Source organism: uncultured Parasphingorhabdus sp., from assembly GCF_963975555.1.
Classification (GTDB): domain Bacteria; phylum Pseudomonadota; class Alphaproteobacteria; order Sphingomonadales; family Sphingomonadaceae; genus Parasphingorhabdus.
On record NZ_CAXBHH010000005.1, the window covers coordinates 1 to 189,931 of the forward strand.

167 protein-coding genes are annotated in these 189,931 nt (G+C 57.0%); 82 read left to right on the top strand and 85 right to left on the bottom strand.

What is annotated here, in order from left to right; genetic code table 11:
- Positions 1 to 379: 379 nt before the first annotated feature.
- A complete protein-coding gene (locus AAC060_RS11570) occupies positions 380 to 2,521 on the top strand; it encodes a TonB-dependent receptor (RefSeq protein WP_339826359.1) in 2,142 nt (713 codons plus the stop codon).
- A 47-nt stretch (positions 2,522 to 2,568) separates the two neighbouring features.
- Complete coding sequence (locus AAC060_RS11575) at positions 2,569 to 2,658, top strand: entericidin A/B family lipoprotein (protein ID WP_339826667.1); 90 nt, start codon at positions 2,569 to 2,571, stop codon at positions 2,656 to 2,658.
- 72 nt (positions 2,659 to 2,730) lie between these two features.
- Here the strand turns inward: AAC060_RS11575 and tatC are convergent, their stop codons facing one another.
- The 9 genes from tatC to AAC060_RS11620 all read right to left on the bottom strand — a co-directional run bounded on the left by tatC (position 2,731) and on the right by AAC060_RS11620 (position 9,885).
- Positions 2,731 to 3,507: a twin-arginine translocase subunit TatC gene (gene tatC, locus AAC060_RS11580; RefSeq protein ID WP_339826361.1), complete on the bottom strand. Its 777-nt coding sequence runs from the start codon at positions 3,505 to 3,507 to the stop codon at positions 2,731 to 2,733.
- Positions 3,504 to 3,872 carry a Sec-independent protein translocase protein TatB gene (tatB, locus tag AAC060_RS11585; RefSeq protein ID WP_339826363.1) on the bottom strand — a complete coding sequence of 123 codons (369 nt, stop codon included), beginning with the start codon at positions 3,870 to 3,872 and terminating at the stop codon, positions 3,504 to 3,506. The genes tatC and tatB overlap by 4 nt, the downstream gene beginning before the upstream one ends.
- A 35-nt stretch (positions 3,873 to 3,907) precedes the next feature.
- A complete protein-coding gene (tatA, locus tag AAC060_RS11590) occupies positions 3,908 to 4,138 on the bottom strand; it encodes a twin-arginine translocase TatA/TatE family subunit (RefSeq protein WP_339826365.1) in 231 nt (76 codons plus the stop codon).
- A gap of 25 nt (positions 4,139 to 4,163) precedes the next feature.
- Entirely contained in the window at positions 4,164 to 4,805 is a 642-nt protein-coding gene (gene scpB / locus AAC060_RS11595) for an SMC-Scp complex subunit ScpB (protein WP_339826669.1), read from the bottom strand.
- A 46-nt stretch (positions 4,806 to 4,851) separates the two neighbouring features.
- A complete protein-coding gene (locus AAC060_RS11600; protein WP_339826367.1) occupies positions 4,852 to 5,637 on the bottom strand; it encodes a ScpA family protein in 786 nt (261 codons plus the stop codon).
- On the bottom strand, positions 5,634 to 6,659 hold the full coding sequence (gene nagZ / locus AAC060_RS11605) for a beta-N-acetylhexosaminidase (protein WP_339826369.1): 1,026 nt from the start codon (positions 6,657 to 6,659) through the stop codon (positions 5,634 to 5,636). Before nagZ ends, AAC060_RS11600 begins: the two co-directional genes overlap by 4 nt.
- A gap of 106 nt (positions 6,660 to 6,765) precedes the next feature.
- Positions 6,766 to 7,404, bottom strand: coding sequence for an SPOR domain-containing protein (locus tag AAC060_RS11610; protein ID WP_339826371.1), 639 nt, complete (start codon positions 7,402 to 7,404; stop codon positions 6,766 to 6,768).
- 27 nt (positions 7,405 to 7,431) lie between these two features.
- On the bottom strand, positions 7,432 to 9,153 hold the full coding sequence (argS, locus tag AAC060_RS11615) for an arginine--tRNA ligase (RefSeq protein WP_339826373.1): 1,722 nt from the start codon (positions 9,151 to 9,153) through the stop codon (positions 7,432 to 7,434).
- A 72-nt stretch (positions 9,154 to 9,225) separates the two neighbouring features.
- Positions 9,226 to 9,885, bottom strand: a complete 660-nt coding sequence (locus AAC060_RS11620) for a hypothetical protein (RefSeq protein ID WP_339826375.1) — start codon at positions 9,883 to 9,885, stop codon at positions 9,226 to 9,228.
- A gap of 158 nt (positions 9,886 to 10,043) precedes the next feature.
- Here AAC060_RS11620 and ispH point away from each other — a divergent pair, with 158 nt between their 5' ends.
- The 3 genes from ispH to rnhA are packed head-to-tail and all read left to right on the top strand — an operon-like array spanning position 10,044 to position 12,414.
- On the top strand, positions 10,044 to 11,003 hold the full coding sequence (gene ispH / locus AAC060_RS11625; RefSeq protein WP_339826377.1) for a 4-hydroxy-3-methylbut-2-enyl diphosphate reductase: 960 nt from the start codon (positions 10,044 to 10,046) through the stop codon (positions 11,001 to 11,003).
- A complete protein-coding gene (thrB, locus tag AAC060_RS11630; protein ID WP_339826379.1) occupies positions 11,003 to 11,962 on the top strand; it encodes a homoserine kinase in 960 nt (319 codons plus the stop codon). Before ispH ends, thrB begins: the two co-directional genes overlap by 1 nt.
- Positions 11,959 to 12,414: a ribonuclease HI gene (rnhA, locus tag AAC060_RS11635; RefSeq protein ID WP_339826382.1), complete on the top strand. Its 456-nt coding sequence runs from the start codon at positions 11,959 to 11,961 to the stop codon at positions 12,412 to 12,414. Before thrB ends, rnhA begins: the two co-directional genes overlap by 4 nt.
- Here rnhA and AAC060_RS11640 read toward each other — a convergent pair.
- From AAC060_RS11640 to AAC060_RS11650, 3 genes are all read right to left on the bottom strand, one after another.
- Entirely contained in the window at positions 12,411 to 12,587 is a 177-nt protein-coding gene (locus AAC060_RS11640) for a YegP family protein (RefSeq protein WP_339826384.1), read from the bottom strand. The two genes, rnhA and AAC060_RS11640, sit on opposite strands and share 4 nt — an antisense overlap.
- 84 nt (positions 12,588 to 12,671) lie before the next feature.
- Positions 12,672 to 13,787 (bottom strand): FAD-dependent oxidoreductase, encoded by a 1,116-nt coding sequence (locus AAC060_RS11645; protein ID WP_339826386.1) that lies wholly within the window; start codon positions 13,785 to 13,787, stop codon positions 12,672 to 12,674.
- On the bottom strand, positions 13,784 to 14,740 hold the full coding sequence (locus AAC060_RS11650; protein WP_339826388.1) for an alpha/beta hydrolase: 957 nt from the start codon (positions 14,738 to 14,740) through the stop codon (positions 13,784 to 13,786). Before AAC060_RS11650 ends, AAC060_RS11645 begins: the two co-directional genes overlap by 4 nt.
- A gap of 96 nt (positions 14,741 to 14,836) precedes the next feature.
- Here AAC060_RS11650 and AAC060_RS11655 point away from each other — a divergent pair, with 96 nt between their 5' ends.
- From AAC060_RS11655 to AAC060_RS11685, 7 genes are all read left to right on the top strand, one after another.
- A complete protein-coding gene (locus tag AAC060_RS11655) occupies positions 14,837 to 15,319 on the top strand; it encodes a prepilin peptidase (protein WP_339826390.1) in 483 nt (160 codons plus the stop codon).
- A gap of 74 nt (positions 15,320 to 15,393) precedes the next feature.
- On the top strand, positions 15,394 to 16,353 hold the full coding sequence (gene cpaB, locus AAC060_RS11660) for a Flp pilus assembly protein CpaB (RefSeq protein WP_339826392.1): 960 nt from the start codon (positions 15,394 to 15,396) through the stop codon (positions 16,351 to 16,353).
- Positions 16,353 to 17,966, top strand: a complete 1,614-nt coding sequence (locus AAC060_RS11665) for a type II and III secretion system protein family protein (RefSeq protein WP_339826394.1) — start codon at positions 16,353 to 16,355, stop codon at positions 17,964 to 17,966. Before cpaB ends, AAC060_RS11665 begins: the two co-directional genes overlap by 1 nt.
- Before the next feature lie 21 nt (positions 17,967 to 17,987).
- Complete coding sequence (locus AAC060_RS11670; RefSeq protein ID WP_339826396.1) at positions 17,988 to 18,587, top strand: CpaD family pilus assembly protein; 600 nt, start codon at positions 17,988 to 17,990, stop codon at positions 18,585 to 18,587.
- Positions 18,587 to 19,873, top strand: coding sequence for a pilus assembly protein CpaE (locus tag AAC060_RS11675; protein WP_339826398.1), 1,287 nt, complete (start codon positions 18,587 to 18,589; stop codon positions 19,871 to 19,873). The genes AAC060_RS11670 and AAC060_RS11675 overlap by 1 nt, the downstream gene beginning before the upstream one ends.
- 40 nt (positions 19,874 to 19,913) lie before the next feature.
- On the top strand, positions 19,914 to 20,885 hold the full coding sequence (locus AAC060_RS11680; protein ID WP_339826400.1) for a type II secretion system F family protein: 972 nt from the start codon (positions 19,914 to 19,916) through the stop codon (positions 20,883 to 20,885).
- A gap of 18 nt (positions 20,886 to 20,903) precedes the next feature.
- Positions 20,904 to 21,893 carry a type II secretion system F family protein gene (locus AAC060_RS11685; RefSeq protein WP_339826402.1) on the top strand — a complete coding sequence of 330 codons (990 nt, stop codon included), beginning with the start codon at positions 20,904 to 20,906 and terminating at the stop codon, positions 21,891 to 21,893.
- A gap of 53 nt (positions 21,894 to 21,946) precedes the next feature.
- On the opposite strand, the gene AAC060_RS11690 is transcribed toward AAC060_RS11685, so the two are convergent.
- The 7 genes from AAC060_RS11690 to infA all read right to left on the bottom strand — a co-directional run bounded on the left by AAC060_RS11690 (position 21,947) and on the right by infA (position 27,497).
- Positions 21,947 to 22,390, bottom strand: coding sequence for a MarR family winged helix-turn-helix transcriptional regulator (locus AAC060_RS11690; RefSeq protein ID WP_339826404.1), 444 nt, complete (start codon positions 22,388 to 22,390; stop codon positions 21,947 to 21,949).
- Between the two features lie 9 nt (positions 22,391 to 22,399).
- On the bottom strand, positions 22,400 to 24,514 hold the full coding sequence (locus AAC060_RS11695; RefSeq protein WP_339826406.1) for a TonB-dependent receptor: 2,115 nt from the start codon (positions 24,512 to 24,514) through the stop codon (positions 22,400 to 22,402).
- Positions 24,515 to 24,517: 3 nt separating this feature from the next.
- Positions 24,518 to 24,928, bottom strand: coding sequence for a GFA family protein (locus AAC060_RS11700; protein WP_339826408.1), 411 nt, complete (start codon positions 24,926 to 24,928; stop codon positions 24,518 to 24,520).
- 4 nt (positions 24,929 to 24,932) lie between these two features.
- On the bottom strand, positions 24,933 to 25,562 hold the full coding sequence (gene maiA, locus AAC060_RS11705) for a maleylacetoacetate isomerase (RefSeq protein ID WP_339826410.1): 630 nt from the start codon (positions 25,560 to 25,562) through the stop codon (positions 24,933 to 24,935).
- Between the two features lie 47 nt (positions 25,563 to 25,609).
- The gene (locus tag AAC060_RS11710) at positions 25,610 to 26,608 is read right to left on the bottom strand and encodes a ribonuclease E/G (RefSeq protein WP_339826412.1); all 999 of its coding nucleotides are present in this window, start codon (positions 26,606 to 26,608) and stop codon (positions 25,610 to 25,612) included.
- A complete protein-coding gene (locus tag AAC060_RS11715; protein WP_339826414.1) occupies positions 26,601 to 27,170 on the bottom strand; it encodes a nucleoside triphosphate pyrophosphatase in 570 nt (189 codons plus the stop codon). The genes AAC060_RS11710 and AAC060_RS11715 overlap by 8 nt, the downstream gene beginning before the upstream one ends.
- Before the next feature lie 108 nt (positions 27,171 to 27,278).
- Entirely contained in the window at positions 27,279 to 27,497 is a 219-nt protein-coding gene (gene infA, locus AAC060_RS11720; RefSeq protein WP_066742521.1) for a translation initiation factor IF-1, read from the bottom strand.
- Between the two features lie 285 nt (positions 27,498 to 27,782).
- On the opposite strand from infA, the gene AAC060_RS11725 reads away from it, so the two are divergent.
- Positions 27,783 to 30,245, top strand: a complete 2,463-nt coding sequence (locus tag AAC060_RS11725) for a hypothetical protein (RefSeq protein ID WP_339826416.1) — start codon at positions 27,783 to 27,785, stop codon at positions 30,243 to 30,245.
- 98 nt (positions 30,246 to 30,343) lie between these two features.
- Here the strand turns inward: AAC060_RS11725 and AAC060_RS11730 are convergent, their stop codons facing one another.
- From AAC060_RS11730 to hisG, 11 genes are all read right to left on the bottom strand, one after another.
- On the bottom strand, positions 30,344 to 30,652 hold the full coding sequence (locus tag AAC060_RS11730; protein WP_339826418.1) for a putative quinol monooxygenase: 309 nt from the start codon (positions 30,650 to 30,652) through the stop codon (positions 30,344 to 30,346).
- Positions 30,649 to 31,149, bottom strand: a complete 501-nt coding sequence (locus tag AAC060_RS11735) for a hypothetical protein (RefSeq protein ID WP_339826420.1) — start codon at positions 31,147 to 31,149, stop codon at positions 30,649 to 30,651. The genes AAC060_RS11730 and AAC060_RS11735 overlap by 4 nt, the downstream gene beginning before the upstream one ends.
- Positions 31,150 to 31,594: 445 nt before the next feature.
- On the bottom strand, positions 31,595 to 32,464 hold the full coding sequence (locus tag AAC060_RS11740) for a transcriptional regulator (protein ID WP_339826422.1): 870 nt from the start codon (positions 32,462 to 32,464) through the stop codon (positions 31,595 to 31,597).
- Entirely contained in the window at positions 32,461 to 33,696 is a 1,236-nt protein-coding gene (locus AAC060_RS11745; RefSeq protein WP_339826424.1) for a GNAT family N-acetyltransferase, read from the bottom strand. The genes AAC060_RS11740 and AAC060_RS11745 overlap by 4 nt, the downstream gene beginning before the upstream one ends.
- A 152-nt stretch (positions 33,697 to 33,848) precedes the next feature.
- The gene (locus AAC060_RS11750; RefSeq protein WP_339826426.1) at positions 33,849 to 35,975 is read right to left on the bottom strand and encodes a sodium-translocating pyrophosphatase; all 2,127 of its coding nucleotides are present in this window, start codon (positions 35,973 to 35,975) and stop codon (positions 33,849 to 33,851) included.
- Positions 35,976 to 36,131: 156 nt separating this feature from the next.
- The gene (thiL, locus tag AAC060_RS11755) at positions 36,132 to 37,067 is read right to left on the bottom strand and encodes a thiamine-phosphate kinase (RefSeq protein ID WP_339826428.1); all 936 of its coding nucleotides are present in this window, start codon (positions 37,065 to 37,067) and stop codon (positions 36,132 to 36,134) included.
- Entirely contained in the window at positions 37,064 to 37,987 is a 924-nt protein-coding gene (locus AAC060_RS11760) for an alpha/beta hydrolase (RefSeq protein WP_339826430.1), read from the bottom strand. Before AAC060_RS11760 ends, thiL begins: the two co-directional genes overlap by 4 nt.
- Positions 37,988 to 38,018: 31 nt before the next feature.
- Positions 38,019 to 38,465 carry a transcription antitermination factor NusB gene (gene nusB, locus AAC060_RS11765; protein WP_339826432.1) on the bottom strand — a complete coding sequence of 149 codons (447 nt, stop codon included), beginning with the start codon at positions 38,463 to 38,465 and terminating at the stop codon, positions 38,019 to 38,021.
- Positions 38,462 to 38,986 carry a DUF1993 domain-containing protein gene (locus AAC060_RS11770; protein WP_339826434.1) on the bottom strand — a complete coding sequence of 175 codons (525 nt, stop codon included), beginning with the start codon at positions 38,984 to 38,986 and terminating at the stop codon, positions 38,462 to 38,464. Before AAC060_RS11770 ends, nusB begins: the two co-directional genes overlap by 4 nt.
- A 23-nt stretch (positions 38,987 to 39,009) precedes the next feature.
- Complete coding sequence (gene hisD, locus AAC060_RS11775; RefSeq protein WP_339826436.1) at positions 39,010 to 40,305, bottom strand: histidinol dehydrogenase; 1,296 nt, start codon at positions 40,303 to 40,305, stop codon at positions 39,010 to 39,012.
- A complete protein-coding gene (gene hisG / locus AAC060_RS11780; protein WP_339826438.1) occupies positions 40,305 to 40,955 on the bottom strand; it encodes an ATP phosphoribosyltransferase in 651 nt (216 codons plus the stop codon). The genes hisD and hisG overlap by 1 nt, the downstream gene beginning before the upstream one ends.
- 45 nt (positions 40,956 to 41,000) lie before the next feature.
- Between hisG and AAC060_RS11785 the strand changes: the two genes are divergently transcribed.
- The gene (locus AAC060_RS11785) at positions 41,001 to 42,056 is read left to right on the top strand and encodes a DUF2332 domain-containing protein (RefSeq protein ID WP_339826439.1); all 1,056 of its coding nucleotides are present in this window, start codon (positions 41,001 to 41,003) and stop codon (positions 42,054 to 42,056) included.
- Positions 42,057 to 42,229: 173 nt separating this feature from the next.
- On the opposite strand, the gene AAC060_RS11790 is transcribed toward AAC060_RS11785, so the two are convergent.
- Positions 42,230 to 43,123 (bottom strand): pirin family protein, encoded by an 894-nt coding sequence (locus AAC060_RS11790; RefSeq protein WP_339826440.1) that lies wholly within the window; start codon positions 43,121 to 43,123, stop codon positions 42,230 to 42,232.
- Entirely contained in the window at positions 43,124 to 43,399 is a 276-nt protein-coding gene (locus AAC060_RS11795; protein WP_339826441.1) for a BolA family protein, read from the bottom strand.
- A gap of 115 nt (positions 43,400 to 43,514) precedes the next feature.
- On the opposite strand from AAC060_RS11795, the gene AAC060_RS11800 reads away from it, so the two are divergent.
- From AAC060_RS11800 to AAC060_RS11885, 18 genes are all read left to right on the top strand, one after another.
- Positions 43,515 to 44,123 (top strand): DnaJ domain-containing protein, encoded by a 609-nt coding sequence (locus tag AAC060_RS11800; protein WP_339693245.1) that lies wholly within the window; start codon positions 43,515 to 43,517, stop codon positions 44,121 to 44,123.
- A 137-nt stretch (positions 44,124 to 44,260) separates the two neighbouring features.
- Positions 44,261 to 45,250, top strand: coding sequence for a cobaltochelatase subunit CobS (gene cobS, locus AAC060_RS11805; protein ID WP_339826442.1), 990 nt, complete (start codon positions 44,261 to 44,263; stop codon positions 45,248 to 45,250).
- A 111-nt stretch (positions 45,251 to 45,361) separates the two neighbouring features.
- The gene (locus AAC060_RS11810; protein ID WP_339826443.1) at positions 45,362 to 47,485 is read left to right on the top strand and encodes a transglycosylase domain-containing protein; all 2,124 of its coding nucleotides are present in this window, start codon (positions 45,362 to 45,364) and stop codon (positions 47,483 to 47,485) included.
- Positions 47,486 to 47,566: 81 nt separating this feature from the next.
- Positions 47,567 to 49,390, top strand: coding sequence for a cobaltochelatase subunit CobT (gene cobT / locus AAC060_RS11815; protein WP_339826444.1), 1,824 nt, complete (start codon positions 47,567 to 47,569; stop codon positions 49,388 to 49,390).
- Positions 49,391 to 49,394: 4 nt separating this feature from the next.
- Positions 49,395 to 50,066 carry a nitroreductase gene (locus tag AAC060_RS11820; protein ID WP_339826445.1) on the top strand — a complete coding sequence of 224 codons (672 nt, stop codon included), beginning with the start codon at positions 49,395 to 49,397 and terminating at the stop codon, positions 50,064 to 50,066.
- A gap of 187 nt (positions 50,067 to 50,253) precedes the next feature.
- The gene (locus AAC060_RS11825) at positions 50,254 to 53,400 is read left to right on the top strand and encodes a CHAT domain-containing protein (protein WP_339826447.1); all 3,147 of its coding nucleotides are present in this window, start codon (positions 50,254 to 50,256) and stop codon (positions 53,398 to 53,400) included.
- Entirely contained in the window at positions 53,400 to 55,454 is a 2,055-nt protein-coding gene (locus tag AAC060_RS11830) for an adenylate/guanylate cyclase domain-containing protein (RefSeq protein ID WP_339826449.1), read from the top strand. The genes AAC060_RS11825 and AAC060_RS11830 overlap by 1 nt, the downstream gene beginning before the upstream one ends.
- Positions 55,441 to 56,241 carry a hypothetical protein gene (locus AAC060_RS11835; RefSeq protein ID WP_339826451.1) on the top strand — a complete coding sequence of 267 codons (801 nt, stop codon included), beginning with the start codon at positions 55,441 to 55,443 and terminating at the stop codon, positions 56,239 to 56,241. Before AAC060_RS11830 ends, AAC060_RS11835 begins: the two co-directional genes overlap by 14 nt.
- 102 nt (positions 56,242 to 56,343) lie before the next feature.
- Positions 56,344 to 58,137, top strand: coding sequence for a ShlB/FhaC/HecB family hemolysin secretion/activation protein (locus AAC060_RS11840; RefSeq protein ID WP_339826453.1), 1,794 nt, complete (start codon positions 56,344 to 56,346; stop codon positions 58,135 to 58,137).
- Positions 58,138 to 58,273: 136 nt separating this feature from the next.
- Entirely contained in the window at positions 58,274 to 67,078 is an 8,805-nt protein-coding gene (locus AAC060_RS11845; protein WP_339826455.1) for a hypothetical protein, read from the top strand.
- A gap of 58 nt (positions 67,079 to 67,136) precedes the next feature.
- Positions 67,137 to 68,588, top strand: a complete 1,452-nt coding sequence (cysS, locus tag AAC060_RS11850; RefSeq protein ID WP_339826671.1) for a cysteine--tRNA ligase — start codon at positions 67,137 to 67,139, stop codon at positions 68,586 to 68,588.
- Positions 68,589 to 68,698: 110 nt separating this feature from the next.
- Positions 68,699 to 69,649, top strand: coding sequence for a D-2-hydroxyacid dehydrogenase (locus AAC060_RS11855; protein WP_339826457.1), 951 nt, complete (start codon positions 68,699 to 68,701; stop codon positions 69,647 to 69,649).
- Positions 69,650 to 69,795: 146 nt separating this feature from the next.
- Positions 69,796 to 71,442 carry an acetolactate synthase large subunit gene (locus AAC060_RS11860; protein ID WP_339826459.1) on the top strand — a complete coding sequence of 549 codons (1,647 nt, stop codon included), beginning with the start codon at positions 69,796 to 69,798 and terminating at the stop codon, positions 71,440 to 71,442.
- A gap of 11 nt (positions 71,443 to 71,453) precedes the next feature.
- Positions 71,454 to 72,893, top strand: a complete 1,440-nt coding sequence (locus AAC060_RS11865) for an aldehyde dehydrogenase family protein (protein ID WP_339826461.1) — start codon at positions 71,454 to 71,456, stop codon at positions 72,891 to 72,893.
- Between the two features lie 314 nt (positions 72,894 to 73,207).
- Positions 73,208 to 74,512 carry a multiheme c-type cytochrome gene (locus tag AAC060_RS11870; RefSeq protein ID WP_339826673.1) on the top strand — a complete coding sequence of 435 codons (1,305 nt, stop codon included), beginning with the start codon at positions 73,208 to 73,210 and terminating at the stop codon, positions 74,510 to 74,512.
- An 11-nt stretch (positions 74,513 to 74,523) separates the two neighbouring features.
- Complete coding sequence (locus AAC060_RS11875) at positions 74,524 to 76,518, top strand: heme-binding protein (protein ID WP_339826463.1); 1,995 nt, start codon at positions 74,524 to 74,526, stop codon at positions 76,516 to 76,518.
- A 5-nt stretch (positions 76,519 to 76,523) separates the two neighbouring features.
- Positions 76,524 to 78,629, top strand: coding sequence for a hypothetical protein (locus AAC060_RS11880; protein WP_339826465.1), 2,106 nt, complete (start codon positions 76,524 to 76,526; stop codon positions 78,627 to 78,629).
- Between the two features lie 17 nt (positions 78,630 to 78,646).
- A complete protein-coding gene (locus AAC060_RS11885; protein WP_339826467.1) occupies positions 78,647 to 82,825 on the top strand; it encodes a hypothetical protein in 4,179 nt (1,392 codons plus the stop codon).
- Positions 82,826 to 82,952: 127 nt separating this feature from the next.
- On the opposite strand, the gene AAC060_RS11890 is transcribed toward AAC060_RS11885, so the two are convergent.
- Positions 82,953 to 83,357: a glycine zipper 2TM domain-containing protein gene (locus AAC060_RS11890; RefSeq protein ID WP_339826469.1), complete on the bottom strand. Its 405-nt coding sequence runs from the start codon at positions 83,355 to 83,357 to the stop codon at positions 82,953 to 82,955.
- 232 nt (positions 83,358 to 83,589) lie between these two features.
- Between AAC060_RS11890 and AAC060_RS11895 the strand changes: the two genes are divergently transcribed.
- Positions 83,590 to 84,366, top strand: coding sequence for an SDR family NAD(P)-dependent oxidoreductase (locus tag AAC060_RS11895; protein WP_339826471.1), 777 nt, complete (start codon positions 83,590 to 83,592; stop codon positions 84,364 to 84,366).
- A gap of 39 nt (positions 84,367 to 84,405) precedes the next feature.
- Here the strand turns inward: AAC060_RS11895 and AAC060_RS11900 are convergent, their stop codons facing one another.
- On the bottom strand, positions 84,406 to 84,624 hold the full coding sequence (locus tag AAC060_RS11900; protein WP_339826473.1) for a hypothetical protein: 219 nt from the start codon (positions 84,622 to 84,624) through the stop codon (positions 84,406 to 84,408).
- Between the two features lie 240 nt (positions 84,625 to 84,864).
- Here AAC060_RS11900 and AAC060_RS11905 point away from each other — a divergent pair, with 240 nt between their 5' ends.
- Both AAC060_RS11905 and AAC060_RS11910 read left to right on the top strand, forming a co-directional pair.
- Positions 84,865 to 84,987 carry a hypothetical protein gene (locus AAC060_RS11905; protein ID WP_339826475.1) on the top strand — a complete coding sequence of 41 codons (123 nt, stop codon included), beginning with the start codon at positions 84,865 to 84,867 and terminating at the stop codon, positions 84,985 to 84,987.
- A gap of 24 nt (positions 84,988 to 85,011) precedes the next feature.
- On the top strand, positions 85,012 to 85,134 hold the full coding sequence (locus tag AAC060_RS11910; protein WP_339826477.1) for a hypothetical protein: 123 nt from the start codon (positions 85,012 to 85,014) through the stop codon (positions 85,132 to 85,134).
- A gap of 15 nt (positions 85,135 to 85,149) precedes the next feature.
- Here the strand turns inward: AAC060_RS11910 and AAC060_RS11915 are convergent, their stop codons facing one another.
- The gene (locus tag AAC060_RS11915; RefSeq protein ID WP_339826479.1) at positions 85,150 to 85,719 is read right to left on the bottom strand and encodes a hypothetical protein; all 570 of its coding nucleotides are present in this window, start codon (positions 85,717 to 85,719) and stop codon (positions 85,150 to 85,152) included.
- A 166-nt stretch (positions 85,720 to 85,885) separates the two neighbouring features.
- On the opposite strand from AAC060_RS11915, the gene AAC060_RS11920 reads away from it, so the two are divergent.
- Positions 85,886 to 86,356, top strand: a complete 471-nt coding sequence (locus tag AAC060_RS11920; protein WP_339826481.1) for a thermonuclease family protein — start codon at positions 85,886 to 85,888, stop codon at positions 86,354 to 86,356.
- Here the strand turns inward: AAC060_RS11920 and AAC060_RS11925 are convergent.
- A complete protein-coding gene (locus AAC060_RS11925; protein ID WP_339826483.1) occupies positions 86,353 to 86,709 on the bottom strand; it encodes a hypothetical protein in 357 nt (118 codons plus the stop codon). The two genes, AAC060_RS11920 and AAC060_RS11925, sit on opposite strands and share 4 nt — an antisense overlap.
- A 225-nt stretch (positions 86,710 to 86,934) precedes the next feature.
- On the opposite strand from AAC060_RS11925, the gene AAC060_RS11930 reads away from it, so the two are divergent.
- On the top strand, positions 86,935 to 87,303 hold the full coding sequence (locus AAC060_RS11930) for a hypothetical protein (RefSeq protein WP_339826485.1): 369 nt from the start codon (positions 86,935 to 86,937) through the stop codon (positions 87,301 to 87,303).
- A gap of 193 nt (positions 87,304 to 87,496) precedes the next feature.
- Here AAC060_RS11930 and AAC060_RS11935 read toward each other — a convergent pair whose 3' ends face one another.
- The 4 genes from AAC060_RS11935 to AAC060_RS11950 all read right to left on the bottom strand — a co-directional run bounded on the left by AAC060_RS11935 (position 87,497) and on the right by AAC060_RS11950 (position 89,628).
- Positions 87,497 to 87,976, bottom strand: a complete 480-nt coding sequence (locus AAC060_RS11935; RefSeq protein WP_339826487.1) for a DUF1294 domain-containing protein — start codon at positions 87,974 to 87,976, stop codon at positions 87,497 to 87,499.
- A gap of 170 nt (positions 87,977 to 88,146) precedes the next feature.
- Positions 88,147 to 88,659 carry a hypothetical protein gene (locus AAC060_RS11940; protein ID WP_339826489.1) on the bottom strand — a complete coding sequence of 171 codons (513 nt, stop codon included), beginning with the start codon at positions 88,657 to 88,659 and terminating at the stop codon, positions 88,147 to 88,149.
- 115 nt (positions 88,660 to 88,774) lie between these two features.
- Positions 88,775 to 89,134, bottom strand: coding sequence for a glycine zipper 2TM domain-containing protein (locus tag AAC060_RS11945; protein ID WP_339826491.1), 360 nt, complete (start codon positions 89,132 to 89,134; stop codon positions 88,775 to 88,777).
- A 116-nt stretch (positions 89,135 to 89,250) separates the two neighbouring features.
- Complete coding sequence (locus AAC060_RS11950) at positions 89,251 to 89,628, bottom strand: DoxX family protein (RefSeq protein WP_339826493.1); 378 nt, start codon at positions 89,626 to 89,628, stop codon at positions 89,251 to 89,253.
- A 120-nt stretch (positions 89,629 to 89,748) separates the two neighbouring features.
- Here AAC060_RS11950 and AAC060_RS11955 point away from each other — a divergent pair, with 120 nt between their 5' ends.
- Positions 89,749 to 90,087 (top strand): hypothetical protein, encoded by a 339-nt coding sequence (locus tag AAC060_RS11955; protein WP_339826495.1) that lies wholly within the window; start codon positions 89,749 to 89,751, stop codon positions 90,085 to 90,087.
- Positions 90,088 to 90,395: 308 nt separating this feature from the next.
- Here the strand turns inward: AAC060_RS11955 and AAC060_RS11960 are convergent, their stop codons facing one another.
- From AAC060_RS11960 to AAC060_RS11975, 4 genes are all read right to left on the bottom strand, one after another.
- Positions 90,396 to 91,280, bottom strand: a complete 885-nt coding sequence (locus tag AAC060_RS11960; RefSeq protein WP_339826497.1) for an HNH endonuclease — start codon at positions 91,278 to 91,280, stop codon at positions 90,396 to 90,398.
- A 117-nt stretch (positions 91,281 to 91,397) separates the two neighbouring features.
- The gene (locus AAC060_RS11965) at positions 91,398 to 91,889 is read right to left on the bottom strand and encodes a hypothetical protein (RefSeq protein WP_339826499.1); all 492 of its coding nucleotides are present in this window, start codon (positions 91,887 to 91,889) and stop codon (positions 91,398 to 91,400) included.
- A gap of 25 nt (positions 91,890 to 91,914) precedes the next feature.
- Positions 91,915 to 92,964, bottom strand: coding sequence for a ribonucleotide-diphosphate reductase subunit beta (locus AAC060_RS11970; RefSeq protein WP_339826501.1), 1,050 nt, complete (start codon positions 92,962 to 92,964; stop codon positions 91,915 to 91,917).
- Positions 92,965 to 93,171: 207 nt separating this feature from the next.
- On the bottom strand, positions 93,172 to 95,235 hold the full coding sequence (locus AAC060_RS11975) for a ribonucleoside-diphosphate reductase subunit alpha (protein WP_339826503.1): 2,064 nt from the start codon (positions 95,233 to 95,235) through the stop codon (positions 93,172 to 93,174).
- Between the two features lie 576 nt (positions 95,236 to 95,811).
- Between AAC060_RS11975 and AAC060_RS11980 the strand changes: the two genes are divergently transcribed.
- Positions 95,812 to 96,588: an SDR family oxidoreductase gene (locus tag AAC060_RS11980; protein ID WP_339826505.1), complete on the top strand. Its 777-nt coding sequence runs from the start codon at positions 95,812 to 95,814 to the stop codon at positions 96,586 to 96,588.
- Between the two features lie 66 nt (positions 96,589 to 96,654).
- Here AAC060_RS11980 and AAC060_RS11985 read toward each other — a convergent pair whose 3' ends face one another.
- Positions 96,655 to 97,542 carry a DMT family transporter gene (locus AAC060_RS11985; RefSeq protein WP_339826507.1) on the bottom strand — a complete coding sequence of 296 codons (888 nt, stop codon included), beginning with the start codon at positions 97,540 to 97,542 and terminating at the stop codon, positions 96,655 to 96,657.
- A 289-nt stretch (positions 97,543 to 97,831) separates the two neighbouring features.
- Here AAC060_RS11985 and AAC060_RS11990 point away from each other — a divergent pair, with 289 nt between their 5' ends.
- Complete coding sequence (locus AAC060_RS11990; protein WP_339826509.1) at positions 97,832 to 99,355, top strand: fumarate hydratase; 1,524 nt, start codon at positions 97,832 to 97,834, stop codon at positions 99,353 to 99,355.
- Positions 99,356 to 99,384: 29 nt separating this feature from the next.
- Here AAC060_RS11990 and AAC060_RS11995 read toward each other — a convergent pair whose 3' ends face one another.
- The gene (locus tag AAC060_RS11995; RefSeq protein ID WP_339826512.1) at positions 99,385 to 101,529 is read right to left on the bottom strand and encodes an EAL domain-containing protein; all 2,145 of its coding nucleotides are present in this window, start codon (positions 101,527 to 101,529) and stop codon (positions 99,385 to 99,387) included.
- Between the two features lie 295 nt (positions 101,530 to 101,824).
- On the opposite strand from AAC060_RS11995, the gene AAC060_RS12000 reads away from it, so the two are divergent.
- The 7 genes from AAC060_RS12000 (at position 101,825) to AAC060_RS12030 (ending at position 111,170) form a co-directional block, all read left to right on the top strand.
- The gene (locus AAC060_RS12000; protein ID WP_339826514.1) at positions 101,825 to 102,094 is read left to right on the top strand and encodes a hypothetical protein; all 270 of its coding nucleotides are present in this window, start codon (positions 101,825 to 101,827) and stop codon (positions 102,092 to 102,094) included.
- A 138-nt stretch (positions 102,095 to 102,232) separates the two neighbouring features.
- Positions 102,233 to 104,374: a TonB-dependent receptor plug domain-containing protein gene (locus AAC060_RS12005; RefSeq protein ID WP_339826516.1), complete on the top strand. Its 2,142-nt coding sequence runs from the start codon at positions 102,233 to 102,235 to the stop codon at positions 104,372 to 104,374.
- Positions 104,375 to 104,437: 63 nt separating this feature from the next.
- Positions 104,438 to 106,246 carry an ABC transporter ATP-binding protein/permease gene (locus AAC060_RS12010; RefSeq protein ID WP_339826518.1) on the top strand — a complete coding sequence of 603 codons (1,809 nt, stop codon included), beginning with the start codon at positions 104,438 to 104,440 and terminating at the stop codon, positions 106,244 to 106,246.
- Between the two features lie 79 nt (positions 106,247 to 106,325).
- Positions 106,326 to 108,104, top strand: coding sequence for a DNA helicase RecQ (recQ, locus tag AAC060_RS12015; protein ID WP_339826520.1), 1,779 nt, complete (start codon positions 106,326 to 106,328; stop codon positions 108,102 to 108,104).
- Between the two features lie 8 nt (positions 108,105 to 108,112).
- Positions 108,113 to 108,637 carry a TIGR01244 family sulfur transferase gene (locus AAC060_RS12020; protein WP_339826522.1) on the top strand — a complete coding sequence of 175 codons (525 nt, stop codon included), beginning with the start codon at positions 108,113 to 108,115 and terminating at the stop codon, positions 108,635 to 108,637.
- A 47-nt stretch (positions 108,638 to 108,684) separates the two neighbouring features.
- A complete protein-coding gene (locus AAC060_RS12025) occupies positions 108,685 to 109,650 on the top strand; it encodes a sterol desaturase family protein (RefSeq protein ID WP_339826524.1) in 966 nt (321 codons plus the stop codon).
- A complete protein-coding gene (locus AAC060_RS12030) occupies positions 109,584 to 111,170 on the top strand; it encodes a GMC family oxidoreductase N-terminal domain-containing protein (protein WP_339826526.1) in 1,587 nt (528 codons plus the stop codon). Before AAC060_RS12025 ends, AAC060_RS12030 begins: the two co-directional genes overlap by 67 nt.
- Positions 111,171 to 111,373: 203 nt before the next feature.
- On the opposite strand, the gene AAC060_RS12035 is transcribed toward AAC060_RS12030, so the two are convergent.
- From AAC060_RS12035 to AAC060_RS12090, 12 genes are all read right to left on the bottom strand, one after another.
- Positions 111,374 to 112,696 (bottom strand): ammonium transporter, encoded by a 1,323-nt coding sequence (locus tag AAC060_RS12035; protein ID WP_339826528.1) that lies wholly within the window; start codon positions 112,694 to 112,696, stop codon positions 111,374 to 111,376.
- 18 nt (positions 112,697 to 112,714) lie between these two features.
- On the bottom strand, positions 112,715 to 113,053 hold the full coding sequence (locus tag AAC060_RS12040; protein ID WP_339826530.1) for a P-II family nitrogen regulator: 339 nt from the start codon (positions 113,051 to 113,053) through the stop codon (positions 112,715 to 112,717).
- A 142-nt stretch (positions 113,054 to 113,195) separates the two neighbouring features.
- The gene (locus AAC060_RS12045; protein ID WP_339826532.1) at positions 113,196 to 114,026 is read right to left on the bottom strand and encodes a patatin-like phospholipase family protein; all 831 of its coding nucleotides are present in this window, start codon (positions 114,024 to 114,026) and stop codon (positions 113,196 to 113,198) included.
- Positions 114,023 to 114,235 (bottom strand): DUF2007 domain-containing protein, encoded by a 213-nt coding sequence (locus AAC060_RS12050; RefSeq protein ID WP_335652069.1) that lies wholly within the window; start codon positions 114,233 to 114,235, stop codon positions 114,023 to 114,025. The genes AAC060_RS12045 and AAC060_RS12050 overlap by 4 nt, the downstream gene beginning before the upstream one ends.
- 3 nt (positions 114,236 to 114,238) lie before the next feature.
- Entirely contained in the window at positions 114,239 to 114,796 is a 558-nt protein-coding gene (locus tag AAC060_RS12055) for a pyridoxamine 5'-phosphate oxidase family protein (RefSeq protein WP_339826533.1), read from the bottom strand.
- Between the two features lie 13 nt (positions 114,797 to 114,809).
- Entirely contained in the window at positions 114,810 to 115,340 is a 531-nt protein-coding gene (locus AAC060_RS12060) for a CPBP family glutamic-type intramembrane protease (protein ID WP_339826535.1), read from the bottom strand.
- Complete coding sequence (locus tag AAC060_RS12065) at positions 115,321 to 115,878, bottom strand: DUF924 family protein (RefSeq protein WP_339826537.1); 558 nt, start codon at positions 115,876 to 115,878, stop codon at positions 115,321 to 115,323. The genes AAC060_RS12060 and AAC060_RS12065 overlap by 20 nt, the downstream gene beginning before the upstream one ends.
- 13 nt (positions 115,879 to 115,891) lie before the next feature.
- Positions 115,892 to 117,319 carry a metalloprotease TldD gene (gene tldD, locus AAC060_RS12070; protein ID WP_339826539.1) on the bottom strand — a complete coding sequence of 476 codons (1,428 nt, stop codon included), beginning with the start codon at positions 117,317 to 117,319 and terminating at the stop codon, positions 115,892 to 115,894.
- Positions 117,320 to 117,367: 48 nt separating this feature from the next.
- A complete protein-coding gene (locus tag AAC060_RS12075; protein WP_339826541.1) occupies positions 117,368 to 117,577 on the bottom strand; it encodes a zinc-finger domain-containing protein in 210 nt (69 codons plus the stop codon).
- 47 nt (positions 117,578 to 117,624) lie between these two features.
- Positions 117,625 to 118,173, bottom strand: coding sequence for a DUF4402 domain-containing protein (locus tag AAC060_RS12080; protein WP_339826543.1), 549 nt, complete (start codon positions 118,171 to 118,173; stop codon positions 117,625 to 117,627).
- 87 nt (positions 118,174 to 118,260) lie between these two features.
- Positions 118,261 to 118,818 carry a DUF4402 domain-containing protein gene (locus AAC060_RS12085; RefSeq protein ID WP_339826545.1) on the bottom strand — a complete coding sequence of 186 codons (558 nt, stop codon included), beginning with the start codon at positions 118,816 to 118,818 and terminating at the stop codon, positions 118,261 to 118,263.
- Between the two features lie 103 nt (positions 118,819 to 118,921).
- The gene (locus AAC060_RS12090) at positions 118,922 to 119,440 is read right to left on the bottom strand and encodes a DUF4402 domain-containing protein (RefSeq protein ID WP_339826547.1); all 519 of its coding nucleotides are present in this window, start codon (positions 119,438 to 119,440) and stop codon (positions 118,922 to 118,924) included.
- 169 nt (positions 119,441 to 119,609) lie between these two features.
- On the opposite strand from AAC060_RS12090, the gene AAC060_RS12095 reads away from it, so the two are divergent.
- On the top strand, positions 119,610 to 120,548 hold the full coding sequence (locus tag AAC060_RS12095) for an ABC transporter ATP-binding protein (protein ID WP_339826549.1): 939 nt from the start codon (positions 119,610 to 119,612) through the stop codon (positions 120,546 to 120,548).
- Entirely contained in the window at positions 120,545 to 122,137 is a 1,593-nt protein-coding gene (nadB, locus tag AAC060_RS12100) for an L-aspartate oxidase (protein ID WP_339826551.1), read from the top strand. The genes AAC060_RS12095 and nadB overlap by 4 nt, the downstream gene beginning before the upstream one ends.
- Positions 122,138 to 122,247: 110 nt before the next feature.
- On the opposite strand, the gene AAC060_RS12105 is transcribed toward nadB, so the two are convergent.
- Positions 122,248 to 122,673, bottom strand: a complete 426-nt coding sequence (locus AAC060_RS12105) for a MarR family transcriptional regulator (RefSeq protein ID WP_339826553.1) — start codon at positions 122,671 to 122,673, stop codon at positions 122,248 to 122,250.
- A 240-nt stretch (positions 122,674 to 122,913) separates the two neighbouring features.
- Between AAC060_RS12105 and AAC060_RS12110 the strand changes: the two genes are divergently transcribed.
- Positions 122,914 to 124,176 carry an acyl-CoA dehydrogenase family protein gene (locus tag AAC060_RS12110; protein WP_339826555.1) on the top strand — a complete coding sequence of 421 codons (1,263 nt, stop codon included), beginning with the start codon at positions 122,914 to 122,916 and terminating at the stop codon, positions 124,174 to 124,176.
- Between the two features lie 78 nt (positions 124,177 to 124,254).
- Here the strand turns inward: AAC060_RS12110 and AAC060_RS12115 are convergent, their stop codons facing one another.
- Positions 124,255 to 126,465, bottom strand: coding sequence for an acylase (locus AAC060_RS12115; RefSeq protein ID WP_339826557.1), 2,211 nt, complete (start codon positions 126,463 to 126,465; stop codon positions 124,255 to 124,257).
- A gap of 159 nt (positions 126,466 to 126,624) precedes the next feature.
- On the opposite strand from AAC060_RS12115, the gene clpB reads away from it, so the two are divergent.
- Together clpB and AAC060_RS12125 are read left to right on the top strand one after the other, a co-directional pair.
- Positions 126,625 to 129,216: an ATP-dependent chaperone ClpB gene (gene clpB / locus AAC060_RS12120; RefSeq protein WP_339826559.1), complete on the top strand. Its 2,592-nt coding sequence runs from the start codon at positions 126,625 to 126,627 to the stop codon at positions 129,214 to 129,216.
- 70 nt (positions 129,217 to 129,286) lie between these two features.
- Positions 129,287 to 129,568 (top strand): hypothetical protein, encoded by a 282-nt coding sequence (locus AAC060_RS12125; protein WP_339826561.1) that lies wholly within the window; start codon positions 129,287 to 129,289, stop codon positions 129,566 to 129,568.
- A 13-nt stretch (positions 129,569 to 129,581) separates the two neighbouring features.
- Here the strand turns inward: AAC060_RS12125 and AAC060_RS12130 are convergent, their stop codons facing one another.
- From AAC060_RS12130 to AAC060_RS12140, 3 genes are all read right to left on the bottom strand, one after another.
- Positions 129,582 to 131,468, bottom strand: a complete 1,887-nt coding sequence (locus tag AAC060_RS12130) for a sulfotransferase (RefSeq protein WP_339826563.1) — start codon at positions 131,466 to 131,468, stop codon at positions 129,582 to 129,584.
- 16 nt (positions 131,469 to 131,484) lie between these two features.
- Positions 131,485 to 133,014: a putative 2OG-Fe(II) oxygenase gene (locus tag AAC060_RS12135; protein ID WP_339826565.1), complete on the bottom strand. Its 1,530-nt coding sequence runs from the start codon at positions 133,012 to 133,014 to the stop codon at positions 131,485 to 131,487.
- 89 nt (positions 133,015 to 133,103) lie between these two features.
- Complete coding sequence (locus AAC060_RS12140) at positions 133,104 to 136,223, bottom strand: TonB-dependent receptor (protein ID WP_339826567.1); 3,120 nt, start codon at positions 136,221 to 136,223, stop codon at positions 133,104 to 133,106.
- A gap of 409 nt (positions 136,224 to 136,632) precedes the next feature.
- Here AAC060_RS12140 and AAC060_RS12145 point away from each other — a divergent pair, with 409 nt between their 5' ends.
- Positions 136,633 to 137,184: a hypothetical protein gene (locus AAC060_RS12145; RefSeq protein WP_339826569.1), complete on the top strand. Its 552-nt coding sequence runs from the start codon at positions 136,633 to 136,635 to the stop codon at positions 137,182 to 137,184.
- A 90-nt stretch (positions 137,185 to 137,274) separates the two neighbouring features.
- Here AAC060_RS12145 and AAC060_RS12150 read toward each other — a convergent pair whose 3' ends face one another.
- The 3 genes from AAC060_RS12150 to xseA form a co-directional block, all read right to left on the bottom strand.
- Positions 137,275 to 138,147, bottom strand: coding sequence for a M23 family metallopeptidase (locus tag AAC060_RS12150; RefSeq protein WP_339826571.1), 873 nt, complete (start codon positions 138,145 to 138,147; stop codon positions 137,275 to 137,277).
- Positions 138,144 to 138,353, bottom strand: a complete 210-nt coding sequence (locus AAC060_RS12155) for a DUF2093 domain-containing protein (RefSeq protein WP_339826572.1) — start codon at positions 138,351 to 138,353, stop codon at positions 138,144 to 138,146. The genes AAC060_RS12150 and AAC060_RS12155 overlap by 4 nt, the downstream gene beginning before the upstream one ends.
- 83 nt (positions 138,354 to 138,436) lie before the next feature.
- Positions 138,437 to 139,903: an exodeoxyribonuclease VII large subunit gene (gene xseA, locus AAC060_RS12160; RefSeq protein ID WP_339826574.1), complete on the bottom strand. Its 1,467-nt coding sequence runs from the start codon at positions 139,901 to 139,903 to the stop codon at positions 138,437 to 138,439.
- Between xseA and purD the strand changes: the two genes are divergently transcribed.
- Positions 139,902 to 141,182 (top strand): phosphoribosylamine--glycine ligase, encoded by a 1,281-nt coding sequence (gene purD / locus AAC060_RS12165; RefSeq protein ID WP_339826576.1) that lies wholly within the window; start codon positions 139,902 to 139,904, stop codon positions 141,180 to 141,182. The genes xseA and purD overlap by 2 nt on opposite strands.
- Positions 141,183 to 141,854: 672 nt before the next feature.
- On the opposite strand, the gene AAC060_RS12170 is transcribed toward purD, so the two are convergent.
- The 4 genes from AAC060_RS12170 to AAC060_RS12185 form a co-directional block, all read right to left on the bottom strand.
- On the bottom strand, positions 141,855 to 142,340 hold the full coding sequence (locus AAC060_RS12170) for a hypothetical protein (RefSeq protein WP_339826579.1): 486 nt from the start codon (positions 142,338 to 142,340) through the stop codon (positions 141,855 to 141,857).
- Positions 142,341 to 142,406: 66 nt separating this feature from the next.
- The gene (locus AAC060_RS12175) at positions 142,407 to 142,709 is read right to left on the bottom strand and encodes a HigA family addiction module antitoxin (protein ID WP_339826581.1); all 303 of its coding nucleotides are present in this window, start codon (positions 142,707 to 142,709) and stop codon (positions 142,407 to 142,409) included.
- Between the two features lie 28 nt (positions 142,710 to 142,737).
- Complete coding sequence (locus tag AAC060_RS12180; protein WP_339826583.1) at positions 142,738 to 143,046, bottom strand: CcdB family protein; 309 nt, start codon at positions 143,044 to 143,046, stop codon at positions 142,738 to 142,740.
- Positions 143,033 to 143,296, bottom strand: coding sequence for a type II toxin-antitoxin system CcdA family antitoxin (locus tag AAC060_RS12185; protein ID WP_339826585.1), 264 nt, complete (start codon positions 143,294 to 143,296; stop codon positions 143,033 to 143,035). The genes AAC060_RS12180 and AAC060_RS12185 overlap by 14 nt, the downstream gene beginning before the upstream one ends.
- A gap of 265 nt (positions 143,297 to 143,561) precedes the next feature.
- On the opposite strand from AAC060_RS12185, the gene AAC060_RS12190 reads away from it, so the two are divergent.
- Positions 143,562 to 144,848, top strand: coding sequence for a porin (locus AAC060_RS12190; RefSeq protein ID WP_339826587.1), 1,287 nt, complete (start codon positions 143,562 to 143,564; stop codon positions 144,846 to 144,848).
- A gap of 79 nt (positions 144,849 to 144,927) precedes the next feature.
- Here AAC060_RS12190 and AAC060_RS12195 read toward each other — a convergent pair whose 3' ends face one another.
- Positions 144,928 to 146,118 carry a potassium/proton antiporter gene (locus AAC060_RS12195; RefSeq protein WP_339826589.1) on the bottom strand — a complete coding sequence of 397 codons (1,191 nt, stop codon included), beginning with the start codon at positions 146,116 to 146,118 and terminating at the stop codon, positions 144,928 to 144,930.
- 182 nt (positions 146,119 to 146,300) lie between these two features.
- On the opposite strand from AAC060_RS12195, the gene AAC060_RS12200 reads away from it, so the two are divergent.
- Positions 146,301 to 147,539 (top strand): mechanosensitive ion channel family protein, encoded by a 1,239-nt coding sequence (locus tag AAC060_RS12200; protein WP_339826591.1) that lies wholly within the window; start codon positions 146,301 to 146,303, stop codon positions 147,537 to 147,539.
- A gap of 30 nt (positions 147,540 to 147,569) precedes the next feature.
- Here AAC060_RS12200 and AAC060_RS12205 read toward each other — a convergent pair whose 3' ends face one another.
- A complete protein-coding gene (locus AAC060_RS12205) occupies positions 147,570 to 149,024 on the bottom strand; it encodes a UdgX family uracil-DNA binding protein (protein ID WP_339826593.1) in 1,455 nt (484 codons plus the stop codon).
- Between the two features lie 15 nt (positions 149,025 to 149,039).
- A complete protein-coding gene (locus tag AAC060_RS12210; protein WP_339826595.1) occupies positions 149,040 to 150,281 on the bottom strand; it encodes a putative DNA modification/repair radical SAM protein in 1,242 nt (413 codons plus the stop codon).
- A 176-nt stretch (positions 150,282 to 150,457) separates the two neighbouring features.
- Here AAC060_RS12210 and AAC060_RS12215 point away from each other — a divergent pair, with 176 nt between their 5' ends.
- Both AAC060_RS12215 and AAC060_RS12220 read left to right on the top strand, forming a co-directional pair.
- Entirely contained in the window at positions 150,458 to 151,684 is a 1,227-nt protein-coding gene (locus AAC060_RS12215; protein WP_339826597.1) for a DUF3419 family protein, read from the top strand.
- Positions 151,685 to 151,689: 5 nt separating this feature from the next.
- Positions 151,690 to 152,391, top strand: coding sequence for a class I SAM-dependent methyltransferase (locus tag AAC060_RS12220; protein ID WP_339826599.1), 702 nt, complete (start codon positions 151,690 to 151,692; stop codon positions 152,389 to 152,391).
- A 6-nt stretch (positions 152,392 to 152,397) separates the two neighbouring features.
- Here AAC060_RS12220 and AAC060_RS12225 read toward each other — a convergent pair whose 3' ends face one another.
- Complete coding sequence (locus AAC060_RS12225; protein WP_339826601.1) at positions 152,398 to 153,846, bottom strand: M20/M25/M40 family metallo-hydrolase; 1,449 nt, start codon at positions 153,844 to 153,846, stop codon at positions 152,398 to 152,400.
- Positions 153,847 to 154,073: 227 nt separating this feature from the next.
- Between AAC060_RS12225 and AAC060_RS12230 the strand changes: the two genes are divergently transcribed.
- The 3 genes from AAC060_RS12230 (at position 154,074) to AAC060_RS12240 (ending at position 157,536) form a co-directional block, all read left to right on the top strand.
- Positions 154,074 to 155,831 (top strand): von Willebrand factor type A domain-containing protein, encoded by a 1,758-nt coding sequence (locus tag AAC060_RS12230; RefSeq protein WP_339826603.1) that lies wholly within the window; start codon positions 154,074 to 154,076, stop codon positions 155,829 to 155,831.
- A 206-nt stretch (positions 155,832 to 156,037) separates the two neighbouring features.
- Complete coding sequence (locus tag AAC060_RS12235) at positions 156,038 to 156,799, top strand: OmpA family protein (protein ID WP_339826605.1); 762 nt, start codon at positions 156,038 to 156,040, stop codon at positions 156,797 to 156,799.
- 149 nt (positions 156,800 to 156,948) lie between these two features.
- Entirely contained in the window at positions 156,949 to 157,536 is a 588-nt protein-coding gene (locus AAC060_RS12240) for a hypothetical protein (RefSeq protein ID WP_339826607.1), read from the top strand.
- Between the two features lie 13 nt (positions 157,537 to 157,549).
- Here AAC060_RS12240 and AAC060_RS12245 read toward each other — a convergent pair whose 3' ends face one another.
- Positions 157,550 to 158,866, bottom strand: a complete 1,317-nt coding sequence (locus tag AAC060_RS12245) for a hemolysin family protein (protein ID WP_339826609.1) — start codon at positions 158,864 to 158,866, stop codon at positions 157,550 to 157,552.
- A gap of 154 nt (positions 158,867 to 159,020) precedes the next feature.
- Here AAC060_RS12245 and AAC060_RS12250 point away from each other — a divergent pair, with 154 nt between their 5' ends.
- Together AAC060_RS12250 and AAC060_RS12255 are read left to right on the top strand one after the other, a co-directional pair.
- Complete coding sequence (locus AAC060_RS12250) at positions 159,021 to 159,695, top strand: OmpA family protein (protein ID WP_339826611.1); 675 nt, start codon at positions 159,021 to 159,023, stop codon at positions 159,693 to 159,695.
- A 73-nt stretch (positions 159,696 to 159,768) separates the two neighbouring features.
- A complete protein-coding gene (locus tag AAC060_RS12255; protein WP_339826613.1) occupies positions 159,769 to 160,536 on the top strand; it encodes an SDR family NAD(P)-dependent oxidoreductase in 768 nt (255 codons plus the stop codon).
- Here AAC060_RS12255 and AAC060_RS12260 read toward each other — a convergent pair.
- Positions 160,533 to 161,765 carry a UbiH/UbiF/VisC/COQ6 family ubiquinone biosynthesis hydroxylase gene (locus AAC060_RS12260; protein WP_339826615.1) on the bottom strand — a complete coding sequence of 411 codons (1,233 nt, stop codon included), beginning with the start codon at positions 161,763 to 161,765 and terminating at the stop codon, positions 160,533 to 160,535. The genes AAC060_RS12255 and AAC060_RS12260 overlap by 4 nt on opposite strands.
- A gap of 169 nt (positions 161,766 to 161,934) precedes the next feature.
- On the opposite strand from AAC060_RS12260, the gene AAC060_RS12265 reads away from it, so the two are divergent.
- The 6 genes from AAC060_RS12265 to AAC060_RS12290 all read left to right on the top strand — a co-directional run bounded on the left by AAC060_RS12265 (position 161,935) and on the right by AAC060_RS12290 (position 168,277).
- Positions 161,935 to 164,253: a DNA translocase FtsK 4TM domain-containing protein gene (locus AAC060_RS12265; protein WP_339826675.1), complete on the top strand. Its 2,319-nt coding sequence runs from the start codon at positions 161,935 to 161,937 to the stop codon at positions 164,251 to 164,253.
- A gap of 91 nt (positions 164,254 to 164,344) precedes the next feature.
- A complete protein-coding gene (locus AAC060_RS12270) occupies positions 164,345 to 164,974 on the top strand; it encodes an outer membrane lipoprotein carrier protein LolA (protein ID WP_339826617.1) in 630 nt (209 codons plus the stop codon).
- A gap of 292 nt (positions 164,975 to 165,266) precedes the next feature.
- Positions 165,267 to 166,061: an exodeoxyribonuclease III gene (gene xth, locus AAC060_RS12275; protein ID WP_339826619.1), complete on the top strand. Its 795-nt coding sequence runs from the start codon at positions 165,267 to 165,269 to the stop codon at positions 166,059 to 166,061.
- Positions 166,058 to 167,155, top strand: coding sequence for a GTP cyclohydrolase II (gene ribA, locus AAC060_RS12280; protein WP_339826621.1), 1,098 nt, complete (start codon positions 166,058 to 166,060; stop codon positions 167,153 to 167,155). The genes xth and ribA overlap by 4 nt, the downstream gene beginning before the upstream one ends.
- A gap of 43 nt (positions 167,156 to 167,198) precedes the next feature.
- Entirely contained in the window at positions 167,199 to 167,660 is a 462-nt protein-coding gene (locus tag AAC060_RS12285) for a DUF3237 domain-containing protein (protein WP_339826623.1), read from the top strand.
- A 131-nt stretch (positions 167,661 to 167,791) separates the two neighbouring features.
- Positions 167,792 to 168,277 carry a DUF2165 family protein gene (locus tag AAC060_RS12290; RefSeq protein ID WP_339826625.1) on the top strand — a complete coding sequence of 162 codons (486 nt, stop codon included), beginning with the start codon at positions 167,792 to 167,794 and terminating at the stop codon, positions 168,275 to 168,277.
- Positions 168,278 to 168,370: 93 nt separating this feature from the next.
- Here AAC060_RS12290 and ssb read toward each other — a convergent pair whose 3' ends face one another.
- The 4 genes from ssb to AAC060_RS12310 all read right to left on the bottom strand — a co-directional run bounded on the left by ssb (position 168,371) and on the right by AAC060_RS12310 (position 171,871).
- Entirely contained in the window at positions 168,371 to 168,901 is a 531-nt protein-coding gene (gene ssb, locus AAC060_RS12295) for a single-stranded DNA-binding protein (protein ID WP_339826627.1), read from the bottom strand.
- Between the two features lie 46 nt (positions 168,902 to 168,947).
- Positions 168,948 to 170,807: a ferrous iron transporter B gene (locus tag AAC060_RS12300; RefSeq protein WP_339826629.1), complete on the bottom strand. Its 1,860-nt coding sequence runs from the start codon at positions 170,805 to 170,807 to the stop codon at positions 168,948 to 168,950.
- Between the two features lie 3 nt (positions 170,808 to 170,810).
- Entirely contained in the window at positions 170,811 to 171,080 is a 270-nt protein-coding gene (locus AAC060_RS12305; protein WP_339826631.1) for a FeoA family protein, read from the bottom strand.
- A 125-nt stretch (positions 171,081 to 171,205) separates the two neighbouring features.
- Positions 171,206 to 171,871, bottom strand: coding sequence for a COQ9 family protein (locus tag AAC060_RS12310; protein ID WP_339826633.1), 666 nt, complete (start codon positions 171,869 to 171,871; stop codon positions 171,206 to 171,208).
- Positions 171,872 to 172,001: 130 nt separating this feature from the next.
- On the opposite strand from AAC060_RS12310, the gene AAC060_RS12315 reads away from it, so the two are divergent.
- Complete coding sequence (locus tag AAC060_RS12315) at positions 172,002 to 173,102, top strand: alkene reductase (RefSeq protein ID WP_339826635.1); 1,101 nt, start codon at positions 172,002 to 172,004, stop codon at positions 173,100 to 173,102.
- A gap of 23 nt (positions 173,103 to 173,125) precedes the next feature.
- On the opposite strand, the gene AAC060_RS12320 is transcribed toward AAC060_RS12315, so the two are convergent.
- Both AAC060_RS12320 and AAC060_RS12325 read right to left on the bottom strand, forming a co-directional pair.
- A complete protein-coding gene (locus AAC060_RS12320; RefSeq protein WP_339826637.1) occupies positions 173,126 to 173,581 on the bottom strand; it encodes a DUF1465 family protein in 456 nt (151 codons plus the stop codon).
- Between the two features lie 160 nt (positions 173,582 to 173,741).
- A complete protein-coding gene (locus AAC060_RS12325) occupies positions 173,742 to 173,939 on the bottom strand; it encodes a DUF465 domain-containing protein (RefSeq protein ID WP_339826639.1) in 198 nt (65 codons plus the stop codon).
- 96 nt (positions 173,940 to 174,035) lie between these two features.
- On the opposite strand from AAC060_RS12325, the gene AAC060_RS12330 reads away from it, so the two are divergent.
- From AAC060_RS12330 to ftsH, 6 genes are all read left to right on the top strand, one after another.
- The gene (locus AAC060_RS12330; RefSeq protein WP_339826641.1) at positions 174,036 to 174,284 is read left to right on the top strand and encodes a YdcH family protein; all 249 of its coding nucleotides are present in this window, start codon (positions 174,036 to 174,038) and stop codon (positions 174,282 to 174,284) included.
- A gap of 108 nt (positions 174,285 to 174,392) precedes the next feature.
- Positions 174,393 to 176,675 (top strand): phosphoenolpyruvate--protein phosphotransferase, encoded by a 2,283-nt coding sequence (gene ptsP / locus AAC060_RS12335; protein WP_339826643.1) that lies wholly within the window; start codon positions 174,393 to 174,395, stop codon positions 176,673 to 176,675.
- Between the two features lie 175 nt (positions 176,676 to 176,850).
- Complete coding sequence (locus AAC060_RS12340) at positions 176,851 to 177,687, top strand: RodZ domain-containing protein (RefSeq protein ID WP_339826645.1); 837 nt, start codon at positions 176,851 to 176,853, stop codon at positions 177,685 to 177,687.
- A 121-nt stretch (positions 177,688 to 177,808) separates the two neighbouring features.
- Positions 177,809 to 178,684 (top strand): hypothetical protein, encoded by an 876-nt coding sequence (locus AAC060_RS12345; RefSeq protein WP_339826647.1) that lies wholly within the window; start codon positions 177,809 to 177,811, stop codon positions 178,682 to 178,684.
- A gap of 3 nt (positions 178,685 to 178,687) precedes the next feature.
- Positions 178,688 to 179,641: a tRNA lysidine(34) synthetase TilS gene (gene tilS / locus AAC060_RS12350; RefSeq protein WP_339826649.1), complete on the top strand. Its 954-nt coding sequence runs from the start codon at positions 178,688 to 178,690 to the stop codon at positions 179,639 to 179,641.
- A 161-nt stretch (positions 179,642 to 179,802) separates the two neighbouring features.
- The gene (gene ftsH, locus AAC060_RS12355) at positions 179,803 to 181,755 is read left to right on the top strand and encodes an ATP-dependent zinc metalloprotease FtsH (protein WP_339826651.1); all 1,953 of its coding nucleotides are present in this window, start codon (positions 179,803 to 179,805) and stop codon (positions 181,753 to 181,755) included.
- 113 nt (positions 181,756 to 181,868) lie between these two features.
- Here ftsH and rpoZ read toward each other — a convergent pair whose 3' ends face one another.
- Positions 181,869 to 182,216 (bottom strand): DNA-directed RNA polymerase subunit omega, encoded by a 348-nt coding sequence (gene rpoZ / locus AAC060_RS12360; RefSeq protein ID WP_335653402.1) that lies wholly within the window; start codon positions 182,214 to 182,216, stop codon positions 181,869 to 181,871.
- A gap of 149 nt (positions 182,217 to 182,365) precedes the next feature.
- Between rpoZ and AAC060_RS12365 the strand changes: the two genes are divergently transcribed.
- Together AAC060_RS12365 and AAC060_RS12370 are read left to right on the top strand one after the other, a co-directional pair.
- The gene (locus AAC060_RS12365) at positions 182,366 to 183,577 is read left to right on the top strand and encodes a phosphatidylserine/phosphatidylglycerophosphate/cardiolipin synthase family protein (protein ID WP_339826653.1); all 1,212 of its coding nucleotides are present in this window, start codon (positions 182,366 to 182,368) and stop codon (positions 183,575 to 183,577) included.
- A gap of 162 nt (positions 183,578 to 183,739) precedes the next feature.
- Positions 183,740 to 184,831, top strand: a complete 1,092-nt coding sequence (locus AAC060_RS12370; RefSeq protein ID WP_339826655.1) for a serine hydrolase — start codon at positions 183,740 to 183,742, stop codon at positions 184,829 to 184,831.
- Between the two features lie 3 nt (positions 184,832 to 184,834).
- Here the strand turns inward: AAC060_RS12370 and AAC060_RS12375 are convergent, their stop codons facing one another.
- Both AAC060_RS12375 and AAC060_RS12380 read right to left on the bottom strand, forming a co-directional pair.
- Entirely contained in the window at positions 184,835 to 185,041 is a 207-nt protein-coding gene (locus tag AAC060_RS12375) for a hypothetical protein (RefSeq protein WP_339826657.1), read from the bottom strand.
- 88 nt (positions 185,042 to 185,129) lie between these two features.
- A complete protein-coding gene (locus tag AAC060_RS12380; RefSeq protein ID WP_339826659.1) occupies positions 185,130 to 185,474 on the bottom strand; it encodes a hypothetical protein in 345 nt (114 codons plus the stop codon).
- 237 nt (positions 185,475 to 185,711) lie between these two features.
- Here AAC060_RS12380 and AAC060_RS12385 point away from each other — a divergent pair, with 237 nt between their 5' ends.
- From AAC060_RS12385 to AAC060_RS12400, 4 genes are all read left to right on the top strand, one after another.
- Positions 185,712 to 186,731 carry a metalloregulator ArsR/SmtB family transcription factor gene (locus AAC060_RS12385; RefSeq protein ID WP_339826661.1) on the top strand — a complete coding sequence of 340 codons (1,020 nt, stop codon included), beginning with the start codon at positions 185,712 to 185,714 and terminating at the stop codon, positions 186,729 to 186,731.
- Positions 186,728 to 187,684 carry a methylenetetrahydrofolate reductase gene (metF, locus tag AAC060_RS12390; protein WP_339826663.1) on the top strand — a complete coding sequence of 319 codons (957 nt, stop codon included), beginning with the start codon at positions 186,728 to 186,730 and terminating at the stop codon, positions 187,682 to 187,684. Before AAC060_RS12385 ends, metF begins: the two co-directional genes overlap by 4 nt.
- Positions 187,681 to 188,730, top strand: a complete 1,050-nt coding sequence (locus AAC060_RS12395; protein WP_339826665.1) for a homocysteine S-methyltransferase family protein — start codon at positions 187,681 to 187,683, stop codon at positions 188,728 to 188,730. The genes metF and AAC060_RS12395 overlap by 4 nt, the downstream gene beginning before the upstream one ends.
- A gap of 95 nt (positions 188,731 to 188,825) precedes the next feature.
- On the top strand, positions 188,826 to 189,931 hold a 1,106-nt coding region (locus AAC060_RS12400), incomplete at its 3' end, for a dihydropteroate synthase (RefSeq protein WP_339826677.1).

A 189,931-nucleotide genomic window follows, 5' to 3' on the forward strand; every position in this document is an offset into this window, starting at 1 on the left:
GCCCCTTCGTCAGCCGCTTTGCGGCTGCCACCTCCCCATCGCTTCGCGACAGGGAGGATTGGCTTGGTTCTTGATCCTCCCTGTGCCGTAGGCATGGGGAGGGGGACCGCTTGCGAAGCAAGGGGTGGAGGGGCGGCGACGTTGCGCTAAAAGCCCCTCCGTCAGTCCTGCGGACTGCCACCTCCCCATTGCTGTGCAACGGGGAGGAAATATTTCGCTTATCCCCCCTCACCCGCCATCATCGCTCTCTGCTCTGGCTGGTCGCCGTTTATAGCAAATTTCACTCGTTTTACCGAATCCGTAAAATTACTAATTGATATATTATATCATTACACCTATCTGACCGTCAGTTCCGTCCTCCAGCGTAAAAGAGAAGCTCTTGTCCCATAGAAAATTCCTGATTTCCGCCGCAATCCTCACATTGCCTGCCGCACCGGCCTTCGCCCAGAAAGACAGCACCCCCGAACAGCGCAGCGGCGGACTGTCCGACGACTTCCACGATGATGACATGATCGTCGTCACTGCCCCCTATGTCGACCAGCTCGACATATTGGCCGGCACGTCTGTCCTGACGGGCGATGAACTGGCAGAGAATCTCCGCGGCCAGATTGGCGACAGCCTGACCGGCCTGCCCGGCGTTTCGTCGACTTCCTTCTCTCCGGGGTCATCACGTCCCGTTCTGCGCGGTTTTCAGGGCCCTCGGGTTCGCGTGCTGACAGACGGCATCGGATCGCTTGACGCATCCAATACATCGGTCGATCACGCGGTCACCATTGACCCACTAACCGCTCAGCGGGTCGAAGTGTTGCGCGGCCCTGCTGTCCTGCTATTCGGCGGCGATGCGATTGGCGGCGCTGTCAACGTGATCGACAAGCGTATCCCCCGCGACATTCCCGACGACGCCGTGCATGTCGACGCGATTGGCGGCTATGGCAGCGCTGCGGACGACTGGAGCATCGCCGGATCGGTCGACGTGCCATTGACATCCAAGCTGGTGATACACGCCGACGGCAGCTTCCGCGACACCAGCGATGTGAATATACCCGGCTACGTTCTGGCCCCGGCCTTGCGCGCCGAAGTGCTGGCGCAAGCTGCTGAAGAGGCCGAAGAGGGCCATCTGGACGAGGCAGAGGAACTGACCGAGACCGCTAACCAGTCCGGCCGGATCGCCAATACTGCTAGTCGCACCCAGACCGCAGGTGCCGGGATCGCCTATATTGATGATGGCGGAAATCTTGGTTTCTCGGTGAGCTATTATGACACGAATTATGGCGTTCCTGCCCGCCCCGGTACCGAACATGCGCACGGTGAAGAGGGTGAGGAAGAAGAGGAAGGTCATGAGGAAGAGGGCCCGGTCACGATCGGCCTGAAGCAATATCGCGCCGATCTTCGCGGCGGCGTAAATATGGGCGGATTTTTCGAAGCCCTGAACTTCCGTGCGGGCTATTCCGACTATGAACATACCGAATTCGAGGGTGATGATATCGGCACCGTCTTCTCCGTTTCCGGCATAGAGGCGCGGGCCGAACTGGTGCAGGCGGATCATGACGGCTGGCGCGGGGTAATCGGGACGCAAGTTCTCGCTCGTGATTTCAACGCTGTCGGCGAAGAAGCCTTTGTCCCCAAGAACAGTCTCGAGAGCTGGGCCCTGTTCACCATCCAGGAAGTGGATCTAGGCAACTGGGAAGTGGAAGGCGCGATGCGGTTTGAACAGACCGGCATTTCTGCCAACAGCATCAGCTTCGACCGCAGTTTCAACACATTGTCCGGTGCCATTGGCCTCGCTTATGCTCCCGATGACAGCGCCCTGAAGATCGGCACCAATATTTCCCGGTCGGAGCGTGCACCCTCCGCAGAGGAACTACTGTCCAACGGCCCCCATATTGCCACTCAAGCCTATGAAATCGGCGATGCGGGCTTCACCACCGAGAAAAGCTGGGGCGGCGAGCTTTATGCCCGATGGGACAGCGACAATGTCCAGCTGAGTGCGACCGCTTATGCCAATTTCTTCGACGATTATATTTTCGAGACGGAAACCGGTGCGGAGCAAGACGGCTTGCCGGTGTTCCAATATTTCCAGCAGGATGCGACCTATTATGGCTTCGAAGCCTCGGCATCGGTCGTATTTGCACGCGCTGGCGGCTTTGACCTGATTGCCGATGGCGTAGCCGACTATGTCCGGGCCAAGATCAACAATAGCGGCGGCGCGGTTCCGCGTATCCCGCCGCTGCGACTGCTGGGCGGGCTCAAGGCGCACAGCGACAATCTTGACCTTCGAGCCGAAGTCGAATGGTCCGACAGTCAGAAAAAAGTGACTGCCTTTGAAACCCCGACCGACGGCTTTACCATGGTCAACGCGACGGCAGCCTGGCGCCCCTTCGGCAAGAATGGCGGCGTTACCCTGCTGGCCTCGGCGAATAATATTTTCGACGTCAGCGCCCGCCGTCATGCCTCGTTCACTAAAGACTATGTACCGCTGTCCGGTCGTGATATTCGCGTCAGTGCTAAGTTCAGTTTTTAGGATATTTTGAAATGCAGAAATTTACCGCAGCGATCTTGATTTCTACTATGGTTCTTCTCAGCGCCTGTGCCACCGTCAAGGGTGCCGGTCGCGACATCGAATCGGTCGGCCAGGCCGGCCAGGACGCGATTGACTGAGAATAGTTGCTTATGATCTTGCCGAACCCGTCGCATAGCAGCGTGGTTCGGCAAGCTCATCATCGATAGAAATCAGGCAGCAATCTCTTTGCTCTTCTTGCGCTCGGTGAACCACATGATGGCCAGCGAAACCTCGTAGAGCAGGATCAGCGGAATCCCCAGCATCAGCTGTGACACCACATCCGGCGGGGTCAGGATCGCGGCCACCGCGAAGGCTCCGACGACCATATAACGACGCGCGCCCTTCAACTGCTGCCTGCTGACAATTCCCGCGCGGTTGAGCAGCAACAGCAATACCGGCAACTGAAAACAAACTCCGAACGCCAATATGAACTGCATCACCAGCGACAGATAATCGCCCATTGCCGGCAAGGCTTCCTGTTGCAGGCCGCCGACCGGCCCTTCAAATCCCAGAAAAAATTTGAACGCTGTCGGCATGACGATGAAATAGGCCAGCGATGCGCCCGCCATGAACAGCACCGGCGTAGCGATCAGGAAGGGCAGAAATGCCTTTTTTTCCTTGGCATAGAGGCCCGGCGCCACAAAGGCCCACAGCTGGTTGGAAATGATCGGAAAAGCCAGAAAGAAGGCCGCAAACATCGCGACCTTGATCTCGACAAAAAACGCCTCGTAAAGCTTCGTATAGATCAGCTTGCCTTCACCGGCTGGAAAAGCGTCGGTCAGCGGCTGCACGAGAATACCGAAAATCTCGTCGGCAAAAAACATACTGATCAGAAAGGCCACCGTCAGCGCCGCGACCGACCAGAGCAACCGCTGCCGCAATTCGATCAAATGCTCGATCAGCGGTGCCTTGCTTTCATCGAGATCCGGCTTGCTTTGGTCGTTCATGGCTTGGAATCGTCTGCGGGTGGCAAGTCGGGACGGTCATCGGCGGTGATAGAAGGTTCGGCTATATCCGCAGGAGGTCCGTCCAGCGGTTCCATCTTCGGTTCTTCCGCCGCGCTATCATCGGGAAGCGCCGGATGCTCTTGCATGATCCGCTCATTTTCGGACGCCCATTTCTTCTCCATTTCCTGAAGCTCGGCTTCGCGGACCATGGCATCAAGGCCGGTGCGGAAATTGGCCATCACACCGCGTCCCTTGGCCATCCATTTGCCTGCCGTGGCCAGTGCGCGCGGCAATTCCTTGGGTCCGATGAAGACAACGGCAACGATCGCGATAATCGCGATCTCGGATATGGAAAGATCAAACATATATTATGCGGCCCTAAGCCTGGAGGGCGATCTGATCAAACGGCCGTTTTATCAGCGGTTTTACTGCTATCAACTGTCCCGTCACCAGCCTTGCTCTCAATCTTGGCGGCAGGCTTGGCAGCATTTGCCTCTTCCTCGGTGATGCCTTTCTTGAAGGAGCGGATGCCTTTGCCGACATCACCCATCATTTCGGAAATCCGGCCACGGCCGAACAGAATCAGCACAAGCGCTGCTACAATTAAAATCTGCCAAACACTCGGTTGCATGCGATATTCTCCTTGAATATCCTATTTAAGCGCTTTCGATCCCGTTTTCCAGCAAAACACCGTCCTTATCTGCAATCTCTCGCTCTACGGACTCTTCCGTCACCTGCTCTGCTTCGTCGTCCAGTCCCATTTGCTCCAGCACGAGATCGACGGGGTCCAGCAATCCTGCGGCTTTCAGGTCATCAATGCCGGGCAAATCCTTGCGGCTTTGCAAGCCGAAATGGGTCAGAAATTCTGCGGTGGTTGCGTAAATCAAGGGCCTGCCCGGGACTTCGCGGCGACCGGCCGGTCGCACCCAGCCCGCTTCCATCAACACATCAAGCGTGCCCTTGGCTACCTGAACGCCCCTGATGGCTTCGATCTCGGCGCGGCTGACCGGTTCGTGATAGGCAATGATCGCCAGCGTTTCCATACCGGCGCGGCTGAGCTTGCGCATTTCCGCCCTTTCGCGGCGCAAAAGATGGGAAAGGTCCTGCGCGGTCTGGAAATGCCAGCGATCGCCGGTTTTGATCAGCACAATCCCCCGATGCTGAAAATCCTCCTGCAGGTCCGCGAGTATCTGGCGGATATCGAGCTCATCGCCGACATAGGCCTTGATATCCGCAATCGTCATCGGCGTTTCGGAGGCAAAAAGTGTCGCTTCGACCGCACGCTTGCCGATATCCATCGCATCGGGCATCGGATCAATCAGGCTGGTGTCTTCCATGTCATGTTCACCCATGTGTCGTCGCCTTTATCCTGAGCGGTGCAAAGCTGCCTTCCTGCTGCAATACCAGCTTCCCCTGCCGGGCCAATTCCAATGTCGCCAGAAAGCTCGAAGCGAGCGCTGATTTCCGCAATTCAGGCGGCGCCCCCGGGGGCAGAAAATGGCGAATATCCATCCAGTCAATCGCTTCCCCCAGCATCATCGACACCCGCGACAGCGCGTCCTCGAGGGTCATCACCATCCGCTGCCGAACGATGTGAATTGCCGGGGCACTGCGCACTTTTACACGGGCATAAGCGGCAATGAGATCATAATATTCCGCCTGCCACTGCCGGTCCTTGACCACCCGGAGCCCTTCCGGTGCGCCCCGCATGAATACGTCGCGACCGACCCGGTCCCTAGCGAGCAGACGGGCAGCCGATTCCCGCATAGCATTCAACCGTTCCAGCCGCATTTGCAGGCGCAAGGCCAGCTCTTCGGGCGACGGCTCGATTTCCGGATCACGGGGCAATAGCAGCCCTGATTTCAAATAGGTCAGCCAGGCCGCCATCACCAGATAATCGGCAGCCAGTTCCAGACGCAGCGTCTGGGCGCTGGCGATATATTTCAGATATTCCTGGACCAGTTCCAGAATCGAGATTTCACGCAAATCGACCTTCTGGTTGCGCGCTAGGGCGAGCAACAGATCCAGCGGCCCTTCCCATCCATCGATGTTCAGCGTCAGCGATCCTTCATCCGGACCGGCCGATTCAGACGGGAAAAAGAAGCTTTCGTTTTCCCGTTCTTCGCTCATGCCGTTGCTGCTATCAGTTCGTCCCGCTTGGCCAGCAGCATGGCCAGTTCATCCGCAGAATCGCCGTCTTTTGTGTCGGTGATCGTCGCCATCGCCTGATCCAGCCGTTGCTGTGTTTTATCCGACATCGGCGCCAGCCGTTCGGCAATCCCGGTCATGTCGTCCATCTTGCCCCAGCAATTGAGCGCAATATCGCATCCCGCTATCTGGGCCCGCTCGGCCCGCTCCGGAACGGTTCCGGACAGAGCCTCCATATCGAGATCGTCGGTGAACAACAGGCCATCAAAGCCGATCCGGTCGCGAATGATATCCTGAATGACGGTCTTCGACAGGGTCGAAGGCGTCTCTGCGTCCCAGGCTGTGAACAAAAGATGCCCGGTCATGCCCATTGGCGCCTTGTTGAGCGTCTGGAACGGAGCCAGATCCAGCTGTAGTTCCTCGTCGCTGGCCGTCACCGTCGGCAAAGCCTTATGCGTGTCGACGCTGGTCCGGCCATGGCCCGGCAGATGCTTGACCACGCCGACCACACCGCCGCGCTGCAGGCCGTCGAGAATAGCCCGGCCGAGAGCCGCTACCCGCATCGGTTCGCTGCCCAGAGCGCGGTCGCCAATGACATTATTAGCGTCCGGCTGGCGCACATCGAGCAGCGGATGGCAATCGACGGTGATCCCGACCTCATGGAGCGTAACCGCAATCGCCTGCGCATTGATCCGCGCGGCTTCGATCGCGGTGGCGGGAGCAATGTCGTAAAGCTTGTCGAAAACCTCCCCTGCGGGGAATTTGGGCCAGAGCGGCTCCTGCATCCGCGCGACGCGGCCACCTTCCTGATCGATAAGGATCGCCAGATCATCACGGCCTTGGACAGCGCGCAGTTCGTCGGTCAGTGCCCGCAACTGCGCCTTGCTTTCGATATTACGACCAAAAATGATATAGCCCGCAGGATCGCTATCGCGGAAAAATGCCTTTTCGTCGGCAGTCAGGCTCAGACCCGTCATGCCAAATACAGCAGGTGTTACAGCCATGATGATATCTTCCCACGCAACATATCTTATACTTGCGCCGTTTCAGAGCAGGGTAAAGGTGAAAGCGCCGTTATCCACAGCGCTTCAACCATCAATTGCAAGAAAACTAGCGAACGACGAGGCAGCTTTCGCCGGCAGCCTTCAGACTATTGCACAGCTGCTGGGCCGCATCATAGCTTGGCGCAACCGCATTCAGCCGGTAAATCGTACCGCCCTCGACCGTGCCGGGAATAATTTTCTTCGGCAATGCTCCGACCGATTCAAACCGCCGTGCATAGCCAGCCCAACTGCTGTCCGCGAGACTGGCGGAGCTGAATGCACCAAGCTGGACCAAAGCCGAGCCTGCGCCTTCTGCGGCTGGTGCGGCATCCGGTTTGCGGATCGGTGCTTCGGTTGCCACGGGATTGCCAATTTGCGCAGGCGTCTCCTTGCCTTCACTAGCCGCGAAGCTGGCATCGCCTTCGCCTTCAAATTGCCGCGCCTGCGGATCATCAGGACGGACCTTGTAATCGCCTTCCTGAGCGGCGATCAATTCGCCATTGCCGTCCAGCCCGCCGCCATCGCGGTTCTGCAACCAGTAGATGCCGCCCACAATCGCCGCCAGCAGCAGCAAGCCGGCACCGATGAACAGCATAACCCGGACCGGAGAATATTCACCGTCATCGTCATAATCTTCGGCTGATTCCAGCCACGGCAGACGATCTTCGTCGTCCAGATCAAGATTATCGCGGGTGGTGTCTGACATTATACGCTCCAAAAGCCAAAGGGCTGATCACATCGATTCAGCGGCCTGGACACCCATCAGGGCAAGACCGTTCTTGATAGTCTGCCCGATATTCTTGGCTAAGAAAAGCCTTGCTGATGTCATTACCGGGTCGTTAACCATGATGATCCGCTTCTCAGGCCGGTCATTGCCCAGATTATAAAAGGCATGAAATGCGGCCGCGAGGTCATTCAGATAGAATGCGACTCGGTGCGGTTCCCGTGAAGCCGCCGCCGATTCGACAATGCGCGGGAATTGCGCCGCCATTTTGATCAGGTCCAGTTCCTCTTCACCCAGACCGTCCAGTGCGTCCGATGACGGCAGGATTCCCTCATCAGCCGCCTTGCGCAAAGTCGACTGGATACGCGCATGCGCATATTGCACGTAGAAGACAGGATTGTCGCGAGACGCCTCCATCACCTTGGCAAAGTCAAAGTCCATCTGCGCGTCCGCCTTGCGCATCAACATGGTGAAACGCACGGCATTCTTGCCGACTTCCTCGACCATATCGGCAATGGTGACGAAATTGCCCGAGCGTTTGGACATTTTCTCCGGCTCGCCGTTGCGCAACAGGCGCACCATCTGGACCAGCTTCACATCAAATTTGGCCTTGCCTTCGGTCAGCGCCGCGACGGCAGCCTTGATCCGCTTGACGGTGCCGCTGTGATCCGCGCCCCAGATATCGATCAGCTCGTCTGCAGCTTGTGCTTTCTGGAAATGATAGGCCAGATCGCCGCCGAAATAGGTCCAGCTACCGTCGGATTTCTTTATCGGACGATCCTGATCGTCGCCAAATTGGGTCGACCGGAACAATGGCAGCTCGACCGCTTCCCAATCCTCGATCACCTTGCCCTTGGGCTGCTCCAGCACGCCGTCATAGACAAGATCGCGCGACCGCAGCTCCGCCTCGGCGATATCCGCCTTGCCTGCGGCATGCAGTTCGGCTTCGGAGGAGAAAACATCATGCTTGATGCCGAGCAGGGCCAGATCGGAGCGGATCATGTCCATCATCTTCCCGACCGCCGCCTTGCGAAAGATCAGCAACCATTCGGATTCCGGGGCATCTTTATATTTGTCGCCGAATTCGGCGGCCAGAGATTCTCCAACCGGCTTCAGATAATCGCCGGGATAGAGCCCCTCGGGTATCGTGCCGATATCGTCGCCAAGCGCTTCACGGTAGCGCAAATGCGCTGAACGGGCGAGCGTGGCGACCTGCGAGCCCGCATCATTGACATAATATTCGCGAATCACCTTGTTACCGACCGCCTCGAGCAGATCAGCCAGCGCGTCGCCCACCACCGCACCACGGCAATGGCCCATGTGCATCGGTCCGGTCGGGTTGGCCGAGACATATTCGATATTGACGGTAACGCCCTTGCCCTTGTCGGACCGGCCATATTCCGGACCCAGCTGCTCGATTTCGAGCAGTTCGCCCAGAAGCACAGGTGCGGCAACCCGAAGGTTGATAAATCCGGGACCCGCAATCTCGACTGATTGCACATCCTCGAGCGTGCCCAGCTTTTCCGTAATTTTCTCGGCCAGATCGCGCGGCTTCATACCAGCCGCTTTTGACAAGACCATCGCCGCATTGGTCGACAGGTCACCATGCGAAGGGTCGCGCGGCGGTTCCAGAGTGACGTTGGATCGATCAATCCCGTCTGGCAAGGTCCCGGCAGCGCTAAGCTCGTCCAAAATAGCATCAATATGTTTCTGGAAAATCTGGAACAGCATGATTGGCTCAATTCGTCATAGGAAGAAGGGCCCGGGTTAATCAGGCGCGAACATTCATCAATTCAGGCGACCCTATCGGGTAGCGTTATATTGCAACTGCGCCTGGGTAAGCTGAAAACCGATGAGCAGCTCGAAAGACGACCGCGCAACGGCCGCTTTTACGGCTGGATCGGCGAGCGGGTCGAGCGCTGCATCGGGATCTCCAGGCTTGCGCCGCTTGGTCAGCCGTTCGATAACATCTTCCGGCAAACGTGCGGCAGAAGCATCAATATAGGAACCCGCCTTGCCCGAAGCGGATGCGCGATAGGCGCCATCGGCAAATTGCAGCGTTACGTTATTGACGCGCTTCGCCACGACTGCGGTGCCGCCTTGGACGACAGTGGAAAAATAGGGCACTGTGACGGTACGGGCACCGGCAGCATTGCTCCGCACGGCACGGACATCAAACGTCGCTTCGGTATAGATACGCGCGCCTTCGCTATTGCATGTCGACCGGACGTTGGTGATGTTCGCAACGACGTCAATGGCGCTGGCATTGGTGCTGTTTACCGGATCGAAAATGGTTATGTCCCCGGTATAGTCGGGAACCGCAACCGGAGGGCAACCGGACCGGGTAACCGAGACACCTACGCCCGAACTGACATCAATTGCGCCGTCTTTTGCACATCCGCTAACAGCCAAAACCGTGACCGCCGCCAAAACTATATTTTTCAACCGGCCATTCGCCATCATTTTCAATCCTTGCCTTTAATCACGGGCAACACACATAGGCTTCATGTGCGTCAGTAAAAGTCTCGCAACCCTTATCGGTGCCTTTAATCCGGTGCAACCGTCCATAAGATGAACAGACGGGCTTTTCGCCGGTGCAGTTATTCCCTAAGGACTTCAATATGATTCATTCGGATAAGAAAAAACGGCAGATTGACTTGCTTGTGGCCGCGCCTCGCGGCTTTTGTGCGGGCGTCGACCGGGCGATAAAAATCGTCGAACTGGCGATTAAAAAATATGGTGCGCCGGTCTACGTGCGGCACGAAATCGTCCACAATCGATATGTCGTGGATGAATTGAAGAAACTGGGCGCGATATTTGTCGAGGAACTGGACGAAGTACCCGACGGTGTCCCGGTGGTCTTTTCCGCTCATGGCGTGCCCAAGGCGGTACCGAATAAAGCCGAAGAACGGGGACTGGAATATCTCGACGCAACCTGCCCGCTGGTATCCAAAGTTCACCGTCAGGCGGAACGGCAGACCGATGCCGGTCGCCATATCATATTCGTCGGCCATGCCAATCACCCCGAGGTCATCGGCACCTTCGGCCAGGTCGAAGACGGCCAGATGACCTTGGTAGAAACCTTGGCAGATGTGGCCGCCCTGAAACCCGCAGATCCGGACGCACTTGCCTTTCTGACCCAAACGACCTTGTCGGTCGATGACACGCACGCCATCGTCGAGGCGCTGCAGGCCCGCTTTCCCAATATCATCGGGCCGAAAGGCGAGGATATTTGCTACGCAACCTCCAACCGTCAGGACGCCGTGAAGAAAATCGCGGAAACATGTGAACTCGTCCTTGTGATCGGCGCCCCGAACAGCTCGAACAGCCTGCGTCTGGTGGAAGTTGCCGAACGCTGCGGGGCGAGAGCCCAATTGATCCAGCGCGCTGACGAGATCGACCTTGTATGGCTGGATGGCGTCAATAAACTGGGGCTGACCGCCGGAGCCTCGGCACCGGAAATATTGGTGAACGAAGTAAAGGCCTTCCTCGAGGACCATTTCGAAATCCAAGAGGAAAAAGTCCAGACCGCCGACGAAAACATGGTTTTCAAACTCCCGCGCGGTCTCGAAGCGGTCTGATGGCAGTTTATACTAAGGTCAGCGCAGAGGAAATCGACCAGTTCCTCACCCGTTTCGATGTCGGTACGCTCGTGTCTGCCAAAGGCATTGCCGAAGGCGTGGAGAACAGCAATTATCTGCTGGAAACGACGCAAGGCAAATATATTCTGACGCTATATGAAAAGCGGGTTGATCCGGCGGACCTGCCGTTTTTCATCGCCCTGCTCGATCATCTGGCTGCCGGTGGCTGTCTGGTACCGCCAATGATCGCCGATCGCGAAGGCGAGAAAATCCAGCAACTCTGCGGACGCAGTGCCTGCCTGATCACCTTTCTCACCGGTGTATCCGTAAGCCACCCCACTAGCGCTCAGGCCCAGGCGACGGGGCAGGCTCTGGGAGACATGCATCGCGCGTTGACAGATTTTGTGCCGGAGCGGCGCAACAGCATGGACCATGACGGCTGGCGGACGCTGGCAGAACAATGCGGTCCGGCAGAACTCGACAAAATTGCTCCGGGCCTGGCCAAGGCGATTGCCCTGGAACTCGATCATCTCGACGAAACTTGGCCGCATGACCTGCCCCGGTCGGCTATTCATGCCGACCTCTTCCCCGACAATGTGCTGATGCTCGGGGACCAGGTCACCGGCCTGATCGACTTTTATTTCTCCTGCACCGATATCCGCGCTTATGATCTCGCGGTCACCCACGCGGCCTGGTGTTTTTCCGAAGACGGCACCGACTTCCACGATTCCGTTTCGCAAGCATTGATCACCGGATATATATCAGCCTTCACGCTCAGCGATGCCGAACGCCAGGCGCTTCCTCTACTGGCCCGCGGAGCGGCTTTACGCTTCCTGCTGACACGGGCCTATGACTGGATCAACACGCCGGCCGATGCCCTGGTGACCCGCAAGGATCCCCAGGCTTTCCTCAACCGCCTGCAATATTATCAAAATCACCCGGATATTTTCAATATATGACCGAGACGAAAATCGTAGAAATCGCCACCGATGGCGCGTGCAAGGGCAATCCCGGTCCGGGTGGCTGGGGCGCGTTGATCCGTCATGGCGACAAGGAAAAGGAAATTTCCGGCGGCGAGCCGGAAACGACCAACAACCGTATGGAGCTGCGCGCGGCTATCGAAGCGCTCAATGCGCTGAAGCGACCTTGCAAGGTCAAGCTGTCGATCGACAGCAAATATGTCAAAGACGGCATCACCCAGTGGATATTTGGCTGGCAGAAAAACGGCTGGCGGACAGCCGCAAGAAAGCCGGTCAAAAATGCCGATCTCTGGCAGGACCTGCTAAAAGCTGTCGAACCCCACCAAATCGAATGGCTTTGGGTCAAAGGTCATGCCGGCGACGCCGACAACGAGCGCGCCGATCAGTTGGCGAGCGACGCCGCGCTCAACGCCGCCCGCAACAAATATTAGCTATTGTCTTCAATCTCGGCATTCGGTCCGTTTTTCTGGATCGAACTGATCGCGTTCTTGGCGCTAGCCTTGCTGGTATAGCCTTCGGTCGAGAAGATGATTTCGCTATTATATTTGAAGCGAACCCGAAACTCGCCTTTCTTGTCTTTCCAGATTTCAAATTTGTGCGCCATGTCGATGCTCTCCTTTGATTGAGTCGCAAGAAACATAGGCCAACCGACCGGTGGCGCAACAATGCCGTTGTAAAACCTTGTTTCCTAGGAAAAGCGCGACGCGGCATAGAGACTGGCATCAACCGCTTGCAGGCTTTCATCGGGCGCCTGATCCAGCAGAACCGACCGGGCCAGTTTCGCGGCAGCCGGAGCGGTCTGGATACCGAAACCACCCTGCCCTGCGAACCAGAAGAAATTTTCGACTGCGCCATCAAAACCGATAACCGGCAAGCGATCCGGGGCAAAGCTGCGCAGACCGGCCCATTTCCGGCTAACCCGCTTGACCTGCACATCCACTACTTTTTCAAACCGGTCTATGGCCGTCGCAACGCTCATTTCGTCCGGCGCAACATCAGCAGGCTCGGACGGTATTTCGTCATGCGGGCTAAGCCAATAGCCCCCGCCTGCTTCAGGTTTGAAGTAAAAGCTGCCATCCAGACCAACCACCAGCGGCATATCCATCGATGACGGCGGATCGGTTTCGATCTGGACCATATTACGGATCAAAGGCTGGATACCAATCGCTTTTGCACCGGCAAGCCGGGCGACGCTATCCGCCCATGCACCGGCTGCGTTGACCAGAACGGTCGCGCGATAGGTTTCTCCTTTCGCGCTCAGTTCCCAGCCCCCGTCATCTTTGCGGATTTGCGAAACCGGTGCCCGGCAGACCAGTTCAACGCCTTTCCGTTTGGCGTCTCTCAGATAGGCGGCATGAAGCGCGGCAACATCGATATCACGGCAATCCGGTTCGTAAACCGCATGTTCCCATATCGGTTTCAGGTCGGGAACCAGGGAAATAGTCTGTTCCCGGGACCAGCGATCCATGGACAGCCCGCTATCGGCGAAATCGGCCAGAAACTGGTCGGCCAGATGTTGCTGATCATCCCGGCCGATATTGACCGCACCACGCGGGCCGAGAAAGGCCGATTCTGAAAAGGCTGCCGGAGGATTGTCGAGAAATGATTGCGAAGCAGAGGTCAACGGCTGCACCAGCGGCCCACCGTAGCTTTCCGTCCAGAAAGCAGCAGAACGACCGGTAGAATGATATCCGGGATGGTCTTCAGCCTCGAGCAGCAGAACCGAACGGTCCTCGCCAATTTCCGATGCGATACTGGCGCCAGCAATACCGGCTCCGATTATGACGACGTCAAACTGCTTCATTTTTTGGGTGCCACCCGGTCGAGAAAGGAAAAACAGCTGGTGAGCGCGTCGTTGCGCACCGCATCAACTTCGCGGAAAATCTCATGCGCGCATTCCTCACCGAAAAGCTTCATCTCCGCATTCGGGATCAAATGCACGGCGCGTTCGATTGTCGGATGATCTACCAGTTCGTCAACAGACGTCGCCAGTATCAATATTGGTATCTTCATCTGCTTCAGCTTTTTGCGGTTCCGCAACAATCTGGTTGAGGAATAAGCGCGTTCGACCCAGCGCCAGCTCGCCGGGCCCAATCGGACGAAGGGCCGCTCGCGGAACCAGAAGAACTCGTCCGAATAGCGGTCGACATCATGGGTCAGCAAGGCCTGCCGGGGCACATAGGGCTCCAGCGGATTTTCAATCGGTTTCCAGGCACGCCGTTTGCCGCGACCGATGATGCACATCATCTTGGCGGCCAGTTGCGCCGTCCATTCAGGCATGCCGCCGCCAGCCGGAGCGAGCATCGGCGCGCTCAAGATCGCTGCATCGGGCTGGATGCGCTGCTCGGTCAGCGCGCGTAGCACCAGATGTCCGCCCATGCTGTGACCCAGCACGATATGCGGTCCGGCGTGGCTGGCGCGCCAATCCTCAAATATCGCCGCCAGATCGGTTACCCAGATCGCGAAATCATCAATATGGCCAACGTGCGGGTGCGGTCCACAGCGCCCCGATCCGCCCTGCCCCCGCCAGTCGACAGAAGTAACATTCCATCCGCGTGCGTGAAAATCGTGGAAAGTTTCGAGATATTTTTCGTAGAAATCGGCGCGTCCGGTCATGAACAGGAGCGACCCTCTCGGCTTGTCATGCCGCCATTCCAGTTGCCGGAATTTCCACCCATCGGGTCCGGTCCAGGTCTCTTCTACTACGTCTTCGGGAACTGACCGCCGATCAAAGCTCGCCTTTTTCAAGTCTGTCATATCAGGCTTTGTCATTGTCACAGTGTCGGCAGATGAAAACCGCTCCGGAAATCGTGGTTACTATTTGGTAAGGCAAATTAGCTAGACGGTCTGTCTATGGATAGCGAAACCTTCATCTACTTGCTCTGGGGCGGATTGGCAATTGCACTGATTGCAGCAGCGATTACCGACATCAAGAGCCGTCACATCTCGAACTGGCTCAATCTCGGCATTGCCGTCGGCGCACCGGTCTTCTGGATCGCCAGTGGCCTGGTATTTTGGCCGGACATGATCGGACAATTTGGTTTGGCTGCCGTTATTTTAACCATATTTGCCGGATTATTCGCGATCGGCGCGATGGGTGGTGGTGACGTCAAGCTACTGGCGGCCCTGGCTTTGTGGCTGCATTGGCTTACGTTTCTCGAGCTGATCGTGATCATGTCAATCGCTGGCGGTGTGCTCACGCTGTTAATGATGATCAGCAAGAGAATCAAAAAGACCGAGGGTCCAATAAAGGTTCCATATGGTGTGGCCATAGCTTTTTCAGGGCTTTGGACCATCTGGGGCATCGTGGGGCAAAATTCACAAACGATATTTTAACCATTTTACTCGAAAGAGAAAATGACCGCCAATGGAACCATTCGGGCGGGGGCATTCAGGAGGCGTGAAACGTCATGGACAAGAAGAAGATCATTTTGCTGGTTGGCGCACTGATCGTGGCAGCAGTCACGGCATTGCTTGCCAAGAACATGTTTGATGGTGCCTCCGCACCACAAGCGGAAGCGAGAAAAACCGAAGTGATTGGTGACGAGATCCTCGTCGCAACGCGCGCACTTCCAGTGGGTACGATTATTACCCCCGACAGTTTCCGGTTCCAGCCCTGGCCGAAAAACCTGATCGAAGACGTCTACTTCATGAAGGAAGGCACCGACATTGAAACGCTCGCTGGCACCGTGGTACGAATTCCGATCACTGCCGGCCAGCCGATGACCAAAGGTTCGCTGGTTGCACCGGGTGATCGCGGCTTCCTTGCCGCAGCGCTCGGCCCTGGCATGCGCGCTGTCACTATTCCGGTATCCGGTCTGACTGGCGTCGCGGGCTTCATATTTCCAGGTGACCGCGTCGATTTGATGCTGACACAGTCCGTCCAAGGCGAAGGTCCCGAACTCAAGGTTTCAGAAACCGTGATCCGCAACTTGCGGGTATTGGCCACTGATAACCGGGTTACCGCATCCAAGAATGAAGAAGGGCAACAAGTCGCCAAAACCGCCAAACTGGTTACGCTGGAAGCCACTCCCAAAATTGCCGAGCAGATTTCGGTTGCCCAGACCCTGGGTACGTTAAGCCTGTCTCTGCGTTCGCTGGCAGACAGCGCCGCCGAGCTGGAAGAAGCGATTGCATCCGGCGCGATCAAATTGCCGAAAACAGATGATCCTGTGGTTGAAGCCGACATGATCCGTTCGCTGGCTGCGCGACCAAGCAGCACCAAATCGACCTTCTCGACTGGTGGTGACGTATCGCGCTTTGAAACGCGTTCGCCACCTCCGCTGGCCGAAAAGGAAAAACCTAAAGGTCCGGTAGTCCGTGTCGCACGTGGCAACACGGTCAATGAAATCGAGTTTGGAGACAAGTAATGGCCGTAAAATATGCCCAGCATAGCCGTTCGGCGAAAAAGGTAATGGCCGTTGGCGTCGTTGCCGCTCTCGCCCTGGCTCTGGCTGCCAACAACGCGACGCCGTTGAACGCCCAGTCGGTCAACATATCGCAACCGGATAGCCGCATTTCTGTTGCGGTCGGTCGTGGCAAGTTGATCACCCTGCCGACATCGATCGAAGATATTTTCATTGCCGATAATAACATCGCCGATGTCCAGGTACGGTCACCGCGCCAGATCTATATTTTCGGCAAAAAAGGCGGGCAGACCAGCTTTTATGCAACCAGTGCCTCTGGCAAAGTAGTCTACTCGGCCGAAGTCGCAGTTGGCGCAGAAATTTCCTCTATTGACCAGATGCTTAGCCTGGCAATGCCGGAAGCAAATATCGCTGTCAGCACGACCAATAATTTCGTGCTGCTAACCGGTACGATCGCTAATCCGGATGATGCCGAAGAAGCGGAAAATCTCGTACAGGCTTTTGTCGGCGATACCACCCGTGTGGTAAGCCGCCTGAAAACGGCAACACCGATGCAGGTCAACCTGAAGGTCCGCTTTGCCGAAGTCAGCCGCTCACTCGCGAAAGAGATTAACGGTAATGTTTTGACCCGCGATACAACCGGTGGCTTCCAATTTGGTGTGTCGCGCGGTCGCAACTTTGGTACGATCACCGATTTCACATCCAACTTGCCTCAGCTCGACGCATCGCAGCTATTCGGCTTACCAGCAGGATCGGTCTCGCTTCCGTTCGATCCGGTAACGCAACAGTTCGTGACTGCGAGTGGCACCGCATTCAACTACACAAATGGTTCTGATTTGAACACCATTCAGGCAGCAGGCCGTTTGTTCGGCCTTGATATTGCAACCGCATTCGACGTTTCGGAGCGGGTTGGTCTGGTGAGCACCTTGGCATCACCGAACCTGACTGCAATTTCGGGTGAAACCGCAACTTTTCTGGCTGGCGGCGAGTTTCCCATTCCGGTTTCGACCGGACTGGGCGAAGTCTCGGTCGAGTATAAAAATTACGGTGTAAGCCTCTCCTATACCCCGACCGTGCTCTCGAACGGCCGTATTTCGATCCGCGTCGCACCGGAAGTATCGGAAATAACGTCAAACGGGGCGGTTGTCCTTAACGGTTTCAGTATTCCCGCCGTATCAACGCGGCGTGCAGAGACCACTGTCGAACTGGGGTCGGGCGAAAGCTTCATGATCGCCGGTCTGATGCAGAATAGCTACAACTCCGCCATCGACAAGACGCCAGGTCTTGCCGACGTTCCAATTCTCGGTTCGTTGTTCAAGTCCGACGGCTATCGTCGCAATGAAACCGAGCTGATGATCGTGGTAACACCATATCTCGTGAAGCCGGTGAGCGACAACGAGATCGTGCTGCCTACCGACGGTTTCAAGGCCGCGAATGACGCAGAACGATTCCTGCTGAACCGCAACCATTCCGGCTCCGGTGGCGATCGACCCAAACCGAGCGTGGCTCCCACTGCCCCCGAAGGCCAGACTTTTGGCAGCCTGGAACCGCAGGCCCCCGCCAAATCGACCAAGAAATCCGGCAGCTCCGCTCCCGGTTTCAGCTTCGACAAATAAGCTCGATCAGGAGAACAGATCATGCGCATCATTTCAATGGCACTTATCACCGCCCTCGGGCTCTCGGTCACAGCTTGTGGCAGCACCACCGCAAACCGCAGCGTTTATAGCGAACGCCAACCTGTCGTTTCGAAAGCAAACTATGTGCTGGACCTGAGCGCCGGCAATGGTGGATTATCATCAGCAGAGCAAAGCCGCCTCACCGGCTGGTTCGATGCCCTGGAACTCGGCTATGGTGATCGCGTAGCAATTGATGATCCAAACTATTCTACAAACCCCGTGGCAAAGGCCGCCGTGGAAGCCATTGTGGCTCGCTATGGCCTGCTGATCAGCGACACGGCGCCCATTACCGACGGCTATGTACCTGCCGGCTTGATGCGGGTTGTCGTATCGCGGACCTCTGCTTCGGTGCCCGGATGCCCTGATTTCAGCCACCGCAGCCACACCGATTTTCAGGTGCGCACCAGCGAAAATTACGGTTGCGGAACAAACAGCACCCTGTCGGCCATGATTGCCGATCCCGAAGACCTGGTCCGCGGCCAAAATAAGGCCGGGGAAGACCAGTCCCGTGCTTCCAAGGCTATTCGCGCCTATCGTGACAAGAATGTTGGAGAACAATAATGAACGCTCCCTGGAAACCCGGCTCGAACAACGGACGTGATCCGTTTGCCGCATTTGTTTGCGATGAAGACACGCTGGATCTGCTCCGTCCGGTAGCCGAAGAAATGGGTTGGTCGACGGATAAATGCAACATGGGCGGACTGCGCAATGCCGTTCAAACCCTGTCCGTTTCCGCCAGCCCCAATATCTTGCTGGTCGATCTGTCAGAATCCGGCGATCCGTTAAACGACATCAATTCGCTGGCCGAAGTCTGCGAACCGGGCACCACTGTGATCGCCATGGGTCAGGTCAACGACGTGCGCCTCTACCGCGATTTAATTGTCAGCGGCTTGCAGGATTATCTCCTGAAACCGTTTACTCCGGACCAGTTACGTGACGTCTTGTCTCACGCACAAGCGGTCATTAACGCTCCGAAGGCCGAGGATTCACATGCTGAAAAGCCGCACATTTCGACGGCCGTAATCGGCACGCGCGGCGGTGTCGGTGCGTCCACCATTGCAACGTCGCTGGCCTGGTTGCTCAGCCATGAAAAAGAGCGCTTGACCGCGTTGCTCGATCTGGATGTCCATTTCGGTACCGGTGCGCTTTCGCTTGATCTCGAGCCTGGCCGCGGTCTAACCGATGCGATCGACAATCCAAGCCGGATCGATGGTCTGTTTATCGAACGCGCCATGATCAAAGCCAATGATAAACTGTCACTGCTTTCTGCTGAAGCGCCTATCAACTCGCCGATGATGACCGATGGCACCGCCTTCTTCCAGTTGCAGGAAGAATTCCGCGCGGCCTTCGATTGCACGGTGATCGATCTGCCGCGTGACATGCTTATCAACTATCCACATCTTCTCGGCGATGTGAATGCGACCGTTATCACGACGGAACTGACGCTGGCTTCGGCCCGGGACTGCATTCGTTTGCTGTCCTGGCTGAAATCCCATGCTGCGCAGAGCAAGGTCTATGTCGTCGCCAATAAAGTGCAAACCGCCAATCTGGAAATTAGTCGTCAGGATTTCGAAAGTTCCATCGAACGCAAGATCGATATTCTGGTCCCCTATGATATCCGAACGGCAGCACAATCTGCCAAATTGGGTCAAGCACTGGTAGAAGCTGGAAAATCAAGCAAAGCTGCCGCGAAGATTGTCGAACTGACGAACCTTGTTCTGGGTTCAATCGAAGGTGACGAGGGCGACAGCGCCAGCGGCGACAAACGATCATTCATGGGCAAACTTGGCGAATTCAAGTCATTCCTCCCGTCGAAAAAAGTCAAGGAAGAGGCTCCTAAAGTCTGAAGCAAGTGAAAATATTCTTCAGCTTAAAAGGAATTAGACTATGGGTATAATGCAAATTGCAATGTTGAGTGCGGGTGTTTTGGCAGTTTTGCTGCTGATCATATTTGCATTTGCAGGCCCATCCGAGGCCAAGGCAAAGGCCAGACGACTAGATAAGGTCAAATATCGCCATTCTGGAAATGCCGATGTGCAGGTGGAAGCGCAAATGAAAAAGGCGCTCTCGGCACGGCGCAAGACTACACGCCCCAAGGGCGATACTATGACCAAGATGGAAATCCTGGCGATCCGGCTGGAGAAAACCGGCAAAGGCTGGCCCTTGTCCTATTTTTTCTACGCGGTCGGCGGATTGTCTCTGGTGATGTTCGGATTGCTATTTTTCAAGGGTGCGCCGATCCTATTATGCATATCGATTGGACTACTCGTAGGCGCCGGCTTGCCGCATTTCGTCGTCGGTTTCCTGATCAAACGGCGGGTTGGCAAATTTACGGCTTCTTTCCCCGATGCCATCGAATTGCTCGTTCGCGGTCTACGTTCGGGCCTGCCGGTTACCGAAACAATCGGCGTGGTTGCCAAGGAAATTGGCGGACCTGTCGGCGAGGAATTCCAGAAGGTGGTCGACCGGATCAAGATTGGCCAGACCATGGAAGATGCGCTCGATGAAAGCGCCAAGCGCATGGAAACGCCAGAATTCAAGTTTTTCTGTATCACCCTGGCGATTCAGCGTGAAACTGGCGGCAACCTCGCCGAGACATTGTCCAATCTTGCCGACGTGCTTCGCAAGCGCGGGCAGATGAAGCTCAAGATCAAGGCGATGTCGTCGGAATCCAAGGCTTCTGCCTATATCGTTGGGTCATTGCCGTTCATTGTGTTCGCACTGGTTTACAGCGTGAACCCGACTTATCTGGCCGGCTTTTTCTATGAAGAGCGGTTGATTATCGCTGGCTTGGGTGGACTGACATGGATGAGCATCGGCGTGTTCATCATGGCCAAGATGGTCAGCTTCGAGATTTAAGATGAAGGTGCAAGGCAAATGACAACCGCAGGCGGACCAACATTAATGGGCGTAGACGTCCTGTGGGTGGCGACAATATTGTCTGCCGTTGCAGCAGCGGCAGTCTTCTTCGCAATCTATGCCGCTATCACCGTGCGCGATCCGATGGCGAAACGGGTCAAGGCGCTCAACCAGCGTCGTGAACAGCTCAAGGCCGGTATCACCGCCTCGACCACCAAGAAGCGTGCAAAGCTGGTACAACAGAGCGATACAACGGACCGCGTGCGCAATGCATTGTCATCGATGCAGGTGTTGCAGGATACGCAGGTCAAGGACGCACAACAGAAACTGGCGCAAGCCGGTATCCGTTCAAAGGATCTCGCCTTTGTCGTTATTTTCAGCCGACTTGTTTTACCGATCGTTCTGGGCGGCGGAGCGGCTCTGGCCATATATGGTTTCGATTATCTGGCAGACTGGTCGGACCTCAAGCGTTTCGGTGTGTTCGCCGGTGCTGCGATCTTGGGCTATAAAGGCGCTGATATTTATATCAACAACCTGATTGCCAAGCGGACCGACCTGGTCCGCAAAGGCCTGCCCGACGCTATCGATCTGCTCGTCATTTGTGCGGAAGCCGGACTGACGGTCGACACGGCCTTTGCGCGAGTTTCCAAAGAACTCGGAAGCGCCTATCCGGAGCTGGCCGACGAATTTTCGCTGACTTCCATCGAACTGGGCTTCCTTACCGAGCGACGTCAGGCGTTTGAAAATCTCGCCTATCGCGTAGCGCTTGACCATGTCAAAGGCGTGGTGACGACGATGATCCAGACCGAGAAATACGGTACGCCGCTAGCGTCCTCGCTGCGTGTGCTCTCGGCAGAATTCCGCAACGACCGGATGATGCGCGCCGAAGAAAAGGCGGCGCGCTTGCCGGCCATTATGACGATTCCGCTGATCCTGTTCATTCTGCCGGTACTTTTCATCGTGATCCTTGGCCCCGCGGCCTGCTCGATCTCCGACGCGTTAATATAGCGCGGAAACAGATCCACAAAATCAAGAGAGCGGCAGGCAACTGCCGCTCTTTTTCATTCCGCTGCCAGAGTATCAGCCGATTGTTTTATCTTCGCAAGCATGGCGGATAGTTCGGCTTTTTCCTGAGCGGTGAGCACGGCCATGATTTTCTTTTCCATGGCCTGAGCGGCGGGCATGATCTTTTCGTAAAGATCGCGTCCCGTGGCGCTGAGCATCAGATGGTGGGAACGGCCATCGGCCGTATTGGGACTGCGATCGAGCAATGCGCGGTCAACCAGATTTTTCACCGCACGATTGACGGTCACCTTATCCATCAACGTGGCTTCGACCAAATGCCTTTGGGTCGAGGCACCGCGCGCGCCAAGCACCGACATCACACGCCATTCGGGGATCTTGAGACCAAAGAGGCTCTTATACTCCCCCGCGATCACGTCGCTTACGACGTTGGAGGTCGTCGACAACTGGTAGGGCAGATAATCATCAAGTTTAAAGGTCATAAGTAATATTTATTCAATTTTGGCACGAAGTCCAACCCAAAATGTCCGGGGGAAGGCCCGTTCTATTATTCCATTGCTGTTGACCGCTGCCTCTACCCGCGCATCGAGAAGATTTTCAACCCGGGTTTCGACCAGCAGCCGATCGGTAACGGCCAGCGCCATCCGGCCATCTATCGTGAAGGCATCGGCGAGACTGAGGATATTCACGTCATCCTCATATTGTTGCCCGACATAGCGGGCCGACAGGCTGGCGCCGCTACCATTTGCCGTTTCCCATCTGATAGAGCCGGACGCGTTATGCCGCGGGACCTGAGCCGGTCGAAAGCCATCGACCGCAGCGGCATCACCCGATCCGTCGACCTCTGCATCGATAAAGGCATAAGCAGCACGGACGCTCAGGCCGTCGGCCAGTTCACCGAGATCAAACTCGGCGTCGATTTCAATACCCCTGGATTCTATTGCATCGAGGTTCTGACGCTGGCTGTAGCTGCCATCTGCCGCAACAAACCCGACGCCGGGGAAGACGCCCGGACCATTGCCAAGCGTGACATTGGCGATTGCATTGTCCAACTGGTTGTAGAAAGCAGTGATACCGAACTTTACCACGCCGCTTTCCCAGTCCAGCCCCAGCTCGGCCCCCTTGACCCGTTCCGGTTCCAGCAATTCATTGGCCGCCGTCGCATCCGAACCGACCCGAAAGGGCCGGAACAATTCGTTCAATGTCGGCAAGCGCCAGCCAAGATAGGCTGCTCCGCGCAGGCTGAGCTTTTTGGTTGCAGCAAAAGCAAAGCCACCGCGACCGGTAAATTCCGTGTCACTGCGATTGGCAAACATCTCGTCCGTCCGAACCGATCCCGGAAACGGATTGATCAGCTCGATCTCTTTGCGAAAGCCATTGTCGATCGACCAAAAATCAATACGTCCGCCACCGGTAAGAACCAGCGTGTCACTGGCCTGCAGGCTGGCTTCGACAAAGCCGCCATAGGTGGCGGTGCTGCCCCCCGCGCTGCGGCTGCGCTGCGGGGTGTCATCGTCGAGATAGAAGAAATTCTCGTTGGTTGTGCCTTCGGTGCGGCGCCAGTCGCCGCCGATCCGCAGTTCGACATTGTCACCAACCGGTGGCCGCACTTCAAAGCGCGCACCCAAGCCGGTCGACGGCACATTAAACTGCTCGAATACGCGACTTACCGAATTGCGATCATCCGCGACGCCGCCAAAGCTGACATCGAAATTGCGGATTTGCAAATAGGCCAGAGCCGACCATTGCCAGTCGGAGGTGCGGTCGACCAGCCGGATGCTGGCGTCAGCGCCGTCATTGTGATTTTCGCTAAAGGCAAAGCCGCGCTCGCGGTCGTCGGTAAAGGCGCGGACATTGCTCTGTAATTCAACATTGTCGGACAAGGGCGCGACAAAACGGACGGCAAGACCGGCCTGTTCATATTCCGCCGGGCGATCCACCGAACCACGCTGCCCTTCGATGATCGGAATGAAGCCGTCGCCGCGCGCATAATTGGCGGAAATGGTGAGCTGCCCCTGCCCCAGTTCGCGGCCAAAAAGCAGATCGGCATCAACGCCGTTGCGGCTGCCATAAGCAGCGCCCAGTTCGATCCGGTCGCCGACATTGTCGCTGAACAGTTCGATGGTCCCGGCAATTGCGCCCTGACCGTCCGCTACGCTGCCGCCGCCACGGGTAATCCGGGCATTGGAAAGAGCCAGCGCATCATAGCCAGGCCATGCCACCCAGCCACCAAAAGGGTCCGCTTGCGGCACTCCGTCCAGCATCAGCAAGGCACGGGAAGAGGCATTGCCACCCAGTCCGCGCAGCGTAACGCCCTGACTGGTCGGATTGGCCGAGCGCGCGTCCGACCGGCGAAATTGTTGCAGTCCGGGCACGTCCCGCAATGCATTTTCGACAGTTTGTGACGAATCCATCTCGATTTCGGTCGCGTTATATACACTATCGCCACGTGTAACGGGCAATCCGGTTACGACGATCTCCGGTAAACGCCGATCGGCGATGACGATCTGGCCTTCATCATTGCCGACTTGCTCCTGCCCCCGGGCAGGGACAGCCACCGACGCCATTGATACCAATAGCGGATAGGCCAAAACTGATTTTTTCATGATTTAATCGTGCATCCACTTCTGATGGACCGGCATGTCGTCGGGAAGCCGGTGATAGTCCTGCGCGTCGCACGCGAAATTGGCGCTGCCTGCTTTACCGAAGACGCCCGGATCATCGAGCGTTCCGACCTTGACGATCACGGCAACTTCAAAGCCCGGCGCGCGAGTGGCCAGATGGGTGCCGCAATCGGCACAAAATTCGCGCGTCACACCCTTTTCAAGGTCATCGCGCTTGAAGCCTTTCACAGCCCCTTTGGTGATCTCGTACCCGTCCGCCGGCATCGCCATCAGCAACAGACTGTTGCCACCGGTAGTATATTGGCATTCGCGGCAGAAACATTCTGCTTTCAACATCGGTTCGCCTTCGGCCTTGTAGCGCACCGCGCCGCAATAACATCCGCCTTCGATCGTCATTTCTCTATTCCTTCACAGCTTCGGGTGTGGCTTTCTGAAAAGCCTCGAGTAAATTACAAGATGCGTCGATCCGCACGAGTTTGGGGAATGCCGACAGATCGAGAGCGAACCGCCGCGCGTTGTACATTTGCGGCACGAGACAGACATCGGCGAGATTGGGTTGTTCGCCGCCGAACAGGCCGGATTCCGGTGCCATCGCCTCGAGAGCGACAAAGCCTTCTTCGATCCAGTGGCGATACCAAGTGTCGATGGCTCCCTGATCCTGTCCCAGTTCGTTCTTGAGATATTTCAATATCCGCAAGTTGTTCACAGGATGGATATCGGCCGCGATGACCAGTGCTTGGGCGAGCGTGTTGGCCCGTTCCGCCGGATCACTGGAGACCATCGGCGGATCGGCATATTTTGCGTCGAGATAATCGATAATCGCCAGCGACTGGGTCAGGTCATGCCCGTCAATCGACAGCATCGGCACAAAGCCTTGCGGGTTGCGCACAACATAGTCCGCGGCCTTGTGATCACCATCCAGCAGGCTGGTGTTGATCGAAGTGTAGGAGACGCCCTTGAGGTTGAGCGCGATGCGCACCCGGTAGCTCGCCGAACTGCGCCAATAATCGTAGAGAATGATATCGGTCATGCGCAGGCTTTGAAGATTCAACGGTTCAAATGCAAGCTTGGCTGCAATTATCCTGTCGAACCGCCATCAATCGAAATTTCGCCTCGAGCCTCGATTTCCACCGGTCTGCCCGTCCGCCTGGCCAATTCTTCCAGCGGTACCGATTCCATCTTGTTCGCCACAGCCGGATGCACTTGCAGCCGCATCGCGCCAGTGCCACGATCGCGCTCCGCCTGGCGCAACAGTTGCAGCGCGGCGTTGACAGAACGGTTCCCCTGCATGATCTCGGGCACCGATGGCCGGAGCTTGCGGCTGACAACCTGCATGAAACCAAAGCCATTGATCGCCGTGCGTTCGCAATTGGCGGTCATATATTCGTCAAAAATAGCGGTGACAGCGGCGCGCTCCGCCTTGGCTTGCAAGGTCGGAAAATCCACCCCGATATTACCGGAGATATCGAACCGGACCAGCGCCAGAGCAATTTCTTTCGCCGCTCTTTTCGCCAGTTCGAATGGTGCCAGCGTTCCGTCGACGTCGAATAATGTCATCGCCGGAGTCAGCGAGACCAGCAGGCTCCCGCCCTCGAAATCGATCCGTCCGGTTTCGGCCTGCTCGACCGCTTCATGCCAGCCGTGCCGGGCAAAGACATCTTCATCATGGGCGTGAACCTGTTTGACGGGCAGTCCGCTCGCGTTGATCTCCGCCAGCAGGTCGGGACCATCGTTCAGGGAACCATCCGCGTCCGCCAGCCGCGCCTTGGCCCGTTTGTCCTGCCCGCCGCGTTCGGTCATCGCCGCCCGGACAATCTCCACCCGGACCGTCGATCCTTCGGTCAGGCCTTTGGGCAGTGGCTGCAACAGAGCTTCCTGCCCGTCGGGCAAGGTGACAATTCCCGATTTTCCGCTGACCCATTGCCGGGTAAATTTTGCTTCGACCACTGCGCCCGCTCTGGCTCTGTCATCGGTCCGCTCGATCCGTATCTGGATCAGCTCGCCATTTTCCAGCCGCATCGCGCGGGTCTCGCCGATCCCCGCTTCGTAAAGCCAGCCGTTGGCAAAATCAGCCAAGGGGATAGCCCGCGCTGATCAGCAGGTTACGGGTTTCGTAGAGGGGCAGCCCCATGATGCCGCTATAGCTGCCCGACATCCAGGTGACGAAAGCCTCAGCCGTGCCCTGTATCGCATAGCCGCCCGCCTTGCCCTGTCCTTCGCCGGTGGCGATATAGGCTTCGATCTCGTGGGATTCGAAGCGCTTGAATTTCACGATGCTGTCGGACAATTTCGTCCGCGCCGTGCCGTCGGCCGCGATCACGCAGACCGCCGACATCACATGATGGCGCCGCCCGCTGATCAATTGCATGAATTTGCGCTGTTCCGCCGCATCACCGGCCTGCCCCAATATCCGGCGACCGACTGCAACGGTGGTATCGCCAGCGACCAGGATCTCCTGGTCTTGCCGTTCGACAGCAACAGCCTTTTCCTGCGCCATGCGCAAGACATAGTCGCGCGGCAACTCGCCCTTGTGCGGGGCTTCGTCGATATCGGGAGAGATGATCCGGTCGGGTGCGACGCCAAGGCGACCGAGCAATTCCAGCCGACGCGGGCTGGATGAGGCGAGAACCAGTTTCATGTTGAACACCCTCTAAACCGTTCGGGCTGAACTTGTAGACGCCATATAACCAAAGGCAAAGCTAGCCGATCGCCGTCTTTCGACAGGCTCAGGACAAGCGGCATACCATCACTTGAAACGATAGGTGATGCGACCCTTGGTCAGGTCATAAGGGGTAAGCTCGACGAGCACCTCATCACCAACCAGCACGCGGATGCGGTTCTTGCGCATCTTGCCAGCGGTGTGACCCAAAATTTCGTGGCCGTTTTCCAGCTCGACCCGGAACATGGCGTTGGGGAGCAGTTCGCGAACCATCCCCTTCATTTCCAGTAGTTCTTCTTTTGCCATATGGCGGTGCATTTTCCCTGATATTGCGGCAATTCCGCATGTTGCAGAGCGCCATAACGACAAATGTGCAAAAAGGGAAGGATTAGCTGCATCAGCCAAAATGATAATATCTTTTGTCGTCACCGTGTTTTTCCTGCGACAATTTAATACAAAGAAAATATACCATTAGCGAGAATTGCATGGCATTTCGGACATCTCATCTCCCCCTTATTAGAGCTATTGAACCACATCATGATATCTTCCCCACGTTCTCTTTTCGCTTCGTCTCCCCTCATTTTGGCAAGCATGCTGCTCGCGAATCCAGCCGGCGCGCAAATTACCGATACAGATTCGGATTATGCAGACGATGAAATCGTCGTCACGGCATCACTTCCGCGCGGCGCCGTCGTCACCGAAATACCGCCCGTTGTCGAACTGAGCGAAGCGGATATCGCTAGCTATGGCGCCTCTTCGGTTCAGGAACTGCTTGAAGCGATTTCGTCCCAAACCACATCCAGCCGGGGACGCGGCAGCGGGAGGCCGATTGTTCTGATCAACGGCCAGCGCACTTCCGGTTTCCGCGAAATCCGCGATCTTCCTCCCGAAGCCATCCGCACGGTCCAGGTGTTTCCGGAAGAACTGGCGCTGCGCTATGGCTATAGCGCCGATGAGCGCGTGGTGAATTTCATCCTGAAAGATCAATATACCGGAGTCAGCGTATCGGGAGAATATGGTATCCCGACGGCCGGAGGACAGGGTCGTTCGGAAATTGAAACCACGGTCACCCACATCGGCAAAAACGATCGTATGAATATCAATCTGGAATGGCAGAACAATACCGCGATTACAGAAAGCGAACGGGACATCATTCAGGACGCGGCGGGTGATCTGGTCAACCTGGGCGATTATCGGACCCTGGTTGCCCCGTCCGACAATGTGGAACTCAATGCCAATTACAGCCGGTCTTTCGACAATGGCATGTCGCTCTCGCTCAACGGCGGATATATTTACGACAAATCCATCGGATTGCAGGGTCTGCCCAATGGCACGCTGGATGTCGCGGGCAATCCAATGTTCCGCTATTTCACCGAATATGGTCCGCTACGCCGGGTACAGGAAACAAATACCGCACAAGCCGGTTTAACGCTGAACGGCTCGCTCAGCGACTGGCGCTGGTCACTGACCAGCGATTACACCCGCGAACAGGTCAATACCGACACCGACCGTTCCGGCGATACCAGCGCGCTGCAGGCAGCGATTGATGCAGGCACCGTCGATCCCCTCGCCACCAGCTTCGGCAGTCTGCTCGGCTTGCCGACCACCGATACCGCCAAGGTCGTCGACCAGACCATCAACAATCTTGCCACGATGTCCGGCACGTTATTCGTCCTGCCGTCCGGTGCTGTCACCACCACCGTCCGCGCCGGCTATAACCGGGAAGATCTCAACAGCCGGGAAACCAGCAGCGGCACATTCGTCACCACCGACCTCGCCCGCGACGAACTAAGCACCGGGATCAGTATCGATATCCCGCTGGCCAACGAGAATATCGATGTCGTCGAAGCCATCGGCAAGGTCTCGATCAACGGCAACTTTGGCTATTCAGACCTATCCGACTTTGGCGGACTGGTGGAATTCGGTTTTGGCCTGAACTGGGAGCCGTTCGACGGGCTGGTCTTCTCCGCCACCGCCATCGGCGAAGAAGCGGCACCGAGTATCGCCCAGCTTGGCAATCCGATCATCATCACCCCGGATGTCACGACCTATGACTTCACCAATGGCGAAACCGTTCTGGCCGCCGTCACCACCGGCGGCAATTTCGCCCTGCCGGCGGAAACGCGGCGCGATATCAAGCTGGCGGTCAATTACCGGCCTGAATGGCTCGACGGCTTTACCTTTCTCGGCGAATATTTCCGCAACAACAGCACCGATGTTGCATCAAGCTTTCCGTTGCTCACCCCGGAAATCGAAGCAGCCTTCCCTGACCGGGTCACCCGCGATGCCTCTGGCCGGCTGGTTGCGATCGACAAGCGACCGGTCAACTATGCCGAGGTCAGAAGCGAGCGCATTCGCTACGGGATTGATTTTTCAAAACGCTTCGGCCAGCAACGCGGCGGCTCCAGCAGGCCATCGAGGCAGCCGGCAGCAGCGCCTGCCGCTCCGCCGGAAGGTGACCAGCCGCCGCCTCCAGAGGGAGAGCAAGGAGGCAGACCGCCTGAAGGCAAAACCGCCTCGCGTTCCGGCCCTCGCGGTGGTGGTGGGGGCGGCCCGGGAGCCGGCAGGCCGAGCGGCGGACGCTGGCAAGTATCTGCCTTCCACACCATTCGCCTCGAAGAGACCATCAAAATCCGTGACGGCGTCGAAGAGCTGGATTTGCTGGACGGATCCGCCATCGGTTCTACCGGTGGTAGCCCGCGGCACGAGTTTGAAATCAACGGCGGCTGGTTCAACAACGGCATCGGTTTCCGGCTCGATGGCAAACACCAGACAGCCACCCGCGTCAATGGCGGCCTGACCGGCTCCAACCTGCGCTTTTCCGACCTGACCACGGTCAACCTGCGCATGTTCATCAATTTGGATGATCGCGGCAATCTGACCGAGAAAGTCCCGTTTCTGAAGAACAGCCGGATCGCCCTCAAGATGGACAATATCTTTAACGATATCCAGACCGTTCGCGACGACAGCGGCCTGATTCCGCTCAGCTATCAGTCCGGTTACATGGATCCGGTCGGGCGTTATGTCGAAATTGATTTCCGCAAGCGGTTCTGACGCCGTCATCCCGGCGCAGGCCGGGATCCAAACCGCAGTCACTTCTCTCGCTGTAGGCGGGTTAGGCCCCAGCCTGCGCTGGGGTGACAAGCTAAAAACTAGCCCAGGCCTTCCATTGGGATAGCTTCCGCCCGATATATCTGCATCTCTGGACGCTCCCCGAGCAGCGCGGTCAGCCGCTTGACGAAATCCCCCGATGCCGGAACCGCGAAATGGGTGGCGACGGCGGCTTCGTCCTCCCACTCTTCGTAGAAGAACAGTCGCGCCGGGTCTTCGCAATCCACGTGGATATGATGGGAGATGCAGCCAGGCTCGGCGCGGGAACGAGCGCTATGCTCGCTACACAAGGCGACGATCTCCTCACGCTCGACGGGCGGGGCGGCGAAGGAGGCTGAAAGAATAATCATAATCTCAGCGTCGCCCGCGTCGTGCTCTTCGACATGAAATAAGCCAGTAGCGCAGCAATGATGGTGACCATCGCGGTAAAGACGATCGGCGGGAAGCGCATATCCGGCGCGGTACTTTGCAGGATCATCCCGATCAGAACGACGGGGATCAGGGTCATTGCCAGATGTTTCAGAGCCAGCAGAAACGGCGCCAATCCAGCGCGCGTGTCAGACGCTAGACCCGGCTCGATCTTGCCCGATTTGCGCTGCCACACGGTGATCGCATAGACGAACAAAGTCAGCATCAGGCTCATCAACACCGCAATGACAATCAGGGCACCCCGCAGACTGGGGGTGGCATCGCCAAAGGGCAAAGTCGCGGCGACGGACGGCAGATCGCGGGTCAGCCAGTAATTTCCGACGCCCGCCAGCACGATATTCAACAACATATCAGCTCGCGCCTGTTTCTCGACGAAGGCGTCCATGCTGATCGGTGCGGCAGCAACAATGGTAGCCATATTCTCTCTCCCTGTCTTTTGCAGGAGAGTGACGGCGGCAGGAGGAATGTCAAGCGGGAAGCCCCCGCGAGAACAGGCAGTTATGGTCGAATGGAGTGCAACAATACACTCATGCCATGATTTCGGCGATCCGCTGCACCCCGTTTAAACGCCAATTTGGTTCAACCTCACATCGAGAAAGGACATTTATTGTAGGACGCAGTGTAAAATTGCACTCATGGAATCGTTTCAGAGACTCACGCCCCTAAACGCCAATCGCTTTCAGCGTAGCATTTTCCAGAAAGGCGCTCCTCGTCACCCTTGAGCTTCTTAAGCCCCTCCTTTTCAAAGGAGGGGTTGGGGTGGTTCCGTGCCGCTTGTCGCTACGCGAGCGATGCAGGCGCATCGCCACCACCCCAACCCCTCCTCTAAAGATGAGGCGCTTTAACCGATGTGCATATTCTCGCTAGCCGGATATCTTCCGCAAAACCCGCCAAGCCAGCGCCTTGGCCTTGCTCCGCGCCGGAAAGCGCCCGGGTGCTTTGGGCGTGATACCACGCTTGCGCAGCCAGCCGTTGAATGCCCGAGCATCCGCCTCTTCAAAGCTCCAGTCCGAACGCCACGTAATCGACAGCGATATGCTCGGTTCCGGCCCGTTCTGCACATAATGCGGAGCCATGACGGGGACGAAGATCGCCTTGCCGGGGGTCAGATGGTGACGCGTGCCCTCGGCTTCGAAATCATCCTGCCAGACCAGATTGCGATGGCCGCCGACATGATAGCCCTCGTGGATTTCATCGGCGGCGAAACGGGCGTTGCCGGCGGGGAAAGTGGTCATCCATTTTTCGCCGCGCAGCTGCAGCAGGATATTATGCTCGGGGTCGAAATGATAAGGGGTGACCGCATCGGGCGAGGAGACGAAGATGAAACCCTGCGGCTTCAGCATCTGGCCGGTCTTGGCCTCCAGTATCGGCCGGATTTCGGCGAGCAGCGACAGCAGCAAGGCTTCATATTCCGGCATCTGCTCGATATTCTTGAGCACCGCCCAGCTTGCCGACTGGTCGATCGTCCGAATCGTATCGCCGATAGTCATGCCATTGTCCGGCACGTCTTCCGGCTTGATACCGACCGGCAAATCACCGGGATTATATTCAACGCTGGCTTTCGGGAGCGCGGTGCCCAGCCGGGCTAGCGCTTCGAGGGTCAGCAGGTCATGCGACGCCATCGCATGATCGAGCACTTGCGCCTGTTCGGGATAGCAGGCGTCAAACTGCCGCCGGGTTTCGTCACCGAAAACCGGTTGCCGAAAGCTGTCCTTGCCGGAAATCTGGTTCATTGCTGCACCTCTGTCGGATCGAAAATTGTGCGCCCCTTGATCTTCCCCATCAGCTTTTCGCCGAGCCGCAAGCCACGAAAGATGGCGCGGCGGGAAATCCCCTTCAATTCGATCGAGAAGCGCCCGATATGACGGCGATCGGACCACAGGCTGTCGATCATCGGATGATTTTCCGAAGCACAGCTGTCCATCCAGTCGATCGCCGGATTTTCGAGTATCTTGAGATTTTCGAGCTGCAGAAGCACCCCCGGAGAAAAGCGGGAGAAGGATTCATCAAAGGCGGTCTTGAAGGAAAAGCTGCCACGACCGCTATGAAAGTTCACCAGCATCACCAGCGGGCTTCCCTCGAGGCGGATATCGTGGCGCTCCAGCTGCCCTGCCCGCGCTGCGCCCAGCAAAGCATCGCGGAAAAACGCGCGCGTTTGCCCGGATGAATCCAGCGCCGATCCGTTATGGCCTTTCCAGCCACTGCGTTCGAGCTGCAGAAATTCATCGATCCAGGGCTCCAGATCCGTGGCGTCTTCATGATGGCAAAATGTTACATCGCCCAGTTCGCCCAGCCGCTTGGCCTGTCGCCGCAGCTCCTTGCGCTTTTTCCCGCGAACGGTCGCGTTCAGATAGGCCTCGGAACCCAGATCGCTCTGCAACAGCGCCCGTGCCTGGCTATGCACGAGGTCGCAGCTGCGTTTCTGGCCGCTGCACACGGTCCGCAGGCTCTGGTCCAGTGGGCCGCCAATGGTCATGCCATTGATGTGCAAAAAACCGGGCCAGTCCCCCGCGTCGAGCGCGTCGAGCAGCTGCTCCCAGAATTCCATTTCAAAACCCTTGCGCACCAGCGGGGTCCCGAGAAAGCAGTTATAATGGAGCCAGTTCTGGACATAGGGCACCGGCCAGCGCCCGAATCGGTTGTCGGGGCCCAGCGGCAACAGACCGAGCAGTTGCGATTGCCCCGGTTCTCCTGCCCAGAGAAGGAACAGCTTCATGTCCGGGTGATGGTCAAACTGGGCCAAAGCCGGAATCAGGAACCAGTGCTCGTAGAAAATATTGGGCTCGCTCGCCTGGCTGGCCAGTTCGCTCCACGCCGCCACCAGATTGGCGTCAATCGCGGCTACCGGGTGGAATATCGCCCGGGCTTCGGGTTCAGACAGGCCATCGTGGAACCGGCTGCCCCGGATATCCTTGCCTTCCAACTTCTGTAACCCGCTCAAATCCATCAAAATCTGCCTGTTCACACTGGTTTCTGGTCTGGTGATCAGACTAGCGGAAAAGGGGTAATATGTGATTAACGCTAAGCCGGAGGCATGAAGAGCGGCGCGCAGCCATCAAAAAACCCCGCCGAAATCGCTTCCGGCGGGGTCTTGTTTCAAACCAAGAAGCGAGCGTTCTAGAGACCGCCACCCTGCGCCGCATAAAGCGCTGCAAGCAGCAGCAATGCGACGATATTGGTGATCTTGATCATCGGGTTGACGGCCGGACCTGCGGTATCCTTGTAAGGATCGCCAACAGTATCTCCGGTCACCGCAGCATGGTGGGCGTCCGAGCCCTTGCCGCCGTGATTGCCGTCCTCGATATATTTCTTGGCATTGTCCCAGGCACCGCCACCCGCTGTCATCGACAGAGCAACGAACAGACCGGAGACGATCACGCCGAGCAACAATGCGCCGAGAGCGGCAAAGCCGTTCGCCTGACCGGCAACCGCAGTGATCACGAAATAGACCACGATCGGTGCAAGAACCGGCAACAGGGAAGGCAGGATCATTTCCTTGATCGCCGCCTTGGTCACCAGATCGACGGTCCGCGCATAGTTGGGACGCGAAGTACCCGCCATGATGCCAGGATCAGCAGCAAACTGCTCGCGAACGTCTTTGACAACATCGCCAGCAGCACGGCCAACAGCGGTCATGCCCATCGAGCCGAACAGATAAGGCAATAATGCACCGAGCAGCAGGCCAACGATCACATAGGGATTTTCAAGGCTGAAGCTGACTTCAAGGTTCGGAAAGAACTCCTTGAGGTCGGCTGTATAAGCCGAGAAAAGCACCAGTGCCGCAAGACCGGCAGATCCAATGGCATAGCCTTTGGTCACAGCCTTTGTCGTGTTGCCCACGGCGTCGAGCGCGTCGGTCTTGTTCCGGACACTTTCGTCCAGACCAGCCATTTCGGCAATGCCGCCTGCATTATCCGTAACCGGACCATAAGCATCAAGCGCCACAACCATTCCGGCGAGTGCCAGCATGGCGGTTGCCGCAAAGGCGATACCGATCAGACCAGCGAGCTGGAACGCGACAACGATGCCGACCACGATGACCAGCGTCGGCAAGGCCGTTGCTTCCATCGAAATCGCCAGTCCCTGGATCACGTTCGTGCCGTGGCCGGTTTCCGATGATTTGGCGATCGACCGCACCGGACGATATTGCGTGCCGGTGTAATATTCGGTGATCCAGATGATCAGGCCGGTAACAGCCAGACCCACCATCATCGACCAGAACAGGGCCATTCCGGTAAATCCACCAGAACCATCAAGCTCGGTTCCGATTGCCGTATCCATGTCACCCAGCGTACGCATGGTGACATAATAGATGGCCGGGATCGAAAGCACCGCAGTGGTCAGGAAGCCCTTGTACAGCGCGCCCATGATGTTCGTACCCTTGCCCAGCCGCACCATATAGGTGCCGATGATCGAAGTCAGGATACAGACGCCGCCAACGATCAGAGGCAGAGACATCAGGTCATAGAGCATTGCGCTACCGACCAGATCGCCGAACAACAGCGCCAGAAGCACCATCGTCGCACCAACGGTCACGACATAGGTCTCGAACAGATCGGCGGCCATACCGGCGCAGTCACCGACATTGTCGCCGACATTATCCGCGATAGTTGCAGGGTTGCGTGGATCATCCTCGGGGATGCCCGCTTCGACCTTGCCGACCAGATCGGCGCCGACGTCGGCAGCCTTGGTAAAGATACCACCGCCGAGACGCGCGAAGATCGAGATCAGCGAAGCGCCAAAGGCCAGAGCAACCAGCGCGTCGATGACCGTACGGTCGTTGGCCGCCATGCCCATCTGGGTGGTCAGCACGTAGAAGAAGATCGAAATCGCCAGCAGTGCAAGTCCAGCCACCAGCATACCCGTCACTGCACCGGCGCGAAACGCGACGGTCAGACCGGTTTGCAGGCTTTCGCTAGCACCTTGAGCCGTGCGGACATTGGCGCGAACCGAAATGTTCATGCCGATATAGCCTGCCACGCCCGAAAGGACCGCACCGAGCAGAAAGCCCACCGTTGAAATTGCGCCGAGGAAGATGAAGACCAGAACCGCGACCACGATTCCGACGAGCCCGATTGCCCGATATTGACGGTTCAGATAGGCTTGTGCGCCTTCCTGAATTGCCCCTGCGATAGATTGCATTTTTTCGTTGCCGGCGGGCGCATTGAGCACCTGTCGGCTGGTTATAAAGCCATATAATATGGCGATAAATCCGCATAAAATTGAAATGGTGACAACGGTCATCGATTCAAATCCCCTCCATTGTTATAGTTAAACGCCCCGTCAGATGCGGGGCTGTCGGCTCAAACTATAGGGCGGGAGTAAAAACCTGCAAGCGTTGATTTTGAGGGGGTCACGCGGCCCATTTCAGGCATGTTACATGAAACCGGCTTGCCCGGATCAGGCGTGCACGAAGCCGAGATGCGCTGGCAATTCCAGTCTTTCGCCGTGGCTATGCAAGCTGACTCCGGATCCCGGGCGGCATACGCCGACGCAGGTCAGCGGAATACCAAGCACGGTTTCCGGGCTGGCCGTAAGTAGCAACTGATAGTCGTCGCCGCCGGTCGCTGCCTTGAGCCGTGCGTCCTGATCGTCCCCGACCAGAGCCTGGAACTGTTTGGATAACGGAATTTCCGCCAGATCGATTTCAACCTGTATGCCACTCGCCGCTGCGATCCGCGATGCGTCAAGCAGCAGCCCGTCGGAAACATCCATCATGCTGCTGACCAGATTGGACAGCACCCTGCCCTCTTCCAGTCTCGGCACCGGACGCGTATGCGCTTTCAACAGCGATGCCGTGACGTCGATATCGGTCGACCGGAGCAGTCCTGACGCGATTTGCAGGCCCGCCCAGGCGTCACCAATGGTTCCGGTGACATAGACGGCGTTGCCAGGCTTTGCGTTGCTGCGCGAGGGTACGATATGGCCTTTCGCTTCGCCAATGGCGGTCAGGCCAAAGGTTCTCGGAGCATTTTCACCCATTGCCACCGTGTCGCCGCCAAGCAGCGGCACCGCAAAGCGGTCAATCGCCTGTTTCAGGCCCTCGACGAAAGCGGCATCCCATTGATCACCGGACGTGCGGCCATAGCCGAGCAGGACGCCGAGCGGCTTCGCGCCCTTTGCCGCCAGATCGGAAAGGTTCACCGCAACCAGTTTCCACGCGACATCGGCGGGATCGGCGTCGCGGAGAAAATGTATGCCTTCGACCATCATATCATGGGTCATCACCAGCTTGTGCCGGCCGAACGGCATCATAGCGACATCGTCGACCAGTCCGCGTGCAGCCGGGTGGGTGGTGATGGCCTTTAAGCGGTCGATAAATTGCAGTTCATTCAAGAGAGAGCGTGCTCCAGTGCCATTCTGATGGAAGCGTTGGCGCGCTTGCTGACCGCTGCCTGTGGGGCAAATCCGTTAAATCCGTGCGGGGCTCCGGGGTAGATAACAAGCTCAACCGGAACACCGGATGAACGAAGACGGTTTGCATAGATAATATCTTCATCGAGAAACAGGTCGAGATCGCCGCACATGATATAGGCGGGCGGCAGTCCGGTGAGATCCGTCGCCCGCGCCGGTGCGGCATAAGCGCTGGCGCCTTCTTCCTCGGCATAAAGCGACCAGGCATATAGCGAGGTTTCGCGGTTCCACGTCGAAGCCGGAAGGTCCGCATGCCCCGACGGCGTATCATGCTGATCATCCAGCATCGGATAGACAAGCAGCTGGAAAGCGATCTCCGGTCCGCCCCGGTCGCGGTTCATCAGAGCGGCGCTTGCAGCCAGTCCGCCACCCGCACTCGGACCGGCAAGAATGATTTTACGGGGATTGCGGTTTTCCGCCAGTCGCTCGATCACCGCACAAACGTCCCGGGCAGCAGCCGGTGCGCGATATTCCGGCGCCATCCGGTAGTCGACCGAGACAACCGGCGCGAGCGAGGAATAGCCCTGTGCCGAGAAATCATCGGCGCTGCCCATCAAAAATCCGCCGCCGTGTAACCAGATAATCGCGCAATCGGGATAAAGCACATCCCGTCCGCGATACTCGATCACCGCGACATCGGGATCATCGTCCAGCCCGGGCATGTGATATTCGTCTTTCTGCCCATCAAATTCCGGCAGATCGACCGCCATCTGGGCAAAGAGCGTGGTCAGTGCAGCACGGGCACCCGGCACGTCAGCCCTCAATATGTCATATATATAGGGGCCATCCGCCGTGATGATATCGTGGAACTCAGGATCAAGCCGATCGAGATATTTGGACAAACATTCCCCCAGTGCCAGTCGGGGGTGTTGTTCAGCCCCGCACTTGTTTTGCGATACTATCCAGTAGCCCGTTTACGAAACCGGCATCCTTTTTGTTGAAGAAAGCATGGGCCACGTCCAGATATTCGTCAATTACCGTTGCGATCGGTACGTCTTCCTGTGCGACCAGTTCAAATGTCCCGCAGCGCAGGATCTGGACCATCGTCTTGTCGAGACGTCCCAGCGTCCAGCCCGAAGCCAGTTTTGAAGCCACCAGTTCGTCGATTTCCGGCTGGCGCGATGTCACGCCGATGACCAGATCATCGAAAAAATCGCGCTCGGCCGGATGATATTGGTCATCCTCGATTTCCTTGCCGAGCCGGTGATCATGAAATTCCTTGATCAGTTTCGTCACCGGGGTTTTTTCCATCTGGTGCTGGAACAGCGCCTGGACGGCGGCCAGCCGGGCAGCGGAGCGGGATGTGGATTTTGCGGTCATGCTTTTTTCATCCGTGGCATGCCGAGAAAGTCACGCTTTCCGATACGCAGCCCGTTCTCGCGGAGCAGGTCATAGGCCGTCGTGGCATGGAAAAAGAAATTGGGCTGGGCAAAGCTCAGCAGAAAATTCTCGGCAGTAAAAGGCATCACGGCATCCTTGAACCGGAATTCCATATGCTGGCCGACAAATCCCGACATCTCGGCTTCGGTGACAGCTTCCAGCCCGGCTTTTGCTTCGTCGAGCTTTTCATACAGACCGGCCCAGTCAGTGGGTGGCGCGGCCAGACTTGGCGTAAACACGCCCTCTCTGACAGCTTCAATCGCGCCCAGCGAATGTTCGCGGCAGCATTTCACCTGATAGGAAAATGGCTGCATATCCTCGATCAGCCGTGCGCCAATAATCTCTTCCGGCGCCATGCCCTTTTCTTGGCAATGGGCTTTCGCTTCGTCAACCAGCTCTCGGACGGCTGCGATGATCTGCAACTGGGTTGGAATTACGGCATCATATAGGGAAATGGTCATGGGTATTTTCTTTCTGCTGATTGTCAGCGCCGGTCGAGCCGCTTCTGTACGCTGGCGGCATGTGCTGGCAAGCCCTCTGCCTCTGCCAGCGCAACCGCCGCCGGACCGATGTTGCGAAGAGCCTGTTCATCGCAATGAATGAAGCTGGTGCGTTTCATGAAGTCGGTGACCGAAAGGCCGGACGAGAAACGCGCCCGCCGTCCGGTCGGTAATACATGATTGGGGCCGGCTACATAATCACCCACGGCCTCGGGCGTGTGACGACCGAGAAAGACCGAACCGGCGTGGCGGACTTTCTTGAACAAGGCATCAGGATCGTCGACCGCCAGCTCGAGATGTTCGGCAGCCAAACGGTCGACAAGAGGGATAGCCTGTTCGAGCCGGTCGACGATGATGATCGCGCCATTGTCATTCCAGCTGGTTGTCGCGGTCTCGGACGTTGTCAGGACCTTTAGCTGTTCATCAATTTTCGTAGATACTTGATCGGCAAAGTTAATATCATCTGTGAATAATATCGACTGGCTGGTCGGATCATGTTCTGCCTGGCTGAGCAGGTCGGCGGCGATCCAGTCGGGATCATTCTTGCCATCGGCAACAACGACAATTTCCGATGGACCAGCGACCATATCGATGCCGACGACACCGAAAACCTGCCGTTTCGCTTCGGCTACCCAGGCGTTGCCGGGGCCGGTGATAACGTCAACCGGTGCAATTTTTTCTGTGCCATAAGCCAGCGCTGCCACCGCCTGCGCGCCGCCAATCCGCCAGATTTCGTCAACTCCGGCCAGTTCGGCTGCGGCCAGCACCAGTGGATTGATATAACCCCCGGGTGCCGGGGTCACCATGATGATCCGCTCGACACCGGCAACCTTGGCCGGAATGGCGTTCATCAGCACCGAAGAGGGATAGGCCGCGCGGCCTCCGGGAATGTAGATGCCTGCGCGCTCTACGCCGTTCCAGCGAGCGCCGATCCGCACGCCAGCGTCATCCATATAATCCCTGTTATCAGGCAGTTGCCCCTCATGATAATCACGAATTCTTAAGGCTGCCAGTTCCAGCGCGATCCGCAAAGATGCTTCCAAATCTTCCAATGCAGCGGCCGATTCGGCTTTGTCCACGCGCCAGCCGGTCTGCTCCAGATCATGCTGGTCAAACTTGCTGGTCAGCTGCGCAACGGCTTCATCGCCGCGATCGCGGACATCCTGAATGATCGCCCGCACATCGGCCGACACATCATCATCCGCCTCGCGCCGGGCGTTGACCAGCGCGTCAAAGGCTTCGGCAAAACCGGTATCGGTGATGGCCATCCGCATTGGCATCAGACCTGCCCCGCCAGCTCTCGAAATTTCTGCACCAGCGGCGTCAGCTCGGCGCTGCGCATCTTGAAGGCCGCGCGATTGACGACCAGACGGCCGGAGATATCCAGTATCCGGTCAGTCTCTACCAGATTATTGGCTTTCAGCGTGCTGCCCGATTCGACCAGATCAACGATATGCCGCGACAAGCCGAGCGACGGCGCCAGCTCCATCGCGCCGTTCAGCTTCACGCATTCTGCCTGAATGCCCTTGCTCTCGAAATAGCGGCTGGTGAGATTGGGATATTTGGTGGCGACCCGAAGATGGGAAATATTGCCGACCTGCTCCGCGTCGTCCTTCGGCTGGGCCAGCGACAGGCGGCAGCGGCCGATGCCGAGATCGACCGGCGCGTACAGCTCGCTATAGCCGAATTCCTCGATCACGTCGGACCCGACGATGCCGATCTGGGCTGCGCCGTGGGCAACAAAGGTCGCCACATCGAACGCCCGCACCCGGATGATCGCCATATGCGGCAGATTGGTCGCGAATTTCAGACTGCGGTTGGACTTGTCAAAAAAGGCATCTTCTGGCACGATCCCCGCCTGCTCCAGGAGCGGCAAAGCATCGTCGAGAATCCTCCCTTTCGGAATTGCAAAGATCAGTGGTTGGGCCATATTGGCCGCGGCTTTACGGGTTCGCAGATGAAAGGGCAACGAGTTATGAATATTTTGGACGTTGAAGATATCGCGCAGGGAATGCGCAGTCAGGCGGAACATTGTCTGCGCAACGACGCGCCGGTAACGGCATCCATCATTATCGCCCAATTGGCACTGATCAACGGCCCGACGGCCTGCGGAAAGAAAATCGCCAACTGGCCGGGAAAACCGCTGGAAGACGCGATGCCGCTGCGCCTAACCGGCGGCCTCCACCATCTCTATCTCAGCGGCAAGGAACCGCGTCTCGCCGAAATTTACGAAGGCCGGATCAGCGATCAGGATGCGATCGACCTTCTCGTCGGACAGGTCGTGGCCGACCATGATGCAGAATTACTGCCCTGGTTCGACAGCCCGCCCCAGACCAACGAGTCGGGACGCTCGGCCAGTTTCATGGCCGGCCTGCTATGGTTATCGGAACGTATCGGCCCCCGATTCGAACTGCTCGAACTCGGCGCCAGCGCCGGGGTCAATACGATGATGGAGCGCTATCATTATGACCTGAATGGCGTGCTTGCCGGGCCGGAGGATTCGCCGATGCGGATCAAGCCGGAATGGCGCGGCCCCCCGCCCCCGCAAGCACCGGTCGAGATCGTCAGCATCCGCGGCTGCGACCAGAATCCTATTGATCTCACCGACGACGAAACCGCAGCCCATCTGAAGGGTTATATCTGGCCCGAAATGCCCGCCCGCTTCGAACGCATGGGAGCATCCATCACTCTGGCTAAACAGGAAGCACCCGATCTGGTGAAGGCCGATGCCGCCGACTGGACCGAAGAGCAGCTGACCCGGCCGCAGGAAAGCGGCGTGACCCGGGTGTTGATACATTCGATCGTCTGGCAATATCTGCCCCAGCCGACCAAGGACCGGATTACGGCGGCGATGGAGACGGCCGGCAAAGCGGCGACCGCGGACAGGCCGCTCGCGTGGATGTCGCTGGAGACTAACCGCAAGACCTTCCGACACGAACTGACCATCCGCTACTGGCCGGGGGGCGAGCAACCGACGCTACTGGGCAGCGCCCATGCCCACGGCGCTTGGCTCGAGTGGCTTGGGGAGTAGAAATTTTGGATTTTCCTCTCCCATAGGGAGAGGCAACAAGCCTTGGCAGTTCATTGCCTTAGGCGCAGTCGATGAGGGGTTTTGCTCGCCCGATAAAGCGAAACCCCTCACCGAGTTCCGCTAGTCCGCAAGCGGACAAGCTACACTTGCCTCTCCCTGTGGGTGAGGATTTGCTAATCCGTAATCGTTTTGGGCCGCCCCTCGGGTAATGGAATAAACTCGTCCGGATCACCCGGCACCTTGGGAAAGCGTCCCTCGAACCAGTCGGCCTTCGCCTGATTGATCCGCTCCTTGCTCGAGGAAACAAAATTCCACCAGACATGCCGTTCGGTAGCAAAGGCCTCTCCGCCGAGCAGCATCGCACGACCGCCTGAAAGAGACGAGAGAGAGACTTTCGCCCCCGGCGCGATGACATAAAGCGTATATTTATCCAGCGGCACGCCATCCAGCGCACCGTCGCCGTCGACCAGCATCACCGCCCGTTCGTCGGCCTCGGCATCGATCGGGATCGCGCCATTGGCGGATAGCAGGATGTCGGCATAGATGGTCTGCGAGTGGCAGGTGGTCGGGGCAACCTGCCCCCAGAGTCTCCCCATGATAATCCGCGCCTTTGCGCCATTGTCCTCGATCAGGGGCAAATCATCCTCCCCGACATTCTCGAACGCCGGATCAATCTCTTCTTTCCCATCGGGCAATGCCAGCCATGTCTGCATCCCGAACATCGGCTTCTTTTGATCGCGGTTTTCCAGCGGAGAGCGTTCCGAATGGACAATCCCCCTGCCCGCCGTCATCAGGTTCACCGCGCCTGGGCGGATCGTCTGGAATGTGCCAAGGCTGTCGCGATGATCAATCGCGCCTTCGAACAAATAGGTCACCGTCGCCAGATTGATATGCGGATGCGGGCGGACGCCCATGCCCGGCCCTTCCGGCAGGATCGCCGGACCAAATTCGTCAACAAAGATAAACGGCCCGACCATCCGGCGGTGCCGCGAAGGCAGCACGCGGCGAACTTCAAACTCGCCAAGATCGTGGGTGGTGGGCGTGATAGTTTGCACGATGTTGGTCATTTATTCCTCCGGAGACTTGGCCTTGATCACCATCGCGTGCACCTTGTCGCGCATCATGTCGCCGAGCGCCTTGTTGACCATCCGCTGGCGATTGAGACGGGACAGTCCCGCAAAAGCCTCGCAAACAATCTCGACGGTAAAATGCGATTCCCCGCTGCCGTCGTCTCCGGCATGGCCATGATGGCTGGCGCTATCGTTGATGACGTTGAGCGAGTTTGGCGAGAGTTCGGCGGTGAGCCGCTTTTCGATCTCGCTGTGGACTGGACCTTTTGACATCGAATCTCCATATTGCATTTTCACTCATCATATTAGCCGTTTTTGCTGCGCTTGTCGAAGCGCCTTTACGGCTTTCAAACCGTCCTTCGAACAGCGCGGGACCAACGGAGCAAGATTGACCGTTTCTCCCAAAAGAAAACCCAACCGCTTTCATGGCCGCGTCGAAACCGATGGCCAGCCCTGCACCATTGAGGGATGCCCCGAAGCCGGAGAATTTCGCGCGCCGCCCATCTATGGCAGTAGCCGCAGCTCCGACGGCCCCGGCGAATATCGCTGGTTGTGCCTCGATCATGTTCGCGAGTTTAATCAGGGCTATGACTATTTCGCCGGAATGGATGCCGAGCAGATTTTCGACGCGCAACATCCGGTGCGCGGGTGGGACTCGACGCGACGAGTCTATGACGGCGGAGCCGGCGCGCAACCGGCATGGGCAGATTTTGCCGACCCGCTCGATGCAATCGGCGCACGATTTGCGGGCGGTCTCAACCGCCGCCAGACCTCGGGACCCGCTGTGTCCCGAGCCGACCAGAAAGCGCTGAAGACGCTAGGGCTTGGCGACAGTGACGCCGGGTCCATAGGCCGCAGTGACATCCGCCGCGCCTATTCGGCGCTGGTCCGCAAATATCATCCCGATCGCAACGGCGGCGACCGCAGCCACGAGAAACAGTTGGCAAATGTGATTGAGGCCTATACGCAGCTTAAGGAATCACCGGATTTTCGATGAGAATCCAATTCCCGTTGGTCCTGAACTTGTCGAGGGACGCTTCACGTCCTCGGCGCCTGTCGATTTTGATGAACGTGTTTCGACAGGCCCGATGATAGGGGCTAGGGCTAACGGCTGAGCAATTTCGAAGGGCGAACATGACTGAGATACCAAATACCAATTCCGACACCAGCGGCGAAACCATAATGGATGCACCCGACAAGATGGTCGATGCACGCGAAATGTTCGGGATTGATCTTGATATGCAGGTCCCCGCGTTCAGTGAAAAGGACGAACGCGTTCCCGATCTCGATCCTTCCTATGTTTTCGACCCGGAAACCACAACGGCGATTCTCGCCGGCTTCGCTTTCAACCGGCGGGTGATGGTCCAGGGCTATCACGGCACCGGAAAATCGACCCATATCGAACAGGTTGCCGCACGGCTCAACTGGCCCTGTATCCGGATCAACCTCGACGCACATATCAGCCGGATCGATCTGGTCGGACGCGATGCGATTGTCCTGAAGGATGGCCAGCAGGTCACCGAATTCCGCGAGGGTCTGCTGCCTTGGGCACTGCAGACGCCGACCGCTCTGGTGTTCGACGAATATGACGCCGGTCGCCCCGACGTGATGTTCGTGATCCAGCGGATCTTGGAAGCGGAAGGCAAGCTGACTCTGCTCGACCAGAACCGCGTGATCCGCCCCAACCCCTATTTCCGCCTGTTCGCAACCGCCAACACGGTCGGCCTAGGCGACACCAGCGGGCTGTATCACGGCACGCAACAGATCAACCAGGGCCAGATGGATCGCTGGAATATCGTCGTAACCCTGAACTATCTGCCTGCGGCTACCGAAGCGAAAGTGATCCTGTCGAAAGTACCGGATGCTGGCGACCAGACGGTCGAAAATATGATCAAGGTCGCAGATCTGACGCGGCACGGCTTCGTCAACGGAGACATTTCCACGGTGATGAGTCCGCGGACCGTGATCAGCTGGGCACAAAATGCCGCGATTTTCAAAAATATCGGCTTCGCCTTCCGCCTCTCCTTCCTCAACAAATGCGACGAAGCGGAACGGATGCTGGTGGCAGAATATTATCAGCGGGTATTTGGTGAAGATCTGCCGGAAAGCGTAATGGGCGGCTAGGCTGAGGCGTAGCTCCTCTCGTGACACGATGTGCAACGCTTCTGGCGACAGCGGGAAACAGATGCCAAATTTACAGACTCGCCATAGCTGTATTGTTAGTATAGCACAGCAATGGTGAACGAGCAGCCTGATATCTCCCAACAGCGAAAGCGTCGCTGGTACTGGCCCTTCGGCCGGGGAAAAGCCGCCGAAACCACATTCTACGAACCCTATGGCGATGCCATCCCGCCGCGCATCGAAGAACCGGTTGCGCCGCTCAAAAAGCCGCGTGGCAAATGGTGGTGGGTCAGTCGCGGTTTGGCAGCAGCACTGTTCATATTCATCCTGCTGGTCGCCTATCTTGCGATCACCGCGCCTTTGTCCAAATCCCTGCAACCGATTGTTCCGCCGCAAATCACGTTGCTGACCTCCGACGGACAGCCGTTCGCGCGCAATGGCGCGGTTGTTGACGATCCTGTCCAGGTCGCAAAATTGCCCGATCATGTGATGCAGGCCTTCATGTCGATCGAGGACCGGCGCTTCTATACGCACTGGGGCGTTGACCCGCGCGGGTTCGCTCGCGCGCTGTTGAGCAATATCTCCGGCAGCGGCATGACCCAGGGCGGCAGCACGATCACCCAGCAACTGGCCAAGACCACATTTCTGACGCCGGAACGCAGCCTGACGCGCAAGGCGCGGGAGATGCTGATCGCCTTCTGGCTGGAGGCTTGGCTGACCAAGGACGAGATATTGGAGCGCTATCTGTCCAACGTCTATTTCGGCGACAATGTCTACGGTCTGCGCGCCGCATCGCTGCATTATTATTATCGTCAGCCAGAAAAACTGACGCTCAAACAGTCGATCATGCTGGCCGGGCTGGTCCAGGCACCATCCCGCCTCGCTCCGACACGTAATCCCGAACTGGCCGCGAAACGCGCCAGTCTCGTCAAGGCAGCGATGGTCAGCGCCGGCTATCTGAGCCAGACAGAAGCCGATCGCCTCGGCATCGCCCGACTGGATGTCCGCGCCAAAAACGCCCTGCCCACCGGCACCTATTTTGCCGATTGGGCCATGCCGCAAGCGCGGGAACTGACCGACCTCAGCTATGAAAGCCTCAACCTGGCCACGACCCTAGACGCCCGGCTACAGGAAATTGCCCGCCGCGCGGTGGCGCGCGCGCCGCTCGGTCAGGCGCAGGTCGCTCTGGTCGCCATGCGGCCGGACGGGGAAGTTGTGGCGATGATCGGCGGCAAGGATTATGCAAAATCCGCTTTCAACCGGGTCACCCAGGCCCAGCGCCAGCCGGGCTCTACCTTCAAGTTGTTCGTCTGGCTGGCCGCGCTCCGCGCGGGCATGAGCCCCGATGACATGGTCGACGACAGCCCGATCACCAAGGGCGGCTATCTCCCAAAAAATGCAGGAGAAAAATATCGCGGCACGCTCAGTTTGAAAGACGCATTCGCCAAGTCGAGCAATGTCGCAGCAGTCCGCCTGTTTGGTCAGGTCGGCGACAAGGCCGTGATCCGCGAAGCGCGCAATCTCGGCGTCAAATCGCGGCTGGCCGAAGATGACCCTAGCCTTGCGCTGGGCACATCGACGATGAACCTGATGGAACTTACCGCTGCTTATGCAGGGGTTGCGGGTAACAGCTGGCCGGTGGAGCCTTATGCGTTCAAGAGAGAGAAACAGACCTGGTTTGAATGGCTGTTCGACTGGCCGGGGCGGTTCGAATCCAGAATCCATGCCAATATGGAAGCGCTGCTGCGGTCCGCGGTCAACGACGGCACCGGACGCCGCGCGATGCTGACGATCCCCAATTACGGCAAGACCGGTACCAGCCAGAATAATCGCGACGCCCTGTTTGTCGGCTATGCGGGCGACGGCGATGACCGGCTGGTGGTCGGCGTCTGGATCGGCAATGATGACAATACGCCGCTGAAAGGCGTGAGCGGCGGCGGCCTGCCCGCACAAATCTGGAAGGACTTCATGCAGCAGGCTGTCCAGTCCAAGAAAGCCGTTCGCAGCGCCAAGCCTGACAACAAGCCCGATCCCGAAGGACCGGTCACCCCGCTTGATCTTCCGGAAATTCCAGATATTCCGGTAGATATCGGGAATACGGAGGTCAGGATAAACGGCGATAGCGGTGTGCGGCTCGGCACCGAAATTGGCGGCGTGCCGGTTGATTTGAAAATCAATGGCGACGGTGTGGCGATCGAACGGCGGCAAGAGGAAGCGCCCTCCGGACAGGATCGCTAGGCTTATTGTTAAGCCTAACAAAAAAGCAGGAAATTAGGCCTTTGATTCCCCTCGTCTTTCCGCTTAAAGCTGTTCGCTTCTATGGCTGACCGTTCCAAACTTGATGACCTTAAAGACGTGCTGGGTGGCGCGGCGCGCTCTATTGCCGGAGATCCGGACCTGGAGCTGGCCTATACCGCCGAAGCGCCTTCACAGGCCGGTCAGCACCTCAAGGTGCCGATGCCGGCACGCGACCTGCCACCGGCACAAGTCGCCGAAGCGCGCGGGTTTGCCGACAGTTTCTCGCTGAAATTGCGTCATCACAACGAAGCCATGCACCGCAAGAACGCGCCTCAGGAAGCAGTGGCGCGCGCTTGTTTCGATGCGCTCGAACAGGTTCGCACCGACGCACTGGGTTCACGCGTCATGGCTGGCGCCAAGGAGAATCTGAACGCCGCGCTGGAAATGCGGATGCGTTCCGATCCGATTGCGCGGGCACAGAATCGCGATGAAGTTCCTATTTCCACCGCTCTGGCTTTGCTGGCTCGGGAAAAGCTCACCGGACAGGCACCGCCAGCGGGGACGATCAAGGGTCTCGACATGCTCCGCGAGTGGATCGAGGAAAGTGCCGGCGCGGATCTCGATGGCCTCAATCTGACGCTCGACGACCAGAATAGTTTTGCCAAATTGTCGACCCAGTTGCTGCAGCATCTCGATCTGATCAAAAGCGATGATCAATCCGAGGCCGACGACAGCGACGACGACGATAGCGATGAAGACAGCGACGATAGCCAGGATGACGGCGCCGACGAGGAAGCGACCGGCGATCAGGGCGAGTCCGAAATGCGGTCGGAGCCATCGGACGATGATAGCCAGGACGGCGAAAGCGACCAGAATGCCGAGGAACTGGAAGAAGGCGCGGAAGAGGAAATGGGAGATGCCGGCGACGACGGCATGATGCCGGTACGTCCCAATCGGGCCATGTCCGACCTGCCACCCGGTTTCAACTATACGGCCTGGATCGAGAAATATGACGAGGTGGTCAGCGCCACGGAACTTTGCGATGAAGAGGAGCTGACCCGGCTCCGCGCCTTTCTCGATCAGCAGCTGACCAGTTTGCAGGGTGCGGTGACCAAGCTTGCCAACCGGCTGCAACGCCGTCTGATGGCGCAGCAGAACCGCAGCTGGGATTTCGATCAGGAAGAAGGCATGCTCGATGCCGCCCGCCTCGCCCGCGTCGTCAGCAACCCCTCCCACAGTCTGTCCTACAAGATCGAACGCGAAACCGATTTCCGCGACACCGTCGTAACCCTGCTGATCGACAATAGCGGATCGATGCGCGGTCGGCCGATATCCATTGCAGCGATTTCCGCCGACATCATGGCGCGCACGCTGGAACGCTGCGGCGTCAAAACCGAAATCCTCGGCTTCACCACCCGCGCCTGGAAAGGCGGCCAGACCCGCGAAGACTGGCTTGCGGCGGATCGCCCGGCCAATCCCGGACGGCTCAACGACCTGCGCCATATCGTCTACAAAAAGGCGGACGAACCCTGGCGCCACGCCAAGAAAAATCTCGGCCTGATGATGCGCGAAGGCCTGCTCAAGGAAAATATCGACGGCGAGGCCCTGCTCTGGGCGCATAGCCGGCTGATCGCCCGCCCCGAAGAACGCCGCATTTTGATGGTAATCTCGGATGGTGCGCCGGTCGATGACAGCACCCTGTCGGTCAACCATGGCGCCTATCTGGAAAACCATCTGCGCAAGGTGATCGAATGGATCGAAAGCCGCTCGCCGGTGCAACTGGTCGCCATCGGCATCGGCCATGACGTGACCCGCTATTACAAGAAAGCCGTCACGATCATGGATGCCGAGCAACTCGGCGGAACCATGGTTGAACAACTGGCTGGGCTATTTGATGAGGATTGAGTGAATGAACGTAACCGAAGCTGTCACGTCCCGTCGCTCAATACGCCAATTTCTCGACAAGCCGGTCGACAAAGCCGTCCTCGAAAGCGTTCTGAAAACGGCCCAGCGCTCTCCTTCCGGTGGCAACACGCAGCCATGGAACGCAGTGATCGTCGGTGGCGACGAGCTGACCCGGATTACCGCTGCCATCAAGGCCAAGGCCGCGACGGCGCCGATGGGCGAAAATATGGAATATGCGATTTACCCCAAAAATCTTGATGGCCGATACGAAGAACAGCGCCGCTCGGTCGGTCGGGAGATGTTCAACAGCATCGGTCTGGAGCGAGGGGATAGCGCAGGGCGGATCGCACAAATGGCGCGGAACTGGGACAGTTTTGACGCACCGGTGCAATTGTTCACCTACACCAGAAAATATATGGGGCCGCCGCAATGGTCGGATATGGGCATGTGGCTCCAGACCGTGATGCTGTTGCTGCGCGAAGCAGGCCTCGACAGCTGCTCGCAAGAAATCTGGGCAATGTACGGCACCCATATGCGGGAATTGCTTGGCATCAGCGACGACCATATATTCTTTTGCGGTATGGCGATTGGGTATCGGGACCCGGATGCTCCTATCAACAATTTCGACGTCTCGCGCGTCCCGATCAGCGATGTTGTAGAGTTTCGCGGCTTTTAACCATCGCAACCTCCGGGTTTCGGGGGAAACTGGCGTCAGAAACGTCCCGTGATGTGACAACCATCACTCCATCCGACATCAAAGTCGATATTCTCCTATCCGAGACTCGGATTCTCTAACTAATTGGTGTAGTTAAGGGAATATCAGGGTCGCTATCGCGGTTGCCGGAGTCTGAGGGGACAAGGCAATGCACAAATATTGTGGGGAGAATATCGTGCACCGGACGAGTATCGGTTCAATAATATTGGCGTTGGGGTTGGCATCAACCCCGGTCACTGCTTTTGCCCAGGGCAAGCCGGTTTCGTTGCGTGACAGCTTTCCTATAGGCAACAGTCAGGGCGTTTTGTGCCAGGTGCAGGATCGCAGCATCGGGAACAAGGCGAAAGCCGATATGTTTGACCGCAGCTGGGCAATCGTCTGCCGCGATTCCGCAAGGCCGGTCGGTTTTGTCTATTCGTCCAGATCATCGGAGCAGAACCTGCTTGACCGCATTGCACCCCATCGCAACGAGCCGGTGACATGCACCACCAGCGGGACGCCGACAGCGATCGGTGAATTTCGCCATAACCAATGCCATCTGGCAACAGAACCGGTAGCCTATTCACAGTTTCTTGGCCGGGAAAATGGCGTTTCCTATGTCGCAGAGGGCTTGGCCGTTTACGACAGTGCGACGTTGCTGGCGCTCAAATCCATCTTGAATGACTCGATTGTCGAAGGCAAAATCGATGTCGCCTCAACCTCCGTCGAAGATCCATTTGCCTTTGCGCGGGTTCAGGCGGCGACCCTGAAACCCGATCAGGCACTGGCCGAAGGGTACAGGCGGAATCTCAGCGGCGACTATGCCGAAGCCGCCGCCTTTTTCGAAACCCTGCAACAGCGCACTTCCGGCCTGGAGGGGGAGGATATCAACCCCGACGAATATCTGATCAACCGGGCTTTGCAAAAATCCAATCTGGGCGAATTTGCCGAAGCCAATGAACTATTCGAGCAAGCCAGGCAGCGGAACGACGCTGATCCGGTCACCGAACGGCTGCAACGGAATTTTGAAGCCATGCACCTGCTCAATCAGGGCCTGTTTGATGCGGCAGTCCAGCGGCTGAACGTCCCGCTAAAGACGTCGCAGGCGGAGCAAATCGCGCTGACAGAGCGGCTCGAGATTACCACTCCGATCTCCACCCGGATAAACGGCAGCGTGCGTACCCGCAGCCTGCTCGGCTTCGTCAATGAAACGAAATTGAGCGAGCAGGAGCGCTCCGAGATAATCGATGCACAGGCCCTACAACTTTTGGGCACGGCCCAGCGGATAAATGGCGATCGCACGACAGCACGTCAGGCGCTTATAACCGCTTATAACCGCGCCATCGCCGTTCGCGATGGCCGGGTCACGTCCATCACACGACTGAGAGTCCAGATACTCTCCGAACTGGCCCTGATTGCAGAAGCCGATGGCAACTTGGGCGAAGCGGAACAATTGCTCCGCGACGGCCTCGATTTACTGAACATCCAATATCCGGAAACGCGGGCCGTCAACGGCACCAAGGCGCGGCTCGCAGCCTTTCTGTTGCGGCATGGAGAAGAATCCGAAGCACGCCGGTTATATGGTGAAGTCGTCGAAAACTCGCTGGGCAAGCGGAGTGCCATTTCGGGCATGGCGAACCAGCTCACGCCTTATTTCCGACTTCTTGCTGCAGATCCGGCTGCGGCCGAACAATTTTTCAAAGCTTCCCAGATCCTGGTTCGTCCGGGCGTTGCAGAAACACAGGCGGTCCTTTCGCGTGAGCTAAGCGCGGGCACAGATGATGCCGCGCGTCTGTTCAGGCAATCGACCAATCTGGCGCGCAGCATCGAACGACTGCGGATCGGTTTCGCGGCCTTGAACAAAACCGATCCGTCGCCGTCGACTGTCAAGAAAAGCAATGATCTCGCGGCCGAAATTGAAACACTGGAGCGGAGCCAGCAGCTCACTCAGGTCCGGCTTTCCGAATTCCCGCAATATCGGGCGGTTGCCGCACGTTTTCTCGGCCTGGACGAGTTGCGCGCTACCCTGCAACCGGACGAAGCCTATATGCGTCTGACGGTCATCGGCGACAATATTTTCATGTTCTATTCGGATCAGACAGAGGCGAAGACGTACCGTGTACCGTTGGATGAGAGCACACTCGACGGAAAGGTCGACACGCTCCGCGCATCAATATCGGCCTATGAAAATGGTCAATATGTCACCTATCCTTTCGATATCGAAGCATCCCGCGCGCTGTATACCGATCTTTTCGAACCGGTTTCGGATCGGCTTGCAGGCAAGAAACATCTGATATTCGAACCGGATGGCGCCATGCTCCGGTTGCCGATCAATCTGCTCGTTGCCGATGATGCCTCGGTCTCGCGATATCTTGCAGAAAGCGAAGCGGCCGATAGCGATCCGTTCGATTTCTCCGGTGTCAAATGGCTTGGCAGGAATCTCGATATCAGCACCGCGGTTTCCGCACGGGCCTTCGCCGATGCCCGTCAGGCTCCCCAGTCGAGTGCCTCTCGACAATATCTCGGTCTGGGCAAGAACCTGCCAATATTACCGGGTGCCAAAGCGACCGGTATCCGGGGCGGCTCCCAGAATATGAACGCCAAGTGCCAATGGCCACTCAGCCAGTGGGACAGTCCGATCTCCGATCGCGAACTGCGCGAAGCCCAGTCTCTGGTCGGCGCGGGAACTTCCGATATCCTGACCGGAGCGGCCTTCACCGATACCGCGATCCTGTCGAACGACAAAATCAGCGACTATCGCATCCTGCATTTTGCAACCCACGGTCTGGTCACAGCTCCTAATCCGTCCTGCCCGGCAAAGCCGGCGCTACTGACGTCTTTCGGGGAACAGGGTTCAGACGGGCTTCTCGCCTTTGATGAAATTTTTGATCTCAAACTCGACGCAGATATCGTCATTCTCTCCGCCTGCGATACAGCGGGCAAGGCGAGCATCGCGGCAACCCGTAACGCGGGTGTCAGCAGCGGCGGCGGAACCGCTCTGGACGGTCTGGTCCGATCCTTCATCGGAGCGGGCGGGCGTTCGGTACTGGCCAGCCACTGGCCTGCGCCGGATGATTATCGCGCCACAGAACGACTGATCAACGGATTTTTCAGCGACGGTCGCGGTCGCTCGATAACCGAAGCGCTCAGACTATCGCAGCTGGAACTGATGGATGATCCGGTCACTTCGCATCCTTATTACTGGTCGGGCTTCGCCTTGATCGGTGACGGTGCCCGGCCACTCTTGCCCGGCATGACGGACGCGGCGGCCAACAACGAAACGGCTGCTGCTGCGACGAAAGCAGCGCTGAAATAATGACGGCAACCGCCACGCCATCAAACCCGGTTGATAATAATCGCGATGTGAAGGAAGGTGCCAGAGGTGTCTTGCAATCCATGCGCCGTCTGTTCGATCAGCTCGGGCCAATCCGTATCGGGTCCACGATAATATTCATGATCCTCGCGCTTCTCGTTGCGCGTTACAGCTGGACGACGCCTCTGATCCAGGAAGCCGAGCGTGCGCTCTATGATTTGCGCGCCTCCGTCTTTGCGCCGGAAGTGGAAAAAGACGAAAATATCGTGATGATCGTCTATAATGAAGACACGCTGAAGCTGACGGGCCAGCGGTCACCGGTTGACCGGACGATTTTGGCGCAGGCGCTGGAATCGATCGACGCAGCCAAGCCCAAATCCATCGGCATAGATATTCTGTTCACCATGCCGCAGGATGACGATGACCTGCTTATTTCGGCTTTCAAGAACATGAAAACGCCGACTTTCCTTGCTTATGCCGATCCCAAGGAAAATCCCGAAATCGCATTTGCCGAGCATGAGTTCCTGCAACAATTTTTCAAAGAGGCCCGCAGCGAGAATGTTCAGCCGACTGATATAAAGCTGGAAACCGATAGCGACGGTGTCCAGCGCCGATGGACCCCGCACAGACCGGGTGCGCCGCCTTTCATGGCCATTGCGCTGACCGGCCCCAATCCGAAATTTGCCAATAATAGCGGCGCGATCCGCTATCATGTGCCGGCGGCGACCGATGTCCCCGTATTTGACAAATTCCCGATCGAGAATTTCGCTGATCCGGAAATTGCGGACATGCTCGGCTCGTTTATCGCGGGCAAACATGTGCTGATCGGCGGCGATTTCATCGATCGCGACCGGTTTGAAACGCCGGTTGGCGGATTGACCAACATCAGCGGGGACGATGGCAAGATGATCGGACTGGAAGTGCATGCGCATATGCTCGCCCAGTTGCTCAATGATGATCTGCCGACCCCGGTTGCCAACTGGGCCTTGTGGGTGGGGGCGCTAATCGTTGCAATTTGCGGTGGCCTCTCCGCTCTGATCGTCGGCAATGCTCTGAAGGTCGCCTTCATACTGCTCGGCCAATTTGTATTCTTTCTCACTTTTCCTTTCCTGCTGCAAAATATCGGGACCGATACGCTGACCCTGCCTGCCTTTGGCTGGGGTGTCGGATGGTTGCTTGGCTATGCCTCGGTCGGTTCGGCCGCGCGGACCATCAATTCCAAACAGCGGGCCTTTGCGCAGAATGCTCTGGGTAAATATCTGCCGAAATCGATTGCAAGCGAGATATTGAAAGATCCCGAGAAACTGGCGTTGCACGGGGAGAAGCGGAAAATATTCGCGGTGTTTACCGATCTCGAAGGCTTTACCAAGCTGACCCACGCGATCGAGCCGGAAATGGTAGCAACCCTGCTGAACGATTATCTCGACCGGTTGAGCGATGTGGCGCTGGAATATGGCGGCACTATCGACAAATTTGTCGGTGACGCGCTGGTCACCTTCTGGGGCGCTCCCATCGCCTATCCTGATGATGGGGAACGAGCGGCCAAAGCGGCCTATGCACTTTATCAGGCCGGTGAAGAGTTTCGCAAAAATGTACCCGAAGGGGTGCCGCCGATTGGCAGAACCCGGGTCGGCATGCATTATGGCGATGCCATCGTCGGCAATTTCGGCGGCGAAGGCCGTATCCAATATACCGCTCTCGGGGATGCCATGAATACCGCGGCACGCCTGGAAGCTGCCAACAAGACCCTGGGGACCAAAGTCCTGCTGAGCCGGGAAGCGATGGAACGAACCGGCCTCGACTGGTTTCGGCCAATGGGCCGGATCACGCTACGCGGTCGATCCACGCCGGTCGATGTGTTTGAACCTGTCCCCGACTGGGAAGAGAAAGATCGCGCAGCAGTGACCGCAGTCATAGCCGCGCACGAAATCGGTGATACTGGTTCTATTCAGGCACTGGGTGTCATGATCAAGGAAAATGGCGAAGACCAGGGTCTCGCCAATTTGCTCAAACGACTGCAAACGACAAAAAATGGAGAAAGCTATGCACTTGGATAAGATTGATCCGGTAAAATCCGGCGGAGCCCTTCCCCTTCTTGCGAAAGCCGCGCTCGGTTCGCTTCTGCTGTTCGGCGCTGGCGGGGTTGCCATGGCGCAGAATATGGTCGTCCGTTCGACCGGCCCTTCGGCCAGCAGCTATCCTGCGGGCAAAAAAATGGCGAATGATGCAAAAGTCTCGCTGAAGGCTCAAGATCAGGTAACCATTTTGACCAAGTCAGGCACGCGCGTTCTCAAAGGTCCGGGAACCTTTTCGCTTGCACAGGGCGCAGGGTCGGCAACCAGCGCATCACGCCGGCTGTCGAGCTTTATCAGCAATCGGGGCAGCAGCCGGGCGAGAACCGGAGCCGTTCGCGCTGCCGGTAGTGTCACGGTCGAAACGCCGAACAATCCCAACCTCTGGTATCTTGACGTGACCAAGGGCGGAAAATTCTGTGTTGCCGATCCGGATGCGCTGGTTGTCTGGCGGCCCGACTACACAGGGTCGGCGACGGCTTCGATTGTCGAACCGAAGGAAGGCAATGTCACCGAAATCGCATGGCGGAAAGGCAATCCGCTGAAAGCCTGGCCGAAGGATGTTCTGCCAGTCACCGACGGTGCGAGCTATCGCCTGCTCGGATCGAACGTTCCACAATCGGTCGAGGTGAATTTCGTGGTGCTGCAAAACCAGCCTACCGACCTCGATGATACCGCCTCCATGTTGATAGAAAACGGATGTAGCGGGCAACTGGATTTGCTGGTTGAAACACTTGATCTGAACAGCGGGGAACCGGCAGATCAGGGTTAGCTTATGAAGAATATCTGCCGTCCGGAATGAGGGCTGGACGGCAGAATGGGGATAAGATGGTTCAGTGGGTCGTACATGGATCATCGAAAAACGGGGACTAATATGTCGCGCACGCGCACAACAGTACAAACAACAGCTATGGCGGCGGGTATCGCCATATTGACAACAAGCCTGCCTGCCTGGGGCCAATCGTCCGTCGCGGCACCGACCAGGGAAGAAATCCAGCGCGGAGTCGTGGACAAAGGACTCCAAGGCCAGTCCCGGACGCTATCCGTTGACAGCGAAGTCGAGCGGTCCGCCTGCCCGCTCGCCGGACCGGAATTCTCCGATGTCCGCTTCACGCTGAAGTCCGTTGATTTCACCGGACTGATTTCAGTGGATCCCGGTTCGCTGACATCGTCCTACGCAGACTATGTCGGTCAGGACGTTCCGGTTTCAGTCGTCTGCGATATCCGCGACCGGGCAGCGACGATATTGCGCAGCAATGGCTATCTGGCCGCCGTACAAGTCCCGCCCCAGACAATTGATCAGGGCAATGTCCGCTTCGACGTGCTGATGGCACGAATGACCTCGGTGCAAGTCCGGGGCGATGCCGGACGATCCAAAGGCCTGTTGCAGAAATATATCGAAAAACTGGCCGCACAGCCGGTTTTCAACATCAATATAGCAGACCGTTATCTGCTGCTCGCCCGCGACATTCCGGGTCTGGATGTACGGCTTTCGCTTCGGCCGGTATCGGCGGAATCCGGCGGACAGCCGGGAGAAGTGGTCGGCGAATTCAACGTCATCCGCACGCCCGTCTACGCCGACGTCAACTTCCAGAATTTCGGCTCCGAAGCTGTCGGCCGCTTTGGCGGACTTGGCCGGCTCCGGTTCAACGGGCTCACCGGAATGGGTGATGAAACCGTGATCAGCGGCTACACGACCTCTGATTTGAAGGAACAGCAGGTTCTGCAAGCCAGCCACGAATTCCGCGTTGGTGGCGAAGGCCTGAAGCTGGGTGCCAATTTCACTTACGCATGGACCAAGCCGGAACTGGCCGGCGGATTTTCGATCAAATCCGAAACGCTGGTTGCCAGCGCTTATGCAAGCTATCCCTTTGTCCGCAAACAGTCGCGCAATATCTTCGGGACAATCGGCCTCGACTATATCGACCAGCGGACCGATATTCTGGGCACTCGCACCAACGAAGACCGTCTGAGTGTGGCTTATGCCCGCGTTGACTTCAGCCAGATCGAACCGGGGAGCATTTCGGGACGGGGCGGCTATTCCGCCTTCGAACCGAAATGGGGCATCGGCGGCTCGCTGGAACTCCGTCAGGGCCTTGACATATTGGGTGCCAGCGAGGGCTGCGGCCCGGCATTTGTCAACTGCATCGGCCAGACCGTCTTGCCAACCCGCGCCGATGGCGACCCGACAGCATTTGTCGTCAGGGGACAGGCAAAAATAGATTACCGCCCCACCCCGCTGCTGGCATTGACCTTAAAACCACGACTGCAATATTCGCCGGATGCCTTGTTCTCCTATGAAGAAATATCCGGAGGCAATTATACAACAGGCCGTGGCTATGATCCCGGAACGATCATCGGCGACAGCGGCTACGGGCTGCAGACAGAGATCAGCTACGGCTCCCTGCTGCCCGATTCACCCGAGGGGATCGCGGTACAACCTTATCTGTTTTTTGATCTGATGGGCGTCTGGAACAAGAACAGTCCGGGTGATCCGCAGAAGCTCTATTCCGCAGGTGGCGGGTTCCGTACGACCATTGGCCAGCGGGCCAGTCTGGACCTGACCGCGGTCGTGCCGCTAAAACGCGCAGCCTTCCAGACCCGCCGCGATAGCGCGCGCGCCCTCCTGACTTTGACGATCCAGCTCGCGCCGTGGAAGCGCAGATGATGAAATCATTGTTCGACCAGAGAATAGCCGCAGTTCAACCGAGGACAGCAAGATGACGACAAGACCGCAAAGCAGAAGCCCAAAAGCGACCACAGGCCCTGGCCGGAAAAAAATGCGGTGGCTGTCCGGAAGTTCTATGGCGGCGGCAGCCGTCCTGCTGGCGGCCGCGCCGCAAGTGGCAAAGGCGCAAACACCGTTGGGCGCGCCAATACCGGGATTGAACGAGGCACATGCTTTCACCCCTGCTGACGGGCAGGCGTTTCAGGCCGGTGTCACGAGCCCGACGGGAGGCGCGGTTTTTACGGGTCCGCGTACGACCAATATGGATCAGCTACAAATATCGCTGAGCGAAGTGGTGTTAAACTGGACACCGCTTGACACGGATGCACCGACTTTTGGTGCCGATGGTCTGGTCAACAACCCGATTAATATATTACCCAGCGGTAGAACTCTGCAGTTTGTGTCTAACGGCACAAACTATACGGTTCTGAACCGTATTTTGCCGGCGGTAGCCGCCGATGGCAGACCGGTACAGTTCAACGGCACTGTCGAAAGTTTTTTAGACCTTGGCGCAACGACGCCGGGCGGCAACATCTGGTTCTATAGTCCGGGCGGAATCATCGCCGGCGCCACCAGTACATTTGACGTCGGCAGCCTAGTGCTGACCACAAATGATATAAATACAACTGGTGGACTGTTGGGTGTAGGCGGTGAAATGCGCTTCAGCGGCATCGCTGGCAGCAAATCAGCGATCATTATCGAAAATGGTGCGCAGATCAATGCGCTCAACAATGGCAGCAGTTACGTCGCCATGGTTGCCCCCCGCGTCGTTCAGGGCGGTGGCGTGAATGTCGATGGGTCGGTTGCCTATGTCGCAGCCGAACAGGCTGACCTGACCATCAACAACGGACTTTTCGATATTACAATCGGCGTGGGAACTTCCGATGCGAATGGCATTGTCCATAGCGGGACGACAACCGGGCCGTCATCAACCCCGAGTTTTAACGGCGCGGGCGCTGTAACCAACGCGGACGCTCAGGCCATATATATGGTTGCTGTGCCAAAAAATGATGCTGTAACAATGCTGATCGGAGGAGCTGTCGGTTATCAGCAAGCTGCCAGTGCAGGCATCGTCAACGGCAATATAGTGCTCAGTGCTGGTGGCAATGTTTCTGTTGGTGGCTCCGACGTTGCGCCGACAAACCTGATTGAAGAAAATCTAACTTCGACCGCAGCGACCAATATCCAGATCGGTGGCGGCGGCGTGACCACTTTTGATTCGACGCTCGAATTATTCGCTGCAGACAGCATTACATTCTCGGCCGAGTCAGATGCGGATTCGATCATCATTTCCAACGACGTCGGTTCGCAGGATTTGAACCTGACCGCGGGCAATGAGATCAATCTCAATACGTCCGGCGGTGGCCAGATATTCGTCAATGGCGACATAAATCTGACCGCAGGGACCGGCGCGACGGGGGGCAATATAAACCTAAACATTGATCGCACCGGCTTTGGGTTTCAGGCCAATACCGGACTGCGTCTGACCGGCGATTTGAATTTCGACAGCCGTGGCATCGGTGCCGACGATTTCTTTACGGTCATCGACAACGGCGGTACCGGGATAGGCCAAGATGCCACGGGCGGAGACGTCACCATCAACATCACCAATGGCGGCCTGTTGGATGTCGGCGGAAATACAACGTTCCTGGCCAGCGCCCAGGGCGGCAAAGGCGAGATTCAAAACGGCTTTGCGCAAGCAGGCGATATCACGTTCAACATGGACGGCGGCACCGCGCAATTTGGCGGCAACGTCAATTTCAACGCCTCGGCCATAGATGCGGGTTCCGGAAAAATTGGCGGAAACGGACCCGGTTTACTGGGCAGTGACAGCATCGCCGGTAATGTCGGACTGAACCTGTCGGGCGGCGAGATGACGGTCAGCGGCACTCTCCAGATAACAACCGACGCGGAACGTACCAGCGGTTCGGATAGTACAGTAGTCCAGAACAATGTCGCCGTCGCAGGCGCAGTTGATCTTGCCATCTCAGGCGGGCTCCACAATTTTGGAAGCGTGGGAATTTCCAGCGTTGCAAGCGGAGGGGAATCATTTGACGCCGGCGGCAACAACATTGCCGGTAACCTCAGCCGCGGCGCGGTTAATTTTGCCGTCAGCAACTCCGGCACCGATGTATCAATAACCAACAACATGTTTATTGACGCCAGAACATCCGGCAATATTGTGAGCGATCCTGCGATAGACGCGGTAACGATCAGCATTCTCAACACAAGCGGCGAGGGTGCAGGACTCAATGTTACGAACGAAATCTCGATACAAACCGAGGCGTCCAATGGTCTTGCCGGCAGTAATCTCACCTCCGGATCAGTCTCCATAAGTGCCGATAACGGCGATATCAGTTTCGGTAGTCTTGCCGTAGACACCAGCTCGACAGTTGGATTTTCAGCGACCGAATTGAGTGACGGGCTAATTGCCGGAGACATCGATATCGTAGCGCAAAATGGTGGCATTATATCAAGCGGTAATGTCGATTTATATGCCAACGTAACTACCCAGGCGACCGAAGGGGTCAACGCGGCCGGCGGGAATGTGCTGATTCACGCAAATGATGGCTTCATCGATTTCACCGGATTTTTCAATGCCGATGTAAGCGCACAGGCAGGCGCAACAGACCCGTCGACAGTAACCAATGCACAGGGCGGAACCGCCAGAATATTGCTGGAAGGCACATCGCCGATAAGCAGCAGAATCGATTTTGTGGACATTAATTTCAATTCGGACGGTCTGATCGATACCAATCTGGAAACGACTGTACCTTTTGAAGGTGATGGTGGCACCGGTTCAGGCGGTAGCGTTATATTTGACCTTTTCGGCGGTACATTCGTCGCAGGTGATATTGTAACCAGCGCCAGTGGCTCAGGCGGTCGAGGCGGAGCCATAGTGACATTGCCCGCCCCGAATGTGGCGGCGCCTTTCGCTTCTGCTTTCGCGGCACCAGAGGATCTTAGCGTGGTAAACGCTGCCTTTGCGGGCGGCGTATCGGCAGGTGACGGCGGCGATGGCCAGGGCGGTGATGTAACATTCAACCTGAACGGGGGCAATGCGACCGTTACCAACCTCACTATTTCAGCAAATGGCTTCGGCGGTAACGGAGCCAATGGCGATATAAACAACGGCACCTCCGGCGGATCCGGCGGTCGCGGGATCGGCGGCAATGCAGTTTTCAACGCACAAACCGGGAATCTGACCGTCACCAATACGCTAACCGTGTCTGCCGAGGGTAATAATCAGAACATCGCCCCTTATGGATCTTACGGAGCGGGTGGTTATGGTTATGCCTCTGACGGCGGCAATGGTGGCGACGGGATCGGCGGCACCGCAACCTTCAACCTCGACGGTACCGCAACAATCAATGCCACTAACATCGTCATCTCCACCAGCGCCGATGGCGGATATGGCGGAGATAGCACCGACGAGTTCAGCGGAGCGGCTCCCGCCGGGCTTGGCGGCCGTGGCGGCAACGGGACCGGCGGCGATGCCACGTTCAACAATAATGCGGGTACTCTGGGTTTCGACCAGCTTTCGGTAACTTCAGTCGGAACCGGCGGGGATGGCGGCGATATTTTTGGTGCAAACACCGGCGAAGCGGATAATTTCGGGGGCGATGGCGGCATCGGAACCGGCGGGAATGCTACCATCAACATCAATCAGGATGATCTCAACAACCCTGTTTACGTCGTCGACGCCAGCGGCGTCGGTGGCGATGGCGGCTATGGCGTGGACGGAGGCGATGGCGGCGCTGCCTTTGGCGGCACAGCGGCAATCAATATCAACAATGCTACGGCGAATCCTGATGACCCAACCATCATGGCCAATGCTACCGGCGGCAACGGCGGTGAAGGCAGGATAGATACTAACCCCTCGGCCGACCCTTCAATAACGGGTGTGGGCTACAGCGGCGACGGCGGCAATGCCACGGCGGGGACGGCGCGTTTGCAAGTCACCGGCGCTGGCGGCAATATCGATCTCGGTTCCATCACATTGGAAGCCAATGCTACCGGCGGCAACGGGACGGACGGTTACTACAGATACGGCGCTGGCATAATCGGCGGCCGTGGTGGATCGGGCGGCGACGCTTCTGGCGGCACGGTAGAGCTGATCGCGCGGACCGGCGGAACGCTGTCATTAACATCCGGTGATTTTACCATGACCAGTACCGGCATCGGCGGAAATGGCGGCGATGGTGCGGACTCCGCTGACAACGCAGCTGGCGACGCCGGCAACGGCGGCAACGCGACTGGCGGCACCGGTCGCCTGCTTGCGCAGGGCGGCACAATTTCCGGTAACAATCTGGACATAACCACAGCCGGTCTTGCCGGTGATGGCGGAATTGGCGGTATAGTTTTGAATCCCGGTTTCGGAACAGCCGGTGTCGACGGCACAGGCGGAGACGGCACCGGGGGAACCGGCATTATCGAGGTTCAGGAAGGCAGTCCCGGAATACTGAGTTTTGCCGACGTTACCATAAATGCCAACGGCACGGGCGGTGGCGGACCTATTGCCGGTGTCGGCGCGGGTGGGCGTATCGAAATTTCCGACAGTTCGACCGATCCGGCAGGACTGATAAGCTTGGGCAGCCTGGCAGCCAGTGCCTTTGATGCCGCAATCGGGACCGGGACCGGCTCGGGTTCGGCCCCTCTTGGCGGCTTCTTCACAACAGCCAACAGCGGAGCTGTATCGATTCTCGGTGATCTGACCGTGGATGTCGCCGGCAATATCGAATATGATCTCGACGGCGACGCGCAAATGACGGTGGGCGGCAATGCTACGCTGAACAGCGGTCAGAATATCCTGATCAACCATACGAACAATACTACGTCGGTAAATTCCATCGATGTGTCGAGCGTCTTCGCGGCGACAAGTCAGGGCGATTTCATCAGCACAGACGGCTCCCGGATCAACGCGGGTGGCTCGGCTTCGGTTCGCGCAGAGCAGAATGCCACCGTCGCCGATCTAGCCGGTGTCGGCCTGGTCGATATTTCTGCGCTGCAGAATGTCGCCGTCAACAATGCTGCCGTCACTGGCGTTCCCGCCGTGGTCTCCGTCGGATCGCTGTCTTACGTCGTGGCACCACAATTGACGATCAACGCAGGATATGACCCTGCAGTATCACCTCCTCCAATCTTCGATCCAAGTTTCAATGCCACAATAACCGGCGACGTCACATCGACCGGGTTCATCGCCATCGGCGCGGGCGGCAACGCCTATTTCCGCGCCGGCAGCAATGTCGTGTCTGACAATGGTCTGGCGGTCCGTACCGGCGATGATATCATCATTGAATCCGGAGCAAGCCTGACCGCTGCCAATAATCCATCGACATCGCCCGACGCTTCTTCCACGTTTACCAATCCGGGCAATCTGATCTTGCAGGCCGGGGACTTTACCGGTCTGTTCGGCAGTCCCATCGGAACACTCGGCACCACGCCGCTGACGCCGATTGCCTCGATTGTTGCAGCAGGCGATCTCGACGCAAACGGCTTCGCGGTCGTCATGACCGCCAATGCAGTCGACGGTCTCGGCGGCACGATCACCGCCAGTTCGATCAGCGTGGACATCAACGATGCTCCTCCGACTGGAACGGGCCAGATTGATGACAACGGGCTGCTGAGCGCACAGTGCCTGCAGGGCAATGTCTGCCTGGGCACGCTCAACGCGGACAATCTGGTCTACATCGGCCGGGCGAGCAACAATGACGTGATCCAGGCCATCATCGAAAGCGGGACGGTTTCGGCCAACGATATACTGGTCACCACCCGCCGCGACATTGTCATGGGAACGACGGGCATCGCGACGGTTCTTGATGCGTCGAACCAGTTCATTGTCGAAAGTACCGAAGGCAACGTCGACCTGCGCAATGCGTCGGTCAGCAGCACCAGCATATTGATTAGCGCTGTCAATGGCAGCCTACTTGGCTCCGGATCGCTGACCAGCGACAGTGATATCGGTATCACCGTGGCGGCAGATATCAACGCAGCATTGATCGACACCGGCGGCCAGCTAACCACCGTCGGGTCAGTCGACGGTGATCTGGAAAACAGCTACACCGTGCCGGGTAGCATTGACGTCGGCACACTGACGCAAGGCGGGGATATCGATATCAACATCCTCGCGGGCGGCGACATCAGCTTTGGCCAGATCAATCTGCCTGCCGACCGCAGCATTGCGCTGACCGCCGCTACCGGCGATGCCTTCCTCGGCAGCAACAGCAGCGCGACTTCGGTCTCGGTTCTTGGCAATAATGTCGGCTTCCACAATCTTCAGTCTAGCGGAGCCATCACGCTCAACGCCACGAGCGGCGACCTGACCGGTTCCGGTCCCGGTGACCTGACGGCAGGCGGCGCGATCAATCTCGACGCTTCGAATGCGATCAATATCGGCAACGCCACGACGACAGGTATTGGACAGAGCATCAATCTGGTCGCCAATGATGTTACCGCTGGCGCTCTCGAAACAGATAGCGGCGATATTTTGGTTTCAGCGGCACAGAATATCACGCTCGTTTCCGCTGTCACCGGAACCGGCACCCCAACCGCCGCCTCGATAGGTTTGCTCGCCGGCGGCAATATTTCCTCTACCGGAGCCCTCAATGCCGGTGAAGATGTGGCGATCCGGGCGCTGGGCGATGTCGCTCTGGGGACGGTATCCGCAGGCGACGATTTCACGGTTCAGGCCGATGGCGCGATTACGCTGGATAGTGCAACCACCAGCGGCACCGGAATCGACCTGTTCGCCTTGGCGTTCAACACGGCCAATGCCGGTCAGGCCGGATCGATCGCCTTTGCCAGTGAAACGATCACGGGCTCGAACATCCAGCTGGATAGCGGCAGCGATGTGACGGCTACCGGTGCGCTCAATGCTGATAATGATATCAATATCACCGCAACCGGAACGCCAACTGTTGCCAATGCAATCAGCGGCAGCAACACAAGCATTTCGGGCACTTCCGTTGTGCTCAACAACGGAACTATCGGCGGCAACCTGACACTCGCCGCTCTCGCGGGCGATATCGATGGCAATGGTACCGTGGTTGTAGGCGGCGACATCGATCTCGATGCCACCGGCAATGTCGGCTTTGGCGATCTTGATGCGCAGGGAGGCACTTTCACTGTCGATGCGGGCGGTAATATAGACTTCATCAATGCTTCGAGCGGCAGCGCCATGAGCCTGAATGCTGGCGGCGACATCAACGGCGGCGATCTGACTTCCGGTGGCGATATCGCGATCGACGGCGGCAATGATGCCAATCTGGGGTTCGTTGACAGCATCACAAATGTGAGTGCCCAATTGCTGGGAGGCTTTGTTGCAGACACAGTGAGTGCGTCCCAGACGGGTCAGGGTGAAGTCGACATCAGCGCTGACAACGGAATCGATATAGCCAATGTCTCGGGCAATGACATATATCTGACCGCCGCAACCGGCCTGGTCAATGTCACCAACAACGTCGATGTGACCAATAGCATCATCGCATCGGGCGAAGCCGTCTCTATTGTCACGCAACAAGATACGACGGTCAGCGCCGAAGCTACCAATGGTGATGTCGGGCTATTCTCGGCAGCCGGTTTGATAATTCAAGGCGCGGAAGCCACAGGCGACATCAGCATGAGCGCCGGCAATGTTCTGATCGACGGTTTGGTGAGTGCGGACAATCAACTGCTGATAACCGCGGATGGGTTGATAGACATTCAGGCTGAAACAATCGGCAACACTATTGAGACGGTCAGCGCCGATATGAATATCGGTTCTACCGGCAGCCTTGGTCTGAACGCTTTGACCAGCGATATCCGCATATCCAGCAACGGCAGCACGCAGATGATGCTCGGCGACGGGACGGATCTGACCGGCACCTTCTCGCTCAACAATGACGAATTCAGCCGGATCCGTTCGGGCGGCGATTTGACAATCTCCGCCGCCGAGACAGGGCTCAGCGGATTTGACCTGACGATTCAGGAGCTTTCGGCAAGCGCGTTTTCGGAAGGCAATTTCGCTGAAACTGGAAACCTGAATCTCTCAGCAGTGCAATCGATAAGGGTGAGCGGCAATCTGTCTGTACAGGGTGGTTTGGACTCTAACCTCAATCTCGCTGCTGGCGATAATCTGTTAGTTAACGCCGCAACCGGCTCCATTGCCATGGGAAATGACAGCAGTCTGTCAGGGAACCTCTCCCTCACCGCACGCAATATCTACGCGATGACGGATCAGGCTTTTGACGATATTCAGGGCATGACCACCGCCGGAATTGACGAGCGACTTGCCCAGAATGACGGCAATGTCCGGGAGAACGGATTCATTGTGGCAGACGCGATCAGCGTCACTCTGCTTGCCAGCCAGTTCTACGTTCAAAATACCGGCAATGGCACTGACTTCGATGCCCGGCGAGGCTTTGTGGCCGGCGCTGGCGGTCTGAGCATCAATGCTGGTCCAAGTGGTATCACACCGATTGTCATCAATGGCACAGTCAACGGCGCAACCGGTATTGCGGCCATTCCAGCGACAACGATCACGGGAGCCGGCTACAATCCACAATCTACAATCAACGGCTGTGTTATCGCCAACCCTGCGAGTTGCGCGCCTACTCCAACACCTACTTCTGAACCGGCAATACCCGGGATAGATGATCCGGTGCAGGATGTGATTGAAGAAGAGGTCACACCGGAGCAATATGCGGCGGATCCGCTCGCGAGCAATCTGATCGAGATCAAGGAAATTGAAGATCTGGCTGATGATCCGTTGATCGACGAACCGGTAACCGGCGCGGGTAATGATGATCTCTGGGTGAACGGATTTGATTGCGAGCTCGATAATAGCGGAAAATGCCAGACCGAAGACGATGAGGACGAAGAAGAACTCGAACCGGCAGAATGATCGCGGCGAACAATTGATCGGTTGACCTTTTGCGCGGAAAGCCATTAGGCGATGGATGATGAATGACACTGCTTCGCGCCCGCTAAAGCTGTTCAACAGCCTGACTCGCCAGATGGAAGAGTTCGTGCCCGTCCACCCCGGTGAAGCACGCGTCTATACCTGCGGCCCGACGGTTTATAATTACCCCCATATCGGCAATATGCGCGCCTATATTTTTGCCGACATTCTCGGGCGCACTCTGAGCTGGAAGGGCTATACGCTCACCCATGTCATCAACATCACCGATGTCGGACATCTGACCGACGATGCGGACGATGGCGAAGACAAGCTAGAGAAGATGGCCGCGGAAAAAGCCCAGTCGATCTGGGATATCGCGAAACATTATACCGAAGCCTATTGGCAGGATATCAAGGCGCTCAATATCCGGCAACCGGCGCACTGGTCGATTGCCACAGACTATGTTCCGGCAATGATCGAATATGCCAAAGGCATAGCCGACAAACATTGCTACGAGCTCGAGAGCGGTCTCTATTTCGATGTATCTACCGTTGCAGATTACGGCAGCCTCGCCCGCGCATCGACCGACGATGGCGAAGGCCGGATTGAAACAGTCGAAGGCAAGCGCAATGCTGCAGACTTCGCGATCTGGCGCAAGACACCAGAGGGCGAGAAACGGCAAATGGAATGGGACAGTCCCTGGGGCAAAGGCGCACCGGGCTGGCATCTGGAATGTTCGGTCATGTCGGAGGCCTTGCTGGGGCTTCCGTTTGACATTCACACTGGCGGCATCGACCACCGCGAAATTCACCATCCAAACGAGATCGCCCAGAACCAGGCGCATAGCTGCTCTGATCATAGCGGCGCAAAAATCTGGATGCACAATAATTTCCTGATCGACCGGACCGGAAAAATGTCCAAATCTTCAGGCGATTTTTTGCGGGTCCAGTTGCTGATCGACAAGGGCATCCACCCCCTCGCCTATCGCCTGATGTGCTTGCAGGCCCATTATCGCAGCGAGTTGGAGTTTACCTGGGACAATCTGGTCGCAGCGCTGACGCGGTTGAAGCGGATTGTGATGGGCGTGGAGCGGCTGCGGGAGAAAGCCGATGGACAGACAGCAACGATAGATCATCCCGCGCTCGTGCAATTGCGGGACAAGTTCGACGCTGCGTTGAGCGAGGATTTGAACAGTTCGAAAGGCCTGCCGCTGCTCGAAGAATTGCTTGGCCTCAAAAAATTGCCAGCTGATCAAAGGCTCCCGCTGCTGTCTGAAATGGACTCGGTTTTGGGTCTGGAACTTGATAGTCTGAAACGCGATCAATTGCGCGTTCGACCTGCAGACGTAAAAATCGATGAAAGCAGTATCGAAGCAAAACTCGACCAGCGCCAAGCAGCCAAAGCGGAAAAGGATTTCGCGACCGCCGACGCCATCCGCGATGAACTCACCACCCAAGGCGTGGAGTTGATGGACGGCGACCCCCTGCGCTGGGACTGGAAGATAGAGATATAATTTTTGGCTTTCTGTGATCCACGCCAAGACGGGGAGCAGGATGCGCAACGCTTGAATAGAAATACAGATTCCCGTCAAAACGGGAACGGCAATTTTAGGAGTATGACGCTATGACCACCAAACCGAAAGCCGCAATGGCTTCCCTCGTCCGTCCACTGGTTGAACCGCATTGCGATGACCTCGATGTCACATGGTTCACCAGCACCGAGGAAGCGATGGAAATCGCGCCGCATGCCGAGATCGGCTGGTTCGACATGTATGACAAGGAGAAGATGGCGGAGATCATCTCCGCCGCCACCAACCTCAAATGGCTCAACAGCATTTACGCCGGCGTCGAACATTTCCCGCTCGCACAGCTCAAGGCGCAGGGCACCAAGCTGACCAATGGCGCCGGCCTCAACAGCGCGCCAATCGCTGAATTTGCCGTCATGATGATGCTCGCCGCCGCCAAGCGCAGCGATATCCTTCTCGACAACCAGCGTCAGCACAACTGGCTCGAAACGCCGCCGGGCACTGCCGAGATTGACGACAGCAAGGCGCTGATCATCGGCTATGGCGGCATCGGCCAGCAAATCGCCAAAAAACTTTCCGGCTTTGACGTAGACGTGACCGCTGTCCGGCGCACCGCGACCGGCGAAGCCAATGTCATCGGGCTCGATGACTGGCGCGACCGGCTCGGCGAATTTGACTGGGTCTTCGTATCGGCCCCCGCCACCAGCGACACGAAACATATGTTCGGCGCGGAAGAATTTGCCGCGATGAAAAACTCCGCTTGGCTCATCAATGTCGCGCGCGGATCGCTGGTCGATCAGGATGCCTTGCTTGCCGCGCTCAATGACAAGACCATCGGCGGCGCTGCGCTCGACGTCACCGACCCCGAACCGCTACCAGCCGACCACCCGCTGTGGGACGCTCCCAATTGCCTGATCACCATGCATATGTCGGGGCAAGCGCAAACCCGCATGTTCCAGCGTGCCGCCGCCCGCTTCGTCGAAAATCTGAAACGCTACCGGAATGGCGAGCAGATGATCGCCGTCGCCGACTTCGATCGCGGATATTGAGGGGGGTGACTTAGAGCCTATTTTGACTTATCAACCAAGAACATAGGGGTAAGGTGAGTCTCCTTCTCGAGGGGATAGAGAGTCATCCGGGGTCGCTGCCAATTACTCGCACAAGTACTGGTCATCACGATCAGGGAAGGACCCACATGACCAAAGCATCCGATCTTTTTGTAGAATGTCTGGAAAACGAAGGCGTTGAATATCTGTTCGGCGTTCCCGGCGAAGAAAATCTCGACATGCTCGACAGCCTGTCGCGCTCGAAGAAAATCAAACTCATTCTCACCCGTCACGAACAGGGCGCCGGCTTCATGGCCGCGACCTACGGACGGCATACCGGCAAGACCGGCGTCTGCATGGCGACACTCGGCCCCGGCGCGACCAATCTGGTGACGGCAGCAGCCTATGCGCAATTGGGCGGCATGCCGATCCTGATGGTCACCGGCCAGAAACCGATCAAGAAATCCAAACAGGGCCGCTTCCAGATTCTCGACGTCGTCGACATGATGGGACCGATTACCAAATTCACGCATCAGCTGGCTTCTGCGGACAATATCCCGAGCCGCGTGCGCGAAGCGATTCGTCTGGCCGAAGAAGAAAAGCCCGGCGCCACCCATATCGAATTTCCGGAAGATATTGCCGACGAGGAAACGGACTCGACCCCGATCGCGCCGAGCCTGGCCCGGCGTCCCGTTGCCGAAGCGAAAGCCGTGCGCGCAGCGACCAAGAAAATCGAAAATGCCAAATCTCCGATCCTTGTCGTCGGCGGCGGTGCCAACCGGACAACCACCGGACGCATGCTGACGCAATTTATCGAGAAGACCGGCATCCCCTTTGTCACCACCCAGCTCGGCAAGGGCGTGGTCGACGAGACCCACAAGGAATTCATGGGTTGCGCAGCGCTATCGGCCAATGACTTCGTACATCGCGCCATTGGAGCTGCCGATCTTATCATCAACGTCGGTCATGATGTGATCGAAAAGCCGCCCTTCTTCATGGCGACCGGCAGCACCGAAGTCATCCACGTGTCGATGAACAGCGCTGAAGTCGATCCGGTCTATTTCCCGCAGATCGAAGTGATCGGCGATATCGGCAACGCGATCTGGCAGATGAAGGAAGATATCGTTCCTTCCGGCAGCTGGAATTTCGACGCGATGTACAGGGCGCGCCGGGCCGAGGAAGAGCATACGGATTCGATGGACGACGATGTTCGTTGCCCGATCTACCCGCCCCATCTCGTCAAGGTCGTCCGCGAAGCAATGCCGGCTGACGGGATCATTTGTCTCGACAATGGCGTCTATAAAATCTGGTTCGCCCGCAACTACAAGGCGCGCCAGGCGAATACGGTATTGCTCGACAATGCGCTGGCGACCATGGGCGCCGGCCTGCCCTCTGCCATGGCTTCGGCGATGGTCTATCCTGATCGCAAGGTCATGGCGATCTGTGGCGACGGCGGGTTCATGATGAACAGCCAGGAAATGGAAACCGCGGTCCGGCTGAAACTCAACATCACCGTGCTGGTGCTGAATGACAACAGCTACGGCATGATCCGCTGGAAACAGGCCAACATGGGCTTCAAGGACTGGGGCCTGACTTATGGCAACCCCGACTTTGTCAAATATGCAGAAGCTTATGGTGCCAATGGCTACCGGATCACCAGCGCCCAGGATCTGCAGGAAACGATCGACAAATGCCTCAACAGCGAAGGCGTGCATCTGATCGAGGTTCCGGTCGACTATTCCGACAATGATCGTATCTTGAATCACGAGATCAAGGAACTCAGCGCGAAGGTTTGAACGAGACACGTATGACACAGTTAAAAGACGTCTATCCGCTTTATCTGAACAATGAAGCGGTGCAGCCCAATACCGACCTGGAAGTCACCGATAAATATACCAATGAAGTCGCCTTCCGGACTGCCCTCGCCACCCCCGATGTCATTGAAAAGGCAATCGCGGGAGCCGTGGAGGCAACGGCGCCGATGGCGGCCATGGCCAGCTACGAGCGGCAAAATGTGCTGCAACATTGTGTCGACCGGTTCAAGGAGCGCTTTGACGAACTGTCATACGCCCTCTGTGTCGAGGCGGGAAAGCCGATCAAGGATGCGGAAGGCGAAGTCGGACGTTTGATCGACACGTTCCGGATTGCCGCCGAAGAAGCGGTGCGCAATTATGGCGAGGTCCAGCCGCTGGACATTTCCGCGCGCGCAAAAGGCTATATGGGCATGTGGAAACGCGTTCCCATCGGCCCGTGCAGCTTCATTTCCCCGTTCAATTTCCCGCTCAATCTGGCAGCACATAAAATCGCGCCGGCCATTGCTGTGGGCTGTCCGTTCGTGATGAAACCGGCAAGCAAGACACCGCTAGGCGCGATCATCATGGGCGAGATACTGGCAGAGACCGATCTGCCAAAAGGCGCCTTCTCGATTCTGCCCGCAAGTCGGGACGGCGCCGATTTGTTCACGGTCGACGAGCGTCTGAAGCTGCTATCCTTTACAGGTTCGCCGGGCGTTGGCTGGGATTTGAAAGCCAAGGCAGGCAAGAAGAAAATCGTACTCGAACTGGGCGGCAACGCGGCGGTGATCGTCGATCATGACGCCGATCTCGACGATGCGCTGGAGCGTGTCGTTTTCGGAGCATTTTATCAGTCCGGCCAAAGCTGCATCGGTGTGCAGCGGATCATCATCCACGAGAGCATCTACGACAGGTTCAAGGACATGCTGGTCGCCAAGACCAAAAGCCTGATCGCTGGCGATCCAAAGGAACGCGAGACTTTCATCGGTCCGATGATCTCCGAAGGCGAAGCCAGTCGCCTGCACGGCTGGATCGAAAGCGCTGTAGCGGGAGGCGCGACGCTTCTGTGCGGCGGCAGTCGCAAGGGCAATATGCTCGAAGCAACGCTGCTGGAAAATGTCGACACCAACGCGGATGCCTATCGCGAAGAAGCCTTTGGCCCGCTCGCCCTGCTCTCGAAATTCAGCGATTTCGGTGCCGCGCTGAACGAAGTCAACGACAGCAAATTCGGTCTGCAGGCGGGCATCTTCACCCGCGATCTGTTCAAGTCGCTCGACGCTTGGGATCATCTGGATGTCGGCGGCGTGGTGATCAATGATGTGCCATCCTACCGCGTCGACAATATGCCTTATGGCGGCGTCAAGGACAGCGGTCTTGGCCGTGAAGGTATCCGCTTCGCCATGGAAGATATGACCGAAATCCGTAATCTGGTGATCCGGCGCAAACCGGGCTAGGCGATCAGTCGATGACCGTTGCCTATAGGCAACATTGTGTTTCCGCTACTCCACAGTTCGAGCAACAAAGCCCTAAAAAATAAAAGAAATCGGGCGATTTTCGTTTGCATTGAGCATGGGTTGGAGGATAGGTAACGTGATCGTTATAGTGAACGGCAAGGGTCGCGTCGTGCTGGATCAGGGGATCGGTTGCAAAACCGAAATGGGCAACGATGCAAATGGGGAATATAAAATCTTGGATTCCTAGCTGGTCGTTACTGGCCGCTAGCCTGTTCTGTGCAGCAATGGTCGGCACGGCATTATTGATCTCGACCATGGCAAGCCCCACTCCCGTCGAAGCCGCCACCGATGTCGCCAGCGGTACCTATCTGGGCGTGGCTTCCTGCGGCGCAACGACCTGTCACGGACGACAGGAAGCGGACGGCAAGATTGTCAGGCAGGACGAAATCATGCGCTGGCAGGAAGAGTCGACACCCGGCGGAGCCCATAGCCGCGCTTTTCGTGTCCTCCGCGAACCGCGCAGCATCGCAATAGCCAAACGTCTCGGCATCAAGGACGCCGCTTCCGCATCAGAATGCCTCGGCTGTCACACCACGACCGCTGCAAGCAAGGGACCAAGGTTCCAGCAGAACGACGGCGTCGGTTGCGAATCCTGCCACGGAGCATCCTCCGGCTGGCTCTCCAGCCATTATGCGGTCGGCGCGAGCCATGCCGGCAATGTTGCCAAGGGTTTGGTACCACTGGACAATCCCAAAGCCCGCGCCAGCGTCTGCCTCGACTGTCATTTCGGCAGCGCCAAAAAAGGCCAGTTTGTCGATCATAAGATCATGGCCGCCGGCCATCCTCGCATTTCCTTTGAAATGGATCTGTTCTCCACCCTGCAACAGCATCATGACGAGGATGTCGATTATGTCCGCCGCAAGGGCCGGACCAACAGCGTCCAGTTTTGGGCCGTGGGTCAGGCAATGGCGCTCGAACGCTCGCTGAACCTGTTCACCAAGCCATCTCTGGGCACAGAGGGTATTTTCCCCGAATTTTATTTCTACGACTGCCACAGCTGCCACCGCCGGATTTATGACGATGCATCAGCTCGTCCGACATCGATCGACAATCCCGGACGCCCCATTCCCGAAGGCATGCCGCCTTATAATGACGAGAATATGATCATGCTTAGCGCAGCGATCAAAATAGCGGCGCCAGACATTGCGGCTGATTTCGACAGCCGGTCCAAAGCCTTTCATGCGGCGATGGCGCAAGGCCGGGAACCCGCCGTGCAGGAAGCGGCGAAATTGCGGCAATATGCAAACCAGCTAGCGGATCGTTTCTCCCGCGCCAGCTTTGGCCGGGACCAGACCTTCCAGATCATGGAAACTATTGCCGGTCAGGCAATATCGCCACGCTTCACCGATTATGAAGGCAGCGTTCAGGCCGTCATGGCCGTCGACACTTTGCTCAACGGACTGGTCAATAGTGGTCAGGTCAGCGAATCTGCCGCATCCAGTCTGCGCGGACAGATCAATGTCGCTTATGCTGCCGTTGCCGAGCCCAATGATTATGAACCATTGAAATATCGCAGAGCACTCGGCAGCGCCGTCCGCACGATCCGGTCGCTCAGATAGGGGATTTGATAATGCGCAAACCTTATCTGACCTCCGCCATTTCTGCTTTCGCGCTGGTGCTGACCGCCTGCGGCGGCGGCGGTGACAGCAACGATTTTGGAGGAACACCTGCACCCTCGCCAACTCCGACACCAACACCAGTCGCGGTTGACGGCAATGGCGGCGCTTATACGCCACCGGCGCAAGAATCGCTTAGCGTCACCGACGTACAGACCATTATCGCGCAGGCCGTCGGTGAAGCGACTGCCCGCAACCTGCCTTCGGTTATCGCGGTGACGGACAGGGTCGGCAATGTGCTGGCGGTGTTTGAAATGAACGGCGCAAGGCCGACCGCAACCACCAGCGCGCGCACCGCACTGGGAGCGATCAACAATCCGCTGGTCGATGTTCAGGGCGTTGTTGTGCCCGCCGCAGCAGGCGCTATCGCAAAAGCCGTGACCGGCGCCTATCTGTCGAGTGCCGGCAATGCCTTTTCCAGCCGTACCGCCAGTCAGATCGTTCAGGAACATTTTCCGGCCGCTCCGACCACGGCAGGATTGGAAAGCGGCCCGCTATTCGGCGTGCAATTCAGCCAGTTGCCATGTTCCGATTTCAACCAGAGATTCGGCAATATCGGAAGCGCCGCACTGATCGGGCCCAAGCGTTCTCCGCTGGGCCTGTCTGCCGATCCCGGCGGATTACCGCTCTATAAAAACGGGGTCGTCGTCGGTGCCATCGGCGTGATGGGCGATGGCGACTATGGTTTCGATTCCAACACTCTCGATATCGATGACGATGATGAGGAAGCTATTGCTCTGGCAGGCATTCAAGGTTTCGCCCCGCCCGCCGCAGTAGCCGCCAATCGAATCTATGTTGATGGTACGCAGCTTCGGTTCAGTGACGCGGTGGTGAGTGATCTATCGCCGCTTCAGAATAATTTTGCCGCGATAAACGGCACTGCCGGCAATTTGATCGCCGTCACAGGCTATGCCACCAACACTATAATCGCTGGCACAGCTTATGGCACAGAAGCGTCCGGCATCCGCGCATCGACGGTAGCCGAGTTCAAGAACCGCGATGCTTTCGTGATGACCGACGGTGCCGGAACCAATCGTTTTGCAATCCGCGCAGCGACGGACGCTGCGGACGTCACCACCCCGCTGACAGCCGCCGAAACACGGGCGATATTGGAAGAAGCCTTTATCGTCATGTCGCGCGCGCGGGCCCAGATTAGGCAACCACTCGACAGCCGCGCACAAGTATCCATTTCGGTGGTCGATACCCATGGCGAGATATTGGGCATTGTCCGTTCGCCCGATGCACCGATTTTCGGGACTGATGTTTCGCTGCAAAAAGCACGGACAGCATCCTTCTTTTCCAACAGCACTGCGGCATCGGACCTGCTCGGCAATCCTGACGGCGATGTTGCCGCCTTTGTGGGACGGGTCAGAACCTTTTTAAACGATCCCAATGCCCTCACCGGTACGGTCGCTTTTGCCGATCGCTCGGGCGGCAATCTCTCCCGCCCCTATTTTCCGGATGGCGAACTGGGTCGACCCAACGGGCCTCTTTCGCGCCCTATCGAGGATTTTAATCCGTTCGCGACCGGACTGCAGGCATCATTGATCTTCCCCAATCTCGGGCAGCATCTCGCCTTTGTTACCGGAGCCTCCGTTACCGACACACCCATGCGCTGCACCAATACGCCGGATGTGGTGGCAGGACAGAACCGGTTGGAAAACGGGATCCAGATTTTCCCCGGCAGCGTGCCGATCTATCGCGGCAATCAGTTGATCGGCGGTCTCGGCGTGTCGGGTGACGGTATCGATCAGGATGATATGATCAGTTTCCTCGGACTGCACAATGCCGGCCAACGTCTTACAACCATCGGCAACGCGCCCAAGGCGATGCGGGCCGACAATATCGTCGTCGATCTTGGCAATGCCAGTGTCCGCTTGCGCTATGTAAACTGTCCCTTTGCGCCATTCCTCGATACCGACGCGCAAAATGTCTGTGAGGGACTGTAGGGCCAATGTCGGGACTTTCTGCCTCCTTTGTGCCGATCCTGGCGGTAATGTCCGGTCAGGCCGAGCAAATGGAGACCCGGCGCGCCTCGGTCGAGGACATGGAAGCGTCCTTAACGGCGCTGCTGGCCGGGGAAAGATTTGCATGGATAAGTAATAAATCTGCCGATTTTGGTCAACAAACCGGCATGGGCGGACCGGATCCGGACGAAGAAGAGGCTGAAACGGACGGGCAAGATAGCACCGACCAGCCAGACCCAAAAGATGCTTCCAAATCTTCCAATTTAGAGCAATCCGAAACCCCCGATCAGCTGGAAATGGACTTTGATGGACCGGCAGCCGATGACGCCCTGATCGATGGCCGCCGCCGCCCTGGCGTTCAGAAAACACTGCCGGACCGGGTGACCCAGAATAACCCCGGTGCGGTCAATGCCCCGCCGCCGGAAGCCTTTCCAACCGACGAGTTTCCGGTCCCCGATCGCTGGCGGATCATGCAAAGCCTCTGCCCCGCCAAAGGCGGCGATGAATCGATCTATACTTTGTTCGGCGCCCTGCGGAACAACTGCCACAGCACGCTAAACCCCTATAACCAGAATGTTCTCAAGGGTGACAAACCGATCCCGGCTGATAAAAAACCGGGTTTTCTCAAGGGCGATGACTGGTTCTTCGTCGCCAACGCAATTTCCGATACGGTCATCGAACCCCGCAGTTTCCCTATCCCCGTCGGCGTCCAGACCACCGAACGACCAAACAGCATCGACGTATTCGGACGGTCCGGTTCGGAAGTCTATGCCCAGACGTTCATCACCGGCTTTGCCCTGATCAAGGGCTCGACAGCCTATAAGCCACCTGACGTGGAATATCGCCTGACGCTAGCAACACAGGTCAATCATGTGAACGTGCCGGAACGCCGGGTATTGTTCGTCGAGCCATCCAAATCCTCGCACCGCACCGACTGGTTTGTCGGCGTGCAGGAGGCGTTTTTCGATTACCATATCCGCAACACTTCTGCGCGCTATGACTTCGACAGTTTCCGCATCGGCATCCAGCCGATGCAGGCCGATTTCCGCGGATTTCTGTTTCAGGATAACCAGCTCGGTTTCCGCCTGTTCGGTACCCGCGACAACAACCGGATCCAGTATAATCTCGGGGCCTTTGTCCAGCTGGAAAAAGACACCAATTCCGGTCTCAATGATATCACCCAGACCCCGCGCGAAAGCTATATTTTCTTCGCCAATCTCTATCGGCAGGATCTGCCTTTTGTCGGTCTGACCAGCCAGTTCAGCTTGACCTATAATATGAACCGCGAGAAATCCGATATCGAGATCGACGATAACGGTTTTCCGGTTCGCCCTGCCCTGCTCGGCGACCTCAGGGGCCGTGCCTATGATGTCGTCTATCCGGGCTATGCCTTTGACGGACGGATCGGGCGGATCAATCTGACAGGCCAGGTTTACGGCGCCTTCGGTGAAGACCGGAACAGCTTCTTCACCAGCGAGCCGGCGAAAATCGAAGCCTATTTTGGCGCTTTGGAAGCCAGCTATGACGTTGATTTCTTACGCTTTCGCGCCTCCGGCCTGTTCGCCAGCGGAGACGGCAATCCCTATAATAATACCGAAGCCGGCTTTGACGCGATCTTCGAAAATCCGATTTTTGCCGGAGCCGACACCAGCTACTGGATCCGTCAGACTATTCCTTTCGCCGGCGGTGGCCGGGTGATCTCGATCAACGGTCGCAATGGCATCCTCAACTCGCTTCGTTCCTCCAAGGAACAGGGCCAGAGCAATTTCAACAATCCCGGCACAATATTGGCCGGCGTCGGCGTCGATGCCGATCTGACGCCCACTTTCCGTCTTTCCGGCAACGCCAATCATCTCTGGTTTCACAAAACCGAACCGTTGCAAACACTCCGCAATGAAGGCTCAATCCCGAACGATATCGGCTGGGACCTCTCTGTGGCAGCGATCTATCGCCCTAAAGCCACGCAAAATATGGTATTCCGACTTTCAGGCGCGGCATTGTTGCCGGGCAAAGGATTTAAAGATTTGTTCGATCAGACTGACAAGCGTGACTTTCACTATTCTATTTTGCTTAACGCGATAGTGGCCTTCTGATGCGCTGGCGGAACATCATGACCGGTCATAGCAAATTGATCCTCGCCGGATTGGGAGCGTTGGCCCTGACCATCACTCCGGCGTCATTATTGCTCGCTGCTGGCACGGAGAAGCCGCAAAAAGTCGATTATAGATTCACCCCCCCTGCTCCGCAGAATCAGAACTGGGACGAAGCACAAGCCAAAAGCAGCGGTTGCCAGTCCTGTCATACCGACAGCGACCAGAAGACCATGCACGAGACGCCAGCAGTGGTTCTCGGTTGCGTTGATTGTCATGGCGGTGATGCTTCTGTTGTTGGCCACAACAAATGGGGCAAGAACAGCCTCGCGTATATGGATGCCCTGACCAAAGCCCATGTGCTGCCCAAATATCCAGAGAGCTGGCACTGGCCTTCTTCCGCCAATCCCAAGCGCAGCTATGGGCTGCTGAACAAGGAATCTCCGGAATTTGTACGCTTTGTCAATCCGTCGGACTATCGGGTTGCGCGCGAATCCTGTGGCGCCTGCCATATGGAAATCATCGAGGCTTCTGAACGGTCGCTTATGGCAACCGGTGCTATGCTATGGGGGGGAGCCGCTTATAATAATGGCATCGTTCCGTTCAAAAATTACGTGTTCGGCGAAGCCTATACCCGTGACGGCGAACCAGCGACGATCAAATCTCCTGGCAACCCGCACGGCACAGTGACCGACGCGGAAAAGAAACGCGGTGCCCTTCCAATTCTTTACCCCTTGCCGACTTGGCATACGGTGCCACCCGGTGATATTTTCCGTGTGTTCGAGCGTGGTGGCCGCAATATCAACACCCAGTTCCCCGAAATCGGACTGCCCAATATCGGCGGCATCATACAGCGGCTGGAAGAGCCCGGTCGCCCCGATCTCAAGCAATCAAACCGCGGACCGGGAACCGGCCTGCGTGTCGCCATTCCGGTGCTGAATATCCACAAAACCCGGCTCAATGATCCGTTCATGTGGTTCATGGGAACCAATGACCAGCCGGGCGACTATCGCCAGTCTGGCTGCGCCGGCTGCCACGTCGTCTACGCCAATGATCGCGAACCGCGGCACAGCTCGATCTGGGCCAAATATGGCCGCGATGGTCAGACCGACACCGTCGATCCAACCATTCGCAACCTGAAGGAAGGCGAACATCGTTTCGGCAGCTTTGGTACTTATGATGCATCACACGGTGCAACGGGAGCCCATGGCGAAAAGGCTAAGCCAGCCACAGAGGCCCATGGTGAAGAAACGGGCCATGGTAACGATCATGCAGTCGAGATCGATCCAGCGAAACGGGAAAAAGGCCATCCGGTACAACATGCCTTCACCCGCGCCATTCCGACCGCCCAATGCATGAATTGTCACATGCACCAGCCGAATATCTTCCTGAACAGTTATCTCGGCTATACGATGTGGGACTATGAATCCGACGCGCCTTATATGTGGCCGGGTCCGGACAACAAGACGCCCAAGCCGGAAGGCATGAGCGAGGAGGAATATCAAAAGAAATATAAGCAGCAGAAATATCCGACTGCAGAAGAAGTACGGACCGTGCTCGACAGAAATCCGGAAGGTGCCGCTCCAAAAGGCTTGTGGGCCGATATTGATTTCCTGCGCAATGTTTATGACGTCAACAGCGACGCCAAGGATACACAATTTGCCGACTATCACGGCCATGGCTGGAATTTCCGGGCAGTGCTGAAACGCGACCGTGATGGCAATTTGCTCGACGCCGAGGGCAATCAGGCCAGCTATGGCACCGATACCGATAATATCGTTGCCAATGACGATCCGGAAAAATTCCGCAAGGAAGGCGAAGGCAAGTTTGTCGAACCAGGCACCAATCCGGGCAAGTCGGTCCATATGATGAGCATCCATGCCGAAGTCGGCATGCAATGCGCCGATTGCCATTTCTCGCAGGACAGTCATGGCAACGGCCTGATCTACGGCGAAGTCGCCAATGCCGTCGAAATCAGCTGCAAGGACTGCCACGGCACCGCCGACGCCTATCCCACTCTCATGACCAGCAATCTGGCAGCGCGGCCGAAGGGCAAGAACCTCGGTCTGCTGCGCAACGCCAACGGAGAGCGCCGCTTCGAATGGTTCGAGGACCCCAATGGCAAGCGCGTGCTGGTCCAGCGTTCGATTGTCGATCCCAAACTCAGCTGGCGGGTCAGTCTCGTCAAAAACAGCGTTGACCGTTCACATCCTGACTTCAATCTCAAGGCGGCACGAGCCAAGCTCATGTCGAAAAGCGGAGCAGAAACAGGCAAATTTGCATTCGGAAGCGGCGTTAAGAAGAGTGATCGGGCGCATACAGACGAAAATATGGTATGCTTCACCTGTCACCTCAGCTGGACGACAAGCTGCGGCGGCTGCCACTTGCCGATCGAAGCCAACTGGCAGGCCGACAACCACAAATATGAAGGTGGTACAACGCGGAACTACGCGACCTACAACCCGCAAGTCGCCCGCGACCAGATGTTCCAGCTCGGCCGCCACCAGACCAGCAAAGGCAATATCATTTCTCCTGTTCGCTCCACTTCCGCGTTGATCCTGTCCTCGACCAACATCAACCGCGAACGGATCTACGTCCAACAGCCACCGATTTCCGGCATCGGTTTCTCGTCGCAAGCTTTTGCGCCGCATTTCCCGCACACGGTGCGCAAGACCGAAACCAAACAATGCTCGGATTGTCACGTCAGCGAAGCCAATGACAATAACGCGATTATGGCCCAGACGCTGTTACAGGGTACGAATTTCGTCAACTTCATCGGCCTCCACGCCTGGGTCGGCCTTGAAAAAGGCTTTGAAGCGGTCAGAGTTACCGAATGGGATGAACCGCAAGCGGTCATCGGCTCTTACCTTCAAAAATACGCCTATCCCGATTATTGGCGGATGCATGTTGAAGACCATGACCGGGAGCTGATCGACTGGGTGCGCGGCGAACGGCTCGACAAAGATCTTTCCGGCGAAACCAAAGCGCTCGAAGAATTCAAAAATGTCGTTCAAGGAACCAGCGACGCGGTTCGCTGTCTGCAACTGCGCGGCGAATATATGTTCGTCGCCGAAGGCAAAGGCGGTTTCCGCGCTTATGATGTTGCTTCCATCGGCAACAAGGGCTTTTCGGAGCGGATCATCAAAGCCCCCTTCTCATCACTTGGCCAGGATACGCATGTCGATACCAAGAACGCGACCTGTATGGCGCTGGCGACCAACCAGCCGATTGCGCCAACGCGCAACACCAAGGAACTACGGGAGGTCAACGAAGAACAGGCCTTCCATCCGATTTACAATTATGCGGTGATCACAGACAGCGAAGAAGGTCTGATATTGGTCAATATCAACACTTTGGCCGATGGCGAGTTCCGCAATAATTTCTTCAAGCGCAGCCTGACCTGGAACAAAGATGGCATATTGGACGGCGCACGTCACATCACGCTGGCGGGTCATTATGCCTATATTACCACCGACCGCGGATTGACTGTGATTGATCTCGACAAGCCGCTAGAGCCCCGTCACGTCATCACCATTCCGTTGACCGACGCCCGGGCATCGGCACTGCAATTCCGCTATCTCTGGGTGACCGATGTCGACGGCGTGAAGTTGTTTAACGTTACCGACATGGAAAATCCGGTTGCGGTGCCATCAGGAACAATTCCGTTGCGCAACGCCCGTAGACTCTATCTGGCGCGCACCTATGCCTATATCGCGGCCAAGGATGAAGGTCTGGTGATTGCTAATATAACCCGGCCTGAAGCTCCGGTGGTCTACCTAAAGGAAACATTTGGCGGCACGATGAACGACGCCGAAGATGTCATCGTCGGATCAACCAATGCAACACTGTTTGCTTACGTGGCCGACGGACGCAATGGCCTGAAGGTCATCCAGTTGACCACACCGGACAGTCAGAAGAATTTCTATGGTTTCTCACCAGCACCGAAGCCGGAACTGATTGCCTTTGCCCGCACACCCAAACCGGCGTTGGCCCTGTCTAAAGGCCTCGATCGTGACCGGGCAGTGGATGAGACCGGTGGGCAGATGGCTGTCTTTGGTCGGCTAGGTTCGCGACCATTCACCCGCAGCGAGATGCAGCGCTTCTACCTAAACAGCAAGGGCAAGCCCTATTTTGTCAAAGACGAGCCGGATATTGCAGACTGGATTGGTCCCGTCCCAGCTATGCTTGCCAAGCCTTAAAAATGAACGGGGGCCGGACTGTCCAAAGACGCCGACCCCCTGTCCCCCAATACGCAACTCGAGGGAATGGAATCCCCCTGCGCGCACGTACGCAGGGGTTTAACTTTATTGCTTAAATATAATCAGATCAGCAATTTCCATCGATCGCGCGCCCAGCCAGTGCACCGACGGCTCCGCCAATGATGGTACCTTCTGTTTTGCTACCGCGACCGGCGACTTCGTTGCCGAGCAAACCACCGGCTATCGCACCGATAATGGTACCGCCGGTTCCCCGATCGCACCCCCTATAACGGCTGTTGTTCGAATAGCGGTTATCGCGGTAGCGGCGCTGGTCACGATAGTCGCGACGATCCCGATAGCGATCACCGCGATAGATATCGCCTCGACGATATTCGCGACGGCCGTTGTTCCGCACTTGCTCGTATGACGCGCCATCATAATAACCGCCGCGCGCTTCCGCTGGAGAAGCAAATGCCATTGTTGCAATGGCCGCTGTTGAAATTGCTAGACTTCCCAAAAACTTGTTGATCATTTTCTTCACTCCCAAAGGGTTCTTCCAGAACCCGAATCAATTGCTGCCCTGCATTTGCCGGTTTAGTAGCGCAGCCTTGACCAGATACTGAATGGCAGTTTTATCTCAGGTTCATATTCAAGACGGTTTTTCTGAATAGAACGATTGAAATCAGAGGGACTAACGTTTTAGGCCATTGCCGGTTTTCATCCCCTCCGATAGCAAATGACCGAAATAGCGAAGAGGAAGAGCGATGAAACTGAAGGGCAAGACAGCTGCGATTACGGGTGGCACGGCGGGTATAGGGCGCGGGATTGCCGAAGCGTTTCTGGCGGAGGGGGCGAATGTCGCCCTGATGGCACGTAATCCGGACAAGGGTGCGAAAGTCATTGCCGAACTGGATGCTGGAGACCGGGCGATATTCATTGCTGGCGACGTGATGGAGCAGGACCAGGTCGAGTCTTTTATCGACCAGACCGCCTCCCATTTCGGTTCGATCGATATCCTCGTCAACAATGCCGGGGGTGCCGGTGATCTGGCACCGTTAGTTGATCTGACCGACGAAGCTTTTGACCAGGCAATGAAGTGGAACATCTATTCCACCTTCTGGGCGACCCGCCGAGCACTTAAGCCAATGATCGCGCAAAAATGGGGTCGCATCATCAATATCAGCTCGACGGAAGGCAAGATGGGCAAGCCGACATTCGCACCTTATACGATCGCCAAACATGGCATCAACGGCATGACCAAGGCAGTGGCGCAGGAAGTCGGCACGTCGGGCATAACCGTCAATGCTATCTGCCCCGGTCTGATCCTTACCGATCTGATCATGGAAGGCGGTCCTGCCACAGCCGAAGGGCTCGGTATGACCTTTGACGAGATGATCGACATGTTCTCTCAGGAGAGCGCACTCAAACGGCCCGGCAAGGTCGAGGAGGTTGCTGCGATGGCGGTGCTGCTGGCATCGGATGCCGGCGGAGGCATCACCGGCGGGACGCTGAGCGTCGATGGCGGGACCTCACAATATTGAGATGGCTTGACTGAACCCTCGCGATATCGTTCGCGGGGGTCAGTGCAGCAGCTCATCCCGCTTTTTGGCAACGCCCTTCATAGCTGCCCAAGGGTCGCCCGATTTATTCTCGGCTTGGGTCACGGCCGCGTCCGGCGCTGCTCCTACTTCGGCGGGCGGATCAGCGGCGACACAATAGGCCGTGACCAATACCATGGCTGACCACCACAGCGCGTTGCCGCGACTGGCGAAGACTCGAGAGAGGCGCGGTCCGAACATGGCAATGCAGATAGCATCTCAGCGTTAACATATTACCACGTGCTCATCGGGAACCTCGAGACCAATAGTTGGTATGATTTGCCATTATTCAGTTGTGGTTCATATTCTCGACATTGGCGAAATCCACTAAACTACTACTATATAACGATTTTCCTGAACTGGCACGGCCTGTGCAATGTTGTTGGCATCTTCGCAGAACAATTTGTGAAGCAGCCAATTGAACCAAAAAGGAACTTCAAAATGACCAACACAAACATCCAGAGCCAGATCGCCGCCGCTTTTGCTGCAATTCTTACCGCCGCTGTATTTGTCAGCGCCAGCGTTGGCCCGGCCGTCAACAATGCCGCAGCAATGATTGCCTAGATCCCTATCAAAGGAACCCAGACCATGTTTTCCCCCAACCTCCAGAACCGCCTCGCATCCGTCATCGCAGCTTTTGTTTCGGCTGCCGTTTTCCTTGCCGCGTCGATTGGCCCAGCGGTGAACAACAGCGCGTCCCTGGTGATCTGATCACCGGAGACGCCGCTATTGGCAGGCGCGCAAGAATGTGATCAGCGCGTCGCCCGACCCCTTCAGATGAAGGGAGAATTTATTGCCGTTCAGATTGACGAAAGCGCGATTGCCGCGTGCCAGCGCCGGAAACAGCGCATGATTATTGGGCAGATAGAATTGCGGCATCACCAGATCCTGCCCCTCGATCTGCGTCGGCAACATCCGCGCCAGCACACCGATTGATGCGCCGTCGTCAACCCGGACGGTAAATCCGAACTGGTCTTCCGCAACCATCTCGCGCGGCGTAGCGATGATCATATGCGCGATCCTCACACTGCCGCTGTCGAGTTTCTCACAACGCATTGTCCATAGCCGGTTGTCGGTTTCCGGCACCATGAACGTCAGCATTGGCAATTTGCCGTCGCTTTCATTGTGCCAGACCATTCCGAAAGCCTGGCCGGCATCCGGATAATCTTCGCGCGACGGGATGGCCGGCTTGGCCATTTCATCTGCAACGCCAGCGGACTGGCTAGCATTGCCAGGGGATGCCACCAAAGCGAGAATGGCAAGGGCGGCGGCGGACAAGGTGTATCTTTTCAACATGATACACGCCCTAACAGCAAGATCGGCCGACGGGTAGATGGAGATAGACTCATATTGGTTCTATCCCCGGATCGCGGAGCAAGCGCCACGATGGCTCCCGATTCCACTCGTCAAAATAGCCGTTTGCTTCAATCTCCTTTAACCTTTCTCCCCTATTTTCAGACGGATGGACAACATCCGCTGGCCCACCTTCATCACGATCACCGCGGCCATGTGCGCCGCGCTGTTTCTCGCGATCTTCCTCAGCGGCGGTCCGGCCACCACCAGCGCAGCGGTCGGCATCGATCCCCATCGTGCCAGCTTCGGCATCTGCTTCGGCTCCGACCGCACCACCTGCGTCGTCGACGGCGACACCATCTGGTTCGAGGGCCGCAAGATCCGGATCGCCGACATCAACACACCGGAAATCTCCAGCCCCGGCTGCGCCTCCGAAAAACGGCTCGGCGAGCAAGCCAAGTTCAGGCTGCTGGCCCTGCTCAACGAGGGCAATTTCTCCCTGCAATCGATCGACCGCGATCAGGATAAATATGGTCGCGACCTGCGCATCATCACCCGCGGCGGGCAAAGCCTGGGAGAAACATTGGTCACCGAGGGTCTGGCCGAACGCTGGCAGGGTTATCGCCGCGACTGGTGCTAGCCGGAACGCCCCGCCCTGCGCGAAACCAGCCACGCAAGCGCAAACAACAGCATCAACAGCCCGTCGACCATTGCGCCGACAAATACGGGCCCCATCGCCACCCTGCCCTGTTGATAGAGAATGGCGACCGGCAGGAAGAAAGACAGCTTTTCCAATATCGCGATCGGAATCAGCGCGCGGTAGCGGGCCGGATCAAAGGCGATCAGGATGAAGATCAACTGGAACACCAAAGCCAGCCCGATGAAACCGTAATAATATTCCGGTCGGGGACCTGCTTCTGCAAATAATCCCGGGACAAGCGCGAGGAAGCCCCAGGCGGCGGCGGCGGCAAAAATAATTCGGACAAATTTCATGGCCACTCCGGCATGATCTTGACAAACTTTACAGTGTTAAAAGAAAAAATTCCCGCTCCCCCCGAAAACGCAATTTTCGGCGTTTTTACAGGTGGTTGAACCGGACGGGCGCGATAGTGTCTCATGAGCGCGTCTTTACCACAACGCGATGGTGTAGGACAGATGCCGGTCCGGAAAATCGCAAGAAGAGATGGCAAATGCGGCGGGCTATGATAATCGGTCGGCATGAAACAATATCGTGAATATATCGGATGGGGCGCCATCGTGATCGCGGCGCTCAATTTTCTCCCGCTCTCCTTCCTGCCCGCTCTGCCACCAATGCTGTCGGCATCGATGTTCCTGCTGCTGCCCGCCATCGGTCCGATATTGATGATGATCTCGCCGATGCTGCTCTTCGCCGCCGGCATCGGTCTGGTCAAAGGCTGGGACGGCGGCCGCAAGCTGTTCGTGATCTGGGCCGCGATCTCGGGTCTGGCGGCGTTCGCCGGCCTGCAATATGATCCGGTCGGACCTGCGGTTGATCTCGCGGTGATCGGGGCGTGTCTGGCGGTGGTGTTGTGGGGCGACTGGCGGCGGTTGTTGCCGCAGCGGTGAAACCACGGCTGCTGGCACCATCACTTTTCCTCTCCGATAGGGAGAGGCAACTAAGACTTGGTCCGCATGGACCTAGTCGCAGTCGGTAAGGGGTTTTTACCCTCTCGACCGTTTAAAACCCCTCACCGAGTTGCGCTAGTCAGGCAAGCTGACAAGCTTCACTTACCTCTCCCTATGGGAGAGGAAAAAAAGCTCAGCGCCCTCGATAGGGTTCGCAGGCGATACCGTCATTGTCGCGGTCCAGCGCTGGCCGATAGCCGGGATTGCCGCTATCAAGCGGCGCAGCGCCAGCGCTTCGGGCATCACTACAATTAGAATAATAGGCGAGTGATCGGGGTTGCTCGACGAAAGTCTGCACAATCTCTGCCTGCGCCGGCGTCGATAGACCGCCCGGTTCATAAAAATAGACGCCGCAAAAGGTCAGCGCGACCAGCTGGAAAAATCCGATTGATTGCAGGGCAGTATTGAAGGATTTTTTTCGTGTCTTGTGCCGGAACAAGGCCCGGCCCGCATAGGCCCCGCCAATACCGCCGATCAGCGCAAGACTTAGCAGACTGGTCTCGCTAACCCGCCAGCCGCCCTGTTCAGCCCGCATCTTGTCCCAACCGAACAAAACAAATGTCCACAAGTTGAGCGCCGCGAAGGCCAGCACCAAAGTAAGAATGAATGCCATCGTACAAATTTACAGGATCATGCTTAAAGACCGGTAAAAAACGGTTTAATGCCGATAATCAATCGTGAACCAACGCTCGCCGTCCTGAAATTGTTTCGCTTCGCTGTTCTTCGGCTAAGGCAGAGCGTGATCATCAAGGGGTCCTGAAATGAGTTCAGGATGACGAAGTCCTAGCCGCCGAAAGCCAGCAACAGCGATAATGTCCAGGTCATGCTGTCCTCACCATGGCCGGTGACATCATCCAGCTTCCAGCCGCTGCGCTCCCGGACCCAATAATATCGGATTATTGTCGGGCTGTCGAAATTCTTGAAAGAGGCAGTCACGATTTTGCGGTCAAACTGGTCGAGCGCCTCATCGCCATAATCGCGCATCGGCACCTCCATGGTCTCGATGCCCAGTTCCGTGATCAAAGCATCCTGACCATTTACCATCCAGTCGAAATCGAGTCGGTCGAACGGGTGGCCGCTGGCTTCGAGATAGTCGCGCTCCCGCAGGAACAGGCTCTCCAGACGCTGCGACATTGGCAGTGCGTCACGATCAACCGCTTCGGAATAGAGACCGCGCACAACTGTCTCCGGATCGTCCACAGAATGCTTCGCTGTCGGCGCATCTTTGACCGGCTGGGCTAGGACAGGCGACATCGCGAACAGCGTGACGGAAAAGGCAAAAACAAATCTGATCATGCGCAATCATCTCCCACTTGGCGGGGAAGGCTATGCCATGGCAGCAGTGGCGTCAATGGAGCGGAAGCGGATAACGACGAAGGGGGATGCATTACGCTTCCCCCCTCCCCCTAATCTACCGACACTTCATCCCGCCGCGATCGACCTCGCGGCCCAGCAGCGCGCCACCGGCAGCGCCCAATAAGGTACCAACCGTGCGATCACCATCGGTGTCGATTCCGCGACCGACCAGAGCGCCGACGGCGCCGCCGATGATCAGACCGGTGGTGCCATTGTCGCGTTTGCAATGATAGCGGCCGTCCTTGCCGCGCCAGATGCGTTCGTCGCGGCTCACGCGGCGAGGCTCGTAATAGCGACCGCGGTCGTCATAGCGATGCTTGTGCTTGCTCTTGGCATAGGCCGGCGTGCTGTCGAGGACAGCGGCGGCGGGCACGACCAGAGAAGCGGCGGCGATGGACATGAGGATATTGCGCATGATGTAACTCCCGTTGCGGTTTTTCTTATAACGTGACCGGGTTTTACAAGTCGCAAGATGAATGGTCTGTGACGCGGAGCATCCGCTTGGGCGGCCTATCGCGTCACAGCCACGTTTTATCCCCGCTTGCTGTCGACGCTCCAGATACCGGCACCGCGCGCGGCGATATACAGGAAGATGAAGCAATAGAGCACGACCAGTTCGCCGCCATTGGCAATCGGGAACAGGCCGGTCGAGCCATGCGCCATCCAGTAAGCCGCTGCGCTCATGCCGCTGGCGATGAAGGCAGCGGGGCGGGTGAACAGCCCCAGCGCAATCATCGCGCCGGCGACCAGTTCTATTGCGCCGGCGGCGTAGATCACCGGGCTCATCGGAAAATCAAAGGCAATCGGAAAGCCGAAATATTTGTGCACGCCATGTGCCATGAACAACAGCCCCGCGACGATCCGCAGCAACGCGTAGGTATGCCCGGTATATCCATCCAGAAATTTCATGATTTTTTCCTCCCCTATTGTGAGTGAAATTTATGCCAGGCTTGCCGTAGCGTCAATATGGGAAATGAAGGAACAAATCCCCCGCCTCTGTGTTGATAGAGCAACAGAAAGAGGAACAGCATGACCGAAGAACGCAACATCAACCAGTCCCAGCGCGACGACGCGCAAGCCCAGAAATTTGCCGAGAACGCGCAGCAAAACACCAAGGCCAAGCGCGAGGATGTCGCGGACAGCCGTCACGGCGGCCACAACGATCCCGCGCAGATCATCCCCGACGACACCCAGGACACGGTCGACCATATGAAACAGATGGTCGAAAGCGGTCGCATCGAAGGCGGCGCCTTTGCCGGCGAGCGCAACGATGACGACGAGGAAAGCGATCTCGGCATCCTAGACGCCGCGGAAGATGATGCGCCGCTGAGCGAAAAGGGTGGCGCGGATTTCGGGAATAGCGGTTGAGGTTGAACGGCAGCTAAGGCGCTCCTCTTTCCTCTCCCATGGGGCGAGGCAACGAAGACTGAGCCGAAGGGTTTGTCGCAGTCGGTGAGGGTTTTAACCCTTCAGAGGTTCCCAACCCCTCACCGAGTTCCACTAGCCAGCAAGCTGGCAAGCTCCACTTGCCTCTCCCTGTGGGAGAGGAGCCAAAGCCCAAAGTTTGTCGAAGTTGGGGCCAATGACGCGTTATTTTGCGTCATGCTGGATGGATTGTTACAAATGTAGGAAATTTTGTTTCGTGTGGGTTGATGGTGGGGGATAGCCGGACCCAGCTAGTGTTTGAAACAGCTATTCCGGTGCCATTCCAGAAAATGCGGATAGGGCCGCATTTTGGGATCGTCAGGAACGACGGCTTTTCTGCTCGGCAATAACAAGCGATCAATACTCCCGATATCATTCACATGTCGCGAGACCATGATCGAAAGGTCATCGCCCAGCGACAGCAAGCCGCGATCAAACATCCAGTGCATGGTACCGCATAACGCCAGCCCGTTATTAACGCTGTCGGGTCCTTTTGCGGATACCGACTTTATATGGGCTGCCTGCACCTCCGCTCGTCCCCCGCCATTGATAAATTGCAGGCCCGTGAAAGCGCAGCGTCGGTCATATGCTCCAATGATGGCTTTGCGAAAATTCGCGTCTCTCGCCGTTCTGGAGGTAAGAATTCTCTCACGCTCCTGTTCATGCTCGAACGAAAATGGCAGACGCTCTTCAGCCAAGGTCTCACCGTCGGTAAAATCCGTTCGCGGGAGATCGGATGGGTTTTCACCCAGGCCAAGATTGATAATACGCACAAAATCTTCAGGTAGCAGAGGTCGAACGGCGGCTTGCGCATTTCGCAGACCTGCCTCAACCAGTTCTCCGTCAATTCGATGGGGAACGTTCTGTCCGAAATCGAGATAGCTGCCCGGTTGAATCAGTGCGAGAAAATGATCGGGTGTTGTGGGATCGGGAACAATGTCTTCGACGAATGCAACTGCGTAGAAACCACGACCGCCAGCTTTCACCGGCTCGTAATAAATCGCCCAATCGCCCTTAAACAGAGACGCTCGGGACAAATAGCTCTTGGGAAATTGATATTGCTCGTCGAGTCGATCGGTGTAGTGCGTATCGCGACGATGAACAAAAACACCCGGCATCACAGGACGATACGCCATTCTACTTTGTGAGGCAATGCAGGTTGAGAGACTGGGTCTTGATTTGGAATTTAGTGAATTTGGTAAACTGTCACTCTATTTCAATTCAATATTTTCTCGACAGAAACTGCCGCCAACTCAATCCTCTCTTGCTTTTATCGAAAGCCGTTGATGAATGTAGTCATCTTCTTTTTTGAGAGCGAACAAGAACACAATCAGCGCGACTATAAGCGTTCCGCTAAGCGTCCAACGCGCGCTGAAACCAAAATGGTCGGCTAAGAGACCGAAAGTCAGAAGTACAAAATAGACGAGGCCGCCGGAAAAAAATGTGCGGTAAAGCCCAGCATTTGCGACCAGAATCTCAAGCTTTGAGTCGTCTCGTTCACTTGTAACAAATGACTTATAGTCTTTGGGTTTGAGGAATGCCAACCGCTTCGATCTAAGAATCGGATCCAAAACGAGTGATCCGAGGCGATTTACTGTAACTCCCGCTACAAATGCCGCGAGAAGGAAAGCCAAGATATCATCGGGAGGTGGTGTAGGAAAATCGGACAGATTTAGAGCGTAGGTAAGTGCTGCCCCTGGCACCAAATTGGCCACCAGATTATATGCGTCGAGCTTGTCAAACATTCTCGCTTACGCTCTTTTCCTATCCCTACTCCGCAGCAACCCCCGCCTCTTCAAACATATCCGGCCCGTCATCAACCGGCGCGTCTTCGTTGGCGACCTTGCCCTTGCGCTGGTCGAAGCTTGACCAGACGTCATTCCACTCGCCCTTGGTCGCGCCTTTTGAATATTCGGTGGCGCGGGCTTCGAAGAAATTGGCGTGCTCGACGCCGTTGAGCAATGGCGCGAGCCATGGCAGCGGGTGGTCTTCGACCATGTAGATCGGCTGGAAGCCGAGCTGTCCGAGACGCCAGTCGGCGATATAGCGGATATAGCGTTTGATTTCCTTGGCGGTCATGCCGGTAACCGGGCCGTCGCTGAACGCGAGGTCGATGAACGCATCTTCCAGCCGCACGGTCTTCTGGCAGCAGTCGATGATATCGTCGCGGACCGATTTGGTCAGGCAGTCGCGTTCCTGCACGAAGGTGTGGAACATCTTGATAATACCCTCGCAGTGCAGGCTTTCATCGCGGATCGACCAGGTGACGATCTGGCCCATGCCCTTCATCTTGTTGAAGCGCGGGAAGTTCATCAGCATGGCGAAGCTGGCGAACAGTTGCAGCCCTTCGGTGAAGCCGCCGAACATCGCCAGTGTCTTGGCAATATCCTCGTCATTCTCGACGCCGAACGTGCCCATATAGTCGTGCTTGTCCTTCATCGCTTCATATTCGAGGAACATCGAATATTCGCTTTCCGGCATGCCGATCGTGTCGAGCAGATGCGAGTAAGCGGCGATATGGACGGTTTCCATGTTGCTGAACGCGGTCAGCATCATCTTGATTTCGGTCGGCTTGAACACCCGGCCATATTTGTCGTGATAGCAATCCTGCACCTCGACATCGGCCTGGGTGAAGAAGCGGAAGATCTGGGTCAGCAGATTGCGTTCGTGATCGGTGAGCTTCTGCGCCCAGTCGCGACAATCCTCGCCGAGCGGCACTTCTTCCGGCATCCAGTGGATCTGCTGCTGCCGTTTCCAGAACTCGTAAGCCCATGGATATTCAAAGGGCTTGTAGGTTTTGCGTGCTTCCAGAAGTGACATGGTTACTCGTTCTCCGCTTTATACTCGTCACCCCAGCGTCGGCTGGGGCCTAATCCAATCTTGTTTCACACACCATATTTTGGTCTGGATCCCAGCCTTCGCTGGGATGACAATTGATGTGCTGCGCTCATTTCCTTTTAAAAAACGCCCCCCTCCCAAAAGGAGCAAAAGGAGGGGGTAGTGGGCAAACTGCCTATGCCGCGCCGCTTACTGGCAGGCGAGACATTCGTCATAATCCGTAGAGCCGGCGGTGGTCATCAGCTCGACCGTTTTCGGGTCGAGCGTATTGTCGGCCTCGACGCCGCCACCAGTCGCAGGTTCGCTCATCATCGTTTCGCCACCGGCAAAGCCAGCGCGCTGGATCGATTTCGAGCGCAGATAGTAGAGCGACTTGATACCCAGTTCCCAGGCGCGGAAGTGCAGCATCAGCAGGTCCCATTTGTCGACATCGGCCGGAATGAACAGGTTCAGCGACTGTGCCTGATCAATATAGGGCGTGCGGTCGGCCGCGAGTTCGAGCAGCCAGCGCTGGTCGATCTCGAAGCTGGTCTTGTACGTATCCTTTTCCTCGGCGCTGAGGAAATCGAGATGCTGGACGCTGCCGCCCTTCTCGAGGATCGAGTTCCAGACATTATTGCTGTCCTTGCTCTTCTCCTGCAGCAGTTTCAGCAGATGCGGGTTCTTGACCACGAAGCTGCCCGAGAGCGTCTTGTGGGTGTAGATGTTGGCCGGGATCGGTTCGATACAGGCCGACGCACCGCCGCAGATGATGCTGATCGACGCAGTCGGTGCGATCGCCATCTTGCAGGAGAAGCGCTCCATCACGCCCTGATCAGCCGCATCGGGACACGGTCCGCGTTCCTTCGCGAGCATCATGCTGGCTTCGGATGCTTTCGCCGAAACATGCTTGAAGATCTTGAAGTTCCAAGATTTTGCGAGCGCGCTTTCGAAGCCGAGGCCGCGGGCCTGAAGGAAGCTGTGATAGCCCATCACGCCCAGACCGACGCTGCGTTCGCGCATTGCGCTATATTTCGCCCGCGCCATTTCTTCCGGCGCGCGGTCGATATAATCCTGCAGGACATTGTCGAGGAAGCGCATGACGTCCTCGATAAAGCCCTTCTCGACCGACCACTCATCCCATTTCTCGAGATTAAGCGAGGACAGGCAACACACTGCGGTCCTGTCCTCGCCAAGATGATCGCGACCCGTGGGCAGTGTGATCTCTGAACAAAGATTGGAGGTGGAAACCTTGAGACCCAGATCGCGGTGATGCTTGGGCATCATCCGGTTCACCGTGTCGCTGAAGATGATATAGGGCTCGCCTGTGGCCAGCCGTGTCTCGACCAGCTTCTGGAACAGGCTGCGCGCGTCAACAGTGCCGCGAACCGAACCGTCTTTCGGCGATTTGAGATCGAATTCCTTGCCGTCGCGGACCGCTTCCATGAATTCGTCGGTCAGCAAAACGCCGTGATGCAAGTTCAGGGCTTTGCGGTTAAAGTCACCGGAAGGCTTTCTGATTTCAAGAAATTCTTCAATTTCCGGATGGTTGACGTCGAGATAGCAAGCCGCCGAACCGCGACGCAAGGACCCTTGCGAAATTGCCAGAGTCAGACTGTCCATCACGCGGACGAACGGAATGATACCCGATGTCTTGCCGTTGAGGCCGACCGGTTCGCCGATACCGCGAACGCTGCCCCAATAGGTGCCGATGCCGCCGCCGCGCGAAGCGAGCCAGACATTTTCGTTCCAGGTGTTGACGATGCCGCCGAGACTGTCGTCGACGCTGTTGAGATAGCAACTGATCGGCAGGCCGCGACCGGTGCCGCCGTTGGACAATACAGGGGTCGCCGGCATGAACCAGAGTTTTGAAATCGCGTCATAAAGCCGCTGGGCATGATCCTGATCATCGGCATAAGCGTCAGCAACGCGGGCGAACAGATCCTGATAGGATTCACCGGGCAACAGATAACGGTCGTTGAGCGTTTCCTTGCCGAAATCGGTCAACAATGCGTCGCGGCTGTCATCCTGCGTGATCTTGAAACGGCGTTTTTCAACGCTGTGGCTGTCGCGCTCGGCCTTCAGTTCCTTTTCATCATTGGCCTTGGCCGACGCAGCTTCTGCCGCCGCCTTCTTGCTGACTTCGGGTTCGCTTGTCGGCTTTATGCCTTCGGCTTTGTTTTTTGGCGTATCCAATACTTCCGCGCCCATTTCACTCTCACTCACATCTGTTCCAGTCACATTCTCGTTGTCGCGGTTGTCTCTAAAATCCATCAAAGCCCCCTAAAGCCACTCTACTAATTCAATGATCACAACGACCTATCGGCCGATTGATCACCTTGATTTTTTGCGGGCATTTGTTCCTGTCTTGTTCGATTCGAGCCGAAGCCCTTATAGTAACAGTTTTAACACCCGGACGGGCATTTATTTTCCTGCCCGAAACCCTATAAATATGGTTGCATTTGGCACAAAGGGAGCTCTCCACCGAGTCGGTGTTTCAGACGACTAATACTATAAGTTGGTGTGCCCCCTCGGCCTAACCACAACCTATAGTGGCTGAATCAGAATTTTATGCAAGGGGGTAAATGATATATTAACGACTCCACTCATCGTATAAATGAATCGCTTCGTCGGATGCCGATTCATGCTGCGACGCAGCGACGCGTGGACCTTCTAAGCCTCCCGCAAAGTGCAAGAGTCGATGGTAAAATTTACATTAAAATATATCCACTGATCATGCACAGGGAGTGGTGACTCATTTTGTGCACCAGATATGGTAGTTCATTAATTTGCGACACAAATTACAAAAGAGACTTCGGCAGCTCCTACAGATCAGATCGAGAGTATATTATGGACCTTAAACTGGAAAACAGAACGGTATTGGTGACCGCCGGCAGCAAAGGCATTGGCCTTGCCACCGCACGCGGTTTTCATGCAGCAGGCGCACAGGTTGCGATTTGCGGACGCTCTCAGGAAAATCTCGATGCCGCTGCCGCACTTATGCCCGGTTGCTTCGCTGTCGCCGGTGATGTGTCGAACGCCGACGACATCGAGCGAATTGTCACTTCGGTCTCCAAGACATTCGGCGGCATAGACATATTGGTGAACAACGCAGGTGGCCCCCCGCCCGGCCTGTTTGTTGATCTCGACGACTCCGATTGGGCGAAAGCGGTGGAACTCACTTTAATGTCCGTCGTCCGGGCAACTCGTCTGGTACTGCCGCATATGCAGGCGCAAAAATGGGGCCGGATTGTCAACATATCCTCGACCGGCGTGAAGCAGCCCGTACCCGGCCTGACGCTTTCCAACAGCATCCGCATGGCGGTGCTCGGCTGGGCCAAGACGCTCGCCAATCAGGTCGGTTCGGACAATATTCTGGTCAATACTGTTTGCCCCGGCTTCACCAATACCGATCGCATTACCCAGATTTTTGAATCGCAATCGGCGGCTACCGGGAAAACTGTCGATGAAATTTCGCAGGGACTCGCTGCACAGATCCCGCTCCGAAGGATCGGGCAGCCTGAAGAAATTGCCAATCTTGCAGTGTTCCTCGGCTCCGAAGCCGCAAGCTATATCACAGGCACAGCCATACAGGTGGATGGCGGTTCGGTTCAAAGCCCTGGCTAGACCTGACGCGGACAGGCCATAAATATCCGTCAAATGCCGGCCATCGATCAGGTTCTTCCGAGACCGCTAGCGCTGTTCGCGGTCGACCAGAAGCTCGGTAGCCGGCTTGCGCCGGAGGGCTACGATCAGCACGCCGCCAATCGCGAGCGCGGCCCCCACGCCCATTCGAAAATCGAAAGCATCATTGGTGATCAAGACCCCCAAGGCGATTGTAGCCAGCGGCGTTATCAGAGTGAGCGGAGCGAGAAGGTTGGCCTCATAATTACGGATAAGGTGATAATAAGCAGAATGCGCCCCTACCGAAACGATCAGAGACGTAAACAGGACCGCAGCGACCAGCGGCCATCCGACTGCCAAAGCAGAAGCCCACTGCCCCTCCTCGAAAAGCAGCGAGGCGACAGGCAAGGAAATGACAGACACCAGACCGACCCATGCCTGAAAACGGAACGGGGAGACGTCCTGAACGCGCTTCATCAACACAGCGCCAGCGGAACCGGCAAATGCGGCGGCTGCAACGAACCAGAGCCCCAATGAGAGCGTGAGGCCTTCCGGGCGCCAGACCACAAACAAAACTCCGAGCAAAGTCAGACCGATACCAACGCCGCGCCGCCAATGAATGCGCTCCCCCAGCATCAGCACCGACAACAAGATCGTAAAGGGAACCCCGAGTTGCAATATGATGGCGGCCGACGATGGCGATGTAGTCTGCAGGCCGATGAACAGCAGCGCAAAATTTCCGCCACCCATCAGCAAGCCAATCAATATGATGCGCCACGCCGGACGGGGCATTGGCAGAAGCCAGGGCAGCATCACAAGCGCCACTACGGAAAAGCGGAGAGCCGCATAAAATATGGGCGGAACAGCCCAGTCATCGACGATGATCTTGCTGAGGACATTGTTGGAGGCCCAGATCAGACAGATCAGGACGAGCAGTAGAAAGTCGCGCGCGCGCATAGAATCGGCTCCTTGGCAGGACGTCGATACGCCCAACTTGGTTACTCGTATCGCGTCCTCCTATTGTTCGCAATCGCAGCATAGGATGTGCGACCGTTTATTTTATTTGACACCCAGATTACTGCTCACGATATTTGGCAACTTCGCGGATCACGAAGTTGAAACAGCCGGATTGATCGATTTGGCCGGTCATATATCGGCCAGCACTGCGTCACAAAAACTTGCCCGGCTCGGCCATATCGGTCAAAAGGCGGCTAAATCACATATCGCCAGATTTTCCGGAGCCAATATGACCGTCACCATTAAGACCGCCGACCTTGTTGAAAGCGTCGCCGACGCGCTGCAATTCATTTCTTACTATCATCCGATGGATTATATCCGGGCGCTCGGCAAAGCCTATGACGCGGAGAAATCTCCGGCGGCCAAGGATGCGATTGCCCAGATATTGACCAATTCAAAAATGTGCGCCGAGGGCCACCGGCCGATTTGCCAGGATACCGGCATCGTCAATGTCTTTGTCAAATGGGGCATGGATTGCCGGCTCGATGACACGTCGCAATCGATGCAGGAGATTGTCGATGAAGGCGTGCGCCGCGCCTATCTCCATCCGGAGAACAAGCTGCGCGCATCGATCCTTGCCGACCCTGCCTTCACCCGGCGCAATACCAAGGACAATACGCCGAGCGTACTGCATGTCGAGATGGTTCCCGGCGATAAAGTCTCCGTTGATGTCGCAGCCAAAGGCGGCGGATCGGAGAATAAGTCGAAATTCAAGATGATGAACCCGAGCGACAATATCGTCGACTGGGTGCTGGAAATGATTCCATTAATGGGCGCTGGCTGGTGTCCCCCCGGCATGCTCGGCATCGGTATCGGCGGCACTGCCGAACGCGCCGTATTGCTCGCTAAACAAAGCCTGATGGATCCCATTGATATGGGGCAATTGAAAGAGCGCGGCCCACGTACGGATATCGAGGAACTGCGGATCGAGATTTTCGACAAGGTCAACGCGCTCGGCATTGGCGCGCAGGGACTGGGCGGCCTCTCCACGATCCTCGACGTCAAGATCAATGACTGGCCTTGCCACGCCGCTGGCAAGCCAGTGGCGATGATCCCCAATTGCGCCGCCACCCGCCATGCGCATTTCACTTTGGACGGCAGCGGTCCCGCCTATCTCGAGCCACCAAAGCTCGATGAATGGCCCGACGTGAACTGGACGCCTTCATCGGAAGCCAAGCGTGTCCATCTTGACCAGCTTGACGCCGCAGAAGTCGCAACATGGAAACATGGTGACCGGCTGCTACTGAACGGCAAGATGCTGACCGGCCGCGATGCCGCGCACAAACGGATCAAGGACATGCTCGACAAGGGCGAACAACTGCCCGTCGAATTTCGCGGTCGGGTGATCTATTATGTTGGTCCGGTCGATCCGGTCGGCGAAGAAATTGTCGGCCCCGCCGGCCCGACCACCGCAACGCGGATGGACCAGTTTACCGACATGATGCTCGAACAAGGTCTGCTGGCGATGGTCGGCAAGGCGGAGCGCGGACTGGATACGGTGGCTTCGATCAAGAAGCACAAGAGCGCCTATCTGATGGCGGTTGGCGGCAGTGCCTATCTGGTGTCGCGCGCGATCAAGGGCTCCAAGGTCGTCGGCTTCGAAGATCTCGGGATGGAAGCGATTTACGAATTCGAGGTACAGGACATGCCGGTGACGGTGGCCGTTGATGCCGAGGGGCAAAGCGTTCACCATCTCGCGCCATTGGTCTGGCAGGAAAAAATCCGGAAAGAAGGGTTGCTCGAAGGAGTTTAGGGATCGAAGGGCGGTATTTTTTTTCTGGACTACGAACCGCCAACGACAACTTGCAGAAATTTGGGTTTGCTGACCGGGCTGGATGCATCCTGTTTCATTGGATAATTGCCCGGAGGCAAGGCTGTAAGCGGCATCCCCGCCACACAAAGATCGTAAGGTGATACCCGATGGCGCGTGCACAAACCGCCCGCGCCATCGCTGACCAATGGTGTTTCAAACTCGACGGCCAATACAGAACCATTCGACCTGCTCACCGTGCAGATAACCAGCTGTCCCGCACCAAGGTCCAGCACCAGATTGGTGCCCACGGGAACGCCGACCATGCCTTCAAACCGCGCGCCTGATTTGGAAAGGTCGCGCATCACGACCTCATAGCGATGATCTTCATGGATCGCCCCGATACGACGGAACACCGTGCGCCGGTCCGGGCGATATAATTCCGGCCCGTCGGGTTCGATCCGGAATTCCCCGCTTCCCATCTTCTCTTCGATTTCCTCAAGTCTGAGCGCCTTGGAATAGATCCAGCCCTGGATATAACGCGCACCTTTTGAACATACGACTTTATACTGGTCGAAGGCCTCCACACCTTCCACGGTTGTTTCCATTCCCAGAGCATCCGACAGGCTGACGATCGCGGCAATGATCTTGGCGCTATTCTTGTCTTTTTGCGTACAGGAATCGACAAAGCTCTTGTCGACCTTGATCTTGTCAAACGGAGCCGAGCGAAGATAGCTGAGCGACGAATAGCCGGTACCGAAATCATCCAGCGCCAATCGTACACCCAGCTCTTTCAGTATTTTGAAGGTGTTATCAACCGCCTCACTGTCGCCCATGAAGACGCTTTCCGTCAATTCCAGTTCCAGTCGTGACGGGTCCAGCCCGCTCGACGCCAATGCGTTCATCACGATTTCCGGGAATCCGCTATTGGCAAATTGCACGGCCGACACATTGACGGCTATCCGGACCGACTTCGGCCACTGCATAGCATCGCGGCAGGCGCGGCGAAGCGCCCATTCACCCAGCTGGTTGATCAGATTCAACTCTTCGGCAATCGGAATGAACACCGACGGACTGACCCCTCCCCGCTCCGGATGCACCCAGCGCATCAGTGCCTCAAACCCGACGACCATGTGATCATCTGTGCGGACGACCGGCTGATAATGCAGTTCAACCTGATCGTTGGCGAGCGCGTCGCGCAGATCCTCGACCAGGACGCGCCGCTCGTCTTCCTCATTTTTCAAATTGGCGGAATAGAAACGATATTGTCCGCGTCCTGAATTTTTGGCTGCATAAAGGGCAAGATCAGAGCTGCGAACCAATTCGTCTTTCTCGACCCCGTCATAGGGCGAAATCGCGATACCAATCGAGGTTCCGATCGTCGCGCTTTTGTCGTCAATGGGATAGGGCTTGGACACAAGTTGCACGATTTTCTCGGCAAGTTCGCCCAGTTTTCCTCGATCATCCATATCTGGCAATATGACTTGAAATTCATCACCGCCCAAACGGCCGATTTCACCACTATCTCCGATAATCTCACGCATCCGCTTTGCCACCTGCTGGAGCAGTTCATCCCCGGCGGCATGGCCCATCGTGTCATTGACCTGCTTGAAGCGGTCGAGATCAAGCATCATGATCGCGCAACTGCGGTTGGTCGCCTGAAATGCCCCCAACATTCCGGTGAGCCGACTGTCCATGCGGTGACGGTTGGCAAGCCCGGTCAGCGAGTCAAATTCGGCCAGCCGCAGATCTTCCAACTTCTGTTGATATTCCACCGACACGTCTTTTGCATTGCCGCGATAGCCCCGGAAATTTCCCGAATCATCGAATTTCGGATGGCCGGAAATCAACCACCATGTCGGACGATCGTCTTTGCCCAGCGTTTGCGGTACCCGGCGAACGACCAGATCGTTGATCTTGCTGCGCTTGCTCAGGTGATATTTGAAGGGGCGGTCTGATTTTTCATCCGGATTATCGGGATCATTTTCGAACAGGCTGGTCAGCGAGGTTGCCAGCAGATCGCCAATCGGCTTGTTCAGGTTTTCCGCTGCTTTTTCCGATAGATATACCAAGCGACCCTCGGCATCGGTTGCCCATAGCCAGCTGATCCCCGCCTGCTCGAAATCATCAAGTATCTCGATCCGCCGGGCATAATCGTCGGACTTGATGACAGACACATTTTCTTCGTCCGCGCTTTTCGCAGAGTCGTTCGAAAATGCTTGTAAAAAACCTCTTGCCACTTTGGATCCTGCAATTACATAATGTTACATTAGGCTAGATTGGTTAATTTGCTCGTAACAAGCGGACGAAAAATCATAGCTCGACACCGCATATATCTGCGCTTGGAATAGCTGATGATGGTGCAGTCACACCGGTTTCCGGTTTCGCCGCCAATAAAACCCACAGATTGCAGATTGACGGGTTATTTTTTGACCAAATGACAAGGGCAAGAAATGCGCTTATATCGAAGCCATGTATATTTTTGTCATCTTCCTCTGCGGCATCGGCAATTTCGCGATGCACAAGGCCATGCTGGAGAGCAACCATCCCATCATTGCCGAGGCGCGCGGCAGCTTCCGGAAGATACTCGGCCCCCATGGCAGCTATATTCTGGAATTCTTCATGCTCCTGTCAGCGATGATTTTCGCAGACATGGGTATGCTCACTGCGGTGATCTTCTATTTTGTCTATACGCTCGCCAATTGCGCGGCGGCCTGGGTGCTATTTTTCAACAAGCATTAAGTTTGAATGACTTAACGCTTTAAACAACCAATGTCGTTTATCCGACTACGGGCGTAGTTTATCGAAAGCCGGTATCGGCTGCAACCAATCGGACATAGCAGCGCCCATTCCAGAACAATCACCCTGGGGAGGGATATATTGACCAACAGAATATGGATTTTAAACGGCATTGCCTTGGGCGCGATGACCGCATCCAGCCTCTTCCCGATGACAGCACATGCCCAAACAGCGGCCCTGTCTTCCCTGCAGCCGCGCACCGAAAATGGCCGGCAGATATATGACGCGGGGCAATTTGCCCGCTTCAATCCCCGCACCGCGCTCGACATCGTCAGCCAGGTACCCGGATTCACCATCGACACCGGCGACGGCAACGAACGCGGCCTCGGTCAGGCCGACGAAAATGTCCTGATCAACGGCGCACGTATCCCCGGCAAAAATGTTGACGCTTTTACTATTCTCGGCCGGATTTCAGCGGCCAATGTCGTCCGGATCGAAATTGTCGACGGAGCGACACTGAGCATTTCGGGTCTTTCCGGACAGGTACTCAATCTCGTGACCAACGTGAACGAGACAAGCGGCCTGAGCGGCAATTTCAAATGGCAACCGCAATGGCGGCGCTCGGGCAACAACTGGCTGGACGGAGAAGCGTCGATCAGCGGCAAGCTTGGCAACGGCGATTTTACCCTGTCGATCGAGAATGACGCCGCGCGTAACGGTGTCGAGGGACCGGAACAGATTACCGACCGCTCCGGCGATTTGCTGTTCGGACGCGACGAAATCGCCCGCTATCGTCAGGATCAACCAAAGCTGAGCGCATCCTATAACCGCACCGGCGCCAGCGGTTCAATATTCAACGTAAATGCCGCCTATCAACTGTTCCGGCGTAAAGAAACCGTCGCCACCGATCGCACACAGGTCGGCCAGCCCGACATTTTCGAACTTTATGACAGTCGCGAGAATGAGTGGAATGCGGAATTTAGCACTGATTATGAATTTGCTCTCGGCGGCGGGCGCCTAAAGCTCATCGGCTTGCAGCGATTTGAACATAGCCCGGTGACCGACTTCTTTGGACAGACATTCACCGACGGTATCACGCCCGCGAACGGCAGCCGGTTCGACCGTGTGACCGATGAGGGCGAGTCGATCTTGCGCGCGGAATATGGCTGGAAATCCTCGGGTGGAACCGACTGGGGGATCAGCGTCGAGGGCGCTTATAATTTTCTGGACAATGAAGGCGCTCTGGCAGTGCTTGACGCGCAGGGCATTTTCCAACCGGTTGCGCTAACCAATGCCAATAGCAAAGTTACCGAATATCGTGGCGAATTCATTGGCTCCTATGGACGCACCTTGCTGGAGAACCTGAGTCTTCAGGCGACCTTGGGCGGCGAATATAGCAAGATCAGTCAGAGCGGGGCAAAAGGCGAGAGCCGGTCTTTCATTCGTCCAAAAGGCTCCGTCTCGCTGGCATGGCGACCGCAGCCCGATCTTGACGTCAGCCTGAAAGTGGAGCGATCGGTCGGTCAGCTTAACTTCTTCGACTTTGTTGAATCGGTCGATGTATCGCAAAATAGCGGAAATGCGGGAAATCCCGGACTGGTTCCCCCACAAAGCTGGCGCGCGGAACTGGAAACAACCCGGAAGCTGGGCCCGTGGGGTTCCATGACCGTCAATATTTATGGCGAAAAATTCAGCGACATTGTCGATTCCATTCCGATCACGGCGACCACCGAGGCCCGCGGCAATCTTGACAGTGCAACCAGTTATGGCGTGGAACTGGTGACCAGCATATTGTTCGATCCAATCGGCTGGAGGGGCGCCAAGCTCGACTTTGAAGGTGACGTCCGCAGGAGTTCGCTGCGCGATCCTTTGACAGGGATCTTCCGCCGGATCAGCGACGACAAGATATTCACCTATGAAGCCACTCTGCGTCATGACATTCCCGGCAGCAACTGGGCGTGGGGCGCAGGGATAGAGGATTCCCGCTACTCGGATTTTCTGCGACTGGACCAGATCACCCGCTTTCGTACCGCCGCACCCTATAGCTGGATATTTGTCGAGCATAAGGACGTGCTGGGGCTGACAGTGCAGGCCAATCTGGGGAATCTGTTCGGTCGCGCCGAGAATTTCACCCGCACCGCTTTTGGCGATCTGCTGGGTCAAGCCGGGGATCTGGACCGTGGATTCATCAGAGGTCGTCGCAATGGCCCGATTGCCTTTGTCGAGGACCGCAGCCGCGAGTTCGGACTGATTTACCGGCTGACCGTCAGTGGAAGTTTTTGATCACCAGGCAGCTGATTTTTTAGCCCGATAGACTTTCCGCGCGGGCGTCCCTACATCCAGCCTATGCCACCAGACTACAGCACCCAGGGTCAGATCGACCCGCCGATGATTCCTACGCTCAAGCGTTTCCTGCCCTATCTCTGGCCCAAGGGTGAGCCGGGCTTGCGAATAAGAATCATTGTTGCTGGATTCCTGGTGCTTTGCGCGAAGGCGGCAATCCTGACGATGCCGTTCCTCTACAAGGCGGTGATCGATGGCATGTCCGGCGACAGCCTCAATACCGAACTGACCGTTTTACTCGCTCTGGTTGCGGCCTACGGGTTGGCGCGGTTCGGGCAGGTGATGTTCGACAATCTGCGGAACATTGTGTTCGAGAAGGTTGGCCAGCAGGCAGCGCGGCGCCTGGCGACAAATGTCTTTACCCATCTCCATAACCTGTCACTGCGCTTCCATCTGGGCCGGCGCACGGGCGAAGTCACCAAGATCATCGAGCGCGGCACCAAGAGCATCGATATCATGCTCTATTTTCTGCTGTTCAACATTGCTCCCACTATTGTCGAACTAACCGCGGTGCTGGTCATCTTCCAGATCAAATTCGGTTTCGGGCTGGTCGCGGCGACCATGGCAATGGTAGTCATCTACATCACCTTCACTCGCAAGGTTACCGATTGGCGCAATGCGCTGCGGGCGAAGATGAATGATATGGACACAAGAGTGATTGGCCGGTCGGTCGATGCCCTGCTCAACTACGAGACGGTCAAATATTTCACCGCCGAAAAGCGCGAGGCCGACCGCTATGACAAGGCGATGCGGGACTGGGCCGCGGCTGCGGTTAAATCGGAAAACTCGCTTGGCCTGCTAAATATAGGCCAGTCGATCATCACCAATCTGGCGATGATCGGAGCGATGGCGTTCAGCGTTTACGGCTGGAAGCAAGGTGATCTGACGGTTGGTGATCTGGTGCTGGTCAACGCGTTGTTGATGCAGCTGTTCCGGCCGCTCGATCTGCTCGGCATGGTCTATCGCACCATCCGCCAGGGGCTGGTCGACATGGACGCGATGTTCAAGCTGATCGACACCAAACAGGAGGTGGTCGACAAGCTTGGCGCAAACTCTTTGCAGGTCTCCGATGGTACGGTGCGGTTCGAGAATGTGGTGTTCAACTATGACGATGATCGCCAGATCTTGCACGGTCTCGATTTTGAAGTGCCACCCGACGGAACGCTGGCCATTGTCGGACCATCCGGTGCGGGCAAGTCGACGATCGCGCGGTTGCTGTTCCGTTTCTATGATCCGCAAGCCGGACGGATATTGATCGATGGTCAGGATATAGCCGAAGTCACCCAGCACAGCCTGCGCGGCGCAATCGGCATCGTTCCGCAGGACAGCGTATTGTTCAATGACAGTATCGGCTATAATATCGGCTATGGCCGCGAAGGGGCAACCCAGGCGGAGATCGAGGAAGCCGCACGCGGGGCAGCTTTGGACAGCTTTATAGGCAAACTGCCCGATGGCTATGATACGCAAGTTGGCGAGCGCGGGCTAAAATTGTCCGGCGGCGAGAAGCAGCGCGTCGCGATTGCCCGCACCTTGCTGAAAAATCCGCCGATCCTGATATTGGATGAAGCCACCTCGGCGCTGGATAGCCGTACCGAGGACGAGATCCAGGCGACGCTCGCCAAAATATCGGAACGCCGCACGACCTTGATTATCGCCCACCGGCTCTCGACCATCACCCATGCCGACGAGATTATAGTGCTCGACGAAGGCCGCATCGCGGAACGGGGCAGCCACCGGCAGTTGCTGGTCAAACGCGGACTCTATGCGGATATGTGGAAACGGCAAGCGGAGGACCAGAGGGAAAAGGCGTGACCGTCCGCGCAGATTACAATTTCGGTCATTTTCGCTTTTGCGGTTTCGCATAGGGCCGTCTCTGGCTAGGGAACAGAATATGACCGCAGCCCTTCTTCCCCTGCTCAAATCAACCTTCGGCTACAGCAGCTTTCGCGGTATGCAGGCCGATGTGCTGCAGCGTGTCATGGCAAAGCAGAATACGCTCGCCGTCATGCCTACCGGCTCGGGCAAGTCGCTCTGCTATCAGCTTCCTGCCATCGCCAATAAGGGCACGACCATCGTGATATCGCCGTTGATTGCGTTAATGCACGATCAGTTGCGCAGCGCCGAAGCGGTCGGGATCAGGGCAGCCACACTCACCTCGGCTGACGACAATCGCGCCGAGACGATTGCCCGTCTGAAGGCTGGCGAACTGGACCTGCTCTACGCCGCGCCGGAACGCGCGTCCCAATCGCATTTTCGCGAGCTACTGGAACAAACCGATATTTCGCTCTTCGCTATCGACGAAGCGCATTGCGTTTCCGAATGGGGCCATGATTTCCGGCCCGACTACCGGCTGCTCCGTCCCCTGCTCGACCATTTCGGGTCTGTACCGCGGCTGGCGCTCACCGCCACCGCCGACGCGCATACCCGCGACGATATATTGGTGCAGCTGGGTATCGAGCAAGACGGCATGATCCTCGCCGGTTTTGACCGGCCCAATATCCGTTACAGCATGAGCCCACGCAGCGGCCTGGCAAGGCAGATCGGTGATCTCGTTGATCGCATCCCGGGCCCCGGAATTGTCTATGCGCAGACCCGGGCCGCAACCGAGAAAATGGCCAGCCAGATCGCTGCGACCGGACGCAGCGCGCGGGCTTATCACGCTGGCCTGCCGCCGGAAGTGCGCCAGCAGAATCAGCATGATTTCGTCGCCTCCGAAGATATGGTGATGGTCGCAACCATCGCGTTCGGCATGGGGATCGACAAACCGGATGTACGTTTTGTCGCCCATGCAGGGCTGCCCAAGTCGATCGAAGCTTATTATCAGGAAACCGGCCGTGCCGGCCGCGATGGCGATCCCGCCGAGGCGCATATGTTCTGGGGCGCCGAAGATTTCGCCAGAGCGCGACAGCGGCTTGGCGAAATTGACGAGACCCGACTGGAGAGCGAACGAACGAGGCTCGCCGCCTTGGGCGGTCTGGTCGAAACCCCGGGATGTCGGCGCGCGATTTTGCTCCGGCATTTTGGCGAGCATCCAGCCGATCAATGCGGCAATTGCGACAATTGCCTGAACGCGCCGGAGACCCGCAATGTTACCGAACTAGCGCGCAAATTCCTCTCGGCCGTCTATCGCACCGGACAGAGTTTCGGTGTCACCCATCTCGAGGCGGTGCTGACCGGGCGGCAGGACGAAAAAATCCTCGCGCGCGGGCATGACCAGCTTTCGGTTTTCGACATTGTCGGTGAAGAGGAAGCCGCTCTGATCAAACCGGTATCGCGATCGCTGTTGCTTCGCGATGCACTGCGCAACACCGAGCATGGCGGACTTATGTTCGGTCCCGAAGCGCGAAAAATTCTCAAGGGCGAGCAGGAAATCGCGATTGTCGAACCGCCCAAGCGGACATCGCGGAAACGGCGCGGTGCCAGCGCCTCGCCCAACCCGTTCGGTGACCCCTTGTTCGAGGCGCTGCGTGCAAAGCGTATGGAACTGGCCAAGGAACTGGGCGTCCCCCCATATGTGATCTTCCACGATAGTGTGCTGCGTGATATGACCGGTCTGAAACCGGGCAGCCTGTCGGCGCTAAGCGAGTTGCCCGGCGTCGGCGCGGCGAAACTGGAGAAACACGGGGAAGCTTTTCTGGCCGTCATTCGCGATGTGACCGAAGCAGCTTAGGCCTATATATGAAATTCCTGCCCGCCCTGTTACCCATGGCCTTGATCGGCTGTAGCGCGGCAACAACAACCGATACGCAAATTCCGACAGAGGAGACCCAGAACATGTTCCGGAAAATCAATGATACTATCAGCGTCTCGCCGCAAATCACCCTCGAAGATATAGCGACGGCCAAGGCCGAAGGCGTCACCCTGATCATCAACAATCGCCCCGATGGCGAAGACCCGTCTGCTCCCCAGAGCGCCGATATCGAAGCCGCCGCCAATGCCGCAGGAATGGATTATGTGACGATACCGATCACCCACAGCGGTTTTTCCGCACCGCAGGTTGACGCGATGATTACTGCACTCGAGGGCGCGAAAGGCAAGACTCTCGCCTATTGCCGCTCCGGCACGCGCTCCACTTTGCTGTGGTCTCTGGCGCAAGCAAAACAGGGCGTATCGCCTGACGAGATTGCCCGGCTCGCTGGCAACGCCGGCTATGACATTACCCCGGTTCGCGCGATGGTGGATGCGCTTTCGACAGGCGGTTGATTGTAACATCTAGACAGCCACTAACATTTATGTAAGTAGCCACGGTCATGGAAAACCTGCCATCCCTGACGACCTGGGCAATTCCTTTCTTTGTCATCACCGTTGCATTGGAATGGTGGTGGAGCCGGAAAACAACCAGGGTGCGCTACGAGGCGAAAGATGCCTTCACGTCGCTGACGCTGGGGTTGGGCAGCCAATTTATCGGCATACTGACCAGTGGGCTGGTCTTGGCCTTAAGTCTCTGGGTTTACGAACATAGAATCGTTGATATCGATATAAGCGTCGCAAACCTGCTGTGGCTTGCGCCGTTGGCCTTTGTTCTGGATGACTTTAGCTATTACTGGTTTCACCGCACTGCCCATCGGGTCCGGTGGTTCTGGGCAGCCCATGTCATTCATCACAGCAGCCAGCATTATAACCTCTCCACGGCACTGCGTCAGACATGGACCGGTTTTTTCGCTCTCAGCTTCATATTCTCGCTGCCGCTGTTTTTCCTCGGCTTTCCACCGGCTCTGATTTTCTTCCTATCAGGGTTGAATCTGGTCTATCAATATTGGATCCACACCGAAGCGATTGACCGGATGCCGAAATGGTTCGAAGCCGTGATGAATACGCCTTCGCATCATCGCGTCCATCATGCGACCAACCCGCGCTATCTCGACCGCAACTATGCCGGCGTGTTCATCATCTGGGACAAGATGTTCGGCACCTACGAACCGGAGACAGATGCGGAAAAAATTCAATATGGCATCATCAAGAATCTCGAGAGTTTCAACTTATTCTGGACGGCCTTCCATGAATGGATCGGCATTGCGAAGGATTTGTGGAGCGCCCCTTGGCGCTACAAGATCAACTATTTAATTAAACCGCCCGGGTGGAGCCATGATGGCTCCCGGGAAAGCAGTGAGACCATAAAGGCACGCTGGGCAGAGCAGGAGAGAAATACATGGCAGAATTTGACATCATCGTCATCGGCGGCGGTTCCGCCGGCAGTGCAGTCGCCGGACGGCTGAGCGAAGACGGAAAACGTTCGGTGTGCCTGATCGAAGCTGGCGGACGAAACAATAATTTCCTGGTCAAAACACCGGGAATGATGCCGTTTCTGCTGAAAAATGCCAACTGGAAGTTCGATACGATTCCGCAAAAAGGCCTCAACGGTCGCACCGGCTATCAGCCGCGCGGTCGCGGGCTGGGTGGCTCCAGCGCGATCAACGCGATGATCTATATCCGCGGAAACAAATGGGATTATGACAATTGGGCGGCCCTCGGCTGCGACGGCTGGTCCTATGATGATATTCTGCCCTATTTCAAGAAATCCGAAGGCAACGAACGCGGTGCTAGCGATTATCACGGCGGCGACGGCCCCCTCTCCGTGTCCGACCAGAAATGGCCCAACCCGGGCAGCCTCGCCTTTGTCGAAGCGGCGCGCAATCTGCAGTTGCCGATCCTCGATGACTTCAACGGCGAGAGGCAGGAGGGCATGGGCATGTACCAGGTAACCCAGAAAGCCGGCGAACGCTGGTCCGCGGCGCGTGCCTATGTCGAACCGGCCCGCTCTCGCTCCAATCTGACGATCAAGACCAAATCACTGGTCGAAAAACTGATTGTCAAAGAGGGACGCGTTACCGGAGTCCAGATCAAACGCGGTTCCGGTCAGGAAACGATTGTCGCCAAACAGGCTGTCGTCCTGTCCGCCGGTGCCTTCGGGTCACCCCATATCCTGCAGCTCTCCGGCATCGGTCCAGCAGCCCATCTCAAGGAAAATGGTGTCGATGTCGTGCTAGACAAGCCCGAAGTCGGCGCAAACCTCAAGGATCATATAGACTTTGTCTCGGGCTATCAGACCGGGTCCAAGGAACTGATCGGTGATTCTCTTGAAGGCACCGTCCGCATGGCCAAGGCAATCCTGCAACACAGGATCAAACGCACGGGGATCATGACCACGCCTTATGCTGAAGCGGGCGGTTTCTGGAGCAGCAGCCCGGATGTCCCTGCCCCTGATATCCAGTATCATTTCGTGCCCGCCGTGCTCGAAGATCATGGCCGCGAGAAGGTCAAGGGCCATGGCTTCAGCTGTCACGCCTGCGTGCTGCGGCCGCATAGCAAAGGCACGGTCCGGCTCAACGACCGCGATCCGGAGGCACCGCCTGCCATTGACCCGAACTTTCTGGATGATGACCGGGACATCGCGACCTTGCGCAAGGGTGTGCGGCATATGAAACGGATATTGGAAAGCCCGCCGCTAACCGAATATTCACCGACCGACCGGCATCCGATCAACATGGACAATGACGCCGAACTGGACGCTTTGATCCGGGACCGTGCCGATACCGTCTATCACCCCGTCGGCACCTGCCGCATGGGTCCAGATGACGCAGCGGTCGTCGATCCGCGTCTGAAGTTCAAAGGACTGGAAGGTCTTTATATTGCCGATGCCTCGATCATGCCGGAAATCATCAGCGGCAATACCAATGCCACAAGCATGGTGATCGGTGAGCGGGCGGCGGATTTTATCAAAGCTGATCTGGGCTAGCCGGTTCGGAAACCTGACGCTGATCCGGGCGTCTTGCGCCTGCCGGCGCCGATAGGGCTAAGGCTCCCATTTTTGCCTACCCAGATAAAAAAATGGCCGGGATGTTTTTACATCACCGGCCATAAAGTTGTTTGTTCGCAGGAGGAACAATGTGAGGCGCCGACCTCAATTTGGGAGGAGAAGGCCGGCGCCAAACTCGGAAATTAGTAGTTATAGGCGCGCTCACCATGTTCACCGAGATCGAGGCCTTCTTGCTCGACTTCTTCGGAGACCCGCAGGCCGGTGACCAGCTTGGCGACAAACATCGCGATAGCCGTACCGATGCCAGCCCAACCGATTGTGACCAGCACACCGATAATCTGGGTGACAACCTGTGCGCCCATGGCAGTAGAACCGTCGCCGGGTCCGCCAAACATTGGCTGATAGACGATGCCGGTACCGATCGCACCGACCATGCCGCCGATGCCGTGGATGCCGAAGGCGTCCAGCGAGTCATCATAGCCAAGTTTCGGTTTGAGGAAGGAAACCGCATAGTAGCAGACCAGCGATGCAACCGCACCGAGGACAATGGCACCGAAAGGTCCGCTGTTACCCGCTGCAGGTGTTACCGCAACCAGTCCGGCAATTACGCCTGAACAGAAGCCAAGTGCCGATCCCTTGTGACCGCTCAGCTTTTCAGCCAGCATCCAGAACAGGGCGCCCGAAGCGGTGGCAACAAAGGTGTTGATCATCGCAAGGCCAGCCGTGCCGTCTGCTTCCAGTTCGGAACCAGCGTTAAAGCCGAACCAACCAACCCAGAGCAGTCCGGTACCGATCATGGTCAGCGTCAGACTGTGGGGAGCCATTGGTTCTTTTGGATAGCCCTTGCGGTTACCGAGGATGAGAGCAGCGACCAGAGCCGATACACCGGCATTGATGTGCACCACAGTACCACCGGCAAAGTCGAGAGCGCCCATTTCAAAGAGCAATCCGCCGCCGGCCCAGACCATATGGGCGATCGGGAAATAGACGATCGTCAACCAGACCGCGCCGAACACCATGACCGCAGAGAATTTCATCCGCTCGACAACCGACCCGAGCACGAGCGCTAGGGTGATGGCCGCGAAGGTCATCTGGAAGGAGATGAACACATATTCCGAGATCACTTCGTCGGAGAATGTTGCTGCCGTGCTGCTGCTATCCACGCCGGAGAGGAAAAACTTGCCCCAGCTGATGAAGGCATTGCCCTCCGGTCCGAACGCCAGACCATAGCCGTACATAACCCAGATCAGCATGGCGAGACAGGCTGCCCCACCGATTTGCGTCATCGTCGACAACATATTCTTCGTGCGTGTCAGACCGCCGTAAAATAAAGCGAGGCCCGGCAAGATCATCAGCAAGACCAATATCGTCGCGGTCATCATCCAGGCGTTATTTCCCGGATTTGCCACCGGGGCTACCGCCTCGGCAGCCTCCTGGGCAAATGCCGGGACCGAAACGCTAGCTAGCGCAGCCATCCCGGTCAGTTTTGTGAAAAATTTTCTCATGAGTATCTGTTTCCCCGATTAAATTGCTGTGTCGCCGGTTTCACCGGTGCGAATGCGGACGGCGCCTTCGAGACCGATCGTGAAGATCTTGCCGTCGCCAATCGACTCCGTGCCCGCCGCTGCCTGAATGGCTTCGACCGCCTGCACCGCGACAGCGCTGCTGCACGCCACTTCGATTTTCAGTTTCGGGACCATGTTGGTGGTATATTCCGCACCACGATAGACTTCCGTCTGGCCCTTTTGTCGCCCGAAGCCTTTGACTTCGGTTACGGTCATGCCGGACACGCCGACACCGGTGAGTGCCTCACGAACATCGTCAAGCTTGAACGGTTTGATTATGGCTATGATAAATTTCATTACGCCCCCTTTGGCTGTTGCATGGGGACTCATCGCAAGGCTTGTGCCAGAATCGTAAGCCTAGGGATTCAAAGGATTTCTCTAAAAACCGCTACCTTTAGGAAGAGTAAATTTTGTGCAGTGCAGCACAATTGCACAATAATTAGGCACGACTCTCGGCTAGTTTGGCCAATATTTGCGGGATAACTTTTTCGGTCTCGCGCCGGCCGATATCTATCAGTTCCTCGGCGCGGGTGAAATTCTGGATGTCGATATGGCCAACCGGCGGCGACATCGCAAAATCGGGCGGATCGAGAGCCAGGGAATAGCGTCCGAGATTGCGCAGTGACAGACCGACTGAGGCCTTGACGATAGCGAGACTATTGGGTTCCTTGCCGTTATTCACCGCAATTCCGGCTGCGATGGACCGGTTGATGAAATCATCCTGCAGGTTGACTGACAGACATAAGGCCATGGGCGCCAGTTCGCGCACGGGCGACACCGGAACCGGCAAGGCAGCTCCCCCGTCGACCAGCAAGCGTCCTTCATGTTCCACGGGCTTGAATATCCCGGGCAGCGACATGGAGGCACGGATTGCAGGCACCAGCTTGCCGGATTTCATCACAATCGTATCGCCGGTGCGCAAGTCGGCAGCAACTGCCGCCACCGGAAAGGGAAGATCCTCGAAATCGAGATCGCCGAACTCGGTCTCCAGTTCTTTCTGGATATTGCGCGCGCCCATGACAGCGCCGCGCTTGAAATGCGGGTCCATGAACCGCAACATGTTGCGGAAATTGACGTTGCGCGCCATGTCTTCAATATAGTCAAGCTTGCCGACGGCATAGCTGGCACCGACAATCGCACCCATCGATGTGCCGGCGATGGCGGCAATTTCCAGCGGTGATTTGTCAATCGCCCGTAACACGCCGATATGGGTCCAGCCAAGACCGGCTCCGCCGCCCAGCGCGAGCGAAATCTTTCCGGCGCCGCTCATAAAGATACATCCTCGGCCAATATCGCCTTGGCTTCGGCCAGATCCTCTGCCAGCACCATCACCCGGGCGGGCAGCGCGATACCGGCGCCTTCGACAATATTTACTCCGCTGTCGAAACAGACCGCACCGATCCCGGCAGCTTCCAGCCGCCCGCGAATGATCTCGGCTTCAACGCCGTGCATGTGCCGGGACAGTTCAACCAGACTCATGATCTATTGCCCGCCAAAATAGCGGTCTGACGCACGCGTGGGAAAACCATCGATACTTGTCACCCGGCCGGCGGTTTTTTCCATCCAGAGATCGGGATCGGCCTGGCGATGATATTTGACCAGGGTTTCGCGCTCGGCTTTCATGTCCATCTGCGGCACGCCCCAGCCGCAGCTGGTCTGTATGCTGTCGACCTTGATGTCGAAAATCTGGCGGGTGCCTGGAAGAATGTCGAAATGCGAGGCCAGTTCCTCCCAACCGCTATCCTGCGGCAGAACCGGCTGTCCGGTTCCATAAAGCCGCAAGATCAGCGCCGGATTGGCAAAATTGTTGAACATGATGGTGATCCGGCCATCGGCGACAAGATGGGCATGCGTTTCGTTACCGGAACCGCCCAGATCCAGATAGGCAACCCGGTCGGGCGCGAGCACACGAAACGCATCATAGCCCTTGGGCGATAGATTGATCCGGCCGTCCGCCGCAGCTGTCGCTACAAAGAACATCGGCTGCTTGGCGATGAAGGCTTTATGTTTGTCATTCAGCGCATCAAAAAAATCGGCCACGACAAATTCCCGTTCAGTAAAATGGACCGCCGAAAAATATTTTCCAAGCCAGTACCAATATCCAGTGGATCGCGATCACGGGCCACAACGACTGCGTAACAATCCGGATATGGGTCAATATAATGCCCAGTATGAACGTAGCAAACAGAAACGACGGTTGCAGGAAGATGGCTGACCATGGGGGGCCGAAGGTGAGTGCCTGCAACGGATGCCAGAGCACGAACAATATGGCCGAAAGCCAGCTCCCCCAGCGTTGCGAAAAACGCGCGAGCCAGGATAGCAGGACACCGCGGAATATTAATTCCTCGGCCATCGCAGGAACGAAAAGAAGAACAATGGCTGCGACCAGTGCCGCAGGAACATCGTCGACGGGATCAAAGACGAGCCAGCCGCCCAGAAATCCTGCAAGGGCGATAATCGCCGCCGCCGGGAGCGCTATGCCCGAGGCGGATTTCCATCGACCGGCATCCGGCCAGGTTTTCAATGCCCGCCAGGTCTGCTTCACAGCCACCGTCAACTGCGGTCTACCAATTCGCTCCGTCATCCATCGCGTCCTGTTCTCCGGGCAGGGACTGCCGCCCGAGAATTTTGTTACGGTGGGGGAAGCGACCGAATTTCTTGATCATGGCACGACGTTCTTTGGCATTTTTCTCGTTGTTGCCGAGTTTCCTGAACTGGGCAACGGATCTGTTCTGCAAGCGGATGTCTTCTCCGTGCATGAAGGGCATATAAACGAAAACCCGCCGCTTCGCGGTCAGTTTCTGGTCCATCTTCCGCTCAACTGCCATTTCCGCAATCTTTTGTGCGAGAAGGTCGGTCGAATAGGCGTCGGGGTGACCGCGGAACATATTGCGCGGCATTTGATCAAATAGGATGAGGGAGGCAAGCATGGTGTCGGGATCTGTCAGGAAACTTGCTGCGGCTTTGGATTTCTGTTCTTCCCACAGTTCGAAAAACCGGACTTCGCAAATCATGTCCAATGCCGCAGTTCCGTTCCACCAGTCTTTCGGATCGAGCTCACCAAACCAGAATGACAATATTTCCGCAGGCCATGTCACTGGGACAGCCTTGATGCTTGTCATGTTAGCTTCACCCTCATGCAGTCCCTCCAACCGTCAACGCATCGACCAGCAAAGTTGGCTGGCCAACACCGGCAGGCACCGACTGCCCGCCCTTGCCGCACATGCCGATGCCTTCATCGAGCGCCATGTCGTTACCGATGCCGCTTACCTTGGTCAACACGGTCGGACCGTCGCCGATCAGTGTCGCACCCTTGATCGGCGCGCCGAGCTTGCCGTTCTCGATCTTGTACGCTTCGGTGCAGGAGAAGACGAATTTGCCCGAGACAATATCAACCTGGCCGCCGCCAAAGCTTTTGGCGTAAATGCCGTTTTTGACGCGGCTCATCAGCTCGTCGGGATCATCCTTGCCGCCGCGCATGAAAGTATTGGTCATTCGCGGCATCGGCGCATGGGCATAGCTTTCACGACGCCCGTTGCCGGTCGCCGGGACACCCATCAAACGAGCATTCAGCCGGTCCTGCATATAGCATTTCAATATGCCATCCTCGATCAGGACATTTTCCTGCGTCGGCGTGCCTTCATCATCGATGCTCAGCGAGCCGCGCCGTTCCCGGATAGAACCATCGTCGACCACGGTGACGCCGGGAGCCGCAACGCGCTGACCGATTTTGCCGGAGAAAGCGCTGGTGCCCTTGCGGTTGAAATCGCCTTCGAGGCCATGGCCGATGGCTTCATGAAGAATGATACCGGGCCATCCGGGGCCGAGCAGCACAGTCTGTTCACCGGCTGGCGCGTCGACGCTTTCAAGATTGACCAGCGCCTGTGCCAAGGCCTCGTCGACCGCACGGTTCCAGCGCGCCTCTTCAAACAGATCGTCATAGAGATAACGTCCGCCCATACCGAAACTGCCGGACTCGCGGCGACCATTTTGCTCAGCGACAATCGAGACATTGAGCCGAACCAGAGGCCGCACATCGGTCGCGACAAAGCCGTCGGGACGGACGATTTCGATGACACTCCAGCTACCGGAGAGTCCGACCGAAACCTGCGAAACGCGGGGATCGCGTGCTCGCGCCGCCGCATCAATCTGCTGGCAGAGCGCAACCTTTTTCGCAAAGGGAATGGCTTCCAAGGGATTGGCTTCACCATAAAGATGCCGGTTGTTGCCGCGCGGTGGCGGGGCTTTTTCGCCCTTGGCCGGATCAAGCAGTTGCAGCGTCTGCGCAGCACGTTTGATCGCCGCCTCGCTAATTTCGTTGCTGTGGGAAAATCCGGTCATCTCGCCCGAGACGCCGCGCAGGCCGAAGCCGCTATCCGTGCTATAGTCAGCGGTCTTCAGACGGCCATCGTCAAAGCCAAAGCTCTCCACCGCGCTATATTGCAGATAGAGTTCGCCATCGTCACAAGCAGACAGACTGCCCGCGACGAGCGCTTTGGCGCGCTCCGGGTCGAGACCATCAGGGCGATATAGGAACGAGCGGGGATCAAGGTTTTTTATCATTCCGTACATATAGAAATGATTCGGAGGCCTTGCACCCCTTATGTCGGATTATTCTTCGGACTGCCTCGGAGTGACATCTGCGGGACCGCCAATCAAAACGAATCGCCGGTCACAATAGCCGCAATCGACATAGCCTTTTTCGTCAATCTCGAGCCATACCCGCGGGTGGCCAAGGGCTGCGCCGCCGGGAATATCCGTCGCACCATCGCACGCGTTGCGTTTCTTGGCTGTTCTGACAATTTCAGGAGCGTCTATCATGGTAGCGCGATTAGCAATGGATCGCCCGTCGCGCAATCCTGCAAATATCAGTAATAGTTCATGGTGATCGGAAAGGTCGCTTCATAGACACCGCTTTGCTGGCTAGGCCCCACGTCGAGCGTGGCACCGATACGAAGCGTAATCACATCAGTACTGGCGATACGGAACAGACCGGGAAGGAATGTCGGCGACAGATTGTCGGCTTGCAACGTAAGCGACCGCATCGTCATGTTGGCGCCTCCCCCGATACGATTGAGGAGATAGCTGCCAGAACCCGAGCTGATATATACGAACCGGTTACGCGTCCCATAGCCCTGGAACTCTGCGTTGCTTATCGTGCCACCAGCAGCGATCACCGATCCGGTAACGGTGCGGATGCCCGCGGTGCTAACTCTTGCGGTCCCGCCGGTCACACCTGGGATCAGATTCCCGAAATTCAGATCATGAACCGGAACAAGAGAAAGCGGACTGACCACCACCGCATCGGTCTCGGCACTATCCGTTTGCGCAAAGACAGCGGTTCCGCTTGCCAGTGCGACAGGTGCGAGCAACAAGCCGCCGATCAGGCGTGGTATGATGTGGTCTCTGGTCTTCACAAAAAATGCCCTATATCGAAAGCCGCAAATTTCCATTCACAGCTATAGTTAATTTCACCGTAACCATATTGGTGGTCAAGGCTCAGACTATTGATAATCAATGGTAATGTTAAACGTGCCCACATAGGCACCGGCAGCCTGATTGGCGTTTATGGTGAGCCTTCCGCCAAGCTTATAGTCGACGGACCCACTGACATTCAGGTTCCGGTTCCGCGTGCCGTTGCCGCCGTCAAAGCGGAATTGGTCCACGCGCATCGTTTGACCGCCACCTACACGGGTCAGCTCGATCTGGTTCTGACTGACCGTCATCCGCACCCGTTCCAGCGGAGTGCCATAGGCCGAGAACCATGCCGCCGAATGGGTTCCGCCCAGCGAGACCGCATTGCCATTCAACTGGATCAGAGCATCATTGTCCGGATCGATGGTAAACCGGCTCTGGCTCGTTCCAGCGGCAAAATCTCCAAAATGCAGGTCTGCATTTTTGGTAATGTTGACGCCCTGGTTAATCTCGGTCCGGGCCTCTCCGTTGCCGGATGCCGCGTCTGCAGCGGCAGAAGAAACAAGGACAGCAGCGAGGGCCGGAAGAATGGCCGTGCCTTTTATTGACCGCCATCCGGTCCGCTTTTGATAATCTCTATGTCCCACCGAAATCCCGCTATAGAAGAAGTGAGCACATAGGATTGAACAATATGGTTAAATCAGCGTTAACCTTCGCCGGGTCCGAACGAGGACCATATCCGGCATAGACTCAGAGATAATTGACTGTCACCGTAAAGCTGCCGTCATATTGGCCCGGTTCCTGGGCCGCTCCCACGGTCAATCGGCCGCCCACCTTGAAATTACCAATTGATGTAAAAAGCGGCAAAAGGCGAATAGACGCACCGTTCAGCGTAAAATTGTCCACGAGCATCGTTTGCGAACCGCCATTGCGGGTCAAGGTCGTCGAACTCGGCAGACTGATTTGATAATAAAGTAGCGGACGGGCCGATACCTGGAATCGGGCTGCCGATACGGTACCGCCAAATGCGGTAGCATTGCCCGTCTGTATTGAACGGGCATCGGAGAAAGGATTGACCACAACAGTCGAAACCGTGCTGCCTGCAATAATGTCGCCGAATTGGAGGTCTTGTAATCTTTGCACCGTGCTTGGCCGGGAAATGTCGGCAACCGACTCTCCTACTGCGGTCTGCGCGCACAACGGACCTGCAGCGGCACCCCCCACTATCGCCAGTGCAAGTCCTGACAGCTTGCGTAAAACTAAACGCATGTTCGAATTCCCCGTTCTGGCCAATATTTCGGAATATATGCGGTCAAATTGCTTCAACAACTGCGAAGATTTTGCGTTAAAATTATATTAACATGCTGAATTTACATGTTTTATCATTTGTTGACAACGGAGGTTTGCGCGGCACAGGCAAACGGGCTATGCGACAAAAATGACCGACGCAGCAATCTCGATCCAGAATCTCTCCAAAACTTATGCCGGTGGCAAACAGGCTCTCGACAACATCAATTTTGATGTGCCCCGCGGCTCGATCTTCGGACTTCTCGGCCCCAATGGTGCGGGCAAGTCGACGCTGATCAACATCCTCTCCGGCATGGTCCGTAAAACCTCGGGCAGCGCGAGCATCTGGGGATTTGATATAGATGACAGCCCCCGCAACGCAAAAGCCTCGATCGGAATCGTGCCACAGGAGATCATTTTTGATCCCTTCTTTACCCCTTCGGAGGCGCTGGAAGTGCAGGCCGGACTCTATGGCGTCCCGAAAGCAAAACGCCGGACAATGGAATTGCTGCGCGCGGTCCATCTCGAAGACAAGGCCGATGCCTATGCCCGCACATTGTCGGGCGGCATGAAACGTCGACTGCTGGTGGCCAAGGCAATGGTTCACTCTCCACCGATCCTGGTGCTTGACGAGCCCACCGCGGGCGTCGATATCGATTTGCGGCAACAGCTTTGGGAATATGTCGTCGACCTCAACAAGGCCGGCGTGACGATCGTGCTGACGACCCATTATCTCGAAGAAGCGGAAAATCTGTGCGACCGCATCGCGATTATCAATCACGGCAAGCTGATCGCCAACAAGCCGACGCCGGAACTGGTCGACATGGCCCGCGAGAAACTGGTCGAACTCACGCTGGACCGCGACATTAGCGAAGCACAGGATGCCGTCTCCTTCGCCAATGACCTGTTCGAGAAAGCCGAGATCATCGGGCCGCGTACGGTAGCGGTCACCTATAACAAGGACCGGACCAACGCCGGCGGCGTGATGGCAGCGATACAGGAACGTGGTTTTGCAATAGTCGATGTCACGACAAGGGAAGCTGATCTCGAGGATGTATTTCTCAACCTCACCCGCGACAAAGCAGCATGAACCACGACGTTATCATTGTCGGTTCCGGCGCAGCCGGACTGAGCGCAGCCATCACGCTGGCCCGCACCCACAAGGTGCTGGTGCTGGCCAAGGGTGAACTGACCGGCGGCTCTACGGCATGGGCACAGGGCGGCATTGCCGCAGTGCTCGATGCGGGCGACACATTCGACAATCATATCAACGACACGATGGTCGCCGGTGCCGGGCTTAACCGCCGCGAAACTGTCGAATTTGTTGTCGAAAATGCACCAGCCGCGATCGAACGGCTGGAGGATATGGGCGTACCGTTCAACAAGGAGGCGGAAGTCCTCCACCTCACCCGCGAAGGCGGGCACAGTCACCGGCGGATTGTCCATGTCGATGATGCGACCGGCTGGGCGGTGCAGGAAGCCTTGCAGAATACCGCTGCTGCCCATCCAAATATCACGCTAAGACCACATATGGTGGCAATTGACCTGATCGTCGACCGCCATGCGGAAAACCCGACCGGTGCCAAGAATGTCTGGGGCGTTTACGCGCTCAACAATGAAACCGGCCATGTCGAGACACTGACCTCGCGCGCGACGATCATGGCCAGTGGCGGCGCGGGACGGACCTATCTATTCTCCACCGCACCACGTGGCGCAACCGGCGATGGCATCGCCATGGCCTGGCGCGCCGGCGCGCGGGTTTCCAATATGGAGATGATGCAGTTCCACCCGACCTGCCTCTATAATCTCGAGGTCAAGAATTTCCTGATCACCGAAGCGGTGCGCGGTGAAGGCGGGCATCTGAAGCTGCCAGCAGATGCTGGCGACGAAGCTGGCGAACGCTATATGCAACGCTTTGATCCGGAGCGGATGGAACTGGCCCCGCGCGATATTGTTGCGCGCGCCAATGACCATGAGATCAAGCGGCTTGGGCTCGACTATGTCGATCTCGACATCTCCCACCGCGATCCGGAATTTGTCAAAGGCCATTTCCCCAACATCTATGACAAGCTGATCGGGCTGGGCATCGACATGACCAAGGGGCCGATCCCGGTCGTGCCAGCGCAACATTATACTTGCGGCGGAATATTGATCGATCTCGCGGGTCGCACCGACCTGCCCGGCCTCTATGCCGCCGGCGAAGCCAGCGAAAGCGGCCTGCACGGCGCCAACCGGCTGGCATCGAACAGCCTGCTTGAATGTTTCGTCTTCGGCGATGCGGCGGCGCGGGATATCGCGGAACATTGGGATGACTTGCCTGCCCCGCCCGCGATCCGGCCATGGGATGAAAGCCGGGTCACCGACAGCGACGAGGAAGTTGTGATCAAGCAGACCTGGACCGAAATCCGTCGCTTCATGTGGAATTATGTCGGCATCGTCCGCACCACCAAACGCCTCGAACGCGCAAAGCATCGCATTGATCTGCTGCGCGGTGAGGTCGAGGAATATTACGGAAATTTCCGTGTGACCCAGGACCTGATCGAACTGCGCAATCTGATCGAGGTGGCTGACCTGATCGTGGAATCAGCTTTGGCGCGGAAGGAAAGCCGGGGGCTCCATTATATTACCGATTACCCGGATTTGTTGCCGGAGGCGGTGGATACGGTGTTGGTGCCCTAGGAAGACGATGTCGCTGATATTCGCATCGGTTGCGATGCAATTCGCATCAGAAACAGAAGCACTAGGATGATGTAGATGACGCGTTGATCAATGCTGAGCAACCCGAGCCGTCAATCCAACTCGTTGATGATCAATTCCATCGCGGCGACGACTGTAGCAATTGTCTTTTCGCCGAGCAACGCGTCAACCTGTATGCTGGCTTGATCACCGGCTGCGCCTGCTCTTTCCACGGTCTCCGCACCCGATTGGGTCAGCTTTAACAGCCATGCCCGGCCATCCTGGTCATCCCGCACCCGTTCGACCAGATCGAGATCAATCAGCCGACGCATCATCGCGGTGATCGCGCTATCATTCAGACCAAGTCTTTTTGCCAACAAGGTTTGGGTGGAGGCTTCTTCGGAAGCTATTAACGCCAGAGCGGACATTTGCGCTGTCGTAACCCCTGCGACGTCGAGCAACTGGCGATCAGAAATTTTCTTGAGCGCGTGGGCGGCTAGCTGGAGCCGCGAGTAGAATCTCTGGTTTCTTGCCGACATACCCTCTTATTACCGCATCCCTGGACAATTGCGAACCATTTATAAGTTCAATAGTGAATTATAATCTCTCACCCAACGGACACCTAAAAACCGATTATCCTCTATTATCCTTGCCCATATCGTGATATTGTCATCTGCAATGATTATGATATAGTTTAATACTGAAATAAATAACGACTCGCGCCCTCACCTTCGGCAATTCGGATGTGACCGCCCAGACAGACTAGAAAAGGAACGATAATGACCCATGATCCCAATGATTCAGAAATGAACGACCTGAGAATGTCAGACAGCGGCCGGATATTATATGACAAGGTGAAACGCTTTGTTGCCGAAGAAGTAGATCCGATAACCGAGAAATTTTACGCCATGGGCGAAAATCGCGAAGAGCGTTGGAGCTACGCGCCCGGACAGCTGGAACTGCTGGAAGGCGTGAAAGACAAGGCGCGCGCGCAAGGGCTCTGGAATTTCTTCCTGCCCGACGCAGAATCGGGCGAAGGCCTTAAGAACCTCGACTATGCGTTTATTGCCGGCATCCTGGGCCAAAACTCGCTGGCATCCGAATGCATGAACTGCAGCGCGCCCGACACCGGCAATATGGAGGTGCTCGAACGCGTCGGCACAACCGCACAAAAGCAGGAATGGCTCGTCCCCTTGCTCGAAGGAAAAATCCGCTCTGCTTTCGCAATGACCGAACCGGGACATCCGTCTTCTGATGCGCGGAATATTCGCACCGAGGCAGTTCTTGAAAAAGGCGAATGGGTGATCAACGGAGAGAAATTCTACATTTCCGGCGCTGGTGATCCACGCTGTAAAATCATGATCACTATGGTCCGCACCAATCCCGACGGGCCATCGCACTCGCAACAATCACAAATCTTGGTGCCTATGGATACACCAGGCGTTGAGATCATCGGGCCAATGCATGTCTTTGGCGAAGACGACGCACCGCATGGCCATATGCATATCAAATTCAACAATGTTCGGGTGCCCGAAGAGAATATGCTGCTCGGCGAAGGACGCGGCTTTGAAATCTCTCAACTTCGCCTCGGTCCAGGACGCATCCACCACTGCATGCGTAGCGTCGGCGTCGCAGAACGCGCTTTGGACCTGATGGTTCATCGCGGCGGAAGCCGGGAAGCCTTCGGCCAGCCGTTGGCACTGCTGGGTAAAAACCTTGAAGTTATTTCACGCGCCCGCATCGATATCGAAGCGATGCGTCTGATGGTTCTGAAAGCCGCCAAGGCAATGGATGTCATGGGCAACAAACAAGCCCGTGTCTGGGTTTCCATGGTCAAAGCCTATGTTCCCGAAATCACATGCCGGATCATTGATGAGGCGATCCAGATCCACGGTGCAGCCGGTGTGTCACAATGGACACCGCTTTCCCGCATGTATGCCAACCAAAGAACATTGCGCCTCGCTGATGGTCCGGATGAAGTCCACCATATGGTCGTCGGCCGCAACGAGATGGGCAATGCAGGCTACAAGCCACAGCGTTAAGTTCATCATCACATGATCTAAGAAAGGCCGGGCATCATGTCCGGCCTTTCTGCTGTGTGGCCTATTGGTCCCTCGTCACTAGCGGACAGCCGTCCCGACCATCTTGTCACTCGTCTTGTGCTTCGCGAGATCCTTCGGATCAAACCACACCGGTTTCAGCTTCTTGTCGACAAACAACTGCATCTGGTCGGTATAATGCGGTGACTCCGGGCGCGTAGTTGCGGCACCGAAGGGCTGGATCGAGCGCGAGTGGACCTTGCCGTCCTTCGCCCATTCCATGAACATGATGAAGCTGTCACCATGGCGCACGGATAGTCGCCCGTCATCCTCGACATCCCACAGGGTCGAGGCGCGGATCGTGTCGTTACCGCCATCAACGGGCAGATCGACTTCGCCCTGCCGCATCCGCAGCACATCCATCATCGGCGGATCGATCTTGTCGAAATATTTCGTCAGGTGGTCGACCGTTTCCTCCAATATCTGTCGAGGATCGGGCATCTTGCCGCGGTTATAATGCGACTTATTGGCCGGGCGCAGCACCATCAGCGCGAGCGCATCCGCCGGCCCCTTACCATCGAGATTCCAGTCCCATTGGCCGAGCAATTGCTGCGCCTTGAGCAGTTTCGCGCTATCCTTCAAGTCGAGCGACGCGATCTTGTCGAGCCACGCTTTCGCATAGCCCGCTTTCTCGTAGCCGGTGTCATATTTGATGGCCCATAATTCGGCGTCGGTGATCTTGCCATCATCATTGGCCTTTTCCAGCAAGGCGATCGAACGGCGCGATCGGTTGGTTTGGTCATCCTCTACCCCCAACAGCGGCGAGAAATTATCCGGATTGAGCTCATCGCCCGGACCCGCGGCAATATAAGGCGTGTTATTGGAATTCATGACATAGCCAGAAGCCGGATTGACCAGTGCCGGGACGCGCGTGAACGGCAAGGTTTTTTGCCACAGCGCCTTTGAACTATCGCCGGGCAGCACCCCGCGCCAGTTATAGCCTTCGGGCCGGTCGGGGAACATCGCGTTATAGTACATACCGATATTGCCCTCGGCATCGGCATAGATGAAATTGGTCGCCGGAACGCCCTGCCCCGCCATCGCCGCCTGCCATTCGTCAAAATTCTTTGCCTTGTTGATCCGGTAATATTGGGTCAGCATATCGAGCTCGTCGATCCCGGCATAGCGGAGCGCATAGGCACCGCTATCGTTCATGATCACCGGTCCGTGGATCGAGCGATAGGCGACCTGAGGATAGGGAATGACGAACGGGCCATATTTGATCTTCAGCCAGACGCGTTTCTTTTCGAGCGGCTTCCATTCACCATCGAAACGATAGGCATCTTTCTTGTCGTTCAGCGTCAGCTTGTAGATATCGACCAGATCAGGCCGGTTGACGGTGTTGGTCCAGCCGAGATATTTATTGTGGCCGAGAAACGGGAACGGCGACCCCGGGAAATTGGCACCGGCGAAGTCCCAGCCTTCGTCGCTGTGCACAACCAGTTCGTACCAGGCGACATTGCCGCGCAATGGCTGGTGCGAATTGGAGATCAGACGGGTCTTGCCTTCGGAAGAGCGTTCTGGCGCGACCGCAAAGGCATTTGAACCATTTTCATCGGGGTCAGGGCCGACGGGAGTGACGGTCTTACTTTCAATTATCTTGTCCGGACTTAAAGGATGGATTGATGTTTTGACCGGTTCATTGGACAGACGCGGACCGCCCTCGCGCGGCAGTGGCTTATTCTGCACCAGCGCTTCAATCGGATTGTTGAGGCCGAAGAAAAACGGCGAACGCAGCACGAAACCTGCGGCAATATCCTGTCCGTTGACGGGAAATAATTTGGCCAGCTTGACCTCTTCAGGGTGCTCTTCAGCATAAGCATTGAGCCCGGACGCATATCCGGCTAGCACTGCACGGACATCAGCCGGAAGATCGTCATATTTGCGGTTCACCGTTCCGCGCACATCAAGCAGGGCTGCGATATAGTCGATCGGCGCACTGTCTGCGCCGTTGAGTGTCGCCATCCGGCCCCGCGTCATCGCGGTCACTTCCTGCAGCGTCGAGAAATCATCTTCGGAATGGGCATATGCTACGCCATAAGCGACGTCGGCATCGGTCTTGCCGAATATATGCGGCACACCGAACTCGTCGCGAACAATGCGGGCTTCATAAGAGCCTTCCGGCGGCGGAGTAGATGCTTCAACACTCATCGGTTCCCAGACCAAGAGGCCTGTTGCCACCAGCACAATGAAGATGAGCAGCCCGATGCCCACACGCTTAAGTGTTTTCACGTATTTTTTCCTCTCCGACAGCATCATATGCTGCGTATATCTTCACGCTCGTTAGCGCTTACCATATCAAGCCGACGGAAAAAGTCATCAATATGGTTGTGTTGCACGAGTACAACACCATATTTATGACAAGACACTGAGATTGAACAGGATGAACCGATGAACCTTGAGAAATTCACTGACCGCGCCAAGGGCTTTTTGCAATCCGCCCAGACCGTCGCGATCCGGATGAGCCACCAGCAAATAACCGCGGCGCATCTGGCAAAGGCGTTGCTCGAAGATGACCAGGGCATGGCATCGGGTTTGATCACCAAGGCGGGCGGCGATGCCAAAAAGGCGCATCAGGAAATTGATGCAGCGCTAGCCAAGATTCCAGCAGTATCTGGGGGCGGCGCTCAGCAGACGCCCGGATTGAACAATGACGCGGTTCGCGTGCTCGATCAGGCCGAACAGATCGCCGAGAAGGCCGGGGACAGCTATGTCACGGTGGAACGGCTGTTGCTCGCATTGTTACTCGCCAAGGACACGGCAGCCGGCAAGGCATTGTTGTCGTCCGGCGTTACAGCCGAGGCACTCAACACGGCAATTAACGATTTGCGTGGCGGCCGCTCGGCGGACACTGTCTCTGCCGAGGATGCTTATGAAGCGATGGAAAAATATACCCGCGACCTGACCCAGGCCGCGCGCGACGGCAAGCTCGATCCGGTCATCGGCCGCGACGAAGAAATCCGCCGCACGATCCAGATACTGGCGCGCCGGACCAAGAATAATCCGGTCCTGATCGGTGAACCCGGCGTCGGCAAGACCGCTATCGCCGAAGGCATGGCGTTGCGCATTGCCAATGGCGATGTGCCCGACAGCTTGAAGGACCGCCGCTTGATGGCGCTCGACATGGGCTCTCTCATCGCGGGTGCAAAATATCGTGGCGAGTTTGAAGAGCGGCTGAAGAGCGTGCTCGATGAAGTGCGCGGAGCCGAAGGCGAAATCATCCTGTTCATTGACGAGATGCACACATTGGTCGGCGCTGGCGCGTCGGAAGGCTCGATGGATGCATCCAACTTGCTGAAGCCTGCACTGGCACGCGGTGAACTTCACTGTATCGGGGCGACGACGCTCAATGAATATCAGAAATATGTTGAAAAAGACGCTGCCTTGCAACGGCGGTTCCAGCCCGTATTCATTGGCGAACCCACGGTCGAGGATACGGTTTCGATCCTGCGCGGGCTGAAGGAAAAATATGAGCTGCACCATGGCGTGCGGATTACCGACGCTGCTCTGGTGAGCGCGGCGACTCTCTCTAACCGTTATATTTCGGACCGGTTCCTGCCCGACAAAGCCATCGATCTGATGGATGAAGCGGCATCGCACATCCGTATGGAAGTGGAATCAAAACCCGCAGAAATCGAAACGCTCGACCGGAGAATCATCCAGCTCAAGATCGAGCGCGAAGCGCTATCAAAGGAAACCGATGAGGCCTCAAAGGGCCGTCTTGAAACGCTCGAGAAAGAACTGGCAGAGCTGGAGCAGCATAGCGCAGAACTGACCACGCGCTGGCAGGGCGAGAAGGACAAGATCAATGCCGAGGCGCAACTCAAGGAACAACTGGACCATGCGCGGCTTGAGCTGGAACAGGCCCAGCGTGCCGGTGATCTCGCCAAGGCCGGCGAGCTGAGCTACGGTACTATTCCGAATCTGGAAAAAGCGCTCGAAGAAGCCGCCGACGATACGGTCGGCGCGATGTTGCGCGAAGAAGTTACCCCCGCAGATATTGCTGCGGTGGTCTCGAAGTGGACCGGCATCCCCGTTGACAAAATGCTCGAAGGCGAGCGCGAGAAGCTGCTGGCGATGGAAGAACTCATCGGCAAGCGCGTGATCGGCCAGAAGGATGCGGTCGCAGCGGTGTCTGCTGCTGTCCGTCGCAGTCGTGCCGGCTTGCAGGATCCGAACCGTCCGCTGGGCAGCTTCCTCTTCCTCGGCCCCACTGGCGTCGGCAAGACCGAATTGACCAAGGCGCTGGCTGGCTTCCTGTTCGACGATGATCAGGCGATGGTCCGGATCGACATGTCGGAATTCATGGAGAAACACAGCGTATCACGGCTGATCGGTGCCCCTCCCGGCTATGTCGGCTATGATGAAGGCGGCGTGCTGACCGAAGCGGTTCGCCGGCGTCCCTATCAGGTGATCCTGTTCGACGAAGTCGAAAAAGCGCACAGCGATGTGTTCAACGTTCTGCTGCAGGTACTCGACGATGGGCGCCTGACTGACGGTCAGGGACGGGTCGTGGATTTCTCCAACACCCTCATCATTCTCACCTCCAACCTGGGCAGTCAGTATATGGCGAACATGAAGGATGGCGAGACGGTCAAGGATGTCGAACCGCAGGTGATGGAAGTCGTCCGCGCTCATTTCCGCCCCGAGTTCCTCAACCGGCTGGACGAAATTATATTGTTCCACAGATTGGGCGAAGAACATATGGCGCCGATCGTCGATATCCAGGTATTGCGGGTGCAGAAACTGCTCAAGGACCGGAAGATCGAACTGGACCTCACCGATGCTGCCAGGCGCTGGCTGGGGCGGGTTGGCTATGACCCGGTCTACGGCGCACGGCCGCTGAAACGCGCGATCCAGAAATATCTTCAGGATCCGCTGGCCGACCTGATCCTGCGCGGCGAAGTGCCGGATGGATCGACGGTCAAGATCGATGAAGGTGATGGCGCGCTGAAGATGGAGCCGGTTACGACGTCGACTTGACCTTTGTCCTCATCAAAGCTAATTTCTACTTTAGAAGATAGATTTTCGACCAATCATATGGAATTTTCACATGAAATATTTGGTAACATTTTCAATGATCGCAATTGCTATTTCTGGCACGGCATCGGCAAAAGATAAAAACCAATCATCCGTCACCGTGACCGAAGATAAAATGGCCGGCAAGGAAGATATGGGCGATCCAACGCGCATGATTTGTAGGAAGCAGGAAAATACTGGTAGCCGTCTTGGCGCCAAACGCGTTTGTGCGACGGCTGCGGAATGGGACGCGAGAAAGCAGCAAAATCGAGAATCTGTCGAACGGACACAGAAAAGTCGCGCCACAAATTACTAGTGTTGCTGAAATTTTATCCGGTTGGGTAACCTAGTTTTTCAGCCCATGGTGCGAGAATGGGGATGACGTCCTGCAATTGACTTTGATAGCGTTCCCACCGCCCGCTAGCGCGGGTATATACGGGTTCTGTAACTTGTGCATAGCTGGCGGTAGGAACTCTTCCTCGTCCTCGCGCAGTTTCCACAGTGTCTAATATGGCATCATGCCATTCCAATCCCAACCAAGAAATCAGAGGCTTCATTTCAGCAGCAGGATCAGCAACAAGGCGCTCGTAACGGACGCGGTGGATGGAGATAGGCAAATGGCTCGTCGCATTCTCCCATGATGCAAACGCGGCGCTATAAGTATATGCAGCTTCCTCGAGAGACGTAAAACTACGCATCGCGGAATTGAGTTGGAAGTTGGCCATAAAGCAGCTCAACACGACATCATAGGGATGCCGCTCGGACAATATAATCTGAGCATTTGGAAACAGCGCATAAATCTCCGGAACCCGAGCCATCAATAAAGGATGCTTGTCCACCAAACGCTTGCCATCCCCACCAGGCACCAGTTCCTGGGCAACCTTGAAATATTGATCTCTCATCGCAGAAATTTCGGAGCTCTCCATTTCGATCAGAGATACCGATTTATTCTTACCGATAGCGTTCGTCAGGACCTGCTTCTCCTCCATCACGTGAAGCTCCGGATTACCCATCAACATCGTATCAAGCAGGGTTGTGCCCGATCGTGGAAATCCAACCAGGAAAATGGGATCGACGGTCGACTCGGATAATGGAGCAGATGACAATTTTGACAGCTGTTCGGGATTCCAGTACGCGGTTTCGCTTTCCACCCGGTCACGATAGGTCGTTCCTACCTCAAACGTCGGGGATTCTCCCAAGACAGCTGCGTTCATCTGTTCATATCGGCCGAAAGCTTCCTCGGCATGCCCCAGTCGATCTGCAATATCTCCCCGCAATTTTGCCGTTCGCGCCGGACTGACTGTATCAGGGATCTGCTCGGCAAAAACAGAAGCAGACTCAAAGTCTCCCTTTCGGCGAGCCAGCGACGCCTTCAGAAATGCCAGTTCCGCCTCTTTCATTCCCATGGAATCGCATCGCGCAACCAACTCCTCCAACTCGTCAATCCGGTTAAGCGTTTCGAGCGCAACTCCGAGTTCCATATGCGCATCACGCAATTCCCGGTCACCCTGACCTGCATATATACCCACTGCTGCTTTGAGCTTGATGATAGCCTCGTCCAGATCATCATTCGCACCCAGTGCAAGGCCCAATTCGGTTAGAATATGAGGGTTGTCCGGCTCCTTGTCAGCGGCATCGCGCATGACCACCAAGCGCGGCACCTGCCGATCAGCTTTGGCCAACACCTGCGACAGATTGATATAGAGCTCGACCGTATCGGGCGCGTAGGTGATAGCCTGTTCAAACGCCTGTACAGCGCCATCCACGTCGTCACTATCTGCACGAACATTGGCCAGATTATTCCAGCTTTTATAATCGGTTGAATCGGCCGCGATGGCACGCTCGTAAGCGGCGGCTGCACGCGGGAGATCTGCTTTCTGTTGAAATAAATAACCTTCGAGCCGCGCCAGTGGCCCATCCTCGGCACCCTCGACAATAGCAAGCGCCTCTTCATTTTCATCAAGTTGGATCAACGCTGTTGCGAGATTCAGTCGCGCAGCCATATCTGCCGGAGCCACTTTAACATGCGTCCGAAGATGCGGCACTGCACGTTCGGGTTTATCTAGACGCATTGCGGCAAGTCCTGCCAAGGCGAGTGCCGGAACCGACTGTGGGTCTTTGCGCAGAAGAGCTTCTGCTTCTTCCAATACGCCAGCCATATTACCAGCGCGAAATTGTTCCATAACCGGCAGGAGTTCTGGTGGTGGCAGGGACATTATGATTTCTTTCTACTCAGGCTCGTGCTGGTCGTGCGATGTCAAATGCAACAGTGAGACGTTCACCATCATCGAACTTTCGCGTACCATGCCACATCGTTGAAGGGAATAGTACCAAACGACCTTCCTTTGGCTCTATCATGCGGAAAGGCTCAAGGTCGGGCACCAGCTCCCGATTTTCACCAAAACTGAGCCAACCATCGTGGGCAGATTCTCCGGATCCGTCTCCCATGGCTTTGGCTGGCAATGATATATATAGCGCCGAACTGAGCCAGCCTTCAGGGTGAACATGGTCAACGTGCATCCCTTGCCTTGTCAGACGTACGGACCATGATCCGGCAAAACGTATAGGCTTTCGGCGTTCGACCAGCAAGGGATGCCCGGCTTGGGCTTCTGGTAATTGGGCGATATGTTGCTCAACCACATTGATGACCGCATCCCGCAGCAATTTAATTTCAGGTTCAACCCGTGAAAACAAGGGGCCATCGGTTTGGGTGCCGAACCTCAATGACTGATCAAGCGGCTGTCGATCCGCAAAATGCAGATCACGTAGAACCGCGGCAACCTTTGAGATATCGCCCAGTTGAGGGCATAGATCGTAAACTCCGATGAACCGCGGATCTCCTTCGAGCCATTCCCAGCGGGAACCACCAGTTATTCGCCACGCTAACGCCAGATAGGGCCAAAGCACCCCTTGCAAATCACGTTCTATCCATGTCTCCCCAACCTCTGCGGCGAGGTCTGCCCGGCCTGCTTTTATGTGATGCCTGACAATCCGATGCGCGTGATCAATATTTTCAGGCACTCCCAGCGAATCAAACAGCTTGTCAGCACGTAGCATATCTCCGCTTTCACTAGCGCAATAAGCCTCCCATTCGGCGATCCATTCCAAATCCGGCAAACACAGTCTAGCATTGGCAATATTCATGGCCGCGGCTCTAAAATCCTTTGCTTGGAAATTGGTCATTACCAAAAGTTGGTGTAAACTGGGGTCGTCCGGCATTTGTAACAATGCGGTTTTCAGGCTGTCTGTATAAGAAGATCCATCGCCGACCTGCCCCCGAATTTTTGCAATCGAGCGATGACCGTCCAGCCACAAGGGATTGGCTTTCAATACCGTAGCGAGCTGACCGACCGCTTTCTCAATTTCATGTTCCATTACCAGCGCAGCCGCGCGACCGAGCAGAACCTCGCCATTTTGAGGAGCAAGAATTAATGCTTTTTCATATAACTCGCTGGCGATGCCACCAGCTTCGTGCATCACACGCGCGTGACTGTGCGCAATGAGAGCGTCGTTCGGCGCCAGAGCTGCTGCAGTAGCAAAAGCGCTAACCGCCCGCGCGCCGTCATTCAGCCCGCGTGCCACCAAGCCAAGAAGTTGCCATAATTTTGCATCATGCGGAAAGTGCCGAACCGCTTGTTCCGCAGTCGGCAGCATCGCTTCTAAGAGATCGTGGCGTATCGCTTCAATACCCACCCCAAATATCTTTCCGGAATCGGAGAAATTGAGCGTTGCGATTGCTGCGATAGTCTCCGCTTGATCCATCTCTTTTTGTTAGCAGCTAAGAGGCTTCGACCGCCATAAAAAAAGGCGGGCCAAACGGCCCGCCTCCTTTTTTTCTCGTTGATCGACTATTAGAAGTCGAGGGTAACACCGACGTAGATGTAACGGCCAAGTGCATCATAAACCTGAGCAAATGTGTTGCCGTTACAAGGGCCAGCAGGGCAAGCCTGCGAACCGGTTGTTGGTGGAGACTTGTCCAAGACGTTGTTCGCACCAAGACGGAAGCTGTAGTTATCACCGATCTTCGCAGTCAAGGCGAGATCGAAATAGCTCACGGCGTCGAACTTGGCCAGACCTGGGCGAGCAACGCCGCCTGGAGCAGGACCGCTACCCGAAGTATTGTTCAGGTTTGGATTGGCATCAAGCGCATCGACCGTAACCGATGAGAAATAACGCCAGCGCAACGAAGCACCGATTCCGTTTGGCATATCAAAGCCAAGACGGGCCTGATGGCGCCATTCTGGACTTGGTGTACCGCAAACGTTGCCGTACAAGCCAGCGCAATCATAGCTACCCGCAGCTGCAACACCGGTGTCCGTAACCAGTTTGTCGAGCCAGGTACCCACAAAGCTGAGGCTCAAGCGTCCAGCATTGCCAATTTCGCGACCGTAATTCGCTGCGACGTCAACACCAGCAGTGCTCAAACCACCGATATTCTCCTGCAAATCACTTACGAAACCACCTGAACTCCGCCACAATGAACCGGAAGCGTCCCGATTAACCAGTCCGCAGAAGAATGGATCAGCTGACTGCGTACATACGCCGACAATTGTGTCAGCACCAATACCAGAGATAGCGCCATCCAGCTTGATGTTGAAATAGTCAACACTAGCGGAGAAACCGGGCAGGAAGGTCGGGGTCAATACAACACCCGCAGTGTAGGTATCAGCGATTTCCGGAACCAAGTTGGGGTTACCGCCAATCAGACCATTATATTGACCTGCTGGGTTTGCCGCGACGTTCTGACCAACCGAAAGACCTTGTGCCAAACAGCCGGTATCAGCGGCGGTAATGGTAAAGCCAGAGCATGGATCTGAGTTACCATCAAGCGCAACACGTTGTGGTGCGAACAGGTCCTGCACTGTCGGAGCGCGAACGGCACGGTTGTAACCACCGCGGAAACGAATGTCCGGGGTTGGAGCAAACTCACCTTCAATCTTGTAGGTGTCGGTGTTTGTTCCGGTGCTGTAGTCCGAATAGCGATATCCGCCGGTGATCGTGAATTCATGAACCCAGCTATCCTGAGCGATCGGAACGCTAACTTCGGTGAAAAATTCCTTCACGTTGAAAGAACCATCAACTGGAAGTGTTGGAGCTCCCTGACCAGCCAGATCGCCTGTCTGGAAAGCTACGTCGGAAAGGAATTCCAGACGTTCGTTCCGGTATTCAGCACCGAACACAACGCCAACACCGTTATCGGACCATGGTGACTTAATACCATATTCACCAAGTTGGCCAGACACATAAGCTGAAGCGACTTGCTCGCTGACTAAACCGCGCTGGAAGCCCGGAGTCGAGAGATAAGCGTTCGAAGCAGCCGATGGAGTGACCGAGCCTGGCGAGAAGATATCCCAAGGAACACAGTTCGGATCGGTGCCGTCAAGCGTGGAACGACAAACGGCGTTACCATTGACATCATTAACAACATCAAGCGCACGGGTTATACGAGTTACCGAAAAATCGTTCGTATAGGTTTCCGCGAAGTTGGTGCGGCCATACTGGTAATAAGCATCGTAATTCCATGCTGTACCAAGGTCACCCTTCATACCGATAACGGCACGATAGCTGGTGTGCTGCAGGTCATCGCGACGCGAACCGCCTTCAACATTCCGACGCAAAATCTGTGCAAAACCGCGATTATAGGTTCCACCCGTAGCTTGATCGACGAAGTCGAACGGTGTGGTCTGCAAAAGAGGCTCACCAAGACCGCGGGCAATACGCGCTGCGTTTTCTGCAGCGACATTACCAACTACTGTGAAAGCATCGCCAGGAGCGGGGCTTACTAGCAGGTTCTCATTATCACAGATCAAAGCCGATTGAGCAGCACCGATCAGCGGGTTGTCGCAGTTCAGCGACAACGAGTTACCGAAGTTACCCGATGGCGCAATCTGCGCAACCGTACGGTCGTCCATGAACATGAACTCGAGATATGGTTTCAAAGAGTCCGAAATTTCGTAATCTGCAAAAACGCCAGCTGTATAACGTTCATCAGGGCGCTGGAAATAGTTAGAAGGCGCGAAGTTGAACGGGGTAAATCCAGGGGCAATCGTACGATTAGGACCAAATTGGTAGGTCAAAGAGGTGAAATTAGCTGTCCGGGGATCAGTGCTGTCAAAAGCGAACAATGTACCGTTTGGCGAGGTAGCCGAACCACCACACGAATAAGGATTGGCCGATCCCTGCGTAGTCGCAGAAAGCGCACAAGCCGAATAATCGCGATTAGCCTGGGTTACCGCGTTAATTTTACGGTAGCCTGCATAAGCTGTGATATGGCCGCGACCGTCATCAAAGCCAGCACCGAAGGAAGCGGACACATCAAAAGTACCGCCATCGGTCGACATACCTCTTGGGTAACCGAAGTTACGGGCATCAAGAGCATTGGTATAGTCGCTGTTGTTGCGGTTATCGTGATTGTAGAACGAATATTGCGAGTCAACACGGAAACCTTCAAAATCGGTATCCATTACAAAGTTGACAACACCAGCAACAGCATCTGCACCATAAACGGACGATGCACCGCCGGTCAGAACGTCAACACGCTTGATCAAGGTAGCAGGAATGACGTTAATATCAGCTGCCGATGTCGTTGGGTCGCCAGGAACGAGCCGACGTCCGTTGAGAAGCACCAGTGTCCGCTCGGAACCAAGACCACGAAGGTTCAGGGTTGCGATACCGCTTGCGCCGTTAGCGTAGTTACCACCTTGCCCGGCGAATACCTGCGGCAACGAGTTAACAAGATCTTCAACGCGGGTAGTACCCGTTTGCTTGAATTCTTCGTTGCTGAGAACCGTGATCGGGCTAGCCGATTCTAGATTTGGCTGACGAATACGCGAACCCGTCACAACGATAACGCTGGACTCCGCGCTCTCAGCGGCTTCCTGAACGTCTTGAGCATACGCGTTGGTCGAAACCAGCGCCATACCAAGCACGGCAGGAGCCACGGTTGCCTTAAAAACCATCATTTTTTTCATTTGGTCCAGTCCCTATATCTGGAGAACAAACATTATCATGTTTGCTCGTTTGTTTGCCGAATGATACCGAAGGACGCCCCAAACGCCCTTCCAGATCACCGGGATGCGCTTCCGATGCCGCAACAATCCTCACGTGTAAACCCTAGGTTCAGGTTCAACCGCAAGTTTTGTTGTGGATGTAACTAAATTGCCACAGTCTCATAATAGGGTTAAAGTCGCGCTCACCATCTCCCCGCGGATGATCCTGACCCGGGACCTTTCGACGACTTGATATGCTCTACATCTAAAGCTTCGCACTAAGAAACCTGCACAATCACGCTGCAGAGATCATGTTGCATCAACTATATTGATGGTGCATTACAACTCTTTTGCGCGCACAGATGTGAGTGCCTTGCCTAGGAAACTGCCAATGAAACATTTCAAAAATTCAAAACTCTCTCTGGCCATTCTGATTTCATTGGCCGTGTTCACCTCACCCGCAGCAGTTCTTGCCAAGGACGAAGCGCCAAAGCGCTCAGCGTTGCTCGATGAATTGATAGAATGCCGCAAGATGACCGACTCAACGGAAAAATTGGCGTGCTACGACGAGAAAGTGGACCAGATCGACCTCGCCCAAAGAAACAATGAGCTGATTGTCGCAGACAAAACTGATATCCAGGAAGCCAGAAAAGGTCTGTTTGGCTTTTCTTTGCCAAAGATCAGGCTGTTTGGCGGAAGCGGCGATAATGACAATGATGATATCAAAGAAATCGAGAGCGTTGTAACCTCCGCCCGTCAAATCGGTTACGGCACATGGATTATCGGTCTGGAAGATGGTTCGACATGGCAACAAGTCGGAGATCGAAAGCTCGTGCTTAGCCCGAAGTCGGGCAACAAAGTTCGAATCAAAAAAGGCGCGGTTACCAATTATTGGGCGAATATTAATGGTCAGCGTGCGATCAGCGTAAAGCGAATCGAGTAATATTACAGCTGCACGCAGTCGCTGTTTTTCAAACCCCGCCCCCTGTCAAAGGTCACCAACTCTGTAATTTGTTGATAGGTTGAATACCACCTACTCCATCGGCCCGGTCAGTAATATCGGGTCGATTCGCGCTGCATTCCATTTCATCGACCAGTGCAGATGCGGGCCGGTTGCGCTGCCGGTTGAGCCGATCCGGCCAATCGGTTCACCGCGCTTCACCTGTTGGCCTTCTTTGACCAAGATCTCGGAACTATGCAGAAAGGCGCTGTTCAGTCCCATGCCATGATCAATCATCAGTAGATTGCCTTCCAGCGAGAAGGGGCTGGATGCGGCCAGCGTTACCACGCCATCGGCGGGTGCTACATAATAGGTGCCAGTGGGGGCAGCGATATCAATACCGCTATGATAGCTGCCGGGCGAGCCATTATAGATGCGTTGATTGCCAAACATGCCGGATATCCGGCCCTTGACCGGCCAGATGAAATCCTCGCGCCAGCCTGCACTGTCACTCTTAACACTGCGCGCAGCGTTGATCTGCGCCAGCTCGGGCGCACGTCGCCGCTTGAAAGCCTCGCTGGCGGTCCGTCCGTTGCGGTTGAGACTGACATGCTCGATCTTCCACTTGCGCGGAGCAATATTTATGAATTTCTTGACGGTCTGGCCGTCATCCAATGTCGCAACCAATTGCGCCGCCTGACCGGCATCGCGGTTGAAGGCGATGATGAACTTGCCGTCTTCGTCAAACGGGACGGTCTCGCCGTCAAAAGACAGGTTGCGGGTACCGGCTGGTGCATCGCCAATCATCACGCCTCCCTGGATTGCTTCGCCGCTAAACCCGAATTTTACAGCTTCGCGAAAGGCGGACTGTTCGGTGTCGTCGGTTCCGGCATAGACAATGGCCGCTGGCGCAGCGACAGCCGCGAACGCAAAAGCGCATAATGTTGTTTTCAATCCGCCGATCACTGTTCGCTTTCCGGTAGGTGGGCGCGTGCAGAAATCTGTGCCGTGGCATAAGGTTCCTGCTTTTCGACGCTCCAGTAGCGAAGTTCATCGAGCGGAATCGCTTCTCCGGTCACCGCGCACAGGACATGGTCGCCTGAAGACATCGGCCGGAAGCCGTTGGGCATATAGTGCAGCTTTGCCACTTTGTTGCGATTGGACATTAACATAGGACGCTTTTACTCCCTGGATCCTTTACCTGCGATTTACGGTCATGATTGTCACAGTCGGCCAATCCTACCGCAAATCCCCCCTAGAATAAATCCTTCTGCCTGTCATCCGCCGGTTTTTTGACTCGGCTAGGCGAGGCTTGCGCAGGCTTTGGCTTGGCGGGAGCGGCATCGGTTACAGTCGCGCCGACCGTCCCGTCCTGGAAGTGCAGGTCGAGATCACCCGCCTTTATCGCGGCGGCGCGATTGGCGATCAGACTGCCATCCGGTCCGGATACACGCGCATAGCCGCGCTTCAGCGGACCATCGGGAGAGACCTGCTGCGCCAGCCGCCACAAAGCGTCCAGCCGCCGCTTCGCGTCGCCCAGCGGGCGCTGCACCAGACTGACCGGAAGATCGAGCCGTTTCAACTGCTCCTGCGAACGCGTCAGCCGCTGCTGCAATATTGAGGGCCGCAAGGCTCCGGCGCTTGCCGAAAAACGACTGCGGGCATGGGCGATATTCTGGCTCATGCCATATTTCATCCGCTCGGACACTTCATCCACCCGTTGCTGATGGGGGCGGAGCAAGTCGGTCAGCGCCGGCATCAGACGCCGCTGCGCCTCCAGCCTTTCCTGCGCCATGTTCAGGCTGCGCTGCACGCTACGCGCCATCCGCGCCTTGCTTTCCGACAATGTGGCCAGCCATTCCGTCCGGACCGGCACCGCCATTTCGGCGGCGGCTGTCGGTGTCGGTGCGCGCAGGTCGGCGGCAAAGTCGCAGAGCGTCGTATCGGTCTCGTGCCCCACGGCGGAGATGATCGGGATCGTGCAATCCGCAACCGCCCGGACCACGATTTCCTCGTTGAAGCTCCAAAGGTCCTCGATCGAACCGCCTCCGCGCGCGACGATCACCAGATCGGGTCGTGCGACCGGACCATCCGGCGCCATCTCGGAGAAGCCGCGAATGGCATGGGATATCTGTTTCGCTGCGCCCTCCCCTTGGACCAGCACCGGCCAGACAATCACATGGCTGGGGCAGCGGTCGGCGAGCCGGTGCAAGATGTCGCGGATCACCGAGCCTGTCGGCGATGTCACCACGCCGATGGTCTTCGGCAGGAACGGGATCGGCTTCTTGCGATCCTGATCGAACAGGCCCTCGGCGAGCAACTTGGCCTTGAGCTTCTCGAACAGCGCCATCAGCGCGCCCTCGCCCGCCAGTTCCATCTTGTCGATCACGACTTGATATTTGGATCGGCCGGGATAGGTGGTCAGCTTGCCCGAGACCACGACCTCGATGCCGTCCTCCGGCTGGAACGGCAGCCGCCCGGCATTGCCCTTCCACATCACCCCGTCGATCACCGCCTTGTCATCCTTCAGCGCCAGATAGACATGGCCGGACGCCGCGCGTTTGAAGCCCGATATCTCGCCCCTGATCCGGACATAGCCGAAGCGATCCTCGACCACCCGCTTGAGCGCTCCGGAAATTTCCGAAACCGACAAAGGCGGGGCGTTGTCACCCTGCCCGCTCTCGGCTAGGAGCTTCGCGTCTAATGAGAGGGAATCGTCCATGAATATCCTGTTGATTGGCTCCGGTGGCCGCGAACATGCCTTGGCCTGGAAGCTGGCGCAATCCCCTTCTCTCGAGAAATTCTACGCGACACCGGGAAATCCCGGCATCGCGCAACATGCCGAACTGGTCCAGCTCGACGTTGCCGATCATGACGCGGTCGTCCGCTTCTGTCAGGGCAAGCGGATCGATCTGGTCGTCGTCGGCCCCGAAGCGCCGCTGGTCGACGGCCTCGGCAACAGCCTGCGCGCCGCCGACATTGCGGTCTTCGGCCCCGACAAGGCAGCCGCCCAGCTCGAGGGCTCGAAGGGCTTCACCAAGGACCTGTGCAGCCGCGCCAATATTCCGACCGCCGGCTATGTCCGGACCACCAGCGCCGCCGACGCGCTCAAGGCACTCGACGGTTTCTCCATTCCCGTCGTGATCAAGGCCGATGGCCTCGCCGCCGGCAAGGGCGTGATCATCGCCGAGACCCGCGACGAAGCCGAGGCCGCGATCACCGACATGTTCGGCGGCGGCTTTGGCGCAGCCGGCGCGGAAGTGGTGATCGAGGAATTTCTGACCGGCGAGGAAGCCAGCTTCTTCGCGATCACCGACGGCAAGTCGGTCGTCCCCTTCGGCACCGCGCAGGATCACAAGCGCGTCGGCGAAGGCGATACTGGCCCGAATACCGGCGGCATGGGCGCCTATAGCCCCGCCCCCGTTCTCACTCCCGCGCTGCAACAGCAGGTGATGGACGAGATTATCCAGCCGACCGTCGACACCTTGGCCGCCGAGGGCACGCCTTACAGCGGCGTCCTGTTCGCCGGGCTGATGCTGACCGGGACCGGCCCGCAGCTGATCGAATATAACGCCCGTTTCGGTGACCCGGAATGCCAGGTGCTGATGATGCGGCTGGAAAGCGATCTTGCCAAGCTGCTGATGCGCACCGCCAAGGGCGACCTCGCCCAGACCAGCACCCCGGTCTTCGCCCCCGAAACCGCGCTCACCGTGGTTATGGCCGCCAAAAACTATCCCGGCACACCGGAAAAAGGCGGCAAGATTCAGAATCTGGCGAGAGCGGAGCGCGAAGGCGCCAAGATATTCCACGCCGGTACCACCGAGGTGGACGGCGCACTGGTCGCCAGCGGCGGCCGCGTGCTCAACGTCACTGCACTGGGCGACAGCGCCACCGAAGCGCAGGCCAAGGCTTATGCTGCGGTCGACCAGATCGATTTCGAGAGCGGTTTTTGCCGGCGCGACATCGGCTGGCGCGAGGTTGCGCGGGAAGCCGGGAACTAGGTTGTTTCGTCGCGCTTGAGCTCCAAAGTTAGTCAAACTTAGGGCCTATGAACGGTTCTCGCCTGCCCTTTTGTCGGGCGCAGCGTTATGGGACTCACGCGAAGCCGCGAAGGCGCTAAGAGATTGCGCTTTGTGGCTTCGTGTCTTCGTGCGAGCCTGACCATTTTGCGTCGCGCCGTGAACTTTACATAAACATCCGCTTTTATTTTCTGTAGTCTTTGCCCCCAGGCCGCAGAAATCCTGCCTTTGTAGGAAACCAACCGGCCGTCGAGTGTAACCTTTGGGATTGCCGCCCAAACCGGCCCCTGAGAAACAAGCGCGCAGCCGCCAGCGCCGCGATCATATCCAGATTGTCAAAGAGCCCGTCCCGCGCTTGGCGCGGAGCGGTTGCGATAATAGCGGATTGAGCCAGGTGTAGGACAGCAATTTCCACACCTTCTCCCGTGCGGGAGAAGGATACGAAGCCTTATCCGCAAGATTAGGCGCAGTTGGATGAGGGTGTTCCGCTGGTGGGTTGCTGTGCAAATAAGGTCCGGTACACCCTCACCCAGCTTCGACTAGGCAGCAAGCTGCCAAGTCTGCACATCCCTCTCCCTCACGGGAGAGGGGAATGTACGCAAATCACCCTGATTGAACAGATGTTGGTAATATCTCAAAGCAGACATCTCTCGTTCAATAGGAGCCATTACACAGAACATGATCAAAACTATCTGAGCGCAAATCAAAGATCACTTCGATTAACAAGCAACCACCGTCGGACATAACGGGCAGATCGTGTGAGTTTTTGAACCAACGAGAACTGTTTGCATTTCCCTGCGATTCCGAAATTGCGTTCTCCATTTCCTTCGTCTCTTCTAATTCATCCTCTGTGCATGGGCGGCTCTCCAGCTCTCCGTTTTCATCGATGCTCCCCATAACTTCGCATCCATAGTCTTCTGTTGCATCGATTGAGCTCCGCTCGCGTGGTTCAATGTAAACTGCGAGTATCTTGTTATCGGGCAATCTCGCATAGTTACGCGAATATGCTTCAATCGGCCTAGCTCCTTCAGGAAGCTGAATACGCGATTCTATCGTCTCCATAATTTGCTTTTGATCGGAAATATTGGACGTGCAGCTTGTCAGCACGCCTAGGATCGAAATGATCGATAATAATTTCATTCTTCAAGCCTAACAGAATTACGATGACAACGCAGTTTTCGGAGACTTTATTTTATCGAAATATTTCTAAGCCGCATCCTCATATCGAAATGCTTTCACCTTAATCGCCCCTGCCCGCTGCCTCATCTGGGCCGCATCAAAGCGCGCCTGCATCCGGAGCAAAGTGTCCATCTTCACGCCAAAGGCTTTCTCCACCCGCAGCGCCATTTCCGGCGACAGCGAGGCCTTGCCGTTCAGCAAGGTTGACAGTGCGGGACGACCGACGCCCAATATTTTTGCCGCATCGGTCACGGTCAGCTCATCGGGCAGGATCGCCTGCCGGATAAATTCGCCCGGATGGACCGGCTTCATGCCTATTTTGATCGCCATATCTTCCCTTTCCTAGACCCAATAATCTCTAAAACCCCTGAAACAGAAAATCCAGCGCATCGACAATCACCGCTCGATATGGCTCCTCCACGTTCACCACCGGCCTGCCCAGCGACGCGCGGCGCAGGGTGCCGATGTCGGTGGTCATCAGGCAGAAGCTTTGTCCCTTGATGGTGATTTCCGGTTTCAGCTTGCGCATGGTTTCGGCGCGGGCGGCCTCCGCCGGAACCAGTGGGACAACCACGACGCTGGCGAGATCGGACAGCACGTCGGCCTGCACTTCCAGCACATAAGGCACTTCCGTCCGGTTCAGCGCATAGATATCAAAGCGCGCCATTATCATCGGCCCAGTCAGGAACCAGCAGCGGGCCGGATTCCGCGACGCGCTGGTTATGCGCCGCGATCGTGTCCTGATTTTCGGCCAGCCAATTGTCTTCTCGCGCCTGTTTGATTGCTGCCGCGATCCCCGCTTCCGCTGCCTTCGAGGCATTGAGCTTCAGCGCTTTGGCCTCGCTCAATATGTCTTCGCGGATCGACAGGTTTATCGGGCGCCGTTTCGGGTTTTGCAGCCGCGCTGACGAAGACATCGGAAATTCCTCTGGTTAATAATGTGCATATAATATGCGCATATTGCTCGCAGCACAATCCCGGGCGTCAAATTTCGGATTGCCGTAAGATTGCTATGTCTTCTCCCGCGAGGGAGAGGGAAGCCCTAACCCAGCCCCACCAAGCTCAGCTACTTCGCACGCAATCTTTCCTAACTTGCTGGGCGCGGGTCGGAATCGCTAGTGGCGTGCTCCGGCGAACACCCTCTCCCGTTGCGCCGGTACATCAACAGAAAGTCGTATCGTCATGTCCCGTTTCACTACCCCTGCCGCCAATCGCCCAATCCGTTCGCTGGCCACTATCCTGCTCGCAGGTGCGGCGCTTTGCATGCCGGGCACGGCGCAGGCGACCGATGGCTATTTCCTCAACGGTGTCGGAGCGAAGGCCAAGGGCGCGGGCGGCGTGGCTATTGCTATGCCGCAAGACGCGTTTTCTATCGCCAGCAATCCGGCATCCGCGACCGCCATCGAGCACCGGCTGGATGTGGGCTTCGAAGTCTTCATCCCCGATCGCGGCTCCGAAATTATCGGCAATCAGGCTGGGCTCGACGGGGTCTATTCGGGCAATGATGCCAATCCCTTCATCCTGCCCGAATTCGCTTATGTCCGGCCATTGTCGGACACGGTTTCGATCGGCATTGCGGTCAACGGGAATGGCGGCATGAACACAGATTACGCGACCAATCCCTTCGCCAGTTTCGGCGCGACCGGCCCGGCAGGCGTGAACCTGCGCCAGATTTCGATCGCGCCGACCATTTCGGTGGAATTTGCCGAAGGGCAGAGCCTCGGCCTGTCGCCGCATTTCGTCGTGCAAAGCTTTGAGGTCGAAGGCATCCAGCCATTCGCAGCCAATTCGCAGGACCCGGCGAATTTCACCAACCGCGGTGAAGACTGGGCCTTTGGTGCAGGTTTCCGCGTCGGCTATCTCGGTAATTTCGGTGATAATTTCCGCGTCGGCGCTTTCTACCAGTCGAAAGTCTGGACCACCGAGTTCGATCGCTATGCCGGACTGTTCGCGGAACAGGGCGGCTTCAACATGCCCGCATCCTGGGGCGCGGGCGTTTCGGTCGACGCGACGCCGAAGCTGACGCTGGGCGTGGATTTCAAACATATCGAATATTCCGGCGTCAACTCGGTCGGCAACCCGATTGCGTTGCTGTTGCAGGGCGTTCCCTTTGGCGCGGATGACGGCCCCGGCTTCGGCTGGGACGATATTGACGTCTGGAAGGTCGGAGCGGTCTATCAGGCCAGCGACAAGCTGACCCTGCGCGCGGGCTATGGCCGCTCGAACAATCCGGTCCCGCAGTCTGAGACATTGCTCAACATATTGGCGCCGGGCGTGGTCCGCGATCATTATACTGTGGGCGCGACAGTCAAGGCATCGGACACTATCGAGATCACCGGCTATGCAATGCGCGCGCCGCGCCAGACGGTTTACGGCTCCGGATCGATCCCGGCACCCTTCGGCGGCGGCGAAGCGAATATCCATCTCGCCGAAACCGCGATCGGCTTTTCCGTCGGATTCGGTTTCTAGCTCCGGGTCACGCGTGATATACTCCAGCGGTCGTCTTCAACCATGAGCATGATCGCTGGAGCCCATCGAACCCGTCAAATCAGCTTCTGACCCCGAGCCGGTCGGCCGCCCATTTGATCGTCGGCCCCTGGATGACGCTGGACAGCAGCACGACGAAAAACACGACATTGAATATCGCGAAGGCGCCCGGCACACCGGCGACCATCGGGAAAGTGGCAAGGACAATCGGCACCGCGCCGCGCAAGCCGGCCCAGGACACGAACAGCTTTGCTCGCCAGTCAAACTGGCGGAACGGGGCAAGGCAGATGAAAACGCTCAAAGGCCGGGCGACGAACATCAGGATGAAGGTGATCGAAAGCCCAGGGATGATGACGGGGCCGAGATTCGAGGGCGTGACCAGCAAGCCGAGGGTGAAGAACATCACCACCTGCGACAGCCACGCCATACCGTCCTGAAATCCGGACACGGTCTCTCTGGCGGCATAGGTCCTGTTCCCGGCGACGATGCCAGCCAGGTAACTGGCCAGAAAACCATTACCGGCAAGCACTTCGGCAAGACCGAAAGCGATCAAAGCGGCGGCAATCGATATGACAAAGGCCAGGCCACCTTGCTGATAGCCGCCGCGTTTCAGGATTTCCGGCATGGCAAAGCCGACACCAACGCCGACGATCGCCCCCATGACCATCTGGATAACGAAATCGGGAGCAAGCTGGAGGGGGGAAGCGGACGGGCTTTCTATCAGGAACAGCATCGCGCCGACCAGAAAGATCGCCATCGGATCGTTCGAGCCGGATTCGGTCTCGATCAGCGCCGGTACATCGCCGTGCAGATCAAGGCCCGATGAACGCAGCACGGCAAAGACCGCCGCCGCATCGGTCGAGGCGATAACCGCTCCCAATAAGGCACCTTGCAGCGGGCCAAAGCCCAATATGAAGATCGCCGAAAGCGCGACGATTCCCGCGCTGATCAGAACACCGATGGTAGCCAGGAGTAAAGCCGGCGCCGCCATCCGCCGGACGTCGCGCCAGTCGGTGCCCATGCCGCCGGAGAAGAGGATGAACAAAAGACAGGCAATGCCGATCCCCTGGGTCAGTTCGAAATTTTCAAAATAGAAGCCGCCGGGCCCTTCGACGCCGGCCAATATGCCGAGACCGATAAATCCGATCAGAGCGGGAAAGCCGAACCGGCTGGACAAGGTCCCGGCGAGAACGGTGGTGAGCAATATAACGCCCAGAACGAGCAGGGTCAGTTCGGTGTTGAGAAAAGTCATATATCTCCTGACCATTGGCGGGGTTGTTATATGATACCTAATAGCACCGGGACTATGATGTCGAGAGGTGAAACGCTTCGAGTCGCTTCAGTTGACACTGACGGTGCCGCCGGTCATAATTCGCCCTCGCCTCACATCCCCCAAAACGGAGACAGAGCCCGCACCCTTGCGGGCATGACACCATGCAGCAATTTCAGAGCGAAAGCCTATCCATCATAGATAGCATTCCCTTCCTTCCCAATCTGGCGCCCTCGGGCCAAACGCTGGTCGGCATCTGCATACTTCTCACAATTGCGTGGATCGCCAATTTTATCATCAAGCATATCGTGCTGCGGATCGTCACGCGCTGGATGCCCTATGACGACATCACGCCGGTGCCGGTCGCAGCCCGGCTGGCCAATATCGTACCAGCGCTTATCATCTCGAACGGCATTGGCGCGGTACCCCACTTGTCGACACCGGTTGTGACTCTGGTCAGCAACGTAGTGTCCGCCTCGATCATCCTGTTTGTCGGGATGGCGCTGAGCAAGGCACTCACCCTTGCAAACGACATTTACGACCATCGGCCCGGAGCTTCGACCCGGCCGATCAAGGGCTTTATCCAGCTACTCAAGATCATTCTCTATGCCGGTGCCACTATCCTGATCGTCGCGGCGTTGATGGATGAATCACCGTTGCTTCTCCTGTCGGGTCTCGGCGCGATGGCCGCGGTCGTCCTGCTGGTTTTCAAGGACACGCTGCTGTCGCTGGTGGCTTCGGTACAACTCACCTCGAACGACATGCTGCGCGTCGGGGACTGGATCGAGATGCCGGCGCTGAATGCCGACGGCGATGTCATCGACATCGCGCTGCACACGGTCAAGGTGCAGAACTGGGACAAGACGATCACCACCATTCCCACGCATCGCCTGATCTCGGAGAGTTTCAAGAACTGGCGCGGCATGGCCGAGGCGGGCGGGCGACGGATCAAGCGGTCGATCTTCATCGACCAGAACGGCATCCGTTTTCTGACGCGCGATGAAAAGGACGGGTTTCGCCGTTTCCAGCTGCTGGACGAATATCTCGGCCACAAACAGGCGGAACTAGGCGAATGGAATGCCGCGATCGAGAAAGCCGGGCGTGACGAGGTCAACGCCCGCCGCGTCACCAATATCGGTACCTTCCGCGCCTATGTTGTCGAATATCTGCGCGCCAACAGCCATATTACCAAAGACATGACGCTGCTTGTGCGCCAGCTCGACCCGACGACGCAGGGTCTGCCGATAGAGATTTACTGCTTCACCAACACGACCGAGTGGAACGCTTACGAAGATATCCAGTCGGATATCTTCGACCATATGCTGGCAATCCTGCCAGAATTCGGGCTGCGTCCTTTTCAGGCACCGAGCGGCCTCGATCTGCAACGCGGTCTGGCGGCGTAATAACGGAAGTCGCGACAAGCCCAACTTGTTTCAGCGGACAAATTTTTCCGCCAGCTGCAGGTCACGGACGAATTTTGCATATTCGACCTGCCGCCCCTGCTCGTCGGGGATGCGGAGCAGGAAGGACGGGTGCACGGTAATCAGGATTGACCGGTCATCTGCGCCGGGCAATATTTCGCCGCGGTGACGCGAGATTGTGACAGCCTTGCCGGTCAGGCACCGGGCGGCGGTTGCGCCCAGCGCGACGACCAGCTTGGGATTGACCAGCCGAATTTCCTGTTCGACCCACCAGCGGTAATAGTTGATTTCGCCGACATTGGGGGTCTCGTGGATGCGCCGCTTGCCGCGCGGGGTGAATTTGAAGCGTTTCACTGCGTTGGTCAGGAATGTCTGCTGACGGTCGATCTGTGCGTCTTCGAACGCACGGTCGAGCAATTGGCCCGCCGGTCCGACGAACGGCCTGCCCTCCCGGTCCTCCTGATCGCCGGGCTGCTCGCCGATGATCATGATGTCGGCATGGTCCGGCCCAATGCCGCGGATCAATCGGTCGGAGAATTTTTCTCTCGGCGCGTCGGCCTGCTGTTCCAGCAGCCCATAAAGCTGATCCAGCGAAGTTGGTAGATTTGCAGTGGGTTTATCCATCCTGTCCTCAAATATCATATCGTCCCGCATGTGAGCCACCATTGCTTCCACCCGCGTGCCAGCCTGCTCCAGCAGTGACGGAATAAGCTCCGCTTCCGGCAGGTTTTTCCAGTATTTCATCGGCATTTCGGACTTCATCGCGCTGATCTTGACCCGGGCGGGGTTGAAGATATTGGCATAATAGGTCCGCCACTCTGCCTCGACGACGTCCTCCTGCGGCACGTCATCCTTGCAGCCACCGGGACCGACCGCCAGCTTTTCGCCGTCCCAGGCGATGCTCGCTTCGGGCGTGACAATCAGCCAGTCCATGCCGGTGAAGCGGTTGCGGAAAAACGGCGCTACCGCTTCGGTGATATGATGGTCCGGTTCGAACCAGGCGACAAATTGCTCGCGTCCCTCTGTCGCTCCGATTTTGCGGAAGCGGACGAATGCGTGCATCTTGTGGATGTCGCGCCGGATCGCCTTGGCATAGCGGTTCAGTTTCAGCATGTCGGCGTCGGCGGGATTGCGGTGCAGGCTCGGAACAGACTGGGCACGATAGAGGAGACGGTAGCCGAGATCGAAACGGTCTTCATTCCTGTGCAGCAGAGCGGTGTTGATCAGCGAGAGCAAAGTCTTCGATATGCGGACAGGGCGCGCGATCTGGTCGCTGCTCTTCTCCGGCAAAGCGGCTGATGGCGACAGATCCAGTTCGCCGCTATCGCTCCGCCCCTCGACCGTCCACGTCACCTGATCCGGCGCGATACCCGCTTGCAATAGCCGCCGGGCACGGTCGCGCCAGCCTTCCAGATCGACTTCGCTGGCAAGCGATATCCGGTACGCGTCTTGGATAGCGGCTGTCATCACGTTCACGGGCAGCTAGGCTGAGAACAGGCTGAGCTGTTCGGGTGGCGGTTTCAGCCGGTCATAAAGGTTCAGGGAATCCAGCTGCTTGCCCGGGTGCCAGTCGACCGTGGTGATAAACGGCAATATCTTCTTCACCGACTGACAGATGCGTTCGAGGTCGGTCAGGCGCAAGGCAGTGAACCGGCGGGCCTGCAATATTTTGCCCACACCCTTTCCGCCCAGCCCCGGGATACGCAGCAGGCTTTCCTGATCGGCCAGATTGATATTGACCGGAAAGCGCGCGCGGTTTTGCAGCGCCCAGGCGAGCTTCGGATCAATGTTGAGATCGAGCTGGCCCGCGCTGCCGCCCTGCATGATTTCCGCAACGGAAAAGCCGTAGAAGCGCAGCAGCCAGTCGGCCTGATACAGCCTGTGTTCGCGCAACAAAGGCGGGGCCTGTGCCGGAAGATTGCTGCTGGCATCGGGGATCGGACTGAAGGCGGAATAATAGACCCGCTTCAGACCGTAGCTGCCGTAGAGGCCGTCGCTGGTCGTCAGGATCTTGGCGTCGTCCGATGCGTCGGCTCCGATGATCATCTGCGTGCTGTGGCCACCCGGTGCAAACAGCGGCGCCTTGCGCGAAGTCTTGCGCTCCGCCTTTGCTTCGCGCACCCGCTTGCCGAGATTGTCCATGGTCTTGCGGATCAGCTTGCCGTCTTTCTCCGGCGCCAGCCGCGCGATCGATTCGTCGTCGGGCAATTCGATATTGATCGACAACCGGTCGGCATATTGACCTGCCTGTTTCAAAAGCTCGGGATCTGCCTCGGGAATGGTTTTCAAATGGATGTAACCGCCAAAGCGATGGACAACCCGCAGGCGGCGCGCGACTTCGACCAGCTGCTCCATCGTATAATCCGGACTGCGGATGATGCCGGAGGACAGGAACAGGCCCTCGATATAATTGCGCTTGTAGAAATCCAGCGTCAGGTCGACGATCTCCTGCACCGTGAAGGCCGCGCGGCGCACATTGCTCGACGAGCGGTTGATGCAATAGAGGCAGTCGAACATGCAATAGTTGGTCATCAGGATTTTCAGCAGCGAAATACAGCGTCCATCCGGCGCATAGCTATGGCAGATGCCCATGCCGCCGGTCGAGCCAATGCCGCCGGATTTCGCCGAATTGCGCTTCACCGACCCGCTCGACGCGCAGGACGCGTCATATTTGGCGGCATCAGCCAGAATCGCCAGTTTTTCGGATCGGGAGAGTTTGGACATGACCCGACAGTAAGATATGTTCTTGGTTTGTTCAATAACCTAGATTAGGGTTTTGCTGGAATTATGTGAATTCCATATCCGGTATCGCCGTCTCAAACCTGTCACATCCCGGTCACGCCTACGTCACCGCACCGGCCTAAATTCTCCGGGATGATCCAGACTATCGGGGAGGCTCCATGAGCGTACAAGCGGGTTCGATTAAACAGTCCACCATATTGAACGATGCGATCCTGCAGAATCGCGCCAGCAAGGCGGGGCTGCTCGAGAGGGCTTTCTCGCTGGCCTTTCGCGGGCTGGTCTATCCGCAAATCTGGGAAGACCCAATCGCCGATATGGAGGCGCTGGATATCCAGCCGGACCATCATATCGTCACCATCGCCAGCGGCGGATGCAATGCCCTCTCCTATTTGCGCGCCAATCCAGCGAAGATCACTGCGGTCGATCTCAACGCCGCCCATATTGCGCTCAACCGGCTGAAATCTGTGGCGGCGCGGCAGCTAAACAGCCACGGCGAGTTTTTCCGCTTTTTCGGGCAAGCCAATCACGAGGACAATCTTGCGGTCTATCGCGACCGGCTGCGACCGCATCTTGACGCGGCCAGCCGTAAATATTGGGACGGCCGCGATCATTTCGGTCAGCGCCGGATCAACGGCTTTGCCAAGGGCTTCTATCGCAAGGGTCTGCTCGGTAATTTCATCGGCCTGGTGCATTTCGTCGGACGGCTCGGAGGGGCGCAGCCATCGCTGATGATGACCGCGCTGACGCGCGATGAACAGATCGAATTGTTCGAGCGGCATATCAGGCCGCTGTTCCAGAAGAAGCTGATGCGCTTTCTCTGCTCCAACCCGATGGCCTTGTTCGGTCTCGGTATTCCGCCAGCGCAATATCGGGCGCTTGCCGGCGATCAGCATATGGCCGACGTTCTTTGCGAGCGGACCCGCAAGCTGGCCTGCGATTTTCCGATGGCCGACAATTATTTTGCGCAACAGGCCTTTGGCCGCGCCTATCAGAGCGCCGAGCCCGGATCGGTGCCGCCCTATCTGGAGCGGGACAGCTTTGCATGGCTTGGCGAACGCAGCAAAAAGCTTGATATAAGGCATCAGAATTTCATCGAATTTCTCGCCAGCCAAGACGCTGGATCGATGGATCGCTATATCCTGCTCGACGCACAGGACTGGATGACCGACCAGCAGCTCAACCGGCTGTGGAGCGAGATTGACCGGACCGCCAAGCCGGGCGCGCGGGTGTTGTTCCGGACTGCGGCGGAAGAGACCTTGCTGCCAGGGCGGGTTGCCGACGAACTGCTCGCAGCGTGGGATTATGATGTCGAGCTCTCGCAGGCGCTGACCCGCAAGGACCGCTCGGCCATCTATGGTGCGATGCATTTATACCGGCTGAGATGAGCCTGATGGACGATATTTTGCGCAAGCGGGCCAGCGACCGCCACGCCGACCTGATGGATCGGGTCTATCGCAGCCAGAGTGGCATCTATGACCTGACCCGCAAATATTATCTTCTCGGCCGGGACCAGTTGATTGAAGCGCTCGATCCTCCGCCGGGCGGCCGGGTGCTGGAAATCGGCTGCGGTACCGCGCGCAATCTCGTCCAGGCTGCGAAGGTCTGGCCGGACGCGGAATTTTACGGCTTTGATATCAGCTCGGAAATGCTGAAAGCAGCACGCAAGAATCTGGTGCAGAGCGGAATGGCGGATCGCATCACGCTGTTTCAGGGCGATGCCGAAAATCCGGCGCTGGCAATGCCGTCGACGCTCCGCATATTCGACCGTATATTCCTGTCCTTCTGCCTATCGATGATCCCCGACTGGCAGGGCGCGATCCGGCAGGCCGTGGCGCTACTCGAGCCAGGCGGGGAATTGCATATCGTCGATTTCGGCCAGTCGGAGAAGCTGCCGTCTCCCTTCCGCTGGATATTGCAGCAATGGCTGGCGCTGTTTCACGTCCAGCCGCGCAAATATCTGCGACGATTTCTGGACGAGATAGACTGCGAAACCGGTACGCGGAGCGAGTTTATCCCGCAATATCGTGGTTATAGCTGGCGATTTGTGGTCAGGCTTCCCGCAAAGGAAGCCTCCTCCTCTGGCGAAGCGTAACCTTCGTCATTCCGCCAGTTTCTTCAGGATCCAATACCAGTGATCTAGTCCGCCATAGAACGACGCAACAGGCAGCCGTTCGTTCAAGCCGTGTGCGAACATGTTGGAGGCTTTCATCGCGGCACCGGAAATCGCCACCGTGTCGTAACCGAGGCCGCGGTAATGCATGCCGTCGGTGCCACCCGATTCCATATAAGGCAGGATGGTCAGGCCCGGATATCTCTTGTCGAGACTGTAGCGCACCGCTGCCTTTACATCGTCGCGCAGCTTTGATTCCGGGCTTTCGGTCACATCGGTTATCAGTTTGAACGTGACATCGTCATTGCCGACAATCTCTTTCAGCCTGACCTCGGTGGCGGCCGCGCCTGTTCCCGGGAATATCCGGCAATTGACCGTAGCTGTGGCGGATTGCGGCAGGGCATTTTCTGCATGGCCGGCCTGCAACATGGTGGCGACACAGGTCGTCCCCAGCGTACCGACGGACTCCGGATCGGCTTGCAGAGTCGCGATTGCCGAAGCGTCCGACGGGTCCGCCGCGAAACGCAGCATCGCCTGCCCCAGATCACCGGGCGTCAGTTTCCCGGCGGTGGCAAAATAGCTTCTGGTCAGATCGGTCGCCTGAACCGGAAATTTATAGGCGGCAATTTTCCTCAAGGCCTCGGCCAGTTCGTAAATTGCGTTATCCGCACGCGGTCGCGATGAATGGCCGCCAGGATTGCTCACGGTCAACTCGTAGGTGGCAAAGGTCTTCTCTGCCGACTGCACGCGAAAGGCGACCGGCGTTCCATCTTCCGCCAGCGCAACACCGCCGGCATCGCTGTTCAGGATGAAGGCCGGATCGATATTTTCTGCCACATATTTCGCCTGCGCCTCGGTAGAGACCATGCCGGTTTCCTCGTCGCCGGAAAAAACCAGAACCAGATCGCGCGACGGTTGCCAGCCCTCTGCCTTGAGCCGGAGGAAAGTCGAGGTCAGATTTGTGATGCCATATTTATTGTCCATCGTGGCGCGGCCAAAGAAATAGCCGTCTTCTTCGGTCAGGGTGAACGGCGGGCGCACCCAGTCCTTCTCCAGCGCGTCGACCACGTCCATATGGCCGAGCAGGACAATCGGCTTGGCGGTACTGCCCGGCTTGGCGCGATAGGTAACCATCAGCCCCTGGGTTTTTTCGCCGTCGCTGTCATAATCGGTGACGCGGATGTCGGCGTCGCTGAACCCCGCTTTCATGAAGCGGTCAACGAGATAGGAGACCATCGCCGGAACCTGTTCCTGACCGCGCGCTGTCCGGAAAGCGATAATATCGCGGTAAATATCCCGCGCCATTTGCTGGTGCGGTGTCAGCGAAGCCTTGTCCTCGGCCAGCGCCGGCTGGGCAGAAAACACCCCCGCCACCAGTGCGAGAGCCATCCGGCCAGACCATTGGCGCGCCATTTTCTGAACTTTATATGCAGTCACAACCTGTTCCCCCCAAAAATCATATCTTATCCGTTGGCCCAGATATGTAAATCCTTCTGTTTATACCAGTCTCGAGGACGGCGCAGGGGACCATAGCCGGATGCTTCCTGCGGCGGTTCCCCTCCACATGAGCCTCATGATGAATGTAACAATATATCATGTGTTCATTTTCCAGTCAGGCATGATCTGTCAGCTTTGCGATCGGGTCGGAACAATGGAGGGAAACTATGCGGCATTTCAATTTTCCAGGAAAAAGCCTATCGGTGCTGGCAGTTGCCGGCCTTGCGCTGACATCTGCGACACCGTCCCTCGACGCGCGTTCGATTGCCCGTCCGGCTCCGCCCCATCCGGTAAACTGCAGCATATTCTCGCGGATCAATGATGAAAGCTACGCCAACAGACGGACCGGAGCGCTGCGCGCCTCGCCCTCTATGGCACCACCTCCGCCTCCGCCCCCGCCCCCGTCGCCCTCGTCACAGAGCGTGACGACCGGCAAGGCCGTGGCCAGCGGTGCGATGGCTGCCGAACGCAGCATGGCACCCTATCCCTACCCCCGACCGCTGCCATATCCCCAAACCCAGCCGCAGGACCGCGAACGCTATGACGGCAAGGATGTCGCCAGCATCAAGCGTGTCGCCGACGAGCCGGTTTCCACCTTTGCCGTCGACGTCGATACCGGCAGCTATTCCAATGTCCGGCGATTTCTGAATGACGGACAAATGCCGCCCGAAGCAGCAGTGCGAACCGAGGAGATGATCAACTATTTCCGCTATGACTATCCGCGGCCACAAAACCGCGACACACCGTTCAGCGTATCCACCGACATTTCCACAACACCGTGGAACGACAGCAGCCGACTGCTGAGAATTGGCCTGCGCGGCTATGATGTTGACAGCAGTGAACGGCCCCGCGCCAATCTGGTCTTTCTGGTCGACGTGTCCGGCTCTATGAACAGCCAGGATAAATTACCACTGGTCAAATCAACCCTGACGGCGCTTGCCAATGAGTTGCGCAGCGACGACCGGGTTTCGATCGTGGTCTATTCGGGTACGGTCGGGCTGTTGCTCGCGCCGACCTCGAACAAGGACTATGTCAAACAAGCCGTTGATTGTCTTTCCGCCAGCGGATCAACCGCAGGCGGCGACGCGCTCAAACTGGCTTATGCAACCGCGCGCGGCAATTTCCTCGATGGCGGGATCAACCGGATCATCATGGCGACCGATGGCGATTTCAATGTCGGCACATCGAACACCGACGAGCTCAAGAAATATGTCGCCGAACAGCGCAAGAGCGGCGTGACACTGACCATGCTCGGCTATGGCAGCGGCAATATCCGTGACGAGTTGATGGAGGGCATCGCCAATGTCGGCAATGGCAATTACGCCTATATCGACAGCGCGATGGAGGCCCGCAAAGTGCTGGGCTCCGAGCTCAGCTCGACCCTGTTTACCATCGCCAAGGATGTCAAAATCCAGATCGAGTTCAATCCGGCGCATGTGAAGGAATATCGCCTGATCGGCTATGAAAACCGCCTGCTCGCCGAAGAAGATTTTGCCAATGACAAGATCGACGCCGGCGATATCGGCGCCGGTCATCAGGTGACGGCGCTTTATGAAGTCATGCCGACCGACGCGGCAGGCTGGCTGCCCGAGAGGCGCTACCCCGCCAACCGGGTGGTGGAACGGCAGCCCGATTTCAACAGTGAGATGGCGCAGGTCAAGCTGCGCTATAAATTGCCCGACGAAGACAAGTCGCGGCTGATCACCCGGTCGATCGCGTCGCGGGACCTGCGCTCGGCAAGCCGCCCGAGCGGGGACATGGCCTTTGCTGTCGCCGTCGCCGCTTTTGGCCAGAAACTGCGCGGGGACAAATATCTCGGCGATTATGATTTCCGGAATATCGGATTGCTCAGCGGCAATGGCGGCGATTATTGGCGTCAGGAATTCCGCAAGCTCAATGACCTTGCGAGCAGCAACAGCGGCTGAAAAAAGGCCGGTGCCCGATGGGACTGACAAACATAGTTATCGAAATTAACCTAATTTGGTAACCTTTTGTCTCATATAGGAACAGTTTCAAGGGGAAAGCCCCCGGATGGTGAAGCGTCCTAACTGGACTCGCGCGTCATTATCCGCCATTTTGCTCGATCATTTCGACAAAATGGCGTTGGGCCGAAAAGGGACTGAGGTTAGCTATGGAATTCCGAGGCAAGATATTGACCGGTGCAGCGGCGACGGTGGTTTTGGCACTGGCTGGGCATGCCGTAACGGGCGAGAAGTTCATTTCCGGTCTGGAGCAACAGGCGCAGACAGAATTGGCCGCACGGGGCCTGGATAACACAAGCGTCAGCTTCGGCCGCGATCCCTTGTCGCGCAGCGCCGTTCTGGACGGCGATATGCCCGACGACATGAAACAGGAAGCCCTAGGCGTGGTCACCGCCATCGCTGGTGTCTCCGGTGCAAGCTGGAACGGCGAGGAAGATGCCGGGACCGCTGACGATCCCAATATCATCGCGCCAGCCATAGACTCCGGCGACGCGAAAGAAATTGCCAAATGTCAGAGCGGTGTCGACAAGATTATCGCAGCCAGGAATATCAGCTTCCGTTCCGGCAGCGCCTATGTGTCGCCGGAATCCAACAAGATTCTCGATGCACTGGCTGGCGCATTGAAAGCCTGCCCCGGCCTGTCGGTAGCGGTCGAAGGCCATACCGATGATAATGGTGATCGCGGCGTCAACCGGATCATGTCGCAAGAGCGGGCCGATCGTATCAAGGCCGGTTTGGTCGAGCGCGGTATTCCCGCAGGCCTGATCACCGCTACAGGCTATGGATCGGAGCGACCGCGCGCAACGGGTTCGGACGCTGCGGCTGACGCAAAGAATCGCCGGATTGAATTCCGGATCGGCGCTGCCAATGGCGCGTCACAAGTTGATGCCAAAGCGCCACAGGGAGAATGAACTATGCCACTTTTGCTTGAAAATCTGTTGCTCCTGCTGGTGACTTTTGCGATTGGCCTTACTATCGGCTGGTTTCTCTGGGGCCGGAACACAGAAGAATATTAGGCCAGACCGGCAAAAAACAGGATTCAAAACGGGGTTTTGATAAGATGATTACGCTGATTACCGCCAATTGGCTGTTATACCTGATTGCACTATTGATTGGTGTGGTCACGGCTTTCTGGATCTGGGCTGCAACCGGTCGCGACGCTTCTGCGCTCGACGGTTTTCATGCCGATGACGGACTGCTTGCAAAAGCGGGAGAGCCGGTACCGCCGGCAGAACCGAAAGCAACGCCGGTAGTGGCGGCCCCTGCTCCGGCGGCGCCACCAGCACCTCCTGTCGAGAAGCCCGTCGTCAAACCGGTCGCTGTGGCAATCGCCCCGAAACCAGCGAAAAAGCCGGTAGAGGCTGCGCCAGCACCCGCGGGCAAACCAAACATCCCGCCGGCAGTCGGTGAGCCGGATAACCTGCGCCTGATCAAGGGTGTCGGTCCGAAACTGAATACGCTGCTGATCAGCCTTGGCGTTACCCGGTTCGATCAGATTGCCGAATGGAAAGAAGCCGAAATTAGCGAAATTGACCAGTATCTCGATACGTTTAGCGGGCGGATCACGAGAGATTCATGGATCGATCAGGCCAAATTTCTCGCCAAGGACGATATCGCCGGATTTGAAAAGAAATACGGCAAGCTCTAGGGCCTGAAGCCGGTCAATCCACTTCGGGGTTGCCGGCCCTGACGATCAGCTTGTCGATCTTGCGGCCGTCCATATCGACAATCTCGAATATCCAGTCCTGATCTTCAAAGGTCTCGCCTTCTTCCGGCAGGTGGCGCAATTGCGCCAATGCATGGCCGGCAACCGTCGCATAGTCACGGTCTTCCGATAGCCTGATCCCCAGCCGTTCGGCCAGCGCATCAATGGCCATCGCGCCGGACACCAGATAGCTGCCATCGGCTCGCTCGATCAGGCTGCGCTGGGTTCTCTCATCCTGGTCAGACACAAATTCACCGGCGATAGAGCTCAGCAGGTCATTGGGCGTCACGATCCCTTCAAAATGGCCATATTCATCGTGCACCAGCACCATCGGCACTTCGGCTTCGCGCAAGATATCCAGCGCGTCGAGTGCATCGAGCTGGTCAGGCACTTTCTCGAGCGCCCGCATCAATTTGCGCAGGTCCAGAAGCTCGCCGCTCAATTGTGCTGCGACAATATCGCGCGCCTGAACAACACCGCAAATATCGTCGACAGAATTTTCCGCCACCGGAAAGCGGCTGTGCGGCGACGCGATCAGCAGCCTGTGTATTTCCTCGGTCGTCGCATCGATATCGAGCCAGTCGACTTCGGTCCGCGGAGTCATTACTTCGCGGATCGGCCGGTCGGCCATCCGGACCACCCCGGCAATGACCGCCCGTTCATGCTCCTCGATCACACCGGAGCGCGTCGCTTCTGCAAAAACCATCTGCAACTCGTCCGCCGTCACATGGCTTTTCTCGTCCCGCTTCATCCCCATCATCCGGAAGATCAAGGCGCTGCTATTGTCCAGCAACCAGACGAGGGGCGCGGAAACGCGCGCCAGAAAGGCCATGGGCGGAGCCATGACGACCGCGATCCGTTCTGCCGAACGCAGCGCAATCTGCTTCGGCACCAGCTCGCCGACGACCAGCGAGGCATAAGTGGTCAGGCCGATGACCAATACGAAGCCGACTGTGCCCGAGAGATCTTTCCCCATCCCCAGCGCCTGCAAGCGCTCAGCCACCGGACCGCCAAGACTGGCGCCGGAGAACGCACCGGCGACGATGCCGATCAGGGTGATGCCTATTTGCACGGTGGACAGGAACTTGCCGGGATCGCTGGCCAGCAGAAGCGCGGTTTTGGCACCACGGTTCCCCTGATCAGCGAGGCTGTGCAGATTCGCCTTGCGCGCAGAAACTATCGCTAGCTCCGACATGGCAAATACGCCATTGATCAGCACCAGCACAATTATGATCGCGACGTCAAACCAGGGAAAGGGTGTCATATTGTCCATTGAAAGGGCGAAATGCCATACCCCCTTTAGCAGCATGTTTTACACAATCTCAAGTTTGCTGTCAGTTGTCGTTCATTTATCGTGCGTTAAGCGGAACCTTCTGGTCGGCGGAGCGTTATCCTGATCGAACAGGAATATTTAAAGGGGAATGAAAATGCGGATCAATAAATCAATAATTACGGCAGCTTCGCTTGGTGCTTTGGCGCTAACCAGCGGCTGCGTCACCAATCCGGAAACCGGAAATCGTACCATCTCGAAGGCAGCGATCGGCGGCCTCGGTGGCGTTGTCGGCGGCTATCTGCTCGGTGATGTGCTCGGCGGCAAAAATGACCGCACCGCCAAGATTGTCGGCGCAGGCCTCGGCGGACTCGCTGGTGCAGGCATCGGCTATTATATGGACGAGCAGGAAAAGAAGCTGCGCGAACAGACAGCCGGCACCGGTATCGACGTCACCCGTGATGGCGACAACCTGATCCTGAACATGCCGTCCAACGTGACCTTCGGGGTCGATAGCAGCGCGATCAGTCCCGCGTTTCAGAGCACCTTGGGCAATGTCGCCAATACGCTTTCAAGCTACGAAAAAAGTTATGTCGACGTGCTCGGCCACACCGATAGCACCGGCAGCGATGCTTACAACCAGTCCCTGTCCGAACGGCGGGCTGAATCGGTTGCCAACTTCCTCGCTAACAGCGGTGTCCAGCGCGCCCGCCTGGCAACAAGAGGCTATGGTGAAAGCCAGCCGATTGCTTCGAACAGCACCGAAGAAGGCCGGGCAGCCAATCGCCGGGTCGAAATCAAGATCGTTCCGATCGCACAGTCCGATTTGTAAAACCAATATAGCGCTTGCGCTAAACCATTGATTACGGGCATCCTCTTCAAAAATCAGAAGAGGATGCCCGTTCATGACTATACCCAATTTTTCTATCGACCTGACAGGACGTACCGCCATTGTGACCGGCGCCTCCGCCGGACTGGGCCGTCGCTTTGCCAAGGTGCTGGCAGCTTGCGGGGCAAAGGTCGCCTGCACCGCACGCCGCAAGGACAAGCTCGACGCACTCGTCGACGAGATTACCGCTGAGGGCGGAACGGCCAAAGCCTTTGCGCTCGATGTGCGCGATGCTGCACAACTCCAGGCAATCATCCCCGCAGTGACAGAGGCTCTCGGCCAGCCCGACATATTGGTCAACAACGCCGGCATCGTCGACGCCGAACACGCCACTAGGATGTCGATAGACTTGATCGACGATGTTCTGGATACAAATCTGCGCAGCCTGTTCATCTTGTCGAACGAGTTTGCCCGTCCGCTGATCGCCAAAAAAGCGCCGGGGCGGATCGTCAATGTCGCGTCTATCGCAGCGACTAGCTATAATGGTGGCGGGGCAGCTCTCTATTCAATAACCAAGGCGGGTGTGGTTCGTGTCACCGAAACCCTGGCAGTCGAATGGTCGAAATTTCACATCAATGTGAATGGCATTGCGCCGGGTCTGTTCGCCACCGACATGGCCGATGGCATGATCGAGCGCGCGGGCGATTTTTCGGTCCATTTCCCGCGCAAGCGAGTGGCTCAGCCGGAGCAGATGGACAGCACCTTGCTGTTTCTGGTCTCTCCGTCTTCGGATGCGGTTACCGGAACCGTGATCAAGATCGATGACGGTCAGGGTTCGCGCTAGACCAGTTCACCCTTGAGCAATTTCGGCAGATCGCCGGTCTCGCCTTTGGCTTCCGCCATGAATTGCGCCTTGAGCGGAGCGATGCGCTGGACCAGTCCAATGCCCATCCGCCGGATTTTCGACGAGGTTTCTCCCGGCAAGCCGAACAGGCGCGTCAGCAGGTCGGTCGCAGCCGACACCATCATATTGTCGAGGCTGCGCCAGCGGTCATAGCGCGCGAGAATTTGGGAATCGCCTAAATCGAGACCGGTTCGCGCGCCCTCGACCAGACATTCGGTCAGCGCGGCAACGTCGCGCAGGCCGAGGTTGAGTCCCTGCCCCGCGATCGGATGGATGCCATGACCGGCATCGCCGATCAGCACCAGACGGTCGGCGGTCAGATGGGAGCTATGGTGGAAACCCAGAGGATAGGTCTGGCGGTCGGTGAGCAATTCCAGCTCGCCGAGAAAACCGCCGGTCTTCTTCATCATTTCGGCGACAAAGGCACGCTTGTTGATCGTGGCGAAGGCAGGACCGTCTTTTCGTGATACCGTCCACACAACCGCCGACCGATGCTTGCCGTCCGCATCGTCGAGCATCGGCAATATCGCAAAGGGACCGGCAGGGAAGAACAGTTCATAGGCGGTGTTGCCATGCGGCTTTTCATGCGCGATCTTGCAGACGATCGCGCTGTGATCATATTGCCAGTGCGCCATGATGATCCCGGCTTCCTCGCGCATCCGGCTGCCGCGGCCATCGGCGGCGATCAGCAGCGGAGCGGAAAGCTGTTCACCATTGGCGAGCAGGATATCGACAAGATGTCCCTCGCGATCGCAGGTAGCGACCTGCGTCGACAGATGCAGCGTAATATTCTCGCTGGCGCTGACGGCTTCGTACAACAGCCGCCGAAGCACTGCATTTTCGACCATGATCCCCATCGGGCCTTCGTCCTCGCCGGGAACAAAGTCGAGGGTACCGGGCTTCAGCCCGTCGTTCACCAATATCTTGTCGATGTCACAACCGTGCGGCCGCAATTTCCCGGCCAGCCCGATCGCGTCGAACATATTCCAGCTGGCGCTGTTGATCGCCGAAACCCGCGAGTCATTCTGCGGGTTGGTCAGATCCTCCGGTTCGGCGCGGTCGATGATCGCGACATGCAATCCGTGGGCGGCCAAAGTCAGCGCCTGGGTCAGGCCGATCATGCCGGCTCCCAATATGATGATATCGCTATTTCGAGAATCAGATCCCATGGAGACGCCTTTCCGAGCCCAGATATGGGATATAGTTAGGCATCGATGGTCTGGAAAGAAAGGCAAATCCGGTAAAATAAAGCCAAGAAACTTGACGGAGAGTCCCCGATTCGCGCAAAGGAGCCTATAGTGAATGCGCGCCTTCGGCTGGGGTGACGCACAGGAGTATATGATGGCGGAAAAAGCCAATGAAGCAAATTGGCGCGAGATAATGCGCCTCAGCCTGTTGCGCAGCGGTGCCCTGATCGGGGCCGTGACGATTGTGCTGTCGACCCTGTTCCTGTTTTTGGCACTGGTCAGCTATTCGCCCAGTGATCCCTCGTTCAATACGGCTGCCGGCAGCGTCGAACATAATTGGATGGGGGTTTTAGGTGCCTATCTGTCCGATATTTCCCTGTCGCTGATCGGCTTGCCCGTCGCCCTGTTCCTGCCCCTGCTGCTGGTGTTCGCCAATCGCCTGTGGCGCGATATTCCCCAGCCTGACTGGAAAAAACAATTGCTCTGGTGCCTGCTCGCGGCCTTGCTGGTCGGTACCAGTCTCGCATTATGGGTCCCGGAACCGGAAATGGAGTTGCCATCCGGTCTCGGCGGACTCGCCAGCATGCTGTTGGCCAACGGTACCAGTGCCGGGCTCAACGCAATTTCGGCCAGCTGGAGCGGCGTGATTTCCGGCGTCCTGATCGCACTCACCCTGACTACCGGCCTTGTTCTCGGCTATTCCAGCCTGCGCCTGGACCGGCCGCTGTTTTCGGGACCGTCCTTGAAAATCCCGGCGGTTAAAAATCCGTTTGTGCAGAAAGATGAAGGCCTGGTGATCGAGCCCGATCGTTCCGGCGCTGTCCAGGCGAAAGTCAAAAAGGATCCCGCCCCGCGCAAGGAAGTCAAACCCGACAACCGGCCACCGCCGGAAATCAGCGACCGCGCCTTGCCACCGAAAAAAGCCGGCGCCAACAAAGCCAAGCAGGGTGATTTCTTCGGACCTTATGTGCTGCCCTCGCTCGACCTGCTGACCCCTGCTCCTGAACAGAGCAACAATGTGATCGACAAGGCCGGACTGGAACGCAACGCGCGGCTGCTGGAATCCGTGCTCGACGATTTCCACGTCAAGGGCACGATCAACGCGGTCCGCCCCGGCCCCGTGGTCACCATGTACGAGCTGGAACCGGCGCCGGGCATCAAGGCGAGCCGCGTCATCCAGCTCGCCGAGGATATTGCCCGCAATATGTCGGCGCTGTCGGCGCGTGTCGCCGCCATCCCCGGACGCACGGTCATGGGTATAGAATTACCCAATGCCACCCGCGAGATGGTGGTGTTGCACGAGATGGTCGGCAGCGACAGCTTCGCCGAACAGACCGGCAAGCTGCCGATCATCCTGGGCAAGAATATCTCCGGCGATCCGGTCATCGCCGATCTGGCACCAATGCCGCATCTGCTCGTCGCCGGTACTACCGGTTCGGGTAAATCTGTCGGCCTGAACTGCATGATATTGTCGCTGCTCTACCGGCTCACGCCGGACGAGTGCAAAATGATCATGATCGATCCGAAGATGCTGGAACTCAGCACCTATGACGATATTCCGCATCTATTGTCTCCCGTCGTCACCGAACCGGCCAAGGCGATCCGCGCGCTGAAATGGGCGGTCGAACAAATGGAAGAACGCTACCGGATGATGTCGTCGATTTCGGTCCGGAATCTCGCGAACTATAACGAGAAGGTAAAAGGCGCCAAGGCCAAGGGCCAACCGCTCGGTCGCCGCGTCCAGACCGGCTATGATCCCGAAACATCGCGCCCGATCTACGAGGAAGAGCAGCTCGACTTTGAAGTATTGCCGCAGATCGTGATCATCGTCGACGAGCTTGCCGACCTGATGATGACCGCCGGCAAGGAAGTCGAATTCCTGATCCAGCGGCTGGCGCAAAAAGCGCGTGCGGCCGGCATCCACCTGATCATGGCCACCCAGCGACCCTCGGTCGACGTCATCACCGGCGTAATCAAGGCCAACCTGCCGACCCGGATCAGCTTCCACGTCACCTCCAAGATCGACTCCCGCACCATTCTCGGCGAGCAGGGCGCGGAACAGCTGCTCGGCAAGGGCGACATGCTCTACATGCCCGGTGGCAAGCAACTGACCCGGGTTCACGGCCCCTTCGTCTCTGATGACGAAGTGCGGCGGGTCGCCGACCACTGGCGCTCGCAAGGAGCGCCTGCCTATATCCAGGCCGTGACCGAGGAACCCGAAGATGGCAGCTTTGCCCTCGATGGCGCAGACTTGAGCGACAATAAGGAAGACCGGCAATATACGCAGGCCTGCCAGATCGTCTTCGAAAGCCAGAAAGTATCGACCAGCTGGCTGCAGCGGCAATTGCGGATCGGCTATAACACCGCTGCCCGGATCATCGACCGGATGGAGGAAGATGAATTTATCACCGCGCCCAACCATATCGGTCGCCGCGAAGTGTTGCGCGATCAGCATGGCCAGCCGCTCTAAAGAAATCTGGTCTTTTTGCTGACGAAGTGATTAAGCCATTGTTCAATCGCCACTGGCTAGGCGAATATCTGGATAATCTGGAGTTTTCGTAATGTTGAAATATGGTTTCGCCTTGATCGCTGCGCCTCTGGCCCTGACAGCAAGCCTGCCCGCCACCGCACAGCAAAGCCCTGCCGACAGTCTGTCGAAAATTTCGAACCATTTGCGCGCCATGTCGACCATGACCGCAAATTTCAGCCAGACGGACCGCAGCGGCCAGTCGATGACCGGAACGCTGATAATCAAGCAACCCGGCAAGATTCGCTTTCAATATCAAAAGGATGCCAATCTGCTGATCGTCGGAGACGGGAAAGCCCTGACTCTGATCGACTATGAAGTGAACCAGGTCCAGCGCTGGCCGATCAGCAACAGCCCGCTCGCGGCGCTGCTCAACCCTGAGCGGGATCTGTCGAAATACGGGAAACTCGTTCCGACTCGCAATCCGAACGTGCTGAGCGTCGAGGTCAGCGACCCAAAACGTCCGGAATATGGCGTAATAACAATGGTTTTCACCAAAAAAGCCGGCGCGCCGGGCGGATTGAGTCTCGACGGCTGGGTGTCGCTGGATTCAAAGAATAATCGCACATCGATCCGCCTTTCCAACCAGAAATTCGGTGTTCCGGTGGCCAACAGCAGCTTTAACTGGACCGACCCGCGGCGGAAAAGCCGCAGCAAGCGATGAACCGAGACGGGCTACCGATCAGCAGAAGATGATCTTTCATCCGTTCATATTCCCGACAGAAATGCAGAGCTATAACCGAACACAGGATGAGAAGAGACAGTCAGGTCTTCCCCCCTGTTACCTGACCCAAAACGTTTCAACCCATCCTACTGCGTGACGAACGCGAGTTAGCCCCCACCTCCTTAATGCCCCCGGAGGTGGGGGTTTTACTTTCCCCGACCAGCAAAATTACTACACAGCGCTATTGCCTTTAGGCTTGGGTTTCTCCGCGAGCGTGGCTATCAGACTCGGCATGAGTGATAGTCTGAAAATCGTCAGCTGGAATATTAACAGCATCCGCGCCCGCCTCGACATCGTCGAACGCTTCCTGACCGAAGAAGCACCCGATGTTCTCTGCCTTCAGGAAACCAAGGTTCGGGATGACCAATTCCCCGAAGGGATGTTCCGGCGCCTCGGCTATAATCATATGATCCTGAACGGCCAGCCGATGCATCATGGTGTCGCGATCATCAGCCGCGTTCCGTTGCACAAGGATGAACGGTTCGACTGGCAGGATAATGGCGAAGCCCGCCATGTCGGCGCGGTCCTGCAAAATGGCATAAGAATTGAGAATGTCTATATCCCCGCCGGCGGCGAAATCGCCGACCGCGAGATCAATCCGAAATTTGGCCAGAAGCTCGATTTCTTCGGGCGGATGACCGAATGGTCGAGCAATCTCAAAGAACCGACAATCCTGATGGGTGACTTCAACGTGGCGCCGCTGGCCTCCGATGTCTGGAGCCACAAAGCCTTGCTCAAGGTCGTCAGCCACACCCAGATCGAGATCGACCATCTCTACGCGATGCGCGATGCCCATGGCTGGGTCGACGTCGGTCGCAAGCTGATCCCCGATCCCGAGCGGCTGTTCACCTGGTGGAGCTATCGCGCCAAGGACTGGCGGGCATCGGACAAGGGCCGGCGGCTCGACCATGTCTGGGTCAGTCCTGAACTGGGAGACAAGGCCGTCAGCCATTCGGTTCTCGAAGATGCGCGCAGCTGGGGCAAGCCATCGGATCACGCGCCATTGATCACGGAATTCGAATTTTGAACGCAGCGCCTCTCGACGGGGCCCGCAAGGTAGATGGGGCCGACAAGGCTGCCGCCCGCCGCGCGGCCCGCGCGATTGATGCCCTCCGACGCGGCTGGCCGGTCGGCGTTGAAGCGGATGGCTCGCGGCTGAACCTGCTGCCGGTAGAAACCGGCGATCTGGAAGCGCCCCTGCCCACGTCCGGAACGATATCGCTGATCATCTCCGCCAGCCGTGCAGCGACGCTGAAGCTGCTCAACCAGTTTGCCGCCGCCGACCCGAACCTGCCGATCCAGATCAGCCTGCCCGCACCCGTCACCGCGGCCGAGATTATCGCGATCGTCGATCCGGTGCTCGACATGCAATATCCGATGAAGGGCCCGTTCCGCAGCGAGACGCTGACCAATGCGCCCGCCGCCACCGCAGCGATGGAACTGGCCCGCCACGGCGGCCTGCTGCCTGCGTTTGTGATCGTCGATAGCGCGGAAGATATTGTCGAGGCGGAAGATGCCGCCGCCTATGCCGATTCTGCGGCCCTGACGATCAGCGCCCATGCCCGGCTACCCGTAGCGGCCAATTCAGAAGCACATATTTACGGTTTCCGCAGCGATGCCGATGCCACCGATCATATTGCACTGGTCATCGGCAAGCGCGACAGCAGCACGCCGGTCGTGCGCCTGCACAGCGAATGTCTGACCGGCGATGTTCTCGGCAGCCTGAAATGCGACTGCGGCCCGCAACTCCACGCCGCGCTGCACCAGATGGGCGAAGCGACCTGGGGTGTGCTGCTTTATCTACGGCAGGAAGGCCGCGGGATCGGCCTGATCAACAAGCTGCGCGCATATGCGCTTCAAGATCAGGGTTTTGACACGGTCGACGCCAACCAGCGGCTGGGGTTTGCCATCGATGCGCGGGATTTCTCGATCGCGGCCCGGATGCTGGAATTGCTCAACGTGCCCAAGGTCAAATTGATGACCAACAATCCGGAAAAAGTGGAAGGTCTGGAAGCATGCGGCGTGACGGTCGAAGAACGCCTGCCGGTCAAGATTGCTGCCAATCCGCACAATGAATTTTACCTCGACACCAAGCGGGACCGGACCGGGCATAAATTGTGACGCTCATGGCGAACCTGCCTGAGCAACAGAAAAGACATATCCGATGACACAGCTCAAGCATGAACATCTGATAACCCTGACCCTGACGGTCGACTTCGCGGGCATGTTGATGATCGGCAAAACACCGGCCGGCTTGCGCCGCATCGCGCCGGTCACTGGGGGCCGCTTCTCCGGCGAGCGCCTGAACGGCCAAGTTCTGCCCGGCGCCGACTGGGTGATCAACCGGCCCGACGGAGTGATGGAAATCGATGTCCGCTTGCCGCTGCAAACAGACGACGGGGCGATGATTTATCTGAGCTATCAGGGCCGGTTTCTGGCCGACCCGGAAGTCATGGGGCGCTTCGCCAAGGGCGCACTGCTGAAACCAGAAGAATATTCGCTGGCGGTATCGGCGAAGTTTGAATCGGGTGCAGAGCAATATCTCTGGCTGAACAACGTCGTCGCCGCCGGAACCGGCGAGCAGACCGCTAACGGGCCAGTTTATTCCTTCTTCGAGATCGGTTGAGCAACCTCACCTGACGGAGCGCAAACTCAACAACGAGGGGCATTTTTTGACTTTGCTGCTGTTTGCGTATTAAAAAACTTCTGTTTCCGGCTCCCAAAAGCCCGGCGACAAACGGGAGGGGGAAGAAAATCATGTTACGCATCTTGAAAATCTTGCTTATTTTGAGCGTCGCCACTTGGGCTGCACTGGGCGTCTTCGGGAATATTCTCGACTGGAACGGAACGACGGGAGCGGTGGCTGCTACCACTTCCATGTCGACATTTGACGGAGGGGCGGACGACTGGCGAGCCACATCCACTCCCGCCATAGTTCTGGCCGGGGCCTTGGCCATTATATTGCTGAAATCTGCCAGCGCAATTTTGTGCCTGACCGGAGCGTGGCAGATGTGGACCGCGCGCGCAGGTGACGCCGCCGCCTTCTCAAAGGCAAAAACTTACGCTCTCGCTGGCTGTGCTGTCGCGATTTTCATGCTGTTTACAGGCTGGATCGTCATCGCAGAAACATGGTTCGAGCTGTGGCGATCCGAGGTCCTGCGCGAAGCGGCGCTCGACGCCGCCTTCCGCTATTGCGGGATGATCGGATTGATTGCGCTGTTTGTCGGGATGCGAGACGAATAGGTCAGCCACTTTTTCTATAGCGAAAAAGGGCCGACCCGTCGTTCTGTAAAGATCGTGATCGATGGACCAGACAATCTCCGGCTCTATATTTTCCTAGAACGGAACGTCGTCGTCCAGATCGCTGTCAAACGCGCCACCGCCCTGACCGCCGCCCGAGCCGCCGCCGGTCTGGCCCCAACTATCGTTGCCGCCACCGCCGCCGGATGGCGCGCCGCCACCTTGGCCGCCACCCCAGCCGTCGTTCGAGCCGCCGCCCTGACCGCCGCCACCTGGCTTGCTGTCGAGCATTTCCATTTTCGCGTCAAAGCCCTGCAGAACGACATCGGTCGAATAGCGGTCATTGCCGGACTGGTCCTGCCATTTGCGGGTTTGCAATTTGCCTTCGAGATAGACTTTGCTGCCCTTGCGGAGATATTTTTCGGCAACGCCAGCAAGGCCTTCGTTATAGATCGAGATATTGTGCCACTCGGTCTTTTCCTTGCGCTCGCCGCTCTGCTTGTCTTTCCAGCTTTCCGACGTCGCAACGCTGAAATTGCAGACTTTACCGCCATTGGCGAAGGTACGCACTTCCGGATCCTTGCCCAGATTGCCTACGATGATGACTTTGTTGATGCCGCCGGCCATTTCAAATTCCCCAAAAATATAACGTGAATATCGATTCTTGAGAACTCTATAGACCGAGGGCGACGGCACTCCAATATGTAATACCGGCAGCGACGTATGCGAGGGCAAAAAGATAGGCGAGCATGAACATCGGCCATTTCCAGCCGTTGGTTTCGCGTTTGGTCACAGCAATGGTCGAGATACATTGCGGGGCAAAGACAAACCAGGCGAGAAAGGCCAAAGCAGTCGGCAGCGACCAGCGGCTTTGCAGCCGCTCGGTCAGGGATTTGGCTTCCGCTTCTTCATCCGGCGCATCGATCGCGTAGGTGGTGGCCAGCGCTGCCACCGCCACTTCGCGGGCGGCCATCGCCGGGATCAGGGCGAGCGCGATGTCGCGGTTGAAACCGATCGGTTCGACGACGGGCGCGATGACGTTGGCGATCCGTCCGGCGACGCTATAGTCGACCTGACTCATCGCGCTGTCTCCCGGCACTTTCGGGAAGGTCAGCAACAGCCACAGAACGACGGTCGCGCCGAAGATGATCGTACCGGCGCGACGCAGAAAAATATAGGCGCGCTGCCACAGGCCGATCAGGACGTCTTTCATCCGCGGCAGCTGATATTTCGGCATTTCCATCAGGAAGCCGCTATTCGGCCCCTTGGTCACCGTCGACCGCAGCACCAGCGCGACGACCATCGCACCGACAATGCCAAAGACATAGAGCCCGAACAGCACCAGCCCTTGCAGACCGATACCAAGCCCGACATTGGTTGGCGGAATGAACGCGCCGATAATAATTGCATAGACCGGAAGCCGCGCCGAACAGGTCATCAATGGCGCCACCAATATCGTGGTCAGCCTGTCCCCGGGATCGGAGATGCTGCGCGTCGCCATGATGCCGGGGATCGCGCAGGCGAAAGAGGACAATAAGGGAATGAAGCTGCGTCCGGACAGGCCGACACTCGCCATCAACCGGTCCATGATGAAGGCCGCGCGAGTCATATAGCCGCTGGCTTCCAGGAGCAGGATGAACAGGAACAGGATTAAAATCTGCGGCAGGAATACCACCACCGAACCGACACCGCCAATGGCGCCTTCGATAATGAAGTCCCGCACGAAGCCCGGTGACATATTCGTTTCGACCGCAGCAGCAACCCATTCGCTGGCGCTTTCGATCAGACCGATCGGCGCCTCTGACCAGGCAAAGACCGCCTGAAACATGATGAACAGTACCGCGAACAGAATCAACGGTCCGGCGAAAGGATGCAGGAACACACTGTCCGCCCGCTCCGACCAGCGCCGGCCGGCGGTTTCGGAAATTATCACCTGATTGGCAATCAGCTTGGCCTGTTTGCGCAAGCCGTGATCGCGCCTATTGCTGATCACCGGTGCCGGCACATTGTCTTTTTGCTGGAGGCGACTTTCCAAAGCAGCGGACAATTCCTCCAGTCCGCGTCGCCGCACCGCCACGGTCGGGACCACGGGAACACCCAGAGCTTTGGAAAGTTTTGCCGGATCGAGGGTCAGGCCGTCGCGTTCCGCCAGATCCATCATGTTGAGCGCGACAACAACCGGCTGACCCAGCGCGATCACTTCGAGCGCGAAGCGCAAATGATTATCGAGATTGGCAGCATCGAGCACGATGACAATTGCGTCGGGTTTGCGCTCGCCCTGCTGCAGTCCCATGATGACCTTGCGCGTAACTTCCTCGTCGGGGCTGGTCGGATCGAGACTGTAGCTACCCGGCAGGTCGACCAGTTCGGCGGGCCGTCCGTCAGCGAAGGTAAAATGTCCGGATTTGCGCTCGACGGTGACGCCGGGATAATTGGCGATCTTCTGACGCGCGCCGGTCAGGGCGTTGAACAGGGCGCTTTTGCCCGAATTGGGGTTGCCCGCAAGGGCAATGAGAGGAGCAGCTTGGGTCATCGATCAGGCGGCGATCGTTGCCGGCGTCAATGTCACGGATATCGCCTGCGCATGCGATTTGCGGACGGCTATCATCATCCGTCCAACCTTCAGCGCGATCGGATCATTCAGGCCAAACATACCCTTGTGCAATTTTTCGACCGAAATGCCTTCATCAATGCCGAGCGCCCGCAGACGACGGCCTTCGCTTTCGGAGATGGCTGCCCAGTCAATCGCCACTATTTCCGCATTTTGCTTGAGTGACAGCTGGTCGAGGGTTGTCGGTGTTTGCATAATCGCAACGAGGCCTTTCTAATTGCGATTGATTATCAATACTGATTAGCTTTGGCGAGTCTTTTCTGTGAGATTATGCGCTGCGCGTGATGCTAATCTCCGATCAGGAGTTGCACAGCAATTTATCAGACTCCGCGATAGCGCAACCGGCCAACGAAGCGCGCCATGCTGAACCGGTCACCGCCCCGCCCTGTAATCTTGGCCTTGGCTTTCTCGAACTGCATGACATTCTCGATCCGGCGATCGAGAAACGCCTTTGTTTCCAGATAGTTTTTGCTCTCATCATCAAGAAAGACGCTGATCGTGCTGCCGTAGACGCCCGATAACAAGGTCCGCTTGGTATAATGATTATAGTCGGTGGCCGTGTCCCCGGCGAGCCGCCACATCTTGTCAGCAGCGCGCCAGCCCATTTTTGCGGCCCTGCGCAAATGGGGTGGCGCAGCCAATATCGCCAAAGCGCGCCGCAGTCCTTCGCGATCCACTGCCATTGCATCGAGTCTGGCTTCAACCAACGCCTTGATCCGTTGACGCACTTTCATCGCGGCGAGTTCTTCGGCACTATATTTCGTCGTCATTTGCCCATCAACCGCCTGAAACCACGCGTCGATCATATCAACCGGACCATCATTGAACGCGAGTCTTGCAAGATCATTATCGACGCCCGCCAGTTCCGCAGCGGACGAGACCGCCTTCTCGTTCCAGCCGTCAAACGCCGCCTGCGCAGCCAGTCCCGGCGCGAGAAAGGCGCGCACTTCATCCAGTGTAGGATCTTCGGGAAGCGATACAGACATGGGTGTTCCTTTGAAATCAGAGCTATCAATATAGACAGAAATTGCTTCGGTTCAAACCATTGCATTCGGACGTGCGGTCACTTAACTGTTTGATTAACAATCCACGCCTCCAGTTTCAGGGAATTCCATCTTGACCACATTGTTCGATCCGATCACCGTTGGCGCCATCGAGGCCCAGAACCGCATGTTCATGGCCCCGCTCACTCGCTGTCGCTCGACAATGGAATTTGTCCCCACTCCGATCATGGGCGACTATTATACCCAGCGCTCCGGTGCCGGCATCATCATTTCCGAAGCCACCGGCATCAGCCAGCAAGGCCTTGGCACACCATTTGCCCCGGGCATCTGGAATGACGCGCAGACCGAAGCGTGGAAACCGGTCATCGAACGGGTTCACAAAGCCGGTGGCAAGATCATCTGCCAGCTCTGGCACATGGGCCGCATCGTCCATCCCGATTTCCTCGATGGCGAGAAGCCCGTATCCGCTTCCGCGACAACCGCACCGGGCAGCGTACGAACCTATCAGGGCAAGAAAGACTATGCAGAAGCGCGGCCATTGGAAGTCTCCGAAATTCCGGCTCTTCTCGACGATTATCAAAATGCCGCAGAAAACGCGAAAAAAGCGGGCTTTGACGGTGTCCAGCTGCACGCAGCCAATGGCTATCTTATCGACCAGTTCATCCGTTCCGGCACCAATTTGCGAACCGACGAATATGGCGGACCGGTTGAAAACCGCATCCGCCTGCTCGGCGAAGTGACCCAGCGACTGGTCGATGTCTGGGGCAGCGACCGGGTTGCCGTCCGCCTCTCCCCCAATGGCGATTCCCAGGGTGCCGACGACGCGACTCCGGTCGAAACCTTCACCGCTGCAGCGAAACTGCTCGACAAGATCGGCATCGCCTTTCTCGAGCTGCGCGAGCCACCTGCCCACGGCACCTATGGCAACACCGATGTGCCGCCGGTCAGTCCGCATATCCGGCCGGTGTTCAAGGGGCCGCTGGTGCTCAACAGCGACTATTTTTATGATAATGCAACCGCAGCGCTGGCGGAGAATAAAGCCGACGCGATCAGCTTTGGCCGGACGTTCATGACCAATCCCGATCTGCCCGAACGGTTCCGCAAAGGCGCCGAGCTCAACCCGATCGACTTTACCCCGACATGGTATAGTCAAGGTCCTGAGGGATATACTGACTATCCGACGATGGAAGAAAAAGAGACGGCGACGGCCTGAGCGGCCGACGGTCTGCCAGACTGCTAGAAGCTGCTTTCCAGACGGCGGAACATGTCCTGAACCGCTGACTCAGCTTCCATTTCCTGTTGCAGGCGCGCCGACAGGCGTTGCAGGCGCTGGAACAGTTCCTCGCTCGCCACGATGATATGCCGGGCTTCCTCCGGGAAGCGATCGACCATCGGCTGGTCGGTCGCTGGCGCGTAGCCGAGCGCGCGATCATGGTTCCACATTTCGCCTTCGGTTAATTCCCCGCTGTGCATGGCCTTCTGGTTCAGCAACCACGCGATGCAGTGCATAAGCCGCGTCGTCACTTTCAGAGACTCGCAGGAAAAAGAAACCGCAAGATTGGGATCGTCGCTGCATTCCTCGCTGAATCGGCCGGATTCAAAATAGGACCGTGCTTCATCTGCCAGCACCATTGCTTCGGTATAAAGCCCGTCCATCAATTTCACGGTCAAGAGTGTTTCACGATCTGCCATGTTTGCTTCGTAGCAAAATATCACCCCTTATGGACAGGTGATTTCGAGCGACAGGCGGGCCCCGAAGAGCGCTGTTCCAAACTGATACGCGGGCGTGTCTGGGGTTAACTGGTGGATAGGTATAGTTAACAAATCTACAACCCGCCCTGCAGCTTGCGGGTCAGGCGATAATGTCGGGAATGAGCTGATTTTCAATCAATATGATGCGGTCGCGCAACTGCAATTTTCTCTTCTTGAGACGGGCCGCCCGGAGCTGATCAGAATTACCTGCCTCGACCAGCGCAATAATGGCCTCGTCGAGATCGCGATGTTCAATTTTCAGCAGTTCAAGCCGCATTTGCAACTCTTCATCGCTCATCCCCATTCCGGTTCAATCTCACCCCTTGCGTATGTGCAACAATTTTGTAATCTTATTCCTATTCATGGTTCATGTCGAAACCAAGACATTTAAACCATGAAGCCATTTCCGCACCGGAATTTGGCAACAGCAGCAAGAAAGGAAGCTTTGGTCCTCTTTCAATTTCAAAAAACCATTTTTGAGGAGATTTTAATGATTCAGAATCACATGTCCGCACTGCGCAACAAGCATGAAGCGCTCGAACGCCAGATCAATGAAGAAGAAACCCGGCCCCTTCCAGACACGATTCGAATCCATAATCTCAAGAAAGAAAAGCTCCGGCTGAAAGAAGAACTGCTAAATTGAGCGGGAATCGGCGACGCCGCTCGAACTGAACAGATAGCCAAAATCTGTTTTGCCACCGGGGCGCTTTTCGATATCGCACTCCCTTAGCCTTTCTGCTAGGCGAACGTCATGCCCGCAACAGATCCCGCAAGTACCAAGACCGCCCGCAACATCCTGACCGGCTTGCGGGCGATCATGGCGTCGCGCAGCCATCCCGAGGCCAAACTGAACCAAGTGGTCGAAACGATCGCCGACGCGGTAAGTAGCGAAGTCTGCTCGATTTACTTGCGCCGGGAAGGCGTGCTGGAGTTGTTTGCAACCCGTGGCCTCAACGCCGAAGCGGTTCACGTGACCAAGCTCGCGATGGGCGAAGGCCTTACCGGCTATATCGCCAAGAATGTCGAAACGCTGAATCTTGACGAGGCGGCCAGCCATCCCGATTTCCAATATCGTCCGGAAACCGGCGAGGAAAAATTCCACAGTTTTGCCGGCGTTCCGATCATCCGGAACCAGCAGGCCATCGGTGTTTTATGCGCCCAGCATGTCGAACCGCGCCGCTATTCCGAGGTAGAAATTGAAGCTTTCGAGACGGCTGCAATGGTTTTGTCGGAATTGATCACCAGCGCCGAATTTGTCGACGACAATTTCGCTGAAGAATCGGCGATGCTCGACAATGGCGCTGATCGGCTCAGCGGTTTGCAGCTGGTCAAGGGCAAAGCCAGCGGTCACGCGGTCTTCCATCAACCGCGAGTCAAAATCCAGCATACGGTCGCGGAAGATACCGAGGCGGAACGCCATCGGGTCTATTCCGCGTTCGACAAGATGCGGGCCCAGATCGACCTGATGACCAGTCAGGCGGAATTCGGTGTCGGCGGCGAGCATGAGGAAGTGCTCGAGACATATAAGATGTTTGCCTATGATGAAGGCTGGAGCCGGCGCATCAATGAAGCGATCGACAGCGGCCTGACTGCCGAAGCGGCGATCGAAAGAGTGCAGCAGCATACCCGTATGCGGATGCGGCAAATCGATGATCCGCTTTTGGCCGAGCGCATGCATGATCTGGAAGACCTTGCCAATCGTCTGCTGCGCACCGTTTCCGGCCAGATGGGCACTGCGGCAAAAATGGGTTTGCGGCAGGACACGATCCTGATTGCCCGCAACCTGGGTCCGGCTGAACTGCTCGAATATGACCGGCGCAGGCTCAAGGGCGTGGTCCTCGAAGAAGGTTCGCTGACCGCGCATGTCACGATCATCGCCCGTGCGATGGGGATCCCGATCCTCGGGCAGGTCAAGAACATCCGGCAAGTCGTCCGCGAGGACGATCATCTTTTGCTCAATGTCGATGATAATGTCGTATTCGTAAGGCCAGGCCCTTCGGTCGAGGAAGCGTTTGAAGCACAGCTGGAACTCAGCCAGAAAAAACGCGCCGCTTATTCCGAATTGCGGGACAAGGAAGCCGTAACCAAAGACGGTGTCCGGATCACCGTCAATATCAACGCTGGGCTGCGCGACGACTTGGCGCTGCTCAACCTGACCGGCGCGGACGGCATCGGACTGTTCCGGACCGAATTCCAGTTTCTCGTCGCCGCCACCATGCCCGGCCGGGCAGCGCAATCCCGCTTCTACCGCGATGTGCTGGAAGCCGCCGGCGACAAGCCGGTGATATTCCGCACCGTTGATATCGGAGGCGACAAACCGCTTCCCTATTTTCAGGCCAGTGAATCCAAAGAAGATAATCCGGCTCTGGGCTGGCGGGCGATCCGGATCGGCCTTGAACGGGATGCCCTGATGAAAGTTCAGGCGCGGGCCTTGATAGAAGCAGCGGCTGGACGGAAGCTGAATATCATGTTCCCGATGATCGCGGAACCTTGGGAATTTGATGAAGCCAAGGCGGTATTCGAACATCAGCGCACCTATCTGCGAAGTCAGAAAAAGAGATTGCCGTCGCAAATCCGCTATGGCGCCATGCTCGAGGTCCCTGCCCTGGCAGAATGTCTGGATCTGATGGCAGACCGGCTCGACTTTCTGTCGATCGGCACCAATGATCTGACCCAGTTTCTTTTCGCCGCCGACCGGAGCAATCCGAAACTTGCCGAACGGTTTGACTGGATGAGCCCGGCAATTCTCAGATTTATACGCCGCGCCTCGGAGAATGCGGAACGCTATTCGATTCCTCTCGGCATTTGTGGAGAGATGGGCGGCCGTCCTTTGGATGCCCTCGCGCTTCTGGGATTGGGCATTCGCAGCCTGTCGATTACGCCGGCTTCGGTTGGCCCGATCAAGGCGATGGTGCGGTCACTTGACCTCGGCCAGGCAAAACTGGAGATCGAAGCGATCTTGAAAGAAGCGCCTGCCCAACCGCGAGCGCGGCTCGAGCAATGGGCCATTGAGCACAACATCGACCTGGATTGATCGCTATATTCCGGCAATAAACCGGCAAATTGGTGGCCAAAAAGACGAAAATCGTAAAATGCACCACATCGACCACGATAGTCATTGACTTTTGCCGCCCAAACTGGCTTTTTTCGTCAATTATCCGGGGGTGTGCGAAAAGGGTCGCAGAATGATCCGGCCAGAGGAGTATGCAGTGGCCGACGAAACCAATGATGGCGAGAATATTGAACTGACTTTGCACAGCACAGGCGCATTATTGCGTGAGGCGCGTGAGCAGAAGAAAATGTCGCTGGAGGAGATCGCCAAAAAAACCAGAATTCCGCAACGCCATCTGGCGTCGCTGGAAATCGGTGATTTTGAAGCGCTTCCCGGACGAACTTATGCAATCGGCTTTGCCAAATCCTTCGCCCGAGCCGTCGGGCTGAGCGATGCATCCATCGGCAGCCAGTTGCGCGAGGAAATGGACGAACAGGGACACGGGAGCTACCAGCCAGAATTGAGCGAATATGATCCGGCCGATCCCTCCAGCATTCCACCGCGCTATCTGGCATGGACCGCAGCCGGCATTGGCGCTTTGGTGCTCGTTGGTTATCTGGTCTGGCGCACTTTAATCCTGAATCCCGGTGAGGTTACCCAGATCGCGGAACAGGAATCTGCAACCGAGGTGGTAAGCACTGCGGGCAATCCTGATTCACAAAATCTCGACGCAAGCGGGACGACACCATCCAGTCAGGGAACTGTCATCTTGACCGCGACCCAGAATGTATGGCTGAAAATCTATGATGCCGAGGGCAAACGCCTGTTCGAAAACGAGATGGCAGCGGGGGAAACATTCACGGTCCCGGCTGACGCTGACAATCCGCAGATTCTGACCGGGCGTCCCGACGCACTGACCGTTACGATAGACGGCCAGGTCGTCCCGCAACTGGGCACGGCGGAGCGGACGATCAAGGATGTCGGGGTCAGCGCAGCAGCGTTGCTGGCCCGGACAGAAGCCAGCGGTCCGGCAGCCGTTTTATCGACTGATTGAGAAACGCACAAGCCGACATACTGGTAAAAAAGGTTGGGAACCCGCCGGTTTCCGACCAAAATCTTCTTTACTTTTCAGGGTGGTATATGGTTAATATACGCCAAATTCAGCGGAGGCTTCGATGAAGACATTCGGTATCACAATCCTGCTCACCAGCTTGCTCATCAGCACACCGGTGTCGGCACAAGATGCAAATACAGACAAGCGTGTTGATCGGCTCGAACAGGAGATGCGCGCGGTCCAGCGCAAGGTTTTCCCCGGTGGCACAGGCCGCTATTTCGAACCCCAGATCACGGCTGATACCGGCCCCGCATCATCCGGAACAACAAATACGACGTCGGCTGTCACCGACCTTATCGCCCGCGTTGACGCGCTCGAGCGCAGTCTGGCAAACCTTACGGGTCAAGTCGAGGAAAACGGATTCCGGTTGAAGAAAATCGAGGACCGTTTGGCCGCGACCGAAGCGCCGGTCGTTAGCTCGACCGTCACTGGCGGATCGACCGCTAGCGGCTCCACAACAGCGGTGGCGAAAAAACCAGCGCCAGAGGCCGCTCCCGATCCCAAACGCGTTGTCGGCGTCGCTGCGATCGTCATGCCCGAAACCGGAGATGCCGCTGAAGATGCCTATATTTACGGCTACCGGCTGTGGGAAGCAAAATTCTACCCCGAAGCGCAGACCCAGTTGAAAAAAATGGCCGATGAATATTCGAGCCATCGGCGGGCGAGCTACGCTCAAAATTTGCTGGGCCGTGCCTATCTCGATGACGGAAAGCCGGCACTGGCTTCGGTTGCTCTATATGAAAATTACCAGAAACGCCCCCGCGGCGAACGCGCACCGGACAGCCTCTATTTTCTGAGCACGGCGCTGGTACAACTGGGCAAGAAAGCGGATGCCTGCCGGGTCCTGGCCGAAATGCAGGATGTTTACCCCGACGTCGCCAGTGGCCGGCTTGCCAGCCAAGTCGCATCGGGCAAGACTGCCGCCAACTGTAAGTAGCTCATGGGCAATGAAAACGCCTCGCTCACAAAAGATTTTGCAGAGGCCGTATATCGCCTGATTCCAGCGTTTGAATCGAATGAAGAAAAACTGGGCCTGGCCGTTTCCGGCGGTCCCGACAGTCTGGCTTTGCTACTGCTGGCCTTTGACGTCTTTCCAGGCAGAATTGCCGCGGCCACAGTCGACCATGGCTTGCGCCCTGCGGCAGCGACCGAAGCAGAATTTGTTGCGTCGCTGTGCCGCGAACGAGCGATCCCCCACGAAATATTGCGACCCGTTGTGCCGATCCGCGGCAGCATCCAGAGCGCGGCCCGGCACGCGCGCTACGGACTGCTGCACGACTGGATGAAGGAAAATAATATCCATTGGCTGGCGACCGCCCATCATGCGGATGATCAGCTCGAAACCATGATCATGCGGATATTGCGTGGCAGCGGGATCGACGGAATGTCGGGCATAAGGGAGAAACGGTCCAATATTGTCCGGCCCCTGCTCCATTTCCAGAAATCAGCGCTGATAAGCTTCGTGGCCAGCCAGGGTATCGAAGCGGTCGATGACCCCTCAAATCGCGATCAGGGTTTCGACCGGGTGCGGGTGCGACAGGCGCTAAAGGATCTGGAAGGATTTGATACCAGTCTCGCCAGTCAGAGCGCGAGCGCATTGGGCTCTGCCCGTGAAGCTATCGAGTGGCACGTCGAACAGCTTGCCGTGGAGCATATCATAACTGCCGATAGCGGGTGTGCGCTCGACAAAACCGGGTTCCCGCACGAGATTCAGCGGCGTCTGCTGCTCAAATGCCTGCATATTTGCGATGCTTCCCTGTCCCCTCGCGGCAGCCAGATTGACCAGACAATTATCGCTCTGGAACGCGGTGAAACCGTCACACTTGGCAATATTTTATGCCGCGGTGGAGAGAATTGGACTTTCCAGACCGCTCCGCAGCGCCGGAATAGCTGAATTCTCCGACGCTTGCCCGTCCGGCTCCGATTACACTGATCGGTAAAAACATTGGCGTTCATATTGTCATCCTCGGGAAAAGGACTATCTTTAGGGGAATGAGAATATTGCGTTTGATGCCCATCATCCGCGACAACAATGATTACAGGACAAGATGCGCAATGAATGACGAACAGGATCCGAAAGAAAACCCGTGGATGAAGAGCATGTTCATCTGGGCTGGCGTCATCATAGCGCTTCTGCTCACCGTTTCGATGTTTGGTGCAGGTGCCGCGAGCGATGCAGGTACCGGGATCAGCTATTCCTCCTTCCGCAATAAAGTAGAAGAAGGCAGCGTCAAAAGCGTTGCCATCGCGCCGGACCAGATCACCGGCGAACTCACCAATGGCGACAAATTCTCGACCACACCGGTCGGCAACGATCCGTCTCTGGTGACGCTGCTTGATGAAAAGGGCGTGGAATATAGCGGCAAGGCTCAGGAACAGGCGAGCATCTGGCAGATCATTCTGGTCCAGTCCCTGCCCTTCATTCTGATCCTCGGCATCGCCTTTTTCGTGCTGCGGCAGATGCAAAAGGGCAGCGGCTCCGGAGCCATGGGTTTTGGCAAGTCCAAGGCGAAGCTTCTGACCGAAAAACAGGGCAAGGTAACCTTTCAGGACGTCGCCGGCATCGATGAAGCCCGCGAAGAACTGGAAGAAATTGTCGAATTTCTGAAGAATCCCGGACGCTTTGCCAAGCTTGGCGGCCAGATTCCCAAGGGCGCGCTGCTGGTCGGTTCGCCTGGTACCGGTAAAACCCTGCTGGCCCGTGCTATTGCAGGCGAAGCAGGCGTACCGTTTTTCTCCATCTCCGGTTCCGATTTTGTCGAAATGTTTGTCGGTGTCGGTGCCAGCCGTGTCCGTGACATGTTCGAGCAGGCGAAGAAAAACGCACCATGCATCGTCTTCATCGATGAAATCGATGCGGTCGGTCGCCATCGTGGCGCCGGACTTGGCAATGGCAATGACGAACGCGAGCAGACATTGAACCAGTTGCTGGTCGAAATGGACGGCTTCGAGGCGAATGAAGGTATCATCATCATCGCCGCGACCAACCGTCCCGACGTGCTCGATCCCGCTCTGCTGCGTCCCGGTCGCTTTGACCGTCAGGTTGTCGTGCCTCGTCCCGATATCGAAGGACGCGAAAAGATCCTTGCCGTGCATATGAAGAAAGTGCCGCTGGCACCGGACGTCGACCCGCGCACTATTGCACGCGGAACGCCTGGTTTCTCCGGTGCCGATCTGGCCAACCTGGTCAATGAGGCTGCCCTGATGGCTGCTCGCCGTGGCAAACGGATGGTCGCGATGAGCGAGTTCGAGGATGCCAAGGACAAGGTCATGATGGGCACCGAACGCAAGTCGATGGTGATGACCGAAGATGAAAAGAGAATGACCGCCTATCACGAAGCCGGCCACGCTCTGGTCTCCGTGCACGAACCGGCTTCTGATCCGATCCACAAGGCGACAATCATCCCCCGTGGCCGTGCGCTTGGTATGGTCATGCGCCTGCCGGAACGCGACAATTACAGCTACCATCGCGACAAGATGCACGCCAATCTGGCCGTGTCGATGGGCGGCCGCGTCGCCGAGGAAATCATCTTCGGCTATGACAAAGTCTCCTCCGGCGCTTCCGGTGACATTCAATATGCCACCAAGCTGGCGCGCGACATGGTCACCCAGTGGGGCATGTCCGACCTGATGGGGCCATTGCAATATGAAGAGGAACAGGGTGAAACCTTCCTCGGCTACTCGCAATCCCAGCGCGTCCATATGTCGGACGAAACCGCGAAGAAGATCGATCTGGAAATCCGCAAGCTGATCGACGACAGCTATGACCGGGCGAAGCATGTTCTGACCACGAACGAGAAGCAGCTCCATGCCCTCGCCAATGCGTTGCTAGAATATGAAACGCTGTCTGGCGAAGATATCGACGAGCTGGTCGAAACCGGCAAGCTGGCACGCCCGAATGGTGAGGTCGTCAAACCGGCTGCTGTACCGTCGGCCGGCGCGAGCATCCCGAAGGCGGGACGGAAGAAAAAAGGACCGTTTGGCGATCCAAAGCCACAAGGCGCCTAGTCCGGTTTCTGCCGATAGCTCAAGCCGATGATAGAATAAGAAAAGGCCGCCCGGAATATTTCCGGCGGCCTTTTCTTTTGTCTCGAATAGTCTAGCGCGGTGACGCGGCTTGCTTACCGGCGACCATAGTCTCCGGAAACACCGGCACTGCGTGGTGGTGCAGCGGCGGTCAAGCGAAGCGCTTCTGCCGACTGGCTGATCGAACCGATTTCATCCGGTGTATCATCATCATCGATGAGAACCTTCTGCAGCGACTGGATCAGGCTTTCTTCCAGATCCTTCGGCTTGACGGTTTCTTCTGCGATTTCGCGCAGCGCCACAACTGGGTTTTTATCACGATCGCGGTCAACAGTCAGCTCTTCGCCGCCTGAAATCTCACGTGCGCGCTGGGCAGCGAACAACACCAGATCAAACCGGTTTGTTACTTTATCGACGCAATCTTCAACGGTAACGCGAGCCATAAGCCGCTCCTGATTCTGCAAAATATTGGAAAAGAAGCCTGCATCTAGGGATATCGGCTGGATTTGTCAACAAATCCGGTATGCTGCGAACAATCACAAACAATCTAATGGTTTGTCGGTACGCCGGTGATAATCTATGCCTCCCAACCATGGAAAGCGCCACCGCCAACAACCCGATATTGCCATCCGATCCGCCACGATGGCTTGACGTCGGCGAGAATCGCTTGCGACTTGTCCGCGCGGCCCCGGAACGTCTCGCCGCGCTGGTGGACATGCTCGAAGGCGCGGAGAAAAGCCTCAAGCTTTTCTTCTACATGTTCGAGGATGACCGCACTGGTCGCAGAATTCTCGACATATTGGTCGCCGCCTGCCAGCGCGGCCTGGCCGTGGAGATGATGGTCGACAGCTTTGGTTCAAACGGCGCGTCGCGGAGCTTTTTCGATCCGCTGATCGAAGCGGGCGGGAAATTCAAGATTTTCAGCCCGCGCTTTTCGACCAGCTATTTTGTCCGCAATCACCAGAAAATGATCATCGCCGATGATTGCTGTGCACTGATCGGCGGATTCAACATTGCCGACGCCTATTTTAACATGGCCCGGCAAGACGGGGACAGCCTCCCCGTCAGCGATAGCTGGGAAGACCTCGGCCTCGAAATCGAAGGGCCCGAAGTTGCCAATCTCGCCAACTATTACCGGCTGTTGTCCGACTGGGTCTATCGCGACAATGGCAACATACGTTCGCTGCAAAAAATGGTCCGGCACTGGAAGGCCGGCGACGGCCAGTTTCGCTGGCTACTCGGCGGACCGAGCAACCGCCTGAGCCGCTGGGCGTGGGCGATCAAGAAAGATCTCGAGAATGGCAGCAGGCTTGACCTGGTCTCCGCCTATTTCTCGCCGGGACAAGGTCTTTTGCGCCGCATTGGCAGAATATCGAAGCGGGGCGGGGAGAGCCGGATCATCTTGCCCGGGAAAACCGATAATGCGGCGACGATCGGTGCCAGCAGATTATTGTACGGATATCTGCTGAAGCGTCATGCCCGTCTTTTCGAATATCAACCCAAGCGACTCCACACCAAATTGGTGGTTGTCGACGATGCGGTCTATATCGGCTCCGCAAATTTCGATTTGCGCAGCCTGTATATCAATGTCGAGATGATGTTGCGGATCGAAGATGCCGAATTTGCCAGTCATGCACGCAGCGTGATCGACATCATACACGAACAGACAGAGGCGATCACACCGGAACTGCACAAATCGCGCCGGTCTTTTCTGAACCGGCTGCGCTGGACCATATCCTACTTTGTCGTGAATACGCTCGACTATAGCGTTACCCGCCGTCTCAATTTCGGAATCAAGAAATAGCTCCGCCTTTTTCGCATTCGGGCTGATTTCCGGCCCTACTTCAGCATTCTGTCGCAGGACAAGAATCATTCATCGCAATTCGCGGTTATGACTCTGTTAAGACAGAGCCACGTAGCTAGGAGGAGCGATGAGTTTTCCAATATCAGATGATCGGCAGTGCATATGACCCAGTTTCGGTATATTTTTACATTGCTGCTAACCACCGTACTGGCCGCATGCGTGTCCGCTCCCGACCGGCCAACGGTCCAACGGAACAACACCCCGCCTCCGACATATCAAAATCCTGCGCCAACGGAAACGCCGCGCGCCACTGCGTCGCGTGACCGCCCCGATCCCGCGCTGGTCCGTGAAATCGCCGATCTTTGGCGGAGCTTTCCCGGCACGACCGGGATTGCAGTCAAACGGATCGACGGTGATTGGGAAATCGGCCACCGGATGGATCAATATTTCCCGCAGCAGAGCGTTTCCAAGCTCTGGGTCGCTCTGACGCTGCTCGACAAGATCGATCAGGGCCGCGCCTCCCTGTCCGATTCCATCCGGATCGGCAAAGAAGATTTGACGGTATTCCACCAGCCGATGGCGGCGGAAGTGGAGAAGAACGGTGCCGTCGTAAAGTCTGTCTACACCTTGCTTGAGCAAGCGCTCGCGAGCAGCGACAATACGGCGAATGACGCTCTGCTTAATCATGCAGGCGGGCCGGAAGCCGTGCGCAAGTTCATCGCAAAAAACGATCTGGGGAAAATCCGCTTCGGCCCCGGTGAACGCTTGTTGCAGAGCGGCATTGCCGGAATGGAATGGAGGCAGAACCTGTCCTACGGGCGCACATTCTATGCAGCCCGGGCCAAAATACCGGTCGAGCAACGGCGCCAGTCGCTCGACGCCTATCTCGCCGATCCGGTCGATGGAGCAAGTCCGCAAGCGATCGTTCGCGCATTGGACAAATTGGCCCGTGGCAAACTGCTGTCGGAGAATTCGACCAATTTGCTGCAATCTATATTGAAACGCACGAGAAGCGGGCCGAACCGGCTGAAGGCAGGCGTCCCTGCTGGTTGGGAATTTTTGCACAAAACCGGCACCGGACAGGTTCTTGGTCCAGTCGCAACCGGATATAATGATATCGGCATCATGACGGCGCCGGATGGCACCCGCTATGCCGTGGTTGTGATGCTGGGCGATACGACCGCATCCATTCCCGAACGGATGCGCCTGATGCAGTCGGTAACCCGGGCCGTAGCGCGCTACCACCCCGGCTGATTGCTATTCGCTTTCGGCGGGCGGCGCTGGGACGGCCGTCGCCGTTTTTTCAATCGATTCAGGCGGACTATTGCGCTCGTCGAGCATTTCTGCCGCTTCATCCAGTGCTTTTGCCTCGCCGATGGTGACGCCACCGGGGCCGGGATCATTTTGGGCCGGACCGCAAGCAGCCAGTCCGGTCAATATCACGATGCTGACTATGTTTTTCATGCCGTCTCCATAAAGCCAATCCGGACAAGGCCAAAGACAAAAAAAAGGGCCGCCCTGAGGCAGCCCTTTTCCTGAAATTTATTAAAGCTTAGTTGACTGATTTTTTCGCAGCATCGGCAGCTTTGTCGACTGCAGCATTTGCAGCGTCTTTAGCAGCGGTACCGGCAGCGTCAGCAGCAGCACCGGCAGCTACAGCAGCTTCACCAGCGGCATCAGCAGCAGCACCGGCTTCAGCAGTTGCGTCTGCAGCAGCTTCGCCCATTGCGTCGGTTGCGCCTTCAGCGGCATCCATTGCATCATCAGCAGCTTCTTCAGCAGTTGCGTCCGTGCCTTCTACTGTTTCTTCTACACCGGTTTCAGCATTGTCTGCGCCGGAGCATGCAGCCAGGCCAAGTGCAGCGGCCAAAACGATTGATGTTGTAACTTTTTTCATTGGGGTAAACCTTTGTTATATTCCTCAAAAAACCAAGCAGGGCGAGAGGCGTTCTACCTCCAATGTCCTACGGTTGAAGTTTCTAGCGATTTGACCGAACGAACGCAATGAAGAACCTCTTTGTGGCATTTTCATGACCTGTAAATTCTACTGTTATCGCGATCCCGGACAAATATTAAACGCGGAAAATCAAGTCGATTGACCAGATATAAAGATTTCTTTATATAGCATTCCAGCATGGAACATATCTTAAACATTTTCAGGGCACTTGCCGACCCTACGCGGTTGCGAATCGTGCTGTTGCTACAAAAAATGGAACTGGCTGTCGGTGAACTCGCGCAGATACTGGACCAGAGCCAGCCGCGGATTTCACGTCACATCAGAATATTGGATGAAGCCGGGCTGGCAGAACGGCGTAAGGAAGGAAGCTGGGTTTTTCTGAAACCCGGCCCCGCATCCGAGTTGGAGATATTGGGCCGCATTTTCCGTTCGGACAAGGTGGCCAAGTCGGAACAAGCGATGCAGGATCAGGCGCAGCTTTCATTGGTCCGCAAAGCCCGCGCCGAGATGGCGGAACGCTATTTTTCCGCGCATGCCGAAGAATGGGATGCGATCCGCTCGCTGCATCTGCCCGAAGCAGAAGTCGAGCGGGCGATGCTCGCCTTGCTGAAGGATGCACAGCTCGGCAAGATGCTGGATATCGGGACTGGAACGGGGCGGATGGTCGAACTGTTCGGACCGTCAGCCCGATCGATCATCGCGCTCGACAAAAGTCCGGAGATGTTGCGCCTGGCCCGAGCGAAATTGCTCGAGAGCGAAGCCGTCACCGGGTCGGCTCTGGTCCAGAAAACGGAGTTGAAACAGGGCGATTTCAACCAGCTGCCGGTGGAAAGTTGCGCGGTCGATAGTGTCATCCTCCATCAGGTCCTGCATTATGCCCAGCATCCCGAAGCGGTGCTTGTCGAAGTGTCGCGCGTATTGAAATCCAACGGTTTCGTCCTGATTGCAGACTTTGCCGCCCATGACCGGGAAGATTTGCGCACCGAACATGCGCACGCGCGTCTGGGCTTTAGCGATGACAGCATGAAACGCTGGCTCATCGCGTCAAAGCTCGAGCTGGTGCAAACCAGAACCCTCGATGGCGGCGAACTGACGGTAAAAATCTGGGTCGCCAGAAAGCCGGCCATAACGAGCCTGCATCCCGACGCCGACAAAACGGCCTCCCAGTCTGAAAATTTGAAAAGAGCAACAGCATGAGCAAGACAACACGGCCAATGGGGCTAAACGAACTAGAAGAAGCCAAACGGGCTCTGGATGTGCCGCTGTTCGCTGGACTAAGCGGAGACGCGGATGTCTCCTTCGAATTTTTCCCGCCCAAATCGGAAAAAATGGAAAAAACCCTGTGGGATAGCGTCGTCACGCTCGAGCCGCTCAATCCGCGATTTGTTTCGGTCACTTATGGAGCCGGCGGCACCACGCGCGAACGCACCCATGCTACGGTCGCCAGGATCGCCAAAGAAACCAATATCCCGGCTGCAGCGCATCTCACCTGCGTCGGCGCAAGCAAAGACGAAATAGCCGAGGTTGCAAAATCCTATTGGGATGCAGGCGTCCGCCATATTGTCGCTTTGCGCGGCGATCCACCGTCAGAGGGCCAGGCTTTCGAACCGCATCCGCAAGGCTATGCCAGCGCTGCAGAACTGGTAAAGGGCCTGAGCGACATCGCGCCGTTCGAAATATCGGTCGCCGCCTATCCCGAGACCCATCCGGAAGCCGATTGCCCGCAAAGTGATCTCGATAATCTGAAACGCAAGCTCGATGCAGGCGCGACCCGGGCGATCACCCAGTTCTTCTTTACCGCAGAGGCTTTTTTCCGGTTTCGCGATGCAGCGGCGGCAGCCGGTATCGACGCAGAGCTGGTGCCCGGCATATTGCCGGTATCCAATGTCGCCCAGACGCGCAAATTTGCCGGTATGTGCGGAGCAGAAATCCCGCCATGGATGAACGACCTGTTCGAAGGACTGGATGACCATCCATCCGCCCGGCAATTGATCGCAGCGACCGTGGCAGCGGAACTCTGCCGCAAGCTATATGCCGGAGGCGTTCGCCAATTCCATTTTTACACGCTCAACCGGGCAGAACTCAGCTACGCCATTTGTCACTTGCTCGGCAAGCGACCCGGCAGCGCGCAACAGGAGAAAGCGGCATGACCAGCGCCCGCGAACAATTGCAGAAACTCGCCGCCGAGCGGATATTGGTATTTGATGGCGGCTATGGCACCGCGATCCAGAATTACCGGCTCGGCGAAGAGGATTATCGCGGCAGTCTCGACCTGACCGATGACCAGAAGGGCAATAATGATCTGCTCAGCCTGACCCGGCCGGATATCATCGAAGCCATTCATACGTCCTATCTCGAAGCGGGCGCCGACATTATCGAAACCAATACGTTCAGCTCTACCGAGATCAGCCAGGCCGATTATGGCTGCGAGCATCTGGTCCGCGATCTGAACGTCAAGTCGGCAGAAATCGCCCGTGCGGCCTGCGACAAGGCCGAAGCCAGGGATGGCCGCCCGCGCTTTGTCGCCGGGTCCGTCGGACCGACCAACAAGACCCTGTCGCTGTCACCCGACGTCAACGACCCGGGTTTCCGCGAAATTGAATATGATTATCTGAAAGGCGTTTACCGGGCGCAATGCGATGCCCTGATCGACGGTGGAGTCGATTTTCTGTTGATCGAAACGATCTTTGATACGCTCAACGCCAAATGCGCAGGCATGGCGGCGATGGAAGCTGCAGAAGCAAGCGGCCGCGATGTGCCGCTGATGATATCGATGACCCTGACGGACCTGTCCGGTCGCAATCTGTCCGGCCATACGGTCGAGGCTTTCTGGCACGCCGTGCGCCATTTGAAGCCGCTGACCATCGGGCTCAACTGTTCTTTCGGAGCAGACCAGCTCAGGCCGCATCTGGCGATGCTGTCGAAAGAGGCAAACGCGCTGATCATGGCCTATCCCAACGCGGGCCTGCCCAATGATCTTGGCGAATATGACGAAATGCCGCAGGAGACCGCCGAGTTAATCGGTGACTGGCTGAAAGACGGTCTGGTCAATATCGTCGGCGGTTGCTGTGGCACCACGCCGGACCATATTGCCGCCATTGCCGAAGCCGTGGCGGACCAGGAACCGCGCAAGATACCGACGATCTCTGTCCACACCCGCCTTTCCGGGCTGGAACCGTTCAATATGGCGGCATGAGCCGAGCGTAATCACGTTCGTGGCGCTCCCGCCATGACCGAGACTATTAATTGCCTCTCGGCTCCGGTCGAGACCAACGGATGACATTACGAATTATGAACCAATCCTCTTCCACGAATTTCGTCAATATCGGCGAACGCACCAATGTCACTGGCTCTGCGCGTTTCAAGAAGCTCGTCCTCAACGATGACTATGAAGCCGCGGTCGAGGTCGCTCGCCAGCAGGTCGAGAACGGCGCGCAGATAATTGATATCAATATGGACGAGGGTCTGCTCGACGCGCACCACGCGATGACGACCTTTCTCAAGCTGATCTCCGCCGAACCCGATATCGCGCGCGTGCCGGTGATGATCGACAGCAGCAAATGGTCGGTGATCGAGGCGGGGCTGAAATGCGTATCCGGCAAACCGATCGTCAACTCGATCTCGATGAAAGAAGGCGAGGAAGAATTCCTCAAACATGCGCGCAAATGCATGGCTTATGGCGCTGCCGTCGTGGTCATGGCCTTTGATGAAACCGGACAGGCCGACACCAAAGAGCGGAAGATCGAAATTTGCGAGCGCGCCTATAAGCTGCTCACCGGCATCGGCTTCCCGCCGGAAGATATTATCTTCGATCCCAATGTCTTTGCAATCGCCACCGGGATTGACGAGCATCGCCGCTACGGGCTCGATTTTATCGAGGCGACACGCGAGATCAAGAAACGCTGCCCGCATGTCCATATCTCCGGCGGCCTTTCCAACCTGTCGTTCAGCTTCCGTGGCAATGAACCGGTTCGCAAGGCGATGCACAGCGTCTTTCTCTACCACGCCATTCCCGCGGGCATGGACATGGCGATCGTCAACGCTGGCCAGCTGGATATTTATGACGACATCGACCCTGAACTGCGCGAGCTTTGCGAAGATGTCATATTCGACCGGCGTGACGACGCGACCGACCGGCTGATCACACTTGCCGAGAAATTCCGCGGCACCGATGAAGTCGCCGAAAAGGCAGCGGCGGAATGGCGTGGCTATGAGGTGAACAAGCGACTGGAACATGCGCTGGTCAAGGGCATCGACGCCCATATCATCGAAGACACCGAGGAAATGCGGCTAGCGGTCAAAGCGCGCGACGGCCGCCCGATCGAAGTGATTGAAGGCCCCTTGATGGACGGCATGAATGTCGTCGGCGACCTGTTTGGTTCCGGCAAGATGTTCCT

What these genes read in the sequence shown, in the direction of transcription:
- AAC060_RS12130 (WP_339826563.1), bottom strand. Translation starts at nt 131,468, where the DNA reads ATGTCCCTGCCACCACCAGAACTCCTGCCGGTTATGGAACAATTTCGC.
- tldD (WP_339826539.1), bottom strand. Translation starts at nt 117,319, where the DNA reads ATGATAAAAAACCTTGATCCCCGCTCGTTCCTATATCGCCCTGATGGT.
- hisD (WP_339826436.1), bottom strand. Translation starts at nt 40,305, where the DNA reads ATGCCAATGCGGATGGCCATCACCGATACCGGTTTTGCCGAAGCCTTT.
- AAC060_RS12000 (WP_339826514.1), top strand. Translation starts at nt 101,825, where the DNA reads ATGTATATTTTTGTCATCTTCCTCTGCGGCATCGGCAATTTCGCGATG.
- AAC060_RS11770 (WP_339826434.1), bottom strand. Translation starts at nt 38,986, where the DNA reads ATGACCATTTCCCTATATGATGCCGTAATTCCAACCCAGTTGCAGATC.
- AAC060_RS12060 (WP_339826535.1), bottom strand. Translation starts at nt 115,340, where the DNA reads ATGACGGAGCGAATTGGTAGACCGCAGTTGACGGTGGCTGTGAAGCAG.
- tatA (WP_339826365.1), bottom strand. Translation starts at nt 4,138, where the DNA reads ATGCAACCGAGTGTTTGGCAGATTTTAATTGTAGCAGCGCTTGTGCTG.
- AAC060_RS11935 (WP_339826487.1), bottom strand. Translation starts at nt 87,976, where the DNA reads ATGGCATTCATTCTTACTTTGGTGCTGGCCTTCGCGGCGCTCAACTTG.
- AAC060_RS11700 (WP_339826408.1), bottom strand. Translation starts at nt 24,928, where the DNA reads ATGACGATCGAAGGCGGATGTTATTGCGGCGCGGTGCGCTACAAGGCC.
- AAC060_RS11695 (WP_339826406.1), bottom strand. Translation starts at nt 24,514, where the DNA reads ATGAAAAAATCAGTTTTGGCCTATCCGCTATTGGTATCAATGGCGTCG.
- AAC060_RS11925 (WP_339826483.1), bottom strand. Translation starts at nt 86,709, where the DNA reads ATGAAATTTGTCCGAATTATTTTTGCCGCCGCCGCCGCCTGGGGCTTC.
- AAC060_RS12395 (WP_339826665.1), top strand. Translation starts at nt 187,681, where the DNA reads ATGACCAGCGCCCGCGAACAATTGCAGAAACTCGCCGCCGAGCGGATA.
- AAC060_RS11650 (WP_339826388.1), bottom strand. Translation starts at nt 14,740, where the DNA reads ATGACAGACTTGAAAAAGGCGAGCTTTGATCGGCGGTCAGTTCCCGAA.
- AAC060_RS12270 (WP_339826617.1), top strand. Translation starts at nt 164,345, where the DNA reads ATGTTGAAATATGGTTTCGCCTTGATCGCTGCGCCTCTGGCCCTGACA.
- AAC060_RS11675 (WP_339826398.1), top strand. Translation starts at nt 18,587, where the DNA reads ATGAACGCTCCCTGGAAACCCGGCTCGAACAACGGACGTGATCCGTTT.
- AAC060_RS11950 (WP_339826493.1), bottom strand. Translation starts at nt 89,628, where the DNA reads ATGAAATTTCTGGATGGATATACCGGGCATACCTACGCGTTGCTGCGG.
- AAC060_RS12045 (WP_339826532.1), bottom strand. Translation starts at nt 114,026, where the DNA reads ATGAGCGGCGCCGGAAAGATTTCGCTCGCGCTGGGCGGCGGAGCCGGT.
- AAC060_RS11990 (WP_339826509.1), top strand. Translation starts at nt 97,832, where the DNA reads ATGACCGTCACCATTAAGACCGCCGACCTTGTTGAAAGCGTCGCCGAC.
- cysS (WP_339826671.1), top strand. Translation starts at nt 67,137, where the DNA reads ATGAATGACACTGCTTCGCGCCCGCTAAAGCTGTTCAACAGCCTGACT.
- AAC060_RS11965 (WP_339826499.1), bottom strand. Translation starts at nt 91,889, where the DNA reads ATGTTTGACAAGCTCGACGCATATAATCTGGTGGCCAATTTGGTGCCA.
- clpB (WP_339826559.1), top strand. Translation starts at nt 126,625, where the DNA reads ATGAACCTTGAGAAATTCACTGACCGCGCCAAGGGCTTTTTGCAATCC.
- AAC060_RS12330 (WP_339826641.1), top strand. Translation starts at nt 174,036, where the DNA reads ATGAAGCCATTTCCGCACCGGAATTTGGCAACAGCAGCAAGAAAGGAA.
- AAC060_RS11715 (WP_339826414.1), bottom strand. Translation starts at nt 27,170, where the DNA reads ATGAAACTGGTTCTCGCCTCATCCAGCCCGCGTCGGCTGGAATTGCTC.
- AAC060_RS11655 (WP_339826390.1), top strand. Translation starts at nt 14,837, where the DNA reads ATGGATAGCGAAACCTTCATCTACTTGCTCTGGGGCGGATTGGCAATT.
- AAC060_RS12205 (WP_339826593.1), bottom strand. Translation starts at nt 149,024, where the DNA reads ATGACAGCCGCTATCCAAGACGCGTACCGGATATCGCTTGCCAGCGAA.
- AAC060_RS12250 (WP_339826611.1), top strand. Translation starts at nt 159,021, where the DNA reads ATGCGGATCAATAAATCAATAATTACGGCAGCTTCGCTTGGTGCTTTG.
- hisG (WP_339826438.1), bottom strand. Translation starts at nt 40,955, where the DNA reads ATGGCCCAACCACTGATCTTTGCAATTCCGAAAGGGAGGATTCTCGAC.
- AAC060_RS11725 (WP_339826416.1), top strand. Translation starts at nt 27,783, where the DNA reads ATGCTGCTCGCGAATCCAGCCGGCGCGCAAATTACCGATACAGATTCG.
- AAC060_RS12110 (WP_339826555.1), top strand. Translation starts at nt 122,914, where the DNA reads ATGACCCATGATCCCAATGATTCAGAAATGAACGACCTGAGAATGTCA.
- AAC060_RS11690 (WP_339826404.1), bottom strand. Translation starts at nt 22,390, where the DNA reads ATGACCTTTAAACTTGATGATTATCTGCCCTACCAGTTGTCGACGACC.
- AAC060_RS12050 (WP_335652069.1), bottom strand. Translation starts at nt 114,235, where the DNA reads ATGAGTCTGGTTGAACTGTCCCGGCACATGCACGGCGTTGAAGCCGAG.
- AAC060_RS11740 (WP_339826422.1), bottom strand. Translation starts at nt 32,464, where the DNA reads ATGAACCAGATTTCCGGCAAGGACAGCTTTCGGCAACCGGTTTTCGGT.
- AAC060_RS12185 (WP_339826585.1), bottom strand. Translation starts at nt 143,296, where the DNA reads ATGTCTTCGTCAGCGCGGCTGCAAAACCCGAAACGGCGCCCGATAAAC.
- AAC060_RS12245 (WP_339826609.1), bottom strand. Translation starts at nt 158,866, where the DNA reads ATGGACAATATGACACCCTTTCCCTGGTTTGACGTCGCGATCATAATT.
- AAC060_RS11600 (WP_339826367.1), bottom strand. Translation starts at nt 5,637, where the DNA reads ATGAGCGAAGAACGGGAAAACGAAAGCTTCTTTTTCCCGTCTGAATCG.
- AAC060_RS12220 (WP_339826599.1), top strand. Translation starts at nt 151,690, where the DNA reads ATGGACGATATTTTGCGCAAGCGGGCCAGCGACCGCCACGCCGACCTG.
- nagZ (WP_339826369.1), bottom strand. Translation starts at nt 6,659, where the DNA reads ATGGCTGTAACACCTGCTGTATTTGGCATGACGGGTCTGAGCCTGACT.
- AAC060_RS12385 (WP_339826661.1), top strand. Translation starts at nt 185,712, where the DNA reads ATGGAACATATCTTAAACATTTTCAGGGCACTTGCCGACCCTACGCGG.
- AAC060_RS11825 (WP_339826447.1), top strand. Translation starts at nt 50,254, where the DNA reads ATGCACAAATATTGTGGGGAGAATATCGTGCACCGGACGAGTATCGGT.
- xseA (WP_339826574.1), bottom strand. Translation starts at nt 139,903, where the DNA reads ATGGACGATTCCCTCTCATTAGACGCGAAGCTCCTAGCCGAGAGCGGG.
- AAC060_RS11665 (WP_339826394.1), top strand. Translation starts at nt 16,353, where the DNA reads ATGGCCGTAAAATATGCCCAGCATAGCCGTTCGGCGAAAAAGGTAATG.
- AAC060_RS11610 (WP_339826371.1), bottom strand. Translation starts at nt 7,404, where the DNA reads ATGTCAGACACCACCCGCGATAATCTTGATCTGGACGACGAAGATCGT.
- xth (WP_339826619.1), top strand. Translation starts at nt 165,267, where the DNA reads ATGAGTGATAGTCTGAAAATCGTCAGCTGGAATATTAACAGCATCCGC.
- AAC060_RS11855 (WP_339826457.1), top strand. Translation starts at nt 68,699, where the DNA reads ATGACCACCAAACCGAAAGCCGCAATGGCTTCCCTCGTCCGTCCACTG.
- AAC060_RS12140 (WP_339826567.1), bottom strand. Translation starts at nt 136,223, where the DNA reads ATGAAAAAAATGATGGTTTTTAAGGCAACCGTGGCTCCTGCCGTGCTT.
- AAC060_RS11820 (WP_339826445.1), top strand. Translation starts at nt 49,395, where the DNA reads ATGAACGTAACCGAAGCTGTCACGTCCCGTCGCTCAATACGCCAATTT.
- AAC060_RS11930 (WP_339826485.1), top strand. Translation starts at nt 86,935, where the DNA reads ATGAAACAATATCGTGAATATATCGGATGGGGCGCCATCGTGATCGCG.
- ftsH (WP_339826651.1), top strand. Translation starts at nt 179,803, where the DNA reads ATGAATGACGAACAGGATCCGAAAGAAAACCCGTGGATGAAGAGCATG.
- AAC060_RS12380 (WP_339826659.1), bottom strand. Translation starts at nt 185,474, where the DNA reads ATGAAAAAAGTTACAACATCAATCGTTTTGGCCGCTGCACTTGGCCTG.
- AAC060_RS12240 (WP_339826607.1), top strand. Translation starts at nt 156,949, where the DNA reads ATGATTACGCTGATTACCGCCAATTGGCTGTTATACCTGATTGCACTA.
- AAC060_RS12135 (WP_339826565.1), bottom strand. Translation starts at nt 133,014, where the DNA reads ATGGATCAAGCGGAGACTATCGCAGCAATCGCAACGCTCAATTTCTCC.
- AAC060_RS11970 (WP_339826501.1), bottom strand. Translation starts at nt 92,964, where the DNA reads ATGTCACTTCTGGAAGCACGCAAAACCTACAAGCCCTTTGAATATCCA.
- AAC060_RS11640 (WP_339826384.1), bottom strand. Translation starts at nt 12,587, where the DNA reads ATGGCGCACAAATTTGAAATCTGGAAAGACAAGAAAGGCGAGTTTCGG.
- AAC060_RS11785 (WP_339826439.1), top strand. Translation starts at nt 41,001, where the DNA reads ATGAATATTTTGGACGTTGAAGATATCGCGCAGGGAATGCGCAGTCAG.
- AAC060_RS11895 (WP_339826471.1), top strand. Translation starts at nt 83,590, where the DNA reads ATGAAACTGAAGGGCAAGACAGCTGCGATTACGGGTGGCACGGCGGGT.
- rnhA (WP_339826382.1), top strand. Translation starts at nt 11,959, where the DNA reads ATGACCGAGACGAAAATCGTAGAAATCGCCACCGATGGCGCGTGCAAG.
- AAC060_RS12215 (WP_339826597.1), top strand. Translation starts at nt 150,458, where the DNA reads ATGAGCGTACAAGCGGGTTCGATTAAACAGTCCACCATATTGAACGAT.
- purD (WP_339826576.1), top strand. Translation starts at nt 139,902, where the DNA reads ATGAATATCCTGTTGATTGGCTCCGGTGGCCGCGAACATGCCTTGGCC.
- AAC060_RS12180 (WP_339826583.1), bottom strand. Translation starts at nt 143,046, where the DNA reads ATGGCGCGCTTTGATATCTATGCGCTGAACCGGACGGAAGTGCCTTAT.
- AAC060_RS11975 (WP_339826503.1), bottom strand. Translation starts at nt 95,235, where the DNA reads ATGGATTTTAGAGACAACCGCGACAACGAGAATGTGACTGGAACAGAT.
- AAC060_RS12175 (WP_339826581.1), bottom strand. Translation starts at nt 142,709, where the DNA reads ATGGCGATCAAAATAGGCATGAAGCCGGTCCATCCGGGCGAATTTATC.
- AAC060_RS11830 (WP_339826449.1), top strand. Translation starts at nt 53,400, where the DNA reads ATGACGGCAACCGCCACGCCATCAAACCCGGTTGATAATAATCGCGAT.
- thrB (WP_339826379.1), top strand. Translation starts at nt 11,003, where the DNA reads ATGGCAGTTTATACTAAGGTCAGCGCAGAGGAAATCGACCAGTTCCTC.
- AAC060_RS12285 (WP_339826623.1), top strand. Translation starts at nt 167,199, where the DNA reads ATGACACAGCTCAAGCATGAACATCTGATAACCCTGACCCTGACGGTC.
- AAC060_RS12290 (WP_339826625.1), top strand. Translation starts at nt 167,792, where the DNA reads ATGTTACGCATCTTGAAAATCTTGCTTATTTTGAGCGTCGCCACTTGG.
- AAC060_RS11955 (WP_339826495.1), top strand. Translation starts at nt 89,749, where the DNA reads ATGACCGAAGAACGCAACATCAACCAGTCCCAGCGCGACGACGCGCAA.
- AAC060_RS11890 (WP_339826469.1), bottom strand. Translation starts at nt 83,357, where the DNA reads ATGATCAACAAGTTTTTGGGAAGTCTAGCAATTTCAACAGCGGCCATT.
- tilS (WP_339826649.1), top strand. Translation starts at nt 178,688, where the DNA reads ATGGGCAATGAAAACGCCTCGCTCACAAAAGATTTTGCAGAGGCCGTA.
- AAC060_RS11730 (WP_339826418.1), bottom strand. Translation starts at nt 30,652, where the DNA reads ATGATTATTCTTTCAGCCTCCTTCGCCGCCCCGCCCGTCGAGCGTGAG.
- AAC060_RS11750 (WP_339826426.1), bottom strand. Translation starts at nt 35,975, where the DNA reads ATGACCGTTGTCACCATTTCAATTTTATGCGGATTTATCGCCATATTA.
- AAC060_RS12035 (WP_339826528.1), bottom strand. Translation starts at nt 112,696, where the DNA reads ATGAGAAAATTTTTCACAAAACTGACCGGGATGGCTGCGCTAGCTAGC.
- AAC060_RS12145 (WP_339826569.1), top strand. Translation starts at nt 136,633, where the DNA reads ATGAAACATTTCAAAAATTCAAAACTCTCTCTGGCCATTCTGATTTCA.
- AAC060_RS11620 (WP_339826375.1), bottom strand. Translation starts at nt 9,885, where the DNA reads ATGATGGCGAATGGCCGGTTGAAAAATATAGTTTTGGCGGCGGTCACG.
- AAC060_RS12030 (WP_339826526.1), top strand. Translation starts at nt 109,584, where the DNA reads ATGGCAGAATTTGACATCATCGTCATCGGCGGCGGTTCCGCCGGCAGT.
- AAC060_RS12255 (WP_339826613.1), top strand. Translation starts at nt 159,769, where the DNA reads ATGACTATACCCAATTTTTCTATCGACCTGACAGGACGTACCGCCATT.
- AAC060_RS11790 (WP_339826440.1), bottom strand. Translation starts at nt 43,123, where the DNA reads ATGACCAACATCGTGCAAACTATCACGCCCACCACCCACGATCTTGGC.
- rpoZ (WP_335653402.1), bottom strand. Translation starts at nt 182,216, where the DNA reads ATGGCTCGCGTTACCGTTGAAGATTGCGTCGATAAAGTAACAAACCGG.
- AAC060_RS12365 (WP_339826653.1), top strand. Translation starts at nt 182,366, where the DNA reads ATGGAAAGCGCCACCGCCAACAACCCGATATTGCCATCCGATCCGCCA.
- ssb (WP_339826627.1), bottom strand. Translation starts at nt 168,901, where the DNA reads ATGGCCGGCGGCATCAACAAAGTCATCATCGTAGGCAATCTGGGCAAG.
- AAC060_RS12065 (WP_339826537.1), bottom strand. Translation starts at nt 115,878, where the DNA reads ATGACAAGCATCAAGGCTGTCCCAGTGACATGGCCTGCGGAAATATTG.
- AAC060_RS12190 (WP_339826587.1), top strand. Translation starts at nt 143,562, where the DNA reads ATGTCCCGTTTCACTACCCCTGCCGCCAATCGCCCAATCCGTTCGCTG.
- AAC060_RS12210 (WP_339826595.1), bottom strand. Translation starts at nt 150,281, where the DNA reads ATGTCCAAACTCTCCCGATCCGAAAAACTGGCGATTCTGGCTGATGCC.
- metF (WP_339826663.1), top strand. Translation starts at nt 186,728, where the DNA reads ATGAGCAAGACAACACGGCCAATGGGGCTAAACGAACTAGAAGAAGCC.
- AAC060_RS11835 (WP_339826451.1), top strand. Translation starts at nt 55,441, where the DNA reads ATGCACTTGGATAAGATTGATCCGGTAAAATCCGGCGGAGCCCTTCCC.
- AAC060_RS11810 (WP_339826443.1), top strand. Translation starts at nt 45,362, where the DNA reads ATGGTGAACGAGCAGCCTGATATCTCCCAACAGCGAAAGCGTCGCTGG.
- tatC (WP_339826361.1), bottom strand. Translation starts at nt 3,507, where the DNA reads ATGAACGACCAAAGCAAGCCGGATCTCGATGAAAGCAAGGCACCGCTG.
- AAC060_RS11945 (WP_339826491.1), bottom strand. Translation starts at nt 89,134, where the DNA reads ATGCGCAATATCCTCATGTCCATCGCCGCCGCTTCTCTGGTCGTGCCC.
- AAC060_RS12375 (WP_339826657.1), bottom strand. Translation starts at nt 185,041, where the DNA reads ATGAAAAACATAGTCAGCATCGTGATATTGACCGGACTGGCTGCTTGC.
- AAC060_RS11575 (WP_339826667.1), top strand. Translation starts at nt 2,569, where the DNA reads ATGGTTCTTCTCAGCGCCTGTGCCACCGTCAAGGGTGCCGGTCGCGAC.
- AAC060_RS12025 (WP_339826524.1), top strand. Translation starts at nt 108,685, where the DNA reads ATGGAAAACCTGCCATCCCTGACGACCTGGGCAATTCCTTTCTTTGTC.
- AAC060_RS12170 (WP_339826579.1), bottom strand. Translation starts at nt 142,340, where the DNA reads ATGAAATTATTATCGATCATTTCGATCCTAGGCGTGCTGACAAGCTGC.
- AAC060_RS12040 (WP_339826530.1), bottom strand. Translation starts at nt 113,053, where the DNA reads ATGAAATTTATCATAGCCATAATCAAACCGTTCAAGCTTGACGATGTT.
- AAC060_RS12345 (WP_339826647.1), top strand. Translation starts at nt 177,809, where the DNA reads ATGAAGACATTCGGTATCACAATCCTGCTCACCAGCTTGCTCATCAGC.
- AAC060_RS12200 (WP_339826591.1), top strand. Translation starts at nt 146,301, where the DNA reads ATGCAGCAATTTCAGAGCGAAAGCCTATCCATCATAGATAGCATTCCC.
- AAC060_RS11905 (WP_339826475.1), top strand. Translation starts at nt 84,865, where the DNA reads ATGACCAACACAAACATCCAGAGCCAGATCGCCGCCGCTTTTGCTGCA.
- cobT (WP_339826444.1), top strand. Translation starts at nt 47,567, where the DNA reads ATGGCTGACCGTTCCAAACTTGATGACCTTAAAGACGTGCTGGGTGGC.
- AAC060_RS11985 (WP_339826507.1), bottom strand. Translation starts at nt 97,542, where the DNA reads ATGCGCGCGCGCGACTTTCTACTGCTCGTCCTGATCTGTCTGATCTGG.
- AAC060_RS11845 (WP_339826455.1), top strand. Translation starts at nt 58,274, where the DNA reads ATGGCGGCGGCAGCCGTCCTGCTGGCGGCCGCGCCGCAAGTGGCAAAG.
- AAC060_RS11860 (WP_339826459.1), top strand. Translation starts at nt 69,796, where the DNA reads ATGACCAAAGCATCCGATCTTTTTGTAGAATGTCTGGAAAACGAAGGC.
- AAC060_RS11910 (WP_339826477.1), top strand. Translation starts at nt 85,012, where the DNA reads ATGTTTTCCCCCAACCTCCAGAACCGCCTCGCATCCGTCATCGCAGCT.
- ptsP (WP_339826643.1), top strand. Translation starts at nt 174,393, where the DNA reads ATGCCCGCAACAGATCCCGCAAGTACCAAGACCGCCCGCAACATCCTG.
- AAC060_RS11885 (WP_339826467.1), top strand. Translation starts at nt 78,647, where the DNA reads ATGACCGGTCATAGCAAATTGATCCTCGCCGGATTGGGAGCGTTGGCC.
- AAC060_RS12320 (WP_339826637.1), bottom strand. Translation starts at nt 173,581, where the DNA reads ATGGCAGATCGTGAAACACTCTTGACCGTGAAATTGATGGACGGGCTT.
- AAC060_RS12235 (WP_339826605.1), top strand. Translation starts at nt 156,038, where the DNA reads ATGGAATTCCGAGGCAAGATATTGACCGGTGCAGCGGCGACGGTGGTT.
- nadB (WP_339826551.1), top strand. Translation starts at nt 120,545, where the DNA reads ATGAACCACGACGTTATCATTGTCGGTTCCGGCGCAGCCGGACTGAGC.
- AAC060_RS12125 (WP_339826561.1), top strand. Translation starts at nt 129,287, where the DNA reads ATGAAATATTTGGTAACATTTTCAATGATCGCAATTGCTATTTCTGGC.
- AAC060_RS11940 (WP_339826489.1), bottom strand. Translation starts at nt 88,659, where the DNA reads ATGATCAGATTTGTTTTTGCCTTTTCCGTCACGCTGTTCGCGATGTCG.
- AAC060_RS12310 (WP_339826633.1), bottom strand. Translation starts at nt 171,871, where the DNA reads ATGTCTGTATCGCTTCCCGAAGATCCTACACTGGATGAAGTGCGCGCC.
- ispH (WP_339826377.1), top strand. Translation starts at nt 10,044, where the DNA reads ATGATTCATTCGGATAAGAAAAAACGGCAGATTGACTTGCTTGTGGCC.
- AAC060_RS11960 (WP_339826497.1), bottom strand. Translation starts at nt 91,280, where the DNA reads ATGGCGTATCGTCCTGTGATGCCGGGTGTTTTTGTTCATCGTCGCGAT.
- AAC060_RS11880 (WP_339826465.1), top strand. Translation starts at nt 76,524, where the DNA reads ATGTCGGGACTTTCTGCCTCCTTTGTGCCGATCCTGGCGGTAATGTCC.
- AAC060_RS12090 (WP_339826547.1), bottom strand. Translation starts at nt 119,440, where the DNA reads ATGCGTTTAGTTTTACGCAAGCTGTCAGGACTTGCACTGGCGATAGTG.
- AAC060_RS12305 (WP_339826631.1), bottom strand. Translation starts at nt 171,080, where the DNA reads ATGCAAACACCGACAACCCTCGACCAGCTGTCACTCAAGCAAAATGCG.
- AAC060_RS12095 (WP_339826549.1), top strand. Translation starts at nt 119,610, where the DNA reads ATGACCGACGCAGCAATCTCGATCCAGAATCTCTCCAAAACTTATGCC.
- cpaB (WP_339826392.1), top strand. Translation starts at nt 15,394, where the DNA reads ATGGACAAGAAGAAGATCATTTTGCTGGTTGGCGCACTGATCGTGGCA.
- AAC060_RS11795 (WP_339826441.1), bottom strand. Translation starts at nt 43,399, where the DNA reads ATGTCAAAAGGTCCAGTCCACAGCGAGATCGAAAAGCGGCTCACCGCC.
- AAC060_RS11920 (WP_339826481.1), top strand. Translation starts at nt 85,886, where the DNA reads ATGGACAACATCCGCTGGCCCACCTTCATCACGATCACCGCGGCCATG.
- AAC060_RS12075 (WP_339826541.1), bottom strand. Translation starts at nt 117,577, where the DNA reads ATGATAGACGCTCCTGAAATTGTCAGAACAGCCAAGAAACGCAACGCG.
- scpB (WP_339826669.1), bottom strand. Translation starts at nt 4,805, where the DNA reads ATGGATATCGGCAAGCGTGCGGTCGAAGCGACACTTTTTGCCTCCGAA.
- AAC060_RS11865 (WP_339826461.1), top strand. Translation starts at nt 71,454, where the DNA reads ATGACACAGTTAAAAGACGTCTATCCGCTTTATCTGAACAATGAAGCG.
- AAC060_RS12370 (WP_339826655.1), top strand. Translation starts at nt 183,740, where the DNA reads ATGACCCAGTTTCGGTATATTTTTACATTGCTGCTAACCACCGTACTG.
- AAC060_RS12300 (WP_339826629.1), bottom strand. Translation starts at nt 170,807, where the DNA reads ATGACCCAAGCTGCTCCTCTCATTGCCCTTGCGGGCAACCCCAATTCG.
- AAC060_RS12265 (WP_339826675.1), top strand. Translation starts at nt 161,935, where the DNA reads ATGATGGCGGAAAAAGCCAATGAAGCAAATTGGCGCGAGATAATGCGC.
- AAC060_RS12260 (WP_339826615.1), bottom strand. Translation starts at nt 161,765, where the DNA reads ATGGGATCTGATTCTCGAAATAGCGATATCATCATATTGGGAGCCGGC.
- AAC060_RS11645 (WP_339826386.1), bottom strand. Translation starts at nt 13,787, where the DNA reads ATGAAGCAGTTTGACGTCGTCATAATCGGAGCCGGTATTGCTGGCGCC.
- tatB (WP_339826363.1), bottom strand. Translation starts at nt 3,872, where the DNA reads ATGTTTGATCTTTCCATATCCGAGATCGCGATTATCGCGATCGTTGCC.
- AAC060_RS12020 (WP_339826522.1), top strand. Translation starts at nt 108,113, where the DNA reads ATGAAATTCCTGCCCGCCCTGTTACCCATGGCCTTGATCGGCTGTAGC.
- nusB (WP_339826432.1), bottom strand. Translation starts at nt 38,465, where the DNA reads ATGACCGCAAAATCCACATCCCGCTCCGCTGCCCGGCTGGCCGCCGTC.
- AAC060_RS12010 (WP_339826518.1), top strand. Translation starts at nt 104,438, where the DNA reads ATGCCACCAGACTACAGCACCCAGGGTCAGATCGACCCGCCGATGATT.
- AAC060_RS11670 (WP_339826396.1), top strand. Translation starts at nt 17,988, where the DNA reads ATGCGCATCATTTCAATGGCACTTATCACCGCCCTCGGGCTCTCGGTC.
- AAC060_RS11870 (WP_339826673.1), top strand. Translation starts at nt 73,208, where the DNA reads ATGGCAAGCCCCACTCCCGTCGAAGCCGCCACCGATGTCGCCAGCGGT.
- recQ (WP_339826520.1), top strand. Translation starts at nt 106,326, where the DNA reads ATGACCGCAGCCCTTCTTCCCCTGCTCAAATCAACCTTCGGCTACAGC.
- AAC060_RS11875 (WP_339826463.1), top strand. Translation starts at nt 74,524, where the DNA reads ATGCGCAAACCTTATCTGACCTCCGCCATTTCTGCTTTCGCGCTGGTG.
- AAC060_RS11980 (WP_339826505.1), top strand. Translation starts at nt 95,812, where the DNA reads ATGGACCTTAAACTGGAAAACAGAACGGTATTGGTGACCGCCGGCAGC.
- AAC060_RS12155 (WP_339826572.1), bottom strand. Translation starts at nt 138,353, where the DNA reads ATGTTAATGTCCAATCGCAACAAAGTGGCAAAGCTGCACTATATGCCC.
- AAC060_RS11685 (WP_339826402.1), top strand. Translation starts at nt 20,904, where the DNA reads ATGACAACCGCAGGCGGACCAACATTAATGGGCGTAGACGTCCTGTGG.
- AAC060_RS12325 (WP_339826639.1), bottom strand. Translation starts at nt 173,939, where the DNA reads ATGAGCGATGAAGAGTTGCAAATGCGGCTTGAACTGCTGAAAATTGAA.
- AAC060_RS11915 (WP_339826479.1), bottom strand. Translation starts at nt 85,719, where the DNA reads ATGTTGAAAAGATACACCTTGTCCGCCGCCGCCCTTGCCATTCTCGCT.
- maiA (WP_339826410.1), bottom strand. Translation starts at nt 25,562, where the DNA reads ATGACCGATATCATTCTCTACGATTATTGGCGCAGTTCGGCGAGCTAC.
- AAC060_RS11840 (WP_339826453.1), top strand. Translation starts at nt 56,344, where the DNA reads ATGTCGCGCACGCGCACAACAGTACAAACAACAGCTATGGCGGCGGGT.
- AAC060_RS11900 (WP_339826473.1), bottom strand. Translation starts at nt 84,624, where the DNA reads ATGTTCGGACCGCGCCTCTCTCGAGTCTTCGCCAGTCGCGGCAACGCG.
- AAC060_RS11735 (WP_339826420.1), bottom strand. Translation starts at nt 31,149, where the DNA reads ATGGCTACCATTGTTGCTGCCGCACCGATCAGCATGGACGCCTTCGTC.
- AAC060_RS12195 (WP_339826589.1), bottom strand. Translation starts at nt 146,118, where the DNA reads ATGACTTTTCTCAACACCGAACTGACCCTGCTCGTTCTGGGCGTTATA.
- AAC060_RS12230 (WP_339826603.1), top strand. Translation starts at nt 154,074, where the DNA reads ATGCGGCATTTCAATTTTCCAGGAAAAAGCCTATCGGTGCTGGCAGTT.
- infA (WP_066742521.1), bottom strand. Translation starts at nt 27,497, where the DNA reads ATGGCAAAAGAAGAACTACTGGAAATGAAGGGGATGGTTCGCGAACTG.
- AAC060_RS12105 (WP_339826553.1), bottom strand. Translation starts at nt 122,673, where the DNA reads ATGTCGGCAAGAAACCAGAGATTCTACTCGCGGCTCCAGCTAGCCGCC.
- argS (WP_339826373.1), bottom strand. Translation starts at nt 9,153, where the DNA reads ATGCTGTTCCAGATTTTCCAGAAACATATTGATGCTATTTTGGACGAG.
- cobS (WP_339826442.1), top strand. Translation starts at nt 44,261, where the DNA reads ATGACTGAGATACCAAATACCAATTCCGACACCAGCGGCGAAACCATA.
- AAC060_RS11680 (WP_339826400.1), top strand. Translation starts at nt 19,914, where the DNA reads ATGGGTATAATGCAAATTGCAATGTTGAGTGCGGGTGTTTTGGCAGTT.